The organism is Variovorax sp. Sphag1AA, from assembly GCF_014192575.1.
GTDB lineage: Bacteria > Pseudomonadota > Gammaproteobacteria > Burkholderiales > Burkholderiaceae_C > Variovorax.
The window spans coordinates 282,172-507,532 of sequence record NZ_JACHYC010000006.1; the positions used below are offsets into that span (position 1 = coordinate 282,172).

Below are 225,361 nucleotides of genomic sequence, written 5' to 3' on the forward strand. Positions count from 1 at the left end.
GCAGGCCAAGAGCGGCGACAGCGGACTCAACCCTTTCCAGCTTCTCGGTGCTGCACTCGATCGCCTCGTCGAAGCCGGCGCCATGCCGGCCGCGCGTCGACCCGGTGCCGAATACCTGGCCTGGTCCTCGGTCCATGGCCTCGCCATGCTGGTCATCGACGGACCCTTGCGAGAGCTGCCGCGCGCGCAGGTCGATTCGCTCGGTCAGCGTCTGCTGGACATGGTCGAGAAGGGCCTTTAAGGCTCGAGCAGCTCCAGCGCATCGTCGCGCCACCATCCGACCGCGGCGAAGTAGCTCTCCCAGACACAGCCGTTGCACCCCCGACCGCAGCAGGTAGTGGGCTCCGGAGGCGGTGCGCGAAAGCCGGCGATGCCTTGATCGCGAAGACGATCGCCTAGGCGCTGTGTCAGTTCGCGGGCCGAGGCCGCATCGGTGAGTTCAGGCAGGTTCACGCGCCGATGCTAGTCCAGCGTGCGGGCACACCCCATGCGCAACATTGCGCCAACGGTGCTTCAATCGGACCACCGGCCATCCAGGTGCGGACCACGGAGACACGCATGCAAAGTCGCAGCCCCCTGTACTTGCTCGAGCGCTCGGATGTCGGCGTGGTCCAGCTCGACCGCGACCTGCGCGTGATCGCCATGAACAGCTTCGCCCGCCGCGTGCTGCCCGTGGAGGACAAAGAGCCCTTCGAGAAGATGGTGCTGTCGTTCCACCCCGAACGCTCGCAGCCCAAGGTCAAGTTCCTGCTCGATCAGGCCGAATGCCCGGTGAGCAATCCGCCGCCGATGACGATGATCATCAACATCCCCGAGCGGGTGCTGCTCATCAAGGTCGCCAAGCTGTCGGACCTCCGCGGCGACACCGCGAGCTACACGTTGATCTTCTATGACATCACCGAGCTCGTCGCAGGCGAAGAGCCGGCGGTGCAGAAGCCGCAGGCCAAGCGGCAGTTGCAGAAGATCCCGACCGTGTCGCAGAACCGCATCGTGCTGGTCGATATCGAGGCGGTGACTTACATACGTGCCGAGGGCCACTACACGTGGGTCAGCACCGCGCAGGGGTCGAGTTTCTGCAACCTCAACATCAGCGATCTGGCAGAGCGGCTCGATGGCGTGTCTTTCCTGCGCATCCATCGCAGCTACCTCGCCAACCTCGACTACGCCGAGCAGATCCTGCGCGACGACGGCAAGGTCAGCCTCAAGTTGCGCGGCGAAGCGACACCGTTGCCGGTCGCGCGCACCAGCGTGCCGCGGCTGCTGGAGCAACTCGGGATCGCCGAGATCGAGGCCTTGCGCGGCTGATCCGGCGCGATCCGGGAGAACCCGCGCCGCGTCTTTGCCGACGCATTTCATGCAATGGGCGCGCATTTCGTGCAGGCCCCGCCGACCTTCGTGCGGCAAGTCGCTGTCCTCCGCGCACCGGAACTAACTTAGCCACCGGCCCGCATCCCGGGCCCGGCACGCGCTGCGCGCCAGAACAACAGGAGACAGGCACGATGATTCCCTCCGGATTCGACTATCACGCGCCCCGCTCGGTGGGCGATGCCATCCAGCTCCTAGGCTCGCTCGGCGGCGACGCCAAGCTCCTGGCCGGCGGCCACAGCCTGCTGCCGATGATGAAGCTGCGGTTCGCGCAGCCGGCGCACCTCATCGACCTGAATCGCATCGACGCACTGCGCGGTATCCGAGAAGAAGGTGCGACGGTCGTGATCGGCGCGATGACCGTCGAGAACGAACTCATCCGCTCCGCGCTGCTGCGCCAGAAAGTGCCTCTGCTACCCGAAGCGGCGCGCCAGATCGCCGACCCGCAAGTGCGCAACCGCGGCACCATCGGCGGCGACATCGCGCACGGCGATCCAGCCAACGATCACCCCGCGCTCGCGATCGCTCTCGACGCCACCTTCATCCTCGAAGGCCCCAAGGGCCGGCGCGAGGTGAAGGCCGAAAACTTCTTCCAGGGCACCTACATGACCGACATGGCTGAGGACGAGATCCTGGTCGAGATCTGCGTGCCCGCCTTTGCGCCGAAGACCGGCTACGCCTACGAGAAGCTCAAGCGAAAGACGGGCGACTGGGCCACGGCCGCCGCCGCTGTGGTGTTGCGAATGGATGGCGCCAACGTCAGCCACGCGCGAATCGCACTCACCAATCTCGCACCGACGGCGCTTCGTGCCGCAGATGCCGAAGCTGCGCTGATCGGAAGGCCGCTCGACGCCGCATCCATGGCCGATGCCGCCGCGAAGGCCATGGCGATCTGCGATCCGGTCGAAGACCTGCGCGGCGACCGTGACTACAAGACCGCGATGGCCGGCCAGATGGTCCGGCGCGCGATCGTGAAGGCTGCCGCACGGTGCCAATAGAACCAACAAGAACGACGGAGACCATGCAATGACCAAGCAACTCGTCCAAATGAACGTCAACGGCAGGCGCATCGAGAAAGCCGTCGAGCCGCGCATGCTGCTCGTGCACTTCCTGCGCGAGGAATGCCAGCTCACCGGCGCGCACATCGGTTGCGAGACATCGCACTGCGGCGCGTGCACCGTCGATGTCGACGGTCAGTCGGTCAAGAGCTGCACGCATCTCGCGGTGCAGTGCGAAGGCTCCGATGTGCTGACCGTCGAAGGCCTCGCACAAGGCGCAGTGCTGCACGCGGTGCAGGAAGGCTTCTACACGCAGCACGGCCTGCAATGTGGTTTCTGTACGCCGGGCATGCTGATGCGTGCCTACCGATTCCTGCAGGAGAACCCGAATCCGACCGAAGAGGAAGTCCGCTCCGGCATGAGCGGCAACCTCTGTCGCTGTACGGGCTACCAGAACATCGTGAAGGCGGTCTTGCATGCGGCCGCCAAGCTGCAGCAGACCGAAAAGGTGGCCGCATGAACGCCCCGATCGACCCCGCACTGCTCGAACGCAGCGCCGCGCTGCAAGGCCTCGGCGACAGCCGGCTGCGCAAGGAGGACGCCCGCTTCATCCAGGGCAAGGGCAACTACGTCGACGACATCAAGATGCCCGGCATGCTGCACATGGACATCGTGCGCTCGCCGCTCGCGCATGCGCGCGTGAAGAAGATCGACAAGACCGAGGCGCTGAAGGTGCCCGGCGTGATCGCGGTGCTGACCGCCGACGACCTCAAGCCGCTCAAGCTGCACTGGATGCCGACACTGGCAGGCGACGTGCAGGCAGTGCTCGCCGACGAGAAGGTGCACTTCCAGATGCAGGAAGTCGCGGTCGTCATCGCCGAGGATCGCTACGCGGCCGCGGACGGCGTGGAGGCGGTGCAGGTCGAATACGAAGAGCTTCCGGTGGTGATCGACCCCTTCGCTGCGCTCGAGCCCAACGCGCCGGTGCTGCGCGAAGACCTCGCGGGCAAGACCGAAGGCGCGCACGGCAAGCGCGAGCACCACAACCACATCTTCACTTGGGAGGCCGGTGACAAGGCTGCAGCTGACGCGGCATTCACGGGTGCCGAGGTCACGGTGGCCGAGCGCATCTTCTATCCGCGCGTTCATCCGTGCCCGCTCGAAACCTGCGGCTGCGTCGCGAGTTTCGACCCGATCCGTGGCGAGCTCACCACCTACATGACCTCGCAGGCGCCGCATGTGGTGCGCACGGTGGTGTCGCTGCTCTCGGGCCTGCCCGAGTCGAAGATCCGCATCGTCTCGCCGGACATCGGCGGCGGCTTCGGCAACAAGGTGGGCGTGTACCCGGGCTATGTCTGCGCGATCGTCGCGAGCATCGTGCTTGGCAAGCCGGTGAAGTGGATCGAGGACCGCATCGAGAACATCTCCAGCACGGCCTTCGCGCGGGACTATCACATGGACGGCGAACTCGCCGCCACCAAGGATGGCCGCATCACCGGCCTGCGCGTCAACGTGATCGCCGACCACGGCGCCTTCGATGCCTGCGCCGACCCGACCAAGTACCCGGCGGGCCTCTTCCACATCTGCTCGGGCTCCTATGACATCCCGGCGGCGTGGTGCAGCGTGAAGGGCGTCTACACCAACAAGGCGCCGGGCGGCGTGGCCTATCGCTGTTCGTTCCGCGTGACCGAGGCGGTGTACCTGATCGAACGCATGGTCGACATCCTTGCGCAGAAGCTGGGCATCGACAAGGCAGAGATCCGCGCGAAGAACTTCATCCGCAAGGAGCAGTTCCCGTATGCCTCGCCGTTCGGTTTCGAATACGACTCGGGCGACTACCACACGGCGCTTCAGAAGGTGCTCGACGCGTGCGACTACAAGGGCCTGCGCGCCGAGCAGGCTGCCAAGCGCGCCGACCCCAACTGCCCCACGCTGATGGGCATCGGCCTCGTCTCGTTCACCGAAGTGGTCGGCGCCGGGCCGAGCAAGATGTGCGACATCCTCGGTGTCGGCATGTTCGACAGCTGCGAGATCCGCGTGCACCCCACCGGCAGTGCGATCGCGCGCATGGGCACCATCACGCAGGGACAAGGCCACCAGACCACCTATGCGCAGATCATCGCGACCGAACTCGGGCTGCCTTCCGAAGTGATCCAGGTCGAGGAAGGCGATACCTCCACCGCGCCCTACGGCCTCGGCACCTACGGCTCGCGCTCGACGCCTGTGGCCGGTGCGGCCATCGCGCTCGCGGCGCGGAAGATCCACGCCAAGGCGCGCAAGATCGCCGCGCACCTGCTCGAAGTCGGCGAAGCCGATCTGGACTGGGAGATCGATCGCTTCAAGGTCAAAGGCGACGACGCGAAGTTCAAGACCATGAAGGACATCTGCTGGGCCGCCTATCACCAGGCGCCGCCGGGGCTGGAGCCCGGACTCGAAGCAGTGCACTACTACGACCCGCCCAACTTCACCTATCCCTTCGGCATCTACCTGTGCGTGGTCGACATCGACCGCGGCACGGGTGAGACCAAGGTGCGGCGCTTCTATGCACTCGACGACTGCGGCACGCGCATCAATCCGATGATCATCGAGGGGCAGATCCACGGTGGGCTCACGGAAGGCTATGCGGTCGCGATGGGCCAGCAGATGCCTTTCGATGCGCAGGGCAACCTGCTCGGCAACACGCTGATGGACTACTTCCTGCCCACCGCGGTCGAGACGCCGAAGTGGGAGACCGACCACACCGTGACGCCGTCGCCGCATCACCCAATCGGCGCGAAGGGCGTGGCCGAGTCACCGCATGTGGGGTCGATCCCGACCTTCACCTCGGCAGTGGTGGATGCATTCGCGCACCTGGGGGTCAATCACATGGTGATGCCGCACACGTCGTACCGCGTCTGGCAGCAGCTCACCAAGAGCGGCGTCGCACTCTGAGAAGGACACGATGGAAGTCAAGCTCGACAAACGCTATCCGCTCGACGTCGATATGGCCCGCGCGTGGCAGGTGCTGCGCGACGTGAAAACCGTGGCCGGCTGCATGCCCGGCGCGGCCATCACCGAGCAGGTCGACGACACGCACTACAAGGGCAACGTCAAGGTCAAGGTCGGCCCGGCGAATGCGGCCTTCGCGGGCGACATCGAGGTGCTGGAACTCGACGATGCCGGGAGGAGGCTGCGCATGCTCGGCAAAGGCTCCGACCGCGGGGGCTCGACCGCGTCGATGGACTTGGGCGCGACCATCGAGCCCGGCGAAACACCCGCCACGTCGGTGCTTGCCGGACAGGCGACTGTCGCGGTCAGCGGCAAGTTCGCGCAGTTCGGAAGTCGCCTGATGGTGCCGGTCTCCGAGATGCTGCTCGCGCAGTTCGTCGACAACTTCCGCGTTGCTGCCGCGGCCCTGCCCGGTCCCGCGAGCACCGATGCCGCATCGGCGGTCGCACCCGCGGCTGCAAGTACGGCTGCACCTGTCGCGCCACCCGAACAGCGCGAACTCAACGCGCTCGCCATGCTGTGGGCCCTCGTCAAAGGCTGGTTCGCAGGGCTGGGCGGCAAGCGAACCTGATCCCATGACAGAAGCCGAGCTGCGCGAATCACTGCACCGCGCCGGCTACATCGCCGACGAGGCGCTCGCCACCACACTGTGGCTGGCCGGTGAACTGCAGCGGCCGTTACTGGTCGAGGGCGATGCCGGTGTCGGCAAGACATCGCTCGCCGCTGCGCTCGCGCATGCGCAGGGTCGCGCGCTGGTGCGCCTGCAGTGCCACGAAGGGCTGGACCTGTCGCAGGCCGCCTACGAGTGGAACTATGGCCGCCAGCTCCTCGCGATCCGCCTGCACGAGACGCAGCCGCAGGGCATGAAGGAAGCCGATCTGTTCGCGCGCGACTACCTGCTCGAACGCCCGCTGCTGCAGGCCATATCGAGCGATGCGCCCTGCGTGCTGCTCATCGACGAGATCGATCGCGCCGACGAGGCTTTCGAAGCCTTCCTGCTCGAAGTGCTGGCCGACTACCAGATCACCGTGCCCGAGCTCGGCACCTTGCGCGCGAAGCACGTGCCGCAGGTGGTGCTGACCAGCAATGGCACGCGCGAACTCTCCGACGCGCTACGGCGGCGCTGCCTCTACCACTACCTCGAGTACCCGACGCTCGCGCGCGAGATCGCGATCGTGCGCGCCACGCTGCCGCAAGCCGAAAGTGCATTGATCGAGCAGGCGGTGGCTTTCGTCCAGCGCCTGCGTCGCGAGGATCTCGAAAAGATGCCCGGTATCGCGGAGACGCTGGACTGGGTGCGCGCGCTGCACCGTCTGGACTTCAAGTCGCTGCCTGACGATCCGCATGCGCTCGGGGGCACGCTGGCCTGCCTGCTCAAGACGCGCGAGGACCGCTTCCAGCTTGGCGAAGAGCGGGTGCGGCAGCTCATCGAAGGCCGGCGCACGGTCGGCGTGGCCGAGAAGGCGCCACAACCGACGTGATCGCATGAACACCCTCGCCCGCCCGCTCGACAGCATTGCAGGCTTCGCGGCCCTGCTGCGAGACCACGGGCTGAAGGTCGGCATCGCGGAGCAGCAGGCCATGGTGGCTGCCGCTCTGCGCGTGCCGGTCGAGCGCGCAGCGCGACTCGATGCGGCGTGGCGCTCCATCGCCTGCCATGACGCGCGCGACTGGCGGCGCTGGCCGGAGCTGTTCGATGTCTACTGGCACCCGAGTCGCGTGAAGGGAAAGACGCGCCTGAGCGGCGCGACGCGCCCGAGCCGCCATCTGCCGCAGGTGGTGAAGAGCCTGCACGATCAGCTCGACGCCGCTTCGCCGCAGCCGCGCCCGTCGACCACCGACAGCGCGTTGCATGCGCCCGCCGTCGAGCCGCAAGGGGACGCCCGGGAGCGCGCGCAAGGTGGCGCAAGCCGCACCGATGCGCTGCACGACCGGTCGCTCTCGCAATGGTTGCCACAGGACCTCGCCGAGCTGGACCGCCTCGCCGAGCGCATCGCGCAGCGCCTGCACAGGCGACTCACCCGCCGCCTGCGCACCAGCCCGCAGGGCCGCCGCCTCGACGTTCGCCGCACCCTGCGCGCGAGCCTGCGCACCGGCGGCCTGCCGCTGCATCCGGTGTGGCGCGCGCCGCGCCGCGATTGGCCGCGCCTTTTCATCCTCGTCGACGTGAGCCGCTCGATGGAGACCCATGCGCAGCTCTTCCTGCGCATCGCGCGCGCCTTCGTATCGGCGATGAATGCGCGCGTGTTCGTCTTCCACACCCGCCTGGCCGAGGTGACGCCCCTGCTGCGCAGCGACTCCGCTGCGGTGCAGGAGAAGATCAACGCAGTCACGGCAGGCTTCGGCGGCGGCACCCGTATCGCGACCAGCGTGGCCGACTTCCATCGCGTACACGCGCGGGCGCAACTCACCCGCAATGCGCGCGTCTGGGTGCTGTCGGATGGCTTCGATGCCGACGAGCCGCAGCGGCTCGCGGAAGAACTTGCGCAGGTGCGCCGGCGCGGCGCGCTCATCCGCTGGTTCCACCCCTCCGACCAGCCGCCCGCTTCGCGGGCGCTTGCGCACGTGACTTCGCAAGGCAACCTCGTTGAAGGCTTCGAGCGGCTGAACAGCCTGCGCGACCTTGCCGAACTCGCGCGGCACCTGAGATGAACTTGAACGACCGGCTGCCGAACATGATCCAACCCAATCCCCGCCGCAAGGCAAATGCCGCAGCGCTGCTGCGCGGAGGTATCCAATGAGCAACGTCGACACAGTCCTCGATGCCGCGCACCGGCTTCAGCAATCCGGCACGCCCTACGCGCTCGTCAGTGTGATCAAGGCGCTCGCGCCCGCATCGGCGCATCCCGGCGACAAGGCCGTCGTGACTGCTGACGGCGCCTTCCACGGCTGGATCGGCGGCGGCTGCGCGCAACCGGCGGTGGTGCGCACTGTGCGGCAAGTGCTCGCCGACGGGCATGCGCGACTCATCCGCATCGCGCCCACTGCCGATGGCGAGGAAAAGGATCTGGGCGACGTGCTCGAGTTCGGCATGGCGTGCCATTCCGGCGGAACGCTCGAGCTGTTCGTCGATCCGGTCCTGCCGCTGGCCCGGCTCGTCGTGATCGGCGCGTCGCCGGTCGCTGCTAGCCTCGCCCAGCTTGCACCGCGAGTGGGCTTCGCAGTGACGCTCATCGCGCAAGACGCTGACGCCGGTGCGTACCCGGATGCGCGTCAGGTCTTCGCGACCGACGAACCCGACGTCGTCACGCCGCAGATTGGGCCCGGTGCGTGGGTGGTGGTCGCGACGCAGGGGCGGCGCGACCTGCAGGCGCTGCGCCTCGCGCTCGCGCTCGAAGCGCGACAGGTCTCCTTCGTCGCCAGCGCGCGAAAGGCGCAGGTGCTGAAGGCCTCGCTCGTCGCAGGTGGCGAGAAGGCCGAAGCAGTCGACGCGATCGTGGCGCCTGCCGGCTATCCGATGCCGGCGACCACGCCCGAGGAGATCGCCCTGTCGGTGCTCGCAGCGGTGGTGTCGCACCGCCATGGCGGCGAAGCGAAGCCCGTTGCTGCAAGCTGCTGTGGTGCCCCGGCCGAACTGCCGCCATTGCCAGCGGTCAAGTCATCCTGCTGCGGGCACTGACATGGGCTGCATCCTCAAGGGCGGTGGCGGGCTGTACGCGCGCATGGTGATCGGCGCGGTGCTGCTCGCGGCAGGGTCCGGCAGCCGCATGGGCGGTCGGCCGAAGTCGCTGCTCGAACTCGGCGGCGTGCCGCTCATCCGGCGGCAACTCATCGCGCTGTCGGGCGCGGGTGTCGACGAGGTTGTCGTGGTGCTCGGGCATCACGCCGATGCGATCGAGGCGGCGGTGCGCGATTTCCCCGTCACGCTGGCCCGCAATCCGTCGCCGGACGATGGGCAGGCTTCATCGGTGCGCATCGGCCTGCAAGTCCTGTCGCCCAAGCTCGATGCGGTGATCGTCGCGCTGGCCGACCAGCCGATGATCAATGCGCAGGACATCACCGCACTCATCGGTGCGTTCAAGAAGCGCGGCGATGCCTCGATGGTGGTGCCGCGCGTCGCGGGTGAGCCCGGCAATCCGGTGATCTTCGAGGCCGCGTTGCGTGAAGAATGGCTGGCCGGCGAAGCGAACGCCGCTTGCCGTCGCTGGCGCGACGCGCATCCGGAGCGCGTTCGGTGGTTCGACACCGACAACAACCGCTATCGCGTGGACATCGATACGCCGGAAGACATCGCGGGATTCACCGCGCGCACTGGCCACGAGCTCCGGTGGCCGGCGGCGCTGGCCGTTTCGATCTGATCAGTCGCCGGTTGTCGTCGCGGGCTTCGTCGCTTCGTGGATCTGGGCGGCGATGTGCTTCGCCAGTACATCGACCGCGACTTCGTAACTCTGGGCGACTGCCTTCGGGTCGTCCGTTAGCGCACCGAAGCTCGACCACTTGAAGCGCGGATCGCCCGGCACGCTCGTCGGTGAATTGCCCTTCGCATCCGCGCCGTAGTAGATCGAGTCTCCATAGATGAGATCGCCACTCTTCGGCCACAGCAGGCTGGCGCTGAGATTGACGCGCGGCACATAGTCGAGCGAGAAGCGCGCCGAATGCATGCCGAGTTCGAAGATATAGACGTGCAGCACCGGGTCCGCCCCGGGAATGCGGGCGTAGTCGATGTCATCCGGCGAGGCCGGTGGCCGCTCGACGCCCTCGAGGACGCTGGCCTGGAATCCCTGCGCCTCCAGTGCCTCGACCAGCGCGCGGGTGAACGCAGGGCCGAGGCTCAAGCGCGTCGATTCCATCTGTTCGTTGAAGATGTTGCTCTTGATCCGGTCGGCGAGCGACTGCCACAGCACACCGACGGGAATCCCCTTGTTCTCCGTGCGAAGGCGATCGATTGGCAGCACCGGGATCACGCGGATCTGCGTGACCGGCGGTGGCGGCGGTTCCGGGGCAGCAGGCATCCGGGCGCAGCCGGCGATGGAGACGAAGAGAGCGAGCGTGATGAACGCGCGTTCGAGACTGCGGGCAGGAAACATGCGGTTGAAAAGACGGGGGACGTCAACGTGGGGTTCGAAGACGGATATCGGCATTCCCCTGCCAGCTTGAAGGGCGCACGGCTTGTAACACCCCGCCGTTGTTCCGCGCCAGCTCTGCCACTAGTGTGGGGATGCGAAGAGGAACGCATCCCGATGGCATTGCTGATACTGATGACTCCCAAGGGCCTGACCACGCAGGTCCCGGTTACCGAACCCGAAATGACCATCGGCCGGGCCGAGCACAACCATGTGGTGCTGGCTTCGCAGCGCGTGAGCCGGTTTCACGCGGCGCTGGCCACCGACGGACCGGTCGTCACGATCCGCGACCTGGGCAGCCGCAACGGCACCTTCGTGAACGGCAGGCGTATCGAGATGCAAATTCTGGTGAACGGCGACAACATCGATATCGCCGGGTACTGGATACGCTTCATCACGTTCGACCAGGAGCGCATCGCCGACGAGGCGATGGAGCTCATCAGCGAGCGCGGACCACTGGTCTGATCAGCGCGTGTGATGACTCGGCGCCAGTTCGTACACCGGCGTCGACAAGCCCTCCATGCGCGCCTTGAGCTGCAGCGACAGGAATTGCGAGTAGTGCCGCGACTGGTGCAGGTTGCCGCCGTGGAACCACAGTTGCGGCACCTGCGTGGGCTTCCACATGTTGCGCAACTCGCCTTCCCACGGCCCCGGGTCCTTGGGCGTGTCGGAGCCCAGTCCCCAGACCTTGCCAACCTTGTCCGCGAGTTCGGGCGAGATGAGGTCCGCGAGCCAGCCGTTCATCGATCCATAGCCTGTGGCGTAGACGATGAGGTCCGCCGGCAATTCAGTGCCGTCGCTCAGCGTGACCGAACGTGGATTGATGCGTTCGATGGTCACCCCGCTCTTGAGCTTGACGCTTCCGTTGGCCACCAGCTCCGATGCACCGACGTCGATGTAGTAGCCCGAGCCGCGCCGCAGGTACTTCATGAAGAGACCCGAGCCGTCGACGCCGAAGTCCAGCAGGAAGCCGGCCTTTTCAAGTCGCGAATACAGGTCGGCGTCGCGCTTCTTCATCTCGTCATACACCGGCACCTGCAGCGGCGCCATGATCTTGTAGGGGATCGAGGCAAAGATCAGGTCCGCTTTGTCGGTGGTCACGCCGGCCTTCACCGCCGCTTCCGAGTAGAGGCCGCCGAGCGCGAGCTCCATCAATGAATCCGAAGGCGCGATGTGCGTCGAGCTGCGCTGGATCATCGTGACGTCCGCGCCGTTCTCCCACAGCGCGGCGCAGATGTCGTGCGCCGAGTTGTTCGAGCCGAGCACCACGCATTTCTTGCCGCGCCAGGCTTCGGGCCCCGGATGCGCGCTGGAATGGTGTTGTTCGCCTTCGAAGGTCTCCGCGCCCGGAATCTTCGGCACGTTCGGATACCCCGACACGCCGAGCGCAAACACCAACTGCTTCGGCCTCAGCACGATCTCCTTGCCGTCGCGCTCGACGGTGACTTCCCACTCCTTCTTCGCGTCGTCGTAGCGCGCCTTCTTCGCGGTGGTGGAGCCCCAGTAGTTGAGCTCCATCACCTTGGTGTACATCTCGAGCCAGTCGCCGATCTTGTCCTTGGGCGAGAACACCGGCCAGTCGTCCGGAAACGGCAGGTACGGCAGATGGTCGTACCACACCGGATCGTGCAGGCAGAGGCTCTTGTAGCGCTTGCGCCAGGAGTCACCGGGCCGCGCGTTCTTCTCCACGATGATGGTCGGCACGCCGAGCCGCCGCAACCGCGCGCCGAGCGCGATGCCGCCCTGCCCGCCGCCGACGATCAAGACATAAGGCTGTTCGGTGAAGCCGAGCGTCTTCGCTTCGTCGTCGCGCTTCTCGCGCCATGTCTTGCGCTGCGTGTTGACGCCGTGTTCCGCACCCTTGATGCGGCGCTCACCCTTCCGCTCCTCGAAGCCTTTCAGCTCGGTCATGGTGGTGAGCAGCGTCCATGCCTTGCCGTTGCGAAGCCGCAAGTGACCGCGTCCGCGCGCGACAGCGGTCTCGAAGGTGAACCACGCATCGACGATGCCATCGGCCTCGGTTGCATCGCCTTCGATCGCGAAGCCGGAGGGCTTGGTCTCGGCCAGGCGCGCGTTCAGCATCGCGCGTATCGCGTCCGGCCCCTCCTGCGTGCGGATGTTCCAGGTGAAGGCGACGAGGTCGCGCCAGTAGCTGTCGGCGTCGAACAGCGCCACGGCGGCATCGATGTCCTGCCGTTCGAGTGCGGAGTTGAAATCGGCCAGCCAGGCGCTGGCGATCTGCGTCGGATGCGCGGACAGATCGGTCATCACTTGTCTCCTGCGTTCGCGCCGCGGTCCTTTGATGGCCGGGGCGGGCCGGCAACCGTACGCCGTTCGCGGGCGGACGTCAAACGCCGGAGCGCGATCAGCGCAGGCCGAGCGCTCCGCGCAGCAGCGCGAGCCGCGGATTGTCCGGACCCGCGCGATGGATGAGTGCCACAGGCCCCGGCGGAATGGCCGGATGCACCCGCACACGAGCCACTGGGTGCGTGCCTTGCGTGGAGCGCAACGTCGACTCTGGCACCGCGCTCAGACCCAGGCCGGCGGCCACCAGCCGGACATTCGTCACCGGGCTGGTCGACTCGATCACTGGCACCGGCGCGATCAGCCCTTCGCGGCGGAACACCTCTTCCATCATGCGCCGCACCATCGATGTGGGCGCCGGCATGATCCACTGCTCACGGGCAAGCCGCTGCCAGTCGACCCGGCGAGCGCGACCCAGCAAGTGCCCTGGTGGCGCAATCACCGCGAAGCCGGCGTCGAAGAGCTTCTCGTAGTGCAGCGACCGCCCCGCGGCCTCGGGCATCTCCGTCGGGTAGCTGGTGATGAGCGCGTCGAGTCGTCCTTCCGTCAGCGAGTGGACCAGCAGCGGAACCCGTTCTTCCTGCAGTTGCACCCGCACGCGCGACGCCTCCCCGAGGAGCCGCGAAAACACCTCCGGCAGATAGCCCTGCGCCACGAAAGGCGGCGCGCCGACCCTCAGCACGGTGACCGCCGGCTCCGCCGAGGCTTCGGCGCCGAGATGCGCGAGCTCTTCCAGCAGCAGCACCGCGCCACGGATCGCGATCTCGCCGCGCGGCGTGGGTGCAAGCCCGCGCGCACTGCGCGTGAAGAGCGGAAAGCCGAAGGCCGACTCGACTTCGCCGAGCGCCTTGCTGAGCGCCGGCTGGGTGAGGTTCAGCACCGATGCCGCCGCACGTAGGCTGCCGCCGCGCTGCAGTTCCATGAGCAGCTGCAGGTGCCGGAAGCGCAGGCGGCCCACAAGGCGACGTATCTCCGGCGATGTTGCGAGGTCCAGGGCCATGGGTCATTCCAAAAAGATTGCACTCGATGAAAACATATCACTATTAGATATCGCCACCGCGTCCTATGCTGCAAGCACAACGACAGGAGACACACGCATGGATCGCCGCAACTTCTGCCTGGCCGCTTCGGCCCTGGCGCTGACCTCGCTGGCTGCACGGGCCGGCGACGCCTTTCCAAAAAAGCCGGTGCGCGTCATATCGCCCTATGCCGCGGGCGGCGGGCCGGACGTGCAACTGCGGCAGGCCGCGCCGACGCTCGGCGAGATCCTCGGTCAGACGATCGTGATCGAGAACAAGGTGGGCGCCGCCGGCGTGCTCGCCGCACAGTACGTGGCGCAGGCCGCGCCCGATGGCTACACGCTGCTCATGGGCTCGAACACGCACCTCATCCAGAAGGCGCTGCAGCCGGACCTGCACTTCGACCCCATCGCCGACTTCGCCCCGGTGAGCAATTTCGCGGCGTCGCCCACCGTGCTGGTCGTCCGGGCGGATGCTCCGTACGCCACGCTCGAAGACCTGATCGCCGATGCGAAGGCCAAGCCCGGGCAGATGAACTACGGCTCCGGCGGCATCGGCACTTCCGCGCATCTCGCGGGTGCGACGCTGGTGTCGCTCACGGGCCTCAAGGTGACGCACATCCCGCTCAAGGGTTCGGTGGAAATCGCCACGTCGCTGCTGCGAGGCGATACGCAGTTCGCGTTTCCGGTTGCTGGCACGGGCGTGCCCCAGATCAAGGGCGGCAAGCTGCGCGCGCTGGCAGTCACCGGCCGCAAGCGTCTGCCGCAACTGCCCGATGTTCCGACGCTCTACGAGCGCCTGAAGAATGAACTGGCCATCCAGGAGTCTTGGTTCGGCCTATGGGCGCCCGCGAAGACGCCAGCCGAGATCGTGAATGCGTTGCACGCCGCGGCGACACGCACGCTGAAGACGCCTTCGGTCCAGTCTGCCTTCGAAGCCGCCGGCAACGAGGCCGCGGTGAGCGAGAGCCCGCAGGCCTTTGCCGCCTTCGTGCGCAGCGAGAACAGGAAATGGGCCGACATCGTGAAGCTGGCGGGCGTCACCGCGAGCTGAAAACACACCGCCGACAACGAGGAATCCATTCATGTCCAAGCCATTGGAAGGCGTGCGCGTCATCGACATGTCGCACGTGATCGCGGGGCCGCTCGCTTCGCTGTATCTCGCCCAGTTGGGCGCGGAGGTCATCAAGATCGAGCCACTGCAGGGCGAAGTGATGCGCGCCAGCAAGGCCAGCGGGGAAGAAGGCGATACGCCGGCGGGCTTCGCCGCGCTCAACGCGGGCAAGCGCTCGTTCGCGACCGACATCCGCACGCCTGAGGGCGCGGAGCTGGTCCGCTCGCTCGCGCGCACGGCCGATGTGTTCATCGAGAACTTCCGCCCCGGCGTGGTCGCCAAGTACGGGCTCGACTATGCATCGATCAGGGCCGTCCGGCCCGACATCGTCTACTGCTCGATCTCCGGCTACGGGCAGGAAGGCGAATGGTCGCGGCGCGGCGCGTACGACCATGTGATGCAGGCGCTCACCGGCATGATGATGATGCAAGGCGACGGCGCCGATACGCCCCCGATGAAGGTCGGATTCCCGGTGATCGATGTGGCGGTGGGCATGCTCGGTGCGCTTTCCATCGTGGCTTCGCTCCATCGCCGCGCGCGCGACGGCGAAGGCCAGCACATCGATGCATCGATGGTGCAGGCTTCGCTGATGCTGATGTATCCCAATGCGAGCAGCTTCCTCAGCAATCGCGTCGAGCCGCAGCGCGTGGGCAATCGCGGCTACACCGGCAGCCCCACCGCTGACACCTACCGTTGTGCCGACGGATGGCTAGCGACGGCCGCGAACACGCCGGCGCAGTTCCGCAAGCTCACCGCGGTGGTCGGGCTCGAAGAACTCTGCAATGACGCCGAGGCGCTCGACCTCGATGCCTTCAACGCACCGGGCGGCGGCTTCGTCGTTGCGCGCAAGCTGGCCTATGTGCAGCAGTGCTTCCGCGAAGCGTTCGCGGCGCGCTCCGCCGGCGAGATGGAGGAACGGCTGAATGCGGTGGGCGTTCCGGCGGCGCGTGTGCGCAAGCTGGGCGAGTTTCTCGACGAGGTGGAAACGACGGGGGATCGCATCGGCATGCAGCCGGTCACGTTCCCGCAGGGATCGATCAAGGTGCGCACGCCCGGCATCGGCTTCCGTTGTCGCTTCGACGGCGGCCCGAGCGAGGTCGGCGCGCCATCGCTGGCCAGCGACAACATGGCGCTCCTGAGTGAATTGGGCATGGCGGACGACGGGAATCGCCCCCTGTGCGATGCTCGCGCGACCCGCTAGACGAACCGAAGGAGATCGCATGTTCAAAGGCCTGCTGCTGAACAAGGCAGACGACGGCACCACGAAGGCCGCCGTCACCGACATCGACGAAGCCCAGTTGCCGGAAGGCGAAGTGCTGGTGGAGGTCGTTTGTTCCACCGTCAACTACAAGGATGCACTCGCGATCACGGGCAAGTCGCCGGTGGTGCGCAAGTTCCCGATGGTGCCGGGCATCGACTTCGCAGGCACCGTCGCCGAGAGTTCCGACGGGCGCTACAAGCCCGGGGATGCCGTGCTGCTCAATGGCTGGGGCGTCGGCGAAACGCACTGGGGCGGGCTCGCGCGCAAGGCGCGGGTCAAGGCGGACTGGCTGGTGCCCATTCCTTCGGGCCTCGATGCGCGGCAGGCCATGGCCATCGGCACCGCCGGCTACACCGCGATGCTGTGCGTGATGGCGCTGCAGGATCGCGGCCTCACGCCAGCTTCCGGCCCGGTGCTGGTGACCGGCGCGAACGGCGGCGTCGGCAGCATCGCGATCGCATTGCTCTCCAGGCTTGGCTTCGAGGTGCATGCGTCGACCGGCCGGCTCGCCGAAGCAGACCATCTGCGCCGTCTCGGCGCACGTGAGATCATCGATCGCGCAACGCTGAGCGAACCGGGCAAGCCGCTTCAGAAGGAACGCTGGGCCGGTGCGGTGGACAGCGTCGGCAGCCATACGCTCGCCAATGTCTGCGCCAGTCTTCGCTACGGCGGCACCGTGGCGGCATGCGGACTTGCGCAGGGGCTGGATCTGCCAGCGAGCGTCGCGCCCTTCATCCTGCGCGGCGTCACGCTGGCGGGCATCGACAGCGTCTACGCGCCGCAGGCTCGACGGCTCGCGGCCTGGCAGCGGCTGGCCAGCGAACTGCCGAAGGAACTGCTGGAAGCCAACACCGAGACCATCAAGCTCGATGCGGTTGTCGATCTCGCGCCACGGCTGCTCGCCGGGCAGGTGCGTGGGCGTGTCGTGGTGGATGTCGCCGCTTCGTAGCGAGATGTATCGACGGCGCCTTGCGCCTTGACATCGGAGCACGCAGCCTGATCTCATCTTCTGCGTGCTCGACAACTTCCATCCCGCCGTCGCCAACTGGTTCAACGCGACCTTCCCGGGCCCGACTGAGGCCCAGGCTGCCGCCTGGCCGGCGATTGCCGCAGGGCGCCACACACTGGTCGCCGCGCCGACCGGCTCTGGCAAGACGCTGACCGCGTTCATGGCCGCGCTCGATAGCCTTGTGCGGCAGGGGCTCGAATCGGGCGGCCTTCCGGACGAGACCACGGTGCTGTATGTGTCGCCGTTGAAGGCGCTCTCGAACGACATCGGCCTCAACCTCAAGGCGCCGCTCGCGGGCATCCGCCGCGAACTCGCGAAGCTGCATCTGCCAGAGATCGAGATCCGCACCGCGGTGCGCACAGGCGACACGCCGAGCAAGGAGCGCCAGCAGAGCCTGCGCCAGCCGCCGCACATCCTCGTGAGCACGCCGGAGTCGCTCTACGTGCTGCTCGGCTCGGCATCGGGTCGCAAGATGCTGTCGACGGTGCGCACCGTGATCGTCGATGAAATCCACGCAGTGGTCGCGAGCAAGCGCGGCAGCCATCTCGCGCTTTCGCTCGAACGGCTGCAGGCCAACTGCGCCGGCCCGCTGACGCGCATCGGCGTATCGGCTACGCAGAAGCCCATCGACGAGATCGCTCGCTTCCTCGTCGGCACGGGCGCGGTCAAAGACGGTGTCGCCGACTGCGAAATCGTCGACATCGGCTATGCCAAGCAGCGCGATCTCGCGCTGGAGCTGCCGCCGACGCCACTCGCGGCCGTGATGTCGACCGACCAGTGGGAGCAGGTCTACGCGCGCGTCGCGGCGCTGGTGCATGAGCACCGGACCACGCTGGTCTTCGTCAACACGCGGCGCATGGCGGAGCGCGCTGCCAGGCATCTGGGCGAGATCCTCGGCAAGGAGGTGGTCGCCGCGCATCACGGCAGCCTCGCGAAGGAAGCGCGGCTCGATGCGGAGCAGCGGCTCAAGCGCGGCGATCTCAAGGTGCTGGTTGCCACGGCGTCGCTGGAGCTGGGGCTGGACATCGGCGACGTCGATCTGGTCTGCCAGCTCGGCTCGCCGCGATCGATCGCGACCTTCCTGCAGCGCGCCGGACGATCGGGTCATGCGGTCGGCGGCGTGCCCAAGGCGCGGCTCTTTCCGCAGTCGTGCGATGAGCTCGTCGAGTGCGCGGCGCTGCTCGACTGCGTTCGTCGTGGCGAGCTCGATGCGCTGCATGTCCTGCCCGCGCCGCTGGATGTACTCGCGCAGCAGATCGTCGCGGAGACCGCGGGCCGCGAATGGAATGAAGACGATCTCTTCGCACTCGTGCGGCGCGCGTGGCCCTACGCGCAGCTCACGCGCGAGAGCTACGCCAGCGTGGTGCGCATGCTGGCCGATGGATTCACCACCCGGCAGGGGCAACGCGCGAGCTACGTGCATCGCGATGCGGTCCACCATCGCCTGCGCGAGCGCCGCGGCGCGCACCTCACGGCGCTGACGTCCGGCGGCACCATCCCCGAGACCGGCGACTACACCGTGGTGCTGGAGCCGCAGGCCCAGAAGATCGGCACGATCAACGAGGACTTCGCGGTCGAGAGCCTTGCGGGCGACATCTTCCAGCTCGGCAATGCGAGCTATCGCATCCTGCGTATCGAACCTGGCCGTGTTCGGGTCGAAGACGCGCTCGGCGCACCGCCCAACATCCCCTTCTGGCTCGGCGAGGCGCCGGGGCGCACGGATGAGCTGTCCTTCGGCGTCTCGAGGCTGCGCGGCGAAGTGGCCGACATGCTTCGCACCAAGGGCATGGATGCCACGCTGGATTGGCTGGTTCGCACGATCGGCATGGACGAGGCGGCCGCACGGCAGATCGCCGACCATCTCGCGCGGGCCGCGAATGCGCTCGGCGCACTGCCCACGCAGGATCGCATCGTGATGGAGCGCTTCTTCGACGAGTCCGGCGGCATGCAGCTCGTCATCCACTCGCCCTACGGCAGCCGGCTCAACCGCGCGTGGGGGCTGGCGCTGCGCAAGCGCTTCTGCCGCAAGTTCAACTTCGAGCTGCAGGCGGCGGCGACCGAGGACGCCATCGTGCTGTCGCTATCGACGAGCCACAGCTTCCCGCTGGAGGAAGTCGGGCGCTACCTGCATTCCGCCACTGCGCTCGACGTGCTGATCCAGGCGCTGCTCGATGCGCCGCTCTTCAACGTGCGCTGGCGCTGGAACGCGACCACCTCGCTCGCGCTGCCGCGCTTCGTCGGCGGACGAAAGGTTGCGCCGCAGTTGCAGCGCATGCGGTCGGAAGACCTGCTCGCTTCGGTATTCCCCGACCAGGTGGCCTGCGCAGAAAACCTCGCCGGTGCGCGCGAGATTCCGGAGCACCCTCTGGTCGCGCAGACGCTCCAGGATTGCCTCTACGACGCGATGGACGCCGAAGGCTGGCTGCGGTTGCTGCGTCGCATGGAATCGGGCGAAGTGCAGATCGTGGCGCGCGATCTCCCCGCGCCCTCGCCGCTCGCGGCGGAAGCGCTCAACGCGCGACCCTATGCCTTCCTCGACGATGCGCCTCTGGAAGAGCGTCGCACGCAGGCGGTTCAGAGTCGCCGCTATGTCGATCCGGAAAGCGCCGACGATCTCGGCAGTCTCGATCAGGAGGCGATCGACAGCGTGCGCGAGGAGGCATGGCCTCACGTGCGCGGCGTCGACGAGATGCACGAGGCGCTGAATGCGCTCGGTGTCGTCACAGACAGCGAAGCATCGGCGAATGCGGACTGGCCCGCATGGCTCGGCGCGCTCGCGCAATCGGGGCGCGCGACATGTCTTTCGATGCCAGCCGGCGGCCTGTGGGTAGTGGCTGAACGCCTCGCGCAGATCGCGATGCTTTATCCCGACGCCTCGATGCAGCCGCCCATCCAAGCACCGGCCGAGTACGCGCAGGTGAGCGGCGGCGCGGACGATGCGCTGCGCGAACTGCTGCGCTCGCGCTTGACCGGCCTGGGGCCGATGACCGCACCCGCGCTCGCGGCCCAGCTTCAGCTTCCACAGGCGCGCATCGATGCGGCCCTCTCCGCGTTGCAGAGCGAGGGCTATGTACTGCAAGGCCGCTTCACGCCGGCCACTGAGACCACTGAATGGTGCGAACGGCACCTGCTGGCCCGCATCCACCGCTACACGCTCAAGCGTCTGCGGCGGGAGATCGAGCCGGTCGAGCCGCGCGACTTCGCGCGATTCCTGTTCGATTGGCAGCACGTCGCACCGGAGAGCCGCGTGAGTGGTCCCGATGCGCTCGCGGGCATCCTGGCGCAACTCGAAGGCTATGAAGCGCCCGCCGCAAGCTGGGAGCCCGAGCTGCTGCCCGCGCGGGTGAAGGACTACACGCCGGCGTGGCTCGACGACCTCTGCACCGCGGGCCGAACGCTATGGACGCGCCTGCGTCCGCCCGCGCTCGACGGACGACCCGGCGGCGGCGGTGCGTCGCTGCGGTCCACGCCGGTGCTGCTGCTGCCACGCCGCACGGCCGCGCTGTGGACGGGTCTTGCGCCCGCGCCGGTGGACGATGCAGCATTGAGCTCGCGTGCGCAGCGCCTTGCTGCGTTCCTGAAAGAGCACGGCGCATCCTTCTTCGACGAGATGTTGCACGGCACGCGGTTGCTCGGCACCGAGCTGGAAGATGCACTCAGCGAACTCGTCGTGCGTGGCCGCGCACACTGCGACAGCTTCGCGGGCCTTCGTGCCTTGCTGATTCCGCCATCCAAGCGCGCCTCGACGCACGCACGTCGTCGCCGTCGCACATCGCTGTTCGGCATCGAGGACGCAGGCCGTTGGTCGCTGGTGCGCCAACGCACGACGGCGGCCGACGAGGTCGCAAGCGGCGCGGTCGAGCAGGTCGCGCGCATCCTGTTGCGGCGCTACGGCGTGGTGTGCTGGCGCGTGCTCGAACGCGAAGCGACGTGGCTTCCGCCTTGGCGCGATCTGGTGCGCGCCTATCGGCGGCTCGAAGCGCGCGGCGAGATCCGCGGCGGACGCTTCATCGCTGGCGTGGCTGGCGAGCAGTTCGCGCTGCCCGAGGCCATCGGCCTGATGCGCGAAGTGCGGCGTCGGCCCGCGGACGGCCATCTGATCTGCCTGGCGGCGACCGATCCTGCGAACCTGCTCGGCACCGTCGTACCCGGCCCGAAGATCGCGCGCGTGCCGGGTTCGCGCGTGGTGTTTCGCGATGGTGTGCCGCTCGCGACCAGCGTGGCCGGCACGGTCGAGATGCTGGTGCCGCTCGCGCCTTCCGAAGCGCAGGCCGTGGCGCGCGCGCTCATATCGGAGCCATCCATGCGCTTCGCCGAGCTTGCCGCGCAGGCATCGGACTGACCCGCCGCTGACGACCGGCGTGCGTCCGGCAAGAAACCGGACCGCTGTCTATGATCGCCGTCTGCCCAGCGTACGGAGAGTCTTTTCATGAGCATTCCCACCACCCGCCTCGGCCGCACCGGCCTCACCATGTCCCGGCTTGCACTCGGCACGATGACCTTCGGCCTGCAGACCGACGAGGCCGTGTCGCACCAGATCCTCGACCGTGCGACCGAAGCCGGCATCAACTTCCTCGATACGGCCGACGTGTATCCGCTCGGCGGAAACTGGGAGACCGCCGGCCGCACCGAGGAGATCATCGGCCGCTGGCTGCGCGCCAAGGGCAACAGCCGGCGCAGCGAATTCATCATCGCGACCAAGGCGGCGAACAAGGTCGGGCCCCAGAGCTGGGACCAGGGCAATTCGCGCAAGCACCTGCTGGATGCGATCGATCTGTCGCTCAAGCGGCTGCAGACGGACTACGTCGATCTCTACCAGCTCCACCATGACGACCGCGAGACGCCGCTCGACGAAAGCCTGGAGGCGCTCGACGTGATCGTGCGTTCGGGCCGCGCTCGCTACATCGGTGTGTCGAACTTCCTCGCCTACCGGCTCGCACGCGCGATCGGTCGCGCCGAGCTGAACAAGCTCACGCGGGTCGTGTCGGTCCAGCCGCGCTACAGCCTGCTCTTCCGTGAAATCGAGCGTGAGTTGCTGCCGCTGGCGGCCGAGGAAGGTTTGGGCGTGATCCCCTACAACCCGCTGGCGGGTGGCCTGCTCACCGGCAAGTACAAGGCCGGCGCGAAGCCGGAGGACAACACGCGCTTCACGCTCGGGACCGCGGGCTCGATGTACCAGGACCGCTACTGGAACGAGCGGTCCTTCGGGACCGTCGCCCAGCTGCACAAGCTGGCTGACGAAGCGGGCGTGCCGCTTTCGACGCTGGCGGTGGCATGGGTGATGGCGAATCCGCTCATCAGCGCACCGCTGCTGGGTGCGAGCCGGCCGGAGCAGCTCGATGCGACGATCGCGGCCGCCGACTACAAGCTCGATCCGGCGCTGAAACAGAAGCTCGACGAGCTGACAGCCGAATACCGCAAGGGCGACGCGCCCCGTTGATCGATCAGGCCGGCGTTTTTGCCGGTTGTGCGTTGACCGGCTACACAGGCCGGCGCGCATAGCGCTGCGCCAGCACGGCGCAGACCATGAGCTGCATCTGGTGGAACAACATCAGCGGCAGCACGATCGCGCCGACGGCGTGCGATGCGAAGAGGACCTTCGCCATCGGAATGCCGCTCGCGAGGCTCTTCTTCGAGCCGCAGAACACGATCGTGATCTGGTCGGCCATGTCGAAGCCCAGAGCGCGGCCGGCCCAGGCAGTGATGGCGAGCGCCAGTCCAAGAATCACCGCGCAGACCACGAGCAGCCCGACCAGTGCAGACACGGGCACCTGCTTCCAGAGACCTTCGATCACCGCGGCGCTGAAGGCGGTGTAGACCACGAGCAGGATCGAGCCGCGATCCACCAGCGTGAGCACCGAGGCGCGCTTCTTGATCCAGCCGCCGATCCACGGCCGCATCAGATGGCCCGCCACGAAGGGCACCATCAGCTGCAGCAGGATGCGGCCCACCGCATCGAGCGATGCACCGGCAGCGCCATGCTGCACGACGATCAGGTTCACGAGCAGCGGTGTGACGAAGACGCCGAGCAGCGTCGATGCGGAAGCGCTGCACACGGCAGCAGGAATGTTGCCGCGCGCCATCGACGTGAAGGCGATCGCCGATTGCACCGTGGCCGGTAGCACGCAGAGGAAGAGCACCCCCGTGTAGAGCTCGGGCGTGACGAGCGGCGTCAGGACCGGCTTGAGCACGAGGCCGAGCACCGGGAACATCACGAAGGTCGCCGCGAACACCAGCACGTGCAGCCGCCAGTGCGTGATGCCGCCGAGGACTGCCTCGCGCGAGAGCTTCGCGCCGTGGAGGAAAAACAGCAGGCCGATCGCGACCGTGGTGAGGCGCTCGAAGAAGTGCGCGACGCCGCCGCTGGCTGGCCAGAGGCTGGCAAGGGCGACGACGACCACCAGGGCGATCGTGAAGTTGTCGGGGAGGTAGCGTGAACGGGCCATGGGTCGGGATTGGACGCGCTTCGGATTCAAAAGAGAAATGGATTTATCTGATAGATCTATGATCCGGCTGCATGAGCCTCAATGTGACCCTCCGGCAGCTTCGTGTCTTTCAGGCGGTGGCCGAGGGGCGCAACTTCAGCCGCGCCGGGGACCGCGTCGGGCTCACCCAACCAGCGGTGAGTCGCGCGATCGTCGAGCTCGAATCGCAGCTCGGCCTCAAGCTCCTGGACCGCACGACGCGCGAAGTCGTGCTGACCGAGGCAGGGCAGTCACTCGCGCTTCGGCTCGACCGGGTGCTCGACGAGCTCGATCAGACGCTGGCCGAAGTGCATGGCATGGCCGGCGCGCGGCGCGGCAAGGTGCGGGTCGCGAGCAGTCCGACGCTGTCGGCCAATCTCATGCCCGCGTGCATCGCCGAGTGCACCCGGCGCGACCCGGAAATCGAGGTGGTGCTGCTCGACCGCATCCAGCAGGACGTGCTCGACAGCGTGCGCGCGGGCGAGGTCGATTTCGGCGTGGTGGTCGAGCCCCCTGTGGCGGACGACCTGCATTGCGAGGCCATCCTAGACGACCCCTTCTGCCTGGTGATGGCGCCTGGTCACCGGCTGGCGGAAAAGACCTCTGTGCGCTGGCCGATGTTGGATGGCGAGCCGCTGGTGCTGCTCGACCACGCCTCGGGCAGCCGCCGGCTCATCGACGAGGCCCTTGCGAGAAACGGCGCGCGCTGCGAAGTGCGCCAGCAGGTCGGTCACCCCACCACCGCGTTCCGGATGGTCGAGCAGGGCATCGGCATCAGCGTCATGCCCGCGATGGCGATGCCGCCGATGGGCCTGCCGGCACTGGTCGTGCGGCCGCTGCTGCCGAAGATCCAGCGCTCGATCATGCTGGTGCACCGGCGCAACCGCGCGCCTTCGCCGCTCGCGCAGCGCGTATGGGCGCTGATCCGCGAAGTGGCGGTGCAGCGCCCGAATCGCTGAAGTGCGTCAGGCGGTGGTTGCCGCGTGGTCCTGCGGCTTCTCTTCCCGGCCGTCCGGGTGCTTCGCGAAGCGCGCCGGATCGCTGCCGTGCACGGGGGCTTCGTCCTTCCATGGCCAGCCGCCGAACTGGGTGCGGCGGTAGTCGGCCATCGCCTGTGCGATCTCCGCGGGCGTGTTCATCACGAAGGGGCCGTATTGCGCCACTTGCTCGCCGATCGGGCGGCCCTGCAGCACCAGGAACTCGCTCACTTCATCGCTGTTGTGCAGTTCCACCGCGACATCGGCGCGCAGTTCGATGGCGGCGCGCGCATTCACGTCCTGCCCGGCGATGTTGACGGACCGGCCCTTGAAGAAATAGAGCGTGCGGCGCGTGCCGTTGCCGGTTGCGGCGGGTAGTGTCCAGCGTGCGCCGGGCTCCATCCGCAGCGTCCAGATCGCGACGTCGGCGTCCGGCTGCGCTGCCCAGGAATCCGGCGGCGGCGCGAGCGGACCCCCTTCACCCGGAGCGCCGTCGACCGGCCCGATCTTGCCGGCGATGCATGCGACTTCGGTCTTGCGGCCCTCGCCGTCGGTCGCGGTGAAGCGCGGGACGTCCTCGGCCCAGAACATCGTGAAATGCGGGTCGGCCATCTTGTTGCGCGCCGGCAGGTTCAGCCAGATCTGGAAGAGCTCCAGTGGGTTGGGCTCTTTCGGATCGAGCAGCGGGAACATCTCCGAGTGCACGATCCCCTTGCCCGCAGTGAGCCACTGCACATCGCCACCGCCGAAGCGCGCGGCGGCGCCCAGCGAATCGGAATGGTCGATCAGGCCGCGGCGCACGATCGTCACCGTCTCGAAGCCCCGGTGCGGGTGCCCCGGAAAGCCGGGCACGGTGGTGCCGTGGTACATGCTCCAGCCGTCCTTGCGGCTGAAGTCCTGGCCGATGTCCCGGCCGGCTAGCGGCGCGTCCGGCCCCATCTGCGCGTTGCCGCGCGGATAGGCGTCGTCGTGATAGGCGCAGAAAAGGAAGGGATCGATCGTCTCCCACGGGAATCCGAGGGCCTTGATCTGGACGATGGGGCTGGTGGTGGTCATTGCGCTGACTTCCTGAGAGTGGTGCCCCGTCCGGTCCGACAGGGCGATGCATGGCATATGGGGGCACCCCGCCTGCGGGAAAGTACCCGCACGCGGGACGGTGTGGACTCGTTCGTGCAACGCGCGCTGTGGGAATGCGCCTACGCGGATGCCTGACTGTCGGCCTACAAGGGTTCCCGCTGCTCCTTCTCCAGAATCGCCGGCAGCATCAACCGATCAGGGAAGACCATGGACGTTGCATTGGATGAAGAGCTGACCGCCCTAGAGGCCGCCAGGGCCACGGCGACGCGGTCGCGTGAACTCGCTCAGGACCGGATCGTGCGGGCCTTTCGTTCCCAGCTGGAAGGCGCCGGCCCCGGCCCGTCCGACGCGGACGTGCAGTCCTTCGCGCGCTTCGCGCTGGTGGAGAAGGCGCTCCAGAAGGAGGTGCACGGCCTCGCGGAACTCATCGGCCTGGAGCGGCTTGCCGAGGCGCCCGAAACCGTTCAATAACGGTCAGTGATGGTGCCCGTGCTCGCCATGCACGTGGCGATGGGCAATTTCTTCTTCCGTGGCGGTGCGCACGCCCGTCACGGTCATGCTGAACTTCAGTGCCTTGCCGGCGAGCGGATGGTTGCCGTCGAGGATCACCTGCGGGCCCTTGATCTTCACGACGGTGAAGATCTGCGGTTCGCCCTGGTCGTTGCGCCCTTCGAGCTGGCCGCCGACCTTCACGCCGGGCGGGAAGTCGCTCTTGTCGATCGTGCGCACGAGTGATTCGTCACGCGGGCCGAAGGCGTCCTCGGGCGCCAGGTTGAGCGTCGCCTGAAAGCCGGCTTCCTGGCCGTCGAGCGCCGCCTCGATCTTCGGGAAGGTGTTCTCGTAGCCGCCATGCAGATAGACCATGGGGTTGCGGCCCTCGTCGATCAGTTTCTGGGTGGTGGCGTCGGACACCTTGTAGCGCAGGGTGACGACGGCGTCTTTCTGGATCTTCATATTGGGTGATGGCTGACTGCTGTAGACGGCGGGCAGCATAAAGGAACCCGCCGCTGGCGCTCGCCCCGACGCGCCATGCCCCTTCTTTTCGCGTCCGCCTCCCCAGCGGGCGAAACCCCCCGTTTCGGCTTTATCGGCAACTTCTTTACTTTCTTTAAGTGCCGGGTCCGTGTGCTTGCGTGTGCACCTGTTCTCAGTTCTGAGAACTTAATTCGCAGTTGATGTGTTGGTTATAGGCCTAAGTGACTACAAAATCCAACGCCAAATCCAACAATTTGTATCTTTAGTAAACATCAACAAGAGACCTGGAATGAATCGAGTCCATCGCATCGTTTTCAACCGCGCCAAAGGCGTTTGCCAAGCCGTTTCGGAGGTCGCTACGGCGGCTCGTGGGGGAATCGGAGGAACATCCAGCGCAGCCATTGAGCTGCCGCGGATGTCGGTGCTTGCTTCCGCGTGTGTGCTGGCCTTTGCTGCTATGGCGGGCGGAAGTGCGTGGGCGGCTGGCGGCAACGGAGGCACAGGTACGACGAGTGCCGCCGCAGGAACCGGCGGCACCACCGCACAAGGTGGCGACGGCTCGGCGGCCTCGGGAATCGGTAGCGGCGGCGGTGGCGGTGGCGTCATGAGCAGCGGCGCCGGTGCGAATGGCGGTGCGGGCGCGAGCGGCGGCCTGGGAACCGCCGCCGGCGGAACCGGCGGCGCGGTCACGACGACCTACACCACCGGCAACAGGACCGTGAACACGGTGACCACGGGCCAGAGCGGCGGTGCCGGGACGGACTCGCGGACTTCCGGAAACACACGGGTCGATGGCGGCGCGGGCGGCGGTGGTGGTGGCGGGGCGGGCGTCGTTTCCACAACCACCGGCACGTTGACGATCAGCAGCACGCTGTCGGGTGGCAGCGGCGGCGCCGGTGGCGCGGCCGGCGCGCGCAAGGCGGGCGCCTATGGCCGTGGGGGCGGCGGCGGCGGTGGCCAGGGTGGTACCGGCTTGCTTTCGGCCAGCGGTGGCAGCGTGACCGTCAGCGGGACGGTCAGGGGCGGCAGCGGCGGCGCGGGCGGCAGCGCGACGAGCGGCAACGGCGGATCCGGCGGCGCGGGTGGCACGGGTATCGAAATCGCGGGCGCGCGCACGCTGACCAACACGGGGACGATCCAGGGCGGCGCCGGCGGAGCCGCCGGCGCGTCGAGCCAGGGCGGAAGCGCGGGCCAGGCCGGCGCTGGCGGCGTGGCCATCAAGGCCAGCGGCGGCGTGACCGTCATCAACAGCGGGACCATTTCCGGCGGGCTCGACGGATCCGGCGGCAATCGTGCCGATGCGATCCAGTTCTCCGGCAGCGGGAACACGCTCGAACTTCAGTCGGGTTCGACCATCACCGGCAATGTCGTGGCGACTTCGGGCGGCACGGACCGTCTCGTCCTGGGAGGCTCGACGAGCAGCACATTCAACGTCGGCAACATCGGCCCGGCGGCGCAGTACCGCAACTTCGCGAGTTTCGCCAAGACGGGCACCAGCACCTGGACGCTGAGCGGCACCACGACCGCGGTCACGCCCTGGACGGTCCAGGCCGGCACGTTGGCCATCGGCGCGGACGCCGCCCTGGGTGCGACCTCCGGCGTGTTGACGCTGGATGGCGGCGCGCTCAACACCACGGCCACCTTTACCTCGACCCGGGCGGTGACGCTTGGCGCCGCAGGCGGGACGGTCAACACGAACAACGCAACCACCCTGACGCTCGGCGGAACGGTGTCGGGCACCGGAAGCCTGACCAAGCAGGGCACCGGCACGCTGGTGCTCACCGGCACCGACAACTACGCAGGTGGCACCACCATTTCGGCCGGCACGCTGCAGATCGGCAGCGGCGGCACCAGTGGCGCGATCACGGGCAATGTCACCGACAACGGCGTGCTGGCCTTCAACCGCTCCGACGCGACTACCTTCGCCGGCACCATCTCGGGCAGCGGTTCCGTGCAGCAGACCGGAACCGGCCGCACGACGCTGAGCGGCACCAACAGTTATTCGGGCGGCACCTCGGTCACGGCGGGCACCCTGTCCGTCGCGGCGGATGGCGCACTCGGCAACACCACCGGCGGCGTGACGCTGAACGGTGGCACGCTCAACACGTCGGCCACTTTCACTTCAGCCCGCGCGGTGACCCTCGGCGCTTCGGGCGGCACGATCGACACCGACAGCGCGACCACGCTGACCCTCAGCGGCGTCGTGTCCTCGACTGGCCGGTTGACCAAGCAAGGCAACGGCACGTTGGTCCTTAGCGGTACCAACACCTACAGCGGCGGCACATCGATCAATGCAGGCGTGTTGTCGGTCGGCAGCAATACAAATCTCGGCAACACCACCGGCGGCGTGACGCTGAATGGCGGCACGCTCAATACCACAGCCCCTATCACTTCGGCCCGCGCGGTGACCCTCGGCGCCTCGGGTGGCACGATCGACACCAACACCGCGACCACGCTGACGCTCAGCGGCGTAGTGTCTGGCGGCGGACGCCTGACCAAGCAGGGCGCCGGCACGTTGGTGCTCACCGGTACGGACACCTACACCGGCGGCACCACCATCTCCGCAGGCACCTTGCAGCTCGGCGCGGGCGGCACCACGGGTTCCATCGTCGGTGATGTCTCCAACTCGGGCGCGCTCGTCTTCAATCGTTCCAACGCGGTCACCTACGCGGGCGTCGTGTCCGGCACCGGCAGCGTGACCAAGCAAGGCGCGAACACGCTGACCCTCACCGGCAACAACAATTACACCGGCGGCACGACCATCTCGGGCGGCACGCTGCAGGTTGGCAGCGGCAGCGGCAGCACCAGCGGCGCGATCACGGGCAACGTCACCGACAACGGCGCGCTCGTGTTCAACCGTTCGGACAGCTCGACTTTCACCGGAGACATCAGCGGCACGGGCTCGGTGACCAAGCAAGGTACCGGCACCCTGGTGCTGACCGGCAACACCAGCCACACCGGCGGCACCACCGTTTCCGCCGGCACGCTCCAGATCGGCAACGGCGGCATCAGCGGCGCGGTCGCGGGCAACATCACCGACAACGGCATCGTGGCCTTTGATCGTGCCGATCCGACGACCTTCGCGGGGACCATCTCCGGCAGCGGGTCGGTGCAGCAGATCGGGACCGGCCGCACGACGCTGACGGGCACCAACACCTACTCGAGCGGCACCACGATCACCGCCGGCACGCTGTCCGTCTCAGCCGATGCAAACCTCGGCAGCACCGCCCCCACCGGCGGCGTGACGCTGAACGGTGGCACGCTCAACACCACAGCCAGCCTCACCTCGGCCCGCGCGGTGAGCGTCGGTGCGTCCGGCGGTGCGATCGACACCGACAACACGACCACGCTGACGCTCGGCGGCGCAGTCTCGGGCTCGGGCAGTCTGACCAAGCAGGGCAGCGGCACGCTGGTGCTTACCGGCACGGACGCCCACACCGGCGGAACCACCATCGCGGCGGGCACCTTGCAGGTGGGCGCCGGCGGCACCACCGGCTCGATCAACGGCAACGTGACCAACAACGGCACGCTGGTCTTCAACCGAAGCGATTCGATCACCTATGCGGGCGCCGTGTCCGGCACCGGCAGCGTGACCAAGCAAGGCGCGAACACGCTCATCCTCACCGGCAACAACAACTACACCGGCGGCACGACCATCTCGAGCGGCACGCTGCAGGTTGGCAGCGGCAGCACCAGCGGAGCGATCACGGGCAACGTCATCGACAACGGCGCGCTCATCTTCAACCGCTCCGACGACTCGACCTACGCCGGCGTGATCTCCGGATCGGGCACGGTGACCAAGCAAGGCGCCGGTACGCTGGTGCTCACGGGCGACAGCAACTACGGCGGCACGACCACCATCTCGGCCGGCACGCTGCAGCTCGGCAACGGCGGCACCAGCGGCTCGATCACGGGCAACGTGACCAACAACGGCGCACTCGTCTTCAATCGCTCCAATGACTCGACGTACGCCGGCGTGATCTCCGGATCGGGTTCGGTGACGAAGAGCGGTTCCGGCACCACCACGCTGACGGGCAGCAATGTCTACACCGGCGCCACGACCATCAACGGCGGCACGCTGCGCGTGGACGGCTCGTTGGCGGGCACGATCGTCGGCGTCGCCAACAGCGGCACGCTGTCCGGCACAGGCTCGATCGCCGGTCCGGTGAATGTCGCCAGCGGCGGTGCACTGCAGGGCTCCGCCGGCCAGACGCTGACCACCGGCTCGCTCGCGCTGGCGAGCGGTTCGAGCATCAATGCCGCACTGGGCACCCCGAGCAGCCAGGCGCTGTTCCAGGTCAACGGTGCGCTGACGCTGGACGGGCAGGTCAACGTGACCGATCTCGGCGGCTTCGGCGCCGGCGTGTATCGCCTCATCAACTACACCGGCGCACTGACGAACAACGGCCTGGATGTCGGCACCGCGCCGGCAGGCTCGGCGCTGACGGTCCAGACCGCGGTGGCCCAGCAGGTGAACCTGGTCAACACCGCTGGCCAGAGCCTGAACTTCTGGGACGGTGCCAACACGGCCGCCTTCAACAACGGCGTGGTCAACGGCGGTTCCGGCACCTGGACCGCGAACGGCAACAACTGGACCACGCAGGACGGCTCGATGAACGCCCCGCAGGCCACGCCCGGCTACGCGGTGTTCCAGGGCCCGTCCGGCACGGTCACGGTCGACAACACCCAGGGCGCGATCAGCGTCACGGGCATGCAGTTCGCGACCGACGGCTACGTGCTCAACGGCGACCCGGTCACCCTCAGCGGCTCGCAGGCCATCATCCGCGTGGGCGACGGCAGCAGCACGCCCGTCACCGCGCGCGTTGATGCCGCGCTCATGGGCAACGCGAAGCTCGAGAAGACCGACACCGGCACCTTGGTGCTCACCGCTGCCAACGGCTACACCGGTGGCACGCTCATCTCGGGCGGCACGCTGCAACTGGGCAACGGCGGCACGAGCGGCTCCATCGTCGGCGACGTGACCAACAACGGCACCCTTGCCTTCAACCGCAGCGATGCAGCGACCTTCGCGGGCGCCATCACCGGCAGCGGCGCGGTCAAGCAGATCGGCAGCGGCACCACCACGTTGACCGGCACCAACGACTACACCGGCGGCACGGTGATCTCCGCCGGCACGCTGCAACTGGGCAATGGCGGCACGAGCGGCTCCATCACCGGCGACGTGACCAACAACGGCGCCCTCGCTTTCAACCGCAGCGATGCGGTGACCTTCGCCGGCGCCATCACCGGCAGCGGCGCGGTAAACCAGGTCGGCAGCGGCACCACGACGCTCACGGGTACCAACACCTACAGCGGTGGCACCACCATCACCGCGGGCAAGCTGGTCGGCGCTGCGGGCAGCCTGGGCACCGGTGCGATCGTCGACAACGCGGCGCTCGAAATCCGCCAGGCAAGCAACGCCGTGATGGCCAACGCGATCTCCGGCAACGGCAGCATCACGAAGACGGGCGCAGGGGCGTTGAACTACACCGGCAACGGCAGTGCCTTCACCGGCTCGACGCTGGTGAGCGCCGGCACGCTGGCGGTGAACGGCTCACTCGGCGGCACGCTCACGATGGCAAGCGGCACCACGCTCAAGGGCAACGGGACGGTCGGCACGACGGTCGTGCAGTCCGGCGCGACCGTCGCACCCGGCAACTCCATCGGCCTGCTCAACGTGGCTGGCAACATGACGCTGGCGCAAGGCTCGACCTACCAGGTCGAGGCAGCAGTCGATGGCCGCAGCGACCAGATCCGTGCCACCGGCACCATCACCCTGCAGGGCGGTGCGCTCGCTGTGTTGGCCGACGGCAACTGGAACCCGACGTCGAGCTATTCGATCCTGAACGCAACTGGTGGCGTCATCGGCACCTTCGGCAGCGTCACGACCAACTTCGCGTTCCTGGACACCTCGCTGAGCTACGACGCCAAGGGCGTGACGCTGAGCCTGAAGCGCAACGACGTGAGCTTCTCGTCGGTCGCCACGACTGACAACGAACGCGCCTCCAGCACGGCCGTTCAGGCCGCGGCCACTGGCACGTTGTTCGATGCGGTGGTCCAGCTCGATGCACCGACCGCGGCACGCGCCTTCCGCCAGCTCACCGGCGAGGTCCACGCTTCGGTGAAGTCCGCGACCATCGAGGACAGCCGCTTCGTCCGCGACGCGAGCCTCGACCGCACCCGGCTGGCTCAGGGCGGCGTCGCTGCTCCGGCTGACCTGAACGGCAAGAACGGCGTCTGGGCCCGCACCTTCGGTTCGTGGGGCGATATGCGCAGCGATGGCAATGCCAGCACCGTGGACCGCTCCACGAGCGGCATCCTGATCGGCGGCGACACGCAAGTCGGCGACGACTGGCGCGTGGGCGTGCTCGGCGGCTACAGCCGGGCCAACGTCGACGTGCATTCGCTCAACTCCTCGGCCAGCAGCGACAGCTACCACCTTGGCGTCTACGGCGGCAAGCAGTGGGGTGCACTCGGCCTGCGCGCCGGTGCTAGCTACACCGACAGCAGCATCGACACCAGCCGCGTCGTGGCCTTCACCGGCTTTGCCGACCTGCCGACCGCGAGCTACAAGTCGCAGACCGCGCAGGCCTTCGGCGAACTCGGCTGGCGCATCGAGGCCGGCACGGGCGCGATCGAGCCCTTCGCAGGCCTCGCGTACGTCAACCTGCATACCGACGACTTCGCGGAGCGCGGCGGCACGGCTTCGCTGCACGGTGGCGGTGGCAGCACCGATACCACCTTCAGCACGCTGGGCGTGCGCGGCAGCAACAACGTCGACGTCGGCAGCATGAAAGCGACGGTGCACGGCATGATCGGCTGGCGCCACGCCTTCGGCGATGTGTCGTCGACCTCGTCGCTCGCACTCGCAGCGCAGCCGGCGGCCTTCACCGTGGCCGGCGTGCCGCTGGCGAGGAACGTCGCGGTCGTCGAAGGCGGCCTCGACCTCACGCTGAAGCCGAACCTCACGCTGGGTATTTCCTACATCGGCCAGTTCGGCAACAGCGTGGAAGACCACGGCGTGAAGGCCGACCTGGTCTGGAAGTTCTAAGCCCGCGAGGGACACATAGGCCGGCGGCAGCTCTTCGGGCTGCGCCGGCCTTTTCATGTCGATGTGAAATCCCACAGCGCGCCGCGGATTGCGCCTATGCGGTGGCTGAGTGCGGCAAGCCAGAGTGGCCACAATGCCCTCTCCTATCCGGAGCTGCCGATGAATACGCCTACGACCCCAGCGACCGCAGACGTTCCTGCCAGCGGCGAGCGCTGGTGGTCCAAGCTGGGCCCGGGGCTGATCACCGGCGCCGCCGACGACGATCCGAGCGGCATCGCGACGTATTCGCAGGCCGGCGCGCAGTTCGGCTACGCGCTCGGCTGGACAGTGGTGCTGACCTATCCGCTGATGGTGGGCATCCAGCTCGCCAGTGCCCGCATCGGTCGCGTGACCGGACGCAATCTCACCGAGAACTTCGCGCGCTTCTGCCCCGGCTGGATCGTGGCCTGCCTCGTGGTGCTGCTGCTGGTCGCGAACGTCATCAACCTCGCGGCCGACCTGAGCGCGATGGGCCACGCCACCGCACTGGTGATGCCGAACCATCCGGCGTGGTACGCGGCCGGCTTCGGCATCGTCTCGCTGCTGCTGCAGGTGTTCGTGCCGTACGACCAGTACGTGCGCGTCCTCAAGTGGCTGACGCTGTCCCTCTTTGCGTACGTCGGGGTGGTGCTCGCCGTCGATGTGGACTGGGGCGCCGCGGCGCGAGGCGTCTATGCGCCGCCGATGCAGTGGAATCGCGAGTTCGTGACCACCGTGGTGGCCATCCTCGGCACCACCATCAGCCCGTACCTCTTCTTCTGGCAGGCCTCGCAGGAGGTCGAAGAGATCCGGCGCATACCGGAAGACAAGCCGCTGCGCCGTGCGCCCGAGCAGATTCGGCGGCAATTGCGCCGGCTGCGCATCGACACCGTGGCCGGGATGGGTTTCTCGAACCTCATCGCCTTCTTCATGATCACGGCCACCGCCGCGACCCTGCACGCGCACGGACAGACCCACATCGAGACCACCGAACAGGCGGCAGCCGCGCTGCGGCCCATCGCGGGCGATGCAGCCTTCCTGCTCTTCGCACTGGGTATCGTCGGCACCGGCATGCTCGCGCTGCCGGTGCTTGCCGGATCCGCGGCCGATGCGGTTGCGAGCTACTTCCACGTGCGCAAGGGACTGAATCTCACGCTCTCGCAGGGCCGCAGCTTCTACGGCATCCTCTCGGCGGCGATGGGGCTCGGCATTGCCGTGAGCCTCTCTGGGCTCGATCCGATTGCCGCGCTCGTGGGCGCCGCGGTGATCAACGCGGTGATTGCCGTGCCGGTGATGGTCGCGGTGATGATCGCGGCCTCCAGCCCGAAGGTGATGGCCGGCATCGTGCTGTCACTCAAATGGAAGGTGCTCGGCTGGCTCGCCACGGCGGCAATGGCGGCCGCTTCGATCGCTCTGCTGGTGACCTCGATCATGTGAGCCAACGGAGAGTAGGCTCCGCGCTGTATATTCATCCAGCGCGATGCTCCCCTCCTCCCCCGATCCATCCACTGACGAAGATCCGCCGACGGCACTCACCGTTTCGGTGAAGACGCTGTGCGCCTTCGCCGCGAAGGCGGGTGATCTCGACCTGCGCTTCGTGCCGGTGCCGAGCGCCCAGGAGGGGCAAGGCGGCCATCGCCTGGTGCAGAACCGCCGGGGGCCCGCCTATGAAAGCGAAGTCATCCTTGAAGCGTCGTGGAGCCGCCTGACGGTCCGTGGTCGTGCCGACGGCTACGACCCGCACCGCCAGCGCGTCGAGGAAATCAAGACCTTCCGGGGCGAGTTCGCCGCGATCAAGTCCAACCACCGCGCACTGCACTGGGCTCAGGCAAAGACCTATGCATGGATGCTCTGCGAACGCGACGAGCACCAGCGCATCGGCGTGGCGCTGGTGTACCTGGACCTGGACAGCGAAGAGGAAACCGTGCTGGAGGAGACCTGCACGCGTGATGAGCTGCGCGCGCACTTCGAGACCTTGTGCGGTCGCTATCTCGACTGGGCCGCGCAGGAGGCAAGGCACCGGGCAGACATCGACGAGGCGCTCGCGGTGCTTGCTTTCCCTCACGGTGACTTCCGGCCCGGGCAACGCGATCTCGCCGAGGCGGTGTACCGCGCAGCCGCCTCGGACCGCTGTCTGCTGGCACAGGCGCCAACCGGCATCGGCAAGACGGTGGCGACGCTCTTTCCTCTGCTGAAGGCGCGGCCTACGCGGAAGCTCGACAAGGTCTTCTTCCTTACCGCGAAGACCTCGGGCCGCGCGGTGGCGCTCGATACGCTGCGCACGCTCGGCCGCGAACGCGCCCCTCTTCGCGTGCTCGAACTCGCCGCACGCGAGAAGGCCTGCGAGCATCCCGGACGCGCCTGCAATGGCGACGCATGTCCGCTGGCGCGTGGCTTCTACGACCGCCTGCCCGCCGCGCGTGGCGAGGCAGTCCGATCCGGCTGGCTCGACCGCGTCGAGCTGCGGCGCATCTCGCTGCAGCACGAGGTCTGCCCCTACTACCTCGCCCAGGAGTTGGTCCGCTGGAGCGACCTGATCGTCGGCGACTACAACTACTACTTCGACGGGAGCGCCTTCCTCTATGCACTGACGAAGGAAGAAGACTGGCGCGTCGCCCTGCTCGTCGACGAGGCGCACAACCTGCTGGACCGTGCGCGAGGAATGTATTCGGCGGAACTCGCGTCGGGCGCGATCGATGGCGTGATGGAAAAAGCCCCTGTGCCAATCCGCAAGGCCCTGCGCAGCCTCGATCGCGAATGGCGCCTGCTGCAGCGCGAGCAGATTGCCGCCTACGAGGCGCGCGACGAGATCCCCGAGGCCTTCGCACGTGCGCTGCTGGATGCGGTCGCGGTGATGGCCGAGCACTTCACCGCCCATCCGAACGAGCCGCTCGGCCCGCTCCAGCAGTGCTTCTTCGATGTGCTGCGGTTCGCGCGGCTGGTGGATTCATTCGCGCGGCACTCGGTCTTCGAATGCACGCTGGGTGCGGACGGAGCACGCGTGCTCGTCATCCGCAACCTCGTTCCGGCGCCCTTCCTCTCGGGCCGCTTTGGCGCTTGCGCGTCGGCCACCTGCTTCTCGGGCACGCTCGCGCCCTTCTCGTTCTACCGCGACACGCTCGGGCTTCCGGACGATACGGCGACGCTCGACGTCGATTCGCCCTTCCGCAGCGAGCAGCTCACGGTGCGCGTGGCCATGGATGTGTCGACCCGCTTTCGCGACCGGCCTCGCTCGCTTGCGGCACTGGTGGACATCATTGCGGACCAGTTCGCGCAGCGTCCGGGCAACTACCTCGCCTTCTTCAGCAGCTTCGACTACCTCGCGGATGCATCGGCCGCCTTCGCCGACCGTCATCCCGACGTGCCGACATGGGCCCAGTCGCGCGGCATGCGCGAGGCGGACCGCGATGCCTTCCTCGCGCGCTTCAGGCTGGGCGGCCAGGGCATCGGCTTCGCGGTACTCGGCGGTGCCTTCGGCGAGGGCATCGACCTGCCGGGCGATCGGCTCGTCGGGGCCTTCGTCGCGAGCCTCGGCCTGCCGCAGCACAACGAGCCCAACGAGGTCATGCGCGAACGCATGGAAGCGCTCTTCGGCGACGGCTACGAATACACCTACGTCTATCCCGGCCTGCAGAAGGTGGTGCAGGCCGCCGGCCGCGTCATTCGCACCGAGACGGATGCGGGCGTGCTCTACCTGCTCGACGATCGGTTCGCCAGACAGGAGATCCGCGAGCTGCTGCCGGCGTGGTGGCGCGTGCAGCCGATGTTCGCGTCAGAAGTCGGCACCGCGCCGCGCGGCGGTCCGCCCGATCTTGCGCAGCTTGGCCGATAGCTGCACCTGCGTTTCGAGCTCGCGCTGCCACAGCTCGTAGCCCGCGTCGCTCGGATGGAGTCCGTCCCTGGCGTGCATGCGCCGGGGGTGGCGCGCGAAGGGATCATCCTCGCGCTCCTGATAGAGCGAGACGCAAAGCGCGCCGTTGGCCCGCGCCACCTCCGAGACGATCGCATTCAGCCTGCGCGAGCGGTAGGCCATCCACCAGTCCCACGGCGGCAGGAAAGGCCGCGCATTGCCGAGGTTGCCCGGCGGCATGAACACCACGATGCCTGCCCGCACCCGGGCGCGTTGCGCGACCCGTTCCACGGTGTGCCGCAGGTCACCGAAGCCCGTCATGCGGATCACATCGTTGCCGCCGCCGAGGACCAGCACCGCATCGAAGGGCTCGTCGCCTTCGAGCTGTGCCAGGAAGTTCTCGAAGCGCGCGCCGGGCTGCGCGTGGTTGGTCACCGTGAGCGATGGATTGGCGCGTGACAGCAGCCCCGGAAGGCTGAACTGCGGATCGCTCGCGCCGGCCCCGCTGCCGGTGCTGTCACCGATCACCAGCAGGCGCGAGCCTTCGGCCTCGGCGAATCGGTCGTACGCATGGTCACGGGCTGCCAGTTTCGCGGACCGTGCGAGCCGGAGGGCCGCATAACCTGCCGTCCCAGCTGCAAGTCCGGCCACTAAGGACAGCCCCGTCAAAGCGGCAATGTTTGCGCGTTTCACGCTCGCTCCTTGATTTCGTCTCAAAGCGTAACGGTAGCCGGATCGCGCGCACGTAGGAACCGGCCGAAAGGCCAGCCCCTGTGCGGTCGTGCAAGCGCTCGCTGACTAAGGCCGGCTTGGTCTTCCTACTCACATGGCGCGCGTCGGGCCAACCATGAAGCACCTCATCCACAGAAGGAGTTGCACCATGCCAAGAGGTGACAAGTCGTCGTACACCGACAAGCAGAAGCGTCAGGCCGAACACATCGAAAAGGGCTACGAGCATCGCGGTGTGGCGAAGGGCGAGGCCGAACGTCGCGCCTGGGCGACGGTGAATGCGGAAACCGGTGGCGGCAAGAAGAGCGGCTCCGGCCGCGGCAAGGCCGAGAACCACGCGCCGGCCCACAAGGGTGGACGCCTGGGCGGCGCCGCCTCCGCATCGCGCAGTGCCGCCGAGCGCTCCGCCTCCGCGAAGAAGGCCGCCGCCACGCGCAAGCGCAACGCCGAGCACCGGGGCTGAGTGCCGCCCGCTCAGGCGGTGTCGGCGTCTCGGCGCTTGACGACCTCGCTGAGCTGCAGCTCGATGCGAAACAGCCGTTCGTTAAGGATGGCGGTCTGTAGCCGCAGCGCCTCGATGATTGCGCCGGTCTGCGGATCGGCGGCGTTGGTCGATAGCTGCTGCAGTTCGTGCAGCTTGTTGCGCAGCTCATTGCTCATGGCGGGCCTCCTTGGGGCAATGGTCTGGATCGTAGGGCCGCGAGCCGATTGAGCAAGAGCCTTCAGCCGTGCGGCATCGGCTGCAAGGTCTTCAGGTACAGGAACAGCGCCCGCACGTCGGTATCGCTCATCTCGCGCAGCGAGCCGAAGGGCATGACCTTCACCGCCGTGCCGTCCGGTCGGTTCCCGGTCTTGAACAGGTGCGCGAAGGCTTCAGCGTCGGGGTAGCGCGTCATCACCGTGCCTTCGCCCGGCGTGAGGTTCGCCGCGGGCGGCCAGTCGGGCGGGCCGCCGGGGATCTTTCCGCCGGCGAGCTTCGCCCCGTGGCAGCCGAGGCACATGTTGGCGACATAGGCGCCGTGCGTCGTGGTCACGCCATCGGGGACGGGTTGCTCGGGCGGGCGCGTGTGGTCGATCTTCGCGGCCGCGTCGCGGATCATTCCGAAGCCGTAGAGGACGCGTACCGGCAGCGGGAGTTCGAGCACCGGGCCACCGCCGGGTACCGGCGCGATCTGGCGCAGGTAGGCCACGAGCGAAGCGAGGTCGTCGTCGGTGAAGCGGTTGTAGTCCTCGCTCGGCATGACCATCAGCGCGCGCCCTTGCGGATTGACACCGTGGCGGATCGTTCGCTCCCAGTCCGCCGGTGTGTACCCGACGACGACGCTGCCCGGGCCGGGGCTGATGTTCGGTCCCGCGATGCGCAGGCCTTTGCCGTCATCGACGAACGTGGCGCCGCCTCCGTTGGCGCCATGGCAGTCGACGCAACCGCGCGAGGCGAAGAGATAGCGTCCGCGCTCCACGGCCGCTGCGTCATTGCGGAACGGCACGCCGTTTACCGCGACATCGACTTTGCGCTGCATCTTCGCGCGCCCGATCTGGTCCCCCGCGAAGATCGCGATCGCTGCCAGTGCAATCAGCGCGACGAGCGCGATGACGATGCGCTTGAGCCAGCGGCTGCCCTTCGCGCCGGTCATGCCATCTCCTTCGTCTGTCGGGCCCCGCCGGACATCTTCTGTGCGATCAAGCCGGCCGCCATCTTCAGCTGCAGGCGCAGCCTGGGCTTGTGGCCCCAGGTGCTCGTGACGTCGGTGTGATGCGTCTCCCAGCCTTCAGGGTTGATCGACTGCGTGCCGGCGCCGATCTCGAAATCGAAGCCCGATGGCGTTTCGCCGTAGAACGAGAACGTGCTGTCCGGCGCAGGATGCTGTCCGAGCTCCAGGCTCAGCGGCACCTTGTGAAGACGCGCGCGCTCGAAGGCGAGGCCGATATCGCACAGGCGCTCGGCCTGCAGCATGAAGTGATGCATGCGCTTGCGCAGCGGCATGTCGAAGAGCGCCAGCGAATGGTGCCGCTGGTTGCAGTGCAGGAACACGCCGCGGATGTCCATCGGGCCGACGCGGGTGGCGAGCCGCTCGGTCACGCCGAAGCCGAGCAGGTCGACGTAGAACGCTTCCATGCGTTCGATGTCATGCGACACGAGCACCGCATGGCCAAGGCCGAGATCGCCGGTGCGGAAGCCCTCGGGGAAGGCTGCGGACTTGAATGAAGCGGCCGCACGTTCGGGGCCGGTGAATAGCTCGACGGCGTTGCCGCATGGATCGATGCAGCGATGCAGCCGCTGCACGCGGCGCGCCTGGCAAAGTGTTGCGTCACCCGTCTCTACCGTGCAGCCCGCGGCGTGCAGACGACGTACCAGCCGATCGAGCACGTCTTCGCTGGCGCATTGCAGACCCAGCGCTGCCAGGTCGTCGGCGGCGCCTTCGCGCACGATCAGGCGCTGGGCGGCATCGTCGAGTTGCCAGCCCATGCTGCCGTCCGCATTGGCGACCGGCGCCGGAAGACCCAGCATGTGTTCGCAGAAGGCGGTCCATCGCACGGGACGGCGCACTTCGAAGACCAGATAGCCGAGGCGGAGATCGGGAGACATGGCAAACTCCTCTTCAAATGGGTGGTTCGTTCAAAATTGAATGCGGCGTGCAAAAATGGATGATCTCGTGAATTTTGGTGCTGGGTCAATAGCACCTTTGCCAGAGGCCCTGGCCGAAAGTGTGTGGCGCGCGCGTCCCGGCCTGCTCAAGCGCGAGCGCACCCGGGTGCAGCTCGTTCAGGCGGCGATCCGGGTCTTCGGATCGCGTGGCTATGTCGATGCGACGATGCAGGAGATCGCCGCGGTCGCGGGTGTGACGACTGGCACCGTCTACAACCACTTCAACACCAAGGAGGATGTTGCGCGCGGTGTTGCGATGCTGTTGGCCGACACCCTGTGCCGGCGCATCACCGAAAGTCAGCAAGGCGTGGCCGAAGGCGCGCAGCGCATGGCGATCGGCATACAGCGCTACATCTGGCTTGCCGAGCAAAGCCCTCAATGGGCGCTGATGCTGATGGAGGTTTCGGTGGCCGCGCCCGAAATGCTGACGGAGATCCGCGACTACGTGCTGGCTGACCTTCGCGTGGGCGTGAAGCAGAAGGCGTTCCGCGTGCCGAGCGAGGCGGCGGCGATGGACATGATCAACGGCACGGTGCAGCAGGCGATGCGCTCCGTGGCCCTCGGTGGCGCGTCGGACAAGCATGGGCGCGACGTGGCGACCTGTCTCCTGCGTGGATTGGGCATGGACTGGGCCGCGGCGAAGCAAGTGGCATCCCGGCCGCTGCCGGCCTTTCCGCCGATGGAGGCGGTCGGGGCGCCTGTCGCCAGGAAGGCGACGCGCAAAAGGGCCTAGCCAAGACCGTCGATCGGTTCGTCGAACGACGGATCGCGCCAGTTCAGCAGCTCGGCGAGGCGTCGCGTGACCCATTGCGCCTCGGCGGGCGAGAAGCCTGATCCGGCCGCCGCGAGACCTGCGTGGATCTTCGCAAGGATCTCCTCCTCGGACGGCACCGCGACGTGATGGAGCGTCAGCGCCTGCTGCACGAGATGGTTGGCCAGGTCCTCGCAGACCTCGTAGCGCTCCCGCACCACGGCGAGGGGCTCCGAGAGGCGCTGCCGTCGATCGGTGTAGATCGCGAAGAACGACGGCGGAATGTCGATCTGGTAGTCGTCGGACATGTGCTGCGGAAGCTCCAAAAGAAAACGCGCCCGGAGGCGCGTTCTGCGATGTTCAGCGGGTGCCGGCACACACGCGCCGGACCGGCGAAACGATCAGCCGCCCTTCTTGGCGCGCTTGCCGGGGTTCTTCTTGCTGCGCGTCGCGGTGCCGCGCTCGAGGCTCACCTTCTGGCCGCCACCCATCTTGGGCAGGCTGTAGCCGGGCATCGGAACGGGCTTGGGAGAAGCCTTGCGGTCGGCTTCGGTGCGGATTTTGTTGGACATGGAAAGCTCTGGTTGATGAGAAAGCGAAAAGCGTAATTAGGCCACATCCTCGAGCAGCCGCACTTTGACGGTCTTGCCCTTGACGCGGCCCGCGGACAGCCTGCGAACGGCCTCGCGCGCGATGCTGCGGTCGACCGCCACGTAGGTGGAGAAGTCGTTCACGTTGATCTTGCCGACCTGCTCGCGGGTGAAGCCGGCCTCGCCGGTGAGTGCGCCCAGCACGTCGCCGGCGCGGATCTTCTCCTTGCGGCCACCCGTGATCTGGAGCGTGGCCATGGGCGGCTGCAGCGGCGCGACGTTGGCGGAGCTGCCTGCGGTGAGTTCGGCCAGCGGGTGCCATTCGGATTCGCGGCCCTGCAACTGCTCGATCTTTCCGACGCTGCCCATCTCGTCCATGCCGGCGAGGTTCAGCACAAGCCCTTCCGCTTCGCCGCGGCCGGTGCGGCCGATGCGGTGAATATGGACTTCGGGGTCGGGCGTCACGTCGACGTTGATCACCGCTTCGAGCTGCGCGATGTCGAGGCCGCGCGCCGCGACGTCGGTGGCGACCAGCACCGAGCAGCTCCGGTTCGCGAACTGCACGAGCACCTGATCGCGCTCGCGCTGCTCCAGCTCACCGAACAGCGCCAATGCGCTGAAACCCTGCGACTGGAGGACCTGCACGAGATCTCGGCACTGCTGCTTCGTGTTGCAGAACGCAAGCGTGCTGAGTGGACGGAAGTGGTTGAGCAGCAGGCTCACCGTGTGCAGGCGCTCGTCGTCAAGCACTTCGTACCAGCGCTGGCGGATCTTGCCGGCCTCGTGCTGCGCCTGCACCGTGATCTGCTGCGGGTTCTTCATGAACTGCGCGCTCAGCCGTTCGATGCCTTCGGGGTACGTGGCCGAGAACAGCAGGGTCTGCCGCTGCACAGGGCATTGCCGCGCGACCTTGGCAATGTCGTCGAAGAAGCCCATGTCGAGCATGCGATCGGCTTCGTCGAGGACCAGCGTGTTGAGCGCTTCGAGATCGAGGCTGCCGCGTTCGAGGTGGTCCATGATCCGGCCGGGCGTGCCGACCACGATGTGGGCGCCATGCTCGAGGCTGGACAGTTGCCCCCGCAGCGCGACGCCGCCGCAAAGCGTGACCACCTTGATGTTTTCCGCGGCCCGCGCAAGCCGGCGGATTTCGGTAGTGACCTGGTCGGCGAGTTCGCGGGTCGGACACAGCACCAGGGCCTGCACCGCGAAGCGGCGAGGATTGAGATTGGCCAGCAACGCGAGTCCGAAGGCGGCCGTCTTGCCGCTCCCAGTCTTGGCCTGCGCGATGAGGTCCTTACCGAGCAACGCCGACGGCAGACTGGCCGCCTGGATCGGCGTCATCTGCGCGTACCCGAGCTGCGCCAGATTCGCCAGCGTTTGCGGCGAAAGCGGGAGCTGCGCGAAATCGGCGGCCGGACCGGTCACTGCGAGATCAGCGGCGTTGCGGGTTGTTGCCACCCACCGGCGGAGGACCGCGGCGTTCCAGGTGACGGAACGTAATGCGGCCCTTCGTCAGGTCGTAGGGCGAGAGTTCGAGCGAGACCTTGTCGCCGGCAAGGATGCGGATGTGGTGCTTGCGCATCTTGCCGCCGCTGTAGGCGATCAGCTGATGGCCGTTGTCGAGGGTCACGCGGTAGCGGGAGTCGGGCAGCACTTCGGTGACTGCGCCGTTCATTTCGATCAGTTCTTCCTTGGGCATGAATTACCTTTGAATGGTTGTCGTGATTGGACAGGAAAACGGTCGGCCGGTTCAAGCGTGGCCCGGCCGGGGCCATGCGCGCCCTCCGAAGCGGACTGAGCGCCGTTCGCTTCAACAAGGTACGAAGGCAGTGAGCGGAGCGAGCCGGTCTGGACATCCAGGGGTCTCGCGGTTTCGAACCGAATGCGAACCCTGCCGGCGATCTGACGAAATGCTTCGTCGCGGTATCGAAGTGAACCCGGCATTCTACTCGACTGGCATAACTGTTGCTTGGAAGGGCGCCCTCGCCCGGCTGCCGATGAGCGCCGGCAGCCGGCGCGGGCTTGCGGGCGGCGCCCCGGCGGCGCACCATGGGGGACCATCGTTCCAAGGAGCGCGGTCATGCGAACGCAAGGATCAATCGTTCGATGGCTCGGCAGTGTTGTCGTATGCATGGCCGCGCTGCTCGGCCTCTCGGCAATGGCTGCGACGCCGGCCGACACCGCGGCGATGAACGCGCAGGTACGTGCGCTCAAGCGGGCCGGCGATGCGGTGGTGGCGCTCAATGTCACGGCGACCGAAGGCGCGACGTCCGCCGAGAGCCTCGGCCAGCGGCGTTCGGGCTCGGGCGTGGTGATCGGGCAGGACGGGTTGATCCTCACCATCGGCTACCTGCTGCTGGAGGCGGAAACCATCGAAGTGGTCACCCAGGACGACCGCGTGCTGCCGGCGCGGGAAGTCGCCTATGACCTCGCGACCGGCTTCGGCCTCATCCGCCCCCTGGTGCCACTTCGGGGCATCGAGCCGGTGCCGATGGCCGGCGTCGCCAGCCTGAAGGAGGGAGAGCCGCTGCTCGTCGCCACCGGCAGCAGTCGCGGCACAGAGGTGGGCTTCACCCGGCTGGTCGCGACGCGACCGTTCTCGGGCTACTGGGAATACCACATCGAAAGCGCGATCTTCACCAGCCCACCCGTGGCCAATCACAGCGGGGCCGCGCTCTTCAATAGCCGCGGCGAGCTGCTCGGCATCGGCAGCCTCTTCGTGCTCGAGGCGGCAGGTCCGGAGCGCACGCTGCCGGGGAACATGTTCGTGCCGGTCGATCTGCTGCGGCCGGTTCTGACGGAGCTCCAGGCCAATGGCCGCACGCGCGCAAGCATCCGGCCGTGGCTTGGGGTCTCGTCGTCCGAGCGCGACGGGCATGTGGAGATCGTGCGTGTCGACCGCGCGGGGCCGGCCATCGAAGCCGGCCTGCGCCCCGGCGATGTGGTGCTGGAGATCGACGGCATCGAGGTCACGACGCTCGAGGCCTTCTACAAGCAGCTCTGGAAGCGATCGGTCGCCGAAGGCGACGTCGAGCTCACGGTGCAACAGGGCTCGGAAGTGCGCAAGATCAAGGTGCACTCGATCGACCGCATGCAGACGCTCCGCAAGCCCGAAGGCATCTGACGCGCGCAGTCAGCCGATTCCGAGCATCTTCTTGTTGGCCGCCGTGTTGACGCCGCCGCCGGCGAAGTCATCGAAGGCGCGGTCCGCCACGCGGATGATGTGGCTCGCAATGAACTCGGCGCCTTCGCGCGCACCGTCCTCGGGGTGCTTGAGGCAGCACTCCCATTCGAGCACCGCCCAGCCGGGGAAGTCATAGGCGGCCATCTTCGAGAAGATCGCGCCGAAGTCCACCTGCCCGTCGCCGAGCGAACGGAAGCGGCCCGCGCGGTTCAGCCAGGACTGGAAGCCGCCGTAGACGCCCTGCTTGCCGGTCGGATTGAACTCCGCATCCTTCACGTGGAAGATCTTGATCCGCTCGTGATAGTGGTCGATGTAGTCGAGGTAGTTGAGCTGCTGCAGCACGAAGTGGCTCGGGTCGTAGAGCAGGCAGGCACGCGGATGGTTGTTCACCCGCTCGAGGAACATCTCGTAGGTCACGCCGTCGTGCAGGTCCTCGCCGGGATGGATCTCATAGCAGACGTCGACGCCGACTTCGTCGAAGCGGTCGAGGATCGGCTTCCAGCGGCGTGCGAGTTCGTCGAACGCTTCTTCGATGAGGCCAGGCGGACGCGGCGGCCATGAATAGAGGTACGGCCAGGCGAGCGCGCCCGAGAAGGTCGCATGCGCAGTCAACCCCAGGTTGGCCGAAGCCTGCGCGGCGAAGTGCAGTTGTTCGACCGCCCATTTCTGACGTTTGACCGGATCGTTGCGGACTTCCGGCGCGGCGAAGCCGTCGAAGCCTGCGTCGTAGGCGGGATGCACCGCGATGAGTTGCCCTTGGAGGTGCGTCGAAAGTTCGGTGATCTCCAGGCCGTGCCCGGCCAGTGTGCCCTTCACTTCGTCGCAGTAGGTCTTGCTCTCCGCAGCTTTCTTCAGATCGAAGAGCCTGCCATCCCAGCTCGGGATCTGCACGCCCTTGTAGCCGAGGCCCGCGGCCCAGCCGGCGATGGCGTCGAGGGAGTTGAAGGGCGCTTCATCGCCCGCAAACTGGGCCAGGAAGATTGCCGGCCCCTTGATGGTCTTCATCGTTTGTCTCCTGCGTTGGGCTCGCGATGATGCCATTGCGGGCGCATTGCGAGCGTCGTCCGACTTCGCCTTGCGGTCATCGCCGCCGTGCAGCGGTCGCAGAATCGTTTCAGAATGAACGCCAAGTCAACAGCGTGGCTCAGCCACACGTTTCCCGGAATACGATGGCACAAACCGTATCCGGCCGTTTGAAGATCGGCCTTTCAGCCTGTTTCTCTCACGCGGACCCGGCACGCTCTCTGTTCACCAACAAGACGCTGCAGTACGTCGAGCAGTCGATCGCGCACTGGCTGATGTCTGCCGGTGCGATGGTGGTGATGGTCCCCTGCCCCACCGGCGAGACCGCGCGCGGCGACACCAAGCTGTCGCACTACGCGGAATGGCTCGACGGCGTGGTGATGCACGGCGGCGCCGATGTCTGGCCCGGCAGCTACGGCGAAGTGCCGCTCAAGGACGCATGGATCGGCGACCGCGTACGTGACCTCTACGACCTCGCGCTGGTGGAGGCCTTCGAGCAGGTCGGCAAGCCGATCTTCGGCGTCTGTCGGGGCTTGCAGCTGATCAACGTGGCGTTCGGCGGCACGCTCTACCAGGACATCGAGGCCCAGCATCCCAACGCGCAGCGGCATCGAGACCCGGTCGCATACGACCAGAACTTCCACGATATCAAGGTCACGCCGGGCTCGCGGCTGTCGAAGCTCTACCCCGGCATGGAGACGGCGCGCGTCAACAGCATCCATCACCAGGGCGTGAAGGATCTCGCGCCGGGCTTCGAGGTCGATGCCTGGAGCATTCCGGACCATGTCGCCGAAGCCATCCGGCGCAAGCCCGATCGGGGACGCAGCTACATCGCGGCCACGCAGTGGCACCCGGAATTCCACAAGTACGGCAGCACCGAAACGCTGGACGACACGGCCATCCTCGAGGACTTCCTGTGGGCATGCGCGACCGCCAAGGTCAGCTCGCACGGTCCGCTGCGCGCGGCGCCGGGACGCATCCGCAACCGCGCGGCGCGCCTGTTGCGGCAGGCGCTGCTGATGCGCTGAGTGCTTCGCTCAGCGGCTCTGGTTGCGAGAGCCGCTGACGCCCGCGTCGATGTCGCCGAAGATGGTGATGCCGCTGCCGCCCGAGGACGCGCCCCCGCTGCTCGAGCCTTTCGACGCGCAGCCCGCGAACAGGCACATGCAGAGCATGAGCAATGCGGTGACAGAGGGCTTCATTCGAACAACTCCTTTGATCAGCTCAGGTGCTTGCCGACGATGCCGGCCAGCTCGAACATCGTGACCTGGTCCTTGCCGAAGACCGGCTTCAGCTTTGCATCCGCGTTGATGGCGCGCTTGTTGGCCGCATCCTGAAGGCCATTGGCCTTGATGTAGTCCCACAGCTTCTTGATGACTTCGGTGCGCGGCACGGGCTCCGTGCCGATCACCGCGGCGAGTGCGTCGCTGGGCGTGAGCCCCGCGGCAGGCTTGCGCGGCGCCTTGGGCGTCGCGGCTTTCTTCGCCGCGGCCTTCTTGGCGGGCGCCGCCTTCTTCGCCGCAGCCGGCGCGGCCTTGGTGAAGGTCTTGCGCGGGGGGAACTTGCTTTCCCTCGGCTCGAACTCGAAGGTCACCTTGCCTTCGTCCTTGTTCCAGGCCAGGAAGGCCTTGAACGCGCGCCGCGTGCGCATCGAGACGAACTTCTCGAGCAGGTCGGTCTTGCCCGTGCTGAGCAGCTTCTCGACCTGTGCGCGATCCACCGGCTGCTGCAGGATGATCTTGCCGGTCTTGAAGTCGCAGCTCGGCGTCGGCTGCTCGTTCGTCGGCACGGACTTTTCGCAGACGTAGTTGCTGCCGTATTCGAAGACACGTGCGCCGCACTTCGGGCACGGTCCGAGCGACTCCTGGCCCGCGAAGTCCACGATCTCGCCGGTCTCGGCGTTCTTGTCGTCGCCGAAGTCGAACTCGAGCTTCCAGTTCTTCGCCTCGTCGTCGTAGCGCAGCACGATCTCCGAGGTGAACGGCCAGCCCGCCTTGGAGCGGAAGCCCTCCAGCGGACCGATGCGCTTGTCGCGCAGCAACTGCTCTGCTTCCTCGAACTCGAAGGTGCGTCCCGCCGGGGACTTGCCGAACGAGAAGCCGCAGGGCTCCTGCCCGGGCTTGCCGGTGCACGAATAGCGGCGGTAGTTTTCCTTGACCACGCCGCCGCAGTTCGGGCAAGGGGTCTGCAGCGTCACGTAGTCGCCGGGCACGGTGTCGCGGTCGTACTCCTTGGCCTTCTTGACGATGTGCTCCGTCATCTCCGCGATTTCGGTCATGAAGGCTTCGCGGCTGAGCTTGCCGTGCTCCATCTGCGCGAGCTTGTATTCCCACTCACCGGTGAGCTCGGCCTTGGACAGCTCCTCCACGCCGAGGCCACGCAGCAGCGTCATGAGCTGGAAGGCCTTCGCCGTCGGGATCAGCTCGCGGCCTTCGCGATGGATGTACTTCTCGGTCAGCAGGCCTTCGATGATGGCCGCGCGCGTGGCTGGCGTGCCGAGGCCCTTCTCATGCATGGCGGCGCGCAATTCGTCGTCGTCGATGGTCTTGCCCGCGCCTTCCATCGCGCCAAGCAGCGTGGCTTCGGAATAGCGCGCTGGCGGACGGGTCTTCAGGCCCTTGATCTCTGCAGATTGGACCTTGACCTGTTCGCCAGGCTTTACTGGCACCAGGCGCTTGCCGTCCTTTTCGTCTTCCTTCTCTTCGTCCTGGGCTTCCTTGCCGTAGATCGCCAGCCAGCCCGGCTTGACCAGCACCTTGCCGTCAGAGCGGAACGGATACTTCTTGCCCGCATGCTCGACGGTGCTGATGCGCGTGGTCACTTGGTACTCCGCGCTCGGGAAGAAGACCGACAGGAAGCGCCGCACCACGAAGTCGTACAGCTTCTGCTCCGCGTCGGAAAGGCCGCTCGGTGCTTGCAGCGTCGGGATGATCGCAAAGTGATCGCTGACCTTGGCGTTGTCGAAGACGCGCTTCGTTGGCTTCACGTAGTTGCCGTCGATCGCCTGCTGCGCGAACGGCGCGAGATGCCGCATACCGCTGTTGGCGAGCATGCCCATCGTCTGCTTGACCACCGGCAGGTAGTCCTCAGGCAGCGCGCGCGAATCGGTACGCGGATAGGTCAGCGCCTTGTGGCGCTCGTAGAGGCTCTGTGCGAGCGCCAGCGTGGTCTTCGCGCTGAAGCCGAAGCGGCTGTTGGCCTCGCGTTGCAGCGAAGTGAGGTCGAACAGCAGCGGCGATGCCTGCGTGGTGGGCTTGCTCTCTTCGGTGACGCTGGCGACCTTGCCGCGCGCGGCTTCTGCGACCTCGAGCGCCTCGCGCTCGCTCCAGACGCGATCGGCGCGTTGTTCGGGATCAGGCACGCCGTCCGGTCCGGGCGGCGGCTTCTTCCATTCGGGGTTGAACCACTTGCCGGGATACTCGCCGGCCTCGGCGAGGAAGGTGCCGTGCACTTCCCAGTAGTCGCGACTCACGAACTTGCGGATCTTCTCTTCGCGCTCGACGACCACTGAGAGCGTGGGCGTCTGCACGCGGCCCACGGTCGTGAGAAAGAACCCGCCGTCGCGCGAGTTGAAAGCCGTCATCGCGCGCGTGCCGTTGATGCCGACCAGCCAGTCGGCCTCCGACCGCGAACGCGCCGCGTCGGCGAGGCCCCTCATCTGCTGGTCGCTGCGCAGCTGGTCGAAGCCATCGCGAATCGCCTGGGGCGTCATCGACTGCAACCACAACCGCTTGACCGGCTTGCCCAGCTGCGACTTGCCACCGGCGTACTGCTCGATAAGCCGGAAGATCAGTTCCCCTTCGCGGCCCGCGTCGCAGGCGTTCACGAGTTCGGTCACGTCCTTGCGCTTGGCCTGCCTGACCACCGCGGCCAGGCGCGTCTTGGTCTTGTCGACCGGCTTCAGGTCGAAGCGCGGCGGAATCACCGGCAGGTTCGCGAAGCTCCACTTGCCGCGCTTCACGTCGAACTCTTCCGGCGCCTGGATTTCCACCAAGTGGCCCACGGCGCTCGTGACAACGTACTTCTCGTTCTCGAAATGCTCTTCGTGCTTGTCGAACTTGCCAGCCACGGGCGTGAGTGCCCGGACGATGTCCTGGGCCACCGATGGCTTCTCTGCAATCACCAAAGTCTTCATTGACTCGTCATCCTTACAATCTGGCGCTTCTCGCGTGCGCGCACGCACGCGCATGCGTACATATTCAAACTATCAGACTTCGCCGATGCCTTCCAAGTCCCTCGTTTCAAGTAGTGGCCGCCGCATCCAGACCCGGCGCTCCGACGTCCACGGTAACGGCGTTTTCGCCGTGCAGGATATCGCGGAGGGCGAAACGCTCATTGAATACAAGGGTGAGGTCATCACCTGGAAAGAGGCTCTCCGACGCCATCCGCACGATCCGTCGCAGCCCAACCACACCTTCTACTTCCATATCGATGACGAGCGTGTGATCGATGGCGGCGTAAAGGGCAATGCGGCGCGCTGGATCAACCATTCCTGCGATCCGAGCTGCGAAGCCGACGAGCAGGACGGGCGCGTCTTCATCAAGGCCCTGCGCAATATCGCGGCCGGCGAAGAGCTCAGCTACGACTACGGCCTGATCATCGACGAGCCGTACACGAAGAAGCTCAAGTCCGAATTCCCCTGCTGGTGCGGTTCAAAGAACTGTCGCGGCACTTTGCTTGCACCCAAGTCCGACGACGAAAAGAAAGGCAAGGGCAAGAAGAAAAAGGAAGCCAAGAGCGCCGGCAAGGGCAAGAAGGACGCGGGCGAAGTCCGCAAGGAACCCAAGAAGAAAAAGAACAAGGACAAGAACGCCAAGTCCTTGAAGTCCGACAAGCGTTGAGCATGTCCGCGCCCTGGTTCGAAGACGAGATCGCGGGTGCCCTGGCGCAAAAGCTGCCGGGCGTCGGCGTCGAGGTCGTTGCCGAGATCGATTCGACAAGCAGCGAACTCATGCGGCGGGCCCGCGACGGCAGCCGCGCACCGGTGCTGCTCGTGGCCGAGCGCCAGACGGCCGGTCGCGGCCGACTGGGGCGGGCCTGGCAGAGCGCGCAGGATGCACGCCAACCCGCATCGCTGACCTTCTCCCTCGGCCTCCCGCTCGCACCGCGCGATTGGTCCGGACTCTCGCTCGCAGTCGGCGTGAGCGTGGCGGAAAGCCTCGATCCTTCCAGTTCGGCGGGGCTGGGGCTCAAGTGGCCGAACGACCTCTGGGTCGGCGATCGAAAGCTCGGTGGCATCCTGATCGAGACCGCCCTCCTCCAGCCCGACGCGGCGGAGCGCTATCTCGTGATCGGCATCGGCATCAACATCGGCCCGCGTGAAGCCACGGGGCTCAGCACCGAACCGGCGTGGCTGCAGCAGTGGCGCCCACATGCGACACCGGGAGAGGTGCTTCGCGAGATCGCTGTCCCTCTGGTGGAGAACGTGCAGCTCTTCGATGAGCGCGGCTTCGTTCCCTTTGCACCGCGTTTCGCCGCGCGAGATGTGCTGCGCGGGCGCGATGTGCGGCTCAGCGACGGCACCGAAGGCCGCTGCGAAGGCGTGGGCTGGGGCGGCGAACTGCTCGTGCAGACGGCCAACGGCATGAAGACGATCACCAGCGCCGAAGTCAGCGTGCGCCCTGCCCCTTCGACGCGATGATGTTGCGGCTGCTGGTCGTGCTTCTGATCGTCGCGAACGTCGGCTACTACGCCTGGTCGCAAGGTGCACTCGCGTTGTTCGGCACGCAGCCCGCGCGCTTCAGCGAGCGCGAGCCGCAGCGTCTCCAGCAGCAGGTGCGACCGCAGATGCTGGAGATCCGCAAGGTCGACCCCGGCAAGGTCTAGTGCCGCTCAGTGCGGCCTGGCGGCGCGGCGTTCGCCCTCGTTGCCATCGAAGCGCAGGCTGACGAGCGTGCCGGGCGGATGCTGGCCTGGATGGGCGTCCTCCAGCTGGACCGTCGCGAAATGCTGGCGCGCGATTTCCCGCACGATCGGCAGACCCAACCCCGATCCATCGGCTTCGTTTCCCAGCACTCGATAGAACGGCTCGAACACGAGTTCGCGTTCGGCCTCGGCGATGCCGGGGCCGTTGTCCTCGACCTGCAGCATCACGATGCGGCCGAAGGGGTCGGCCAGCACCCGCGCGGTAATGACGCCCGGCCGCTCCGGTGTCGAGGGCGTGTAGTTGATCGCGTTGTCGACGAGGTTGCGCACCAGCTCCTTGAGCAGCGTCGGGTTGCCGTCGATCGCCACGCCGGGCGCGCCGGGCTGGGCGCCCTCGTAGCCGAGGTCGATGCGCTTGTCGATCGCGCGCGGCACGGCTTCGCGCACCACCTCGATCGTGAGCCGCGCGATGTCGCAGGATTGCCGGCCGATGTTGCCGCCGTTGCCTTCCGCGCGAGCGAGTGAAAGGAGCTGATTGACCGTGTGCGTCGCGCGCACGCTGGCGCGCCCGATCTGCTTGAGGGATTTCTTGAGTTCTTCTGCGTTCGCGCCTTCGCGCTGCGCGAGGTCGGCCTGCATGCGCAAGCCCGCCAACGGCGTCTTCAGCTGATGCGCCGCATCCGCGAGAAAGCGCTTCTGTGTGCCGATCGAATCGTTCAGCTTGCGAAGCAGGTCGTTGACCGAGAGCACCAGCGGCACGACTTCGAGGGGGACCGAGGATTCGTCGAGCGGGCTCAGATCGCCGGGTCGACGCTCGCGGATGCGTGCCTCCACCACCGACAGCGGCTTGATGCCGCGTACCAGCGCTAGCCAGATCAGGAGCACCGCCAGCGGCAGGATCGCGAACTGCGGCAGCAGCACGCCCTTGATGATTTCCGTGGCCAGAACGGATTGCTTCTCGCGCGTCTCGGCCACCTGCAGCAGCGCCAGCGGCGACTCGGGATTCGTGCCGGCAATCCACAGCGACGCGATACGCACCTGCTGCCCCTGGATCAAGCCGTTGCGCAGGTAGACCACGCCGGGCATCGGCGGCTCGTCGGAGCTTGGCGGAGGAACCTCGGGCTCGCCGCTGAGGAGACCACCATGCTCGTCAAGCAGCTGGTAGTACACGCGATCCGCCTCGTCACCGCCGAGGATCTCGCGCGCTGGCTGCGGCAGCACGAACTGGATGCGGCCGTGGTCGACGTCGACCAGTCGCGCGAGGGTCTGGATATTGGATTCGAGGGCTCGGTCAAAAGGCGCGTTGGCAATGCCCTGCGCCACGAGCCAGGTCACGCCGATGCTCACCGGCACCAGCAGCAACAGCGGCGTGAGCATCCAGTCGAGGATCTCGCCGAACAGGGAGCGCTGGGCGCGCTGAAAAAGTTTCACCGAGCAGTCACCCAGCCGGCGAGCGGCTCGTCAGGAAGGAATCTTTTCAAGGCAATAGCCGAGGCCGCGCACGGTCGCGATGCGTACCGGACCCTTCTCGATCTTCTTGCGCAGGCGATGGATGTAGACCTCGATCGCGTTCAGGCTGACCTCTTCGCCCCATTCGCACAGGCGCTCGACGAGCTGGTCCTTGCTCACGAGGCGGCCCGCACGCTGCAGCAGGACTTCGAGCAAACCGAGTTCGCGCGCGGACAGCTCGATCATCTTGCCGTCGATGGTCGCCACGCGGCCGGCCTGGTCGTAGACGAGCGGCCCATGCTTGATGGCATTGCTGGTGCCGCCCATGCCGCGGCGGGTAAGCGCACGCACGCGCGCTTCGAGTTCCTGCAGCGAGAAGGGCTTGGCCATGTAGTCGTCGGCGCCGTGGTCGAGACCTTTGACGCGCTCCTCCACACTGTCGGCGGCGGTGAGCACGAGCACCGGCAGTTGCGATCCGCGCGCACGCAGGCGCTTGAGGATCTCGAGGCCGTGCATGTTGGGCAGACCCAGGTCGAGGATCAGCAGGTCGAACTCGCTGTTGGTCATCAAGGCCGCATCGGCCTGCGAACCCGTAGCCACATGATCGACTGCCGAACCGGAGGTGCGCAGGCTGCGCAGCAGGGCGTCGGCCAGAACCTGATCGTCTTCCGCAATGAGTATTCGCATCTTGAGTTCACCCCCAGCCTCGCCCACTTCGTGTGGCTCTGCCTTTCAAATTCTAGGCGGCTGCGTAGGCTTCCAGGCCGATGGTTACTACGGTAGCGATCTCGTCGCCTACGCTCGCGCGGAACTCGGCTTCGGCCTGCGCGACGGCGTTGCGGAAGGCTTCGAGCCATGCGAGGCCGTCGGCGGTGAACATCACGCGGCGGGCGCGTGCATCGAGTGGATCGGGGCCGCGCGTGACGAGGCCCCACGCCTCGCATTGATCGACCAGCGTGCCCATCGCCTGCTTGGTCATGCCGGCGCGTTCGGCCAGTTCGGTGAGGCGCGAGCCGTCGCGCGACAGGTGCCGGGTGATGTGGATGTGCGCCGCGGTGACTTGTGCGCGTGCCGCGAGGTTTGAGAGCGCCAGCGGCACTTCCGCATCGTGCGCCATCAGGCTGAGTACGCGCTCATCGAAGCGGCGCATTGCGTGACCGAGCAGGCGGCCCAGGTGGGTTTGTCGCCATGCGTCGTGGTCGATGGAAGAAGGCAGATCGGTCATGGCGAGTCGATAGTAAATCAAACTGACCAAATATAATGGGCCAACGCCAATCCATTGACCCCTACACTACTGTTCAAGCATCCAGCCTGTGATTAAGCGCAGCAGGATGAATCCAACGCAACCTATTGATATTCAAGGAGTTTCCACATGGACGCAGTCGTCAAGGGCGCAAACCTCTCGGGCGCCAACAGCGAAAAGGCCAAGGCCCTCCAAGCAGCGCTGGCCCAGATCGAAAAGCAGTTCGGCAAGGGCACGATCATGCGTCTGGGCGAGGGCGAGGCGCTGGAAGACATCCAGGTGGTCTCTACCGGTTCGCTGGGCCTTGATATCGCACTGGGTGTCGGCGGATTGCCGCGTGGCCGCGTGGTTGAGATCTACGGGCCGGAATCCTCGGGCAAGACCACGCTCACGCTGCAGGTCATCGCCGAGATGCAGCGCCAGGGCGGCACCTGCGCCTTCGTCGACGCCGAGCATGCGCTCGACGTGCAATACGCTCAGAAGCTCGGCGTGGAACTTCCCGACCTGCTCATCAGCCAGCCCGACACCGGCGAGCAGGCGCTCGAGATCGTCGATTCGCTGGTCCGCTCTGGCGCGGTCGACCTGATCGTGGTCGACTCGGTTGCCGCGCTTACGCCCAAGGCCGAAATCGAAGGCGAAATGGGTGACTCGCTGCCCGGCCTGCAGGCCCGCCTGATGAGCCAGGCCCTGCGCAAGCTCACCGCCACGATCAAGAAGACCAACTGCATGGTCATCTTCATCAACCAGATCCGCATGAAGATCGGTGTGATGTTCGGTTCGCCCGAAACCACCACCGGCGGCAACGCGCTGAAGTTCTACGCCTCGGTGCGCCTGGACATCCGCCGCATCGGCACCATCAAGAAGGGCGACGAGGCGATCGGCAACGAAACCAAGGTCAAGGTGGTCAAGAACAAGGTGTCGCCACCCTTCAAGACGGCCGAATTCGACATCCTGTTCGGTGAAGGCATCAGCCGCGAGGGCGAGATCATCGACATGGGTGTGAACGCCAAGCTCATCGACAAGTCGGGCGCCTGGTATGCCTACAACGGCGAGAAGATCGGGCAGGGCCGCGACAACGCCCGCGAATTCCTCCGCGAGAACCGCGAACTGGCGCGCGAGATCGAAAACAAAGTGCGCGAATCGCTGGGTATTCCGCTGCTGGCCGAGTCGACCCAGGAGCCCGAGGCAGCACCGGCAAAGCCTGCGAAGGGTGACAAGTAAAAAGGAAGAGGGAAGGGCGGGCCCCTCGCTCAAGGGCCGCGCCCTGCGCCTGCTCAGTCAGCGCGAGCACTCGCGCGCCGAACTCGAGCGGAAGCTGCGCAAGTACGAGGAAGAGCCCGGCGCGCTGGCCCGGGCGCTCGACGAGCTGACGGCCAAGGATTTCATCAGCGAGGCGAGGGTGGTGCAGTCGGTCCTGCATCAGCGTTCGGCCCGACTTGGCGCTGCACGTGTGCGCCAGGAGCTGCTGCACAAGGGCATTGCCCCCGATGCGGTGGCCGATGCGGTCGCCAGCCTGCAAGACACGGAGCTGGATCGCGCGCGAGACGTCTGGCGCCGCCGCTTCGGCGCATTGCCGCAGGACGCGGCCGAACGGGCGCGTCAGATGCGATTCATGATGGCCCGGGGCTTCGCGACCGGCGTGGTCGCGAAAGTACTGAGGTACGACCCCGACGAAGAGTAGTCGGCCCGGCTAGATGCCGAGCATCAGCCGCAGGTTCTGCACTGCGGCACCGCTCGCGCCCTTGCCGAGGTTGTCGAGGCGAGCGATGACCACGGCATGCCGATGGTCCTCATTCGGGAACACTCGGATCTCGAGCTGGTTGGTGTCGTTGAGCGCAACGGCATCCAGCTTGCCGTTTTCCGTGGGCGGCAGCACCTTGACGAACTGCTCCGGCGTGTTGCTCTGGGCATAGTGGGCCGCGAGGGCGTCCTGCAGGTCGCCGGCCTTCGGGCGATTGGGCAGGTCGTCGAGATGCAGTGGCAGCTGGACCAGCATGCCCTGTTTGAAGTTGCCGACGGCGGGAATGAACACTGGCCGACGGGTGAGGCCGGTGTATTTCATGATCTCCGGGATGTGCTTGTGCTTGAGCCCGAGCGCATAGGTTTCGTAGGGCGGCGCTTCGCCGTTTTCATACGCTTCGATCATGGTGCGACCGCCGCCGGAATAGCCGCTGACCGAGGGCAGGGCGATGGGGAAGTCGCGCGGCAGCAAGCCGGCATCGACCAGGGGGCGCACGATCGCGATCGCGCCGGTCGCGTAGCAGCCCGGATTGGCGACACGGTCAGCCTTGGCGACGGCATCCTTCTGCCCGGCAGCCAGTTCGGGGAAGCCGAACACCCAGCCATCGGCCACGCGGTGCGCCGTCGAGGCGTCGATGATCTTCGGACGGCGGCCGTCGAGTTGGTCGATCAGTGCCACTGATTCACGCGCCGCGTCGTCGTGCAGGCAGAGAACGACGAGATCCACACCTGCCATCAGGTCGCGCTTGGCTGCGACATCCTTTCGCAGTTCAGGGGCGATGCTGACGAGTTCAACTTGGGGCATGTTCTGCAGCCGCTCGCGGATCTGAAGGCCGGTGGTGCCGGCTTCGCCATCGATGAAGACCTTGGGCATGGTGTGGGGCCTCTGGAGAAAGTACGTATTGACCGCAAACAAGGGTCTGCCGTGGTGCGGCGCACCATGATACAGTCCTCTGCTGTCCGCCGCCCCCGCCTTCGGCGCCGTGGCCCGTGGACAACAGCCAAAATTCTCCCGTTCTCCAAACCCCGTTCCGAGAGACACCCTCATGAAGATTCACGAGTACCAAGGCAAGGAAATTCTTGCCAAGTTCGGCGTGCCTGTGCCGCGAGGCATTCCAGCGTACACAGTGCAGGAGGCGGTGGAAGCCGCCCAGAAGCTCGGCGGCCCCGTGTGGGTTGTCAAGGCGCAGATCCACGCGGGTGGTCGCGGCAAGGGTGGCGGCGTCAAGGTCGCCAAGTCGATCGATGACGTCAAGAAGCTGGCCGGCGAAATCCTCGGCATGCAGCTCAAGACCCACCAGACCGGCCCGGAAGGCCAGAAGGTCCGCCGCCTCTACATCGAAGATGGCGCCGACATCCAGAAGGAATACTACGTCTCCGTCGTGACCGACCGCGCCACCCAGAAGGTCGCGGTCATCGCTTCCAGCGAAGGCGGCATGGACATCGAGGAAGTGGCGCACTCCACGCCCGAGAAGATCGTCACCGAGTTCATCGATCCGCTCACCGGCCTCGGTGACGCACAGGCCAAGAAGATCGCCGACGCCATCGGCATCCCGGCAGACTCCACCGCCCAGGCCGTGGACGTCTTCAAGAAGCTCTACACCTGCTACATGGAAACGGACGCCTCGCTGGTCGAGATCAATCCGCTGAACCGTGACAGCAAGGGCAACATCGTCGCCCTCGACGCCAAGTTCAACTTCGACAGCAACGCGCTGTTCCGCCACCCCGAAATCGTGGCGCTGCGCGACCTCGACGAGGAAGATCCGGCCGAAGTCGAAGCCAGCAAGTTCGACCTCGCCTACATCAGCCTCGACGGCAACATCGGCTGCCTGGTGAACGGCGCCGGGCTGGCCATGGCCACCATGGACACCATCAAGCTCTTCGGCGGAGAGCCGGCGAACTTCCTTGACGTGGGCGGCGGCGCCACCCCCGAGAAGGTGACCGAGGCCTTCAAGATCATGCTGAAGAACAAGAACGTGAAGGCCATCCTGGTCAACATCTTCGGCGGCATCATGAAGTGCGACACCATCGCCACCGGCGTGATCGCGGCCTGCAAGGCAGTGAATCTGCAAGTGCCCCTCGTCGTCCGCATGAAGGGCACCAACGAAGCCGAGGGCAAGAAGCTCCTGGCCGACTCCGGTCTGCCGATCATCAGCGCCGACACCATGGCGGAAGCGGCCCAGAAGGTCGTGGCAGCGGTCAAGTAAGGAACAGTCATGTCGATCTACATCAACAAAGACACCAAAGTCATCACGCAGGGCATCACCGGCAAGACCGGCCAGTTCCACACCGAGAAGTGCCAGGAATACGCGAACGGCAAGAACGCCTTCGTCGCTGGCGTGAATCCGAAGAAGGCCGGCGAGTCGATTTTCAACATTCCAATCTACGGCTCGGTCAAGGAAGCTGCCCAGCAGACTGGCGCGACCGTGTCGGTGATCTACGTGCCGCCACCCGGCGCAGCCGCCGCGATCTGGGAAGCCGTTGAGGCCGACCTCGACATGGCGATTTGCATCACCGAAGGCATTCCTGTTCGCGACATGCTCGAAGTGCGCAACAAGATGAAGGCCAAGGAAGCTGCCGGCGGCAAGAAGACGCTGCTGCTTGGCCCGAACTGCCCCGGCCTGATCACGCCCGACGAGATCAAGATCGGCATCATGCCCGGCCACATCCACCGCAAGGGCCGCATCGGCGTGGTCAGCCGCTCCGGCACGCTGACCTATGAAGCCGTGGCACAACTCACCGAGATCGGCCTCGGCCAGTCGAGCGCTGTCGGCATCGGCGGCGACCCGATCAACGGCCTGAAGCACATCGATGTGATGAAGGCGTTCAACGACGATCCCGACACCGACGCCGTGATCATGATCGGCGAAATCGGCGGCCCGGACGAAGCCGACGCCGCTCGCTGGTGCAAGGAAAACATGAAGAAGCCGGTCGTCGGTTTCATCGCAGGCGTGACTGCGCCTCCCGGCAAGCGCATGGGCCATGCCGGCGCGCTGATCTCCGGTGGTGCCGATACCGCCGACGCGAAGCTCGCGATCATGGAAGAGTGCGGCTTCACCGTTACCCGCAACTTCTCGGAACTGGCAAAGCGCCTGAAGGCGTTGATCTGAGCTTGCTGCTCGCGTTCTAACCACAAGAACGAAGGCGCCCGCAATTCCGGTTGCGGGCGCTTTTTTAATCAAATAACAGTGGGGTACGAGACATGGAATTTCTACAAACGACAGACTTCTGGATTGGTCTGCTAAAGATCGTCTGGATCAACATCATCCTGTCCGGCGACAACGCCGTGGTGATCGCGATGGCAGCGCGTTCGCTGCCGCCGCAGCAACAGCGGACAGCGGTGCTGTTCGGCTCCGGTGCCGCAGTGGTGTTGCGAGTGGTGCTCACCGTCGTCGCGGCAAAGCTGCTGGCGCTCCCTTATCTGCAGATCGTTGGCGGTGCCCTCCTGCTATGGATCGGCACGCAGCTACTCAGTGAGGAAGACGAAGGGGAGGGCGAAGACAAGGAGTACGGCAGTATGTTGGCTGCAGTGCGCACTATTCTTCTAGCCGACCTCGTCATGAGTCTGGACAATGTGATCGCCGTCGCAGCGGCCGCCCAGGGCAGCATGGTGCTTCTCGTCCTTGGCCTGGCGATCAGCATTCCGCTGGTGATTTTTGGCAGTACGCTCATGATCAAGCTTATGGAACGTTTCCCGATCATCGTGATGCTTGGCGCCGCCCTAATCGGCTGGGTCGGCGGCGAGACGATCGTGAGCGATACCATCCTGCGCGATGTCCTGGCGGCGAATCCGTGGCTGCACTATGCCGGCGCGGTGGCTGGTGCCGTCTTCGTGGTGCTGATCGGCCGCTGGCTTCAAAAGCGCGGGCAGACTGAGAAGCTGGCCACCTGATTCCTACCGCACCCACACCCATGTCGAACACGAGCGCACCTGCATCCGTCGAAGCGAGTGCGCTGTCGTGGGAGTTTGCGGCGCTCACGGACCCAGGCCGAGTGCGCGCCAACAACGAAGACACCATCGCCTTCGATGCCTCGCTCGGGCTGGTTCTTCTGGCCGATGGCATGGGCGGATACAACGGCGGCGAAGTGGCGAGCGGCATGGCGATCGCGCTTCTCCAAGCCAGCTTCGGGCGGTGGCTTGCCCACGCAGGGCTGCATGCGCACCCCAAGGCAATCCGCCGTGCGCTGCAGGCGGGTACCGATGAGGCCAACGCGGCGATCCTCGAAGCGGGCATCGCCAATGTGCAGCTCCAAGGCATGGGGACCACCCTTGTGCTCGCGACCTTCGGCCACCAACGGGTCATCGTGGGGCACATCGGAGACTCCCGCTGCTACCGGCTGCGGGGCGAGAAGCTCGAGCTGCTGACGCGCGACCATTCGCTGCTGCAGGAGCAGCTTGACGCGGGTGCCATCACGCCGGAGCAGGCGGTCCAGTCGCCGCATCGCAATCTTGTCACTCGTGCGCTCGGCATCGAGCGGCATGTCGAGCTCGAAATGCATGAACATACCGTTCAGCCGGGCGATCTCTTTCTGCTATGTTCGGACGGCTTGAGCGAGATGGTCTCGGACGCGCAGATTTTCACACTTTTGTTACAAGATATCGCGCTCCCGGAAAAAGCAACACTTTTGGTTGCAGCAGCAAATGAAAATGGTGGCAGAGATAACATTTCGGTTGTCTTGGCCCGGGCAGGTGGAGTAGGAGTGCCCGAGATACCCGCATAGACGAAGGAACTTCCATAAAAAGGGCCGCTGTGAACATAAAAAGGATCTCCAGGAGTCGGCCATGCCGAAATTGATCGTTTCGATCGACGGCGTCGTCATCAAGGAAGTGACGCTCGCCAAGGACCGCACCACGCTGGGACGGCGCCCGTACAACGACATCGTTGTCGACAATCTCGCCATCAGCGGTGAACATGCTGTGCTGCACATGATCGGCGGTGATGTCTATCTGGAAGATCTCAACAGCACCAACGGCACCTACGTCAACGGGCGGCCGATCAAGAAGCAGGCGCTCGAGCAGAACGACGTCATCGAGGTCGGCAAGTACAAGGTGCGCTACGTGGCCGGTTCGGCCGGAGACGCCGCCACGGCGATTCGTGCAGTTGTTCCACCGGCGCCCTCAGGGCCGATCCCCCTTTCATCCGCACCGACCGTGCAGGCCCCACTGGGCGGCGGCACCGCGGGCGTTGCTGTCATCCGTGTCCTTTCCGGAAGCGGCGCCGGTCGCGAGCTGTCGCTGCAGAAGGTCGTTACGACCATCGGCAAGCCGGGCGTGGCGGTCGCTGCAGTCACCCGCCGTCTGCATGGCTACGTGGTGGCGCCGATCGACGGCGGCACCGCGCTCAACGGCGAGCCGCTCGGCAGCGAGGCCGTTGCGCTGCAGGACGGCGATGTGCTCGAACTCGGCGGCACACGCATGCAGTTCGTGGTCAGCTGACCTTTCGTCGGGGCTTGTAACTCCGGGGTCCTCGCCGCCATGAGTGCGCTGCGCCAGCACTGGGCGCGGATAGCGATCACGCTCCTGCCCACCGTGCTTGCACTGGCGCACGCGGGTGGCTTGTGGCGATGGTCTTTCATCGACGCGCTCGATCACTTCATCTATGACACGCGCTTGCGTGCCACCATGCCGCGGACACTCGATCCGCGCATCGTGATCGTCGACATTGACGACGCGAGTCTGCAGCAAATGGGGCAATGGCCCTGGCGTCGCGACCAGTTGGCGAAGCTGACCACCGAAGTGATCGATCGCCAACAGGCGCTTGTGCTGGGCTTCGACGTGCTGTTCGTCGAGCCTGATTCGTTCTCCACGCGCGACGTCGTTCAGCGATTGGCCGAGGGCCCGCTTGCCGGGCAACCGCAGATCGTGGAGGCGATCAGGCGCTTCGCGCCTCAATTGGATCCAGACGCTATTTTTGCGAGCGCGCTCGCCGGCCGGCCGGTGGCGCTGGGTTACTACTTCACTCGCAGCAAAGTGCCGCAAGCCCGAGGGCAACTGCCGGCCCCGGTTCTGCCACCCGACAGTTTTCCGGAAGGGCGCGAGTACGCGACGCGATGGAACGGCTTCGTCGGAAGCATCCCCACGCTTGCTCAAGGCGCTCCTGCGGGGGGCTTTCTCAACGTGCTGCTGGATGCCGATCAGGACGGCGTCGTCCGTTCGGTTCCGCTCATCGCGCGCTATATCGGGCAGGTTGCGCAGCCCGGCTACTACGAATCGCTCGCCCTTGCCGTCTTCCGTAAAGCCACGGACTCGCGAGCGCTGGTGCCAGTCTTTGCGCCGGGCGGTGCATCAGGCAGCGCGCCGCCGATGCAATCGCTCGCGCTCGCAAACGAGGCGGGACAACTGCGCGTTCCGCTGGACGCCGGGGCCAGCATCCTTGTTCCTTATCGGGGGCCCGGCGGCGCGAACGGAGGATCGTTCCGGCACGTCCCGGCCGCAGACGTGATCCATGGGTCGCTGGCGCCCGGCGAACTCAAAGGCAAGATCGTGTTGGTGGGGTCCACTGCGCCGGGGCTCGAAGACCTCCGATCCACGCCGGCGGGCGCCGCCTTTCCTGGAGTCGAAGTGCATGCCAACATCATTTCCGGTCTGCTCGACGGACGGCTGTATGGCGTTCCGGACTACGTGGTGGGCTACGAGTCGATCGTGCTCGTCGTCGCTGGTCTCGCGCTGGCGTTCGGCCTGTCGCTCGGCACCGCCCTGCGTGCGGTGGTGATCGCCATGCTCACCGTGGCTGCGGCGGTCGGTCTCAATGCCTTGCTCTTCGTGCAGGCCAGGCTCGTGCTGCCGCTCGGGGCGACGCTGGCCATGATCGGAGCGGCCTTCGTCCTCAACATGAGTTGGGGCTACTTGGTGGAGGCCCGCGCGAGCCGCCGGTTGGCCAACCTGTTCGGTACCTATGTACCTCGCGAACTGGTCGCCGAAATGCAGGTAGACCCCACGCGTTACAGCATGCGCGCCCAGAGCAAGGAACTCACGGTGATGTTCTGCGACATGCGCGGATTCACCCGGATGGCGGAGCACATGGCGCCGGTCGATCTGCAGGATTTCCTCAACGAGGTCTTCAGCCGCCTCACACAGGTCATCAGCGCCCACCGCGGGACGGTCGACAAATACATCGGCGATTGCGTCATGGCGTTCTGGGGTGCGCCGGTCGATACCCCGAACCACGCCGAACTGGCTGTCCGGGCAGCGATCGACATGACTGCGGCGGTACGCGAGTTGAACGAGATCCATCGCCGCAGCGGCCGGCCGCAGATCAACGTCGGCATCGGTCTCAATTCAGGCGTCATGAGCGTCGGCGACATGGGCTCTGCCATTCGCCGCAGCTATACGGTGGTCGGCGATGCGGTCAACCTCGCCTCGCGGATCGAGGGCCTTGGGGTGCACTACGGCGTGGAAATCGTCGCCACGGAGGCGACCAAGGCGCTCGCGCCATCGATCGCCTGGCAAGAGCTCGATTGCGTCAGGGTCCAGGGCAAGCTCAACGTGGTGCGGATATTCACGCCGGTCGCCGGGCAGCACGAGTCGGCCCCGGGTGACCCGAATGAGCTCGATCGCTGGAATGAAGTAATTTCGGCCTACCGCGCGCAGGATTGGCCGCGCGGTCAAGCTATGCTTGCGCCCCTGCTCGCCATGGATGCCAAAAAAGTCCTTTACCAGCTCTACGAACAGCGATTAGCCTCGCAGTCGTTGCAGCCAACAGACCCGGATTGGGACGGTGCGACCCGGTTCGAATCGAAATAACAGCCGACGGGCTCAAAGGTCAAGGTCTAGCGAAATGCAGGTGCGTGTATTGGGGTGCTCCGGCGCCATCGCCAAGGACTGCCGCACGACTTCTTTCCTGGTCGATAGCGACCTGCTGGTCGACGCTGGCACGGGCGTCGGCGACCTCACCCTCGACGAGATGGCTGCGATCGACGATGTGGTGCTCACGCATTCGCATCTCGACCATGTGGCAGCGCTGCCGCTGATGCTCGACGCTATCGCCAGCCGCCGTACGCGTCCGCTGCGTGTGCATGCGCTCCGCGCGACCATCGAGGCGCTGCGGGCCCATGTCTTCAACAACGTCATCTGGCCGGATTTCGCGAGCATTCCGAGTCGCGAGGCGCCATTCGTGAGCTTCCACGATCTGGTGATCGGGCAGCAGTTGCAGCTTGGCACCAGCACGCTCAAGCACGTCGAAGTGCTGCCCGCCGTTCACACCGTGCCGGCTTGCGGATATGCGGTGCGACCCGCGCAGGGCGGCCCGAACTGGATCTTCAGCGGGGATACCGAACGCAATTCGCCATTCTGGGATCGCGTAAACCAGCTCGACGTCGGGATGCTGGTGATCGAGACCGCGTTCAGCAACCGGGAGAAGGCGCTGGCACAGCGTAGCCTGCATCTGTCGCCATATGCTCTTGGTGGCGAGTTGGACCAAATCGCGCCGGGGAAGGACTTCCCGATCTATATCACCCACACCAAGCCCGCGGAAACCGGCGAGATCATGAGCCAGATTCAAGAGCTCACCAAAGGATCGTGCCCGGACGGCAAAAAGGGGTGGGACATTCGGTGGCTCCAGGCCGCTGGCGTGTTCGAACTTTGACCACCTTTGGCAGGGGGTGACAAAAAACGTCACCTCTCGTCAGGCCCGTGCAACACGGTTTGTCACACGTTGTAACGAGAACGTGAACAAGTTCCTGCTCAGCCGGGCTCCAAACGACGATAGCTGGCATGGCATGGATGCTGCGGTTACTCCAGCGCACCGGGGGCTCTCCTCGGGGTCCCTAGAAACCAACCTGGAGTAGTGAAATGAACCGTCGTTCCATCGCACGCCGCGCACAAGCCGGCTTCACCCTTATCGAATTGATGATCGTTGTGGCGATCATCGGTATCTTGGCAGCTGTTGCGCTGCCGGCCTACCAGCAATACACCGTCAAGGCTCGCATGTCCGAAGTCATCTTGGCAGCCTCGTCGTGCCGTACCACAATTTCGGAGGGGATTCAGACCATGAACCCTGTTGGGGGCCGTGGTACTGCAAACGCCTGGGGCTGTGAAGCAAATACCGCCGATACGGCTGGTGCCGGCCCATCCAAGATGGTCCAGTCGGTCACTACTGATGCCAATGGCACTATCACCGTCAGGCCGGAGGCTACCGCACTCGGCGTGACCCTCGCGCCCGCCACTGACTTTGTTACGCTGACCCCCAAGATTGCTGGTGCTGCGGTCGATCTGTCTGCCGACAACATGAGCCAAGGCAAGGCCGTTTCGGAATGGGTCTGCGCGGGATCGACCGCCGCTATTCAGAAGTACCTCCCCGGTTCCTGCAAGTAATCCGAGGAGCAAACGGAGAAGCCGCCTTGGGGCGGCTTTTTTGCCGTGCTCACCCGTCCTGACCTGGGTTGGCAACTTTTCCTCCAAGAAAATGCAAGTCAATGGAATCAGGCGTCAAACGCACGCAGCGCGACTACACGCTGGCTTTAAGCTCTCGGTGGTCGAGCAGGTAGAAAAGGCGAACTCACCTACAGGCCCAGCAGCGCTACGGCATCCAGGGCCGCTCCATTGCGGGTGTGGCTGCGCCAGCATGGCCGCCAGAGCTGGGGTTCGGCGTCATCTCGACTCCCATGCCAGTTCCGATCAAGAAATCCTGCTGCAGCGCCTGCGGCGCGCCTGACCCCTGAGCGAAAGATCAAGGCCCGTGCTGCGTGAGGCGCACATGCTCGTGGTGCCCAAGCGGGCGTACCACAAGACCACCGACAGCCATTACCGCTTCCGACGCCATCCCGTGTTCATTGGCCGCTTACTTCTAGTTGATCGAAGTGCTGCGCATCCGAGGGGCGGGAACGACGCGCCTGGAGATCCGCAAGCAACATGCGAGGTGTGAGATTCGTCAGTGTCAAGCCTAAGGATCAGGCGACGGCACTCGGCTCTATGAGCATGGGCTTTCAGCTCCGAACGCGATCGGAATGACTTGCGCCGCACCCGTTGCGCGCCACGCATTGCATGATGTGCCTGTTCTTGGGCGCTCGATCATGTTCAGCTCGGGTCCAGGCTCGTCTGGACGGCGGTCGATCTACGTGATGCCGCACCGCTCGACAACGGGTGCTGCGGCTATGTCAATGTTCATTGAGAGCCTGCGCATTGCCTCTCTCACGAACTCCAAGTTTCGTATAGCGCATGCCGGCGGTGCATGCAGCGGTTGCGACGATGACAACGTCAGGCCGATCCCATCGGCATGAGCGCTGCGCGGGCCCTGCGCTGCCCCTCGGGAGTTCGTAGCGTCGATCTGGAGATATCGATCTGACGCGGCGGTTCGCGCCTTGGTGTTCTCTCTGTCTCCAACGCCTTCAGGTGCTGAGACCTTTATGCCGCTGAACGTGGTCTTCTATGCGTGGTGGCTCCGCTCGCCAAGTCCGCGCCACCGCAGTTCCCGTGACCGGGAAGCCTGCGTTGGCCTCATGCAGGAAGCCGATGGTCTGTTCTGCGGTGCATCGCTTCTCACCGGCCCGATCTCCGATCCGGCCACGCTCAATGAGTTCGAGAGGCGGCGCGGTCGCGATATGGCAGAGCCCGAGATCAAAGTCGAAGACGCCATTGGCACCCGAAATTGAAGTCGGCCGATGTGCCTCTACCAACAACCGGCCGCGCCTAGCGTTCCGCTGCTACTCTGGGAGCCTTGATCGTCAATGGTGTAGGTGCCGCACTTCGTGTCGGCCGTCTGTGCGCCGACGGGAGTGGCAGTCGCAGTGAACGCAGTGGTCGTGGCGACCGATACGTTAAGTTGGTAGAAGGCAGAGTTACCGGCCTTTACATCTATTGGGAACACGTTAGCGTAGCCAAGGTCGGCTGCGGTTTTGGTGTACGTGTTGTGAGTAGTGAAGTAACGCTCCTGACGCGCGGCCAGATCCAACAACGCAGCCTTAGCGTCGGTGCGCCGGGATTTGCGAATCTGCTCGAGATAGGACGGGTAGGCGATGGCTGCGAGGATCGCGACCACAGCTACCGCAATCATGAGTTCGATCAGCGTGAAGCCGGCGAGTGCACGCCGGCCGCCTTTGGCACATTTGAGGTTCTTCATGATCAGCGCAGTTTGATCCAGGTGAGCCGGTTGCCCTTGCCATTCGCTCCCGGATTGATTTTTGTCGCGACGCCCTGACCGCCACTGGTCTGCTGCACCAGGTAGGGCCACTTGTCGGCCGTCACGATGGACGGCGTGCCGGTTGCGCTCAGGCCAATACCACTCACGATGCCGCCGTTGTAGGTGACGAAGTTGCCGTTCTGGTCACCGAAAAACGAGCTCTTAGGCGCACCGCCGCTATCCAACGACAAAGCCATCGTGTAGCCCGATGCCGGCTGCGTGTCGCAGGACAAGGCTTGGGATACAGCAGGGATGGTAGTGTTGATGAGGAACATGCCATAGGCGATGGTCGGGTTGTAGATCACCTGCTCATTGCCACTGCTAGGTAGTGACAGGGTCCAGCCATATTGCGTGTTGGAGCCCGCGCCTCCGGTGCAGGCGCTTGAGCCTTTCCAGCACACCTTGTTGCTGCTGAGCGTGCGGTAGCCGGAGATCGTGCTGCTGCCGCTCGGGCCAGGTGCTGTGGCAGTGATGGTCTGCGTCTGCAGGTTGCTGACGGTGACTGACTGCGTCCCGGTCAGGGCGGCATATTGGGAAGATGCGCCGGCAACAGTGTTCCAGGCACTCATGTCCCAGTCCCAAATCCCGTATAGGGCCTGGGTTGCGGATGCGTAGGCGACGCCGCTGGTTTGCGTCTGGGGAAACTGTTGACCGGTCCCGAAGCTGATGACGACGCCGGGTTGCCCGGCAGGGCCAATACCGAGCACCGAGGCAACCGCGACGCGGGTTGTGATCGGTTGGCCTGTCGAAGTCGTGAAGATCGGCTTAGCGGAAGCCGCCCACTTCGTCGGATCCGAACTGGTCAGGTCGAAACGCCACACATTGCCCAGTGCATCGCCGCCATAGACATAGTCGGTCACGTGGTCGCCATCCAGGTCGGCCGAAGCGACGGAGGCGATGCCGTTGCGGGCGGTGATGTTGCCGGAGGTGTCTTTGGTCGGCCCCTTTCCGGTGTCGATGAAGCGGAATGTACCGGCGCCGGTGGTCGGGTCAACGAGCATGACGAACAGCCCGGCCGTGCCGGTGCTGCTATTGAGTCCGTTGCCGAACAGCACTGCCCACTGGCCATTGTGCAGGCGACGAATGATCGGCGTGCCATAGGTGCTGCCCAGGTTCGTCCCGCAAGTTGCGTTGCCAGTGCACGTGATCGCCCCGGTCCCTGTGCCCGACTTCCACTCGCCAAGAACCAGCGAGGCGGCATTCCCTTCGGAGAATTTGGTGGGATCGGTAATGTCCAAGGCGTAGATCACGCTATTGGCAACCGTCGTGGTATCTGCAATCGGCCCGGCCGCATTGCCACCGGCACCTACGCCACTAACTAGCCAGGTATGCCAGGCGCCACCATAAAAGAGGTCGCCAGTGCCGGGAGTGGCGTCGGCATATAGGTTATGCGCGTACTGGGTCGAACTGAAGTCGAGCAGGGGTGTCGTGGAATGAATGGTGTTCAGGATTGTCGATGGGATGTATGCCAGCACCTCCTGCCCGTCGTTCGTCGTGTTGACGAAGTTTCCGCTGGCGTCGTAGGTGCCACTGCGGAAGCCATGCAAGAAGCCATCGTTGGCCCCGATATAGACCACGTTCTGTCGGCCGCCTTGGGCTGTGGTGCCTGACGAACTGGCGAAGGCTGCGTAGCTACCAGCGGTTTCTTTGACCGTGGCGGTCGGATACAGAGCATCCTTCCATGGACCTTCGTAAGGAAGCAGCGGCTGACCGACCCAAGTCGGGCTGGAATTAATGATGTCGCCCAGCACGCCGGTTCGAGTGCGAAGTTTGCCGGCGTTGGCGACTTCAGTGCTGCGATCACCTCGCAGATAGCGCAAACGGACGTCGGTAGACGACGCATCGCCCGCCGTCAGCGCATTCTGTTGAGCGGTCGTTAGATTGCCCCATTGGAACGGAACACCGGCCGAGCCGTTCCAGGTGAGCATGGCGCGGCTGCCTGAACCCTGTGCGGTGTTGGTGCCTTTGGTGGCTTGGCATGAACCGCCCGTCAATACACAGTTGGCGTCCCAGTTGGCCACGGGGTTGATCGATACGACACCAGTAGTGGTGTCGGTTACAAGATCCTGTGCAGTCAACTGACCCCACCAGTTGCTTGGATGGTAGTAGGCCAGATACACCTGCGTGCCAGCTTCGACACGCGCTGCCTGCTGAACGTTGGTGCCCGCCGAGCTGCTGGACAGATTGAGTGGCGATGCCTTGAAGCAGGTGATCTCGTGCACATTGCTGCCGCCGCCGGTGCCGCCCGAAAAACCGAAGAGAACGTTGTCCGGAACCCTGCCGTTGGACGCGGAGATGGATTGGTTGGATATCACCGGAACGGCGGATCCGCCGTTGTAGCTGTAGGACATGTTGAGCAGGCCATCTTGGGTGATGCTCAACGCATAGGTGATGGGCACCGCGCTGCTGCGCACTGGCTTGGATGCAGATCCTGACGAGGTTGACGTCGCTTGTTGGTTATAAATGGTCACCGCGTTTGTGCCCGTCTTTGGCAACACGCTGTAAGCCATGAGCGGGTAGTCCGTCACGGGAGTGGTGTAGAACTGCTGATTCGGAACCGTAGTGCCGTTGACCGTTTGCGACGCCCCAGTGTTGTTAAAGGGATACCCCGTTGCGCAGGTCGTTTGCACTGCGGTTTGTCGTGCGCTGGCGCTCATCGAGTTGGGGAAGAGCGCGGGGTAGGTTGAGTTCAACCACGCCCAGTTGACGTTGCCAGCGCCTCTGACGCTGATGGTGCCAGGCAGCGCCCCTGGGCCGGTAGCGGTGTTGTCGTTTTTGGTCCAGGAGTAGTTCGTGGCGACCGTCGTGGTAGGCGTAGACGTGCCGGTGGTATAGGTGCCTGCCGCGTAGTAGACCTTGCTCGATCCGGATCCGCTGCTCTTGACTCCTCCAGTGATGTTGATGACGGGCGTCGCAGCGGTGGTCGTGCCCACGGTGCTCGTAGACGTGTTGTTCGGCGGTGTGTTAGTGACAACGACGGGGGAACTGGTGGTCGGGGTGCCGGAAGTGCTGATAGGACTGCCGACGACGCCAGTTGGTGCGGTGCCAAACCAAGTAGGCGGGTTCGTAAGGGATGTCTTACCTGTACTGTCCGTACGGATGTTCCCCGTGTACACGGTGGGAACAACCGTTGTGGTCACGGTCGTCGTGGTCGTGGCAGTGGTGACAGCCCCATTGGTGAAGTTGCCGTACTCGTCGATGCCGACACCAAGATAGCCACCCTTGAGGCCATCGTAGGTGCCATTCGTGTTGGAGCAGCTATAGCCCAAGCTGCCGCCGAGGCCACCTGCTGTAGTGGGTGGGGTGGAAGCATCCGACATGAAGAAGGTGATCCCGTCCGCACCAGAGGGCTGCCCTGAGGCGTTCTTGTACGCGTTGCCCCCGTAAGTCTTGGTGGTGAATGTGACTTGGACGCCTTGGTTGGACGGAAACCCCTGCGTTGTAATCACTGCGCCAGTCTGATTGGTGCCGTTCGACCCATTGGTGAGGTTGTCACCGTTGGTCAATCTCAACGCTCCACTACCGACAGGATCGGGAAAGGTGCCGTTGTAGCCACCGATAAGCGTCTTGCCCGCGTAGTAGCCGCCGCTCGCCTGCAGCGCCGTGCAGCCTGGGATGGTATTGGTCGCGCTCTTGGCGGCTGTGCCTGCAGTCAGGCAAGCACCATTCAGACTGTTCCACTGGTTGTAGACAGATGATGCGCCGGTGAGCGTGTCGTTGATGACAACTTGCGCTTGGGCCGACCCATGAGTGCCGGCCAGTAGGCAAATCAGCCCCGCCAAAAATGTGCGCGAAGATTTCATGGTCGCTTTCTCTCAAGGTTGGTCGAGTGCTTTGTTGCCGCCGGTGATCTGATAGGTGCTTTGCACGACTGCGGCGGTGCTAGCGCGACCGCCGTAGCCGAATGCCGAGACTCGATACAACAGCGATCTGCCATCGGGCGCCAAGCCGAGATAGTTGATGTAGAGGCCCGGCTTCTTGTAGTAGTTGATGTCACCGCTAGTGGCGAGTCCACCTCCCCCGGGAGCCAGCATGTTGGGGGGTAGGTAGTCGGCACGAGCCGTCCATGGCAGGGTGGTCGGGGTTGCCAGCGCGTTGGAGCAGACCTGCATCTGCGACAGGGTGTTCGCATCGGTGGCGGCATTGCATGTGCTGCCGGTACCGCCGTTACCCTGCCCTAGCCACCACTCCCCGTATTGCAAAGCACTTTGGGCTGTCTCGAGTGCGCGTTGCTTTTCCAGCGTGTTGCCGGCGATCTTTTCCTGCAGGTCGAAGCTGCGGAACATGCTGATCGACAGCACAGTCAAGACTATCAAGAAAAGGAGGCTGATGATCATCACAAAGCCGCGCTGTTGTGACGCAGAGGCAATACGTGGAAGACGCTGGCGTGGCGTTTTCATGATCTGTTCATCAGGTTGATGACCTGGGTCCAGCCGATGGTGGCCGAGGTATAGAAGGGATTCACCAGGTTGACGGTGACGCGCGCGGTCCGCGCCTGCGGCCACCAGCCCTTGGTAGTCACAGTGGCTCCGTCCAGATATTGCAGGGCTTGTCCATCGCCTAGCGTATCGATGCCGTAGAGCACCGTCATTGATTTGATGCCGCTGACCAGTGGCGTCGTCGTCGTGCCTCCATCGTTGGAGCACAACAGTTCGTAGTTCGCACTGATCGTGAACGTATTCATGACCAGCTTGTTGACGGCGGGCGACGCAGCCGGGTTGACATTGCCAAGGCAGTCCATGATCCCGTCCCCGCTGGTTGTGATGTAGCGAGAGGTGATCGTGTCGCTGCTGCCGCTTGCACCGGTCAGGCCGACTACACCCTGTCCCGCGGCGAAGGCACCGTAGCCAGTGCCGCTCGCCGCCGGGAGCGCGGTTGCAGCGGTGTTTGTCAGCGGATCTGGGAAATAGCCCGCCGATTGAATGGTGGTGGTCAGAATCGTCAGCGCCAGTCGTTCGTTATCCTGCAGTTGGGCGAGCTGGTCCTGCGAGGTATAGGCCTGCTTCATGTTTAGAAACAAGGCACTCAGGCCCAGCACGATGAACAGCCCAATGGTGACGGCGATCAGGAGTTCAATAAGACCGAGGCCGGACTGTTGCGCCAGACTCTGCCGCAGGGAGGGCGTTTGGCGGTTCATGGCTCGACGTAGAGGCTGAATTGCTGGGCCGCAGTCTGAGTCGCTCCCCCAGCAGTTGTGGTGCTGCGGTTGATCGCGATGTATTTCTCGGACCAAGCCACCTCGATCACGCAGCTGATCGGCTGGCCGACGGCAGTTGTGCATGTGATCTGTGCCGTGTAGGTGGGAAAACGGTCATTCATGTTGGCAACCCACGTCTGCACGTCATAGGCGGCCATTTGCGCCGGAGTGCAGGTTGCTGCTGCCGTGGGGCTGCAATCCGCTGTGGCGTTCAGAATGCTCGAGCCATCGGTGATCGTCGTGCCCTTGGCGCTGATGCTGGCCGGGGCGGCGCCCTGAGCCCAAAAGCCTCGATTGCCGTGCATGGATGCCGCCAAACTGGACGCCTGAAGTGATATCAGCGAGCGGGCTCGTGCAATCTGTGTGTTGCCCATTGCGGCAGCCTGCATTCTGGAGAGGCCAAGCAGACCGAATGCGATGATCACTAGCGAGACCAGCACTTCGATCATCGAGAAGCCCAGCGCTTGATGCTTGGTGGTAGCCATCATGAGCAACCTCCGGTTCCGCCGGGAAGGACACTCTGGTGTCCAATTCGGTTGATCGAAACGCAACGCGTGGCGTTGGCATTGACTGGCGCGGTATGCAATGTCATCAGAATCGCGGTCCCGGTTCCGACGGGTAGATTGGCAAACCCGTCTCGGCTGTAGGTCACAGAAGTCATCGAAGGCGCCGCAATGAAGGTGTCGGTGCCGTTCCAGGCCGGTCGCTTGCGCAGCACTGTGTCGCCAGTGTCGAACGCGCCCGAGCCGTTCAGGTCGACAAACACAATCCATCCGCTATGCCAGGTGTTGGCCCCCAGACAACTCGTGCCTGTCGAGGATGCGCAGACGCTGATCGGCAAACCCTGCTTGATGGCTTCGGACCGAGCGAATTGCAGATCACCGACGAACGAGTTGACTTCGGCGCTCACGCGATTGCGCTGAATCAGTCCAACAAACGACGGTGCCGCAAGTGCCGTCAACACGCCGACGAGCGCGACCACGATCATGAGCTCGATCACGGTGAACCCTCGAATACGGGTCATGCTGCGGTGAGGTCGCCGGAGGTTCATTGAGATGGCCGTCAAAAGGGGATGGGGCCCCTCTTCGACATCGGGTTACGAGTTCCGGGAATCGTCACAGATTGTGACTTTCGAGTGATTGCCACTCGTCGTGCGCGATTCGCCGTCCGTCGGAAGCGGCGTCTACTGCGTGGATCCGATCTAACCCAACCCGTCTACGTTACCGCCACCCAACTCCCCGACCTCCCCCCATGCTTCTCCAGCACGCGAACGTCGGTCATCGTCATCCCCCGGTCCACCGCCTTGCACATGTCGTAGACGGTCAATAGCGCCACCTGAACCGCGGTCAGCGCCTCCATCTCCACCCCAGTCGGCCCAACCGTTTCGACGGTCGCCGTGCAGATAACCTCCGGTACGGGTCTGTCAGACAGAACAAAGTCGACCGCCACCCGGGTCAGCGCCAGCGGATGGCACAGCGGGATCAGATCACTGGTTTTCTTGGCCGCCTGGATCCCGGCGATCCGGGCGACGCCGAGCACATCGCCCTTTTTCGCGGTACCGGACTCGATGAGCGCCAGCGTCGAGGCCTGCATCTCGATGCGTCCCGTAGCCACTGCCACCCGGTGCGTCGCCGGCTTGGCAGCGACGTCGACCATGTGGGCCCGGCCCTGGGCATCGAAATGGGTGAGTGTGCTCATTGTGAACGTTCCGCTGACTGCCGCATCATACGAGTCCGAGACGACGACGAACGCCGCGCTTTGATGACTTCAGCCTCTGAATCCCCCTCTAGCCAGCCGCCTGCTGCCCGTCGCCCATTGCGCACCCTGTGCGCTGCTTTGGCGATCGCCGCGCAGCTGGTGCTCCCGGTTCCGGCGGCGGCGCAGTTGCCCAGCATGGGTGACGGCGAGATGACCGCCGCGGCCGAACGCCACCTCGGCGATGAGATCGCCCGCGAGCTCTACCGCGATCCGGACTACATCGACGACCCGGTGCTGCTCGAATACGTGAACGACATCTGGCAGAAGCTACTGGCCGCCGCTCGGGTGCGTGGCGAGCTCACGCCGGAACTGGATGAGCGGTTTGCCTGGACGATTCTTCTGGGGCGAGATCGCAACATCAACGCGTTCGCGTTGCCAGGTGGCTATCTCGGCGTCAATCTGGGGCTGATCGCGGTGGTTGGCAGTCGTGACGAACTCGCCACGGTGCTCGGGCACGAAATGTCGCACGTCACGCAGCGCCACATTGCGCGGATGATGACCTCGCAGAACAAGCAGCTGCCTTTGATGCTCGCGGGCATGATTCTCGGCGTGATCGCGGCGAGCAAGAGCCGTCAACCCGACGCCGGCCAGGCCGTGATGATGGGCAGCCAGGCGGCCTTCATGAACAACCAGCTGAGTTTCTCGCGCGACATGGAGCGCGAGGCCGATCGCATCGGCTTCGGCGTCATGACGCAGGCAGGCTATGCCCCGCAGGGTGCGGCATCGATGTTCGAAAAGCTCCAGTACGCGTCGCGTCTCAACGACAACGGCTCGTACCCCTACCTGCGCAGCCACCCGCTGACTGGCGAGCGGATCGCGGACATGCAGGCGCGCTTCCAGATGCAGCCCGGCACAAAGACGCCCGTGCCTTTGCTCATGGACCACTCGATGATCACCGCCCGTGCGCGCGTCCTGACCCGTCCGGGTGTCGATGTCCTGCGCCAGTGGGTCGAGGTGCCTTCCAGTGGCGAGTTCGCCCGGAGCTCGCCCGCCCAGCAGGCCGGCGCTCTCTACGCTGCGGCGCTGTCGGCGAGCGAACTGCGTGATTTCAAGTCGGCTCGTGCCCTGACGCAGCAATTGCAGTCCCGCACTGCCGGTGATCCGTCGGCCACAAGGCTGGCCCGCCTGCTCTCGGCGGAGATCGAGCTCGCGGCCGGCGCCGCGCCCGCCGCCGGAGCACTGCTCAATCCCAAGGCCAAGGACCGTCCGGAAATGCTGCTCTCCGCCCAGGCTGCCGCCGCGACGCGCAACCCGGCGCCGATGGTTCAGCCGCTACGCGATTGGGTGGCGACGCATCCGCGCGATGCCTTGGCGTGGCGGACCCTGGCGAGCCTCTATGGCGCAGAGAACGAAACCGTCCGCGCAATCCGCGCCGACGCCGAAGCCAATGTCGCGACCTTGGACTACCCGGCGGCGAGAGACCGCCTCAAGGCGGCGCAAGATCTGATCCGAGCCAATGCGCGAACGCCGGGAAGCACCGTGGACAACTATGAAGCGTCGATCATCGACACGCGCGCACGCGCGGTCGATGCGCTCGTCAAGGAGCAGGCCGCGGAGATGCGCAACAACAGGTGACCGCGGTCAGTGCTTGGCGAATAGGCCGCCCAGCGCCGATTCAATGATCAGCCCCAGGATCGAATAAAGCAGCGACCCGATCAGCGCGGCGACGAAGCCGTCGACGTGAAAGCCCGACAGCAGCCCTGAGGCAGCCCAGAAGAGCAGCGCGTTGATCACGAACAGGAACAGCCCCAGCGTGACGATGGTGACCGGCAGGGTCAGCACCACCAGCACCGGGCGCATGAACATGTTGAGAAAGCCGATGACCGCGGCAGCCAGCAGCGCCGAGGTGTAAGTCGTGACCTGCACCCCGCTGTAGACGTACGCGACTGCGAGCAGCGCAAGCGCGCTCAACAGCCACTTGATGAGAAGACGCATCCGGCGGGTGCGCCCTTACTCGGACATCTCGTTGGCCAGCAGCAGCAGCGCCCCCATGCCGACGACTGCGCCCGGAAGTGCCCAGCTCGATTGCCCGGGTGGCGCCACGTCCGGGGCCACCGGTTCGAGGTCGACGCCCACCTTCGGTCGGCGCGCATCGATCACCTGCGCCGCACCATGCTCGAGCTTCAGCCGCTTGGTCAGGTCCGTCAGCGGCCCCTTGGCCAGGGTCGGCGTGACCTGGCTTCCCCGTGCTTGAAGCAAGGGCAGGAGTTGCTCCTGCACCTTCGCGAACCACTTGCCGCGCCAGTTCTCGCGTGCGCTGTGACTGACCCACTTGCTGATTCGATGCGTCATGCGCGGTGCACAGGCTACGAGCACCCAGTGGCGCACTCCGACATCGGCCTCCGAAGCTGCCATTCGGGCGAGAAACTCGCGCGCATAAGCAGCGTCGTCGACGTAAAGAATGACCTTTTCCATGAGTGCTCCTTCTTTCGTTGGTTGGAGTGGCAGTGACATTGGATTCATAGCGCGCAAATCAGGCGGTGACGGTTTCGCCCGGCTTGGGGCGGCGGGCGGCCATCCACTTGCCGATCGCGAGCACCACCAGCGCGCCGATGACACCTGCGGCATAGCGGACCACGTCGCTTTGCGGCAACTTCGGCACCCAGGTCCATTCGGCAGCATTGGCGATGGCAGGGTCCGACACGGCCATCGTGCCGGCGATCCAGCCCAGCAACATGCCGCCGAGCGTGATGATGATCGGGAAACGGTCCATCAACTTGATGACCAGCTGACTGCCCCAGACGATGATCGGGATGCTCACGAGCAGGCCGAAGATCACCAGCGGCATCTGATGGCCCTCGCCAGCGCCTTGCGCGGCGCCGGCGATCGCGATCACGTTGTCCACGCTCATCACGAGGTCCGCCACGATCACGGTCTTGACCGCGGCCCAGAGCTTGTCGCTCGCGGCGATGTCGCCATGGGCATCGTCGTGTTCAGGGGCGAGGAGCTTGACGCCGATCCACACCAGCAGCAGTGCGCCGGCGAGCTTCAGGAACGGAATGGCCAGCAGCGTAAGCGCGAAGAAGATCAGGATGACGCGCAGAAGAATCGCGCCTGCGGTGCCCCAGAGAATGCCCTTCGTGCGTTGCGCTGGCGGCAGCTTGCGGCAGGCAAGCGCGATCACGACGGCGTTGTCGCCACCGAGCAGGATGTCGATCATGATGATCTGGCCGACCGCGACCCAAAACTCGGGGGTCAGAAACTGTTCCATAAAGTCCTCTGTTCGTTTCGATTCCTTCCGTGCGGGTCGGATGAAGCGGTCGGATGAGGACCAATGCCCTCGTGGAACATGCAATCGCTTCGATCGAACCTGCACAGGTCAAATCGAAGGTCTTGCTCAGCAGCGTGGGGCTGCCCGACAGGCCGGAAGTGTTGTGCTTCGTATTGACGACCTGGCGATACCCACTCCTCGAGAAAGCGGGCGGGAGCTACTCCCCTTCGTGGGCGGGATTAGAGCATCGCAACTGGAGCGTGGCAACTCGACCCGCCGAGCGATTTAAAAGAAAGATGCTGGAATGCCGCGTGGCTCATGGAGTTGTTGCTACGCATTCGATAGCGCGCAAATCCTTTGCGGTTCGCGGGAAATAGCCGGACTATGATCCCCGCCTTGCATTTTTCGACCCAATGGCCGCCATTCACATCACCGACATCGAGGCCGCCATCAACTACTGGCGCGACCGGAAGCCTTCGCCCGACGGCATCACCTTGGCACCCGAGCTGCGAGCGCTGGCCGAGGTCTATGCGCTGATGATTTTTCATCACGAAGACGAGGTCGACGAAGTCGGCTTCCCTGCCAAAGCCTGGGACGCCTGGCTCACCTGGTACCAGACGACGCCAGACACCCCCTGCATCGCGATCTGCTCCACCAGCCAGGGCGACGATGAATGCAAGGGCTGCGGGCGCAGCTTCGATGAAGTCCAGCATTGGCCCGCCATGACGCCGGCCGAGAAGCGGTCAACGTGGCGCCGCATCACGATGCAGGACTCGGCCTGGCGCTTCAACCGGTATGCCGAGCGAGCCCGGGAAGCCGAGCATGTTCGCGCGGAGGACGAAGCCCCCGAATCGCTTCCCGAAAGCGCCAGAAACGCAGGCTGACCCCATGCGCCGCATCGCGCAAGCCCCCAATCTCGCCATTGCGACGCTGTGGGTGCACGCGCTGCGTGAAGGCGGCGTCGATGCCTCGGTGCAGCGCGAATATCTGGGCGCAGCGATGGGCCAGTTGCCGCCTGACCAATGCCTGCCGGAAGTCTGGATCGAGGACGACGGGCAGTTCGATCTCGCCGAGCGCCTGCTGGACGAACTGCGGAACCGACCCCAGCGGCGCTGGCAATGCCAGTGCGGCGAACTCGTCGAAGGTGGCTTCGAGCAATGCTGGCGGTGCGGGGCGATGATGCCGCCGCACCGCGCATCGACCTAACTACTTGAGCCGTTGCGGCTCGATGTCGATGTTGTGGGTGCCGTCGCCGAGCATCAGCACGCCTTCCTGGATCGTCGCCTGCAACTGCATCGAGCGCTGTGCCAGTGCTGCCAGCGATTGCGATGCTGCCGTCGGAATGCGGAACACCGACAGGTTCTGAGGCCGCGTCAGCTTGCCTTCGATGCCGCGCCACCAGATTTCAGCGGCGTGGTTGAAGGCGTAGACGATCACCTCTTCGGACTTGCCACAGGCTTTCACGATCGGCTTGTCTTCCGGCTGGCCGACTTCGATCCAGAACTTCGTCTCGCCGGTGAAGTCGCGCAGCCAGACATCCGGCTCGTCCGGATTCGACAGCCCGGCGCCGAAGGCCAGCGTGCCGTCGCCGTTGCAGACGTCCTGCAGCTTGTGCGCATTGAGTGCCAGCGCAGCGAGGCGAATCATCATCCGCTCGTCGGTCTCGCTTGGATGGCGAGCCAGTGTGAGCGCGTGGTCCGCGTAGTAGCCGTGGTCGATGTCTGCGACGGCGAGGTTCGCCTTGAAGATGGTGGACTTGAGTGCCATCAGGCCCGCCGGGCCAGTTCTGCCGCCTTGCCGATGTAGCTGGCCGGGGTCATTGCCAGCAGGCGTTCTTTCTCGGTTTCCGGGATTTCGAGCGAACGGATCAGGCCATGCAGCGCCTCAGCGGTCACCGTCTTGCCGCGCGTGACTTCCTTGAGCTGCTCATAGGCACCCTGCACGCCGAAGCGGCGCATGACCGTCTGGATGGGCTCCGCGAGCACTTCCCACGATGCGTTGAGGTCGTCCGCCAGGGCTTCCTCGTTGAGCTCGAGCTTGCCGAGGCCGGTCGCCAGGCTGGCGTACGCCAGGGTCGCATAGCCGAGCGCCACGCCGATGTTGCGCAGCACGGTGCTGTCGGTCAGGTCGCGCTGCCAGCGGCTGATCGGCAGCTTTTCGCTCAGGTGGCGGAGGATCGCATTCGCGAGACCGAGGTTGCCCTCGGCGTTCTCGAAGTCGATCGGGTTGACCTTGTGGGGCATCGTCGACGAGCCGATCTCGCCCGGCTTCAGGCGCTGCTTGAAGTAGCCGAGGCTGATGTAGCCCCAGATGTCGCGCGAGAAGTCGACAAGGATGGTGTTGAGGCGCGCGACGGCATCGAAGATCTCGGCCATGTAGTCATGCGGCTCGATCTGGATGCTGTAGGGCTGGAAAGTCAGGCCCAAGCCCAGCGGCGCAGGCGTCTCGACGACCTTGCGGCTGAAGGCTTCCCAGTCGAAATCGGGCCAGGCCGCCATGTGCGCGTTGTAGTTGCCCACGGCACCGTTCATTTTGGCGAGCAGCTTGACCGAAGCGATCTGCTCGCGTGCCTTCGTGAGGCGCACGGCCACGTTGGCGATTTCCTTGCCCACGGTGGTCGGGCTGGCGGTCTGCCCGTGCGTGCGTGAAAGCATCGACACATCGGCGAACTTGATCGCCATTTCTCGAAGCGTCGCGATGAGCCCGTCGATCGCCGGCAGCACGACTTTCTCGCGCGCAGCCTGGATCTGCAGGGCGTGGCTGGTGTTGTTGATGTCTTCGCTCGTACAGGCGAAGTGCACGAACTCGGAGGCGGCAAGCAGCTCCGGACGGGCCTCGAACTTGGATTTGATCCAGTACTCGACCGCTTTCACATCGTGGTTGGTGGTCTTCTCGATTTGCTTGATCGCGATCGCGTCGGCTTCCGAGAAGTTGGAAACGAGGCCGAGCAGGTATTTGCGGGCGCCGCCGGTGAGGGGCTTGAATTCGGCGAAACCGCAGTCGGAAAGGGCGATGAACCATGCCACTTCGACCTGCACTCGCCTGTGCATATAGCCCTGTTCGCTCATCAGCGGACGCAGGGCCGCCAACTTGGTCGCGTAGCGGCCATCGAGCGGGGAAAGGGCGGAGACAGTGGAGAAACTCATGGGCGAATTTTAGGTCGCGCCATATTTCCGGCAATTTCAGTCGACCGTGGCGTCCCGGAAGAAGGCGATTCGCTCGGCCGTGGCCGGATGCGTCGAGAACGCGAGGCCGATGAAGTCGACATCGTCTTTTTCACCGCTCGGCCGGGTTTGCCGCCATTGCTCGATGGCTTCGAAGAAGTCCGCCATCGCCCTCGGCGGGATCCCTGCGCTGCGCATCAGGCGCAACGATTCGGCATCTGCTTCGCGTTCCGCATCACGCGAGTAGCCGAGCGTGGCCAGGAGCACCGGCGCCGAGGTGATGAGGGTGCCGTAGTCGCCGAATGCTGCCGATACGGCCAGTCCGACCGCGGATACCTGTACCAGTTGCCGCATTGCGTGCCGCAGGCGCACATGGCCGAACTCGTGCCCCAGCACGCCCACGATGGCGTCATCGTTGCCCGGCATCAGGCGGACGAGTTCATCGGTCAGCACGATCGTGCCGCCCGGTAGTGCCAGCGCGTTTGGTCCCAGCCGCTTGTCGCGGCCGCGCCGGAATTCGAGTTGCCACGGCGGCGCATCGTCCGGATGGGCTGCCTGCACCATACGGGCGAACGCATGGCGGATGCGTTCCTGGTCCGCCAAGGGCAGTTCGCTGGGCAGGAGCAGCGAATCGTCCAGCGACTCCAGCACCTGCGAGCCGATCAACGCATCGACCCGCTGCGGAACCATCGCGGTGATTCCGCGTGCCGCCCACGGCAAGGCCCACTGGTACATCGCGGCGCCCGCCACGATCACCAATACAAAAGCCACCAGCACGCCGCGCCAGTTTTGCTGCGCTCGCACCACCCAGCTTTCCCGATGACCGAGTTGTGCGGTCCATGCGTCCCACGCTGGCACATCGATGGCCTGCACGGTGGCGCCGTTGGGGAGCTGCGCGATCCGCCCGCCGTGGCGCGTGCGCTCCGGCCAGCGGATCTGGCGGGTGGGCACGGCGATCGGCGCGAAGTGTTCCCCGGCCAGGGGCTCGACCGTGAGCACGTCATCTTCCATGCGCAGCCGGGCCGCATGCGGCCTGCTGCTCTGGCCGTCGAAGAAGCGGACTTCGAGCGTCGTCACATGCCGATGTCCATGCCGAACAGGTCGGCCGCCATGTCACCCACGGCGCCCGGGCTCTCGTGCGCTGCGGTCTGGGTGATCTGGTCAAGGCTGATGCGCGTGCGCAACTCCACTGCTTCGAGTTGTGCGCGACGTGTATTGACCACCGCGAATGGCCAGTAAAGCCCGAGGGTGAGGAAGATCAACAGATAGTTCTTGCACTGCAGGCCGAGATACCTCGCCAGCGGCAGCTCGCTCTTGAACCGCAGCACGTCGTTTCCGGTTCTCGACCAGATCAGGTTCTGGAGCCGCACCTGGAGGTAGGACTTGGGCAGGATGTTCAGCGCCAGGATGCCAACGATGCCAACCAGGATCACGGCGCCGAAATACATGGGGCCCATTCCGGCGCGCCGGCCGAAGAGGATGAACATGAAGGCCAGCCCGCCCAGCACCACCATTGCGACGAGGCTGATGCCGATCAGCTTGATGAAGATGCCATACAGGACGCCGAGATCCGCTTCGAGCCGCGTCTGCAGCTTGCCGAAGGCGTAGTTGCCATGTTGATAGCGCCGGATGCGCCACAGGAAATAGGGCAGCGCCGCGAAGAAGGCCAGCATGCCCAACCCGACAAGTGCGGATACGGAAGGCGGCAACGCGCCGGGCTGGCCCCGCCCGCCGGGCGCCATGGCACCCATGACCGCAATCGGGAGCAGCAGCAATGCCAGCGGCGGAAGCATGCAGCCGTAGGCGGCCGCTGTGTCACCCGTGAAGCGAAATCGCAGGCCGCGCCAACTCGTATTGGCCAGACGGAAGCGCAGCGCGGCGCGGAAGAGCGCCGGCCACAGTCCGACGAACGCGACCGCGGCCAAGAGCGCAGCCCAGCCCGAGAAGTTGCTACCGACTGAGTACACGACGAGGAAGGCGCCGGCGATGAGCGTTCCGCGAAGCATCTTGCGAGGCTCTCCATGGAAGTCGAGTGCGTCGCCGGCCACCCAGGTGTTCCGATAGAAATATTGGAGCTTGCGCACCTTGGCCCAAGGCAGGTAAAGGCCGAGAGTGACCAACGTCAGCAGCAGATTCACGATCCAGATCCGGAAATACTCGCTGCCCGTTGCCGTGAATTCGATCGGATGGCGCTGTATTGCGCTTGTGGCAGGTGTGCCTGTTTCCATATTTCCCCGTCCCCCGTTCGTTATGACGACGCGGATTCTGCACTGGCCTCGTTCTCATAGAATCAAAGCGCTACAACGATGACCCTGATGGGGGGAATTTCCGCATGAAACTGATCGGATCCGCTGCCAGCCCTTACGTGCGCAAAGTGCGCGTGGTCATGGCAGAAAAGCGGCTCGACTACCAGTTCGTGTTCGAAGACGTCTGGTCTGACGACACCACGATTTCCAGTGCCAACCCGCTTGGCAAGGTACCTTGCCTGATCATGGACGGCAGCGAAGCGATGTTCGACTCACGCGTGATCGTCGAGTATCTCGACACGATGTCGCCGGTCGGCAAGCTGATTCCGCAGCAAAGCCGCGAGCGCGCCGAGGTGAAGACGTGGGAAGCGCTGGCCGATGGCGTGATGGACGCCGGCGTCCTCTGGCGACTCGAGGTCACCTGGCCCAAGCGCGGCGAGGGCGAGCGCAGCCAAGCCTGGGTCGATCGTCAGCGGGCCAAGGTGCTTGCCGGCATCGCCGCGATGTCCAAGGGGCTGGGCGACAAGCCCTTTTGCAGCGGCATCCACCTGAGCCTGTCGGACATCGCCGTCGGCTGTGCGCTGGGTTGGATCACCTATCGCTTCCCGGAGATCGACTGGCGCGCCGAGCACGCGAATCTCGCCAAGCTCTACGACAAGCTGATGCTGCGTCCGAGCTTCGCCGACACCCAACCCTGAAGCCGGCAGTGGCCACAAAAAAGCCCCGCGTTGCGGGGCTTTTTGCTTTCCGGTCGCTCAATGTGAACGCCGGAGGTCGAATGAAAAATGTTGCGAGGCGCCCCGAAACGAAGGAGGGAGGGAGGGAGGAGGAGAAGAATCGCCTCGGGATTTCAACCAGGCGGCAGGCGCTTGGAAGACCTCGCAACATGAAAACCGTCGGGCGTTTCGCACCCGAAACCGTATGAGCGTGGCCTCGCGACCCGGTTCCCTGCATAGAGGTAAACATTTGTGACGTTTCGGTAAAGACGCGGTCAATTAGGGCTGACCGCTAGTTGTTTTTCCACGTCGCGAACGAAGCCCCGGTCATCCGGTGACGTCAGGCTCGAATAGGACTCGACGACTTTGCCGTCGCGCGCGATCAGGTACTTGTAGAAATTCCACTTCGGCGTCGTTCCAGAGACCTGGGCTAGTTCCTTGAACAGAGGGTTGGCGTCCGGCCCTCGCACCGAACTCTTGGTGAACATCGGAAACTTGACGCCAAAGGTGCTTTCGCAGAAATCGGCGATTTCTTTGTTCGAGCCCGACTCCTGCGCGAAATCGTTCGAAGGAAAGCCCAACACCACCAGCCCCCGCGACCTGTACTTCTGGTCGAGTGCCTCCAGGCCCTTGTACTGGGGCGTGAAGCCGCAGAAGCTTGCCGTATTCACTACCAGTACCACCTTTCCGGCGTATTGGCACAGGGCCTGGGGCTTTTCGTCCTGCAGCCGCGCGAAGGTGTGCTGCAAAATCGCGGGGCAGGAGGAGGGCGTCGCGTTTTGCGCGGAGGCCGTCGCGGCCGCGCAGCAGAAAATCAGGGTCAAGAGACAAGTCCGGATCGAGCTTCGCATTGCGAATTCCCTTCGAAAAGGCGGGGCAAAAGGTGGCCCGTACAGGTGCGCAGCAGCAGTGTGCAGCCGCATGATCGGTCGCGTGTCACGGGGCCGCCAAACCCCCCCGATTAAAATGCCGCGGCTCAAGAAAGATACCTATGCTGTACCCGGAACTCTTCAGACAACTCGAATCCGTCCGTTGGGACATGGACAAGGACATTCCGTGGCAGTCGTTCGACGGGACTCTTCTCTCGGAAGAACAGGCCCAGACGATCAAGATGAACGCGATCACGGAATGGGCGGCGCTTCCCGCCACCGAGATGTTCTTGCGGGACAACCGGCACGACAGCGATTTCTCGGCGTTCATGTCGATCTGGTTCTTCGAAGAGCAGAAGCATTCGCTGGTGCTGATGGAATACCTCAAGCGCTTCAGCCCGCAGCACGCCCCGACCGAGCAGGAGCTGCATGACGTGCGCTTCGACTTCGACCCCGCCCCGCCGCTGGAGACGCTGATGCTGCACTTCTGCGGCGAGATCCGTCTCAACCACTGGTACCGCCGCGCGGCCGAGTGGCACACCGAACCGGTCATCAAGCACATCTACACCACGCTGAGCCAGGACGAGGCTCGCCACGGCGGCGCCTACCTGCGCTACATGCGGCGCGCGCTCGAGAAGTTCGGCGACGACGCCCGTGCAGCCTTCACCAAGGTAGGCGTGCTCATGGCCAGCGCGCGTCGCACCGCGCAGGCACTGCACCCGACCAACCTGCACGTCAACAAGGCGCTCTTTCCCAACGACACCATCCAGAGCCGGGTGCCGGATCCGAACTGGCTCGAGCATTGGCTCGACAAACAGATCAAGTTCGATGCCGCGTGGGAAACCAAGGTTGGCGAGCGCATCCTGCACAACCTGAGCCTGCTGATGAACCGCAGCTTCAAGACGGTGCAGGAACTCAACCGCTACCGCAAGGAACTTGCCGCCTCGCTCGGCCCCCGGGCCGAGTACCAAGGCGCCTGATTCGCCTCAGCGGCGCTCGACGATGACGGGCGCAAGCTGCAGTCCGTTGCGGACCTGATCGGCCGCGTCGCGCGCAAGATCGCGTGATGCATAAGGCCCCGCCTGGATGCGGTGGACGCCTCGTTCGCTGAAGACGTTGAGCGATGGTGCCAGCCCCGGCATCTCACGCGCGACCTGCTGCTGGAAGCGCACGGCCCCATCGCGCTGGCTGAAAGCGCCCAGCTGCACCCAGAACCCCGCCGAGGGGCTTGCACCGGGTTGCGGACCCGCCGGCGAGGGCGATGCATCCAGGGAAGCCTGCGGCGGCACGGCGACCGGCGTCATCGGCGGCAGGGTCGCCACTTCCATCGTTTCCACGCGCGGTGTCGATGCGACCGGAGCGGTCAGTGCCACCGGCACCGCGACGCTGTCCACGGCAGCGACCTGGATCGGCCTTGCCGCAGGTGCCGCCTGCTGCGCGAATTGCGTTCCGTCGCCATTGCCGCGCCGCCATGCACCCGTGCGGATGTCGTCGTTCGTGATGCGCTCGATCTCCACGGGCGCGACGCCACGCAGCAAGTCGAGCTTGAGCGCGGCGGTGTAGCTCAAATCGATGATGCGGTCGTCGCGGAACGGTCCGCGGTCGTTCACGCGCACGATCGCCTCGCGCCCGTTGGCCGGGTTGCGCACACGCACATAGCTCGGCAGCGGCAAGGTCTTGTGCGCCGCCGTCATCGCATACATGTCGTAGGGTTCGCCGCTCGCGGTGGACTGGCGGTGGAATTTGGTTCCGTACCACGACGCAAGCCCGCTCTCGCGGAAGGGCCTGTCGTCCACGATGGGCACGTACGACCTGCCCATCACCACATACGGCTTGCTTGTGCCGCCGCTGCTGCGAATGGATTCGATGCGCGGCTCCGCGTCGGGAACCTGGCCGAGATTGCCGGGTGGATTGGCCTCGGCGCCGTCACGGCCGCCGCGTGGGCCGCTTGCGCAGCCGGCCAGGAAGAGAAGCGTCGCGCCGGCGATCAGCGCCAGCGCCCGTTGCGATGGCCGTCGCTGCGCTTCAGTCAAAGACCGCCTTCCAGAGTGCCAGCATTGCCTCGCGCTCAGCCACGAGCGACGTCAGCGGAACCTGCGTCGGCTCTTCGTTGAGTCGCGCCCGATGTTGCACGCGGCGCAGCTCGCGATAGGCCGCGGCCGCCTTCTGGCCGACGCCTTCGGGCAGAAGGCCCGCGCCTTCGGCACGCAGGAGCAATGCGATGTTGCCCACGTTGGGGATGAGTTCCGGATGGTCCTTGGCAGCCGAGAGCAGCAGGAACTGGACCGCGAACTCCGCATCCACCATGCCGCCCACGCTGTGCTTGACGTCGAAGCGGTCGGGCTTCACCGGACGCGCCGCGCGGACCTTCTCGCGCATCGCGACGATCTCGGCCTTGAGCGCTTCATGGTCGCGTGGGGCGGTGATGACGGCTTCGCGAACGCGATCGAAGCGCTCGCCCAGCGACGGCTCGCCCAGCACGAAGCGCGCGCGTGTCATGGCCTGGTGCTCCCAGGTCCACGCGGTGTTGCTGCCGCGGCCGAGCTGGTATTTCTCGTAGGCCTCGAAGCTCGTCGTGAGCAGCCCCGAATTGCCGTTGGGCCGGAGCGCCGTATCGATCTCGAAGAGATCGCCTTCGCGCGTCTGCACCGTGAGCCAGTTGATCAGCTTGCGCACATACGCCGCATAGACCTCGCCGGCGCGGTCGTCGTCATCGTCGTAGACGAACACGATGTCGAGATCGCTCCCGTAGCCCAGCTCCTTCCCGCCGAGCTTGCCGTAGCCGATGATCGCGAATTGCGGCTGATCGCGATGCGGGTTGCGCACATGGGGCCAGCACCACTGGGCCGTCACGCGCAGCACCGAGTCGGCCAGCGCGCTCAGGTCGTCGGCCACCTGCTCGACGGTGATGCGACCGTCCACGTCGCGCGCCAGCGTGCGGAACACCTCGGCGTGATGCGCATGGCGCAGGAGATTCAGGAGGCGCTCCTCGTCGGCCTCGCCGGTGCGCATGAGCGACGCGCGGCGAGCCTCCAGCTCGCGCTCGAACTCCGAAACCACGAAGCGACCCGACAGCATCTCGTCGCTTGCGAGCTCATCGATCACGCCCGGGTGCTGCATCAGATAGCGCGCGGGCCATTTCGCCGAACCCAGCAGGCGCAGAAGGCGCTCCTGCACCGCCGGACGTTCGACCAGCAGCGCGATGTAGTTCTCGCGCCGCAGCAAGGGCTCGATCCAGTCGGCCCAGCGCAATGCGCCTTCGATATGGTGGCCGACTTTGCCGGGCGCTTCGCTGTCGGGCTCGCGCAGCCACTGGCCGGTTCGCTGCACCAGTTGGCGCAGCCGCACGCGTGTCTCGTCGCGCAGAGCAAGAATGCGGGGGTTGTCGCGCCAGGCCTTGATGCGTTCGGCAAAGGCCTCGGGCAATTCCTCGATCAGGTCGGAGAGGTCGGTGGGCGGCGCGCTGCGCCCGCCGCCGTTGCAGCCCTTGCAAGGCGCCTTGCCACCAAGCAGCTTGTCGAACTCCTGCGCGACGAGTTCGCGGTGCGTGTCCAACTGCGCGAGAAACTCGCAGCAGTCCGCATAGCCCAGCGTCTGCGCGATCCACCGTACGTCGTCGTCATTGACCGGCAGCACGTGCGTCTGCTGGTCGTCCAGGTACTGGATGCGGTGCTCTACCCGACGCAGGAATTCATAGGCTGACGCCAATGCGTCCGCCATTTCCTGCGGCATCAGGTTGGCGCGCGCGAGGCGTTGCAGCGCATCGAGCGTGGGACGGGTGCGAAGTTCAGGGAACTGGCCGCCGCGCACCACCTGCAGCAGTTGCACGGTGAATTCGATCTCGCGAATGCCGCCGCGCGACAGCTTCACGTCGTTCGCGCGCTCGGGCCGGCCGGCACTGCGGCGCGATGCCTGCTCGCGGATCTGGCGGTGCAGCGTGCGCAGCGAATCGAACACGCTGTAGTCCAGATAGCGACGGAACACGAAGGGCAGCACCACGCCGCGCAACGCCTGTGCCGATCCGCTGGTCACCACCGAGCGCGGCGCGACCACGCGGCTCTTGAGCCACGCGAAGCGCTCCCATTCGCGGCCCTGCACCTGGAAGTACTCCTCCAGCGCATCGAGCGAAACCACGCTGGGGCCCGAGTTGCCGTTGGGGCGCAGCGCCAGGTCGATGCGGAACACGAAGCCATGCTCAGTGGTGTCTCCGACCAGTGCGTAGATTCGCTTCACCGCCCGTGCGAAGTACTCCTGGTTGGACAGCTTTCCGCGTCCGTCGACATCGCCGGCAGTTTCGCCGTCGTTGTCGTAGAGATAGATCAGGTCGATGTCGCTCGAGACGTTGAGTTCACGTGCCCCGAGCTTGCCCATGCCGACGACCCAGAGCTGCGCGCGCTCGCCGTTGGCGCCGATCGGCGAGCCGTGCATCGCGTCGAGCTCCGCGCAGGCTTCGTGGCAGGCGACATCGAGGGCGAACTCGGCCAGTTCGGTGACCGCAGTGGTCACGACCGCGAGCGGCGCCTGTTCATCGCAATCGAGCGTGATGAGCCGCTCCATGACCAGCTGCCGTACGGTGCGCAGCGCATCCGCGACATTGTCCCCTCGGCTTCGAAGGGATTCGTATGCTGCGGCCATGTGCGCGAGCACCGGGGCGCCCGGCGGGAGCAGTGACAGTTCCGCGGCATAGCGGCGGCGCAATCGCTGCACGAATCGCGAATGGCCCGAGACGGGCGAAGGGAAGCTGGGGGGTGGCGATGGCCGATGCGACACGGGGTGGGGGTGGGTGGAACCCGGTTGGGGGCTGGCAGTCATAATTCCCGGCACAGCGCGATCCTCAATGAACGACACGACGTCTTCCCCTTCACGTCTGCTCAAGGTCACCGCTGTCGCGGCGCGCTGGCTGCTGGGTCTTCTCGTCGGTACATGGCTGCTGCTGGCGCTGTCAGTCGTTGTCCTACACGTCTGGATTGTGCCGCGAATCGGCGATTACCGTAGCGCGCTCGAGGCGCAGGCCACACGCGCGATCGGCGTACCCGTGCGCATCGGCTCGATCGAGGCGCGATCGGGCAGCTTCTTTCCCACGGTCGAACTGCGTGACGTGGTGCTCGAAGATGTCCGCCAGCAGGAGGCCCTGCGACTCAAACGGGTAGTGGCAAGCGTGTCGCCGCGCTCCCTCTGGAACCTGAGCTTCGAGCAGCTCTACATCGAGCAGCCGCAGGTCGACGTCCTGCGCGACGCCGACGGCAAGCTGCACATCGCGGGGCTCGAGATGACGACCCAGACCAGTGGAGGCGGCGACAGCGCCGACTGGTTCTTCGCGCAGCGCGAAGTCGTCGTGCAGGGCGGTACCGTGCGCTGGATCGACGAGGGTCGCAAGACCGAGCCGCTGCTGCTGACGGACGTCCAGTTCGTGGCCCGCAACGGCGGTCGCAGGCACGGGATGCGCATCGACGCCACCCCGCCCGCTGGTTGGGGTCAGCGCTTCACGCTGCTCGGCGACTTCCGCCAGCCACTGCTCTCCGTGCGCAGTGGCAACTGGAAGTCCTGGAACGGCCAGCTCTTCGCCAATCTCCCCTATATCGACGTGACCCGGCTCGGCCGCTACGTCGATCTCGATGCCCGGATCCGCGAAGGCAGCGGCGGCCTGCGCCTCTGGGCCGATGTCAAGGATGGGCAGCTTTCGGGTGCGGTAGCCGATCTTGCGCTGATGAAAGTCGACGCATCGCTCGCCAAGGACCTCCAGCCGCTGGTGCTTCGCAACGTCACTGGCCGCCTGGCCGGCCGGCTGGACGAGGGTACCTTCGAGTTCTCGACCACCAACCTCCAGTTCGAGACCAATGACGGCATCCGCTGGCCGGGCGGCAACATCTGGCTCCAGCACTCGCCGGCGAAAGGCCGCGTGGCCGAACGCGGCGCCTACCGGGCCGACCGGCTCGATCTCGCAGCGCTGGCGCTGATCGCGGACCGGCTTCCGATCGGCGATGCGACTCGCAAGCTGATCGATTCCTATGGCCTGCGCGGCCTCGTGGAGCGCATCGACGGCAACTGGCAGGGCTCGCCGGGTGCGCCGGACAAGTACCAGTTGCGCGGACGCGTGAGCAACTTCAGCGTGGCATCGCAGTCGGGCGAGCATGCCGAACCCGCGGCGGAGCCGACCCGTCCCGCCGCTGGCCGCAATGGTCAGCGCGCCGGCGCATCTCCTAGCGCTGCGAGCCCGACGGCCGCGGAGCTGCCTCGGCCGCCCGTCGGTGTTCCCGGCATACAGGGCGCGACGGTCGAATTCGACGCCAATCAGGCGGGCGGCAATGCCACGGCGTCGATCGCCAAGGGGTCGCTTGATTTTCCGGGCGTCTTCGAAGAGCCGGTGATCCCCATCGACCAGCTCTCGACGCAGCTCCAGTGGAAGATCGACGGCCAGGCGGTCCAGCTCCAGGTCTCGGGCCTGCGCTTTTCCAATGCCGACGCGGAAGGCGAGGCGACCGCGAGTTGGCGCACCACCGATCCGGCCGTATCGCGCGGCGGCGGGCGCTTCCCGGGTGTGCTCGACCTTCAGGGCAAGCTCAGCCGCGCAGACGGCACACGCGTGTACCGCTACCTGCCGCTGGAAATTCCCAAGCACACGCGCGACTACGTGCGTGACGCGGTTACCAAGGGCACTGCGAGTTCAGTGGATTTCAGGGTCCGAGGCGACCTGTACGACATGCCCTTCATGGACCCCAAGCACGGCGACTTCCGCATCGCCGCACGCGTGTCCGACGTGACCTATGCGTATGTGCCGTCTTCGCTCAGCAGCGTGACGTGGCCTGCGCTCACCGGGCTGTCTGGTGAACTGGTCTTCGAACGCGCGGGCATGCTGGTGCGCAATGCGCGAGGTCGCCTCGTGGGCGCTTCGGGCGTCGAGGTCACGAAGGCCGAGGCACAGATCGCCGACATGTCGCACCATGCGCCGCTGCTCAAGGTCGATGCACAGGCCAAGGGGCCGCTGGGCGAGGTGCTGAAGGCGGGCGCACCGCTCACCGGGCCTGCGGAGTCGACGCTCGCCGCCATGCGCGCTACAGGCAATGCCGACTACAAGCTCAGGCTCGAGTTGCCTCTGGCGGCGATGGAGAAAACGAAGGTGCAGGCCAGCGTGGCGCTGCTCGACAACGAGGTCCAACTCGCGCCGGCGGCACCCTCGCTCATGCAGGCGCGCGGCACGCTCAACTTCACCGAAGCAGGCTTCTCGCTGACCGGATTGCAGGCCCGCGCGGCAGGCGGGGCGGTGCGCATCGAGGGAAGCGGCCGCTTCGGCGCATCAAGCGACATGACCTTCCGCGCGCAGGGCACCGCGACCGCAGAAGGCCTGCGGGCGACGCGCGAGGTCGACTGGCTTGCGCGCCTTGCGAAGAACGTCTCCGGCAGCGCCGCCTACACCGCCAACCTCTCGTTCCGCGATGGCACGCCCGAGTTCCTGGTCATCAGCAGCCTGCAGGGGCTCGGTCTGCAGTTGCCGCATCCGCTGACCAAGACGGCCGATGAATCGATGCCCTTGCGCGTAGAGAAGAAGGTGCTGTCGCGCGAGAACCGGTCGGGCGCGAAGCCGGTGGTGATCGACCAGATCTCCGCTGAACTCGGCCGCGCGGTCTCGGCGACCTACGTGCGCGACATCTCCGGCGATGACGCGCGCGTGCTGCGCGGCGGCATCGGCGTGGGGCTGGCCGCAGGCGAATCGGCGGCGGCGCCGGAGCGTGGCGTGTTCGCGAACCTGCGATTCGAGCGCCTGGACATTGCGGCATGGCAGGCGCTCTTCGGCGAAGCCACTGGCAGTTCAGGCAACAAGGCGGCAGCGGACGCCGGCGGCGATGCATCGGACGACTTCCTGCCGACGCTCATCGCGTTGCGCGCCCAGGAACTCGCCTTTGGCGGCCGCACGCTCCACAACGTGGTGCTCGGCGGCACGCGGGACGGCCCCGTCTGGCGGGCCAACATCGATGCGACCGAACTCAGCGGCTATGCGGAATACCGGCACGCACAGGCGGGTCGCCTGTACGCGCGACTGGCGCGTCTCAAGATCGCGCGCTCCGAGGCCACCGCGGTCGAATCGCTGCTCGACGAGCAACCGAGCACCCTGCCGGCGCTCGACATCGTGGTCGATGACTTCGAGCTCTTCGGGCATCGGCTCGGTCGTGCCGAGATCGATGCAGTCAACCGCGGCGGCCTTGGGCGCGAATGGCGCCTCAACCGGCTCGCGATGATCAATCCCGACGCGACCTTCACCGCGCAGGGCAGTTGGGCGGCGGCGCCGGGCGCGTCCAGCTCAGGCCGCGACGCGCGCCGCACCAGCATGGACTTCAAGCTCGACATCGCCGACGCCGGTGCGCTGCTCGGCCGCTTCGGCATGAAGGACGTGGTGCGCCGCGGCCGCGGCCGGCTGGAAGGCGATGTGAGCTGGAATGGCTCGCCCTTCTCGCTCGACTCGCCGAGCCTTGCGGGGCAGTTGCAGATCAACGTCGAGTCGGGGCAGTTCCTCAAGGCCGATCCGGGGATTGCCAAGCTGCTCGGCGTGCTCAGCCTGCAGGCCCTGCCGAGACGCCTCACGCTCGACTTCCGCGATGTGTTCAGCGAGGGCTTCGCCTTCGATTTCCTGCGTGGCGATGTGAAGATCGACCAGGGTGTAGCCTCCACCAACAATCTGCAGATGAAGGGCGTCAACGCGGCCGTGCTGATGGATGGCTCCGCGGACTTCGCGCACGAGACGCAGAGCCTGCGCGTCGTGGTCGTGCCCGAGATCAACGCCGGCACCGCGGCGCTCGTGGCCACCGCGATCAATCCGGCGATCGGCCTTGGCACTTTCCTTGCGCAGATGGTGCTGAGCAGGCCGCTGGTCGCGGCCGCCACGCAGGAGTTCAAGATCGACGGCACCTGGACCGATCCGAAGATCACCCGGGTGCCGCGCCGGCTGGCGTCCGAGGCGGCGGGTTCGCCCACCGCACCGGCCACGACGCGATGAGGAGAAGGAGTCACCGCACATGAAAGTCGCTGCAATCCAGATGGTTTCGGCCATCGAGCGCGAGGTCAATCTCGCACGCGCCCATGCACTGTTGGCCGACGCCGCAGAGGCGGGCGCCGAACTCGCCGTGCTGCCCGAGTACTTCTGCATGATGGGCGCGCGCGATACCGACAAGCTCGGGCTGCGCGAGACTGCCGGCACGGGCACGGTGCAGAACTTCCTGGCCGATGCCGCGCGCGAATTCGGCCTGTGGATCGTCGGCGGCACACTGCCGCTGGAGACCGACGACGACAACCATGTGTTCAACAGCTCGCTCGTGTATTCGCCCGACGGCGCGTGCGTGGCGCGCTACGACAAGATCCATCTCTTCTATTTCGACAACGGCCGAGAGCGCTACGACGAGCGTCGCGTGATCGCGCCGGGCAGCAGGCCGATGCTGTTCGACCTGCCGTCACGCGACGGCCACCGATGGCGCGTGGGCATGAGCGTCTGCTATGACCTGCGCTTCCCTGAGCTCTACCGGGCGCTCGCACGCGAGGGCGCGGAGCTGATGCTCGTGCCCAGCGCCTTCACGCGCACCACCGGCGCTGCCCACTGGGAAGTGCTGCTGCGCGCACGTGCGATCGAGAACCTCGCCTGGGTGGTGGCGCCCGCGCAGGGTGGCAAGCACGAGAACGGCCGGCAGACGTGGGGCCAGTCGATGGTGGTCGACCCATGGGGTACGGTCGTCGCGCAGCAGGCGGTGGATGAAGCCGTGGTGCTGTTCGATCTCGATGCGCAGCAGGTCGAGCGCGCGCGCGGCCAGTTGCCTGCCTTGTCTCATTGCGTTCTCTGAACCAAGCCAGTCCGGTGTCTGCGCCCACCCTGCCCGTTGCCCGCGCGCTGCGGCCCGCTTTTGCGCGGCTGCGCTTTCTGCGCTCCGTGTGGCGGCGGTGGTTCCTGTGGGTGCTGCTGGCGATCCTCGTGCTGGCGCTGCTGGTGACGGTGGTCTGGCTCGCGGGCCGGCATGAGATCGAGCAGACCCAGTCGGTGCTGGAGCGCGACACCGCTGACGCCGTGGCGGACCTTCGCAGCGACCTGCAGCGCAATGCGCAGACGCTTCGCGCCTCGCTCGCGGGCGGCGCCAATACCGAGCAGTGGGAAACGCGCGCCACGGCGCTTCTGCGCGAGCACCGCGAATGGCTGCGGCTTGAATGGCTCGATCCGTTGATGCACACGCTTGCCGCGGCGGACACGCCGTATCGCCGCCGCATCTTCGACGACCAGCACCGATCGGAAAGCTTTCCTGACGTTTCCCTCGCCTGCGTCACCGCGCGCAAGCTCGGCGGCCCCGCGTTCTCGCCAAGCCACTACATGTCGATCGCGCAGGGCAGCGGCCTCGAGGTCATGGAGATGTGCCTGCCGATCGAGGGCGGCGGCTACCTGGTGGCCGCCTACTCGCTGCGCGACATCCTGATCGAACTCGTCGCGCCGACGTTGAGCCGGGGCCAGGAAGTCGCCTTCACCGAGATCGATGGCACGCGCCTCGTCGCGATCGGTGCACAGCGGCGCATGGGCACGCGCGTCTTCACCGCACAGCAAATGATCGATCTGCCCGGCGCACCGGTGATGCTGCGTGTCGACGGCTGGCGCGCGGTGCCGGACCTCTTCCCGAACGTGCTCACCGCGCTGGTCACCGGGATATCGATCGCGCTGGTCTCGGTGCTGGTGCTCCTGGCGCGCGACACGCGGCGCCGCCAGCGCGCCGAGGACGACCTCGCCGATGCGCTCGCCTTCCGCAAGGCGATGGAGGACTCGGTCATCACCGGCCTGCGTGCGCGCGACCTGCAGGGGCGCATCACCTACGTGAATCCGGCGTTCTGCGAAATGGTCGGATTCACCGCCGACGAGCTCATGAAGAGCGATCGAGAGGCGCCCTACTGGCCGACAGAGCTCGCCCACGAATACCAGCATCGGCAGGCCGTGCGTTTGGCCGGCGCGATGCCGCCGCGTGAAGGCTTCGAGTCGGTCTTCATGCACAAGGATGGCAGCCGCTTTCCGGTATTGATCTTCGAGGCGCCGCTCATCAACGCCCATGGTTTCCAGACCGGCTGGATGAGCGCCTTCATCGACATCAGCGAGCAGCGCCGCATCGAGGAGCTTTCCCGTGCGAGCCAGGAACGACTGCAGGCCAGCGCGCGGCTTGCCACCGTCGGCGAGATGGCATCGCTGCTCAGCCACGAACTGACGCAGCCGCTCGCGGCCATCGCAAGCTACGCGACCGGTTCGCTGAACCTGCTACAGGCCAAGGGCCCGTCGGGCGACAGCGACCACGACGATGTCGCGATGGCGGTGCGCCGCATCGCCGAGCAGGCTGATCGTGCGGGGCAGGTGATCCGCAGCGTGCACGACTTCGTGCGGCGGCGCGACCGCACGCGCGAGGCGGTCGCGCCGCAGGCGCTTGTCGATGCGGTGCTGCCGCTGGTGCGGCTGCAGGCGCGCAAGCTCGGCGTGGACGTCGAGGTCGTGCTCGACGAGCGTCTGCCGATGGTCTATTGCGATCGCACGCTGGTCGAGCAGGTGCTGCTCAATCTCGCGCGCAACGGTATGCAGGCGATGGATGTGCCTGAGCTGGCCGATCGCGTGTTGCGCATCAAGGTCGTTCGCGCGGGCGCGATCGGTCGCGGCGCCGAGGCGAACTCGGCGGCCGATGCGCGCCGCTGGCTGGAGTTCTCGGTGACAGACTTTGGCGCCGGCATTGGCGACGATGTGGCGGCGCGGCTCTTCACGCCTTTCTTCACCACGCGCTCGGACGGTATGGGGCTGGGCTTGAGCCTGTGCCGCACCGTGGTCGAGCAGCATGGTGGCGTGCTGATCTTCGAGCCGCAGCATCCGCGCGGCACGGTCTTCCGTTTCACGCTTCCAGTGAAATGATGTTCACCCCCATGCGCCTTCGGCGCTCCCCCTCTCCGGGGGCGCACCCAGCGGCCCGGCAAAGCCGGTTCCGCGGGTGCCCTGGCCTTCGTTGCGCTCGTTGAAACTGCCCTTTCTATGCAACCTCTGATCGATGCCTTGATCTTCATCGTCGACGACGATGCGAGCGTGCGCGAGGCGCTGGCCTGGCTGCTGCGTTCGCGTCGTCTTGCGAGCGAGAGTTTTCCGAGTGCGGAGGCCTTCGAGGCGCGTCTGGCCGAAGAGCCGCTGCGCGCCCAGCCCCATTGCCTGCTGCTCGACGTTCGCATGCCCGGCACCAGCGGGCTGGTCCTGTTCGACCGCCTCGCCGAGCGCGGCCTTCTGGAGACGCTGCCGGTCATCTTCCTGACCGGCCATGCCGATGTACCGACGGCAGTGGATGCGGTGAAGCGCGGCGCCTTCGATTTTTGCGAGAAGCCGTTTTCCGACAACGCACTGGTGGATCGCATCGAGCATGCGCTTGGCGCGTCGGTGCGCGCCATCGACGCGCAGCGTACGCGTCAGGTGCTGAAGCGGCGCGTCGACGAGCTCACCGATCGCGAGCGTGACGTGATGAACTGCGTGATCGAGGGATTGCCCAACAAGCTGATTGCCGATCAGCTCTCGATCAGCGTGCGCACGGTGGAGGTCCACCGCGCGCGCGTGTTCGAGAAGATGGAAGTGAAGTCGGCCGTCGAACTGGCCAACTTACTCAGGGGGATTTGACGCCGAGGCTTGCTCAGCCTTGCGCCTGGCGCTCGCCTACGTAGATTTCGACCCGGCGATTCTGGGCGCGGCCTGCGGGGGTGCTGTTGTCGGCAACCGGTTCGCGCGAGCCGCGGCCATCGATCTTGAAGGCCGTTGCTGACACGCCGCGCGACACGAGGTAGTCGCGCGTGGCGGCTGCACGCTGGATCGACAGCGGATCGTTGATCGCATCGGTGCCGGTGCTGTCGGTGTGGCCGACGATGCGGACCTCGGCGTTCGGGTTGTTGCGCAGGCCTTGCGCGAACTGGTCGAGGATCGGCGAGAAGTTCGGCTTGATCACCGAGCGGCCGACGTCGAAGGAGATGTCACTCGGAATCGCGAGCTTGAGCTCGTTGTTCTGCGTCTGCGTCACGGCGACGCCGGTGCCGCGCGTGGCGGCTTCCATCTGGCGCTTCTGGTTTTCCATGCGCTGCGACCACAGGTAGCCGCCGCCCGCGCCCGCCAGCGCGCCGATCGCTGCGCCGGTGCCGGCACTGTGGCCCGTGGCGGAGCCAATCGCTGCGCCCGCCAGTGCGCCGATGCCGGCGCCGATGCCCGTGGTCTGGGCGGTGCTCTTCTGCGATTCGCTCATGTCCGCGCAGCCTGCGAGCACGTAAACCGCGGCGCAGGTGGCAAGTACGATTTTTTTCATTGGAGTCCTTCCTTTGGATGATGGAAAAAGGCCGGTCGATTATCCGGAGCGCGCAGCAGCTTCAGGCCCTGGTTGCGGTTTCCGTATGTAACGCTTCGCCCAGATCGATTGCCCGGATGCCGCATAAAGACTGACAACTCTGCTATTGAAAATGTAGCGAGCGGCGTCCACGCCGACATGTCCATGCGGCATCGAACGACAGCTTCAGTCGCGTGATGGCGGCTCGTCGCGCGCGGGTGCACCGCTTGCCGACGGCTCGTCGTCCTTGAGCTCGCCACGCTTGCGCCCCGAGAACATGGTCCACCAGATGATGAGGATGAACACGAGGCCAGCGGCAAGGGCTTCAAGCAAAATCAGACCCATGAAAAAAGGACTCCAGTGGCTGGTTGGGCTCGCGATCGTAGCAACGCTCGCCGCCTGCTCCACCGGCCCCCGGCAGCCCGAATGGACTTCGCAGACGCCGCCGGCCACCACGCCACCATCGCGCGATCTCGGGCCACTGACCGGTTCTCTCGCACATCCCAAGAGTCGCTGGGTACCGGTTGCATGGTCGGAGCTCCCGGGCTTCAACGACGATGCCTTGCATGAGGGCTGGATCGCGATGATCACCAACTGTGCTCGGCCCAATGCGGCTTTCGCACCGTTGTGCCGCGAAGTGCGGCAACTGTCGCTGGCCGAGAACGACGAGCAGCGCGAATGGATGATGCAACGCCTGCAGCCCTATCGCGTCGAGGCCTACACCGGCCCGACCGACGGCAAGCTCACCAGCTACTACGAGCCGGTGTTCGAAGCGACGCGGCGACCGACGGCGACCAATATCTATCCCCTCTACCAGACACCCGCGGGTCTCGTTCCGAAGCGACCGTGGTACACGCGACAGGAGATCGACACGCTGCCGCAGGCGCAGGCCGCCCTGCGTGGGCGCGAGATCGCGTGGCTCGCCGATCCGATCGACGTGCTCATGCTGCACATCCAGGGTTCCGGACGCTTGCGCATGACCGAGCCGGACGGGGTGCAGCACGTGATCCGAGTGGCCTTCGCGGCGACCAACGAGCAGCCTTATCGCAGCGTGCAGCAGTGGCTCATCAGCCAGGGTGCGACGAAGGTCAGTGCGTGGCCGGACGACACGAAGCAGTGGGTCGCGCAGAACCCGCAGCGCCTGCAGCCGCTGCTGTGGAGCAATCCGCGCTATGTCTTTTTCAGGGAGGAAGCCTTGAACGAAGTCGATGCGGCTTCCGGGCCAGTCGGCGCGCAGGGTGTGCCGCTGACGCCGGGTCGCTCGATCGCAGTTGATCGCGACAGCATTCCGTACGGCACGCCGGTGTGGCTCGCATCGCCGGGGCCCGCGCTTCCGCTAGCGAAGCTGGTGGTGGCGCAGGACACGGGCAGCGCGATCGTTGGTGCTGTGCGTGCCGACTACTTTGCCGGGACCGGCGCGGAAGCGGGCCGCATCGCGGCCCGCATGAACCAGCCGTTGCGCCTATGGGCCTTGTGGCCCAAATAGGCTCGCTCGGCGTCAGAGGCCGATCACGCCGCCGTCGTCCTTCGTGATCATCACCGTCGCCGAGCGCGGACGGGCAGTGGCGCCACCCGGACCGTAGGCCGCAACGCCAGCGCCGTTGCCCGGCCAGTGGCTTTCATACTTGCTCGGGTCGGCGATGTTGGCTGCGACTGTGTTCTCACCCGGGTGCTGGATGTTGATGAACAGCGCCTTGCCATCGGGCGATTCCGCGAGGCCGGTCACTTCAGCGCCGAGCGGGGCGGTCAGGAAGCGCTTGAAGATGGTGTCGTTCATCTTCTTGCCCGCATAGGTCGTCACCGTGACCGGGCCGGTGCCGGCGGTGCCGGGCTTGCCGTTGGCCTGGTTCACCACATCGATCTTGCCGCCGTCGCCGTACTGGCCCGGAACGGCCGCCAGCAGCATGCAGTTGGTCACGTCGGTGTAGGCGTTGTCATCGGTCTGGATCCAGAGGATGCCGCTCGCGCGCGAGAACCAGCAGCCGTCGGGCTTGGAGAGATCGTTGAAGTCCGAGAGGCCCGACAGGTTCACGTTCTTCTGGTAGTTGACGTCATCCAGTCCGGCATCGGCCTTCGCCTGGCTGCCGAACAGATAGATGTCCCAGTTGAAGGTGGTGGCAGATGCGTCGTTGCCGGTTTCGCGGATGCGCATCACCTGCCCGTTCACGTTGCCCTTGAGCGTGGTGGCCGCGGCGTTCTGCGTCGAGATGCCCTTGTTGTCCAGCCAGTAGCGCGGGAAGGCCGGGTCCACATCCGGGTTGGGCACGTTGTTGCTGCTGGTGGTGCCGACCGAACCGCGATCGGGGTTCTCGGTCATGGTGATGTAGATCTCGCCGTTCTTCGGATTCACGGCGGTCCATTCGGGGCGGTCGCACTTGGTCGCGCCGGCAGCGTCGGCTGCGAGGCGTGCGTTGACCAGCACGTCCGCGAGGTCCGCGAAGGCATAGGTGCTGTTGCCCGAGATGTCGGGATTGCTCAGGTCCAGCTTGAGCCAGGTGCCGGTGCCGTCGGCGTTGAACTTCGCGGCGTAGAGCGTGCCGTCGTCGAGGTACTTCGCGCCGGTGGCGAGGCGGTCGGCCGGGTTCGCGTCGGCGGCGGCCCAGACGGCCTTCGAGACGTACTTGTAGACGTACTCGCTGCGCGAGTCGTCGCCCATGTAGAAGGCCAGCGGCTTGCCGACCACCGGGTTGCTCGGCCATGCGCCTTCATGCGCGAAGCGGCCGAGCCCGGTGTGCTTGACCGGCTTCGAGTTGGGGTCGTACGGGTCGATCTCGACCACCCAGCCGAAGGTGTTGGCGGTGTTGCGGAAGTCGTCGGTGCCGTCGGTCGAGGCGCCGAGGCTGCTTGCGTCCCAGCGTGCGTACTCGGTGTTCGTGCCGTCGGCCGGCACGACAGTGGCCCAACGCTGGCCGCCGCCCGCGCCTTGGGCGAGGCCGATGCGCTTGAACGCGACCAGTTCCTTGGCGGTGCGCTTCACATCATCGGCCGAGCCGCGGCGGAAGAAGCCCGCGAAGTTTTCTTCGCAGGTGAGGTACGTGCCCCAGGGCGTGTAGCCGGAAGCGCAATTGCCGATCATCCCGCGCGTGTCGGTGCCGGCGGGCGAGTAGACCGTCTTCAGCAATGCCGAGCCGCGCGCCGGGCCGCCGAAGCTCATCGGCGTGCGGGGCGTGATGCGGCGATTGAAGGTCGAGTTCTTGACCACCGCGAACTTGCCGCCCGACTTGGCGATCTCGACTACCGATGCGCCGTGCGCCTCGACTTCCTTGATCGCTTCCGCTTCGGGGCGCGGCCCGGCGCTGGAGCCGGAGTTGGTCTGGCCGCTCGCGTGCATGAACACCACCGTGCCGTTGATCGCCTCGTGGTTGATCGCCATCAGCGCGCGGTCGTTGGACGAGAGCGTCGGCTTGCCGCTGGCATCGAGGCCGAAGTAGTGCATGCCGTCGTGGTGGTCGCCGCTGCGGCGACCGAAGTTGTCGTCGGTGCCGTCGTTCTTGTAGTCGGTGACGGCGGGGTCGATCGAGTCGCCGGTCGCGTAGATCACCGTGGCGGTGTAGCCCGCTGGCACAGCGACGCGGTCGGCGAGATCCTTGGCGACGGCATTGAAGCCCAGCTTGGGGTCCGCGGAGGCAGGCGCCGGGGCGGGTGCCGGCGTGGGGGCCGGAGAAGGTGCGGCCGACACCGGCGGGATGAAGCCGTTGCTGCTGCCGCCGCCGCAGGCTGACAGCGCCAGCGGGCCGAGCGTTGCCGCGGTCAGGGCGCCGACGCCGCCGCGCAGCAGATGCCGGCGATGCATGCGGGTGGCGATGACTTCGTGAAGGCTCGCGTTCGCGCTGGTGTTGTTGTCGAGGTCGTCCGGATCGATGGATTCAACGGGCGACGGAGGCGTGGAGAGATGTTTCATCGTTGTGGTCTGACTGACGGGAGCCTGACCATAACGATGCAGTGTGAAACTTTTGTTGCACCTCGCTGCGCCCGCTCAGGGCAATGGCAGCGCTGTCTTGTAACGGACCTGCTTGAGCGCAAAGCTCGACCGGATCTTCTCGATGCCGCGGATCGGCGTGAGTTGTTCGAGGATGAATTTCTCCAGCGCCGCGATGTCGGCGACCGCCACGCGGATCAGGTAGTCGCTGTCTCCGGTCATGAGGTAGCACTCCATGACCTCGTCGTGTTCGGCGATGCGTTGTTCGAAATCCGCGAGCGACTGCTTGCTCTGCGTCTTGAGGCTGATCGAGATGAACACGTTCAGTCCCAGGCCGAGCGCGCTCGCGCTGGCCAGCGCGACATAGCGCTGGATGACGCCGTTGTTTTCGAGCGCCTTCACGCGCGCGAGACAGGGTGATGGCGAGAGATGGACGCGGCGCGCGAGTTCGACATTGGACAGCGAGCCGTCGCGCTGGAGCTCATCAAGAATGCGCAGATCGATCGCGTCGAGTTCCATGAAATGCCGGAAAAGTCGTAAGTCGCGGCATTTTATGCGGCGCATGTCCCTGAAGCCGTGTAGAAAACAGCACCCCATTCCATCGACCGCGGCCTAGAGTGCAAGCATGAACGCCCCGATTCCGCCCGACCAGCTCCGCGCATTGCTCGATACCGCCTTGCACGACCCGGATCCCGTAGAAACCGCCGAATGGCGCGAGGCTTTCGTCGCGCTCGCGGAAACGCAAGGGCCGGCGCGCGCGCGCTGGATGCTCGACGAGCTCGCGCGCATGGCGCGTGCACAGCGCATCGGCTGGCAGCCGGAACTGTCGACGCCTTACGTCAACACCATCGCGGTCGAAGCGCAACCGCCGTTCCCCGGCGATCTCGCGATCGAAGAACGGCTCGCTTCGCTGATGCGCTGGAATGCGCTCGCGATGGTCGTGCGTGCCAATCAGGCCTACGGCGAGCTCGGCGGACATATCGCGAGCTATGCCAGCGCCGCTGATCTGTTCGAGACCGGCTTCAACCACTTCTTCCATGCGCGCTCGGCGACGCATCGCGGTGACCTCGTCTTCTTCCAGCCGCATAGCGCACCGGGTGTGTATGCACGTGCCTTCCTCGAAGGGCGGCTGGGTGAAGAAGACCTGATGCACTACCGCCAGGAACTCACCGCGCCGGCCTTTGTCGACGGCAAGGGTGCGCGCGGCTTGAGCAGCTATCCGCATCCGTACCTGATGCCGGATTTCTGGCAGTTCCCTACCGGCTCGATGGGCATCGGGCCGATCAGCTCGATCTATCACGCACGCTTCATGCGCTATCTCTCGCACCGCGGCCTGCTCGATTGCGAAGGGCGCAAGGTGTGGGGTGTGTTCGGCGACGGCGAAATGGACGAGCCCGAGTCGATGAGCGCGCTCACGCTCGCCGCGCGCGAGAAGCTCGACAACCTCGTGTGGGTCGTCAACTGCAATCTGCAGCGGCTCGACGGGCCGGTGCGCGGCAACGGCCGGATCATCGACGAGCTCGAAAAGCTCTTTGCCGGTGCGGGCTGGAACGTCATCAAGCTGGTGTGGGGCAGCGACTGGGACGGGCTCTTCGCGCGCGACGTGAACGGCGCGCTCACGCGTGCTTTCGCGAACACGGTCGACGGGCAGATGCAGACCTTTGCCGCGAAGGACGGCCGCTATAACCGCGAGACCTTCTTCGGCCAGGACCCTGAGCTCGCGCGACTTGTCGAAGGACTCACCGACGAGCAGATCGACCGCCTGAAGCGCGGCGGCCACGACCTCGTGAAGATCCATGCCGCGTACGCTGCCGCCGCAGCGCATCGCGGCCAGCCGACCGTGATCCTCGCCCACACCAAGAAGGGCTACGGCATGGGCAGTGCGGGTCAGGGCAAGATGACCACGCACTCGCAGAAGAAGCTGGACGACACGGACCTCATCGAATTCCGTAACCGCTTCAGTCTGCCGCTGACCGACGAACAGGCGACGACGGCCGCGTTCTACCGGCCCGCCGAAGACAGCCCCGAGATGCACTACCTGCTCGGCCACCGCGCCGCGCTCGGTGGCAGCATGCCCCGCCGCGAGACCGCGTGCGATGTGGTGGCGAAGCCCGACATCGCGGCCTACGCACAGTTCGCAGTTGCCGCAGCGGGCAAGGAGATGAGTACCACCATGGCCTTTGTGCGCATGTTGGGCAATCTCATGAAGGACAAGACGATCGGCCCGCGCGTGGTGCCCATCGTCGCGGACGAGGCGCGGACCTTCGGCATGGCCAACCTCTTCAAGCAGGTCGGCATCTATTCGAGCGTGGGTCAGCGCTATGCGCCGGAGGACATCGGCTCGGTGCTGTCGTACCGCGAGGCGACCGACGGGCAGATCCTCGAAGAGGGCATCAGCGAAGCCGGTGCGATCGCGAGCTGGACCGCCGCCGCCACGAGCTACAGCGTGCATGGGCTCGCGATGCTGCCGTTCTACATCTACTACTCGATGTTCGGCTTCCAGCGTGTGGGCGATCAGATCTGGGCCGCCGCCGACCAGCGGCCGCGCGGCTTCCTGCTCGGCGCGACCTCGGGCCGCACGACGCTGGGCGGCGAAGGGCTGCAGCACCAGGACGGATCGAGCCACCTCATAGCCGCGACCATTCCGAACTGCAAGGCCTACGACCCGGCCTTCGCGGGTGAGATGGCGGTGATCGTCGATGCCGGCATCCGCGAAATGATGGTCGAGCAGAAGGACGTGTTCTATTACGTCACGCTCATGAACGAGAACTACGCGCAGCCGGATCTTCCGGCGGGCGCGGAGTCGCAGGTGCTGCGCGGGTGCTATCGCTTCAGCGGCGGCAAGGAATCGAAAGTCACGTTGCTGGGTTCCGGCGCGATCCTCACCGAAGTCATCAAGGCGGCCGCGCTGCTGGCCGCCGAAGGCATCGAGGCCGAGGTGCTCAGCGTGACGAGCTGGAGCGAGCTCGCGCGCGATGGGCAGGCTTGTGAAGAGCGCGCGCTGGCTGGCGATGCCGATGCGGGCACGCCCTTCATCGCGCAGCAACTCGCAGGCTGCAGCGGCCCGGTGATCGCGGCGACCGACTACGTGCGTGCAGTTCCCGAAAGCATCCGCGCCTTCGTGCCGCAGGGCCGTCGCTACCTCACGCTCGGCACCGATGGCTTCGGCCGAAGCGACACGCGCGCCGCGTTGCGCAAGTTCTTCGGCGTCGATTCGCAGAGCATCGCGCGCGCTGCGCGCCACGCGCTGACCTCACGCTGAGCGGCCAAGCGGGGTTAGCCCGGCTGTACGGCGCGCGGGCAGATTCCTAAGATCGAGACCTCGCGCCGCGCGGTGATTCATGCCGCGCCGGCCTTCATTCGACTTCCACGGGAATCTCCATGAAGAAGGCAGGACTCATCGGCCTGGGCGCCATGGGCGCCGGCATCGCAGCGACGCTGCGCAGCCGAGGTTTTGAAGTGCATGTGTGCGATGTGCGGCCCGGCGCCGCGCTGCAGTTCGCGGAGCATGGTGGCGTCGCGTGGGGCACGCCAGCGCAGGTTGCGAGCGCATGCGATGTCGTGGTCTCGGTCGTGGTCAACGCGCAGCAGACCGAGGCTGTGCTCTTCGGCGAACACGGCGCTGCAGCGGCGATGAAGCCGGGCAGCGTGTTCATCATGTGTTCGACGGTCGACCCGAACTGGTCCGTCGCGCTTGAAGAGCGGCTAGGCGCGCTCGGCATTCACTACATCGACGCACCGATTTCCGGCGGCGCGGCCAAGGCTGCGAGCGGGCAGATGACCGTGATGAGTTCCGCGAAGCCGGAGGCCTACGAGAAGGCTGGCGACGTGCTCGACGGCATGGCCGGCAAGGTCTACCGGCTCGGCGACCGCGCGGGTGCGGGCAGCAAGGTGAAGATCATCAACCAGCTCCTCGCCGGCGTGCACATCGCCGCGGCCGCTGAAGCGATGGCGCTCGGGTTGCGCGAAGGCGTGTCGCCCGAGGCGCTCTACGATGTCATCACGCACAGCGCCGGCAACAGCTGGATGTTCGAGAACCGCATGGCGCACGTGCTGGCGGGCGACTACACACCGCTGTCGGCGGTCGACATCTTCGTGAAGGACCTCGGACTGGTGCTCGACACTGCGCGCGCAAGCAAGTTTCCGCTGCCGCTCGCATCGACCGCGCACCAGATGTTCATGCAGGCATCGACCGCCGGTCACGCGAAAGAGGATGACAGCGCGGTCATCAAGATCTTCCCCGGCATCGAACTGCCGCCATCCAAAGGCAAGAAATGAGTGTTCTGCTCGGCTGCATCGCCGATGACTTCACGGGCGCGACTGATCTCGCGAACAACCTCGTGCGCGCTGGCATGCGTGCGGTGCAGACCATCGGCGTGCCGGCAGCCCCGCTGGATGCCGACGTGGATGCGGTGATCGTCGCGCTCAAGTCGCGCACCATTGCGCCGGAGGAGGCCATCGCGCAATCGCTCGATGCCCTGCGATGGCTGCAGGCGCAGGGCGCGAAGCAGATCTACTTCAAGTACTGCTCCACGTTCGACAGCACGCCGAAGGGCAACATCGGGCCGGTGACTGAGGCACTGATGGATGCGCTGGGCTGCGACTTCACGATCGCAACGCCGGCCTTTCCGGACAACAAGCGGACGGTGTTCAAGGGCTATCTATTCGCGGGTGACGTGCTGCTCAACGAGAGCGGCATGCAGAACCATCCGCTCACGCCGATGACCGACGCGAACCTCGTGCGCGTGATGCAGGCACAGACGCGGCGCAAGGTGGGGCTCATCGACTACATGACGGTGGCGCGCGGTGCGTCGGCGATCCGCGAGCGCATCGCGCAGCTTCGCTCCGAAGGCGTGGGCGTCGCGATCGTCGATGCGGTGTCCAACGATGACCTCATGCGGCTCGGCCCGGCGTTGGCGGACATGCCACTGGTCACCGCGGGTTCGGGTGTGGCGATCGGGCTGCCGGCGAACTTCGGCATCGCGCCTTCGTCCGCTGCGAGTGCGTTGCCGAAGGCCGACGGACTGCGCGCCGTAGTGTCCGGAAGCTGTTCGCTCGCGACCAATCGCCAGGTGGCGGACTTCATTGCTTCGGGCGGACCGGCACTCGCGATCGATCCGCTGCAGATTGCTGCTGGCGTCGACGTGGCGTCGCAGGCGCTGGGTTGGGCTGCGCCATTGCTCGAACGCGGACCGGTGCTCGTCTACTCGACCGCCGATGCGTCCGCCGTGAAATCCGTGCAGGGCCGCCTCGGCGTCGACGAAGCCGGTGCGATGGTGGAGCGCACCATCGCCGCGATCGCGCGCGGCCTGGTCGAACGCGGCGTTCGCCAGCTTGTGGTCGCGGGCGGCGAAACCTCTGGCGCATGCGTCCAGGCGCTCGGCATTGCGCAGTTGCAGATCGGCGCGCAGATCGACCCCGGCGTGCCCTGGTGCCATGCGCGCAGCGATGCGGTCGGTGGCGCTGGCCTGCATATTGCGTTGAAGTCCGGTAACTTCGGGACCGATGACTTCTTCTCCAAAGCCTTTGAATCGATCGCATGAGTGACGCCCACCTCCGTGAGGAAATCTGCCGGATCGGCCGCAGCCTTTTCGAGCGCGGCTATGTACATGCGACGGCCGGCAACATCAGCGTGCGCCTCGATGATGGATTCCTGATCACGCCCACCGATGCCTGCCTCGGCCATCTCGATCCGGCGCGGCTCGCGCGGCTCGACGGCAATCTGCGCCAGATCCACGGCGACCTTGCGAGCAAGACCATCGCGCTGCACGCGCGCATCTACGGCGCCGCGAGAAACTTCGACCCGGGCACGCGCTGCGTCATCCACACCCACAGCACGCATTGCGTGGCGCTCACGCTCGATGCGCCGGGCGACGAGCTGCTGCCTGCGCTCACGCCGTACTTCGTGATGAAGGTGGGTCATGTGCCGGTGGTTCCCTATCACCGCCCCGGTGCGCCCGAGGCCGCCGCGCTGGTTGCGCAGATCATCGAGCGCTACGGCGCGCAGGGCACGCCGATCCGCGCGGTGGTGCTCGAACGGCTGGGGCCGAATGTGTGGCACGACACGCCCGCGGCTGCGATGGCGGTGCTGGAGGAGCTGGAGGAAACGGCGAAGCTCTGGTTCATGAGTCGCTTCTTGCCGCCCAGTGCGCCGGAGCCGCTGGATGCGGCGCAGATCAACGACCTGCGCCGCAGCTTCGGTGCTCGATGGTAGATATGCTCACCCCTCTCACTACGCGGAGCCATTGATGCCCCGATTTGCCGCCAATCTCTCGATGCTCTATCCGGAGCTCGATTTTCTCGATCGCTTCGAAGCCGCTGCCAAGGATGGCTTCAAGGCGGTCGAATATCTCTTCCCCTACGCCTACGACCAGCGCGAACTTGCCGCACGGCTGTCGGCGAACGGGCTTGAACAGGTGCTCTTCAACGGCCCGCCGGGCGACTGGGAACGCGGTGATCGTGGGCTCGCCTGCTTGCCGGGGCGGGAAGCCGAGTTCCGCGAGGGCCTCCTGAAGGCGATCGACTATGCGGTTGCGTTGTCGTGCCCGCGCATCCACGTCATGGCGGGCCTCGTGCCCGAAGGCATGGAGCGCGAAGCCGTGCAGCCGACCTATCTCGACAACTTGCGCTGGGCCGCGGTCGAGGCGGCGAAGGCCGGTCGCGACCTCCTCGTCGAACCGATCAACACGCGGGACATCCCGCGCTTCTTTCTCAACCGGCAGGACCATGCGCACGAGATCATCGATGCGGTCGGCGCGCTCAACGTGCAGGTGCAGATGGACCTCTACCACTGCCAGATCGTCGAGGGCGACGTGGCGATGAAGATCCGCAAGTACCTGCCCACCGGGCGCGTCGGTCACTTCCAGATCGCCGGTGTGCCCGAACGGCACGAGCCGGATGTCGGCGAGATGAACTACCCCTACCTCTTCGATGTCATCGACGAGGTCTCGGCGCAGTGCGGCTGGCAGGGCTGGGTGGGCTGCGAATACCGCCCCCGGCGCGGCGCGGTGGCCAACGGCACCAGCGATGGGCTCGGCTGGCTGCGTGCGCTGCCGCGTGCGGCGGGCGCATGAAGCTCGAAGCGGTACGCATTCCTCCGCGATTGCGAGCGTTCGCGGCGCAGGGCGCCGAGGTGTTCGATGTGTCGATCGATCGCGGTGTCGTCAAGGCGATCGATCCATCGACGCAAGCCGCACGGGGAACCTTGCTCAGCGGACTCGTCGACGCGCACGCGCACATCGACAAGAACTACACAGTGCGTGAAGTGGGCGCGGCCGAAGGCGATCTCTTTGCTGCCATCACGCGCATGGCCGCGCATCGCGCCGGCTGGACCGTCGACGCGCTTCGCGACCGGATGACGCGCGCTCTCGACGATGCGTGGCGCTCGGGCACTCGCGCGCTGCGCACGCATCTCGACTGGGGTGATGCATACGCACCGGCATCGCTCGCGGTTTTCGAAGAATTGCGCGAAGCCTGGCGCGGGCGCATCGAACTGCAGTTCGTGGCATTGACGCCGCTCGATCTCTTTGCCGATGTCGAAGCCGGCGCACGCATTGCGCGCACGGTGAAGCGCGCGGACGGCGTGCTCGGTGCGTTCGTCTATCGCAACGAAGGCATCGTTCACAAGCTGGGGCGTGTGTTCGATCTCGCGCAGGAACATGGCCTCGCGCTCGACTTCCATGTGGACGAAGGACTGGACGCGCAGGCGACTGGGCTGCGCACCATTGCGCAGCTCGCCATCGCACGTGGATTGACCGGGCGGGTGACTTGCGGGCATGCGTGTTCGCTCTCGGTGCAGGACGATGCGGCGGCGCACGACACGCTGGCGTTGTGCGCGCAGGCCGGCATTCATCTGATCGCGCTGCCGACCACCAACCTCTACCTGCAGGGCGCGTGGGACCGCACGCCGCTTCAGCGCGGCATCACGCGCATCCGCGAAGCCGCATCGCTGGGCGTGCGCGCCAGCCTTGCGACCGACAACGTGCAGGACGCCTTCTATCCCTACGGCACCTACGACCTGATCGAGACCTTCGGCCTCGGCGTGCAGATGGCGCATCTCGCACCCGCGTCCGACTGGCTCGATGCGATCACAGTCAGCCCCGCGAGGGCCCTGCGCCTTGCTTGGGATGGCCGCATTGCACCGGGTTGCCCGGCCGACCTCGTGCTTCTGGCGGCTGCCGACGAATATGAACTTCTGGACCCGCGCGGGCGCAGACGCACCGTCATCCGCGCGGGCCGCATCGTGGAGAACACCGAATGAGCATGGGCAAACCGATGGCCAACTACGCGGCCGCCAAGCGCGTGGGGGACTTCGTCTTCATGAGCGGCGTGGTCGCGGTCGACCCGGTCACGCGCCGCGCCGTCGCTGGCTATGACGACATTCCCGAGGCCGCGCGCGACTCGCTGCGGACGCTGGGCTACGCCACCGGGCAGATGTCCGTCGACATCTTCGAGGCGCCGATCGTTGCGCAAAGCTGGTTCGTGCTCGAACGCATCCGCCAGATTGCTGCGGAACACGGCGGCACGATGGATGACGTCGTGAAGCTGGTGCAGTACTTCCGCCATCTGCCCAACTACGCGCCGTACAACCGCGTGCGCGGTCTGTTCTATCCGGGCGAGCCGCCCGTGAGCACGGTGGTCGAGGTGTCGCGCTTCCTGCCTGGGGACGATGTTCTGGTCGAGGTGGAAGCGACGATGTATCTGCCTCAGCACTGAGGTAGATCGTTTAGAGCCGCATCGCAGGTTCTTGCCGTTGCTGTGTTTGCCGCACGAGCGGCTCCTGGGTTTTTTCTTGGCTCTGTACGGATGCGCGTTCCCAGGCCTGGGTGCTTTGCGAAACGGACGTGTAGAGCGACTCGACTGTCGGCACGCTGGCGATCTGCTTGAAGGGTGAGTTCAAGGCGCCTTGCATAGCAAACACCTTCGAAGCATCCGTGCTCAAGGCGACGTGGTCGATGCGGTCCATGCCTTGGGCACTTGCGGCCGCGGCTAGCGCGGCGGCCAGTTGGTCACTGCGGTGGTCGGGTGTGCGACCCACGTCGGCGTCGAGTTGGTACACGCCGGCCTGCGCTTGCTTGAACAACGCGTGGCCTGGATGGTCTGGGTCCGTGAGTTCCGCGGCTGCCGCGTCCTGACTCAGGTCATGAGCCAATCGGCTTGGCCGCGGAAGGCCGTGAATCGGTATGTGCGCATGGCGATCGGCAGTGTGATCGAAGTGGTTTTCGATCATCGGGCTGCGGGTGTCGTAGTAGGCACACCGCGCATCAGCACTGCCGAGGGAAATGCCGTTCTGCTCCAGCAAGCGCTCCTCCAGCTTCAAGCCGTCCATGTCTAGCTGCAGCTGTCCCGCCAGTCTGGGATTGAGCATTTCGTATTGGCAGACGGTGCCCACGAGGCCGGCAGCGTAGTAGTTGGTGTAGTCGGAGTTGCCGTGATGACCGAGGCGAGTCTCTAAAGGAGCCTTGTCGAAGTAATGCTTCGCTGCCGCTTCAATATTTCGGCTGTCTACGGTGATGGATAGATCGGAGTTGATGGCAAAACCAGGCTTGGCCACGGCGGATTCTTGCCCGTCCTCATTTTTGACATCGATGAAGTCATTGGCATAGTCGACATATCGGGCCAACTCGGCGACTTCGGAAAGGCCGGCCCCAGGCCGCTCCTGCGTCAAGCGGCTAACCAATGCGTTCCAGCCGGCAATATGAGCGCTGGCTTCATCGCTTCGATTGACGGCGAGCATTTGGTCGACGGAGCGGCTGTAGTCATGAATCGGAAGGCCGCTTTCTAGTACTCGACGTACATCCTTGTCGAATTGTCGTGCCGCCTGAATTGTGTGCTCGCCATTGATCGCGTGCTGGATCTCATGTCCCAGGATGAACGTGAGCGCGTGCCGCTTTCTGGGGTTCAAGAGATCGGCTTCCTTCAGATTGATGGCTTGTGCATCGGGGCTATAGCTGGCTCCTGCGTTTTCATCAGCGGGCATCACGGCGAAGTGCCTCAAATGGCCCATGGCGACGGCCGTGTTCATCTGCTGTGCCAGCACAGGTGATGCTTCGATGACGCCAAGCAGATTTTGATAGGCAGGCGACTCGGGGCCGCCAATCTCGCGGAGCATCCGATCGAGCTCGGGGCTGATGGTGTTCATCGCTTAGCTCCCCGGTCGGGGTGCCTTTCAAAAAAGCCAACGACAACCCGTTTGATGCAGTCGTGGCCTATTTTTTCCAGGCTGTCATTGCTCTCGCCGACGATTCCGATTTCCACCTCGACCAGCCCTCGTTGGTACTGCCGAGCGGGGCTTGCGCGTCGCGTGCTGCTGATATGCCGGTAGCCCATTCGGAGAAGCGCGTCGTGGAACTGCGCCGCATCGAGTTGGCAAATGCCCGCCATGTCGGGGCGGGGAAGCGAACTCCCTCGGGCTTCGTAGAACAACAAACCGAGATCAGGATCGGGCGTCATGTCATGCGCATGCCAAATGAATCGATAAAGCCAATCGTGGGTCAGTTGCTCGAATATCTCGAATCCGCCCGATCTGGATGAGGCGATGGGCTTCAGGGGCATTTGGATGAACCGCGTTACTTGCTCTTTCGCCAGATCCTGCGGCTGATGTAGGCTGTCAATCAGCGCCAGCAGGCGGCGCAGCAGTTCAGGGGCGTCCTGCGGGTGATCTGGGTTCACCATCATTTTTTCCTCCTTGTGAGTTGGTGCGTGATCGGCCACCGAGGCGCAGGCGCAGAGAGTCAAGGCCGTCGACAACCACAGAACACTGCGTTTCCAAGGCCCTAGGAGACGCCGAGCTGAGCAGTCAGTCTTGACAACAAATCGCAGCTGCTGCCCGACGTCTTCGAGATGTACTAAGTCGCCGACATATTCGATGTGTGTCGGAAATTCGCCGAAGAGGCCGCTCATTGCCCTGCAACCCGGTCGATGTTTCTCTCAAGGAAGTCGATCGAGATCCGCCGAATGCAATCGTGGCGGATCTTTTCGAGGGTTTCGCTGCTCTCTCCAACGATTCCGATCTCCACCTCGACCGGCCCGCGCAGGTACTGCCGCGCCAGAGTCGCTCGCCGCGTGCTGCCGACATGCCGGTAGCCCATCTTGAGCAGGGCATCGTGAAACGGAGCCATGTCGAGCTGACAGATGCTGGTCATCGGCGGGCGGGGCGTGTTCTTGCTGATCGGCTGGAACATCAGTCCGTACGAGGGAAGTTGCGTGACGTCGACAACATTCCATATCAACACGTATGACCACTCGTGCGTCAATTTGCCGTAGGTGAGCAGCGTGCGGCTTTTCGGTGAATCGTCGGCAAAGCGCTCCATAGGCAAACGGACGAACCGCATCACTTGCTCTGCCGCCAAATCCTGCGGTTGATGAACGCTGTCAATCAGCGCCAGCAGTCGGCGCAAAAGCTCAGGCGCATCGTGCGGGCGTTCCATCTCGATTCCTGCGTCTGGCATTGCCTTTTCCTCCTTTTGAATTGACATGCGATCGCCTGTGGATGTGCAGGCGCAAAGCACCAACACCATCGACAGGCCAAGAAGCCAGCGCACCCAAAGCCGCGAAAAGCCTTGAGTCGGAAGATCAGAAATGGAAGCCGCGAAACGTGAAGTTCGCGTGTTCAGTCGAAGTACTGCAAAGCGCGCTCGAAGAGGCGCGCGGCCAGTCGTGGACTGGCCGTTGAAGGTGCCTTGAATCACCCGTTCTCCCTCTGCTTAGAATTTTTTTCATTCTAAGCAGGGGTCGTGCGCACTAGCGAACCGAAGCACCCTTCATCAGGAAATCCGTCACCTGCTCGATGAGGTAGCGACGGTCCTTGTCGTCACCCTCGGTAGTGTTCCGGAAGTACGCAACTTGTGTCGCATGGTCCGCATAGAACTGCGTGACCGCCCAGAGGTGAAAGAGAAACAGCATCGGATCGACCGGCCCCATCAGCCCCTGGTTGATCCAGTTCTGGATCACCGCCACCGCCTGCTCGGTGCGCTGCTTGCTCGTGCCCATCATCTCCCGCAGCACTGGTGCGCCGCGCATCATCTCGGCCGTGAAGATGCGCGAGCGCAGCGGGTGCTCGAACGAGAACATCATCTTGCGGTGGATCAGGTCGGCGAGCACCTTGCGTGGCCCGAAGGCTTCGTCGCTGAAGCCGAAGACGCCGATCCAGTCGTTGATGATGTCCTGCAGGATCTGGCGGTAGAGGGCTTCCTTGCTCTCGATGTAGTAGTGGAGCTGCGCCTTTGACAGCCCCGCCTTGTCAGCAATCGCCTGTGTCGAGGCGCCGGCCAGGCCGTCGTTCGCGAACACCTCCACCGCCGCTTGGTAGATCACCGCAAGCACCTGCGTGTACTTGCGCGCGCGGCCGCGCGTGGCCGGCGTCTCCGTGCCGTCTTCGATGGGTTTCAGCGGGGCGCTGCTTCGTGCGGTGCTCATCGGGAATGCATGGTGCCAGAGTGGTCACCGGAGGGGGTCACAGATCGATCGCGAGCGCATCGCCCTTTGCGCGCGAACAACACAACGCGACCTTCTTCGCGCGCTCGCCACGGGTGAGGCAGAAGTCGCGATGCTCGGCGCCGTCGCCTTCCGCATCGACCACGCAGGTGCCGCACAGGCCCTGCTCGCACGAGACGGGCACATCGATGCCGAAGGCATGCAGTGCATCCACAGCCGTCTGATCGCCGGCGACGGGCACCGTGATGCCGCGGCGCTTGAGCTGCAGCACGAAGGGTTTGCCGGTGCCTCCCGCCGCGTCGGCCGGCGCGGCGAAGTACTCGGTGTGCACTACGTCGTCTGGCCAGTGCGCGGCCGCGTGCCGCACTGCTTGCATGAAGCCCGCCGGGCCGCAGACGTAGAGATGTGTGCCGGGCTTGCGCGCGGCCAGTAGCTGGCGCAGGTTGATCTTGCGCGACGCGTCGCCGTCGTCGAAGTGCACGCGCAGGCGCGACGCGATGCCCGGGTCTCGCAATGCTTCGGCGAACGCGAGGTGCTCCTCGCTGCGGACGAACAGATAGAGCTGGAAATCCGCGCCCGCTCGCGCCAGCGCCTGCGCCATCGCGAGCAACGGCGTCATGCCGATGCCACCGGCAAGCAGGACGTGGTGCTTCGCCTCCGCGTGGATCGGGAAGGTGTTGCGCGGCGTGCTGACCGGCAGCAGATCGCCTTCGCGCACGCGCATGTGCATCGAGTTCGATCCGCCGCGGCTGGTGGGCTCGCGCTTGACGCCGATCAGGTAGGACGAGGCACCGCCTTCCGCATCCGCGTCGCGCGCCAGCGAGTACTGCCGTGTGAATCCGCCCGGCATGTGCACATCGATGTGCGCGCCGGCCTGGTAGCCGGGCAGGGCGCGCCCCATCGGATGCTTCAGCTCGAAAGACAGGATCTCCGGCGTCTGGCGCGCGATGCGCGCGACCTGGACCGTGAGGGTGCGCTCGACCATGTTCGCGGCCTTCCTTACTTGGCGGCCGCCTTGCGCAGTTCGACGCCGGTGCCCTTGTTGACGAACTGCGTGGTGTAGGCGTCGCGGTAGTTGAAGTCGGTGGGCTTGTAGAGGCCTGCGGAGACGCTCTTGTCGTAGAAGTCCTTCATGCGCTCGTCGCTCATCGCGCCGATGCCCTTGGTGGTAGCGTCGCCGACGTCGATGTGCGCGCGCAGGATCGGGATCGACTTCTCGATGTACTCGTCGGTGATGTCGGGGTTGATCTTCTTGATGAGATCGTCAGCTGCCTTGCGGTCGCCGTAGAGGTAGTTGTAGTAGCCGATGTTCGAGGCCTCGACGAAGCGGCGGACCACGTCAGGCTTGTTCTTCACGAGGTCCTGACGCGTCTCGATGACCATGCCGTAGGTCGACCAGCCCGCGTCGGCCAGCGACAGCACCACCGGCTTGAAGCCGGCCTGCTTCTCGACCGCGAGCGGCTCGGAAGTGGCATAGGCCTGCTGTACCGACTGCTTGTCGGCGAGGAACTGCGACAGGCTGTAGTTGTACGGGCGCACCTGCTCGTCGCGCATGCCGTAGGCCTTCTTCATCCACTGCCAGTAGCTGATCTGGCCGTCCTTCGCGAGCAGCACCGTCTTGGCCTTGGCGAGATCGGCGAACTTGTCGAAACCCTGTCCCGGGTGGGCAATGATGGCTTGCGGATCTTTCTGGAAGTAGGCCGCGACCACGACCGTGGGCACCTTCTGCTTGATGTTGTCGAAGGCCATCAACATGTTGCCGGTCATCAGGAAGTCGACCTTGCCGGCCGGCAGCATCGGGCGGTTGTTGACCTGCGGGCCGCCCTGCTGGATGTCGACGTCGAGGCCGTACTTCTTGTAGGTGCCATCCGCGAGTGCCTGATAGAAGCCGCCGTGGCCGGGCTGCGCGCGCCAGTTGGTGGCGAGCACGACCTTGTCCTGCGCGAAAGCGGCTGCGGCACTGCCTGCGATGAGCGTGGCGATCAGTCCACGTGCGATGAGGTTCGGAGCAAAGTTCATGGTGGTTCCTTGGTTGTCTCTGTAAATCAGGCCTCGCGTGCCATCTCGGGCAGCCAGCCGCGCGTCTTCCCTGGGTTCATCAGGCCCATCGGGTCGCTGCGTTTCTTGAAGTCGATCTGCTGCGTATCGATGGTCTTCATGCCGCCGTCCTCGATCGTCACGACATGCGGATTGAAGATCTGGCAACCGCCTTGCGATTCGATCTCGCGGATCACTTCGTATTGGTGTGCCTCGCCCTTCCAGCGAACGAGCAGGATCGCGAAGGTGCCGTATTCACCGCCGGCGCGCGCGAACTCGTGGTGCTGCAGCACGTCGTCGCCGAAGATCGCGATGTGGCGATCCACCACGGCAGGGTCGAAAGGCTGCGCGTAGGCCACCTGCAGGTAGGTCCAGGTGCGATCCACCTTCAGCGCCTGCAGCGTCGTGTGGTTGTAGGCGCACTCGTAGGCCGGCGGCAGGCCGGCGGCGTGGAGTTGCGCCTCGGTGCCTTCAAGCGAGATGCTGCCGCCGTGCGCTTCGACGAGCGCGCGGAAGTCGGCCATCGAATCCGGCGCGACCATCGCGAACATCGCGTGCTTGTCCGGCGGAAAGTGCGAGCCGAGCATCGCGTAGTACGGCGAGAAGCGCGCATCGACCGCCGAAAGAAGAAAGAGCTCGAGCGACGGCGTGCTCGCCGCGACGCCGAAGTCGAGCACGCGGCGATAGGTGTCGAAGAGCGCGATGCAATGAACCCACTCCACAGTGGGGCTCAGCGCCACTTCCACTTCGGTGATGACGCCATTGGTGCCGTAGGCGTGATGCACCTGCTGGATCTCGTCGCCGTGGAGTTCGATGATGCGCGGCTCGCGTTCCACCGTCATCACGCGTGCGCGCAGCAGGTTGCCCGGATCGCGCAGGATGCCGTGGCGGATCGAACCGATGCCGCCGAAGCCGCCCGCGATGAAACCGCCGATCGACGCCACATGCCAGGTCGAAGGCCACATGCGCAGCGCCTGTCCGGTCTCCGCGACCGCAAGCTCGATGTCGTGCATGCGCGCACCCGCCTGCACCCGCACCCGTCCGTCGCCGATCTCGAGCACGCGGCTCATCTGCGTCACATCGAGCACCAGTCCGCCTTCGAGCGGAACGCACTGGCCGTAGTTACCCGTTCCGCCTGCGCGCACAGTGATTGGCAGTTTCCACTTCGCGGCAACGGCTGCAGCTTGCCGCACGTCGTCCTCGGTCGAGACCTTGACGACGAGATCGGCCACGCAGCCGGCAAGTTGCTCCGTGAGGATAGGGCTGTACCAGTAGAAGTCCTTGGAGAGCTGCTTGCGCTGGCCGGGCGAGACGATCACGTTGAGGCCGTGCAGGTCGCGCTTTACGGCCTCCCAGTCGATGGTCGCGGTCTCGGGGCGTTCGATGAGTTCGATCGAAGACATAGTGCGTTCCTTTCAGCGCTCGCGGCGCATTTCGCTCTCGTGCCAGTGACCGAGGACCATGCGGGAGAGTGCGGCGAACACCAGGAAGATCACGATCCCGAGCAGCGACACCAGGAGCAGTGCCGCGAACATCATCGGGATCTCGGTGCGGAAGCTCGATTCGAGAATGCGCGAGGCGAGGCCCGTTTCGCGGCCCGCGGTGCCTGCAGTGAATTCGGCGACCACCGCGCCGATCAGGCTCAGGCCGCCGGCGATCTTCAGGCCCGCCATGAAATACGGCAGCGCGCTCGGCACCAGCAGGTAGCGGAACAACTGCCACGGCGATGCCTTGTAGAGCTGGAACAGGTCACGCAGGTTGCTGTCGGCGCTCTTCAGGCCGATCACCGTGTTCGACAGGATCGGGAAGAAGGCCACGATCCACGCGCACAGCAGCAGCGCTGCAGTGGTGCTCGACACGTAGATGAGGATCAGCGGCGCGATCGCGATGATCGGCGTCACCTGCAGGATCACCGCGATCGGGAAGAGCCCGATCTCCACCCACTTGAAGAGCGCGAACGCGATCGCGAGCAGCACACCGCCGACGATGGCTGCCACCAGCGCGAGCAGCGTGAGCTTGACGGTGAACCACAGCGCGCTGGAGAGCGTGTCCCAGTTGTCGATGAGCGTGGTGAGGATCAGCGACGGCGCCGGAATGATGTAGTGCGGCACGTGGTTGACGCGCACCAGCACTTCCCACAGCAGCAGAAGGCCCGCGATGACGAGGGTCGGCACCGCGATGCGCAGCAGCGATTCGCGGCGGCGGATGCGGTCGTCGCGCGCCTGCAGGTCGGCCGCAGAAGGTGCCGCCTGCACTTCGGCGAGCGCCGGGTTGTCAGTGATCGATGTCGACGCCATGGAGGGCTCCGTGCAGGGACTGCGACACCGCGGTGCAGTGCGCGTTGTAGCGGCTGGAGGTGCGGAAGGCTTCGCCGCGCGGGTACGGTTCGTCGATTCGGATCTCGTCGATCACCCGCCCCGGCCGGGGCGCCATCACGACGATGCGATTCGACAGGTAGACCGATTCGTAGACGCTGTGCGTGACGAAGATGATCGAGAAACGATGCTCGCGCCAGATCGCAAGCAGGTCGTTGTTGAGCTTGATCCGCGTCATCTCGTCGAGCGCGGCAAAGGGCTCGTCCATCAGCAGCAGGCGCGGCCGCGTGACCAGCGCGCGTGCGATCGACACGCGCATCTTCATGCCGCCAGACAACTCGCGCGGATAGACGTTCGCGAAGCGCGAGAGCCCGACCATTTCGAGCGCCTGCGAGACGACCGGCTCGGCCGCGTCCCGATTGACGCCCGCGAGCTTGAGCGGCAGCCAGACGTTGTCGAACACCCTGGCCCAGGGCATGAGGGTCGGCTCCTGAAACACGAAGCCCAGTTCGCGGTCGATGCCCGAAGGCGCGGCTGAGGCCTTCGACCACGCCACTTCGCCCGCGCTGATGCGCGTGAGGCCCGCGATCAGGCGCAGCGCGGTGCTCTTGCCGCAGCCCGAGGGGCCGAGGAAGCTGATGAAGTCGTGTTCGCCGCAATCGAGCGTCATGCCCTGCAGCGCGAGCGTGCCGTTGGCGAAGCGCTTGCTGACGTTGCGCAGGCTGACCAGCGGCTGCGCAGTTGTGTTTGCAGTGTTCATGCCCATGCCGGCTGGTTGTCGAGGCGTTCGAGCGGGAAGCGGTCGACTTCGTGCAGCAGCTCGACGAAGCGCTGGCCGACATGGTCGAGCACCGCCTTGCCCTTGGCTGCAGTGGCGCGGGTCGCATCGCCGGCTGCGCCTGCCGGATTGATGTCGTGCATCTGCCAGCCGAGCTTGCCGCTGGGGGTGATCGAGAGGTACTTGTTTTCCTTCGCGAGGTCTTCCGTCATCGAGTGGAAGTTGCGGAAGTTCTCGGGCCGCACGTAGTCGGGCGTGAGATGCAGCATCACCGAGCTTTCCAGGTCGCCGGCATGCACGCCGTGCTTGCCTTCGTGCGCGGTGAAGAGGCCTTCCGGCAGGCCCAGCGTGTACCAGTTGGCAGAGACGACCATCATCCCGTGCGCCTCGCGCAGGTCGCGCGCGACGATGTCCATCACCGACATCTGTCCGCCGTGGCTGTTGTAGAGCACCAGCTTGCGCACGCCGGCCTTGGCCACGCAGGCACCGATGTCGGTCCACAGCGAGATCAGCGTGGTGGCAGAAACAGTCAGCGTGCCCGGATAGCGCGAATGCTCATTGCTCTTTCCGTACGGAACAGTGGGCAGGAAAAGCACCGGAAGGTCGTCCGGGATGTGCGGGAGGGTGGCCTGCACCATGCCGTCGATGGTGGCCGTGTCGGTCGACATCGGCAGGTGCGGGCCGTGCTGCTCGGTTGCGCCGACCGGCAGCACGGCAATGAGCCGGGAGCGATCGAGGCGGGAAAACTCTTCGCTGGTCAGATCAGACCAGAAGCGGCTGCGCGGTCGGGTGGAACTCATCGGGCACCTCGTTCATCGTGAAGGTGCTTAAATTATCCACTCGGTCAAAAAAGAGTGCTTAGCGTTTTCCCGGTGTGACGCTCGTCATAGTGAAACCAAGGGTAATTCGCGGGGCGTATCGACCTTGTTTAAGTGACCGATTGGTCAAATTGATCCTTCGAGGCGCTGCTTCAGCTGGCGCACAGCGGTTCGGGATTCCTCGTCGATCTGCTGGCGGATGGTCCACCGGTTGAGCAGCGCGAACAGCAGGTTCGGTGCGCCGTATTCGAAGACACGCATGAAGTGCGTTCCTTCCGCCCTGGCCGTGAGCGTGTAGCTGACGGTGCCGGCTTCGCGGCCGCCGATGGTGCCTGCGATGCGCCAGTAGCGATCGGGTTCGCGGTCGGTGACGCGCCAGGTCACGCGGCCGGTGCGGCCGGCGACGCTGAAGTCTTCCTCGACCGTCTCGCCGACCAGCAGCGAATGGTCCACCGCGCCGTGCACGCCGAGGGACGACGGATGCCATTCCGGCCAATGGCCCGGCGTGGTGACATAGGCGTAGACATCGCTCGGCGGTCTGGCGATGTCCGCCTCGGAGACGATCCGCGTTGCGCCGAAATCGATCGGCGCGAGCAGCACCGCGGCGAGCGCGACCAGCGCCAGCGCGGACCCGATGATCAGTTTCGATGTGCGGCTCATGGCAGGACCTCCATGTGGTGGGGTGCCGCCTCGTCCGGATGCCGGACGTAATATCTGCGGCCTCTCCCTGAAACTGCGATGTCAACTCCGTCGATGTCTCCATTGTCCGCGTGCGACGTCCTCGTCATCGGCGCTGGCCCCGCCGGCAGCGCCTGCGCGCAGATGCTGGCGCGCGCAGGGGTCGATGTCCTGCTCGTCGATCAGCACGACTTCCCGCGCGACAAGGTCTGCGGCGACGGCTTGATCCCGGATGCGCACCGCGCGCTCGAACGGCTCGGCGTGCTGGGCGAAGTGCTCTCGCGTGCCCGGGCCTCGACGCAGGTCGGCTGCGTGGGGCCGAGCGGCGGGAGGGTCGAGGTGCCTGCGCGGCTGGCGGTGCTGCCTCGCCGCGAGTTCGACGAGATCCTCCGTCAGTCGGCGCTCGCCGCGGGTGCGCGCTGGCTTGCGCCGGCGAAGTTCGAGGCGCCGCTCGTCGATGCGGACCAGCGCGTGACCGGCGCGCGGCTCGTGCTGCCGGGCGGCGTGACGCAGTCGGTGACGGCGAAATGGACCGTGCTCGCGACAGGCGCCGCCTCGGGCCCGCTGACAGCCGCGGGCCTTTGCACGCGCAAGGCGCCCAGCGGCATCGCGCTGCGCGGCTACGTGAGGCACCAGGCGATGGCGTCGCGGTCCACCGGCCTCGAGGTGGTGTGGCACCGCGCGCTGCGGCGCGGCTACGGCTGGATCTTTCCGTGCGCCGACGGGGTGTTCAACATTGGCGTCGGCGTGACGCACGATGGTGACGTGAACCTGCGCGACCTCTTCGATGCTTTCAAGCGCATCCACCAGCCGGCGCGCGAGCTGATGGAGGGCGGCGAGCCGCTCGGTCCGTTCAAAGGTGCGCCGCTGCGCTGCTCCCTGGCGGGCGCGCGCTGGTCACGGCCCGGAATGCTGGTGGCGGGCGAAGCCGCGGGCAGCACCTACCAGTTCACCGGCGAAGGCATCGGCAAGGCGCTGGAAACAGGCATGCTCGCCGCGGAGGCGATCGCCGATGCGCGGGACGCCGGGTCGACGGGCGATGTGTGCGCGCGCTACGAAGCGGCGCTCGATGCACTCAAGCCGCGCTTCGCTGCCTACGAGCAGGCGAACCGCATCAACAACCATCCGTGGCTCGCCGATCTTCTCGTGCGGCGGGCGCGACGCAGCCCGAGCCTGGTGAAGCGCTTGAGCGGCGTGCTCGAGGAGACCCATGACCCGGGCCGGCTCGTGACTGCGGGCGGCGTCCTGCGGCTTCTCCTCCCGTTGGGCTGACCTCACTTGATCAACGCGCCCCATGGGCATATAAGTCGTTATGGTTCCTTATTCGTCGCAAGACGGAAAGGAGGGTGCGATGCGCAGACGCATTTACTGGCTGATGCCGGACCTGGCGAGCGCCAGACGCGCGATGCACGATCTCGTGCAGGCGCGCGTCGACGTTGCGCGCATTCATTTCGCCGCTTCGGAAGGCACGGACTTGGCTGGCCTTCACGCTGCGAATATCTGGCAGACCTCTGACCTCGTTCACGCCGCAAAGACCGGCTGGGCGATCGGCAGCGCCTGCGGAATGATCTTCGGACTGATCGCGGGCCTCAACTTCCCTGTCTTGGGTGACGAGCCCGAATGGGAGATGGTCCTGGTGCTGGGCGTGATGGGCGGCGTGGTCGGCGCCTGGTCGGCCAGCATGATCGGCATTTCGATCCCGAGCCCTTGCCTGCAGCGCTTCGAGGGCGCGATGGCGCAGGGTTGGATCCTGCTGATGGTCGACACGCCGCGCTCGCGCGCCCACGACATCGAGACGCTGCTGCGGACGATGCACCCCGAGGCCCTCTTCGAGGGCGAAGCGCAGCAGGTCCCGGCGTTTCGCTGAGGCGCGGCGGACCACACGATGGCGATGAGACAAGGAACCGCCCATGGTCATGGCCATCGTCCTCGTCGTCATCGTGGTGGGCTCCGTGCTGTTCCACCTCTTCAGCCCGTGGTGGACCACGCCGCTCGCGTCCAACTGGAAGACGATGGACGACACGCTGACGATCACGCTGATCATCACCGGCATCTTCTTCGTCGCGATCAACCTGTTCATCGTCTATGCGCTGGTGCGCTTCCGCCATCGCGAAGGTCGGCGCGCGCAGCTTGAACCCGAGAACCGCAAGCTCGAGCGCTGGCTGATCATCGGCACCTCCGTCGGCATCGCAGCGTTGCTCGCGCCCGGGCTGCTGGTCTACGCGAACTTCGTGAGGTCGCCGCCCGATGCGATGGTGCTCGAAGTGCTCGGGCAACAGTGGCAGTGGCACTACCGTTTCCCGGGCGCGGACGGCAAGCTCGGCGCGACCGATGCGCGATACGTCACGGGCGGCAATCCCTTCGGCATCGACCCGAACGATCCGTCGGGCCAGGACGACTTGCTCGTCGTCTCCAACGAAGTCCACCTGCCGCTCGACAAGCCGGTGCTTGTGCTGATCCGTTCGCACGATGTGCTGCACGACTTCTACGTGCCGCCATTCCGCGCGCGGATGAACAGCGTGCCCGGGCAGATCAGCCGCTTCTGGTTCACGCCGACGGTCGCGGGGCGCTACGAGGCCCTGTGCGCGCAGCTCTGTGGCGTCGGGCATCCCAACATGCGCGGCTTCGTGGTGGTGGAAGACGCCGCGGCCTTCCAGGCCTGGCAGGCGACGCTGCCGACTTTTGCGAAGACCCAGGTCAAGGCAGCGCCGGCACCGTCGGTCGAAGGCGCGGCGGGCGCTGCCGCACGCATCGAACAAGGGCGCGCGCTCTCCGAATCGAAGGGATGCGTGGCCTGCCACACCATCGACGGCAGCCCGCGCGTCGGACCGACCTGGAAGGGCCTGTTCGGCAAGACGGAAACCATGGAAGACGGCTCCCGCGCGCTGGTGGACGAGGCGTATCTGCGCAGCTTCATCACCGATCCGGCCGCGCGGCGCGTGAAGGGCTTCCCACCGGTCATGCCGAAGATGGATCTGAGCAAGGAAGAGCTGGATGCGCTGGTGGCCTACATCCAGAGCCTCGGCAGCGCACCACCCGCGCAGGCCGCCACCGAACAGAAGGCACAGCGATGAATCCGCACGATGAAGACGACAGCGGGCATCACCACGAGCCCAAGACCTTCCTGACGCGCTACGTCTGGAGTCAGGACCACAAGGTGATCGCGGTGCAGTACGCCAGCACCGCGATCGCGGTCGGCGTGGTGGGCCTCGTGCTGTCGAACCTGATGCGGCTCCAGCTCGGCTTCCCGGGGCATTTCGAATTCATCAACCCCGAGCGCTACTACCAGTTCGTGACGATGCACGGAATGATCATGGTGATCTACCTGCTCACCGCGCTCTTCCTGGGTGGCTTCGGCAACTACCTCATCCCGCTGATGGTCGGCGCGCGGGACATGGTGTTTCCGTACCTCAACATGCTGAGCTTCTGGGTCTACCTGCTGTCGGTGCTGGTGCTGATGGCGAGCTTCTTCGTCGGCAGCGGACCGACCGGCGCGGGGTGGACGCTCTACCCGCCGCAGTCGATCCTGCCCGGCACGCCGGGCTACGAAGGCGGCATCCAGCTCATGCTGGTGTCGCTCATCATCTTCATCGTCGCGACGACGATGGGCGGCCTCAACTACGTCACCACCGTGCTCCAGGCGCGTTGCCAGGGCATGACGCTGATGCGCATGCCGCTCACCGTCTGGGGCATCTTCGTGGCGACCATCCTTGCGCTGCTGGGCTTCCCGGCGCTGTTCGTGAGCGGCGTGATGCTGCTGCTCGACCGCACGCTGGGCACCAGCTTCTTCATGCCGGCGCTGGTGTCGATGGGCCAGGTCACGAACTACAAGGGCGGCAGCCCGCTGCTGTTCCAGCACCTCTTCTGGTTCTTCGGCCATCCGGAGGTCTACATCGTGGCGCTGCCGGCCTTCGGCATCGTCTCCGACCTGATCAGCGTGCATGCGCGCAAGTGCATCTTCGGCTACCGGATGATGGTGTGGGCCATCGTCGCGATCGGCGGGCTCAGCGTGGTCGTCTGGGCCCACCACATGTTCGTCGCGGGCACGAATCCGTACTTCGGCTTCTTCTTCGCGACCACCACGCTGATCATCGCGGTGCCGACAGCGATCAAGGTCTACAACTGGCTGCTGACACTGTGGCGCGGCGACATCCACCTTTCGGTGCCGATGCTTTTTGCGCTGGCGTTCGTCTGCACCTTCGCGATCGGCGGACTCACGGGGCTGTTCCTCGGCAACGTGAGCGTGGACATTCCGCTGTCGGGCACCTACTTCGTGGTGGCGCACTTCCACATGGTGATGGGCGTGGCGCCACTGCTGGTGGTGTTCGGCGGCATCTATCACTGGTACCCGAAGGTCTCCGGGCGCATGCTGGACGACCGCCTCGGGCACCTGCACTTCTGGATCACCTTCCTCGGCACCTACCTGATCTACTTTCCGATGCACTACCTCGGCGTGCTGGGCATGCCAAGGCGCTACTACAACTTCGACGGCTACAAGTTCATCCCGCAATCGGCATTCGCGCTGAACGAGTTCATCACGGTGGTCGCGCTCATCGTCGGCGCGGCGCAGTTCATCTTCATCTTCAATCTCGCGTGGAGCCTGTGGCGCGGCCGGCCGGCGACCGCCAATCCATGGAAGGCCGCGTCGCTCGAATGGCAGACAGCCGCGACGCCACCGCCGCATGGCAACTGGGGGCCGCGCCTGCCAGTGGTCTATCGCTGGGCGTATGCCTATGGAACGCCTGGTGCGAAGGAAGACTTCATCCCGCAGAACGCACCGCCGGAAGCCGGCGGCGTGGAACCCGAGCCACACGGCAAGGGTGAAGCCAGTGGAGTGCCGGCATGACCGCCACGATGGTCGCCCCGCGCATCGACCGCAGCCCCGGTCCCACCACTCCGCGGGCGAGGGCGGCGAGCATCGGGCTCTGGGTCTTCATGGGCGTGGTCACGGCGCTGTTCTCGCTCTTCGCGATGGCCTACCTGATGCGCATGAACAGCACGGATGCGGTGACGCTCGCGCTGCCGTGGCAACTCTGGCTGAGCACAGCGCTGCTCGTCGCCGGCAGCGTGACCTTGCAGCGTGCCGGCGCTGCGGCGCGCCGTGTGGATGCGACTCGCGCGCACGGACTGCTGCTCGCCGGTGGAATCTGCGCGATCGCATTCCTGTGCGTGCAGCTCTGGGCCTGGCGAGTGATGCTGAACGCGCAAGTGGTGCCCGCAGGCAATCCGGCCGGCAGCTTCTTCTATCTGCTCACCGCCATGCATGGCCTGCACGTGGCCGGAGGACTGATCGCATGGGCGTGGGTCATGCGCACCTTCCCGCGCGAGGCTGCCGATGGCGGCTGGCGCATCGCGCTGTGCGCCCGCTACTGGCACTTCATGCTGGCGGTATGGCTGGCGCTGTTCGCCCTGCTCGCCTGGGTCACGCCGGAGGTGGCACGCCTCATCTGTGGCACTGTCTGAAAGGGCCTCCATGAGTACCGCGACTGCTGCATCTCATTCCACCGCGGGTACCGCAGCCCTCGAAGGGTTGCGCGGCCTGGTCTCCGACTGGTCGTCCGATCGCCGCGCCTTCCACGTCTCGTGGGGCAAGGCGATGATGTGGATCTTCCTGCTGAGCGACACCTTCGTCTTCAGCTGCTTCCTCATCGGCTACATGACGGTGCGCGTATCGACCACCGCGAGCTGGCCGAACCCGAGCGAGGTGTTCGGGCTGAACGTCGGCGGCGCGGACGTGCCCCTTTTGCTGATCGCGATCATGACCTTCGTCCTCATCAGCAGCAGCGGCACGATGGCCATGGCGGTCAACTGCGCCTATCGCCGCGACAAGATCAACGCGGCCACGCTGATGATCGTGACCGCTACGTGCGGCGAGATCTTCGTCGGCATGCAGGCCTTCGAGTGGTCCAAGCTCATCCTCCACGAAGGTGTGCGGCCGTGGGGTAATCCGATGGGTGCTGCGCAGTTCGGCTCGGCCTTCTTCATGATCACCGGCTTTCACGGGCTGCACGTCTCCGCGGGCGTGGTCTACCTTCTCACGGTGGCCTTCAAGCTGGTGCGGGGCGACTACGACAAGAGCGGCAACTACCAGATCGTCGAGATCGCGGGCCTCTATTGGCACTTCGTCGATCTGGTGTGGGTCTTCATCTTCGCGCTGTTCTATCTCTGGTGAGGTCGACCATGAATCCATCCGGCACACCCAGCGGCACCGGCCAGCAACATCCGATCAGTCTCTATCTCAAGATATGGGGGCTGCTCTTCGTTCTGAGCACGATGTCGTACCTGGTCGACTACTTCCACTTCCATGGGCTGCTGCGCTGGTCACTCATCGTGATCTTCATGTTGCTGAAGGCCGGGCTGATCGTCTCGGTGTTCATGCACATGGCATGGGAACGGCTGTCCCTGGTCTACGCCATCCTGGTGCCGCCTCTGGCACTCCTGGTGCTGGTCGGGCTCATGTTCGCGGAGGCCGGCCACACTTTCCTGACGCGGCACCTGTTCTTCAACTAGCCGGCTGTGGCCTGGCCGCGACCGCGTCGACGAAGCGCGCCGCCTCGTCGTCGCTGATCGGCGTCAGCGGCAGCCCGAAGGCATCACGCAGCCGGGCGATGATCGATTGCGCCCAAAGTACGTTCCAGACAAGGCCGGCATGGTCGTCGGCGAGCATGGTGTTGGAAGGCTCGTCGCCTTGCGTGTGGGTCACCGTCAGGTGGCCGAGGCGAACGGACTTGAAATCCGGTTCGCCGTTGGGGCCACGGATGCCCCAGCGTTCCACGGCCCACGCATCGGAGTCGAAGAAGGCGATCCGCTTCGGATCGGCCTCGGCGATCTTGCGGAAGGCGTCATTGGCACTGGCGAGCGCCTTGCGGATATTGGGCGGCGACGTCGCGTCGCGGTACTTGTCCTGCTCGACAGGGTCATCGCCCTGATTGGTCATGCCTGCGATCAGGATGCGCACCGATGGCTGGGCGGCATGGATCGCTTCGATCGAGCGGTTGATCTGCTGCGTGCAGTAGTCGATCACGCGGCGCAGTTCGGGCGCCTGCGGGTCGCGCGCCATCACGTCGAGGTAGGCATTCCAGTCGTTCGCGCCGATGTAGATCACGACGACGCCGTTCTGCCAGCGCGTGGGCTGTTCCTTCATCAACGCGAGCAGGCGCGGCACCTGCGGATAGCGGAAACCGAGCCCGTCGCCCATGAGGTTCTTGCAGGCGGCGCCGGAGTTCGCAAAGTTGTAGAGGTAGTCCTGCTTGATCGGTGTGCGCGACGGCAGCAGGCCCACCAGATTGCGTGCCCAGGCCGACCACCACGGGCGCCCCCAATGCAACCAGGGGCCGAGGTCGAGCTCGTTGCCGCGCAGCCGTGCGAGCACTTCGGTCCACTGGAAGGTGCGATCGTGCAACGCGCCCCCGCGCTCGCGGCCTCCAGGTGGGAAGGTCAGACTGTCCTGGTACGAATGGCTGTTGGAGTCGCCCAGGACTGCAATCGGGATCGTGCCCCGCGGCGCAGGCGGGGGGATCGCGCCGGGCGGTGCGCCATCGCTGCGGGTCAGCGCCACCGCGACGGCCGCAACCGCCAGAACCACGATGGCACACGCGATGAAGAGGCCGAAGAGTCGAGGGCTCATGGCCGCGGATTGTGACTCAACGATGCGCGATGTAGCGCGTGATCACGGGCAGCGATTCGCCCTTGTGGAAAGCCAGCCGGCGCTCGCGCAGCGCCATGTCCGCGGCGGTGGCGCGGTGGAACCGGCGCAAGTGCTCGGTCCACGACTCGTCGGTGATCTGCTCGACATAGCGGTTGGGCTCGGCGATGTCGTGCAGCAGTTCCCAGGCGATCGCGCCCTGGCTGAGCCGCGCGCGACGCGTTTCGTGCATCACGAGGCGGAAAGCGGCGGCGCGAGCGGGGTCGATCAGGTACTCGACCGTGATGATCACGCGGCCCTCTTCATCGGGCGGACTGTCGGGCGGGCCCTTGGTCCAGCCCTGGGTGGCGGGACGGGTGTCGTCCTCCTCGCCGGTGCCGTCGGTCACGTAGCGGACGGCGGCCGACATGCACACCACGCCGCTCACCGCCGCGACACCCAGGCTGACGTAGAGCGATGTCAGTTCGGCCACCTGACCCCACAGCGCGGCGCCGAACGCGCTCGCGCCCATGATCCCCATCTGGTACATCGACATGCCGCGCGCGCGGACCCAGTCGGGCAGCGCGAGCTGGGCCGACACCGACAGCGAATTGGCCACGGTGATCCATGCCATGCCGCTCAGGAACATCGCCGGCACCGCCACCCAAGCATTCGGCGCGACCGCCATCACCGCCGTTGCGCCGGACTGCAGCACCGTGCCCCGCAGCACGAGCTGGTCGCGTGCCATTGCCTGACGCAGGCGCGGCAGGAACAGCACCGCAACGATCGCGCCAGCGCCCATCGCGGCCAGCAGCAGCGTGAAGGTGCCGGCGCCGCCGCCGTGCAGATTGCGCGCCAGGAGCGGCAGCAGCGCGAGCAGCGCGGTCGAATGCAGGAAGGAGATCGCCACCCGCGTGAGCACGGCGCGCATGCGACGCGACTGCCGTACGAACTGCACGCCGACGCGTATCGCGCTGACGAGCTTCTCGCGGCCGAGCGGGCTCGGCGTGTGCTCGCGCCGCCAGTGCAGCACCACGAAGCCCGAGGCCACGCACATCACCGCGTTGAGACCGAACACCCATACCGTGCCGGCGCTCGCGATCAGGGTGCCCGCCAGCAGCGGACCGATGATGCGCGAGGCGTTCATCGCGATGCCATTGAGACCGAGGGCCGCCGGCAGGTGCGTGCGCGGCACCAGCTCGGGCACGATCGCCGAGAACACCGGCCAGCGCATCGCCAGGCCGATGCCGTTGGCAAACGTCAGGCCCAGCAGCAGGGGCGCGGTCATGAGGTCGAGCACGACGGCGGCGCATAGCACGATGGCGGCGCCGGCGAGCCAGAACTGCGTCGCGACCAGCCAGCGTCGCCGGTCGAGGATGTCGGCCAGCGCACCGCTTGGCAGCCCGAGCAGGAACACCGGCAGGGTCGACGCCGATTGCACCAGCGCCACCCACATCGGCGATGTGGTGAGCGAGGTCATCATCCACGCCGCCGCCACGTCGTTCATCCACATGCAGATGTTGGCGATGAGCCAGGTGCTCCACAGCATGCGGAACACGGGCAGCCTGAGCGGCTCGAGAGGGCCGATGCGAGCGGGCTGGCTCGGGCGCGGCGGGAGAGGTGTTTCTTCGGGCGAGATCGGTGGCATGTGGTTCGTGGCCTCAGCCGCGGTCGCTACGCGCGAGCCGATGTTCGAGCCGGCGCAGCATCGTCGTGAGCGCCAGCGTCATCAGCCAGTAGATCACCGAGATGGCGAGGTACGGTTCCCAGTAGCGGCCATAGGCGCCGGCCACGGTGCGGGCGGCATACGCCAGCTCGGCCAGGCCGATCGCCGAGACCAGCGAGGTGTCCTTGAGCAGTGCGATGGCGTTGTTGCCGAGCGGCGGCAGCATGCGGCGGAATGCCTGCGGAAGCACCACATAGCGCATCACCTGTGCATGCGTGAAGCCCAGCGACCGGCCGGCGTCCACCTGTCCCCTGGAGATCGACTGGATGCCGGCACGGAACACTTCGGAAATGTAGGCAGCCGAATTCAGCGTGAGCGCCACGATGCCCGAGATCAGCGCGCCGTGCTCCTGCTTCAACTGGCGCGCGAGATCGCCGGTCACGATCAGGCCCGTGGTCGGATGGATGAAGAGCGGCATCACCGCGAAATGGATCAGCAGGATCTGCACGAAGAGCGGCGTGCCGCGGAAGAAGCTCACATACACCGTCGATGGCCAGCGCAGGAAGAAGCGCGCCATCCAGCTCCAGGGTGCATGAACCGGGCGAGCCAGGCGCGCGAGCGCGAGGCACAGGCCCCAGGTCGCGCCGAGCAGCACGCAGACCACCGTCATGCGCAGCGTCATCCAGGCGCCTTCGATGAACAGGCTCTTGTATTCGAACAGGATGTCGGCCCGAAACCAGCCGAACCAGACGATGGGGTCCATCGAACATTCCCTCCACAGCGGTCAATGAGAAACGGCCGCGGGGAGCGGCCGTGCGTGATTTGTCAGCGCGGGAGACCGCCCTACTTGGCGCTCGGGTCCTTGTCGAACCACTTCTTGTAGATCGTCGCGTAGGTGCCGTCGGCGCGGATAGCCGCGAGGCCGGCTGCCAGCTTGTCCTGAAGCGCCTTGTCGCCCTTCTTCACGACGATGCCGAACGATTCCTCGGGGAAGGACTTGTCGTCCACCGTCTTGAGATCGGGGTTCTGCGCCACGCGGTAGGCGATCACGCCGTTGTCGCCCACAGCGGCATCGACGCCGCCGCCGGCCAGCTCGGAAATGATCAGCGGCGTGCTCTCGAAGCGGCGCAGGTTCGGGTTGGTCTTGCCGAATTCGCGCGAGACCACGTCGTCGGCGGTGGATGCGTTGACCACCGCGATCTTCTTGCCGGCGAGGTCCTTCAGCGACGTGACGCTGCTGCTCTTGGGCACCGCGATCAACTGCTTGGCGGCAAAGTAGGGCGGGGAGAAGTCGTAGCTCTGCTTGCGCTTCTCGTTGATGGTGACGCCCGAGATGATCAGGTCGACGTCGCCGTTGTTGAGCGCCGCGAAGATGCCGCTCCAGGGCGTGTTCACCAGCTTGATCTTGAAGCCCTGCTGCTTCGCGATGGCGTTGATGATGTCGATGTCGAAGCCGACGATCTGCTTGTCCTTGTTTTCGAAGGCGAACGGCGCATAGGTGGCGCTCGAGGCCACTGTGAGTTCGCGGTTCTGCGCCTGGGCGTTGAGCGCCAGAGAGGCGCCAATCAGGCCGAGCGAAAGCAGGAGAGCGCGGCGGAAGCGATTCATCAGGTGCCTCTTGTCGTAATGGTGGTGGGCGATTTTAGGGGCCGCTGGAGCCGCTCTTCGGGCCCAGATGCCCCAGCGGCAGTGCGTGGCTCGCCTTGACTTCACCGAGCGAGAAGCTGGTGTGGATGTCCTTCACGTTCGGCAGATTCAGCAGGTGCTGCAGCGCGAAGCGCGAGAAGCTGTCCAGGTCCTGCGCCACCACCTGCAGCTCGAAAGTGCCGGTTCCGCTGATGTAGTGGCAGGCGATCACCTCGGGCAGCTTGCGGATGGCGTCCTCGAGCTTGCGCGTGAGGTCGCCCGTGGTGCGTTCGGTATCGACGCGCACGAAAGCGAGCACGCCGAGCCCGATCTTGTGCCGGTCGATCTCGGCGTGATAGCCCTTGATGTAGCCGGCTTCCTCCAGCGCGCGGACGCGGCGCCAGCACGGTGCAGCCGAAAGCCCCACGCGCTGCGCAAGTTCGGCGTTGGTGAGGCGCCCATCGGCCTGCAGTTCTTGCAGGATTGCGAGGTCGAACTTGTCAATGCTTTCCATATTTCGCCATTCTAAGAAAGAGTCTTTCTGAAAGCGGGGTTCAATGGGCAAAGAAAGCAAACACCTGTCAGGACAGCAGGCATACACTTTGCGACATGATGGCCTGGCGGTGTCCAAACCCGGACGCCGTACAAGCCACGCCCACAAGGCAAAGCCAACTGGAGACAGACACGATGAACGCCCCGCTACCCGAGCACATTCGCAAGGCCCTCGAAACGGTCACGCTCGACGACAAATACTCACTGGACTACGGCCGCGCCTTCATGAGCGGCGTGCAGGCCCTGGTCAAGCTGCCGATGCTGCAGCGACTGCGGGACCAGCAGCAGGGCAAGAACACGGCAGGTTTCATCAGCGGCTATCGCGGCTCTCCGCTCGGCGGTTACGACCAGGCACTGTGGAAGGCGAGCAAGTACCTCAAGCAGCAGAACATCGTCTTCCAGCCGGGCGTCAATGAAGAGCTTGCCGCGACGGCGCTTTGGGGCACGCAGCAACTCGGCTTTGCACCGCAGGGCGTCAACAAGTTCGACGGTGTCTTCGGCATCTGGTACGGCAAGGGGCCGGGCGTTGACCGCTGCTCCGACGTCTTCAAGCACGCCAACATGGCCGGCACCACGCCCTGGGGCGGCGTCATCGCAGTGGCCGGCGACGACCACATCTCCAAGAGCTCGACCGCTGCGCACCAGAGCGATCACATCTTCAAGGCCTGCGGCACGCCGGTGTTCTTCCCGACTAACGTGCAGGAAATCCTCGACCTCGGCATCCACGCCTTTGCGATGAGCCGCTTCGCCGGCATCTGGTCGGGCATGAAGACGATCCAGGAAATCGTCGAATCGAGCGCCACCGCGATGATCGACCCCGAGCGCGTGGAGATCGTGATGCCGACCGATTTCCAGATGCCCCCGGGCGGCCTGCACATCCGCTGGCCCGACCATGCGCTGGAGCAGGAAGCGCGTTTGATGCACTACAAGTGGTATGCCGCGCTTGCCTACATCCGCGCCAACCGGCTCAACCACAACGTCATCGAAGGCCCGAACGATCGCTTCGGCATCATGGCCAGCGGCAAGGCCTTCAACGATACGCGCCAGGCGCTGATCGACCTCGGCCTCGACGATGCGGCCTGCCGGCAGCTGGGCATCCGGCTGCACAAGGTTGCAGTGGTCTGGCCGTTGGAGGCGCAGCTCACCCGCGACTTCGCGACCGGCCTGCAGGAGATCCTCGTCGTCGAGGAAAAGCGCCAGGTCATCGAATACCAGCTCAAGGAAGAGCTCTACAACTGGCGCAGCGACGTCCGCCCGAACGTGGTCGGCAAGTTCGACGAGGGTGAAGTGCATGAGGCCGAGGGCTATTCGGGCGGCGAATGGTCGATGCCCAACCCGACCGCGCACACGCTGCTGCGCGCCAACGCCGACCTGAATCCGGCGCTGATTGCCAAGGCGATCGCGCAACGCCTGAAGAAGACCGGCATCCTCGCGGCCGCCGGCGCCGACATGGCCGCGCGCATCGACGCGCAGCTCGCCATCCTCGAAGCCAAGGAGCGCGCCATGGCCGGGCCGCAGATCGTCAGCGCGGCCGACGCGACGCGGCAGCCGTGGTTCTGCTCGGGCTGCCCGCACAACACCAGCACCGTGGTGCCCGAAGGCTCGCGCGCCATGGCCGGCATCGGCTGCCATTTCATGGCCACCTGGATGGACCGCTCGACCATCGGCTTCACGCAGATGGGCGGCGAGGGCGTGCCGTGGGTCGGCCAGCAGCCGTTTACCAACGAGCAGCACATCTTCGCGAACCTGGGTGACGGCACGTACTTCCACAGCGGCCTGCTGGCGATCCGCCAGAGCATCGCGGCTGGCGTGAACATCACCTACAAGATCCTCTACAACGACGCGGTCGCGATGACCGGCGGCCAGCAGGTTGGCGAGCGGCCCGAGGGTCATTCGGTGCTGCAGATTGCCGAGAGCCTGCACGCTGAAGGCGCGGCCAAGGTCGTGGTCGTCACCGACGAGCCGGAAAAGTACGAGGGCGTGAACGTGCCGGGCGACAACGTCAAGGTGCGGCATCGCGACGAGCTGGACCAGATCCAGCGCGAGTTCCGCGAGATCAAGGGCACGACGGCCATTATCTACGACCAGACCTGCGCGACCGAGAAGCGCCGTCGCCGCAAGCGCGGCACGGCGGTCGATCCGGCCCGGCGCGTGGTCATCAACGAACTGGTCTGCGAAGGCTGCGGCGATTGCAGCGTACAGAGCAACTGCCTGTCAGTGGAGCCGCTGGAAACCGAATTCGGCCGCAAGCGCGCGATCAACCAAAGCACCTGCAACAAGGACATGAGCTGCCTGAAGGGCTTCTGCCCGAGCTTCGTGACCGTGGAGGGCGGCCAGCTCAAGAAGAAGGCCAAGGGGAAGAGCGCGGCACCCGCCGAACTAGGTGCACTCGCAGAGCCGGCGCTGCCTTCGCTCGCGGGCGGCTTGGTCTGGGGCGTGGTCGTGGCGGGCGTCGGCGGTACCGGCGTGATCACGATCGGACAGTTGCTCGGCATGGCCGCGCACATCGAAGGCAAGGGCATCGTCACGCAGGACGCGGCCGGGCTGGCCCAGAAGGGCGGCGCAACCTGGAGCCATGTGCTGATCGGTGACACGCAGGACGACATCCGCACCACGCGCGTCGGCACGGCGGCTGCCGATCTGGTGCTGGCCTGCGATCCGCTCGTGAGCGTGAATGCCGAGACGATGGCGCGCATGCGCGAAGGGCGCACGCACGTCGCGCTCAACAGCCACAGCAGCCCGACGGCAGCGTTCGTGCGCAACGCCAACTGGCAGAACCCACAGGATGCCTGCGCCGACGAGATCGCGCGCGCGGTCGGCGCCGATGCGGTCGGCGCTTTCGATGCCGACGCGGCCGCGATTTCGCTGATGGGCGACAGCATCTACGTGAATCCGATGATCCTGGGCTATGCCTGGCAAAAGGGCTGGATCCCGCTCGAGCATGCATCGCTGATGCGCGCAATCGAGCTCAACGCCGTGGCCGTCGAGAACAACAAGACGGCTTTCGAGTGGGGCCGCCAGGCGGCGCAGCGGCCGCAGGAAGTGCAAAAGCGCGTCCAGCCGGGCCAGATCGTCGAATTCAAGAAGCGCGATTCGGTCGATGCGCTGGTCGCGCGGCGGGTCGAGTTCCTGACCGGCTACCAGAACGCCGCGTATGCGGACGAGTACAAGGCCTTTGTCGTCAAGGTGCAGAAGGCCGAGTCGGCGCTCGGCAAGACCAGCCTCAGCGAGGCGGTGGCGCGCTACCTGTTCAAGCTGATGGCCTACAAGGACGAATACGAAGTCGCCCGCCTGCAGAGCGATCCGGCCTTCCTCCAGCGCATCGAAGGGATGTTCGAGGGGCAGATGGGCAAGGACTTCAAGCTCAACTACCACCTCGCGCCCCCGCTCACTGCGAAAAAGAACGACAAGGGCCAGCTCCAGAAGCAGAAATTCGGCCCGGCCATGCTGACCGGCTTCCGGCTGCTGGCGAAGCTCAAGGGGTTGCGCGGTACGGCGCTCGACGTCTTTGGCCGCACCGAGGAACGCAAGACCGAGCGCGCGCTGATTGGCGAGTATCGGGCGAGCATCGACGAAGTGCTGGGCACGCTGACCGCCGCCAACCACGCGTTGGCTGTCGAGATCGCCAGCCTGCCCGAGCAGATCCGTGGCTATGGCCACGTCAAGGACCGCAACCTGGCGGCGGCCCGCACCCGCTGGGCGGAGTTGATGGGCAAGTGGCGGAATCCGCAGCCCGCCCGGGCAGCGGCCTGAGGGCTCTCCGAGTCCTCCAGCGATTGACCTCAAAGCCCTGAGCGCCCCGGCGGGTTGGCCCTGCCGGGGCGCTTTCCGCCGAATACAATGCCCGGTGCTGTGCGCGGCCAGGCCCCGCGCTGCGCGGCCTGCTTGCATCGCCGCGGACCGGCGGACCTCCTGCGTTGTGCGGGAGGCCGGCGCGCTTGTTTTCTTCCCTCTGCTGGAGATTCCCTTGTTCATTTCTTCTGCTTTTGCCCAGTCCGCGCCCGCCGCCGGGGGCGGTGACATGATGTCGTCGCTCGGGAGCATGCTGCCGCTGCTCCTGATGTTCGTGGTGCTGTACTTCGTCATGATCCGGCCGCAGATGAAGCGCCAGAAAGAAGCCCGCGCCATGATCGAGGCGCTGGCGAAAGGCGACGAAGTCGCCACCGCGGGCGGTGTGCTCGGCAAGATCACCCAGCTCGGCGAGCAATACCTGACCATCGAAATCGCCAAGGGCGTCGAGGTCCAGATCCAGCGCAGCGCTGTCGTTCAGGTCCTTCCCAAGGGCGCGATCAAGTAAATGCTCCCCCCCAGCCTCGCTCACTTCGTGTGCTCGGGCACCCCCTACCGGGGGCAACACCAGCGGCCCGGCGAAGCCGGTTCCGCGGTGTTTCACTAACGGGCCGGGGGTCGCCGGCCAAGATCATGAATAGATATCCGGTTTGGAAGTACGCGATCATCGTGATCGTGCTGCTCGTGGGGCTGATCTACGCGCTGCCCAATTTCTTCGGCGAGGCGCCTGCGGTGCAGGTGTCGGCGGCCAAGTCGACCGTGAAGGTCGACGCTGGCACCCGCAGCCGTGTCGAAGAAGCGCTCAAGGCCGCCGGATTGGCGCCCGACCTGCTGACGCTCGACGCCACCTCGGTTCGCGCGCGCTTCACCAACACCGATGACCAGCTCAAGGCACGCGACGTGTTGCAGCACGCGCTGGTGCCGGATCCGAGCGATCCGCCCTATGTGGTGGCGCTCAACCTGCTGTCGCGCTCGCCGTCCTGGCTGACCGCGCTGCACGCCTTCCCGATGTACCTCGGCCTCGACCTGCGTGGCGGCGTCGACTTCCTGCTGCAGGTCGACATGCAGGGCGCCATGGACAAGCGCGCCGAATCCTTCGCGGGCGATATCCGTACGGGGTTGCGCGACAAGGGCGTTCGCGGCACGTCGGTGACGCGCGTCGGCCAGACCGTCGAGGTGCGCTTCCGCGAGGCGGCTGGCCTGCAGGCAGGCAAAGCGCTGCTCCAGGACCAGTTCCCCGATCTCGTCGCAGTCGAAAGCCAGGAAGGCGCCGACTACAAGCTGACGGCGTCGATCAAGCCGGAGGCCGCACGTCGGCTGCAGGACGCAGCGCTCAAGCAGAACATCACCACGCTGCACAACCGGATCAACGAACTCGGCGTGGCCGAACCGGTGATCCAGCAGCAGGGCCTCGACCGCATCGTGGTCCAGCTGCCGGGCGTGCAGGACACCGCGAAGGCCAAGGACATCCTCGGCCGGACCGCGACGCTGGAAATGCGCCTCGTCGACGAGAGCGCCGAAGGCCGCGCGGCCGAGCAGGGCACCGGCCCGGTGCCGTTCGGCTCCGAGAAATTCATTGATCGCCAGGGTCGTCCGGTGATCGTGAAGAAGCAGGTGCTCGTGACCGGCGAGAACCTCACCGACGCCCAACCCGGTTTCGACTCGCAGACGCAGCAACCCAAGGTCGACCTGACCATGGACGCCAAGGGCGGCCGCATCATGCGCGACGTCAGCCGCGAGAACCTGCACCGCCGCATGGCGATCCTGATTTTCGAAAAGGGCCGTGGCGAAGTGCTCACTGCACCGTCGATCAATGGCGAGCTGGGCAACCGCTTCCAGATCTCCGGCGCCATGAACGTGGTCGAAGCCAACGACCTCGCGCTGCTGCTGCGCGCCGGTTCGCTGGCCGCCCCGATGGAAATCATCCAGGAACGGACCATCGGCCCGAGCCTCGGTGCCGACAACATCCAGAAGGGTTTCAACAGCGTCATGTACGGCTTCCTGGCCATCATGGTGTTCATGTGCATCTACTACGCGCTGTTCGGCCTGTTCTCGTCGATCGCGTTGGCCGTCAACCTGTTGCTGCTGGTGGCGATCCTGTCGATGCTGCAGGCCACGCTGACCTTGCCGGGTATCGCGGCCATGGCGCTTGCCATTGGCGTGGCGATCGACTCGAACGTGCTGATCAACGAGCGCATCCGCGAAGAACTGCGGGGCGGTGCGTCGCCGCAAGCGGCCATCCACGCAGGTTACGACCGGGCCTGGAACACGATTCTGGACTCCAACGTCACCACCCTGATTGCCGGCATCGCGCTGCTGGCCTTCGGTTCCGGACCGATCCGGGGCTTCGCGGTGGTGCATTGCATCGGCATCGTGACCTCGATGTTCTCGGCCGTGTTCTTCTCGCGCGGCCTCGTCAATCTCTGGTACGGCAGCAAGAAGAAGCTCAAGACCCTCTCGATCGGCACCGTCTGGAAGCCGGCTAACCAGGCCACCGGCGACGCGAAGTAAGGGGCAAACCAAATGGAATTCTTCCGTATCCACAGGACCATCCCGTTCATGCGCCACGCGCTGGTGCTGAACGCGGTGTCGGTCGTCACCTTCCTTCTCGCGGTGTTCTTCCTGTTCCATCGCGGGCTCCACCTCTCGGTCGAGTTCACTGGCGGAACGGTCATGGAAGTGGCCTACCAGCAACCGGTCGACATCGGCAAGGTGCGCGAGACCATCGGCAAGCTCGGCTACCAGGACGTACTGGTGCAGAACTTCGGCACCTCGCGCGATGTGCAGATCCGTCTGCCGGTGCAGAAGGGCCAGACGTCGGCCCAGCAGGGCGAGCAGGTGATGGGGGCGCTCAAGGCGGTCGATCCTTCGGCCACCTTGCGCGGCACCGAGTTCGTCGGCCCGCAGGTCGGCGAGGAACTCACCACCAACGGCCTCAAGGCGCTCGGCATGGTGGTGGTCGGCATCATGATCTACCTCGCCTTCCGGTTCGAATGGAAGTTTGCGCTGGCCACCGTGCTGGCCAACCTCCACGACGTGGTGATCATCCTGGGCTTCTTTGCCTTCTTCCAGTGGGAGTTCTCTCTGGCGGTGCTCGCGGCAGTGCTGGCGGTGCTGGGCTACTCGGTGAATGAATCGGTCGTGATCTTCGACCGGGTGCGCGAGAACTTCCGGCGCTATCGCAAGATGAACACGCGAGAAGTCATCGACAACGCGATCACCTCGACCATCAGCCGGACCATCATTACGCACGGCTCGACTCAGCTCGTGGTGTTGTCGATGTTCTTCTTCGGCGGCCCGACGCTGCACTACTTCGCGCTGGCGCTGACCATCGGCATTCTTTTCGGCATTTACTCCTCGGCCTTCGTGGCCGCCGCCATCGCGATGTGGCTGGGGGTGAAGCGCGAGGATCTGGTCAAGGGGCCGGTCAAGCGCGAGGGCGATCCGGATGATCCGAACGCGGGTGCGACCGTCTGAACATGAAAGGCCGGCGCTGCGACCGTCGTGTTGGGGTTGCCGAGCATTGCCGGCTCTTGTGCGGTTGCGCTTCCCGATGCAAGCTCGTGAATGTCGAATAATTAGATACACGTCCTGAATTCCCCCTCCATGCCCGCGCGGTCCCACGCCTCTTCCCTCCAGATCTCCCGCGAGACGCGCGAGCGTTTCGTCGCCGCCACCGAGGCGGTGATCGAGCCGGTGGCCCATGCGATCAGCGAACGGCTGGTGGCGCTGGCCTCGCAAACCGGCAACGCCCGGGACATGCAGGAAAACCGGGACGGCTTCCTGGCGTTCCAGTCGCACGGGGCCGCCTGGGTCGCGCATTCGCGCGAGGCGTGGCGCAAGACGCTGGCCAGCAGTTCATCGGGCGGGTCGTCTTCCAATTCGCTGCGTCTTGAGCTGATCGGCGACGAGGTCGTCGAGACGAACATCGTGTCGTCGCGACTTGCACAGTCCATCCAGGACAAGGCCAGCTTCGAGCTCAATGACCTTCGGCTGCGCATCCAGCATCTCGACGGAACGAGCGAGCTCGACGCCAAGGACGTCCTCAAACCCGAGGCTTTCGCGAAGGTGCTCGTCGACCAGTGGCTCGCCAATGGGCTGAGCCTGGGGCTCTGGACCAAGATCCAGGACCAGATGCAGACGCATATGGTCGATGCGATGCTGAAGGCTTACAAAGACGCCAACGCATACCTGATCAGCCGGGACGTGATGCCGGAGATCGACCTCAAGAGCTTCGTGCGCCGCACCGGTTCGGTGAATTCAAGTTCCGCAGCGCTTGGTGGCAGCTTCGCGGCCTCTCATGCATCGGGAAGCGCATCGCTGGGCGTGACCGCGCAAGTGCCGCAGGGCGGCGGCCGCGGTGGCTATGCCCTGCCGGCGGGTAGCTTCGCCCCGGCCGCGATCGGCGTCGGAATGGGGCGTGGCGGCGCGGCGATGACTGCCGGCGATTCGATGGGTGCCACAGGCGGTTCGCCGCTGCTCGTTGCTCGCCAGCGTGCCCAGGGTGTCCTGCTCAATCTCAAGCGCTTCGTGACGGCGCGCATCGGCGGTGACATCACGCAACATCGACCGGCAGTCGGCGTGGGCGATGGTGCGGGTGGCCCGGCGGGCATGGCGGGTGCGCCGGCCTTTGCTGCCGCGATCGCCGACGCCGAAGTGGCCTACCAGGCCGCGGCGTCGCAGTATGTCGTGGGCGACGAGGCGACAGCCGTGCTCCAGGCCACCGTGGACCTCCGGAGGCGCAGTGCAGAGCTCAAGAAAAGGGCGCCAACGACGGCCGACAAGGCCACCGTCGAGATCGTGGCCCTGATGTTCCAGGCGATCCTCGCGGAGGAGCGCATCCCGTTCTCGGCGCGTGTCTGGTTTGCGCGCCTGCAAATGCCGGTGCTGCGCGTGGCGATCGCCGAGCCCGAATTCTTCGGCACCCTTCAGCACCCGGCGCGCATGTTGATCGACCGCATGGGTTCCTGCGTGATGGGCTTCGATGCCGCGGCCATTTCGGGCAGTGCGCTCGAAGGCGAGATCCGCCGCGTCGTGCAGGTGATCGAGCAGTATCCGGAAACCGGCCAGCGCGTGTTCAAGCTGGTGTTCGACGAATTCGTCGCCTTCCTCAACAAGTACCTCACGCAGAGCGACACCGCCCAGAAGGTGATGAGCGTTGCGCAGCAGGTCGAGCAGAAGGAAACGATGGCGATCCAGTACACCATCGAGTTGCGCAAGATGCTCAACGACATGCCGGTGCGCGAGGAGATCCGCGAGTTCCTCTTCAAGGTCTGGGCCGAGGTACTGGCCATCGCCGCGCTGCGCTACGGGCCGCAGGACGAGCAGACCGTGATGCTGAAGCGGTCTGCTTCGGATCTCGTCTGGGCTGCGAGCGCCAAGCCGAACCGCAACGACCGCACCCGCGTGATCCAGGATCTTCCCAAGCTGCTTCAGCGCTTGCGGCAGGGCATGACGCTGCTCGGCATCATCGGAGATGCGCAGGAACAGCACATCAAGACCATCGGGGCGACCTTGTCCGATGCGTTCATGTCGAAGACCGAGGCGATTCCTCAGGCCAAGATCGAGGCGATGGCGAAACGCCTCGCCAACCTCGAGGATTTCGTGTCCGACGAAGGCACGATGGACGTGCCGCTCGACGCCGCCAGCATTGAGCTCCTGCTTGGCGTGGATGCCGCCTCGATCGAGGTGGTGCCCGATACCGGCACCAAGGTGGGCGAAGACATGCTCGCCTGGGCGCACGAGCTCCAGGTGGGCAACTGGTTCATGCTGGACCACAACGACCGGGTGAGCCAGGTCCAGTTCGTGTGGCGAAGCGAACGCAAGCAGCTCCATCTGTTCGCATCCACTGACGGGCGTAGCTTCCTCATCCAGGTGGGCCGCCTGGCGTCCTACCTGCAGGCCGGCCTGTTGGTGCCCGCCGAGGAAGAAACCCTCACCGTCCGCGCAACCCGCGAGGCCTTGGCCAAACTCGACGCCAACCCCGAGCGCCTACTGAACTAGCTCGCTCATTCGTGAGCAGCCGCGGAACCGGCTCCGCCGGGCCGCGCCCCGGCTACACGAAGTGAGCAACCCTGGAGGCGAGCCTCAATGCGCTACGCGCGTGTCGGTGTCGTCGCAGAGCTCATCGAGCACCAGCGCATCGGGCTCGAGCCCCGTGGACCAGTGCACCATCAGGACGATGATCTTGAGTTCGTCGATCGTCAGCGGCTCGCCGGGCGTGGCCATTGCGCGCTCCACCACGATCTCGCGCATCCCCGTCGGCAGGACGCCGGAGGATTCGAGGAAGCTGATGAAACCCAGGCACTCCGCGCCGATGTGTTCCTGCTCGGCGTTTGAGTAAACGCGGATCGAGTTGGGTGATTGGGGAACGACCTCGTCGCTCCGACTGCGAATGCTCACCGTTGCCGTCGTCTCGTCCGCATGGCGAATGAGCTGGATCCCCTGGGTGGCGAGGCTCAGGCCGTCGAGCCAGTGCAGCGCTTCGCGGATTTCATCCGCATCGAAGCCCTGCGCACTGAGCTTGCGGCCCAACTGTTCGGGCGCGGGACATGCATCGCCGCGCCAATAGTTTTCGTAGACAAAAACAAGCACTTCGAACATGGGCCCAATATAGCCCAGTCAAGATGCCCTGCCGCGGCAGTTGCGCGAAGACGACGATGTTTTGTGTGAAGGACTGGTTCAGCCGCGCGCCACACGCTGAAACAGGCCGCCCGGGAGTCTCGCCACGCGGCCTTCCAGTTCGAGTTCGAGCAAGCGCGCCTGCAACTCGGCGGCGCCGTAGCCCGTGCGTGCACACAGGGAATCGAGACTGACCGGGTCGAAGCTGAGGTCGGCAAGCAGGCCCGACTCGTCGGTCGTGGCCGCCTCGGTCTGTTCGATCCGCGCATCGGCGGAGGCCGGCGTGTCGAATCGCAATTCTTCGAGTACGTCGCCAACCGACTCGACGAGCTTTGCGCCTTGGCGGATCAGTGCATGGCAGCCGCGCGATTGCGGCGAATGGATCGAACCTGGAATTGCGAAAACCTCCCGGCCCTGTTCCGCGGCAAGCCGGGCTGTGATCAACGAGCCTGAGCGGAGTGCGGCCTCCACGACCAGCGTGCCGCGCGACAGCCCCGCAATGATGCGGTTGCGCTGTGGAAAGTTCTGGTTGAGCGGCGGCGTGCCGAGCGGATATTCGCTCACGATCAGGCCGCGGCCTGCAATGCGATGCGCAAGTTCGCGATGGCGTGCAGGGTAGACGCGGTCGAGTCCGGTGCCGACCACCGCTACGGTCGCGAGCCGGTCCGCACCGCCGCCTGCCTCGAGTGCCCCGTTGTGTGCCGCTCCGTCGATACCCAATGCAAGACCGGACACCACCGCGATCCCGGCTTCCCCGAATGCGCGAGCGAATGCACGCGCGGTCTGCTCGCCTTGTGCAGTGGGGTTGCGGCTGCCGACCATCGCGATGCTGCGATCGAGCTGCGTTAAATCGAACGAGGGTGCGCCGAGCAGGTAGAGCATCAGCGGCGGGTCCGCCGTTTCGAGCAGCGAAGCGGGATAGCCCGGATCGCCCAGTGTCACGATGCGCCGGGTCGCGCCATCGGCGCCAGTGCCTTGCAGCCAGTCAAGCGTCCACCGGATCTGTTCTTCGAAATCCCGGGGTAGCTGCTGCAACGCATGCGCCTGTGCGTCTGTCACCACCTGCAGGAGCGCATCCCGCGATTGCGTGAAAACCTGCGAAGGCAGTCCGAACGCCGCCAGCAGCTTGCGCCCGGTTGCGTTGCCGATGCCTGGTGTCAGCGCAAGACGCAGCCAGTCTGCGAGGTCCTCGCGTCCCACTCGAAAACGATCGCCGCCTCAGGGATTGACGAGCAGGTCGCCAATGCGCGGTGTGTCGTTGATCTCCAGCACCAGGGCATAGGAAACCTTCTCGAACGGACGGAACACCATCAGCAGGCCGATGCGCTCGTTCGGCAGCTTCAGCGTTTCCTTGCCGGTGCCGGTCTTGTCCACGATGGTTTCGCCGTTCTTGAGGATTGCCAGCACATGTCCGGCCTCGATGCCGTCGCGCAGGCCCTTGTTGATCGCCACCACCTGGTTTTGCGCGGCGAACTGCACCGCGTTGCCGTAGACGGAGACGATGCGGCCTTCGATCGGCTGCTGCGGAGCGCGGGGTGCGTAGCTCAGGAGCTGGCGCGGGGGCTCCGGCAGCAGGCGGTCGCCAGCGCGCATTTCCTCGCGCGCGGCAATGATGTCGATGGTGGCCGGCACGACGCTCGTAACTTGCTTGCCATCGACCATTTCGCTCAAGGTCGATTCGCCGCGCTGCAACTGGGCCTTGCCGAGGTACTGGGCTTCGTAGCCCAGGATCTCGCCGGTGCCCGGGTCTTTCAGCGGCGTGGCGTCGCGGAAGACTCGGAAGGTCTGGATGGGGCCGGGTGCCTCGACGAGCGGCGAATTGACGTCGCCACGCGCATAGGCGCGATCGCCACGGGAGAGCAGGACGCGGCTGTCGTTGCCGGCCACGATGCGCGGCGCGTTGGCGAGGGTGTTGTCGTCCACCACCACCGGCTCGGCGAGGAAAGGTTCGATGAGGGCCGGGTTGAGCGTCGGCAGCGCCATGCCGGACAGCGACTCATAGCGCGTGCGCGGCGACAGCTTGATGGTGCCTTCGGGTGCGCCGGAACCGCGACGGGTGCTCAGGCGGGCACGGCCGCCGGACTTGTCCAGATAGAGCACCTGGCCCGGATAGATCCGGTGCGGATTGGAGATCTCGCTGATGTTCATGCCCCACAGCTCGGGCCAGCGCCACGGGCTGCGGAGATAGAGGCGGGAAATGGCCCACAGCGTGTCGCCGGGCTTGACCGTGTATTCGTCCGGCGCATTGGGCGCCAGTTCGCTGATGGGAATGCCGGCCTGCGCCGTCTGCTGGGCGGTGGCGCGCTGTTGGGGGGTAACGGGGTAGTTTTGTGCGGATGCCGTCGTACCTGCGAGGCCAGCCACGGCGAGGGCCGCCAGCGTGGCGACGAAGCGGGGACGCAGATGGTCGTTGGTTCGGAATTTATTCATGGTTGATGGTGTGCACACACTGCGCCACGCAGAACGTACGAATCCTCACAATTTGCTACGAATTTTGCGCTGAAGCCCCAGATCGGGCAATGTAAATCCCGCCAGCCGCCCCGAGCCGTCGCGGAAATGGCGAAAATAGCGACAACTTTTCCTCGCTTTCATGTCAAAACGAACCATTTTGAGTTACCCGGACGCTCGCCTGCATACGGTGGCAAAACCGGTGCAAGGCGTTGATGCGCGCATCAAGACACTGGTCGCAGACATGCTCGAGACCATGTACGACGCCAATGGCATCGGGCTTGCCGCCACGCAGATCGACGTGCATGAACGTCTGGTCGTCATCGATGTATCCGAAGAACGCAATGAGCCGCTGGTGCTCATCAATCCGGAGATTGTGTGGGCGAGCGACGAAAAGGTGGTCAATGAAGAAGGCTGCCTTTCAGTGCCCGGTATCTATGACGGCGTGGAACGCTCCACCGCCGTGCGCGTGACGGCGCTCGACGCCGAAGGCGAGTTGCAAACTGTCGAAGCCGAAGGCCTGCTCGCCGTCTGTATCCAGCATGAGCTCGATCACCTCCTGGGCAAGGTCTTCGTCGAATACCTCTCGCCGCTGAAGCGCAACCGCATCAAGAGCAAGTTGCTCAAGCAGCAGCGCGAAGAACAGAAACTCGATCAGCGCGAAGGGCGTCGGTGAACATGACGCGCTCATGGCTCGCGGCCGTTGTCGTGGCGTCCGCCTTGGTGGGGTGTGCCAGCGAGCCGACGCGACTGCCGCTCGGCACGACGCGCGATCAGGCGCTTTCACAACTCGGTACACCGACGGCAACGTATCCGCTGCCGAACGGCGGTCAGCGGCTCCAGTATTCCCGCGCGCCGATGGGCTTCGAGGTCTCGAACATCGACGTCGATGCGAGCGGCCACGTGGTTTCCATCCGCCAGGAACTCTTCGAGGGCCTCTTCGACAGCACCATCAAGCCCGGTGTCTGGCGTGTTGACGATGTGCTGCGTACCTACGGTCGTCCTTATGAGATCACCCGCGTGACCTCCTTCAATGGCGACGTCTGGTCCTGGCGCTACAAGTCCATGAATGCCCGCCGTCTCCTCTATATCTATGTGAGGCCCGATGGCGTGGTGGACCACTACAACACAGGCGACGACCTGAACGTGTTCCTCATCAACCGGTGAGCGTCATGAAGGTTGCGTTCGCGGGTACGCCCGAGTTTGCCCGCGTCGCGCTGGAAGCCATTGCCGCGGCCGGCCACGAGATCGTTCTCACGCTGACCCAGCCCGACCGTCCGGCGGGCCGCGGAATGAAGCTGCAGGCTTCGCCGGTGAAGCAGTTCGCGGTATCGCATGGTTGGCCGGTGATCCAGCCGCGAAGCCTGCGACTGGACGGCAAGTATCCCGACGATGCCGAAGCCGCACGGGCCGCGATCGCGGAATCGACGGCCGAGGTCATGGTGGTGGCCGCCTACGGTTTGATCCTTCCGCAGTGGGTGCTCGATGCTCCGCGGCTCGGCTGCCTCAACATCCATGCGAGCCTGCTGCCGAGATGGCGCGGCGCCGCGCCGATTCATCGCGCGATCGAAGCCGGTGACGCCGAGACCGGTATCACCATCATGCAGATGGACGCCGGCCTCGACACCGGCGACATGCTGCTGCGCGAGGCCGTTCCGGTCGGCGACGACAACACCGCCCGTCTGCATGACCGGCTCGCCGCACTCGGCGGCCGCATGATCGTCGATGCGCTGAGGCAGGCGGAGTCCGGCGCGCTCAGCGCGATTCCACAACCCGCAGAAGGCGTGACCTACGCGCACAAGGTCGAGAAGGCCGAGGCGCAGGTGGATTGGACGCAGAGCGCCGAGGCGATCGTGCGCCGCATCCGCGCGTTCGACCCGTTTCCCGGAGCGAGCAGCACGCTCGACGGCGAAACCATCAAGCTCTGGGTTGCACAGACCCGCGACGAAGCGCCTTCGGAGGCGGCAGGCACGGTACTCGCCGCGGGGCCGGAGGGCATCGCCGTTGCGGCCGATGGCTCGACCGTCGTCGTTTCCGAACTCCAGCGCGCGGGCGGCAAGCGCCTGCCGGTGGCCGATTTCCTGCGAGGCTTCGACGTGAAGCCCGGACAGGTCTTCGGCTGATGTTTCTCTCGTCGTCCGTCCGCAGCCAACCCGAGTTTCGCGAAGGCATTCGCGACATGTCGCCGATCGCCCTCGGCATTGGCGCCTGGGGGCTCATGACCGGCGTGGCGATGCTCAAGTCCGGCATGAGCGTTGTCGAGGCGCTCGCGATGACTTTGCTGGTCTACGCGGGCAGCTCCCAACTCGCATCCATCCCGCTGCTGATTGCCGGTGCGCCTGCATGGGTGATCCTGGCGACCGGCTTCTGCGTCAACCTGCGCTTCGTGGTCTTCAGCTTGCACCTGCGGCCGTATCTCATGCACATGCCGCGCTGGCGCCGCATGACGCACGGCTATCTCACGGCCGACATGAGCTACGCGATGTTCACGCGCAAGTACACCCGTCCGCCCGAGACCGACGCCGAGAAGCGCGCGCAGGAGGCCTACCTCACCGGCAACTACTGTGTGACCTGGTGCGCATGGATGGGCCTGAGCATGCTCGGCATCGTGCTCGCGAACATGATTCCGCAGAGCTGGGGCCTGGGCTTTGCGGGCGTGCTGAGCCTGGTCGCGATCGTCTGCTCGATGGCGACGACGCGCCTGCGCGTGCTGGCGGTCGTCATTGCCGGGGCAACCGCTGTCGCAGCCTATGCACTGCCGCTCAAGCTCAACATCGTCGCGGGCATCGGTGTCGCGGTGCTGCTGTGCTTCTGGCTCGAAAAGCAGTTCGGGCTCGATCCCGATGCGGAGGACGACAAATGAGCCTCGCCGGCGGACAAACTGATTTCTGGACGCTGGCGGTCATCGTCGGCCTTGCGGGTGTCACCGTGCTGACGCGCTGCTTCTTCTTCATCCTCGATCGGCCCTGGGGCCTGCCGGACTGGGCGCATCGCGCTCTGCACTACGCCCCGGCGGCCGCATTGGCCGCGGTGGTGATTCCCGAAGTCGTCATGACGCAGGGCCACCTCACGACGACCCTGCAGGATGCGCGCCTCTACGGTGCAGTCGCGGGTGTCATCTACTACTTCTGGCGCGGCGGCGTGCTCGGGACGATGCTCGCGGGCATGGCGGTCTACCTGCCGCTGCACCTGGGTCTCGGCTGGTAGGCCTGCCGCCTCACTCGGCGCGTGGTGACCGGATTTCCGTTCCGGCGAAATCCTCGACCCACTTCACCAGTTCGCTGACGCTCGCGCCTTCGCCGCGCGCCTGATTCGCTGCCTGCCACAACTGCTGGCCCACGCCGCTGATGGGCGCGGGAACGCCCATCTCCCGTGCCAGATCCAGCGCGATGCCCATGTCCTTGAGCATGAGCTTCAGCTTGAACGGGTCGTCGAAGCTGCGACTCAGCACGCGCTGGTGGATGTGCGTCCGCGTGATCCACGATCCACCGGTGGATTCGTTGAGCACGTCCGTCATCACGGCCGGATCGAGCCCCGCGCGCGTGCCGATCGCGAGGCCCTCGGCGGTCGCTGTCAGCGTGATCGCGGTGATCAGGTTGTTGAGGCACTTCATCGTGTGGCCTGCGCCGAGCTCACCCAGATGGAAGGTTGCGCGTCCCATGATGTCCAGCAGCGGTCGGATCCGCTCGACGTTGCCGGCCGCACCGCCGACCATGAACACCAGCTCGGCGGCCTGCGCGCCCCACTCCGCACCGGAGACCGGCGCGTCGACCATGGCGATGCCTATCGCGCCAAGGCGCTGCGCGGTCTCGCGCGTGATCCACGGCTCGGCCGAGGAGGTGTCGAGCAGCAACGCACCTTGTGTCCACCCGGACGCGAGGCCGTCGTCGCCCAACGTCACCTCGCGAACCACGCGGCCGTTGGGCAACATGGTGATCACGATGTCGCTGTGCTGCGCCACCTCGCGCGGCGTCGCGCAGGCACGCGCTCCGCTGAGGGTTTCGGCCAGCCTTGCGGCCAGGCCCGGCGCGGTGTCGCAGAGTGACAGCGCATAGCCTGCCTTGGCCAGATGGGAGGCCATCGGCGCGCCCATCACGCCCAGCCCAATGAAGCCGATATGCGGCTTCGCGGTTGAAGTCTCAGTCATCAATCTTTTCCTGTTCGATTTCAGATGCCCAAGTAGGCATTGCGCACGGCCGGATCGGCCAGCAGGGATGCACCGGTGCCGGTATGCACGATGCGCCCAGTCTCCAGCACATAACCCCGGTCGGCGATGGAGAGCGCGGCGGCCGCGTTCTGCTCCACCACCAGGATCGTCACGCCCTGCTCGCGCAGCTTGGCGAGCACTTCGAAGATCTGGTCGATCAGCAGCGGTGCGAGCCCGAGCGAAGGTTCGTCAAGCAGCAGCAGCCGGGGCTTGCCCATCAGCGCACGGCCGATGGCGAGCATCTGCTGCTGGCCGCCTGAGAGATCTGATGCGGTGCGCCGCCGCATCTGGCCGAGCACGGGGAACATCGCATAGACATGGTCGACGTCGGCTGCGATGCCGTCGTCGCGACGCCGGTAGGCGCCGAGCCGCAGGTTGTCCTCGACGGACAGCGGCTTGAACACCTGACGCCCCTCAGGCGAATGCGCAATGCCGAGCGCGATGCGCAGGTGCGCCTTCACCTTGTCGAGCGGCTCACCCTGGAAACGGATGCTGCCGCTCGCAGGCGCATGCAGACCCGACAGCGTGTGCAGTAGCGTCGTCTTGCCGGCGCCGTTGGCGCCAAGCAGCGCCACGATCTCGCCCTTCTTCACTTCAAGGTTGACGTCTTTCAGTACCGAGACGCGTCCATAGAAAGTGCAGAGCCCATCAACCCGCAGCATGTTCGACCTCCTTTGCATGGCTGCCCAGGTAGGCGGTGATCACTTCCGGGTTGTTGCGCACTTCATCGGGCGTTCCGCGCGCGAGGATGCGGCCCTGGTTCAGCACCAGCACCTGGTGCGAGAGACGCATCACCATCTTCATGTCGTGCTCGATCAGCACGATCGCCACGTCACTGCCCGCGATGCTTCGCACGATGTGCTCGATCTCCTCGGTCTCCACTGCATTGCAGCCCGCGGCGGGCTCGTCGAGCAGCAGCAGCGTCGGTTCGCTCGCGAGGGCGCGGGCGATCTCCAGCCGTTTGAGCGAGCCGTATGACAGGTTGCCGGCCACCGTGTCCGCGTGATGCGCGAGGCCGATGCGTTCGAGTGCCGCGTACGCACGATCGCGTGTCTCGGCGTTCTGCCGACGCACTGAGGGCAGTCGCAGCAGGTCGGCGATCAGGCTGGTCTGTTCCCAGCGGGTGCGCCCGATCATCACGTTCTCCAATGCCGTCTGGCGGAAGAACACCTGCAGGTTCTGGAAGGTGCGCGACATGCCGATGCGTGCGAGCTGGAAGGGCGGCAGGCCGCTCACATCCTTCCCTTGCAGGCGCACACTGCCGCTGCGTGGCGTGTAGAGCCCGGACACCATGTTGAACAGCGTGGTCTTGCCCGCACCGTTGGGTCCGATGATCGAGAGGATCTCGCCCTTCGGCGCGTTGAACGACACGCCGTCGACCGCCACCACGCCGCCGAAGGCGATCGACAGGTGCTGGACTTCGAGGATGTTGCTCATCGCTTCCTCCTAGTCGCAAGCGCTTCCAGCGCCGGCACGATGCCTTGCCGCAGGAAGATCATGGACAGCATGATGATCAGGCCCACCGCCATGTCCTGGTAGTCGTGGAAGGTCGCCAGCAGTTGCGGCAGCAGCGTCAGCAGCGCGGCGCCCACCAGCGCGCCGAAGGGCGACGCGACGCCGCCGATCACCACCATCGCCACGAATTCCACCGAGGTCATGAAGTTGGCCACGTCGGGCGTGATGAAGCCGTTCATCAGCGCGAGTGCGCAACCGGCGACCGCCGCATAGATCGCGGCGATGACGAAGGCCTGCAGCTTGCGTCGCGCGACGTCCACGCCCATGCTCGCGGCGGCCACTTCGCTGTCGAGGATGGCGCGTAGCGCGCGTCCCGTCGGGCTGTCGCGCAGCGCGATGGCGAGCGCCATGCCGGCGAGCAGCAAGGCGCCGCTGATCCAGTACCACGCAGCAGGCGAGGTGAGCGACGAATCCCCGATGGCGAGGCGCGGCACGTCGACGCCATCCGGGCCGCCGGTCAGCGTGACTTCGCTGGTGATGACGAGGCCGATCAGCAGCGAGAAGCCCAGCGTCGCGATCGCAAGGTAGTGCCCCTTGAGGCGGAGGATCGGCTTGCCGACGCCCCACGCGATCAGCGCGCTCGCGAGCACGCCCGCCAGCACCGCCAGCGGCGTCGGTACCCCGAACTTCAGCGGCAGCACTGCGGTCGCGTACGCGCCGATGCCGAAGAAGCCCGCGTGGCCCAGGCTGATCTGCCCGGCCAGCCCCATGAGCACGTGCAGGCCCACCGCGCCCAGGCCCATGATCCAGACCAGCGCGACGATACGCAGCACGTAGTTCGAACTCGCGACCAGCGGCAACAGCACGATCACGGCGGCGAGCAGCGCTAGCGCGCCGAAGGACGAGCGCAGCAGGCTGCGCCGTACAACGGGCACGGGCGAGCCCTCGTTAGGTAGTTGAACGGCGCTCATACGCGATCCACCAGCTTGCTGCCCATCAGCCCGTTGGGCATGACCAGCAGGACAAGGATGAGCGCGACGAACGCCACGCCGTCCTTGTAGACGGAGGTCGCGTAGCCGGCCGCGAGTGCTTCCAGCAACCCGAGCGCGAGCCCGCCGATCACCGCGCCGACCGGATTGCCCAGCCCGCCGAAGATCGCCGCCGAGAAGCCTTTGAGCGCCAGCAGCGCACCGATGTCATAGCGCGTGAGCGTGATCGGCGCGACGAGGATGCCCGCGATCGCGCCCAGCGCCGCCGACAGCCCGAAGGCCAGCAGCAGCACGAAGGAGATGTTCACGCCCACGAGCTGCGCCGCGAGCCGGTTGGCCGCGCTCGCGCGCAGGGCCTTGCCGGTCACGGTCTTGTCGAGGAAGAGCCACAGGCCGGTGAACATCACGATCGCGCTTGCGAGCACCCAGAGGCTCTGCGGCAGCACCGTCGCGCCGAGCACCGCGATCGGCGTGCTGCCGGAGATGCCCGGCAGGCCGTGAAACTGCTTGTCGAACACGAGCCCGGCCACGCCGCGAATGAAGATCGACGCGCCGAGCGTGATGATGATGAGCGTCACGGGTGACGCATCGCGCGCACGCTCGATCGCGAGCTTCTGCAGCAGCACGCCGACCACTACCGACAGCAGCACGGCAAGCACTGCCGCCAGCACGATCGGCAAGCCCAGCATCGCGAGGAACACCGTCGCCATACCGCCGAGCATGACGAACTCGCCCTGCGCGAAGTTCACCACGTCGGACGCGGCGTAGATCAGCGTGAAGCCGATCGCGACCACCGCGTACACCGCGCCGACCGTCAGGCCGGAGAAGAGGAATTGAAGGAGTTCGGACATGGAAGCTCAGTCGACCAGGTTCCAGTCGCCGCTCTTCACTTCGACGAGACGGAACGCATCGACCGTCAGCCCGAGGTGGTCCTTGTCGGTCATGTTGACCAGGCCCGCCGTGCCCACGAAGCCCTTCGTCTGCTCCAGCGCCTCGCGGATCTTCTTCGGGTCGGCGCTGTTCGCCTTCTTGATCGCGTTGACCACCATCATGAGGCCGTCGTAGGCGCCGCCGCCGAAGGTGGACACCGGCTGGCCCGACGCCTTTTCGTACGCGGCGGTGTAGCCCGTGACAACCGGCTTCTGCGGATCGCTGTCCGGCAGCTTTGCCGCCACCAGCAGCGCGGCAGCCGGCAGGCGTACGCCCTCGGCGGCCGGGCCCGACAGCTCGATGTAGCTCTTCGATGCCACGCCCGGGTTCTGGTAGAGAGGGATGTTCTTCATGCCGAGCTGACCGTAGTTGCGAGTCAGCACCGCGGGCCCCTGGCCGGACGCGCCGGTATTGAAGATCGCCTGCACGCCCGGCGTGCCCTTGATCTTGGTGAGCTGTGGCGTCATGTCGGTGTCCTGCGCGCCGTAGGTCTGGTCGATCAGGATATGGATGCCGTAGTTGCCGACCACCTTCAGGCACTGCTCACGCATCGAGGTGCCGAAGCCATCGGTACCCGCGATCAGTGCGATCTTGGTGATCTGTCGCTTCTTCATATCCGCGAACACCTTCTCGCAACCCATGCGGTCGGTGTGCGGGCTCTTGAAGACGTACTTGCGCACCGGCTCGACGATGTTCACGCTGCCGGCCAGCGACATGAAGGGGATCTGCGCGCTTTCGAGCACGGGGATCATCGCCATCGTGGTGCCGGTGGTCGAACCGCCGACCACCACCGCGACCTCGTCGCGTTCCGCGAGGCGCGTGGTGAGCGTGCGGGCCTTGTTGGCATCGCTGGCGTCGTCGTAGGTCACCAGTTCGAGCGGCCGGCCGAGCACGCCGCCTGCGGCATTGATCTGATCGACGTAGAGCTTGAGCGTCTTCGCTTCGGGATCGCCGATGTACGAAGCGGCGCCGGTGATCGACAGCACCGAGCCGATGCGGATGGGCTCGGCGGCTGAAGCGATCGAGACCAGCGACAGAGGCATCGCGAGCGCGACAAGGGTCTTGCGCGCGAGCGCACGGATGTTCTTCATGGGAGTGTCTCCTCCGGGGTGGAAGTGGGGAACGGGTTACTGCGCCGCCTGGCCCTTCCAGGCCAGGAAGGCTTCGGTGTTGTCGCGGTTCGCGCCCAGCGCATCGCGTGCATACGCCCAGCGGTCGCGAACGAGGTCCAGCACCGGCGATGGCTGGTGCACCGCGGCGCCGAGGTCGGCGGCGATCTTCACGTCCTTGGCGAGCAGGCCCACCGCGAAGCCGGTCGCGAACTTGCCGCCGACCACGTGATCCTTCATGACCACGTCGGTGTGGAAGTTGCGGCCGGTCGAGACGTTGAGGATGTCGACCATCGTCGCCGGATCGAGCCCGAAGCGCGAACCGATGAGCAGGGCCTCGGACGTGGCCGCGAATGCGGTGGCGGCGACGTAGTTGTTCAGCGCCTTCATCGCATGCCCGCAGCCGAGTGCACCAGTCGCGAAGAGGCGGTCGCCCATCGCGCGCAGCACCGGCAGCATGCGTTCGAGCGCGATCGCATCGTCGGAGCCGTACATGATGGCCAGCGTGCCGTTGTCGGCGCGTGCCACGCCGCCGGACACCGGCGCATCGATCAATGCGATGCCGCGCTGCGCGAGCGCATGGCCGAGGTCGCGGGTGCCGACGGGTTCGGACGAACTCATGTCGACCACGATCGAGCCTGGTTGCAGCAATGCAGCGAGACCGCCGTTCGCGTCGTCCTTGCCCTGCGTCAGCACCTCGCGCACGATCGCGCCGGTGGGCAGCATGGTGATGACCACGCCGGCATCGGCCAGGTCCGAAAGCTGTGTGGTGCCGCGCCCGCCGCACTCGCGTGCGAAGCGTTCGACGCGCTGGGCGTCGGTGTCGAAAGCGGTGAGTTGGTGGCCGGCCTTCACGAGGTTGGCGGCCATGCCCCAACCCATATTGCCGATGCCGATGAAGCCGATCTTCATGGGGGTGTCGCTCATGCCGGTTCTCCTAGTCCAGGCCCATGTCCTTGAGAACCTCGGCCGCCGACACGAAGCTGTCGACCGCGGCCGGAACGCCCGCGTAGATCATCGTGTGCAGGAAGACCTCCCGGATCTCCTCCTTGCTGACGCCGTTGGCGATCGCGCCGCGCACATGCGCCTTGAGCTGGTTCGGACGGCTCAGCGTGGCGACGATGGCCAGCGTGAGCATGCTGCGCGTCTTGCGGTCCAGTGGTGGGCGCGACCACACCTCGCCGAAGCAGTAGCGGGTGACGATGTCCTGCATCGCCGATGTGAATTCGGTGGCCGACTCGATCTGCTGATCGGAACCGGCCGGCCCGAACATGTCCCGGCGCAGCTGCAGGCCGGCCTGGAAGTCCTGTTCTTTCGACACGTGTGTCTCCTTGATGAAATGGAAAAGGGGGTTCAGCCCGCGACGGGGCCGCAATGCAGCAGCACCACGCCGCCGGTCGCGTAGTTCGCGACGTCGGCGCTGACCTGCTGGCCGATGGGTGAGCTCATCGCGTGGCCCATTGCTTCGGGGCTTTCGAATTCGCCTTCCCAGATGCAGAAGTAGGGCGACGCGGCGCCGACGCCTTCGATGTCGAAGGCATGGCGGCTGGCCTTCAGGCCGGGGAGCTGTGCCGCGAGCGGCAGGTGCTTTTCGACGTAGTAGCGCCGGAACTGCTCAGGCGATTCGGGATGGGGATAGAGGACGAGAAGCTTGTGCATGGGGTCGCTTTCCTGATGCTCCGTGAGGGGTTGATCCACGGAGAGTCATCGTAGGAAGCGACCTGCTTCAAGGCTTGCAGCTGCATGCGCAGATTTGTCTGAGCGTGCAGTTGCGGTGCAGCATCGGACTCAACTGCAAGTTGTCTGTCGGGTGCGCCACTGACTGGGGCTCATGCCATAGCGCTCGCTGAAGGCGCGCGAGAAATGCGCTGCGTCCGAAAAGCCCAGCTCGTAGGCCACTTGCGTGATGGTGCGCTTGCCGTCCGGTGCCGCGAGAAGCTCGCTCGCGAGCGCGAGCCTGCACCGCATGATGTAGGCGTGCGGCGTGAGGTTGAGCGTGTTGAAGGCGGTGTAGAGGCTGCGCCGTGACATGCCGCAGGCCTGCGCCACCGAATCGGCATTGAGCACCGGCGCGGTCAGGTTGCGTTCGATGTAGGCCTTGGCCATCTGCAGCTTGCGATGCGCGGCGCGCTGCTCGCCTTCGCTCGCAAGGTCGACCTGTCGAATGGCCGCGCCCATCAGCGCGAGGATCGAATCCTGCAACACCATCTGGCCTTCGCGTTCGAGCTCGACATTGCTGTCCAGCAGGCTGCGAAGCGCGGCGCGCGCGACTTCCGCAGTGCCCTGTGCAGGCAATGCCTTGGCGGTGATGCGCTCGATGCCGGTGCCCCAGTGCCCCGCCTCTTCGAGCGGCAGCAGCAGCATCAGGAAGTGCGAGTCATCGGAAGTCTCGATCGTGTAGGGGCGCGACGTGTCGTAGATCGCCCATTGGCCGGCATGGATGGTCGCCGAGCCGTCCTTCTGATCGAGCTGGTTGCTGCCGCTGATCTGCCAGAGGACTTTGAAGTAGCGCTGGCGGTCTTGCGATACGAGCCCGCGCGTACGCATCACGCGATGGGCGCTTGCGTGGATGTCCGCGACCACGCTGTCGTGAAAGCGCGCGATCGTCGCGCGGCCCTGGAAGTGCTCCGACGGCTGCGCGTTGTGCGCCACGAGTGGCAGGATCTTCTGCGAGACCGTCTGCCCCCAGTGCCCGAAGACATCGGTGCTGAAGGGCGTGGGCCGCCACGCCTCGGGACTGGGTTGCGTCAGTGGGGTCGCATCCATGCCTTGTCTCCTTCTCGTATGCGAACGCCATGGACCAAGGGCCGCATCGCCCTGGGGTCATGGCAGGCTCAGTCGAGCTGCACACCGGCCGTCTTGATGATCTGGCCCCAGCGCTCGTTCTCTGCGCGCGCGAGCTTGTAGAAGTCCTGCGGCGTACCGGGCAACGCCTCGAAGCCGAATTCAGAGAAGAGCTTGACCACCTTCGGCGCCTGCATGGCCTTGTTGAGTTCGCTGTTCAGACGCGCGACGACGTCCTTGGGCATGCCTGCCGGGCCGATCAGGCCGTGGAAGGCATAGGCGTTGACGTCCTTGTAGCCGAGCTCGACGAAGGTCGGCACGTCGGGCAATGCGGCGGCGCGCTGCGGCAGTGCGATGGCCAGCACACGCACCTTGCCGGACTTGATCACCTGCAGACCCGAGGCGAGGTCCAGCATCATGGCCGGCACCTGGCCGCCCATCACGTCGGTCATCGCCGGTGCTGCGCCCTTGTAGGGCACATGCAGGATGTCGATGCCTGCCTTCTGCTTGAAGAGTTCCATCGCCATGTGGTGCGGCGAGCCGTTGCCCGGCGATGCGTAGCTCACCTTCTGTGGATGCGCCTTCACGTAGCTCACGAACTCCGCGACCGTCTTCGCCGGGAAGTCCGGATGCACCACGAGTGCAACCGGGAAGCGGCCGATGGCGCCGATGTAGGTGAAGTCGGTGGCCGGCTTGTAGGGCAGCTTGGTGAACATGTGCTCGTTGAAGAGCAGCGCTGCGTTCTCGGCCTGCATGATCGTGTAGCCATCAGGCTTGGCCTGCATCATCACCTGCACGCCGATGTTGGTCGACGCGCCGGGTCGGTTGTCGATCACGATCGGTTGGCCGAGCGAAGGCTGCATCGCATCGGCGAGTGCGCGTGCAAGGTTGTCGGTGCCGCCGCCTGCGACGTAGGGAACGATCCAGCGCACCGGCTGGGTGGGGTAGCTGGACTGGGCCGGCGCGTGGCTCGCCAGGGTGAGCGCGAGGCCGGCGGCCAGCAGCTTCAGAAGTCGTCGCATCAGGGTTGTCTCCATTTGAAATTTGTCGATATCAGCCGCGCAGGATTTGCCAGAGTTCCTGGTCGCGTTCGGCGGTCCAGATGACCGGGTGTTCGATGCCGCGCAACTCGTCATAGGCGCGCGACACGTCGAAGGGCAGCACGTGCTGGAAGACCGGCCAGTCGCCGAAGCGCGGCTTCATCGCCTGCTCGGCGCGCTCAAAGCAGCTGCGCAGGCTTTCTCCGGCTGCGATGCCTGCGCGCACGCTGTCGATCAATGTCGAAAGAAACGCCTTGGTGAGTTGGATCGACTCGGCACATGCGGCTTCGCCCTGAAGCACCGCGCCACGGCCTGGCACCAGCACGCGCGGCTTCAGCGCGGCAACCGCATCGAGCGTGCCCGCCCAGTCCTGGATGTAGGCATCGCCGGCGTAGACGCCGCAGCGGTTCTCGACGACGTCGCCCGAGAAGAGCACGCCGCAATCCGGCAGCCATGCGACGGTGTCGCCGCCCGAGTGGCCGCGGCCGAGGCACATCAAGCGCACTTCACGTTTGCCAAGCCACAGGCTCATCTCGCGCTCGAAGCTCATCGTCGGCTCGGTGAGTCCGGGGATTTCCTCCACGCCGGCGAAGAGGCGCGGAAAGCGTCCGACTTCCGAATCGAAATCCGCCTGGCCGCGCTCGTGCACCCAGTCCAGCGTGCCCTTGCTCGCGATGATGGCCTCGACCTCGTTGAAAGCGCTCGCGCCCATCACGCGCACCGCGTGGTAGTGGGTGAGCACGATGAACTTGATCGGCTTGTCGGTGACCTTGCGGATGTCCGCGAGGAAGTCGCGCGCCATGCGTGGTGTAGGCCGGGTGTCGATCAGCACCACGTGCTCATCGCCGACGATGAAGCCGCAGTTGGGATCGAAGTCGCTGATGTAGCCGTAGACGTTGGGTGCGAGTTCACGCACCTGCGGCTTCTGCTCGCGGGTGTCCGAGGCAGAAGCGAAGGAAACGGATGTGCTCATGTGGGGTGGCGGTTGTTGTCGGTTGGAGAAGTGGTGCCGCTTTCGCGTGCCGCGGCGATGCAGTCCAGGAGGACCTGCTGATCGCCGCACTGGTTGGCCAGCAGCAGCACGAGTCGCGCGTTGTAGTCGGCGCTCTGGGCTTCGGTCAGCCCTTCGTGCGCGGCGATCCAGGCCGCGTAGAAACCATCGGGGTCGGGAATGTGGGGCTCGGTGATCATGGTTCTTCGGTGTCAGCGTTGCGCGAGTGCAGTGCGAAGCGCGGCAGCGATCGACGCGGGCGTCGGGTCGTTCAGCAAGACGCCGCGATAGGCGTCCGGCCGCACGATGCAAAGGCTGCCGGGCGTTGCACCGCCGAGATGGCGGGCCAGCACTTCGTCGGTCTTCAGCGTGGGCAACCCGCTGTCACCGCCGACGGCGACGAGCTTCAGGGGCAACGATGCATCGAGGTCCTTCGCGGCATTGGCCTGCGCGCGTGTTGGCGCGAACCACAGGGCGAGGCATTGCGTGCCGTCTGCGAGCAGTTCCGCGATCGTGGTCGGCGTTCCGTCCTGCCATTGAAGCGGGAGGTTTTGAACGGTCTTCGCGCCAGCCGGCAGATGGGGCGCCGCAGGGTATTCATTCGCAACCGACATGCGACCGGTGTTGACGAGCGCCCGGGCGAAGGGATAGCGCTGCGCAAGTGCGACCACCGCGCGACGCATCGTGTGTTCGGCCGGCGATTGCGGCGCGAGGAAGCGCGCGGAACGGCTGGTGACGCGCAGGTTCTCCACGGCGGCAGGGCGGCGTTCCGCGTCGTAGGTGTCGAGCAGCGTGTCGTCCGCGAGCCCTTGCGTGACGAGCGCGAGCTTCCATCCGAGATTCGCTGCGTCCTGGATGCCGCTGTTGCCGCCGCGTGCTCCGAAAGGGCTCACGACGTGCGCCGAATCGCCGATGAACAGGATCCGGCCATGGCGGAAGTTGTCCAGCAGGTGATCGCGGTAGCCGTAGGGGCCGATCCAGACGAACTCGAACTCCACATCGGGACCGAGTTGTTCACGCAGGCGCGCGCCGGCCACCTCGGGCTTGCTGATGTAGGCGGTGTCGCAGTCCTCGGGCATCTGGTAGTCGATGCGCCAGACGCCATCGCCCATCAGGTGCTGCCACACCGCGCGGCCTTCGTTGAAGGGCGCGTCGACCCAGGTCCAGCGCTCGACCGGCAGCGGCTTCTTGAAGCGCACGTCGGTAATGCACCAGCGGTCGGTGCTGCGCGACGGATGCGCTTCGATGTCGAGCTGCGTGCGGATGGGGCTGTTAGCGCCCGTCGCATCGATGAGGTGGTCGGCTTCGATCGTGTAGCTGCCGGCGGGCGTTTCCACGTCGATGCGGACGCCGTCGCCCTGTGGCGTCACCTGCGTCACGCGGTTCTTCCAACGTAGATCGGTCACGCCCAGCTCGTTGATGCGGTCGACAAGGAACCACTCGATGTAGAACTGCTGCAGGTTGATGAACGGCGGCTGCACCGAGACGCTGTCGGTCTTCAGGTTGAAGTTGTAGACCTCGGTGTCATCCGAGAAGGTGCGGCCGAAGGACCATGTGATGCCCTTGTCGGCGATGCGCTCGTAGATGCCGAGCCGCGCGAAGATCTCCAGGCTCTTCTGGGCGTAGCAGATGCCGCGCGACGATGCGCCGCGCACGCCGACCGTGTCGTCCTCGTCGAGGAGCACTGCGCGCACGCCGCGGCTCGCGAGATCGCAGGCGAGCGTGAGGCCGGCGGGACCGGCGCCGACGATCACGATCGGGTGGCGCACGACGGTGGTGCTTGCGAGTTCAGGTGGCGGCACGAACGGCCAGCTCGGCAGTTCGTAGGGGGGAGCGAAGGTGAAGGTTTCCATCGGGGTCTTCGATGTGCTCACAGGGCATGCGCCCATTCGGCGATGGCGTCCGCTGCGCGCGGCACGAGTTCCGGCTGCCCCGCGAGGTAGTGGTTGCCGCCGACGATGTCGACATTACGGATCCGGTCGCCGCCCGCCGCCATCCACGCATCGCGCGTGCTCGGAAAGGTCGACTGGTCGGCGGTGTAGGTCAGGAGCAGCTTGGGCACGGTGGTGCGCGCAAGGTTGGTCGGGCCGTCGGCCTGCGAGCGCGAGGACCACTGCGACAGGAAGGCCGTCAGCGAGGTGGTGCGGCCCATGGCGTTGCAGGAGTAGTTCACCTGTCGGGCATCGCCCCACACGCTGCCCGGGGCGCGATCGTTCGCATCGAGCGAGAGGTCCACGCAGCGCGGATCGGCATGCGTGCGATAGACGATGAAAGCTTGATCGCGCGGTGCGCCTGGCGTGCTGCGAAGCTGGCGGAGGCGCTCCAGTGCCCAGTTCTCGATGCGATCGAGCCGCGCCTTCTGCGCGGCGCTGAAGCGCGCGAGAAAGTCGGCGTCGTAAGGAACGCGATGGCGCGGGTCGTACATGTCGAGTTCGGGGTCGACCGACAGCGGATCGTGTTCGTCGGTGACTGAAGGATCGATCCAGTCGCGCATCAGCCGCGTGCGGCCCAGGTGCGCGGCGCACAGCGCGATGCCATCGACCGGCGGCAGATCGTCCGGATGCAGGTGCGTCGGATCGCCGTCCGCGAAGTGATGGGCCGTGAGCTTCTCGGCCTGTGCCTGATAGAAGCTCGCGAGCGCCGCGCCGCCGGAGTTGCCGATGAGCACGACCTTTTCGTAGCCCATCTCGCGAAGGTGCTTCACGCCCGCGCCGAGGTCCTGGATGGCACGCTCCATCAGCAAAACCGTGTCGTTGCCCATGTAGCGCGAGTTCAGGCCCATGCAGCAGATGCCGCGCTCGGCCAGTGGGCCGATCAGGTAGTGGCCCATGAAATTGCTCGTGGGGTGCATCACGATCGCCGCGAGCTTCTTGGGACCGGCCGGGGCTCGGTATGCGCCGTAGATGCGCGGCCGCAGCATCTGCAGGCCCGACTGGCTTTCGAGTGTGGCGCCGGGTTTGACGTCGATGACGGCGAGTTGCAATTCAGCCATGCGCCGCCTTTCGCAGCCCGGCCTTGCGTTCGGTCCAGGCATCGAGCTCGGCGCGGGCTTTGAGGGCGTGCGCGTCCATCTCGGACTTGGGCACCGTGGGCGTGGTGAGTTCGAGTCGGATGCCGTTCGGATCGAAGAAGTAGATCGATTCGATGATGTGGTGGTCGGTCGGGCCGAGCACCTCGACACCGGCGGCTTCGAGGCGCGACTTGGCGGCCATCAGTTCCTCTGTCGAATCAACGCGCAGCGCGATGTGGTTGACCCACGATGGCGTGTTGGGCGAAGGCAGCGCGGCCACGTCGTCGCCCAGGTCGAAGAAGGCGATGTATGAGCCGTCGCGCATCTGGAAAAAGATGTGCACGTACGGGCAGTACTCGCCGGTGCTCGGCACATGGTCTCTCTTGATGACGTGCGTGAGCGGCAGGCCGAGCAGGTCTTCGTAGAAGCGGCGTGTTTCCTCGCTGTCGCGGCAGCGCCATGCGAAGTGGTGAAGGCCCTGCACAGGCACGGGCGGCGCGGCGATTGCAGTCTCGTCGGGCATGTTTGTCTCCATCGGGGGCTCGATGGGGTGGATTGGGCCGCGGTTCTTCTTATGATTCAATCGAAATAAATTCATCGATTGATGAAAGAACGCCATGAATCTGACTCTGCGCCAATTGCGCGCTTTCGCTGCGGTTGCAGAAACCGGCAGCTTCACTGCGGCGGCTGGGAGCCTTCATCTCACGCAGTCGGCGCTCAGCGTGCTGGTGCGCGAGCTGGAGCGCGAGATGGGCGTGCAGCTCTTCGACCGTCATACGCGTCGCGTGCAGCTGTCGGAGGCAGGGCGCGAGTTCCAGCCTTCGGTGCAGCGTCTGCTCACGGACCTCGCGGCCGCAGTGGCGGATGTGACCGACCTGCGCGACAAGAAGAAGGGCGTGCTTCGCCTCGCTGCACCGCAGCTCATGGCCTGCACGCTGATGCCGCGCGTGATTGCGGCGTACCGCGAGCGGCATCCGGACATCGATGTGCGGCTCGCGGACACGCTGCCGGAGCATCTATTGAGCGGTGTGCTGTCCGGCGAGGTCGAGTTGGCAGTGGGGCAGGATGTCCAAGTCGATGCGGCGATCGAGCGGCGGACGCTCTTTCGCGACCGCCATTGGCTGATCTGCCCGCCGGACCATCCGTTCGCGCGCCGCCGCAAGGTGCGCTGGCACGAGCTGGAGCCCTACACCTTCATTGCCCCGACACGCGACTTCCGCCAACGCGTGCTGCCGGAACTCGAACCTGCCGCGCGCGATTTCATGCTGCGATCGACGACGCAGGAGGTTTCATACATGACCACTGCGCTGGGCATGGTTGCTTCTGGGCTGGGGCTCACGGTCTGCCCGACCTATTCGGCTTCGCTCGTGCGGGCGCACGGCCTGCAGATGGTGCGGCTGGAGCAGCCGGACTTCCATCGCGAAGTCTGCGTCTACGGTGCGTCGAAGCGGTCGCTTTCCCCTGCGGCGGCGAGCTTCGTCGAACTGCTGGAGGGCTTCGTCCACACGCCTGGGCTGGCGGGCTGAAACCTACAATGTCCGCTGCCGCCCGCCGGGGCGTCCTCACTCGCATTCACTCCGCCGACATCCCATGAAGATTCTTCGATTCACCGACCTCTGTGCGCAAGGCAAAGTCACCGGCCAGCGCGTGTTCATCCGAGCCGACCTCAACGTGCCGCAGGACGATGCGGGCAACATCACCGAAGACACGCGCATCCGCGCCTCGGTGCCTTGCATTCGCCTCGCGCTGGAGTCGGGCGCTGCGGTCATGGTGACTTCGCATCTCGGCCGCCCCACCGAAGGTCAGTTCAAGCCCGAAGATTCGCTGGCGCCGGTCGCCAAGCGGCTCGGCGAGCTTCTCGGCCGCGAAGTGCCGCTGGTTGCCAACTGGGTCGATGGCGTGCAGGTGCAAACGGGGCAGGTCGTGCTGCTCGAGAACTGCCGCCTGAACAAGGGCGAGAAAAAGAACGACGAGGCGCTTTCGCGCAAGCTCGCTGCGCTGACCGATATCTACGTGAATGACGCCTTCGGCACCGCGCACCGCGCGGAAGCCACCACCTACGGCATCGCGCAGTTCGCGAAGATCGCCTGCGCTGGCCCTCTGCTGGCGGCCGAGATCGACGCGATCACCAAGGCGCTGGCCCAGCCGAAGCGTCCGCTGGTGGCGATCGTCGCGGGCTCGAAGGTCAGCACCAAGCTCACCATCCTGAAGAGCCTTGCGGACAAGGTCGACCAGCTCATCGTCGGTGGCGGCATCGCCAATACCTTCATGCTGGCTTCGGGTCTCAAGATCGGCAAATCGCTGGCCGAACCCGATCTGCTCGACGAAGCGAAGGCCGTGATCGAAGCCATGCGCGCGCGCGGCGCGGGCGTGCCGATTCCGGTGGATGTCGTCACCGCGAAGACCTTTGCGGCCGATGCCGCTGCGACGATCAAGGCCGCGAATGAAGTGGCCGATGACGATCTGATCCTCGACATTGGCCCCAAGACCGCCGAACTGCTGGCAGCGCAGTTGCGCGAAGCGGGCACCATCGTGTGGAACGGCCCGGTCGGCGTGTTCGAGTTCGACGCCTTCGCGAACGGCACGAAGGTGATCGCGCAGGCCATCGCCGAGAGCAAGGCGTTCTCGATCGCCGGCGGTGGCGATACGCTGGCTGCGATCGCCAAGTACGGCATCGAGGACAAGGTCGGTTACATCTCGACGGGCGGCGGTGCGTTCCTGGAAGTGCTGGAAGGCAAGAAGCTCCCAGCCTTCGAGATCCTGGAAAAGCGAGCTGCTTGAGGCTCTGGCGGCCGGCGGAAAAAGTGTATACAGTTCAGAATACATAAACCGGAGACCTGAATGAGCACGCCCCGCCTTCCCCGCCACGCCACCAAGATCGTCGCGACGCTTGGGCCGGCTTCCAACACGCTCGACCTGCTGGAGCAGATGATCCTGCACAAGGTCAGCGTCGTGCGGCTGAACTTCAGCCACGGCACCGCGCAGGACCACATCGATCGCGCGTCGATGGTGCGCGAGGCGGCGCGCCGCACCGGGCGCGAGGTCGCGATCATGGCCGACCTGCAGGGACCGAAGATCCGGGTCGGCAAGTTCGCCGAAGGCAAGGTTTGGCTGGAGCCGGGCGAGAAGTTCGTTCTCGATGCCTCGCGCACCGAGCCCGGTGACGTCAACGAGGTCGGCCTCGACTACAAGGATCTGCCGCGCGACGTGAAAGCAGGCGACACGCTCTTGCTGAACGACGGCCTCATCGTGCTCGACGTCACGGCCGTCAAGGGCGATGCGGTGCACACCAGGGTGCGGCTCGGCGGCGAGCTCTCCAACAACAAGGGCATCAACAAGCAGGGCGGCGGCCTGACCGCGCCGGCGTTGACGGCCAAGGACATGGAAGACATCAAGACCGCGATGAGCTTCCAGGCCGACTACGTGGCGGTGAGCTTCCCGAAGAACGCGACCGATATGGAAATGGCGCGGCAGCTCTGCAACGTCGCGGCGGCCGAGTTCGGTCACAAGCCGGGAATGATCGCGAAGATGGAACGCGCCGAAGCCATCCCGAAGCTGGAGGAAATCCTCCGCGCGAGCGACGGCATCATGGTTGCGCGCGGCGACCTCGCAGTCGAAGTCGGCAATGCGGCCGTCCCGGCGCTGCAGAAGAAGATGATCCGCATGGCGCGCGAGATGGACAAGGTCGTGATCACCGCCACGCAGATGATGGAATCGATGATCACCAACCCGGTCCCCACCCGCGCGGAAGTGAGTGACGTGGCGAACGCCGTGCTCGACGGCACCGATGCAGTGATGCTGTCCGCCGAGACCGCTTCCGGCCGCTACCCGCTCGAAACCGTGCAGGAGATGAGCAAGATCTGCGAAGCCGCGGAGGCGGCCGAAGACCCGCACCTCGACGCCGATTTCAGCGGCCAGAGCTACAGCCGCATCGACCAGTCGATCGCGATGGGTGCGCTCTTTACCGCGCACCACCTCGGCGCGAAGGCCATCGTGGCGCTGACCGAATCAGGCTCCACGCCGCTCTGGATGAGCCGCCACCGCGCCCACATCCCCATGTATGCGCTGACTTCGCGCCTTTCGACGCAGCGCAAGATGGCGCTCTACCGCAATGTGCGCCCGCTGCTGATGGATTCCGAAAGCGATCGCGACACCGCGCTGATGCAGGCCGAAGCCCACCTCAAGAAGCGCGGCATCGTGCAGACCGGCGATGTGTACGCCATCACCTGCGGCGAGCCAATGGGCGCGCCTGGCGGTACCAACATGCTGAAGATCTGCCGCGTCGGCTGATCGCCGATCGGATCAGGCCATGGCGACCGAAGCTCCGCTGCTTGCAAGCCAGATCGTCGTCCAGGTCTGTCTCTTCCTTTTCGCGGCCATCGGCATGTTCGGCGGTGCGGTGCAGTTCTTTCTTGGCCAGCCGGACACCACGCCGCGCCTGGACAATGTCCACCGCTTCATGGCCGGCATCTACTTCTCCACCGGCGTCATCTGCATGTGGACGGCGTTGACGATCCGGCAACAGGGGACCCTGGTGTACATCCTGGCGTTCGGTGTGCTGCTGGCCGGCATCGGGCGCATCGTCTCGATCGCGAAGGTCGGTTTGCCCAAGCCGGCGGCGGTGTGGCTGGGCTACCTGATTCCCGAACTGGTGCTCCCGATCGTCATCCTCGTGGCCCACCGGTCGCCTGCCTGAGGCGGGGCGGTGGGGAAAGCCGGCACCTGACTTGGGGCTTCTTCCCACAGGGGGGTCGGTAGAATCGATGTAGTTTTTTCGTTTCCACCCTATTCCCGCGAGGTATTTCCATGGCACTCGTCTCGATGCGCGAACTGCTCGACCACGCCGCCGCCAACGGCTACGGCATTCCGGCTTTCAACGTCAACAACCTCGAACAGGTGCAGGCCGTGATGGAGGCCGCCAAGGAAACGGGCGCTCCCGTCATCCTCCAGGCAAGCGCGGGTGCCCGGAAGTACGCGGGTGAATCCTTCATCAAGCATCTGATCCAGGCTGCCATCGAGGCTTATCCGCAGATCCCGCTGGTGATGCATCAGGACCACGGCCAGAGCCCCGACGTGTGCCGCGGCGCCATCGACCTCGGCTTCAGCTCCGTGATGATGGACGGCTCGCTTGAAGCCGACGGCAAGACCATCGCCAGCTACGACTACAACATCGACGTGACCAAGAAGGTGTCCGACATGGCGCACAAGGTCGGCGTCACCGTCGAAGGCGAACTCGGCTGCCTCGGCTCGCTCGAGACCATGAAGGGCGACAAGGAAGACGGCCACGGCACCGACGCGACCATGACGCGCGACCAGCTGCTGACCGACCCCGAGCAGGCCGCCGACTTCGTCAAGCGCACCCAGATCGACGCACTGGCCATTGCCATCGGCACCAGCCACGGCGCTTACAAGTTCACCCGCAAGCCCACCGGCGACATCCTCGCGATCGACCGCATCAAGGAAATCCACCGCCGTATCCCCAACACCCACCTCGTGATGCACGGCTCGTCGAGCGTGCCGCAGGAACTGCTGGCGATCATCCGCCAGTACGGCGGCAACATGAAGGAAACCTACGGCGTGCCCGTCGAGGAAATCCAGGAAGCCATCAAGCACGGCGTGCGCAAGATCAACATCGACACCGACATCCGCCTCGCGATGACGGGCGCGGTGCGCAAGTTCCTGGCCGAGAACCCCGAGAAGTTCGACGCCCGCGAGTGGCTCAAGCCCGCGCGCGAAGCCGCCAAGCTGATCTGCAAGCAGCGCTACATCGAGTTCGGCTGCGAAGGCCAGGCTGCCAAGATCAAGGGCGACAACCTCCAGGTGGTCGCGGCCAAGTACGCCAAGGGCGAACTGGCTCAGGAAGTCGTCTGATCTTCTTGCCTTGATGCAGAAGCCACCTTCGCGGTGGCTTTTTTCTGCCCTTTTGTCCGCCTGTCGCCGCGCGCACAATCTCCCGATTCCTGCCCCGTACGGCTTTTCAGCTTTTCGCCATGACCACCGTCCACACCTCTTCCATCCAGAGCCTTCCGCTGCTCGCGCGCGGCAAGGTGCGCGACAACTATGCCGTCGGCAACGACCGCATCCTGATGGTCGCGAGCGACCGCCTCTCCGCCTTCGACGTGATCATGGGCGAGCCCATCCCGGGCAAGGGCGAGATCCTCACCAAGATGGCGCTGTGGTGGTTCGACCGGCTCGGCCATCTGTGCCCGAACCACCTCACTGGTGAGGCGCCTGAAAGCGTGGTGAAGCCCGAGGAAGTGCCGCAGGTCAAGGACCGTTCCATGCTGGTCAAGCGCCTCAAGCCGATCCCGGTCGAGGCCGTGGTGCGCGGCTACCTTGCGGGTAGCGGCTGGAAGGAATACCAGGAAAGCCGCTCGGTCTGCGGTGTCCCGCTGCCCGAAGGGCTGACCAATGCCAGCAAGCTGCCCCGGCCGATCTTCACGCCGGCCGCCAAGGCGGCCGCGGGCGAGCATGACGAGAACATCAGCTACGACAAGGTCGTGGAGGTCGTCGGCCCGGCGCTGGCCCAGCAGATCCGCGACACCAGCATCGCGATCTACGAAGCGGCGGCCGAGATCGCCCTCAGCAAGGGCATGATCATTGCCGACACCAAGTTCGAATTCGGCCTGGACGAGGCCGGCACGCTGGTCCTGATGGACGAAGTGCTCACCCCCGACAGCTCGCGGTACTGGCCGGTCGAAGGCTACGAAGAAGCGCTCGCTGCGGGTGCCAATCCGCCGAGCTACGACAAGCAGTTCGTACGCGACTGGCTCGAAGCCGTCCGCATCAACGGGAAGCCCTGGGACAAGACTCCGCCTGCACCGCGTCTGCCGGCAGACGTCGTCGCGAAGACCGCGGCCAAGTATCGCGAGGCGCTCGACCGGCTCACCAATTGAGGGGTTGCGTGGCCGGGGCCGATGTGGCCAAGGTGAATAAGTCACAAAGCGCGCGGCAATAGTCACATCCCGGAAGGGCAGCGGTCTACCAAACTCATCTCATCCCGATCGATGAGGAGTGCGAAATGGAAATGCTGTCCCAATTCCGGTTTCCTTACGTACCGGCCGCCGACCGCACACCCGCGTCGCCGCCGGATGCGCTCCAGCCCGGCATGCTGGCCCGGGTGCTCGACGAGATCGACCACGGGCTGCTTCTGCTGGATCTGACGGGTCGAATCCTTCACGCCAACTTCCCGGCGCGCCGGGAGCTGATGAGCGGCCACACGCTGCGCAGCATCGACGGCATGCTTGCCGCGAGCCAGGCCGGTTCGCAACCGAAGCTGCGCCAGGCGCTCAAGGACGCCGAGCGCGACTATCGCAGCATCGTCGAACTCGACGAGGACCCGGAAGATCCGCTCTCGCTGGCCTTCATCCCGCTGGCGGCGCTACACGGCGCCTCGACCGTGGATACCGTCCTGGTGATGTGCAGCCGCCGCCCTGGCTGCGAATCGCTCACGATGCAGATGTTCGCGCGCTCCAAGCGCCTGACGAGGGCTGAGCAGAATGTGCTCGCCCGGTTGTGCGCAGGCCATGGGGCGGAGGAGATCGCCTGCCTGGAGGGCATCCGGATGTCCACCGTGCGTACGCACATCAAGAACGTCCGCCAGAAGACCGGCAGCAACAGCATCCGGGAAGTGGTCTACCGCGTGTCGCGCATGCCGCAGATTGTGTCGGCGTTGCGAATCGCCAGCGAAAACTGAGTCGCGCCGCCTCCACTGATACGGATTTGCAGGCGCGGGCCGTATAGTCCGCGCATGCCGCAACCGACTGCCGAATCGCGCACCGATCCCGCAGCCGCCTTGCCGCTGCACGTGCAGAAGCTCGCCGCGCTGGGCGTGCAGCGCCGCTACCGGACTCACAGCCTGCTGATCGAGGAAGGCGACGAGGGGAGTGCCGTCTACGTCGTGCTCTCGGGACGGCTCCGGGCTTTCGTATCGGATTCGCGCGGGCGCGAGGTGACGCTCGCGCTGCATGGCCCCGGAGACTACGTCGGCGAAATGTCCCTCGACGGCGGGCGACGTTCCGCTAGCGTGCAGGCGATGGAGCCAACCGTGTGCGCCATCGTCACGCGCGAAACGATGCTGCACCACATCGAGAAGGACCCGGAATTCGCGATGGCGCTGATCGTGCGGCTGATCCGCCGTGCCCGGCTGGCCACCGAAAGTGCTCGCAGCATGGCGCTGCTCGACGTCTACAGCCGGCTGAAGAACTTGCTCGAGTCGCGCGCGGTCGCGCAAGCGGACGGCACTCGTGTCGTCGCTGAACGGCTCACGCATCAGGCGATCGCGAGCGAGATCGGGTGTTCGCGTGAGATGGTGAGCCGGCTGATGAAGGATCTGGAGATGGGCGGGTACTTGTCGGTGGTGCAGCGGCAGCTCACGCTTGTGCGTGAACTGCCGGCGCGCTGGTGACGGGGTTCGTCACCGGTCGACGGATCAACGAGCGCTCAGTACCGCCAGAGTCCGCCCGCCCGAATCCAGCAGCGTCATGCGCGAGTTGCCCTGCAGGCGATAGCTCGTGGTGGATTGCAGCGCCGCGAAGAACTGTGCTTCGTTCGCGCCACGCGCCGGATCGGTGCAGGCCATACGGGTCGCCGCGAGCTGGCCCATCTTGAGGGTGCTGCCGCTGCGTTGGAAGGTACCCGTCACCCGGTTGCATCCGCCCGAGCCGCTCACCTTGCCATTGTTCCGGTCGAACTGGAGCTGCGCATCGCGTTGTGGATCGCCGGCCGGCGTGACCGGGTCGTCGCCGAGTTGTTCGAGGCGCCATACCGGCCCTTCGATCGGCTCGTCCAGGCTGATCCCGCTGCCGCATCCGGCCAGCAGGCCGGCGGCGAGCAAAACGATGGCGGTGAAGGGCGCGGCGGTCGGTCGTGCGGCAGGGCGAAAACGCATGGCCTGTCTTTCCTTCTGTAACAAAGTGGATCGGCGCGCCATGGTAGTCGACGCCCGTGTCAGCTGAGGACGACGCTGCTCAGTCGTCGCCGGTAGCTTGCCACCGTCGGGTCGTCGGGGGGAATCTGCCCATCGGCCACCTTGACCTTGGGTGGCTCGATGATGTCGAGGATCGCGATGTAGGTCTTGCGCGCCAGATCCTCGTTCCAGCTCTTGTCGCGCATGAGGATGTCGAGCAGCTCGTCCATCGCATCGGTCCAGCGCTCGCCGGCCATGAGAAGGCGCGCGCGGGCGAAGCGGGCCTCGAAATCGCGCTTGTTGGCCACGATGCGCGCATCGACATCGGCCATGGCGGGCGCGGTGCCACTGACCGGCTTCGCGAAATCGAGGGCGTCCATCCAGCGCTGCAGCGAGTCGAAGCGCCGCACCAGCGAGGTCTTGGCGATGACAGGCGCAAAGGCGACCTTGGCATCGTCGAGACGGCCTTCCTGCAGCAGCAGCTTGATGTAGTCGAAGCGGGTGTCGTCGTTGGACGGGTCGGTCGCGACCGCGTGCTGCAGCTTCTCCAGTGCGCCTTCGGTGTCGCCTTCTGCCAGAGCGGCCTGCGCGGACTCTTCCTGCTCCTGCGCCTCCAACTCGTCAGCGCCGGGCACGTGCTTGTCGAGGAAGGCGCGAACCTGCTCGGGCGGGAGGGCGCCGACGAAGCCGTCAACCGGCTGGCCGTCCTTGAACATGACGCAGAACGGGATGCTGCGCACGCCGAACATCTGGCTCAGCTGCTGCGAGATCTGCGGCACCTTGTCGGCGTCTAGCTTGGCGAGGGTGAAGCGGCCGCCGTATTCGACCTCGAGTTTTTCGAGGACCGGACCGAGCTGCTTACAGGGGCCGCACCATTCGGCCCAGATGTCCAGCAGCACCGGTTGGTTCATCGAGCCTTCGATCAGCTCGGCCTGGAAGTTTTCGAGGGTGATGTCGATCATCGCTGGAACTTGGGGGTGAAACGTAAAATTCGAACCATGAAGCAAGCAATTCAGGTCGGTGTGGTGATGGGCTCGAACTCCGATTGGGAGACGATGCGCAACGCCGTCGAGATTCTCCAGCAATTCGGCGTCACTTACGAAGCGCGCGTGGTCTCGGCCCACCGCATGCCCGACGAGTTGTTCGCCTACGCCGAGAGCGCCGGCCCGCGCGGGCTGACGGCGATCATCGCTGGCGCCGGGGGCGCCGCGCACCTGCCGGGCATGCTGGCCGCCAAGACCACCGTCCCGGTGCTCGGCGTGCCGGTCGCGAGCCGCCACCTGCAGGGCGTGGACTCCCTCTACAGCATCGTGCAGATGCCCAAGGGCGTGCCGGTCGCGACCTTCGCCATCGGCAACGCCGGGGCCGCCAATGCGGCGCTCTTCGCAGTCGCGATGCTCGCGGTCGGCGATCCGGCGCTGCGCGGCCAGCTCGATGCCTTCCGCGAGAAGCAGACCCAGGCCGCGCAGGCCATGACCCTGCCGCTGGGCGAGGCGGAACCGGTGTCGCCCTTTACGCCGCAGGGCGGGGGCGCGCTGTGACGGTCATCCTTCCGGGCGCCACGCTGGGCGTGATGGGCGGCGGGCAACTCGGGCGCATGTTCGTGCATGCCGCCCAGCAGATGGGCTACTTCACCGCGGTCCTCGATCCGGACGCCGACAGCCCCGCCGGTCGGGTAAGCCACCACCACATTCATACCGACTACACCGACGTCGACGGCCTCACCCGTCTCGCCGGACTGTCCGACGCGATCACCACCGAGTTCGAGAACGTTCCGGCCCTGTCGCTCGAAAACCTTGCCGTCACCCGACCGGTCTCCCCGGCAGCCGATGCTGTCGCGGTCGCACAGGACCGCATCCGCGAGAAGGGTCATTTCGTGCGCTGCGGTGTCGAGTGCGCCCCCTACGCAGTCATCGAGACGGCCGACCACCTTGCCGCAGTGTCGCCGGACCTGCTGCCCGGCATCCTCAAGACCGCGCGCCTCGGCTATGACGGCAAGGGCCAGCGCCGGGTCTCGACGCGAGACGAACTCGAAGCCGCGTGGAACGACGCTGGCGGCGTGCCTTGCGTGCTCGAAAAGCTCCTGCCGCTCGACTTCGAATGCTCGGTGATCGTCGCGCGCAGCGAGGACGGCCAGATGGTGAATTTCCCGGCGCAGCGCAACCTGCATCGCGACGGCATCCTCGCCGTCACTGAGGTCTACGAGGACAACATGCCGCAGACGGCCGCGCGACGCGCCATTTCCGCGGCGCGATCGATCGCCGAAGGCTTGTCGTACGTCGGCGTGCTGTGCGTCGAGTTCTTCGTGCTCGCCGACGGCAAGCTGGTCGTGAACGAGATGGCTCCGCGCCCGCACAACAGTGGCCACTGGACCATGGACGGCTCCGATGTGTCGCAGTTCGAGCTGCAAGTGCGCACGCTCGCGGGGCTGCCGCTCAATCCTCCGCGTCAGCACAGCCCCTCGATCATGCTGAACCTGCTCGGCGACCTGTGGTTTGTCGATGGTGGCGAGGCGGTCGAGCCGCGCTGGGCCGATGTCCTCGCACTGCCCGGCACGCACCTGCATCTGTACGGCAAGACCGAGGCACGTCGCGGACGCAAGATGGGCCACCTGAACATCACGGGCGAGAGCATCGACGCGGTCCGCAGCACCGCCGACTTCGCCGCCGCGGTGCTGGGGCTGCCCATTCCGCTTTCGGAATGAGCGCCATGATCCGCGACGGTCAGTCCCCCGACGCCATCGAGGAAGCAGCGCGCGTCCTGAAGGCGGGCGGGCTGGTCGCGTTCCCGACCGAAACCGTCTACGGCCTCGGCGCCGATGCGGGCAGCGACACGGCAGTGGCCGGCATCTTCTCTGCCAAGGGGCGACCGAGCGACCACCCGCTGATCGTCCACGTGGCGGCCGGCTCGAAGGGCACCGATGCGCTGTCCCGGTTCGCCCAGCCGCTGCCGCTTTTCGCGCAGAAGCTGGTGAAGGCTTTCTGGCCCGGGCCGCTGACCTTGATCGTCGCCCGCCAGCCCGGCGTGGCTGCCGCTGCGGCCGGCGGTCAGGACACCATCGGACTGCGTTGCCCATCGCATCCCGTTGCGCGGGCACTGCTGTCGGCATGCGTCGAGCATGGCGTGTACGGCGTCGCGGGGCCGAGCGCCAACCGGTTCGGCCGTGTGAGCCCCACGACGGCGCAGCATGTGCATGACGAGTTCGGCGACGGGCTTTTGGTGATCGACGGCGGACCGTGCGAAGTCGGCATCGAATCCACCATCGTCGACTGCAGCCGCGGGGTGCCGGTGTTGTTGCGCCCCGGCGCGATCACCCGTGCGCAGGTCGAAGCGGCCTGCGGCGAAACGCTGCGGGACAAGGAGGCGCTCGCACAGCCCGACCCTCGCGCATCCGGAACGCTCGAAGCGCACTACGCGCCGAGCGCCAAGGTGCGCCTGATGGATGCCAAGGCGTTGCAGACCGGCCTCGACGTACTCGGTGCGAACGCGGCACACATCGCGGTGTGGTCGCGCACCGCGATCAAGACCCGCTCCCAGCGCGTCATCGTGCGACGCATGCCCGACGATGCCGCAGCCACTGCGCAGCAGCTCTTCGCAATACTGCGCGCCTTCGACTCAGAAGGCGTCAAGCTGATCTGGATCGAAATGCCGCCCGACACCCACGATTGGGAAGGTGTCCGGGACCGGCTTCAGCGCGCTGCCGCAGCCTAGAGCGACGAAGCCAGCACCGTCTGGAAGAAGCCGCGGGCCGATGCCAGGCAGAACGGCGGCACCAGCGTGCCGTGGTAGGCCTGGGTGACTGCCGAAGCCTTGTCCGCCGGCGTGCCGGGCGTTGAATTCAAGAGGTTCGTCTTTGCCGTGGCGAAGCCCGCGCGTGCGGACGAGAACGCATCCGAGCGGCTCGAATCCTCGAGATCGACCACGGTCAGCGCGATGGATGACATGCCGCGTGCGGTGAAGTACCCGGCCGTCGCGCGCGTGCTCAGGAAGTTGACCGTCGGGTCGTTCGCGCCACCGCACAACAGCATGGGCCGGGTCGGGAGCCAGTTGCGCAGATCGTTGGCCACAGCGGCCTTGCGGAAGCCGAGCATCGGGCTGCAATTGAGCGGCGCGCTTGTGTTGAGCGAACTCGCGGTTGCCGGCAGCGCATTGCCCGGGCACGGATTGGCCTGCAGGTCGTTGGCAGCCTGCGTCAGGTAGCTCTGCCGGACCAGGTTGTTGGCGCCATAGAAGATCGACAGCGATGGATCGATCGGCCCCGGAACCGCATTCGCCGGATAGAGCGCCAGCGGCGGCAGCTTGCCCTGCGCGTACAGGGTGTTGATCGGCGTGTTGCTCGGCAGCAGCGTGTCGATCCCGTTGGCATATTGCGCTTCGTAGATGTCGCCGGTGGCCGTGTAGACGTTGCCGAACTGCTTCTGCCAGCTCGTCGAAAGCAGCGGCACGAACAGCGTCGAGCCCAGCGCCGGCCAGCCGCTGAAGTTGTAGTCCGTCAGCAGGCTGATCGCCGATGGTGCGGAAAGCGGCGCCGAGGCGGTGACCGCCTGTCCGGTCGCCTGCATCTCGCGATGCGCGGCCATCGCCACATAGCCACCCTGCGAGTAGCCGGTGATCAGCAGCTTGCCGGAGTCGGCAGCGGCAATGCTCGAGAAGGTCTTGCGCGCCGCAGTCAGTGCGTCGACCATGTCCTTGCCCTGCTGGTCGCCGTTGAGGTAGGGGTGGTAGGACAGCGTGGACTTGTCGTAGCCCGCATAGTTCGGAGCAACCACGATGTAGCCCTGCGCCGCGAAGGTGGTAGCGATCAACAGGCCCTCAAATGAGGCGGGTTGGGTCTGGTCGGTCCATTGCGCGAGGTTGTAGTTGCGCGCGGCCGTGGTGCCATGCGCGTAGAGCACGACGGGGCGGGGGCCGCTGCAACTCGGGTCGCTGCCGCTCGGCACCATCACCGCCGCGGTGGCGTTGGTCGCCTCACCCTGGCCGCCGATGGTGCGGTATTCGAGATAGCGCACCTCGAAATCGCACTTGGGCGTGCCGACCACCTGTATCAGCGACTTGCCCTGCGCAGTCGAGTTGAGCACCGCGGTGAAGTCGGCGGTCGACAGCTTGGCGGTTTGCACGGGCGGTGAGCTCACGAGCGATCCGCGGCCCGAGTCGCTGGTGCTGGGCAGGAAGAATCCGCCACCCCCTCCGCCACCTCCGCATCCGGAAAGCATCAGCACAGTGCCTGCGAGCGCGATGGCGGTGAGTCTCTTCATTCGCTTGTCTCCTTGCGCTTGGGGAATCGGGGTGAGCCGATTCTGGGCAGGCACCGTAGCGAGCGCAAGCAGGGCTTGCCTGCACGCGAGTGGTCAGGCGAGGGTCAGTCCTGCGCAGCCCAGTCGACCAGCGCGTCGAATGCAGGACGCGCGGCCACCGCATTGGCATGGTTGGCGATGGCGATCACCACATAGCGCCGCCCGCTGGCCGCATGCACATAGCCGGCGACGCCCGCGGCATCGCGCAGCGTGCCCGTCTTGAGATGCGCCGCGCCACCGCCGCGCAGTCCGCGCTTGCGCAGCGTGCCATCCACGCCCGAGGCAGGCAGCGAGGAAATCAGCTCCGGCATCAGCGGCGAGCGCCATGCGATCTGCAGCATCTTCGCGAGCTCAGCCGCAGTGATGCGCTCGTCGCGCGACAGGCCCGAGCCGTTGTCGATCACCGGTTGCCCTTCGCCGGTGCCGATGCGGTCGTTCCACCACTGGCGAACCGTCGCGCGCGCAGTCTCCAGGCTGCCTCGCCGCTTCTGCTGCAGGCCGAGCGTGAGGAAGAGTTGCTGGGCCATCACGTTGTTGGAGTACTTGTTGATGTCGCGGATGACTTCCGCCAGCGGCGGCGAGGCCACTTCGAACACCGGCCGCAGTTCCGCCGGGACACGGCCGTCTCGCACCACGCCCTTGATCCGGCCGCCCATCTCGATCCACAGGCCGCCGACGGCGCGCGCCGCATAGCTGCGCGGATTCGAATAGGCCACCGGCCACACCTTCTCGCCGCAGGCCGCCGGGAAGCTGCCGGTGAAGCCGATACGTGCGGGATCGTTGAAATCGGCGCCCAGGCTCGCGCGCCAGTCATTGCACTCGCCGGCCGACAGCGGAACCGTCGGCTGCATCGTGACGCCCGCGAGCGCCGGCTCGTAGCTCACCTGTGCGGTCTGTGTCGCGCGGTTTGGCACGAAGGTCATCACCACCGATTTGAAATTGATCAGCAAGGCATCCGGCGCCGCGTTGTAGGGCCGCAGGCCTTCGCCGTCGAAGGCGGAAGGATCGGTGTCCGCCACGTCGAACGCACTGCGGTCCAGCACGATGTCGCCGTCGATGCTCTGGATGCCCATGGCCTGCACGCGCCGCAGTAGCAGCCACAGCCGTTCGATCACCAGCTTGGGGTCGCCCTGGCCGCGGATGTAGAGATTGCCTTCCAGTACGCCGTTGCGCGCCGGGCCGTCGACATAGACCGGCGTCGTCCAGACGAACGCAGGCCCGAGCAGGTCGAGCGCCGCATAAGTGGTGACCAGCTTCATGATCGACGCCGGATTCACCTGCGCCTGCGACCGCCACGCGAGCCGCGGAGGCCGCGCCCCTTCCGCGTCGGCCACCAGCATCGTCACCGACTCGCGGGGCACCTTGGCCCGGGCCAGTGCGGCGTCGACTTCCGGCGGAAGGCTCTGCGCGCCCGAGTGGAGCGGAGCGAGGGCGACGAATGCGATGACAAGCCCGAAGAGACGGGCGGAAAGGCGACGGGCGGTCGGATTGGCGAAAAGCATCCCCGAATTATCCCGGCCTCCCAATACCAGAAACACCGCGGAACCGGCTTCGCCGGGCCGCCGGTGTTGCCCCCGGAGAGGGGGTGTCCGAGCCACACGAAGTGGGCGAGGCTGGGGGTGAACCGATAATCACGCGATGCCCGCCGCCCCCCGTTTCTCTCCTCGCACTCTCGGTTTGGGCGCGGCCGTCATTACGGTCCTGGTATGGACCGCCTTCATCGTGATCGCGCGTGCTTCCGCAGGCCGCTCGCTGACACCTTTCGATATCGCCTTCGCCCGCATCTGCGGCGCCAGCCTGGTGCTGATCCCGTGGGGCGCCTGGATCGTCGCGCGCGACCGCGACCCGGCGCGCCGCTCGCTGTTCGGCCTGTCGCCCGTGCCGCTGCGCCTGACGGCGACCGCCGGCGTCTTCGGCGGCCTCGCCTACGCGCTCCTGGCCTACACCGGCTTCTTCTTCGCGCCGGCGACCCACGCCTCGGTGCTCATGCCCGGCAGCCTGCCCCTGTGGACCGCACTGCTCGCGGCCATCGTGCTGCACGACCGCATCACGCCCGGCCGCGCGCTCGGCCTGCTGCTCATCGTGCTGGGCGACCTCTTCGTCGGCGGCGGCAGCTTGCTGCATGCGCTCGAGGGTGGGGTCATCTGGAAGGGCGACCTGCTCTTCATGAGCGCCGCGTTCTGCTGGGCGTCGTACAGCGTGGTGGTGCGCAAGTACGGGCTCGATGCAGTGCGCGCGACCATCGCGATCACCGTCTTCGCCTTCATGACCTACATCCCCGTCTATACGCTGCTGGCCGCAACCGGCGTGGTCACGAGCCATCTCGCCACGGCGCCGGTGGGCGAGATCGCGTTCCAGATGCTCTTCCAGGGCATCGGCTCGGTGGTGATCTCGGGCATCACGTTCACCCGGATGATCCAGTACTTCGGGCCGGTGCGTACCACCATGATCACTGCGCTGGTGCCGGGCCTGTCCGCGCTCGGCGCGGTCGTGTTCCTTGGCGAGCCGCTGCAATGGAATCTCATCGCGGGGCTGATGCTGGTCACGGCCGGCATCCTCTTTGGTGTGCAGCGCGTCCGGGCCGGCGCGGTGCCGCAAGCGGTGCCCGCACGCACGGCGAGAGGCGGTGCAGATGCCTGACAAGCTCCTCGCCTTCGATACCAGCACCGAGACGCTCTCGATCGCGGTGCGCCATGGCGACCTGCTGCTCGAGCACACCGGCGACGGCGGCGCGCAGTCGTCATCGACGCTGATTCCGCTGATCCAGAAGCTGCTCGCCGATGCCGGCCTGAGGCTCCGGGAGCTCGACACGATCGCCTTCGGGCGCGGGCCCGGATCCTTCACCGGCCTGCGCACCGCCTGTTCGGTCGCGCAGGGATTGGGCTACGGCGCCGGCCTGCGGCTGCTGCCGATCGACACCCTCCATGCGGTCGCGGAAGAAGCCCGCCATCGTTTCGGCTTGCAGCGCGTGGTCGCGGTGCTCGATGCGCGCATGGACCAGGTCTATACGGCGTGCTACGACCTCAGCGTCGAAGTCGTGGCCAGCGAGCCGGACCTGCTCGAACCCGAGAACGTCGTCGTGCCGGCTGGCTGGGGGCTCGCCGGAAATGCCTTCGCGGCCTATGGCGACCGCTTGCCGCGCGCGGCGGAGCGGCACACCGTGCTCCCGACGGCCGCGGCGATGCTTCGCCTCGCACCGGCGCTGCTCGCCGCAGGCCGCACCGTTGCGCCTGCCGACGCGTGGCCTCTCTACGTTCGCGATAAAGTGGCGCAGACTACCGAGGAGCGCGCCGCCATCAAGGCGGCCGCCGCCAACCAGCCATGAGCGCAGTTCTTCTTCAGTCGCGTGAAGCCCGCCTCGAACCCATGACGGTCGAGCGCGTGCCGGCGGTCTGCGCGGTCGAGCAGACGGCCTACACACACCCCTGGACGCCGGCCAACTTCATCGACTCGCTGGCCGCGGGCTACCACTGCCAGTGCCTCGTCGGCCCGGCTGCAGATGGCGACGCGCCGGCCCAGCCGCGCGGGGCGCGCGCCTTGTTGAGTCGTGCGCTTTCGCGGTCGTCGCCCGAAATCATCATTGGCTACTTCGTCGCCATGAAAGGCGTGGATGAGGTGCATTTGCTCAACATCACCGTCGCGCCTGCCTTTCAGCGGCAGGGATGGGCGCCGCTGATGCTCGAAGCGCTGGCCGGATGGTCGCGCGGACAGAACGCGCAGTGGCTCTGGCTCGAAGTGCGCGCAAGCAACCATCGCGCGCTCGCCATCTACGAGCGCAACGGCTTCCGTCGCGTGGGCATCCGCAAGGGCTACTACCCGGCGCACGTCAACGCCCGCGAAGACGCGGTCGTCATGAGCCTGCGCCTGAACGAATCCAACAGCGCCTGGGGAGGACTGGCATGACGCCGCGCCATCGCGCGATGCTCGAGGAAATGGGCATCAAGCTTTTCTGGTGGCCCAAGGAAGGGGCAGGCGATGCGCAGGTCGTGGCCGCCGAGGCGCCTGCCGTCTCGGCCGAAGAGCCCGTCGAAACACCTGCCGAGCGCACTCCCGCGCCGGTTGCGCGACCTGCCGCCGCGCCGGTGGTTTCTGCTCCGGCGCCCAGCCGCGCACCGCTCGCGCCGACGCACGGCGCCACCGTGCTGGCCGATGCGCCGCGTCATCTGTACGGCGCCGAGCCGATGGCAAAGGGCGGCTGGCTCGTCGTCGCCGACATGCCCCCGGAACTCGACGGACGCCATGGCGAACCTTTCGCGAGCGACGCAGGCCGCCTGCTCGACAACATGCTGCGCGCGCTTCAGCTTCACAGCGGCGCGACGCCGGTGCATCTGGTGCGTACGCATCGCGGCGTCGCTTCGGGCCAGCCCGACAGCCCGCGGCCGCTCGGCGAGACGTTCGCCGAAAGCGTCGACGCACTCGCCCCGCGCCTCGTGCTCGCGATGGGGCCGTTGGCTGCGCAGAGCTTGCTCCAGAGCGGCGATCCACTCGGCAAGCTGCGCGGGCGCGCACTGCCCGTCGCGCTGCTGCCGGGGTCCGACGTGCCAGTCGTTGCGACCTATCACCCCGCTTACCTGCTGCGCAACCCGGCGGACAAGGGCCGCGCCTGGGCCGACCTCTGCCTTGCCGCGGAAGAGTTCGCCAGCGGGGGCTGATCCCGCGGCGGCCTAAAATTCCGCCCCATGACCTTCCTGGACAAGCTGCGCGCCGCCGAGCGCCAGAACGGCTCGCTGCTCTGCGTCGGGCTCGACCCCGAACCGACGAAATTCCCTGCCCATCTCAAGGGCGACGCCAGCAAGATCTACGACTTCTGCGCCCGCATCGTCGACGCGACCGCCGATCTCGTCATCGCCTTCAAGCCGCAGATCGCCTATTTCGCCGCGCACCGCGCCGAAGACCAGCTCGAAAAGCTCATGGAGCACATGCGCCGCAACGCGCCCCAGGTGCCGACCATCCTCGACGCCAAGCGGGGCGACATCGGCTCCACGGCCGAGCAGTACGCGCGCGAGGCCTTCGAGCGCTACGGCGCGGATGCGGTCACGCTGTCGCCCTTCATGGGATTCGATTCGGTGGAGCCCTACCTGCGCTTCGAAGGCAAGGGCGCCTTCCTGTTGTGCCGCACCAGCAATCCGGGCGGCTCCGACCTGCAGGGGCAGCGTCTGGCCGGTGTGCCGGGCGAGCCTTTCTTGTATGAGCATGTCGCCAGGCTGGCGCAAGGGCCGTGGAACCTGAACGGCCAGCTCGGGTTGGTGGTCGGCGCGACCTATCCGAACGAAATCGAGCGCGTCCGCGCACTCGCTCCGACCGTGCCGCTGCTGATCCCGGGCGTCGGCGCCCAGGGCGGCGATGCGGTCGCGACCGTCCGCGCCGGCTGGCGTGCGGACGCGCCGATCGTGGTCAATTCATCGCGCGCGATCTGCTATGCCTCCGCTGGCGACGACTTCGCCGAAGCTGCCCGCCGCGAGGCCACGCGAACCCGCGACGGGCTCGAAGCCGCCAAGGCCTGAAACGACATTCCGCGTCATTGCGCAAGCGGCCGGTTGCGCCGGCGTGACGAAAAAAGTCACATTTCTTAACGTTTGTAGACCTTAACGCCTCACTCCGGCGGCGATCGCGCAGGTCTGGCGGTCGGCATGGCACTTGCCTCGGAGAGCCCGGCGCCCGAGCGCCGAGGAGTGAGGAATCCCATGGTGGAAGACATCGCAACCGGTCGCAACGAGGCGACCGAGGAGTCGGTGCGCGTGGATGACGCATCCACGGCGGTCCGGCCGCCTCATCAGTACAGCCCAGTGCCCATGGCGACCGCGCTGGCGGCCGCTGCTGCGCTCGCCGCCTGTGGCGGCGGAGGCGGGGGTGGCGGCGGCTACGCATTGCCAGTCGGGAGTGGTTCCGGCACGCAGGCGGGCTCGCTGTCTTCGCTGTCGTCGACGCCCACGGCACAGACCTACGTCTACACCCAGGCCAAGAGTGACGACGAGGCCGCGCGCTTCCTGCTGCAGGCGCAGTTCTCAGCGTCCGATGCCGAAATCGCGTCGGTGCGCAGCAAGGGCTACCTGCCGTGGCTCGGCGAGCAGGTCGACCGCGAGGCGACACAGACCGGCTGGGACTGGATCGCGAGCAAGCCCTACAACACCGTCAACGTCGACGACATGATCTGGAACCAGCTCATGACGGCGCCGGACGGCTTCCGCAAGCGCGCCGCCCTGGCGCTGACCGAGATCTTCGTGGTCTCGGCCACCGACATCGGCTCCAACTGGCCCGATCACATGATGGCCCAGTACTGGGACACGCTGGTCCGTGGCGTGACGGGCAACTTCCGGCAGCTGCTGGAGGACGTGACCCTCAACCCGGCGATGGGCTACTACCTCAACACCAAGGGCAACCAGAAAGAGAACGCCCAAGGTCGCCAGCCCGACGAGAACTACGCGCGCGAGGTCATGCAGTTGATGACCATCGGGCTCTACCAGCTCAATGCCGACGGCACGCTCAGGACCGGTGCCGATGGTGCGCCGCTCGACACCTACACGCTCGACGACGTCACGAACCTCGCGCGGGTCTTTACCGGCTACGACCTCGACATCCGGACCGACGAGAAGAGCGGAACCGCCGGTGCCTTTACGCCGCCGGGCGCCACCTACACCGTCGAGAGCAACGGCTGGACGACGCGGCCGATGGCGCTGACCGCATCGCGGCATTCGACGCTCGAAGCGAAGTTCCTCGGCGCGACCGTGCCGGGGGGCACCGACGGCAAGGCCGCGCTCAAGATCGCGCTCGACACGCTCTTCAATCACCCCAATGTCGGGCCCTTCATCTGCAGGCAACTCATCCAGCGGCTGGTGACCAGCAACCCCAGTCCTGACTACGTGAAACGCGTATCCGACGTCTTCGCCAACAACGGCGCAGGCGTGCGCGGCGACATGAAGAGCGTCTTCGCGGCTGTGCTGCTCGACAACGAGGCGCGCAGTCCGGCCGGCCTGGCCGATCCCAATTTCGGGCGCCTGCGCGAGCCGATGCTGCGCTTCGTGCAATGGGCGCGCACCTTCGGCGCAGGCTCGACCACCGGCAACTGGAAGATCGGCAATCTCTCGCGGCCCAACGACCAGCTCGGCCAGAGCCCGTTGCGTTCGCCCTCGGTCTTCAATTTCTTCCGGCCCGGCTACGTGCCGCCTTCGACCGCCATCGCGACCGCGAAGATGGTCGCGCCCGAGTTCCAGCTGGTCAACGAAACCAGCGTCGGTGGCTACGTCAACTACATGCAGAGCGCGCTGCAGAAGACCACCAAGGACGTCAACGTCGGCTATGCAAGCGAGTTCGCGCTGGTGCTCGATCCGGCCGGGCTGGTGCGGCGGCTGAACCTGCTGCTGGCGGCCAACCAGCTCCCTGCGTCGACCGTGGCGCTGATCACCAGCGCGCTCAACACGCCGGTGGTGAGCGCGACCAGCACCGACGCCGTCAAGCTCAACCGCGTGTACGCAGCGGTGCTGATGGTGATGGCTTCGCCCTCGTACCTGATCCAGAAGTAAGGACCGCGCGATGTACCTGATCGATCCTGCCGCCCACAGCCGGCGCGCCTTCCTGCGACGCGCGGGCCATCTTGCGATGGCGGGCACCGCAATGCCTTTTGCGCTCAACCTCGCCGCGATGGGCGAGGCCGCTGCGCAGGCTGCGCCATCCGACGACTTCAAGGCGCTGGTCTGCGTCTTCCTCTTCGGTGGCAACGACTACGCGAACACCGTGGTGACCTACGACGACCCGAGCTACAACGCCTACAGCACCATCCGCGTCCCGCAGGCTTCGGGTGGCATCGCGATCGCCAAGGACGCACTGCTGCCCACGCTGCTCACGCCGACCACTGTATTGGCCGATGGACGCCAGTACGCGTTGCATCCGGCGATGACGGCGCTCGCCGACCTGTTCAACACCACCGGCAAGATGGCGGTGCAGCTCAACGTCGGGCCACTGGTGGTGCCGCTCACGCGCGCGCAGTACAACAACAGCAACAAGAAGCTCTATCCGCAGCCCCCCAAGCTTTTCTCGCACAACGATCAGCAGTCGATCTGGCAGTCGTCCTCGCCTGAAGGCTCCACGGTGGGCTGGGGCGGCAACATCGGCGATCTCGCGCTGTCGCAGAACGGCAATTCGCTCTTCACCTGCGTGTCGGTGTCGGGCAATGCGGTGTTCCTCTCGGGCGATACCGCGCTGCAGTACCAGGTGAGCACCAGCGGCGCGGTCGGTATCAACAGTGTGAAGAGCAGCACCGTGTATGGCTCCGCCACCGTCAAGTCGGCGATGGCGCAACTGCTGCAGGAAGCGCGCTCGCACGCGCTGGAGAACGAATACAACCGCGTGACCAAGCGCGCCGTCGAAGCCGAAACGACCGTGACCGCGGCGATCCAGCCCGCGACTTTCTCGACCGACACCTTCCTCGTGACGAACGCCGACGGCAGCAAGTCGGCCAACAACAGCGGGCTCGCGAACCAGCTCAAGATGGTGGCGCGCATGATCCGCGGGCGCATCGCGCTCGGCGTGAAGCGGCAGGTGTTCTTCGTCTCGATGGGCGGCTTCGACCTGCATGACAACCTCATCGCCAACCAGCCGGGGCTCCTCAAGCAGCTCAGCGATGCGGTCGCCAATTTCCACGCGCAGATGGAAGCGCAAGGTCTGTCCGACAAGGTGACCACCTTCACCGCCTCCGACTTCGGCCGCACGCTCGCGAGCAACGGCGACGGCTCGGACCACGGCTGGGGCAGCCATCACTTCGTCGTCGGCGGTGCCGTCAAGGGCAAGCAGCTCTACGGCACGCCGCAGGTGGTCAGCATCAACAACGACGCGAAGCTGGCCGGCTACGAAGGCCACGTGGGGCAGGGCCGGCTCATTCCGACGACCTCAGTGGACCAGTACGGCGCGACGCTTGCCAAGTGGTTCGGCGTGCCCGACGCCGACCTGCCGGGGATCCTGCCGAACCTGAAGAACTTCGGCGGCAACGTCAACGGCATCGACTTTCCGAAGGATGTCGGCTTCATGAGCTGAGCAGGTGTGCGTGGAGTAATCTGCGAGGCCGTCCGTAACCGGTCATGCAGATGAAAGGAGACACGCGATGAAATACCAGGGCAGCTGCCACTGCGGCCGCATTGCTTTCGAAGTCGAGGGCCAGATCGACAAGGCACTGGCGTGCAACTGTTCGATCTGCCAGCGCAAAGGGTCGCTGCTGTGGTTCGTGCCGCGCAATCAGATGACGATCACCACGCCGGTCGATGACAACGTGGGCGTCTACCTGTTCAACAAGCACGTCATCAAGCACTTCTTCTGCAAGACCTGCGGCATCCATACGCACGGCGAGGCGCAGTACCCGAATGGTGAGCTCACCGCCGCGATCAACATCCGCTGCCTCGAAGGCATCGATCTCGACAAGGTGCCGGTGACGCACTACGACGGGCGATCGCGATGAGCGCCGCTGCCGACGCCTTCCCCGCGGAAGGCGGATGCACCTGCCGCGCCGTGCGCTATCGCATGGCGACGCGGCCGCTTTTCGTCAATTGCTGCCACTGCCGCTGGTGCCAGCGCGAAAGCGGCAGCGCATTCGCGATCAACGCGATGATCGAAAGCGACCGGGTGGCGTTGCTGACGGGCGAGATCGACATGGTCGACACGCCCTCGCTGAGCGGCAAGGGCCAGAAGATCGCGCGCTGCCCGCATTGCCGCGTCGCACTCTGGAGCCATTACTCGGGTGCCGGCGAGGCGGTGAAGTTCGTTCGCGTCGGCACGCTCGACAACCCCGACCTGCTGCCGCCCGACATCCACATCTTTACCTGCTCGAAGCAGCCTTGGGTGGTGTTGCCGCCGGGCATGCCGGCTGTCGACGAGTACTACAGCCGCTCGCAGTACTGGCCGCCCGAGAGCATCGAGCGGCTCAAGGCTTTGAAGAAATAGCGCCCAGCCGCTGCGACACCTGGTCCGCGCAGGCCTTGAGCGCCATCGCGATCTCGCCGTCCCAGCGCGTATCGAAGATCGCCGCCGGGCCGATGGCGGTCACCGCCAGCACGATCGCGCCGGTGTGATCGAAGGCCGGCGCCGACATCGCGCTCACGCCGGGCAGGATCTCGCCCTCGGAGCGGCTCAGTCCGCGCTTGCGCACCTCCTGCAGTTGCACCTCGAAGTCCTTCCAGCTAGGCAGCGGCTGCACCGGCGGCATGCCGCGCTGCGGCGGGTCCGTGATGCCCTTGCGTTCGCGCTGGCGTTCTTCCTCCAGCAGGCGCTGGACCACCGCCGGATCGAGATAGGCGCCGAAGAGCCTGCCTGAGGCGGTGTTGGTCAGCGAGAACACCGTGCCGTGTCGCATGTTCACATGCAGCGGCGCGGGCGATTCGGCGAGGCGGACGATCGTCGCGCCCCGGTCGCCCCAGACCGCGATCGCCACCGTCTGCCCGATCTGTTGCGCCAGTTCGGCGATCAGCGGCGTCGCCACATGCACCGGATTGGCCTGCTGCAGGCTGATCAACCCCAGTTGCAACGCGAGCGGTCCGAGCAGATAGTGACCGCTGGTGCGGTCCTGCTCGATCAGCCCGAGACGGCCGAAGCTGACCATGTACGGATGCGCCTTGGCCGGGGACATCTCGGCCTCGCGCGCGAGGTCCTTCAGCGCCATCGGCCGGCCGTGGTGGACCAGGGCGCGCAGCAGCTGGCCCCCCACCTCGATGCTCTGGATGCCGCGCTGCGCGCGATCGCTGTCGGTGCTCATGACCGTGTCCCTCATTTGTTCATGGAGAAAGCATTAGACATTAACTGATCATCCGAATACACTCCGCGCATTCGTTCCCTGCAAACTAGTTTGCTTTAGTCAAATTTCAAGGAGACTCCCGCGATGAGCCAGACCAAGAAGTTCGCCAGCCAGGCCGACCTGGAAGAAAAGAAGGTCACCTTCAGTCAGATTTCGGAACACGCCTGGGCCTACACCGCCGAAGGCGACCCCAACACCGGAATCATCATTGGCGACGACGCCGTGCTCGTGGCGGACACCCAGGCCACGCCCGCCATGGCGCAGGACGTGATCCGCCGCATCCGCGAAGTCACCGACAAGCCCATCAAGTACGTGGTGCTGACCCACTACCACGCGGTGCGCGTGCTCGGTGCCAGCGCCTACGGAGCCGAGCACATCCTCGCGAGCCAGGACACCTACGACCTCATCGTCGAGCGCGGCGAGCAGGACAAGGCCAGCGAGATCGGCCGCTTCCCGCGCCTGTTCGCGGGCGTCGAGACCGTGCCGCCCGGCATGACCTGGCCGACGATGACCTTCACCGGCAAGATGACCCTGTGGCTCGGCAAGCTCGAAGTGCAACTGCTGCAACTGGGCCGTGGCCACACGAAGGGTGACACCGTCGTCTGGCTGCCGGGCGAGAAGGCACTGCTGTCGGGCGACCTCGTCGAGTTCGACGCCACGCCGTACGCCGGCGACGCCTATTTCCAGGACTGGCCCCAGACGCTCGACAACATCGCGGCGCTCAAGCCGAAGGCACTGGTTCCGGGCCGCGGCGCGGCGCTCACCACGCCCGACGAAGTCGCCAAGGGCCTCGCCGGCACGCGCGACTTCATCGCCGATGTGTGGGCCAGCGTGAGCGCGAGTGCGAAGTCCGGCAAGGACCTGAACACTGCTTACAAGGAAACCTACGCCAAGCTCAAGCCCAAGTACGGACACTGGGTGATCTTCGACCACTGCATGCCGTTCGACGTCACGCGCTGCTACGACGAAGCGACCAAGTACGCCGACCCGCGCATCTGGACCGCCGAGCGCGACATCGAAATGTGGAAGGCACTGGAAGGCTGAAGCCATGCAAGCCCAAGCCTCGGTCGACTACCAGTCGCTGCGCTTCGACTACAAGCACCACCCCGACCAGGACGCCGCGCAGCCGGTGCGCCATCCGGTCGTCGTGGTCGGCGCGGGCCCGGTGGGTCTCGCGCTCGCGATCGATCTCGCCCAGCAGCAGATCCCGGTGGTGCTGCTCGACAACGACAACACGCTCTCGACGGGCTCTCGCGCGATCTGCTTCGCCAAGCGCACGCTCGAAGTCTTCGATCGCCTGGGCTGTGCCGATCGCATGGTCGACAAGGGCGTGTCCTGGAAGATCGGCAAGGTCTTCTTCAAGGACGAGCAGGTCTATCACTTCGACCTGCTGCCCGAGGCGGGCCACGAGCGCCCGGCCTTCATCAACCTGCAGCAGTACTACGTCGAAGGCTACCTCTCGGAGCGCGCAGCCGAGCTGCCGCTGATCGACCTGCGCTGGAACAACAAGGTGATCGGCGTCGAGCAGAACGCTGACCGCGCCGTGCTCACCATCGAGACGCCGGAAGGCAACTACCGGCTCGAAGCGGACTACGTGGCGGCCTGCGACGGTTCCAAGTCGAACATGCGCCAGATGCTCGGGCAGGAAGCCAAGGGCCGGATCTTCCGTGACCGCTTCCTGATTGCCGACGTGACCATGGACACCGACTTGCCGACCGAGCGCAAGTTCTGGTTCGATCCGCCGTTCCATCCCGGCCAGAGCGTGCTGCTGCACAAGCAGGCCGACGGCATGTGGCGCGTCGACTTCCAGCTCGGCTGGGACGCCGATCCGGTGGAAGAGCGCAAGCACGAGAAGATCATTCCGCGCGTGCGGGCGCTGCTGGACAGCATCGACCATCACGACGTGCAGTTCACCATCGGATGGGCCAGCGTCTACACCTTTGCCTGCCAGCGGATGGATCACTTCCGCCAGGGCCGGGTGCTCTTCGCAGGCGACTCGGCGCATGGCGTCTCGCCCTTCGGCGCGCGCGGTGCGAACTCCGGTGTGCAGGACGCGGACAACCTCGCGTGGAAGCTCGCCGCCGTGGTGCGCAACGAAGCGCCCGATCGCCTGCTCGACACCTACGCGAGCGAGCGCGAATACGCGGCCGACGAGAACATTCGCAACTCCACCCGCGCGACCGACTTCATCACGCCCAAGAGCGACGTCAGCCGCTTGTTCCGCGATGCGGTTCTGGAGCTCTCCAAGCGACACGCCTTCGCGCGCACGCTAGTCAACAGCGGCCGCTTGTCGGTGCCTTCGACGCTGGGCGATTCGCCGCTCAACACCGCTGATGCCGATGCGTTCGCCGGCCGCATGGTGCCGGGCGCGCCGGCTGCCGATGCGCCGATCGTGCGTGCCGACGGCAGCACCGGCTGGCTGCTGCGCGAACTCAACCCGGCTTCGCAAGCCCATCCCGCGACCTGCTTCACCGCACTGGTCTTCGGCCACGGCGAAGCGGCCGAGCGCAGCCGCGAAGCGCTCGCAAAGTCCGATGTGCCGCTGCACATCGTGAACGTCGCCGACACCAGCGAAGGCGCTCTGGCAGCGCAACGCTACGACGCGAAGCCGGGCACGGTCTATCTGTTGCGTCCGGACCAGCATGTCTGCGCGCGCTGGCGCCATCCGGCTCCCGCGGACGTGCGCGCCGCGCGCGATCGCGCATTGGCAAAGGCCTGAAGCCATGAGCAACGCAAACCTCATCACCACGCCGAACTTTGAAGCGCCCGACGACTTCTACGAGGCACTCATCGAAGCCCACCAGGGACTGAGCACCGAAGAGAGCCACGCCTACAACGCGCGTCTCGTGCTGGTGCTCGCCAACCACATCGGTTCCACCGCCGTCTTGCGGCAGGCCTTCCAAGCCGCCGCAGCCGCAGCCCGCTGAATTCCCGGATTCAAGAAAGAGGATTCCATGACGAACGCATCCGCCGCCGAGCGCCGCTACCAGAACGGCTTCGGCAACGAATACGCCACCGAGGCCGTCGCCGGTGCGCTGCCGCAGGGCCGCAACAGCCCGCAGCGCGCACCCTTCGACCTGTACCCCGAGCTGATCTCCGGCACCGCCTTCACTGCGCCGCGCCACGAGAACCGCCGCACCTGGGTGTACCGCCGCCAGCCGTCGGTGGTCGCCGGCCGCTACAAGGCCTACACGCAGACGCTGTGGAAGACCGGCGCGGACCGTGAGATCGCGCTTCCGCCCGAGCCGATGCGCTGGGGCCCCATCCCGTTGGACAACGCCGAGGTCGATTTCGTCGATGGCATGCGCACGCTGGCTGCCAACGGTGACGCCGATGCGCAGACCGGCCTTGCCGCGCACGTCTACGTCGCCAGCAAGTCGATGAACCGCCGCGCCTTCGTCAACGCCGACGGCGAAATGCTTTTCGTGCCGCAGCAGGGGCGTCTGGAGATCACGACCGAGATGGGCGTGCTCGACGTCAAACCCGGCGAGATCGCGCTCGTGCCGCGCGGCGTGGTGTTCAAGGTCGACCTGCCCGAAGGTCTCTCGCGCGGTTACGTGTGCGAGAACTACGGCGCGCACTTCCGCCTGCCCGAACTCGGCCCGATCGGCTCGAACGGTCTGGCAAACGCACGCGACTTCCAGGCACCCGTCGCCGCCTATGAAGACGCGACCGTTGCCTACGAACTCGTCAAGAAGTTCGGCGGCCGCTTCTGGTCCGCACCGACGAAGCATTCGCCCTTCAACGTGGTCGCGTGGCACGGCAACCTCTCGCCGGTGAAGTACGACACCGCGCACTTCATGACCATCGGCTCGATCAGCTTCGACCATCCGGACCCATCGATCTTCACGGTGCTCACCTCGCCGTCGGACACACTCGGGACGGCCAACTGCGACTTCGTGATCTTCCCGCCGCGCTGGCTGGTCATGGAAGACACCTTCCGTCCGCCTTGGTACCACCGCAACCTCATGAGCGAGTTCATGGGGCTGGTCTACGGCGAATACGACGCCAAGCCTGGTGGCTTCAAGCCCGGCGGCGCGAGCTTGCACAACTGCATGGTGCCGCACGGCCCCGATGAGGAAGCCTTCGAGAAGGCGAGCCACAGCGACCTCAAGCCGCAGAAGCTCGACAACACGCTGGCCTTCATGTTCGAAAGCCGCTACCGCTTCATTCCTTCCGGGTATGCGATGCAAAGCCCGGTGCTCGACCAGAACTACGCCGACTGCTGGGCCGGCCTCCAGGACAACTTCAAGCCATGACGAACGCAATCAACGCCACGCACGACCCGAAGCTCAAGAGCTGGGTGACTTCGGCCAATGAAGCCGGCAGCGACTTTCCGATCCAGAACCTGCCCTTTGGCCGCTTCCGCCCCAGTGGCAGCAAGGAAGCCTTCCGCATCGGCGTCGCCATCGGCGACCAGGTGCTCGACGTCAAGGCCGCTGGCCTCGTCGACACGGACGACATGAACGTGCTGCTCGCCCAAGGCGCTTCCGAGCGCCAGGCGCTCCGCACGGCGCTCTCCGAAGGGCTGCGCGAAGGCAGCGCGAAGCAGGCTGCATGGAGCAAGGCCCTGCACGCGCAATCGGCGGTCGAGCTCACCGTGCCTTGCCGCATCGGCGACTACACCGACTTCTACACGGGCATCCACCACGCGAACGCAGTCGGACGGCAGTTCCGCCCCGACCAGCCGCTCATGCCCAACTACAAATGGGTGCCGATCGGCTACCACGGCCGTGCGTCGTCCATCGGCGTGAGCGGTCAGCGCTTCAAGCGCCCGCAGGGGCAGACCAAGGCACCGGATGCGGCCGAGCCGAGCTTCGGCCCGTCGAAGCGCCTGGACTATGAGCTGGAACTGGGCTTCATTGTCGGCCGCGGCAATGACCTGGGCGAGCCGATCGCGATCGCGGAAGCCGAACAGCACCTGTTCGGCGTGACGCTGCTGAACGACTGGTCCGCGCGTGACCTGCAGGCGTGGGAGTACCAGCCGCTGGGTCCCTTCCTCGCGAAGAACTTCGCGAGCACGCTCTCGCCGTGGATCGTGACGATGGAAGCCCTCGCGCCTTTCCGCTCGAAGTTCGAGCGCCCGGCGGGCGATCCGCAGCCGCTGCCGTATCTCGACTCGCCCGCCAACCGCGAAAGCGGCGCGCTCGAGATCACGCTCGAAGTCTGGCTGCAGACCGCAAAGATGCGCGAAGCCGGCGAACCTGCGGTGCGCCTGACGCGCGGCAACACGGCCGAAGCGGCCTATTGGACGCCGGGGCAACTGGTCGCCCATCACACGGTCAACGGCTGCAACCTGCAACCGGGCGACCTGTTCGGCTCCGGCACGTTGTCGGGCCCGACGCAGGACCAGTCCGGCTCGTTGCTCGAACTGACGGTCGGCGGCAAGCAACCGATCACGCTGCCCAATGGCGAGAAGCGCACCTTCCTCGAGGACGGCGACACGCTGAGCATGCGCGGCTACTGCGAGCGCGCGGGCGCAGTGCGCATCGGGCTCGGGGAAGTCAGCGGGACGGTACTGGCTGCGGGCTGAGCCCGACCGGCAGCCACACGTGAAAGCCAGCGCCGCGCTGGCCAAGACCGGCCGTGAGGTCCACCCGGCCGCCATTTCGATGGGTGGCCTGCTTCACGATCGCCAGGCCCAGTCCTGAGCCTGGTGACTCGTGGCCGGCGCCGCGATGAAAGCGCTCGAACACGCGCTCGCGCTCCGATTCGCCAATGCCCGGGCCATCGTCTTCGACTGAAAGCCGCAGCGCGCCTTCGTCGTCCGACCGCAAGGTCACGGCGATGCGCGTGCCGTCGCGCGCATACTGGATTGCGTTGTCCACGAGGTTCTCCAGGATCGACTGGAACGCCTGGACCTCGATGTCCGCCACCAGGCTGTCGGGCGCTTCGAGGTCCAGATCGATGCCGCGCGCCATCGCGCGCGGCGCGACCTGGGCCAGCAGTTGACGTGCGAGCTGCGTCACGTCGATCCGTTTGCGCTGCGCGTGTGCGCTTTCATCGAGCGAGGCGAGTTCCAGCAACTGTTGCGTGAGATGGGAGGCGCGGGCGATCGCCAATTCGAGCTGGGTCTGGGCGCGATTGCGCTCGTCGTCGTTGGGAGCGCCGGTCAGGGCATGGGCCTGTGCGGCGATCACTGCCATCGGTGTGCGCAGCTCATGGGCCGCGTCGTGAACGAAGGCGCGTTCCCGCGCCACTTGGTCGCGTAGTTGACGCAGCATGTCTTCGAGCGCTGCCACGAGTGGCTTCAACTCCTCATAGCGCGGATCCAGGCCGATTGGCGACAGGTCCGTGGCGCCGCGCCGCGCGAGCCGGTCGGCCAGCACGCGCAGCGGTCGCAGGCCGAGCGTCACCGCGAACCAGATGGGCAGCAGCACTATCGGAAACGCCAGCAGCAGATAGGGCAGTACGCGCCGCGCATTGCGTTCGAGGACCCAGGCGCCGGTGATCTCGGGCTCGGCCATGTGAAGGGTCCACGGCCCAGCTTCGCTGCGATAGACCCAGTAGGCGATTCCGTTGATCTGCTGGTTGACGACCTGCCTCGCTTCACCCGAAAGAACCTGCGAGCCCAGTGCCGGTGAGGCGAAGAGCCTGTCCCCGCCACGGTCGAGCTGCAGGAGCAGGCTGCCTTCGGGGTTGCCGCTCAGGCGCAGCATCTTGTATTCGGTGGCTGTGGCGTTGATGAGGATGCGCACCTTGTCGTCGTCGCCGCCGAGGTCTTCCATGGCTGCGGTCAGCGCCCGGCCGACGCGCTTCAGGCCCTGATCCACCGCCAGCGCCTGGCGGAACTCCAGGTAGATGTAGGCCAGCAGCGCGGCCCACACGAGCACGAAGGCCATCAGCAGCGCCAGAAACACGCGCTGAACGATGGTGCGGCGAAAGAGCGCCTTCATGTCGCGAGCATGTAGCCGACGCCGCGCACCGTGTGCACGCGCTCGCCGCCGATCTTGCGCCGCAGGTTCGAGACGTGCACCTCGATGGCTGCGAAGTCGAGCGGTTCGCCCAGTGGTTCGAGCCGTTGCGCCAGCACACCCTTCGCGATCACGGCGCCCGGTTCGCGCGCCAGTTCCAGAAGCAGCCGGAACTCGCGCGGCGACAGGTCCAGTGGGGCGCCGTCGAGCGAGGCCCGATGCCTGCGCGGTTCGATGGCGATCGCGCCGAGCGTCCATACCTCGCTGGCCTGCCGCGCGGAACGGCGCAGCACCGCGCGGATGCGCGAGATCAGCTCCACCGTGGCAAAGGGCTTGATCACGAAATCGTCGGCGCCGCCGTCGAGTCCGGCGAGCCGGTCTTCCATGGCGGAACGCGCGGTGATGACGATCACCGGCATCGTGCTGCCGTCTCGGCGCCAGCGATGCAGGAGATCGAAGCCGCTGCCGTCGGGGAGGGTGAGGTCGAGCAGCACGCAGTCGTACGCCGCGGCGTCGAGCGCGCGGGGTGCATCGGCCGCGCGGCGCAGCCACTCGCTGGTCAGGCCGTCGACCTTGAGCGCGGCCTGCAAGGCGCGGCCCAGATCCAGGTCGTCTTCGATCAGCAGGATGTGCACGGCGGCGATTGTGCATGCGGTCACCTTTGGCTTCGCCAAAGGTTGGGCGCGACAGAATGCCGCCAACAACAAATCCATCTGTAGAGGGAGACAGACCATGGTCCATGGACCGCGCTGGCTGGCAGTGCTGGCTGCTTCGCTGACGATGCTCACGCTGGCCGCGTGTTCGACCGCGCCGACCGATCCCGCGCTCGCGCAGGCGCAGAAGAGCGGTGACCTGCCGCCCTTGGTGCCGCTCCGGCGCTTCGTCGCGAACATCGATTACGTCGACGGCCATTCGCTCTCGCCCGACGGGAAGAAGCTGCTCTGGGTGCAGACGGTCGGCACCGATGTCGGCCTGGCCGTTCGTGCCAGCGATGCGCCGTTGGGCGGCCCCGGAACGCGCACCTTCGCGACCGGCACGCTCGCGCGGCCTTTCATCTCCGGCCCGACCTATTCGTGGTTGCCCGACGGCCGCTACATCAGCTACATCAAGGACTTCACCGGCGACGAGAACACGCAGCTCTTCGTGCTCGACAGCGACGCGCCGGACGCCAAGCCCTGGGCGGTGACGCCATGGCCCGGCGTGCGATCGGCCTACGTCGCACGCGGCGAGCCCGGCAGCGCGCGCTTCTACTTCTCGACGAACCGGCGCGACCGCAGCAGCATGGATCTCTTCGAGGCCGATGCTGCGACGCGCACCGTGCGCGAGGTCGCCCGCAGCGAGCCCGACAGCCGCGTGGTGAGCTGGTTCATCGGCACCGATCGCCAGCTCGCCGGCCGCACGCGACAGCTCGGGAGCGAGGACGGCTCGGACCTCGCGGTCGAGATCCGCGCGGCCGATGGAAGCTGGCAGCGCCTTCGCACGGTCAAGCCTTTCGATTTCTTCGCGTTGCATCGCATCGATCCGAAGGGCGGACGCCTCTGGGCGATGACGAACATGGGACGCGACAAGGCTGCGCTGGTGGAGATCGATCTCGCAAGCGGCCGTGAGCGCGTGCTGGCCGAGGACGCCGACGTCGACCTCGACTACGCGCAGTACCCGCCCGCTGAAGGCGCTCCCTACGGCTACGCGAAGGAGCCCGGCCTGCCGCGTTTCGAGTACCTCGATGCGGCGCTCGCCGGCGAGGTGGCGAAGGCGGTGCAGACCGCGCGCGAGCGGGACTGGATCGACGCCGACCCGGTGCTGACGCGCCCCCAGAGCGTGTCGGAGGATTCGCGCCGGATGGTGCTGCGCACGGTCGGCGGCGAAGAGTCGGTCGAGATGCTGCTCGATCGAGACACCCGCCAGCTCACCCGCCTGACCCCGCCGCGCAAGCCCGAGCCGGGCCTGTTCTCGCCAACGGAGCCCTTCGCCTTCAAGACCTCCGACGGGCTGACGGTGCACGGTTATGTGGTGCGCCCGCGCGGCGTGAAGGGGCCGGCACCACTGGTCGTCGACATCCACGGCGGCCCGTGGGCGCGCGACAGCTGGCAGACGGCTGGATTCACCAACACCCAGATGCTGGCCAATCGCGGGTACGCGGTGCTGAAGGTCAACTACCGGGGGTCGACCGGCTACGGACGCGCGTTCATGCTGGCCGGTGCGCACGAATACAACGGCCGCATCCAGCGCGACATCGCCGAGGCGGTGCAATGGGCGATCGACCAGGGCATTGGCGATCCGCAGCGCATCGCGGTGTTAGGCGGGAGCTTCGGCGGCTTCTCGGTGCTGGCGCAGCTGATCCAGAAGCCGCACGACTACCGCTGCGGCATCGACATGGTCGGCGTCGCCAACTGGCCGCGCGTGATCGAGAACTGGCCGCCGTTCTGGCGCAACCGCCACTACTTCGCCATGACCTTCGGCGACGTCGCCAAGCCGGACGAGCGCGCGGAGATGCTGGCGAACTCACCGATCTCGAACATCGACCGCATCACCGTGCCGCTGCTGGTGATTCATGGCGGAAACGACGTGCGCGTGCTTCGGCAGGATTCGGATGACGTGGTGGCCGAACTGCGCCGGCTCGGGCGGCCGGTGCAATACATGACCTTCCCGGACGAAGGCCACAGCGTGCGCAAGTGGCGCAACCGGCTTGCGCTGTGGCGGGAAGTGGAAGACACGCTGGCTACCTGCCTTGGCGGGCGCAGCAACGGCTTCGACTACTACGAGCTGATGCCGCGGCAGATGCGCTAGCGAGCGCTCGCGTTCAGGCGCTGGCGCCTGCGGCCGCGCGTGCGGCATCGAGATGCGTCCTGGCGCGCTCCGCCAGCGCCATTTCGCCGGGGGTTCCTGGTGTGTACGTATCCACCTCGAGCGGCCGGCCGTGCGAGTCGACCGGGACGAAGACGATCAGGCATTCGGTCGTCTTGTGCATGCCGCCGCCCTTCATGTCGCCGCTGCGCACCTCGACCGAGATGTTCATGCTGGTCCTGCCGGTGTAGGCCAGTCGCGCTTCGACTTCGACCAGGTCGCCGATCATGATCGGCCGGTGGAAGCGGATGCTGCCGATGAAGACCGTCACGCAGTAGCGCTTGGACCAACTCGTGGCGCAGGCGTAGCCGGCCTCATCGATCCACTTCATGACGGTGCCGCCGTGGACCTTGCCGCCGAAGTTGACGGTGCTGGGTTCGGCCAGGAATCGCAGGGTGATGGCGGACATGGTGCGGCGTGGAGTTGATTGGCGAGGATTATGCGAGCGCCGTGCCAGTTTGGGGGCCGAAGAGCTGCGCCACCGTGCGCCGCAGCCACGCATTTCCCGCATCGGCGTGGAAGCGCTCGTGCCAGTGCTGTTTCACCGCATAAGCCGGAAGTTCAAAGGGCGCATCGAGCAGCTTCACCGGCTCCTGCGTGACCAGCACCTCGCCGAGGATGCGGGGCACGATCACGACCAGCTCGGTGCGCGCGACGATCCGCGCCACGCTCAGGAAGCTGGACAGCCGCGCCACCACGTTGCGCGTGATGCCCAGCCGGGCGAGGGTCTTGTCGACGATCGCGTGGCCGGTGCCCGATGAAGAGATCACCGCGTGCGCCTCCGCCTCGAAGCGCTTTCGGCTGAGCCGCGCGCCGATGCGCGGGTGGTTCTGTGCCACGACGCAGACGAAGTCCTGCATGAAGAGCGTCTGCTGATAGAAGCCGGCGTCGAGCTGCGGCATGAAGCCCACGGCGAGATCGACTTCGCCGTCTTCCAGCCGGCGGCCACTGTCGGTCGAGACGATCTCGGTCTCGATGTGCACCCCGGGCGCCGCGCGCCTCAGATGGTCGAGCAGGCCCGGCAGCAGCACCACTTCGCTGATGTCGGTCATGCAGATGCGGAAGTTGCGGCGTGCCTCTCCCGGATCGAAGATCGCACGGCTGCCGCGCGCCTGTTCGAGTTGCGCGAGCACCTCGCGCACATGGCCGCACAGCCGCTGGGCGTAGGGCGTCGGCTGCATGCCCTGCGCAGTGCGCGCAAAGAGCCGGTCGTCGAAGTGCTCGCGCAGCTTGTTGAGCATGGTGCTGGCGGCGGCCTGGGCGATGCCGAGCCGGTCGGCCGCCTTCGAGACGCTGCCGGTCTTGTAGACCTCGTCGAAGACGGCGAGCCATTCGAGATCGAGTTTGGACATGGGGCTTTCCTTCGGAAGCCACCATTATCGAAAAACGAGATATCGAGTATTGGCTGGCGGTCTTGAACGGATAGTGGTCCCGTAAAACAATCGCGCCGTTGGCCCGGAGCCAGGAGACAAGCCATGAACACCGCCACACAGCCCGCGCACCGCGACGCATCCGAACGCCGCGCCTACTACGAGCGCATCCGCCCGCTGAACCTCACGCCGCTCTGGGAGTCGCTGCACGCGCTCGTGCCGCGCGAGCCGCAGACGCCCTGCGTGCCGGCACTCTGGCGCTACGACGAGATCCGCCCGCTGCTCATGGAGTCGGCCGAGCTCATCACCGCCGAGGAAGCCGTTCGCCGCGTGCTGGTGCTGGAGAACCCGGCGATCCCCGGCCGCTCGTCGATCACGCAGTCGCTCTACGCGGGGCTGCAGCTCATCATGCCGGGCGAGGTCGCGCCTTCGCACCGCCATGTGCAGTCGGCACTGCGCTTCATCGTCGATGGCAAGGGTGCCTACACCACGGTGAGCGGCGAGCGCACCACGATGTACCCGGGCGACTTCATCATCACGCCGTCATGGGCCTGGCATGACCATGGCAACGAAGGCATCGAGGGCGTGAGCGAGCCAGTGGTGTGGCTCGACGGCCTCGACATCCCGATGCTGCGCTTCTTCGACGCCGGCTTTGCGGAGAACGACGACGCCAAGGTGCAGCATGTCTCGCGGCCCGAAGGCAACAGCCTCGCGCGCTTCGGCCACAACATGGTGCCGGTGCGCCACGACCACGCGAGCCCGACTTCGCCGATCTTCAATTACCCGTACGCACGCAGCCGCGAGGCACTTGCGCAACTGCAGAAGCAGGAAGCGCCCGATGCGTGGCTCGGCCACAAGCTGCGCTACATCAACCCGCTGACGGGCGGCTCGCCCATGCCCACCATTGGCACCAACCTGCAGTTGCTTCCGAAGGGCTTCGCGGGCAAGACGCACCGTGCGACCGACGGCGCGGTCTACAGCGTCGTCGAAGGTACCGGCACCGCGGAGATCGCCGGCCAGCGCTTCAGCTTCGGCCCGCGCGACACCTTCGTCGTGCCGTCGTGGGCACCGCTGTGCCTGTCGGCGAGCGAAGAGACGGTGTTGTTCAGCTTCTCGGATCGTCCTGTGCAACAGGCCATGGGCGTGCTGCGCGAAGCCTTCCTCGCGGATTCCTGATCGCCCGATCTTTCCCCTGTTTTTTGACCCGTGTGCCGCGACAAGCGGCAGGAGCCTTCATGTCTTTCGTCGTCACTCCCCCGTCCATCGTCGGCCTTTCCATTGCCGGCTCGAGCGATCAGTTTCCGGTGCGCCGTGTCTACTGCGTGGGCCGCAACTACGCGGCGCATGCGCGCGAGATGGGCTTCGATCCGGACCGCGAGCCGCCCTTCTTCTTCTGCAAGCCCAACGATGAGGCGTCGATCGTGCCGGTGGCTGCGGGCAAGTCGGTGACCATTCCTTATCCGCCGCTGACCTCCAACTATCACTACGAGGCCGAGCTGGTCGTGCTCATCGGAAAGGGTGGACGCAACATCGCCATCGAGGACGCAGCCAAGCACATCTACGGCTATGCGGTCGGCCTCGACATGACCCGCCGCGACCTGCAGATGAAGATGCGCGAGCAGGGCCGGCCTTGGGAGATCGGCAAGGCCTTCGATTTCTCCGCGCCGGTCGGCGTCGTGCGCACCAAGGCGGATGCGGGCGAGATCACCACCGGCGCGATCACGCTCGAAGTGGACGGCGAAGTCCGCCAGAAGAGCGACCTCACCCATCTGATCTGGTCGGTCAATGAAGTGATCGCGAATCTGTCGACCCTCTTCGCGCTGCAACCGGGCGACCTGATCTTCACCGGCACGCCCGAAGGCGTCGGCGCGGTCAAGCCGGGGCAGACGATGAAGGTGCACATCGACGGGCTCGAATCCATCGAAGTCCGCGTCGACTGACACCCGTTTCAGGCAATCTCACCAACCATCCAATCCGGAGACAAATCAGGTATGAAATCGATCGTCTCGCTGATCGCGTGCGCCGCGGCGGCACTCTTCACGGCCACCGCCGGTGCGCAAACCGCCGCTGCCGACTTCCCGACCAAGCCGGTGACCATCGTCACGCCTTTCGCTGCCGGCAGCGGGCCCGACGCGGTACTGCGCATGGTCTCCGACAAGCTCGGCCGTGTATGGAACCAGCGCGTGCTGATCGAGAACAAGCCCGGTGGCGGCGGGTTCATCGCGATCGACTTCGCCAAGCGCGCGGCGCCCGACGGCTACACGCTCCTGCAGCTCGACAGCGAGCACCTCGCCGCGCTGCCGCACCTGTACAAGTCGCGCAACTTCGTGCCGCTGCAGCATTTCGATCCGGTCGCATCGCTGTTCCGCACGCCGTTCTTCGTGGCCGTCCCGATGGACTCGAAGTGGAAGAACATGACCGACCTCATCACCGCCGCGAAGTCCGGCCAGGTGAGCTACGGATCGTGGGGCGTCGGCAGCCCCGGCCATCTCGGCGGCCAGCAGCTTGAGTCGCTCACCGGCACGCACATGCAGCACGTGCCCTATCGCGAGGTGTCGCAGCTTTTCTCGAACGTCGGCACCGGCGAAGTGAACTGGAGCTTCGCGAGCATCCCGTCGAGCCAGGGCATCTACAAGGCCGGAAAGCTGCGCTACATCGCGATCGCCGCGCCCAAGCGCATTCCACAGATGCCTGACGTGCCCACCATGGCCGAGGCCGGCGGTCCGGCCGCGCTGGAGGTCAACTCCTTCGTGTCGATCCTCGCGCCCAAGGGTGTGCCGCCGGCCATCAGGGCGCGTATCAACGCCGACATCGCGAAGGTGATCGCCGATCCCGAGATCCGTGCGCGCTTCGACACCTTTGCGTTCGAGCCACTGGCATGGTCGCCCGAAGAGATCGAGCGCAATGCCGAGGCCAAGTCGAAGATCTATGGCGAACTGGTTCGCCGGGGCAATATCAGCCTCGAGTAACGACTCGTCACAGGTAGGGCTATCCTTGTGGCCCTTCCTTATTCCATCCCCCGTTCGTTTCTATGCACGCATCCAAGAGAGCTCTTCTCGCAGTCGCCTGCGGCCTCGCCGCAGGCGTTTTGCCGTTTGGCACCATGGCGCAGACCGCCGCATGGCCTACCAAGCCGATCCGGTTGCTGGTGGGCTTCCCGGGTGGTTCGACCCCCGACATCGCGGCACGCACCATCGCCGAGCCGCTGTCCAAGGCCCTCGGCCAGCCGGTCGTGGTGGACAACAAGCCGGGCGCGTCGGGCAACATTGCGGCCGACCAGGTGGCCAAGGCCACGGACGACCACACCCTCGGCATCGTGATCAACGGCAATCTGACCTCGTCGAAGATGCTGTATCCGAAGCTGCCTTACGACCCGGCCAAGGACTTCACCTACCTGTCCCTGATCGCCACTGCGCCGCTGATGCTGGTCGCGCCTGCGAACCTGCCGGGCGGCACGGCCTTCTTCGATGCCGCCCGCAAGGCCGGCGACACCTGGAGCTACGGCTCGGTGGGCGTGGGCTCGGTCGGCCACCTCGGCATGGAGCAGCTCAAGAGCCGCGTGCCGGGCATGAAGGCGATTCACGTGCCCTATCAAGGCAACCCGCAAGTGGTCACCGGCCTGATCGGCGGCCAGGTGCAGATGGCGCTCATCCCCCCGGGCGTGGCGCTGCCGCAGGTCAAGGCCGGCAAGCTTCGCGCCGTCGGCCTGACGAGCGGCCGCAGCACGCTGGCGCCCGAAGTGCCGTCGCTCTCCGAAGCCGGCGTGAAGGACTTCAACCTCGAGGTGTGGACCGCGCTGCTCGGCCCGGCGAACCTCTCGAAGGTCGCCCAGGAGCGGATCAACAAGGAACTCGCGATCATCATGAAGTCGCCCGAAGTGCGCCAGAAGCTGTTCGACCAGGGCTGGCAGGCTGTGGGCACTTCGCCTGACGGCATGCGCTCGCGCGTGAAGGAAGAGGCGGCGATCATGTCGAAGATCATCTCGACCAACGGAATCAAGCTGCAGTGAGCGCATCGACAGTTCTCGAGCCGCAGCGCGAGCTGCCGGTCTTCGGCGAATACGACGTCGTCGTGGTTGGCGGCGGGCCGGCGGGCATCGCGGCCAGCGTGAGTGCAGCGCGGCGCGGCGCGCGCACGCTGCTGGTCGAGCGCTACGGCTTCCTCGGCGGCATGGGCACCGCGGGTGGCGTGACCAACTTCGCGGGCCTCTACGGCAAGCGCGAAGGCGAGATGACGCAACTCGTGCACGGTGTCGCCGACGACCTGCTGGATCGCATCGACGCGCTGGGCGGCCTCAACAAGCCGCAGGACGGCATGCAGGGCCGCATCCGCGTGCGCTCCTACGACACCTCGGTCTACAAGTGCGCGGCGGACCAGTTGCTGCTCGCTGCGGGCGTGCATCTGCTTTTCCATGCGCTCGCCGCTTCGGTGGTGATGGACGGGCAGCGCATCGCCGCGCTTGTCGTCGAGACCAAGTCGGGCCGGCAGGCCATCCGTGCCAATGCGTTCATCGACGGCAGCGGCGATTCCGATATTGCCGCCTTCGCGGGCGTGCCGTTCGCGGTCGGCGATGGGCATGGCAGCGGGCTCTTTCCGTCGACGATGTTCCGCGTGGGTCACGTCGATGCGCAGCGCGCGCTGGCGGCGGTGGGCGAATTCAAGGCGATCAACGACCTGATGACGAAGGTGCGCGAGCGCGATCCGGACGCGTATCGCTTCCCGCGCGAAGGCGCGATCCTGCGTCCGCAGATCGACCCGCGCGAATGGCGCGCCAATGTCACGCAGATCCGCAACGCGCAAGGCAATGCGATGAACGGGGTCAATGCGCATGAGCTCAGCGACGGCGAGATCGAAGGCCGCCGGCAGATCGCCGAGTACTTCCGCTTCCTCAAGGCGGAAGTGCCGGGCTTCGAGCAGTCGGCCATCGTCGAGATCGCGCCACAGGTGGGCATCCGCGAGACGCGGCGCATCGAAGGGCTCTATGCGTTGACGGGCGAGGACATCCTGTCGTCCGCGCGCTTCGACGACAGCATCGGCATCAATGCCTGGCCGATGGAGATGCACGCGGCGGGCCGTATCGAGTGGGCCTTCCCGCGCGACGAGCGTCGCACCTACAACCAGTTGCCGTGGCGAATGATCGTGCCGCGCGGCGTGGACAACCTGTTGGTGGCCGGGCGTTGCGCGTCGATGACGCACGAAGGCCAATCGGCGGCGCGCGCCAGCGGCGGCTGCTTCGTCATGGGGCAGGCGGCCGGTACGGCAGCGGCTTCCCTGGGCGGCGACAGCTTCGCCGCGGTGGATGTGCCGGCGCTGCAGCGCAAGCTGGTCGCGGACGGCGCGGACATCGACCACTGAGCATGATCGAGACGCGCTTCGTCGGCCGCGTCTCGCTCCTGCGCGAGCGGGTGGAGTCGTTCGAGCGCTATCCCTTCAACCTGCCGTCGGTGCGCGCGCTCGATCGCATCGAGCCGCATCCCAAGGTCACGTTCTTCATTGGCGAGAACGGCTCCGGCAAGTCGACGCTGCTGGAGGCCATCGCGGTGTCGCTGGGTTTCAACCCGGAAGGCGGCAGCCGAAATTTCCAGTTCGGTACGCGCCCCTCGCATTCGGAGCTTCACGAGTACCTGCGCATTGCCAAGGGAATGAAGAGACCTCGCAGCGGGTACTTCCTGCGAGCGGAGAGCTTCTTCAACGTCGCGACCGAGATCGAGAAGCTCGATGCCGAACCTTCGTTCGGCCCGCCGGTGATCAACGCCTATGGCGGGCGATCGCTGCACGAGCAGTCGCATGGCGAGTCGTTCCTTGCGCTGCTGAGGGATCGCTTCATTCCGCAGGGCCTGTACCTCCTCGACGAACCGGAGGCGGCGCTGTCGCCGCAGCGCCAGCTCGCGGTGCTCGCGCGCATCCACGATCTGGCCAGCGAGGGCTCGCAGTTCATCATCGCCACGCATTCGCCGATCCTGATGGCCTATCCGGAAGCCAGCATCTTCCAGTTCGACAGCAATGGCATTTCGCAGGTCGCCTACGAGGACACCGAGCATTTCCAGGTGACGCGGGACTTTCTCGCCGATCCCCAGCGCATGCTGCGCATTCTTCTGGCCTGACAGGCGCGAGACAGCGTCTCGGCTGTCTCTTTGCTATCGTTGCAGGCTCGTTTCTGCGCTTTTCCCCATGACTGACCCCGCGACCGCCGCCCGCCTCGTCGATGACCTCGTCGAGTTGATGCACCTCGAACCCCTGGGCGATGACCGATTCCTCGCGCAAAGCGAAGACATCGGCACCCCGGCCGTCTACGGCGGCCAGGTGCTCGGGCAATCGCTGATGGCGGCGTGCCGCACGGTCGGCGCAGACCGCCCGGTGCATTCGATGCACGCCTATTTCCTGTTGCCCGGCGAGCATGCGCCGATCGAATACGCGGTGGACCGCGTGCGCGATGGCCGCAACTTCACTGCGCGCCACGTGGTCGCGCGGCAGGGCGAACGCATCATCTTCGAGATGTCGGCCTCGTTCCAGACGGTCGACAAGGGCATCGAGCACCAGCTTGCCATGCCCGAGCTGGACGGCCCCGACGGCCTGCCGAGCGAGCTCGACCAGCGCATCGCGCTCGGCGATCGCCTGCCAGAGTACTTCCGCGCCAAGGGCCTCGTGCCGCATGGCATCGAATACCGCCGCGTCGAGCCCGACGATCCGCTGGACCCGGCGCCGCGATCTTCCGAAAGCGCACTGTGGATGCGTGCAATCGCACCGCTACCGGACGATCCGCTGGTGCATCGCGCACTGCTCGCCTATGCATCCGACCACGGCCTGCTGCGTGCCGCGATGCTGCCGCATGGCCTGAGCTTCATGAGCGGCCAGGTGCGACCCGCGAGCCTCGACCACGCGATGTGGTTCCACCGCGATTTCCGCATGGACGAGTGGCTGCTCTACGTGCTCGATTCACCGAGCGCCGGCGGTGCGCGCGGCTTCTGCCGCGGCAGCGTCTTCACGCGTGACGGAAGGCTGGTTGCCTCGACCGCGCAGGAAGGCATGCTGCGCATCCTGCCCAAGGGCAGCTTACTCTCCAGCGCAGGCCGCGCCGCTCCGATCTGAGGCCCCCGCCCATCAGCCCTTGAAGGGGTTCGCGGTGGCGAACCACAGGCCGATGCCGGTGGCAATGATGAACGCCGTATCGGTCACGCCTGCGATCAGGAAGAACTGAGTCTGCAGCGTGTCCTTGAGCTCCGGCTGGCGCGCCGTGCCTTCGAGCAGCTTGGACCCGACGATGCCGATGCCGAGGCACGAGCCCACGGCGGCGATGCCAATGAGGAGACCTGCAGCGAGGGGAAGGGAGTCGAAGCCGTTCATGTTGCTCTTTCGTTGGCCTTGGAAGTTCGGCCTGGTTGCTGCCGGTGCCACCTCGGCTCCGGCTTGCCTCCAATGTCTTCGAGCACGCGCATGGCGTCGATGACCTCGGAGGTCATGTCGCCAGCGCCATGGACGGGCTTCTTCAGCCGGGCAACAGCCGCTTGAGGTAGCGCCCTGTGTGGCTCGCCTCGTTGGCCGCGATCGTCTCCGGCGTGCCGGTGCCCACCACCGTGCCGCCGCCTGCGCCGCCTTCGGGGCCCATGTCGATCAGCCAGTCAGCGGTCTTGATGACGTCGAGGTTGTGCTCGATCACCACGATGGTGTTGCCCGCGTCGCGCAACTGGTGGAGCACCTTCAGCAGCAACTCGATGTCCGCGAAGTGCAGGCCGGTGGTCGGCTCGTCGAGGATGTAGAGCGTGCGGCCCGTATCGCGCTTGCTGAGCTCGAGCGCGAGCTTGACCCGTTGCGCCTCGCCGCCCGAAAGCGTGGTCGCGGCCTGTCCCAGCTTGATGTAGCTCAGGCCGACGTCCAGCAGCGTGTGCAGCTTGCGCTCGATGGTCGGCACCGCCTTCAGGAATTCGTGCGCGGCTTCGACCGTCATGTCGAGGATCTGCGCGATGTTGCGGCCCTTGTATTGCACTTCCAGCGTCTCGCGGTTGTAGCGCTGGCCGTGGCAGACCTCGCAGGGCACGTACACGTCGGGCAGGAAGTGCATCTCGACCTTCACCACGCCATCGCCCTGGCAGGCCTCGCACCGGCCGCCTGCGACGTTGAAGCTGAAGCGGCCGGGGCCGTAGCCGCGTTCGCGCGCGGTGTTGGTCTCGGCCATCAGCTCGCGAATCGGCGTGAAGAGCCCGGTGTAGGTGGCCGGGTTGCTGCGCGGCGTGCGGCCGATGGGCGACTGGTCGACGTTGATGACCTTGTCGAAATACTCGATGCCTTCGATCGCCTCGTGCGCGGCCGGCTCCTCGTGCGCGCGATAGAGCGTGCGTGCCACCGCGGTGTAGAGCGTGTCGTTGACCAGCGTCGATTTGCCGGAACCCGAGACGCCGGTGACGCAGGTCAGGAGCCCGACCGGGAAGGCGACGTTCACGTTCTTGAGGTTGTTGCCGGTCGCGCCGACCACGCGGATCTCCTGCACGTCGCTCTGCGTCGCGAGATGCGCGGCTTCGCGTGCGGCGCGGCGCTCGGCTGCGGCGCTTGGCGGAAAGCGCGATGCCTTCTTCGTGGTCTCCGGTGACTCCTTGGTGACCACCGGCAGCCATGGGGTGCGGCGTGCCGGCACCGCGATCTTCTTCTCGCCCGAGAGGTATTGGCCAGTGAGCGAATCCGGATTGCCGGCGACCTGTGCGTAGGTGCCTTGCGCCATCACCCGCCCGCCATGCACGCCCGCGCCGGGGCCCATGTCGATGATGTGGTCGGCGGCGTGGATCATGTCCTCGTCGTGCTCGACCACGATCACGCTGTTGCCGATGTCGCGCAGGTGCTTCAGCGTGCCGATGAGGCGGTCGTTGTCGCGCTGGTGCAGCCCGATGCTGGGCTCGTCGAGCACGTACATCACTCCGGTGAGCCCGGAGCCGATCTGCGATGCGAGGCGGATGCGTTGCGCCTCGCCGCCGGAAAGCGTTTCAGCGCTGCGATCGAGGCTCAGGTAGTTCAACCCGACGTCATTGAGGAACTTGAGCCGCAGGCCGATTTCGCGCACCACCTTGTCGGCGATCTCTGCCTTGGCACCGCGCAGGTGCAGCGCGCGGAAGTATTCGAAGCTCTCGCGCAGCGTGGCGTGGCTGATCTCGTAGATCGCCATGCGACGCGGCTCGGGGCCTGCGTCATCCACCAGGAAGACATTGCGCGCCTCGCGCCGCAGACGCGTGCCTTCGCAATCGGGGCAGGGCTGGAGGTTGCGGAAGCGCGAGAGGTCTTCGCGCACCATCGCCGAGTCGGTCTCGCGATAGCGGCGCTCCATGTTCGGGATGATCCCTTCGAAGGGGTGCTTGCGCACCAGCTTCTTGCCGGCCTGCTGGCCGCTTTCCATCACGTAGGTGAACTTGATTTCTTCATGCGCCGAGCCGTTGAGGATGGTCTGCTGCACCGACGCGGGCAGTTCTTCGAAGGGCTTGTCGAGGTCGAACTTGTAGTGCTTGGCAACGCTCTCCAGCATGCTGAAGTAATAGCCGTTGCGGCGGTCCCAGCCCTTCACCGCGCCGCTCGCGAGGCTCAGCGACGGGAAGGCGACGACGCGTGCCGGGTCGAAGAATTCGCGGTTGCCAAGGCCGTCGCAGGTCGGGCAAGCGCCCACCGGCGAGTTGAAGGAGAAGAGACGCGGTTCGAGTTCGGCCAGCGAGTAGTGGCAGATCGGACAGGCGAACTTCGCGTTGAACAGGTGCTCGCGCGCGGGCGGCAATCCGGATGCGGATGGCTCGCTTGCGGGCGCATCCATCTCGAGTGCGATCGCGCGGCCGTCGGCGAGGCGCAGTGCGGCCTCGAAGCTCTCCGCGAGGCGCTGCTGCATATCGGGGCGCGCGCGCAGGCGGTCGATCACCACGTCGATGTCGTGCTTCTCGGTCTTCTTGAGCTTGGGCAGGTCGTTGTATTCGTAGGTCTGTCCGTCGACCCGGAAGCGGATGTAGCCCTGCGCCTGCATCTCGGCGAAGAGTTCGAGGAACTCGCCCTTCTTGTCGCGCGCGACGGGCGCCAGGATCATCAGGCGCGGCTCGTCGGGGATGGCCAGGACCGCATCCACCATCTGGCTCACCGTCTGCGCCTGCAGCGGCAGGTCGTGGTCGGGGCAGTAGGGCGTGCCGGCGCGTGCGTACAGCAGACGCAGGTAGTCGTGAATCTCGGTGACCGTGCCCACGGTGGAACGCGGGTTGTGGCTCGTCGCCTTCTGCTCGATGCTGATCGCGGGCGACAGTCCCTCGATGACGTCGACGTCCGGCTTGTCCATCAACTGCAGGAACTGCCGTGCGTACGCCGAGAGGCTCTCCACATAGCGGCGCTGCCCTTCGGCGTACAGCGTGTCGAACGCAAGGCTCGACTTGCCCGAGCCGGACAAACCGGTGATCACCACCAGCTTGTTGCGCGGAATGTCGAGGTCGACGTTCTTGAGGTTGTGCGTGCGAGCGCCGCGAATGCTGATGCGCTGCTGCGCAAGCACGGCACCGAGGTAGGCGTCATCAGGAATGGGATTCACGTGGGCGAGCAGATTTTGGGCAACCGGACATGATAAGTGCCCGGGTGTTTCAGGGCTTTGCCCGGGATTTGGACGGCAGGTGCAATCCCGGCCGGCAAGAAATCTTGCCTCCCGCACAAGAAGATTCTGAAAAATGCCCCGTAAATGCGGAAACGTCGCTCATCTTGCGAGTACGCCGCTATGCTCCGCCGCTCGTGTTCATGTAAGGGAGAAATATGCATTCCGTAGTCGTCGTGGACGGTCATCCTGCGATCCGCCTGGCGGTTCGAACGGCGCTGACCAGCACCAATCAGTTCGAAATCATTGGCGAGGCCGGGGACGGTCCTTCGGCCCTCGCGGTCATCCGCGAGCTGGAGCCGCAACTGGTCATCCTCGATCTCGAATTGCCCCGCCTGAACGGGCTCGACGTGATCGAGCGGGTGCGCAAGGCGCTGCCCCGGACCAAGCTGGTCGTGCTGTCGGGCCAGGAGGAGTCGATCTTCGGTGCCCGCGCAGTCAAGGCTGGTGCGAATGCGTTCATCAGCAAATCCGAGGATCTGCAGCGGCTGGTCCATGCGGCGCATGCGGTCCTCGCGGGCTACAGCATCTTCGCGACGTCGATCCTGACTTCGCAGTCCACGTTGCTGGACGGATCGCGGCCCAACGCCATGATCCGGCGCCTGTCGGATCGGGAGCTCACGGTGCTCCAGCATCTTGCGCGAGGTCTGAGCAACAAGGAAATCGCCGAGATCCTGCTCATCAGCAACAAGACGATCAGCGGATACAAGGCGCGGATCTTCGAGAAGCTGAGCATCTCTAGTCTCGTAGAACTGGTCGATTTTTCTCGTACCCACCGACTCGTCACGTGACGAGTCGATGGTTCAGGCGTGCATGCCGGCAAATGCGGTCGCCCGCTGCATGACAGAGGCGAGTTCGGCGCGAGCAGTCGGGTACAGCGCGAGCGAGGTCGCATCGGAATCGCTGTCCTCCACGGCCTTGAACGCACGCACCGCCTCGTCCTCGTCCAGCTGATGGCAGGCCGAGCTCATGCGATGCGCAAGCTGACGCAGGACCGTGTGGTTGGCAGCATCAGCGGCCCGTTCCATCGCCTGCATGTCCTTCTCGGTCGCTGCCACGAAGACCGCCACGAGTTTTGCGACCTTGGCCGGGTCGCCATCGCATAGCTGCATGAGCCGGGCATAGCGCGGCGCGGTGACTTCGGCAGCCTGCACCGCACCCTTCTCTTCGTCCGTCTCCACACCCCGCTGGAGCACCTTGGACAGCGCCTCGCGCAGATCCCCCAACTGCAGCGGCTTCGAGAGATACGCATCCATCCCCAGCGCCAGACAGCGCTCGGCTTCGCCCTGCAGCGCATTGGCCGTCAGCGCCACGATCGGCAGCCTCGGCAGACCCCGCTCTCGCTCGCGCTCCCGAAGTCGCCGCGTCAGCTCGTAGCCATCCAGCCGCGGCATGTGGCAGTCCGTCAGCAGCAGGGCGTAGTCGCCCCCGGGCGCTCGCTGCGCCTCGAGCATCTCCCAGGCCTGCTGCCCGTCCTCGGCGCAGTCGCAGGCGTAGCCCAGCTTGTGCAGCTGCCGGGTGAGCACTTCGCGGTTGATCGGGTGGTCCTCGGCCAGCAGCACCCGCTGGCCCTGGCCAGTCTGGCTGGGTTCGGACGATGGCTTGGCCACCGGTTGTCTCACCGCCGCGTCGATGGCCAGCCGGTGCGGCGCGCTGCGCCCCGGGGCCGAGCCCACGCTGGGCACCCACGGGCGCAGCGGCAGGGTCACGATGAAGCGGCTGCCCGCGCCGAGCGCGCTCTCGCAGCGCACGCTGCCGTGCATCAGCTCCACCAGCTGCTTGACGATGGTCAGCCCCAGCCCCGTGCCGCCATAGCGCCGGGTGGTGGCGATGTCGGCCTGGCGGAAGGGCTCGAAGAGCGTCCTGACTGCCCGCGGATCGATGCCGATGCCCGTGTCCTGCACGGCCAGTTCGAGCTCGCCCTTGTCGGTGCGCAGCACCTCCACCCGCACGCTGCCCTGCTGGGTGAACTTGATGGCGTTGCCGATCAGGTTGGTGAGCACCTGGCGCAGCCGCACCGAATCGCCCACCACGAACTGCGGGATGGCCGGATCGACGTGAAAACTCAGCCCGATGGCCTTGCGCGCGGTCTCCGCGCCGAAGGTGGCGCAGACATCCTCCACGAGGCCGGCCAGCGCCAGCGGCCGGCTCTCGATGTCCAGCATGCGCGCCTCGATCTTGGAGAAGTCTAGGATGTCGTTGATGATGGTCAGCAGCGACACGGACGACTCGCGGCAGCGCCCGAGCATGGTGCGCTGGTCGTCGTCCAGGGGCGTGTCCAGCACGAGATCGATCATGCCGAGCACGCCGTTCAACGGGGTGCGCACCTCGTGGCTCATCATGGCCAGGAAGTGGGCCTTGGCATCCACCGCCGAGCGTGCCTCCTCGGCCTTGGTCACAAGGTTCGCCTTGAGTGCTTCCTCGTCGGTGATGTCCTTGGCGATGCCGGTGAACTCGACGACGACCACATCTGCGTCATCCGACACCACCATGCGGGCCCGCACCTCGGTCACACGAATGACTCCGCTGGGCCTGCGAACGCGGAATTGGTCGCTGTAGAGCTCCAGCCGCTCGGCGAACATGTGCAACAGCTTCGCTCGCACTCTTTCAACGTCTTCCGGATGCACCAGCGTGCCCAGTTTTCGCCAGGTCAGGGCTCCTTCTCCTTCGTCTGTGTGGTCGCCGATCTCGAAGATCTGAAGGACTTTTTCGTCCGCCTCGATCGTCGTGTCGCGAAATGCGGGATTCCACAGGTTCGTGTTCTTCGGCAGTCTGGTGGTGGAATGCCACACCCCCAGGCCACCGATGGCCAGCGCCAGCTCGAGGTCGATGCGCGATTGCTTGAGTTCGGCCAGTACCCGGTCCGCCTGCGACTTGGCCTCGCGCAGCTCGACCTCTTTCTCCCGTCGCTCCGTGATATCGCGATTGACGCCGATCACGCGGTCATGACGCCCGTTACGTATGTGGTCCATCGACATGAAGCCTTCGACCCAGCGCACTTCACCCGAGTCGCAGACGATCCGGAATTCATACGCGCCGACCTGCTGTCCTCCACGCGCGATCTCGATCTGGGCCCCGATCGGCTCGACATCGTCGGGATGCAGTTTCGCGAAGAAGTCCGAGATCGTGCGGCCATTGCCTTTCAAGTCGAGGATCTCGCCCGCCCGCTGGTCCAGGCGCAGGTCGCCGGTTGTCTGATTCCATTCCCAGACACCCATCTGGGCCGCTTCCAAGGCGACGCCCAGTCGCGCATTGAGGTCTTCCAACTGGCGCTGAACCGCAAGCTGTTCCGTGACGTCGATTGCCACGCCGACGATGCCGCGCAGCTTGCCGCACCGGTCAAAGACCGGCTGCTTGCGCGCCTCTAAGCGGCGCACGGCGCCTCCGTGCAGCTCTATCGTCTCGTCGAACGTGCCTGCACTGCGCGACGCGAGGAGTTCGCGATCCTGTGCGTGGAAGCGCTCGTTAAGCCCGGACGGAAAGAGATCCTTGTCCGTCTTCCCCACCACGTGGGCTGGATCGAACCCGTGGGCGCGACAAAACGCTGCGTTGATCGTCCGGTAGCGGAACTCCGTGTCCTTGAAGAACAGGATGTGAGGAACGGCATCCATGACCGCATGAAGTTCATCGTCGTGACGTCCGATGCGTCGCACGCGCAAGAACTGCACCGTTGAAAGGGCCACGATGCAGACGGAAGCCAGTGCGACCCAGAACCAGTGGAGTTCGATGGCCCGGGAGTGACCGAAGAAGTAGCTCGCCGCGGCAAGCAGACAGGTCAGAGCCATGGTGGCGACGCCGCTTCGGTCGATCGCCTCTCTCAACGCCTTGAACTTGATCTCCATGCAGCCTCCGTCCATGGGAAAGCAACCGAGCGGTGGGTTCGATGCGTGCATTCTTATCGAAGGCACTTCCGGCTGGAGATTTCCTCGGGGAAAGTTCCTGTTCGAACGCAGAGGCGGCTTGTCGACGTTCAACCCAGATTTGAATTGCTACTAAAGACCTAAGATGCCGCCGGCCCGCTGCATGAGGTTCGGGCCGATCGACTGCCAACAACAGATGCACGCGCACGCAGTGCACCCAGGGAAACAACATGACTGCCTCGATTGTCCAAGGTCCGGCCGCCCGCCGGCGAGTCGCAGTGCTCGCCTACACCGTCCGCGCGCGCGAATATGCGCGCCGTGTCTTTCGCTCTGTCGGCTATGCGCCGCTCGTGTTCGTCAGTCTCGATGAACTGGTCGAGCTCGGTCCCGATGCGTCGATGCTCGAGATGCTCCTGGTTGGCGACGCGCCGGCGGAGGACAGCCTCGGGCGGCCCGTTCTGCAAACCGTGCGCCAGCTCATCGGCCAGCAAGTGCCCCTGCTGCATGCTCGACTCGCGCGGGACGCAGCGCCAAGCGCGCCGCCCACCGACGTCGCGACCGCATCGCCACGCTACTTCGGAGACCTTTGCATCGCGATCCTCAGCCTGCTTGGCGCCATCGGCATCGACAAGGCGCCACTACAACTGACCTGGGGGGACTACACCCTCGATCCGGCGAGACGGATCGTCGCCTTTGACGGACGTCAGGTCAGGCTCGACCCTGTCGCTTTCGACATCGCCCTGGAACTGTTCTTCCGCGCGGGACAGCTGGTCAACAAGAGGACGCTGACCCTGATGCTGCCACCCAACGAGCAGGGCATGGAGCGGCGCCGGATCGAGAACATCGGGAGCGTCATCAAGGAGCTGCGGTCGTCGCTTCGGCTTCGTGACCTGCACGGCTGGCGGCTCGAGACGCACCCTCACCTGGGCTACCGACTGGTGCAGACGGAGAACCGCAGCCCGGAGCCTTCGACCACCGGTACGGTGATCCACTGGTTATCGGAGCAGGTGTTTACCCCAGCGGTCTGAGGCATAGCCGCAAACGCCGGGCGACGGGCCCGGCGAGTTAGACTCGATCGATTGGAAAAGCCGCGCGCAAGGTGCGGCTCGAATCTCATTTCTGTCACCAAGGGCAGTGCACATGGCATCGGTCAACAAAGTCATTCTCGTCGGCAATCTCGGCCGCGATCCAGAAACACGCACCTTCCCCAGCGGCGATCAGGTGTGCAACGCCACCCTCGCCACCACGGACAAGTGGAAGGACAAGCAAAGCGGCGAAATGCGCGAGGCCACCGAGTGGCACCGCCTCGTCTTCAACGGCCGGCTGGCTGAAATCGCCGCGCAGTACTTGCGCAAGGGCTCGCAGATCTACGTCGAGGGCCAGATCCGCACGCGCAAGTACACCGACAAGGATGGCGTCGAGAAGTACGCCACCGACATTCGCGTCGACCAGATGCAGATGCTCGGCAGCCGCCAGGGCCAAGGCGCCCCGTCTGGCGACGACGATGGCTACGGTGGCGGTTACGGCGGTGGTGGTGGCGGCGGTGGCGGGTATTCGCGCCCGCCAGCAGCGGCTCCCCGGGCTCCCGCACCTGCGCCGCGCCAGGCGCCATCGAAGTCGTCGACGGGCTTCGACGACATGGACGACGATATTCCGTTCTAAGACCGACGTCTCCGTCAGATCAACAAAGGCCGACCTCGATGGGGTCGGCCTTCTTTCATGGTCGCGCGCCAGCAGTTGATGGGCGAATTGAGCGATTAAGAAATTGGAGTCAATCCGAACGTTTTGAGCAAAAAGCGCCCATCAATTGAAGTGATGACGTAATTCCAAGATTCCATTGGACCGAGATCGCTGCAGCGCCGAAAGTCACATCGCATTTGCAGGAGAGGTCGGGGTTGGTTCCCGGAATTTTCATGGAAACAGTCAGCGGTGTATTCGACGATTTGATGGCGTTTGTGGCTGTGGTCGACGCCGGTGGGTTCAGTGCCGCCAGCCGGCGTTTCGATATCCCGGTTTCGCGGCTCAGCCGCCGCGTCACTTTGCTGGAGCGTCAACTGGGTGTGAGCCTGCTTTCGCGCAACGCGCGCAAATTCCTGGTGACCCTTGACATGCTGGCCCAGGCCTTCGTTGCCCAAGGACAGGCGCCTGCCTGAGACCTGCTGCCGGTCCGAGATGCACCCGGACCTCGCGATCCGCATCCGCCAGTTCGTCCCATCCAACGCATCTTTGGAAAGCTGCGTTGCACCGCGCCTTCTTTTGTCGATGAGCCGCGATTCCTAGCATCCAGATGACCCGATCCACGGGTTCTGGCCCCACTGAATCGTGGAGCCGCGAGAGGAGACCGGCGTGAACCGAATTTTTTGCTCGATCTGGGATGAGATATCGCAAACGTGCGTAGCGGTTAGCGAGCGCACAGCAGCGCGCGGCAAGCGTCGGAGCGTGCAACGCGCCGGGCGCTCCAGATGCTACTCGGGAGGACTGGGTATTGTTTTACTTGGGATTCTCCAAATTCCCCAAACGTCAGCGTCTCCGGCGATGCCCGCGTGCGCTCGTCCATCCAGGGCAGCGTGGGCCTCAGAGTCACCTGGAAGTAACCCGGGACTGCCGACCATGCATATCGGAATCTCCGTGTGTTCCCGCGAGGGACAACGCATCTGGGCCGATGGACTGGGCCAGAACGTGCTGCTTCTCGCGCAGCTCTTTCAGAACCTGTCGTTTGTCCAGTCGGTCTCGCTCATCGACGTCGGCACGCCGGGTGCAGCGCTGCCAGCCGGGCCCGGGCAGATGAAGCTTCGCAGGTTGACCGTTCAAGAAGCGACCAAGCGGGTCGACGTGATCGTCGAGATGGCCGGCGCCCTGGACCCCCAGTGGGTGACCTCGATGCGGAGCCAGGGCAAGAAGGTGGTCTACGTGTGCTGTGGCCATCCATACGCCGGGCTCATCGAGCCCATCATTCCGGGAAGGCCCTCGGCTTTTTCAAGGGCCGACCGATGCGATGAAGTCTGGGTCCTGCCCAAGGACTCGGAGTTCGCTCCCATGCTCCGGCTGCTGCACCGGTGCCCCGTTCATGTGGTCCCGTTCATCTGGAGCCCGCGGTTCGCACAGGCGCGCATCGACGAGGTCGAACAGCTGGGCCAGCGCTTCGGCTATCGCACGCGCGATGCCGAGGACGAGGGATGGCGCGTGGCGGTATTCGTGCCCGCAACTGCGGTGGTCAAGACATCGATCGTCGCCATGGTGGCCGGCATCGATCCCTCCGAATCGATGGAGGGCAGCGTCAAGGTGACGCATGTGCTGAACACCCTGCACGCAAGGGACTACCCGGCAACACGCTATTTCGCGAGCTCGGCGGACCTGTTTCGGCAACACAAGGCCATCTTTCACGGGTCCTTCGACATCGTGGGCTTCATGGCCGAGTTCGCGGATGCCGTGATCGCGCATGGGTGGGAGAACGATCAGGACTACAGCTACCTCGACGTGCTGTACGGCGACTACCCCCTGATCCACAACTCCACCTGGCTCGCGGACGCCGGGTACTACTACGAAGACGAAAGAGGCGATGCGGCCGGAAGCGAGGCGCAGTTGCGCCGGGCCATCGTCGAACACGACAGTTACCTGGACGAATACCGCATGCGCACGCGGCGGGTCATCGCCTCGGTGGATCCGCTTCGTCAGGACAACCTCGACGTCTACGCCGAGAGATTGCTTAGGCTGCGCGCGCTCTAGGAGGCGATCGCCGATCGCTCGTCAAAGAGTTCGATGATGGCCGAGCGAACCCAGGCGTGCGTCGCATTCGATGCATGGCGATTGCGCCAGATGATCCAGAAGGGGCGCGGCGGTACAGGGATGGGCGGCTCTGCGATCACGAGCGAGTCTGCAAACGGGCTGGTCGCCACCAGCGAGTTCGGCAGTACCGCAACGCAGTCCGATCCAGCGATCACCGCGAGCGCTTGCTGGTGGCTGGGCAAGGTCAAGACCAGGTTGCGGGTGTATCCACGTGCCACAAGGATCTGGTCATAGATGCCCGCGGTCATTCCACCGGTCCGGTAATCGATGTGCCTTGCGTTCAGGAACTCCTCGATGTCGATGGATTCCTTGTCCAGCGCGTGTCCGCGCCGCATGACGAGGCTGACGAGCGATCGAATTGCTGACCGCGGGCTGCGTCAGGTTCAGGCGTTCGGCGGCACGGGTGACGGTTTTCAGCCTTCCATTGCCGGAATCGGCACGTCGTCGAAACGCTTGAACTCCTGAAGCGAAAAACTCGTCTGCACATGTCGCACGCCCGGCAGCCGATGCAGCTTGCTCTGGAGCAGCTCTGAGTAGGCGTCGAGGTCCTTCGCGATCACCATCAGAAGGAAGTCCGCTGACCCGGTGATGCCGTGGAACATCACCACCTGCGGGATGGCACGCACCGCTTCGACGAATTCATTCGATCGCGCCTCGTTCTGGAAATCGATGCTGATGCTCACGAACGCGACCACGCCGTAGCCGAGCGCCCGCCGGTCGAGCCGCGCGTGATAGCCGTCGATCAGGCCCGATTCCTCCAGACGGCGGATCCGCCGCCAGCATGGCGATTGCGAAAGGCCCGTCATCTGCGCCAGTTCGCCTGTGGTCAGCCTGGCGTTCTCCTGCAGTGCCGCGAGGAGCTGACGGTCGGTGTTGTCCAGATCGACGTGCATAAAAATTCCCAAAACTGAGTTCTGACGGAACAAATTATGCGAGCCCAAAAATATCGTTGGCAAGGATGACCCGATCAAGAACAATCGCGCAACCCTCCCTCCCTTGACGAGTGCCCCATGACCACAGCGACCGCATCCTTGTTCGATCACGTTCCCGCCTACGGGGGCGATCCCATCCTTTCCCTGATGGAATCCTTCCAGAAGGACCCGCGGCCGCAGAAGGTCAGCCTCAGCATCGGCGTGTACTTCGACAACGAAGGCCGCCTGCCGGTGCTGTCGTCGGTCCGCAAGGCCGAGACCGCGATCCTCCAGGAACTGGGTCCGCGACCTTACCTGCCGATGGAAGGCCTGGCCGATTTCCGCGGCGGCGTGCAGCGCCTGCTTTTCGGCGCCGAGCATGAAGCAGTGAAGAACGGCCGCATCGCGACCCTGCAGACCCTCGGCGGCTCGGGCGGCCTCAAGGTCGGCGCGGACTTCCTGCATCGCTACTTCCCCGAAAGCGGCATCTGGGTGAGCGACCCGACCTGGGAGAACCACCACGCCATCTTCGAAGGCGCGGGTCTCGAGGTGAAGACCTATCCCTACTACGACGCGAAGACCGGCGGCCTGCGCTTCGACGACATGCTGACCGCGCTGCGCGACCTGCCGAAACGCAGCATCGTGCTGCTGCACGCAAGCTGCCACAACCCGACCGGCGTCGACCTCACCACCGCGCAATGGCAGACGCTGATCCCGCTGCTGCGCGAGCGCGAGCTGATCCCCTTCATCGACATCGCCTACCAAGGCTTCGGCGACGGGCTCGACCAGGACGCCTTCGCGGTGCGCGCGATGGTCGATGCCGGCCTGCAGTTCTTCGTCGCCAACTCGTTCTCGAAGAACTTCTCGCTGTACGGCGAGCGCTGCGGCGGCCTGAGCGTGGTGTGCGCGAACAGCGAGGCTGCGAACGTGGTTCTGGGCCAGCTCAAGGCCACGGTGCGTCGCAACTACTCCACCCCGCCGACGCACGGTGGCCGCCTCGTCGCGCGCGTGCTGCAGGACCCGGCGCTCTTTGCCGAGTGGTCGAACGAAACGGCGGAAATGCGCAAGCGCATCCGTGCCATGCGCGAGCGCCTGCACGCGGTGCTCACCGACAAGTTCCAGGGGCGTCGCAACTTCGACTACTTCCTCACGCAGCGCGGCATGTTCAGCTACACCGGCCTGAGCGAGGCGCAGGTGGATCGCCTGCGTGAGGAGCATGGGGTGTACCTCGTGCGTTCCGGCCGCCTGTGCCTGTCGGGCCTGACGACGAACAACGTGGACCACGTGGCCGAGTCCATGGCCGCCGTTCTGGGTTGATCCGCATGACCACGCAGGCTTCCGGCTCGGTGCCCGAGCACATCGTCCACGAAGAGAAGGCGCAGCTCGACTTCAGCCGTTCGATGAGCTACGGGGACTACCTGCATCTGGACCAGATCCTCAACGCACAGAAGCCGCTGTCTCCTGCGCATGACGAGATGCTCTTCATCGTGCAGCACCAGACCAGCGAGCTGTGGATGAAGCTCATGCTGCACGAGCTGAGCGCCGCGCTGCGATGCGTTGCGAGCGATGAGCTCGATGCCGCATTCAAGATGCTCGCGCGTGTCTCGCGCATCATGGAACAGCTCGTCCATGCCTGGGACGTGCTCGCGACGATGACGCCGCCCGAGTACACCGCGATGCGGCCATACCTCGGCATGTCGAGCGGCTTCCAGAGCTATCAATACCGCTGCATCGAGTTCTCGCTGGGCAACAAGAACCCGGCGATGCTGAAGCCGCACGAGCACCGCGCCGACCTGCTCGAGCGCGTGCGCATCGCCTACGAATCGCCGTCGCTGTACGACGAGTCGCTGCGGCTCCTGGCGCGCCGCGGACTGGCGATCCCGGCCACGCACGTCGAGCGCGACTGGACCCAGCCCTATGTGGCGAGCGACGAAGTGACCAACGCATGGAGCGAGGTCTATCGCGATCCGCGCACGCACTGGGACCTCTATCAGCTCGCGGAAGAACTCGTGGATCTCGAAGACGCCTTCCGTCTTTGGCGCTTCCGCCATGTCACGACCGTGGAGCGCGTCATCGGCTTCAAGCGCGGCACCGGTGGCACGGGTGGCGTGAGCTATCTGCGCAAGATGCTCGACGTCGTGCTGTTCCCCGAACTCTGGCGCGTGCGCACCGAACTGTGAGTGGCGTGACGCTGCTGTCCCTCGAAGACCGCGAGCGCGAGTACTCGCCGAGTTCGTGCATCGGCGGCGACTACATGCCGTTCCTGGACGCTTACGCGGAGCGAAGTGCGGCGGCGCTGGAAGGGCATGCGGTTCGGCGCGAGCTGCCTTATGGCGACCAGCCGACCCAGCGGCTCGATCTGTTTGTGCCGCCCGGCAAGCCGGGTGCACCGCTGCCGCCTTTGCTCGTCTTCATCCACGGCGGCTATTGGCAGGAGCTGTCGAAGGACGACTCTTTCTTCGGCGCACCAGGCGCCCTCGATGCGGGCTTTGCCTACGCCGCCATCGACTACACACTCGCGCCGCGCGCGAGCATCGGTGCGATCGCGATCGAGTGCCGGAACGCGCTGCGCTGGCTGCATGCACATGGCGCAGAGCTGGGCATCGATCCGTCCCGCATCCTGGTCGCAGGAAGCTCCGCCGGCGCCCATCTCGCGGCGATGTGCTGCGTCAGGGGCTGGACCGAAGACCACGACCTGCCTGCTGGTGTCCCCGCTGCCGGCGTCCTGGTTTCGGGCGTGTACGAACTCGAGCCGCTGATCGGCACATCCATCGACGGAGCGCTGTCGCTCACGCCGCGCGATGCGGCAGTCTGGAGCCCGATGCGGCTGCCGCTGGCTACATTCCCGCAAACGGTGATCTGCTGGGGCGAGATCGAGACCGACGAGTTCGAACGCCAGAGCCGCACATTTGCGGATGCGGTTGCCGCCGCGGGCGCGCCCCGGCCCGAGCTGTTCGAGGTCGCCGCACGCAACCACTTCGACGTCATCCTCGATCTGTCCGAACGCGGCACGCTGCTCGGCGATGCCACGCTTCGCCTCCTTGAAGCCTTGCGAGACCGAACCCCATGAAAGAAATCATCGACACCGGCCTGCCGCCGCTGAAGCAGCCCTTCTCGTGGGCCGTGAAGGCGTCGGGCCTGCTCTTCACCGCGCATGGCCCCGTGCGCACGGATGGCACCATCGACACCGGCCCGATCGCCGAACAGGCGCGGCTGACGTTCGCCAACCTCAAGCGCGCGGTCGAGGCGGCGGGAGGCACGCTGGCCGACGTCACCCAGGTGCTGATCTACATGACCGATGTGAAGGACATGCCGGTCATCGACGAGGTCTACCGCGAGTTCTTCGAGGCACCCTATCCGAACCGCTCCAGCATGGGCGTCGCGGGCCTCGTGGTGCCCGGCATGAAGATCGAGATCGTCGCCTACGCGGTGATCGGCTAGGCCGGCGGGAGCGCCGGCTCCGACCTCATTGCGGAACGATGCGCGCGCTCTCGCCCTTGCCCTGGATGAACACCTTCTGCCCGACGCGCAGGCCCGGCGTCACCGGCTGCGTCACCTGCACCAGCACGCCGCTGTTGGTGCGAACGAAGATCTCCTGGCCTTCGAGCGGCCGGTCGTAGCGGCGCGCCACTTCGGCACCGCCGATCGTGCCGCCGATCGCACCGACCACCATCGCCACGTCGCGGCCCGTGCCACCGCCGATCAGGCTGCCGATGCCCAGGCCGGTGAGGCCGCCCAGCACGGCGCCCACGCCCGTGCCGACGTTGCTCTGGATCTGCGCTGGCCGGATCTGCTCGATCGTCCCCTGACGGATCGTCGGGTCCTCTGGCGGCGTGGTTGCGCACGCGGCCAGCACCAGTGCCATGGCCAATGCGGCAATGCGGGAGAAGAACTTCGTCGTCATGGGGATGCCTCCTTCCGGGCGTCGTTGGTTGTCGGTTGGTCGCAAAAGATGATGGCAGGCGACACGCGCGAGGCAATTGGCCTTACGTGCAGCGCCGCTTGCACCTTCGGGCATGAAAACCCCGGTGCGTCGCGATCGCAACCATTCCTCGTTGGCTTGACAAAGATTCAGGGGGCACCAATGCTAGGTCTCTGACATCGAGAGCGGGTAGCAAGAACAACCGCAGGTCGAGCGACCACCGAGAGGAGATCCGATGGCATCAGAACAGAAGATGTCCCGCATGCAGCTCACCGCGATGGTGGTGGGCGGGATGGTGGGCGCGGGGATTTTTTCGCTGCCGCGTACCTTCGCGGGGGCCACAGGGCCTCTTGGCGCGGTGATCGCGTGGATCATCGCGGGCACCGGCATGTACATGCTCGCGCGCGTGTTCCAGGCGCTGGCCGAGCGCAAGCCCGACCTGGACGCGGGCGTGTTTGCCTATGCCAAGGCGGGCTTTGGCGACTATCCGGGCTTCCTGTCGGCCTTCGGCTACTGGATCAGCAGCTGCATCGGCAACGTCTCGTACTGGGTGCTGATCAAGTCCACGCTGGGGGCGTTCTTTCCGGTCTTTGGCGACGGCAACACCGTGGTGGCCATCGTGGTGGCCTCCATCGGCATCTGGCTGTTCCACTTCATGATCCTGAAGGGCGTGCAGCAGGCGGCGTTCATCAACACGGTGGTCACCTTCGCCAAGATCATCCCGATCCTGGTGTTCATCGTGATCCTGATCTTTGCGTTCAGGGTCGACCTCTTCAGCGCCAACCTGTACGGAGGCGACCTCACGGGCAACATCTTCGAGCAGGTGCGCGCGACGATGCTGGTGACCGTGTTCGTCTTCATCGGCATCGAGGGGGCGAGCGTGTATTCGCGCTACGCCAAGGAGCGCTCCGATGTGGGCAAGGCCACCATCATGGGCTTCATCGGTGTCACGGGCCTGATGGTGCTGGTGACCATGCTGCCCTACGCGGTGCTGCAGCGCGCGGACATCGCCGGCATGCGCCAGCCCTCGATGGCGGCGGTGCTGGAGGCGGTGGTGGGGCACTGGGGTGCGGTGTTCGTGAGCGTGGGGCTGATCGTCTCGGTGCTGGGGGCGTACCTGGCCTGGTCGCTGATCTGCGCCGAAGTGATGTTCACGGCGGCCAAGACGCGCGACATGCCGGCGGTCTTTGCGCGCGAGAACGCCAACAAGGTGCCGGCCAATGCGCTGTGGCTGACCAACATCATCGTGCAGCTGATCGTCATCACGACCTACTGGTCGCGCGATGCGTTCGCGCTGATGCTGAACCTGACCAGTGCGATGTCGCTGATCCCGTATCTCTTCGTGGCGGCCTATGGGGTGCTGCTGTCCAAGCGCGGCGAGAGCTACCAGGTGCGCCCGCAGGAGCGTGGGCGGGACTTGTTCATCGCGGCGGTGGCGGCGCTGTACACCATCTTCATGATCTGGGCGGGCGGGCTGAAGTTCATCCTGCTGGCCGCCATCCTGTACGCCCCCGGCACGGTTCTGTACGTGTGGGCGCGGCGCGAGCAGGGCAAGCAGGTTTTCAAGCCGATCGACTGGCTCATCCTTCTCGTCGTCGTCATCGGCGCGGTCGTCGGCATCTACGGCCTGGCAACGGGCCTCATCACCATCTGACAGGAGATTCAGGCACGGCATGACCGCTCCGAAGAACCAGCAGCTTTCACTCGGCGCCCTCGTCGCGCTCGTTGTCGGGTCGATGATCGGGTCCGGCATCTTCGCGGTGCCGGCCGCGTTCGCGCGCTCGACGGGCGTGGCGGGCGCGTTCATCGCGTGGTTGATCGCCGGCTTCGGGATGCTGATGCTGGCCTTCGTGTTCCAGACGCTCTCGCGCCGGCGACCCGACCTCGACACCGGCATCTATGCCTATGCGCGCGAAGGCTTCGGAAGCTACCTCGGCTTCGCATCGGCCGTGGGCTACTGGATCGGCTGCTGCCTCGCGGACGTGGCGTGCCTGGTGCTGATCAAGGCCACGCTCGGGCAGTTCTTCCCGGTCTTCGGCGACGGCACGACGGTGGTTGCGATCGTGTCGGCATCCATCCTGCTGTGGGGCGTGCACGTGCTAGTGCTGCGCGGCGTGAAGGAAGCGACGGCGCTCAACACCATCGCGACCATTGCCAAGATCGTGCCGATCGTGGTCTTCATCGTGGTCGCGATCGTGGGATTCAAGGCAGACATCTTCGCGCTCAACTTCTGGGGCGGCGAGGCGGCAAGCGTGTCGAGCGTCGCGAGCCAGGTCCGCAGCACGATGCTGGTCACGGTGTTCGTCTTCGTCGGCATCGAAGGCGCGAGCGTCTATTCGCGCTACGCCAAGCGGCGCGAGGATGTCGGCATCGCGACCGTGCTGGGTTTCGTTGGCGTGCTCTGCCTGCTGGTGCTCGTCACCATCCTGTCTTATGGCGTGCTGCTGCGGCCGGACCTCGCCGCACTGCCGACGCCCGCGATGGCCGGCGTGATGGCCGCGCTCGTCGGCCCGTGGGGGCTGATCTTCATCAGCGTCGGGCTGCTGATCTCCATCCTCGGCAACTATCTCTCGTGGTCGCTGCTTGCGGCCGAAGTCCTGCATTCGGCGGCCAAGAACCAGACGATGCCCGCCTTCCTCGCACGCGAGAACGCCAACGGCGCGCCGGCGGCAGCACTGTGGCTGACCAATATCGTCATCCAGGTCTTTCTGCTGGTGACGTGGTTCGCCGAGTACGCGTTCACACTCGCGCTGAAGATGACGAGCGCGATGACCCTCGTTCCCTACCTGCTCGTCGCGGCCTACGGCTTCAAGCTCGCCTGGACCGGCGAGACCTACGAAACCGATACGCCCGGTGCACGGAACCTGGACCGGGTGCGCGGCGCGATCGCGACCGTGTATGCCTTGGGCATGCTCTATGCAGGGGGCCTGAAGTTCCTGCTGTTGTCGGCGGTGCTGTACGCGCCGGGCACCGTGCTTTACTTTCTTGCGCGGCGAGAGCAGAAAGCGCGGATCTTCACGCTCCCGGAGATGTTCGTCTTCGCTGCGCTGGTGGTTGCCGCGATCGCTGCCCTGTTCGCACTCGCCTCGGGTGCCATCACCGTGTAGCACGGCCGCGCTGGACTGGCGGGCCGTTTTGATTTCTCATGGAGTACTGGTATGACGCGCTATCTCTACATCGCCCTGATCGTGATCTTTGCAGGCATCGTCCTGCTGTTCAAAATCCAGAACATGGAGTCGGTGACCGTGTCGCTGTTCTCGATGAGCGTCACGCTGCCGACCTCGGTGCTGGTGCTGCTCGTGTACGTGCTTGGGATGTTCACCGGTGGCTTCGTCCTCGGTCTGCTGCGCACGTGGACGAACAAGGCCACCATGCGCTGAACCGCTTTCCAACTTCATCACTTCAAGAAAAGGAAATCCAATGAGCAACTTCTGGGACCTGATCCAACTCCTGCTGTCGACCTTCGTCCTCATCGTCTACCTGCTCATCCTGTTCCAGATCATCGGCGACCTCTTTCGCGATTCGGAACTGGGCGGTGGCTTCAAGGTGCTGTGGATCATCGGCCTGATCATCCTTCCGGGGCTGACAGCGATCGTCTACATCATCGCGCGCGGCCGCGGCATGGCGGAGCGGCAGCGCGCCAGCCTGGCGCGCGCCAAGTCCGACACCGATGCGTACATCCGCAACGTGGCCGGCAAGTCGCCGGCGGAGCAGATCGCCGATGCGAAGGCGCTGCTCGATGCGGGCACGATCAACCAGGCCGAGTTCGAGAAGCTCAAAGCGAAAGCCTTGAGCTGAACGCTTCCGAGGCGCGGCACTCGCGAATATCCCTTCGCGACAGAAGCCAGCCGATCCGGGTAAAGATCGCGGGATGGTTCCGTTCTCGATCCTCGATCTTTCCCCCATCGTCGAAGGCGGCGATGCCGCTCAATCGTTCCGCAACTCCCTGAGCCTCGCGCAGCATGGTGAGAAGCTCGGCTTCCAGCGCTACTGGC

Annotated in this window: 212 protein-coding genes and 4 pseudogenes (2 of these 216 running past the window's edge); 123 read left to right on the forward strand and 93 right to left on the reverse strand. The window is 65.8% G+C overall.

Annotation, left to right across the window (positions count from 1 at the left end; all coding sequences use genetic code 11):
- A protein-coding gene (locus tag FHW64_RS24155; protein ID WP_409350640.1) for a TetR/AcrR family transcriptional regulator crosses the window boundary here: on the forward strand, positions 1 to 241 show its final stretch. It extends 422 nt beyond the left edge of the window; 241 of the gene's 663 nt are visible here — the last part of the coding sequence; the start codon falls outside the window, past its left edge; the stop codon is at positions 239 to 241.
- Here FHW64_RS24155 and FHW64_RS24160 read toward each other — a convergent pair.
- Positions 238 to 453, reverse strand: coding sequence for an oxidoreductase-like domain-containing protein (locus FHW64_RS24160; RefSeq protein ID WP_184530762.1), 216 nt, complete (start codon positions 451 to 453; stop codon positions 238 to 240). The genes FHW64_RS24155 and FHW64_RS24160 overlap by 4 nt on opposite strands.
- A 105-nt stretch (positions 454 to 558) precedes the next feature.
- Here FHW64_RS24160 and FHW64_RS24165 point away from each other — a divergent pair, with 105 nt between their 5' ends.
- The 9 genes from FHW64_RS24165 (at position 559) to FHW64_RS24205 (ending at position 9,649) form a co-directional block, all read left to right on the forward strand.
- The gene (locus tag FHW64_RS24165; protein ID WP_184530763.1) at positions 559 to 1,305 is read left to right on the forward strand and encodes a LytTR family transcriptional regulator DNA-binding domain-containing protein; all 747 of its coding nucleotides are present in this window, start codon (positions 559 to 561) and stop codon (positions 1,303 to 1,305) included.
- A 194-nt stretch (positions 1,306 to 1,499) separates the two neighbouring features.
- On the forward strand, positions 1,500 to 2,363 hold the full coding sequence (locus tag FHW64_RS24170) for a xanthine dehydrogenase family protein subunit M (protein WP_184530764.1): 864 nt from the start codon (positions 1,500 to 1,502) through the stop codon (positions 2,361 to 2,363).
- Between the two features lie 28 nt (positions 2,364 to 2,391).
- Positions 2,392 to 2,883: a (2Fe-2S)-binding protein gene (locus FHW64_RS24175; protein ID WP_184530765.1), complete on the forward strand. Its 492-nt coding sequence runs from the start codon at positions 2,392 to 2,394 to the stop codon at positions 2,881 to 2,883.
- Positions 2,880 to 5,294, forward strand: a complete 2,415-nt coding sequence (locus FHW64_RS24180; protein WP_184530766.1) for an aerobic carbon-monoxide dehydrogenase large subunit — start codon at positions 2,880 to 2,882, stop codon at positions 5,292 to 5,294. Before FHW64_RS24175 ends, FHW64_RS24180 begins: the two co-directional genes overlap by 4 nt.
- 10 nt (positions 5,295 to 5,304) lie before the next feature.
- On the forward strand, positions 5,305 to 5,922 hold the full coding sequence (locus FHW64_RS24185; RefSeq protein ID WP_184530767.1) for a CoxG family protein: 618 nt from the start codon (positions 5,305 to 5,307) through the stop codon (positions 5,920 to 5,922).
- A gap of 4 nt (positions 5,923 to 5,926) precedes the next feature.
- Complete coding sequence (locus FHW64_RS24190; RefSeq protein ID WP_184530768.1) at positions 5,927 to 6,832, forward strand: MoxR family ATPase; 906 nt, start codon at positions 5,927 to 5,929, stop codon at positions 6,830 to 6,832.
- A gap of 4 nt (positions 6,833 to 6,836) precedes the next feature.
- Entirely contained in the window at positions 6,837 to 8,003 is a 1,167-nt protein-coding gene (locus FHW64_RS24195) for a VWA domain-containing protein (protein ID WP_184530769.1), read from the forward strand.
- Between the two features lie 85 nt (positions 8,004 to 8,088).
- Complete coding sequence (locus FHW64_RS24200) at positions 8,089 to 8,970, forward strand: XdhC family protein (protein ID WP_184530770.1); 882 nt, start codon at positions 8,089 to 8,091, stop codon at positions 8,968 to 8,970.
- Between the two features lies 1 nt (position 8,971).
- Entirely contained in the window at positions 8,972 to 9,649 is a 678-nt protein-coding gene (locus FHW64_RS24205) for an NTP transferase domain-containing protein (protein ID WP_184530771.1), read from the forward strand.
- Here FHW64_RS24205 and FHW64_RS24210 read toward each other — a convergent pair whose 3' ends face one another.
- Positions 9,650 to 10,432, reverse strand: coding sequence for a hypothetical protein (locus FHW64_RS24210; protein ID WP_260306310.1), 783 nt, complete (start codon positions 10,430 to 10,432; stop codon positions 9,650 to 9,652).
- 99 nt (positions 10,433 to 10,531) lie between these two features.
- Between FHW64_RS24210 and FHW64_RS24215 the strand changes: the two genes are divergently transcribed.
- Positions 10,532 to 10,879, forward strand: coding sequence for an FHA domain-containing protein (locus FHW64_RS24215; RefSeq protein ID WP_184530772.1), 348 nt, complete (start codon positions 10,532 to 10,534; stop codon positions 10,877 to 10,879).
- On the opposite strand, the gene FHW64_RS24220 is transcribed toward FHW64_RS24215, so the two are convergent.
- Complete coding sequence (locus FHW64_RS24220; protein WP_184530773.1) at positions 10,880 to 12,682, reverse strand: NAD(P)/FAD-dependent oxidoreductase; 1,803 nt, start codon at positions 12,680 to 12,682, stop codon at positions 10,880 to 10,882. It lies immediately after the preceding gene.
- 97 nt (positions 12,683 to 12,779) lie between these two features.
- Positions 12,780 to 13,718 carry a LysR family transcriptional regulator gene (locus FHW64_RS24225; protein ID WP_184530774.1) on the reverse strand — a complete coding sequence of 313 codons (939 nt, stop codon included), beginning with the start codon at positions 13,716 to 13,718 and terminating at the stop codon, positions 12,780 to 12,782.
- 97 nt (positions 13,719 to 13,815) lie between these two features.
- Between FHW64_RS24225 and FHW64_RS24230 the strand changes: the two genes are divergently transcribed.
- The 5 genes from FHW64_RS24230 (at position 13,816) to FHW64_RS24250 (ending at position 22,560) form a co-directional block, all read left to right on the forward strand.
- Positions 13,816 to 14,790 (forward strand): tripartite tricarboxylate transporter substrate binding protein, encoded by a 975-nt coding sequence (locus tag FHW64_RS24230; protein ID WP_184530775.1) that lies wholly within the window; start codon positions 13,816 to 13,818, stop codon positions 14,788 to 14,790.
- Positions 14,791 to 14,821: 31 nt separating this feature from the next.
- Positions 14,822 to 16,051 carry a CaiB/BaiF CoA-transferase family protein gene (locus FHW64_RS24235; protein WP_184530776.1) on the forward strand — a complete coding sequence of 410 codons (1,230 nt, stop codon included), beginning with the start codon at positions 14,822 to 14,824 and terminating at the stop codon, positions 16,049 to 16,051.
- Between the two features lie 19 nt (positions 16,052 to 16,070).
- Entirely contained in the window at positions 16,071 to 17,060 is a 990-nt protein-coding gene (locus FHW64_RS24240; protein ID WP_184530777.1) for an MDR family oxidoreductase, read from the forward strand.
- A gap of 64 nt (positions 17,061 to 17,124) precedes the next feature.
- Entirely contained in the window at positions 17,125 to 21,462 is a 4,338-nt protein-coding gene (locus FHW64_RS24245) for a DEAD/DEAH box helicase (protein WP_311733354.1), read from the forward strand.
- Between the two features lie 87 nt (positions 21,463 to 21,549).
- Positions 21,550 to 22,560, forward strand: coding sequence for an aldo/keto reductase (locus FHW64_RS24250; RefSeq protein ID WP_184530778.1), 1,011 nt, complete (start codon positions 21,550 to 21,552; stop codon positions 22,558 to 22,560).
- Between the two features lie 40 nt (positions 22,561 to 22,600).
- On the opposite strand, the gene FHW64_RS24255 is transcribed toward FHW64_RS24250, so the two are convergent.
- Positions 22,601 to 23,566: a bile acid:sodium symporter family protein gene (locus FHW64_RS24255; RefSeq protein ID WP_184530779.1), complete on the reverse strand. Its 966-nt coding sequence runs from the start codon at positions 23,564 to 23,566 to the stop codon at positions 22,601 to 22,603.
- Between the two features lie 71 nt (positions 23,567 to 23,637).
- Between FHW64_RS24255 and FHW64_RS24260 the strand changes: the two genes are divergently transcribed.
- Positions 23,638 to 24,543, forward strand: coding sequence for a LysR family transcriptional regulator (locus tag FHW64_RS24260; RefSeq protein WP_184530780.1), 906 nt, complete (start codon positions 23,638 to 23,640; stop codon positions 24,541 to 24,543).
- A gap of 6 nt (positions 24,544 to 24,549) precedes the next feature.
- Here FHW64_RS24260 and FHW64_RS24265 read toward each other — a convergent pair whose 3' ends face one another.
- Positions 24,550 to 25,617 (reverse strand): pirin family protein, encoded by a 1,068-nt coding sequence (locus FHW64_RS24265; RefSeq protein WP_184530781.1) that lies wholly within the window; start codon positions 25,615 to 25,617, stop codon positions 24,550 to 24,552.
- A 228-nt stretch (positions 25,618 to 25,845) separates the two neighbouring features.
- On the opposite strand from FHW64_RS24265, the gene FHW64_RS24270 reads away from it, so the two are divergent.
- Entirely contained in the window at positions 25,846 to 26,109 is a 264-nt protein-coding gene (locus FHW64_RS24270) for a hypothetical protein (protein WP_184530782.1), read from the forward strand.
- A gap of 3 nt (positions 26,110 to 26,112) precedes the next feature.
- Here FHW64_RS24270 and FHW64_RS24275 read toward each other — a convergent pair whose 3' ends face one another.
- Positions 26,113 to 26,592 (reverse strand): peptidylprolyl isomerase, encoded by a 480-nt coding sequence (locus FHW64_RS24275; protein ID WP_184530783.1) that lies wholly within the window; start codon positions 26,590 to 26,592, stop codon positions 26,113 to 26,115.
- Positions 26,593 to 26,902: 310 nt separating this feature from the next.
- Here FHW64_RS24275 and FHW64_RS34880 point away from each other — a divergent pair.
- The 4 genes and pseudogenes from FHW64_RS34880 to FHW64_RS24290 all read left to right on the forward strand — a co-directional run.
- Positions 26,903 to 27,025: pseudogene (locus tag FHW64_RS34880) on the forward strand (ESPR-type extended signal peptide-containing protein); the annotation flags it as partial.
- A 3-nt stretch (positions 27,026 to 27,028) separates the two neighbouring features.
- The gene (locus FHW64_RS24280) at positions 27,029 to 33,664 is read left to right on the forward strand and encodes an autotransporter-associated beta strand repeat-containing protein (RefSeq protein WP_311733355.1); all 6,636 of its coding nucleotides are present in this window, start codon (positions 27,029 to 27,031) and stop codon (positions 33,662 to 33,664) included.
- A 159-nt stretch (positions 33,665 to 33,823) separates the two neighbouring features.
- Positions 33,824 to 35,119, forward strand: a complete 1,296-nt coding sequence (locus FHW64_RS24285; protein ID WP_184530785.1) for an Nramp family divalent metal transporter — start codon at positions 33,824 to 33,826, stop codon at positions 35,117 to 35,119.
- Between the two features lie 43 nt (positions 35,120 to 35,162).
- Positions 35,163 to 37,514, forward strand: a complete 2,352-nt coding sequence (locus FHW64_RS24290) for a helicase C-terminal domain-containing protein (protein WP_184530786.1) — start codon at positions 35,163 to 35,165, stop codon at positions 37,512 to 37,514.
- On the opposite strand, the gene FHW64_RS24295 is transcribed toward FHW64_RS24290, so the two are convergent.
- Positions 37,455 to 38,183, reverse strand: coding sequence for a GDSL-type esterase/lipase family protein (locus FHW64_RS24295; protein ID WP_184530787.1), 729 nt, complete (start codon positions 38,181 to 38,183; stop codon positions 37,455 to 37,457). The genes FHW64_RS24290 and FHW64_RS24295 overlap by 60 nt on opposite strands.
- A gap of 229 nt (positions 38,184 to 38,412) precedes the next feature.
- On the opposite strand from FHW64_RS24295, the gene FHW64_RS24300 reads away from it, so the two are divergent.
- Positions 38,413 to 38,724 (forward strand): plasmid stabilization protein, encoded by a 312-nt coding sequence (locus tag FHW64_RS24300; protein WP_184530788.1) that lies wholly within the window; start codon positions 38,413 to 38,415, stop codon positions 38,722 to 38,724.
- 11 nt (positions 38,725 to 38,735) lie between these two features.
- Here the strand turns inward: FHW64_RS24300 and FHW64_RS24305 are convergent, their stop codons facing one another.
- The 3 genes from FHW64_RS24305 to FHW64_RS24315 all read right to left on the reverse strand — a co-directional run bounded on the left by FHW64_RS24305 (position 38,736) and on the right by FHW64_RS24315 (position 40,848).
- Positions 38,736 to 38,921 carry a hypothetical protein gene (locus FHW64_RS24305; RefSeq protein WP_184530789.1) on the reverse strand — a complete coding sequence of 62 codons (186 nt, stop codon included), beginning with the start codon at positions 38,919 to 38,921 and terminating at the stop codon, positions 38,736 to 38,738.
- 62 nt (positions 38,922 to 38,983) lie between these two features.
- The gene (locus FHW64_RS24310; protein ID WP_184530790.1) at positions 38,984 to 39,895 is read right to left on the reverse strand and encodes a c-type cytochrome; all 912 of its coding nucleotides are present in this window, start codon (positions 39,893 to 39,895) and stop codon (positions 38,984 to 38,986) included.
- The gene (locus FHW64_RS24315; protein WP_184530791.1) at positions 39,892 to 40,848 is read right to left on the reverse strand and encodes a VOC family protein; all 957 of its coding nucleotides are present in this window, start codon (positions 40,846 to 40,848) and stop codon (positions 39,892 to 39,894) included. Before FHW64_RS24315 ends, FHW64_RS24310 begins: the two co-directional genes overlap by 4 nt.
- A 97-nt stretch (positions 40,849 to 40,945) precedes the next feature.
- On the opposite strand from FHW64_RS24315, the gene FHW64_RS24320 reads away from it, so the two are divergent.
- Complete coding sequence (locus FHW64_RS24320) at positions 40,946 to 41,641, forward strand: TetR/AcrR family transcriptional regulator (protein WP_184530792.1); 696 nt, start codon at positions 40,946 to 40,948, stop codon at positions 41,639 to 41,641.
- On the opposite strand, the gene FHW64_RS24325 is transcribed toward FHW64_RS24320, so the two are convergent.
- The 4 genes from FHW64_RS24325 to infA form a co-directional block, all read right to left on the reverse strand.
- Entirely contained in the window at positions 41,638 to 41,967 is a 330-nt protein-coding gene (locus FHW64_RS24325) for a hypothetical protein (protein WP_184530793.1), read from the reverse strand. The genes FHW64_RS24320 and FHW64_RS24325 overlap by 4 nt on opposite strands.
- A 93-nt stretch (positions 41,968 to 42,060) precedes the next feature.
- Positions 42,061 to 42,231 carry a hypothetical protein gene (locus tag FHW64_RS24330; protein WP_172843947.1) on the reverse strand — a complete coding sequence of 57 codons (171 nt, stop codon included), beginning with the start codon at positions 42,229 to 42,231 and terminating at the stop codon, positions 42,061 to 42,063.
- 36 nt (positions 42,232 to 42,267) lie between these two features.
- Positions 42,268 to 43,674, reverse strand: coding sequence for an ATP-dependent RNA helicase DbpA (gene dbpA / locus FHW64_RS24335; protein ID WP_184530794.1), 1,407 nt, complete (start codon positions 43,672 to 43,674; stop codon positions 42,268 to 42,270).
- Positions 43,675 to 43,681: 7 nt separating this feature from the next.
- The gene (gene infA, locus FHW64_RS24340) at positions 43,682 to 43,948 is read right to left on the reverse strand and encodes a translation initiation factor IF-1 (protein WP_184530795.1); all 267 of its coding nucleotides are present in this window, start codon (positions 43,946 to 43,948) and stop codon (positions 43,682 to 43,684) included.
- A gap of 381 nt (positions 43,949 to 44,329) precedes the next feature.
- Between infA and FHW64_RS24345 the strand changes: the two genes are divergently transcribed.
- Entirely contained in the window at positions 44,330 to 45,373 is a 1,044-nt protein-coding gene (locus tag FHW64_RS24345; RefSeq protein WP_184530796.1) for a S1C family serine protease, read from the forward strand.
- A 9-nt stretch (positions 45,374 to 45,382) separates the two neighbouring features.
- Here the strand turns inward: FHW64_RS24345 and FHW64_RS24350 are convergent, their stop codons facing one another.
- Positions 45,383 to 46,438 (reverse strand): sugar phosphate isomerase/epimerase, encoded by a 1,056-nt coding sequence (locus FHW64_RS24350; RefSeq protein ID WP_184530797.1) that lies wholly within the window; start codon positions 46,436 to 46,438, stop codon positions 45,383 to 45,385.
- A gap of 164 nt (positions 46,439 to 46,602) precedes the next feature.
- Between FHW64_RS24350 and FHW64_RS24355 the strand changes: the two genes are divergently transcribed.
- Positions 46,603 to 47,484 carry a gamma-glutamyl-gamma-aminobutyrate hydrolase family protein gene (locus FHW64_RS24355; protein ID WP_184530798.1) on the forward strand — a complete coding sequence of 294 codons (882 nt, stop codon included), beginning with the start codon at positions 46,603 to 46,605 and terminating at the stop codon, positions 47,482 to 47,484.
- Between the two features lie 9 nt (positions 47,485 to 47,493).
- Here the strand turns inward: FHW64_RS24355 and FHW64_RS24360 are convergent, their stop codons facing one another.
- Together FHW64_RS24360 and FHW64_RS24365 are read right to left on the reverse strand one after the other, a co-directional pair.
- Positions 47,494 to 47,658, reverse strand: a complete 165-nt coding sequence (locus FHW64_RS24360) for a hypothetical protein (protein WP_184530799.1) — start codon at positions 47,656 to 47,658, stop codon at positions 47,494 to 47,496.
- 17 nt (positions 47,659 to 47,675) lie between these two features.
- Complete coding sequence (locus FHW64_RS24365; RefSeq protein ID WP_184530800.1) at positions 47,676 to 50,591, reverse strand: DNA topoisomerase III; 2,916 nt, start codon at positions 50,589 to 50,591, stop codon at positions 47,676 to 47,678.
- Positions 50,592 to 50,676: 85 nt separating this feature from the next.
- Here FHW64_RS24365 and FHW64_RS24370 point away from each other — a divergent pair, with 85 nt between their 5' ends.
- From FHW64_RS24370 to FHW64_RS24380, 3 genes are read left to right on the forward strand one after another with little or no spacing between them, the layout of a single operon-like run.
- Positions 50,677 to 51,297 (forward strand): SET domain-containing protein, encoded by a 621-nt coding sequence (locus FHW64_RS24370; RefSeq protein WP_184531108.1) that lies wholly within the window; start codon positions 50,677 to 50,679, stop codon positions 51,295 to 51,297.
- A gap of 2 nt (positions 51,298 to 51,299) precedes the next feature.
- Positions 51,300 to 52,097, forward strand: coding sequence for a biotin--[acetyl-CoA-carboxylase] ligase (locus FHW64_RS24375; protein WP_184530801.1), 798 nt, complete (start codon positions 51,300 to 51,302; stop codon positions 52,095 to 52,097).
- Positions 52,097 to 52,282 carry a sporulation protein gene (locus FHW64_RS24380; RefSeq protein ID WP_260306313.1) on the forward strand — a complete coding sequence of 62 codons (186 nt, stop codon included), beginning with the start codon at positions 52,097 to 52,099 and terminating at the stop codon, positions 52,280 to 52,282. The genes FHW64_RS24375 and FHW64_RS24380 overlap by 1 nt, the downstream gene beginning before the upstream one ends.
- A 6-nt stretch (positions 52,283 to 52,288) precedes the next feature.
- Here the strand turns inward: FHW64_RS24380 and FHW64_RS24385 are convergent, their stop codons facing one another.
- From FHW64_RS24385 to FHW64_RS24395, 3 genes are read right to left on the reverse strand one after another with little or no spacing between them, the layout of a single operon-like run.
- Positions 52,289 to 53,752 (reverse strand): sensor histidine kinase, encoded by a 1,464-nt coding sequence (locus tag FHW64_RS24385; RefSeq protein ID WP_184530803.1) that lies wholly within the window; start codon positions 53,750 to 53,752, stop codon positions 52,289 to 52,291.
- Positions 53,753 to 53,782: 30 nt separating this feature from the next.
- Positions 53,783 to 54,457: a response regulator transcription factor gene (locus tag FHW64_RS24390; protein WP_184530804.1), complete on the reverse strand. Its 675-nt coding sequence runs from the start codon at positions 54,455 to 54,457 to the stop codon at positions 53,783 to 53,785.
- 52 nt (positions 54,458 to 54,509) lie between these two features.
- Complete coding sequence (locus FHW64_RS24395) at positions 54,510 to 54,995, reverse strand: MarR family winged helix-turn-helix transcriptional regulator (RefSeq protein WP_184530805.1); 486 nt, start codon at positions 54,993 to 54,995, stop codon at positions 54,510 to 54,512.
- A gap of 147 nt (positions 54,996 to 55,142) precedes the next feature.
- Between FHW64_RS24395 and recA the strand changes: the two genes are divergently transcribed.
- Together recA and recX are read left to right on the forward strand one after the other, a co-directional pair.
- Entirely contained in the window at positions 55,143 to 56,234 is a 1,092-nt protein-coding gene (recA, locus tag FHW64_RS24400; RefSeq protein ID WP_184530806.1) for a recombinase RecA, read from the forward strand.
- Positions 56,224 to 56,694, forward strand: a complete 471-nt coding sequence (gene recX, locus FHW64_RS24405; RefSeq protein WP_184530807.1) for a recombination regulator RecX — start codon at positions 56,224 to 56,226, stop codon at positions 56,692 to 56,694. The genes recA and recX overlap by 11 nt, the downstream gene beginning before the upstream one ends.
- A gap of 9 nt (positions 56,695 to 56,703) precedes the next feature.
- Here recX and argC read toward each other — a convergent pair whose 3' ends face one another.
- Positions 56,704 to 57,627 carry an N-acetyl-gamma-glutamyl-phosphate reductase gene (gene argC, locus FHW64_RS24410; RefSeq protein ID WP_184530808.1) on the reverse strand — a complete coding sequence of 308 codons (924 nt, stop codon included), beginning with the start codon at positions 57,625 to 57,627 and terminating at the stop codon, positions 56,704 to 56,706.
- A 172-nt stretch (positions 57,628 to 57,799) separates the two neighbouring features.
- Between argC and sucC the strand changes: the two genes are divergently transcribed.
- From sucC to FHW64_RS24460, 10 genes and pseudogenes are all read left to right on the forward strand, one after another.
- A complete protein-coding gene (sucC, locus tag FHW64_RS24415; RefSeq protein ID WP_184530809.1) occupies positions 57,800 to 58,960 on the forward strand; it encodes an ADP-forming succinate--CoA ligase subunit beta in 1,161 nt (386 codons plus the stop codon).
- A gap of 9 nt (positions 58,961 to 58,969) precedes the next feature.
- Positions 58,970 to 59,863, forward strand: coding sequence for a succinate--CoA ligase subunit alpha (sucD, locus tag FHW64_RS24420; RefSeq protein ID WP_184530810.1), 894 nt, complete (start codon positions 58,970 to 58,972; stop codon positions 59,861 to 59,863).
- 92 nt (positions 59,864 to 59,955) lie between these two features.
- The gene (locus FHW64_RS24425) at positions 59,956 to 60,645 is read left to right on the forward strand and encodes a TerC family protein (RefSeq protein ID WP_184530811.1); all 690 of its coding nucleotides are present in this window, start codon (positions 59,956 to 59,958) and stop codon (positions 60,643 to 60,645) included.
- A 20-nt stretch (positions 60,646 to 60,665) separates the two neighbouring features.
- Positions 60,666 to 61,475 carry a Stp1/IreP family PP2C-type Ser/Thr phosphatase gene (locus FHW64_RS24430; RefSeq protein WP_184530812.1) on the forward strand — a complete coding sequence of 270 codons (810 nt, stop codon included), beginning with the start codon at positions 60,666 to 60,668 and terminating at the stop codon, positions 61,473 to 61,475.
- 61 nt (positions 61,476 to 61,536) lie between these two features.
- Complete coding sequence (locus FHW64_RS24435; protein WP_184530813.1) at positions 61,537 to 62,190, forward strand: FHA domain-containing protein; 654 nt, start codon at positions 61,537 to 61,539, stop codon at positions 62,188 to 62,190.
- 39 nt (positions 62,191 to 62,229) lie between these two features.
- Positions 62,230 to 64,497 (forward strand): CHASE2 domain-containing protein, encoded by a 2,268-nt coding sequence (locus FHW64_RS24440; protein ID WP_184530814.1) that lies wholly within the window; start codon positions 62,230 to 62,232, stop codon positions 64,495 to 64,497.
- Positions 64,498 to 64,531: 34 nt separating this feature from the next.
- Positions 64,532 to 65,338, forward strand: a complete 807-nt coding sequence (locus FHW64_RS24445; protein ID WP_184530815.1) for a 3',5'-cyclic-nucleotide phosphodiesterase — start codon at positions 64,532 to 64,534, stop codon at positions 65,336 to 65,338.
- Positions 65,339 to 65,544: 206 nt separating this feature from the next.
- The gene (locus tag FHW64_RS24450) at positions 65,545 to 66,066 is read left to right on the forward strand and encodes a prepilin-type N-terminal cleavage/methylation domain-containing protein (RefSeq protein ID WP_184530816.1); all 522 of its coding nucleotides are present in this window, start codon (positions 65,545 to 65,547) and stop codon (positions 66,064 to 66,066) included.
- 101 nt (positions 66,067 to 66,167) lie between these two features.
- Positions 66,168 to 66,334: pseudogene (locus FHW64_RS24455) on the forward strand (IS3 family transposase); the annotation flags it as partial.
- 763 nt (positions 66,335 to 67,097) lie between these two features.
- Entirely contained in the window at positions 67,098 to 67,343 is a 246-nt protein-coding gene (locus tag FHW64_RS24460) for a hypothetical protein (protein WP_184530817.1), read from the forward strand.
- Between the two features lie 17 nt (positions 67,344 to 67,360).
- Here FHW64_RS24460 and FHW64_RS24465 read toward each other — a convergent pair whose 3' ends face one another.
- The 7 genes from FHW64_RS24465 to moaC all read right to left on the reverse strand — a co-directional run bounded on the left by FHW64_RS24465 (position 67,361) and on the right by moaC (position 74,765).
- The gene (locus tag FHW64_RS24465) at positions 67,361 to 67,810 is read right to left on the reverse strand and encodes a type IV pilin protein (RefSeq protein WP_184530818.1); all 450 of its coding nucleotides are present in this window, start codon (positions 67,808 to 67,810) and stop codon (positions 67,361 to 67,363) included.
- 2 nt (positions 67,811 to 67,812) lie between these two features.
- Positions 67,813 to 71,673, reverse strand: coding sequence for a PilC/PilY family type IV pilus protein (locus FHW64_RS24470; protein WP_260306314.1), 3,861 nt, complete (start codon positions 71,671 to 71,673; stop codon positions 67,813 to 67,815).
- A gap of 12 nt (positions 71,674 to 71,685) precedes the next feature.
- The gene (locus FHW64_RS24475; RefSeq protein WP_184530819.1) at positions 71,686 to 72,270 is read right to left on the reverse strand and encodes a PilX N-terminal domain-containing pilus assembly protein; all 585 of its coding nucleotides are present in this window, start codon (positions 72,268 to 72,270) and stop codon (positions 71,686 to 71,688) included.
- The gene (locus FHW64_RS24480) at positions 72,267 to 73,007 is read right to left on the reverse strand and encodes a PilW family protein (protein ID WP_184530820.1); all 741 of its coding nucleotides are present in this window, start codon (positions 73,005 to 73,007) and stop codon (positions 72,267 to 72,269) included. The genes FHW64_RS24475 and FHW64_RS24480 overlap by 4 nt, the downstream gene beginning before the upstream one ends.
- Positions 73,004 to 73,555, reverse strand: a complete 552-nt coding sequence (pilV, locus tag FHW64_RS24485) for a type IV pilus modification protein PilV (protein WP_184530821.1) — start codon at positions 73,553 to 73,555, stop codon at positions 73,004 to 73,006. The genes FHW64_RS24480 and pilV overlap by 4 nt, the downstream gene beginning before the upstream one ends.
- The gene (locus FHW64_RS24490; RefSeq protein ID WP_260306316.1) at positions 73,552 to 74,091 is read right to left on the reverse strand and encodes a Tfp pilus assembly protein FimT/FimU; all 540 of its coding nucleotides are present in this window, start codon (positions 74,089 to 74,091) and stop codon (positions 73,552 to 73,554) included. The genes pilV and FHW64_RS24490 overlap by 4 nt, the downstream gene beginning before the upstream one ends.
- Before the next feature lie 191 nt (positions 74,092 to 74,282).
- Positions 74,283 to 74,765, reverse strand: a complete 483-nt coding sequence (moaC, locus tag FHW64_RS24495) for a cyclic pyranopterin monophosphate synthase MoaC (RefSeq protein WP_184530823.1) — start codon at positions 74,763 to 74,765, stop codon at positions 74,283 to 74,285.
- A gap of 63 nt (positions 74,766 to 74,828) precedes the next feature.
- On the opposite strand from moaC, the gene FHW64_RS24500 reads away from it, so the two are divergent.
- A complete protein-coding gene (locus FHW64_RS24500; RefSeq protein WP_184530824.1) occupies positions 74,829 to 76,400 on the forward strand; it encodes a M48 family metalloprotease in 1,572 nt (523 codons plus the stop codon).
- 6 nt (positions 76,401 to 76,406) lie between these two features.
- On the opposite strand, the gene FHW64_RS24505 is transcribed toward FHW64_RS24500, so the two are convergent.
- From FHW64_RS24505 to FHW64_RS24515, 3 genes are read right to left on the reverse strand one after another with little or no spacing between them, the layout of a single operon-like run.
- On the reverse strand, positions 76,407 to 76,760 hold the full coding sequence (locus FHW64_RS24505; protein ID WP_184530825.1) for a phage holin family protein: 354 nt from the start codon (positions 76,758 to 76,760) through the stop codon (positions 76,407 to 76,409).
- Between the two features lie 15 nt (positions 76,761 to 76,775).
- On the reverse strand, positions 76,776 to 77,240 hold the full coding sequence (locus tag FHW64_RS24510; RefSeq protein WP_184530826.1) for a hypothetical protein: 465 nt from the start codon (positions 77,238 to 77,240) through the stop codon (positions 76,776 to 76,778).
- Positions 77,241 to 77,298: 58 nt separating this feature from the next.
- Complete coding sequence (locus tag FHW64_RS24515) at positions 77,299 to 78,036, reverse strand: TerC family protein (protein WP_184530827.1); 738 nt, start codon at positions 78,034 to 78,036, stop codon at positions 77,299 to 77,301.
- A gap of 413 nt (positions 78,037 to 78,449) precedes the next feature.
- Between FHW64_RS24515 and FHW64_RS24520 the strand changes: the two genes are divergently transcribed.
- Positions 78,450 to 78,920, forward strand: coding sequence for a DUF3717 domain-containing protein (locus FHW64_RS24520; protein ID WP_184530828.1), 471 nt, complete (start codon positions 78,450 to 78,452; stop codon positions 78,918 to 78,920).
- 4 nt (positions 78,921 to 78,924) lie between these two features.
- Positions 78,925 to 79,242 carry a DUF2007 domain-containing protein gene (locus FHW64_RS24525; RefSeq protein ID WP_184530829.1) on the forward strand — a complete coding sequence of 106 codons (318 nt, stop codon included), beginning with the start codon at positions 78,925 to 78,927 and terminating at the stop codon, positions 79,240 to 79,242.
- Here the strand turns inward: FHW64_RS24525 and FHW64_RS24530 are convergent, their stop codons facing one another.
- The 4 genes from FHW64_RS24530 to FHW64_RS24545 are packed head-to-tail and all read right to left on the reverse strand — an operon-like array spanning position 79,243 to position 83,428.
- A complete protein-coding gene (locus FHW64_RS24530; RefSeq protein WP_184530830.1) occupies positions 79,243 to 79,803 on the reverse strand; it encodes a YaeQ family protein in 561 nt (186 codons plus the stop codon). It abuts the gene before it with no gap.
- On the reverse strand, positions 79,803 to 81,182 hold the full coding sequence (purB, locus tag FHW64_RS24535; protein WP_184530831.1) for an adenylosuccinate lyase: 1,380 nt from the start codon (positions 81,180 to 81,182) through the stop codon (positions 79,803 to 79,805). The genes FHW64_RS24530 and purB overlap by 1 nt, the downstream gene beginning before the upstream one ends.
- A gap of 36 nt (positions 81,183 to 81,218) precedes the next feature.
- Complete coding sequence (locus FHW64_RS34770) at positions 81,219 to 82,277, reverse strand: M48 family metallopeptidase (protein WP_184530832.1); 1,059 nt, start codon at positions 82,275 to 82,277, stop codon at positions 81,219 to 81,221.
- Positions 82,274 to 83,428, reverse strand: coding sequence for a YjgN family protein (locus tag FHW64_RS24545; protein WP_184530833.1), 1,155 nt, complete (start codon positions 83,426 to 83,428; stop codon positions 82,274 to 82,276). The genes FHW64_RS34770 and FHW64_RS24545 overlap by 4 nt, the downstream gene beginning before the upstream one ends.
- 104 nt (positions 83,429 to 83,532) lie before the next feature.
- On the opposite strand from FHW64_RS24545, the gene FHW64_RS24550 reads away from it, so the two are divergent.
- Positions 83,533 to 84,144: a glutathione S-transferase N-terminal domain-containing protein gene (locus FHW64_RS24550; protein ID WP_184530834.1), complete on the forward strand. Its 612-nt coding sequence runs from the start codon at positions 83,533 to 83,535 to the stop codon at positions 84,142 to 84,144.
- 293 nt (positions 84,145 to 84,437) lie between these two features.
- Here the strand turns inward: FHW64_RS24550 and FHW64_RS24555 are convergent, their stop codons facing one another.
- A complete protein-coding gene (locus FHW64_RS24555; protein ID WP_409350641.1) occupies positions 84,438 to 84,986 on the reverse strand; it encodes a glutathione peroxidase in 549 nt (182 codons plus the stop codon).
- Between the two features lie 167 nt (positions 84,987 to 85,153).
- On the opposite strand from FHW64_RS24555, the gene FHW64_RS24560 reads away from it, so the two are divergent.
- Positions 85,154 to 86,011: a ferritin-like domain-containing protein gene (locus FHW64_RS24560; protein WP_184530836.1), complete on the forward strand. Its 858-nt coding sequence runs from the start codon at positions 85,154 to 85,156 to the stop codon at positions 86,009 to 86,011.
- A gap of 6 nt (positions 86,012 to 86,017) precedes the next feature.
- Here FHW64_RS24560 and FHW64_RS24565 read toward each other — a convergent pair whose 3' ends face one another.
- Together FHW64_RS24565 and glnE are read right to left on the reverse strand one after the other, a co-directional pair.
- Complete coding sequence (locus FHW64_RS24565; protein ID WP_184530837.1) at positions 86,018 to 87,064, reverse strand: septal ring lytic transglycosylase RlpA family protein; 1,047 nt, start codon at positions 87,062 to 87,064, stop codon at positions 86,018 to 86,020.
- Positions 87,057 to 89,843, reverse strand: coding sequence for a bifunctional [glutamate--ammonia ligase]-adenylyl-L-tyrosine phosphorylase/[glutamate--ammonia-ligase] adenylyltransferase (gene glnE, locus FHW64_RS24570; protein ID WP_184530838.1), 2,787 nt, complete (start codon positions 89,841 to 89,843; stop codon positions 87,057 to 87,059). The genes FHW64_RS24565 and glnE overlap by 8 nt, the downstream gene beginning before the upstream one ends.
- A 25-nt stretch (positions 89,844 to 89,868) precedes the next feature.
- Between glnE and FHW64_RS24575 the strand changes: the two genes are divergently transcribed.
- The 4 genes from FHW64_RS24575 (at position 89,869) to FHW64_RS24590 (ending at position 97,677) form a co-directional block, all read left to right on the forward strand.
- The gene (locus FHW64_RS24575; protein WP_184530839.1) at positions 89,869 to 94,020 is read left to right on the forward strand and encodes a YhdP family protein; all 4,152 of its coding nucleotides are present in this window, start codon (positions 89,869 to 89,871) and stop codon (positions 94,018 to 94,020) included.
- A gap of 19 nt (positions 94,021 to 94,039) precedes the next feature.
- Complete coding sequence (locus FHW64_RS24580) at positions 94,040 to 94,855, forward strand: carbon-nitrogen hydrolase family protein (protein WP_184530840.1); 816 nt, start codon at positions 94,040 to 94,042, stop codon at positions 94,853 to 94,855.
- A 14-nt stretch (positions 94,856 to 94,869) separates the two neighbouring features.
- The gene (locus FHW64_RS24585) at positions 94,870 to 96,933 is read left to right on the forward strand and encodes a PAS domain S-box protein (protein WP_184530841.1); all 2,064 of its coding nucleotides are present in this window, start codon (positions 94,870 to 94,872) and stop codon (positions 96,931 to 96,933) included.
- A 117-nt stretch (positions 96,934 to 97,050) separates the two neighbouring features.
- On the forward strand, positions 97,051 to 97,677 hold the full coding sequence (locus FHW64_RS24590; protein WP_184530842.1) for a response regulator transcription factor: 627 nt from the start codon (positions 97,051 to 97,053) through the stop codon (positions 97,675 to 97,677).
- A 13-nt stretch (positions 97,678 to 97,690) separates the two neighbouring features.
- Here FHW64_RS24590 and FHW64_RS24595 read toward each other — a convergent pair whose 3' ends face one another.
- Together FHW64_RS24595 and FHW64_RS24600 are read right to left on the reverse strand one after the other, a co-directional pair.
- On the reverse strand, positions 97,691 to 98,350 hold the full coding sequence (locus FHW64_RS24595) for an OmpA family protein (RefSeq protein ID WP_184530843.1): 660 nt from the start codon (positions 98,348 to 98,350) through the stop codon (positions 97,691 to 97,693).
- 204 nt (positions 98,351 to 98,554) lie between these two features.
- Positions 98,555 to 98,713 carry a hypothetical protein gene (locus FHW64_RS24600; RefSeq protein WP_184530844.1) on the reverse strand — a complete coding sequence of 53 codons (159 nt, stop codon included), beginning with the start codon at positions 98,711 to 98,713 and terminating at the stop codon, positions 98,555 to 98,557.
- Between FHW64_RS24600 and FHW64_RS24605 the strand changes: the two genes are divergently transcribed.
- The gene (locus FHW64_RS24605) at positions 98,712 to 99,854 is read left to right on the forward strand and encodes a murein transglycosylase A (RefSeq protein WP_184530845.1); all 1,143 of its coding nucleotides are present in this window, start codon (positions 98,712 to 98,714) and stop codon (positions 99,852 to 99,854) included. The genes FHW64_RS24600 and FHW64_RS24605 overlap by 2 nt on opposite strands.
- A 12-nt stretch (positions 99,855 to 99,866) precedes the next feature.
- On the opposite strand, the gene FHW64_RS24610 is transcribed toward FHW64_RS24605, so the two are convergent.
- Together FHW64_RS24610 and FHW64_RS24615 are read right to left on the reverse strand one after the other, a co-directional pair.
- A complete protein-coding gene (locus FHW64_RS24610; protein WP_184530846.1) occupies positions 99,867 to 102,269 on the reverse strand; it encodes a PhoX family phosphatase in 2,403 nt (800 codons plus the stop codon).
- 75 nt (positions 102,270 to 102,344) lie between these two features.
- Complete coding sequence (locus tag FHW64_RS24615) at positions 102,345 to 102,806, reverse strand: Lrp/AsnC family transcriptional regulator (RefSeq protein WP_184530847.1); 462 nt, start codon at positions 102,804 to 102,806, stop codon at positions 102,345 to 102,347.
- 106 nt (positions 102,807 to 102,912) lie between these two features.
- Between FHW64_RS24615 and mdeB the strand changes: the two genes are divergently transcribed.
- The 7 genes and pseudogenes from mdeB to FHW64_RS24650 all read left to right on the forward strand — a co-directional run bounded on the left by mdeB (position 102,913) and on the right by FHW64_RS24650 (position 111,002).
- A complete protein-coding gene (gene mdeB / locus FHW64_RS24620) occupies positions 102,913 to 105,549 on the forward strand; it encodes an alpha-ketoglutarate dehydrogenase (protein WP_184530848.1) in 2,637 nt (878 codons plus the stop codon).
- Between the two features lie 110 nt (positions 105,550 to 105,659).
- Positions 105,660 to 106,565: pseudogene (ltnD, locus tag FHW64_RS24625) on the forward strand (L-threonate dehydrogenase); the annotation flags it as partial.
- A complete protein-coding gene (gene otnK / locus FHW64_RS24630; protein ID WP_184530849.1) occupies positions 106,562 to 107,830 on the forward strand; it encodes a 3-oxo-tetronate kinase in 1,269 nt (422 codons plus the stop codon). The pseudogene ltnD and the gene otnK, both read left to right, overlap by 4 nt.
- Positions 107,827 to 108,501 (forward strand): aldolase, encoded by a 675-nt coding sequence (locus tag FHW64_RS24635; protein ID WP_184530850.1) that lies wholly within the window; start codon positions 107,827 to 107,829, stop codon positions 108,499 to 108,501. Before otnK ends, FHW64_RS24635 begins: the two co-directional genes overlap by 4 nt.
- A 34-nt stretch (positions 108,502 to 108,535) precedes the next feature.
- Positions 108,536 to 109,360 carry a 2-oxo-tetronate isomerase gene (otnI, locus tag FHW64_RS24640; RefSeq protein WP_184530851.1) on the forward strand — a complete coding sequence of 275 codons (825 nt, stop codon included), beginning with the start codon at positions 108,536 to 108,538 and terminating at the stop codon, positions 109,358 to 109,360.
- Entirely contained in the window at positions 109,357 to 110,547 is a 1,191-nt protein-coding gene (locus FHW64_RS24645) for an amidohydrolase family protein (protein ID WP_184530852.1), read from the forward strand. The genes otnI and FHW64_RS24645 overlap by 4 nt, the downstream gene beginning before the upstream one ends.
- Positions 110,544 to 111,002, forward strand: coding sequence for a RidA family protein (locus FHW64_RS24650; protein ID WP_184530853.1), 459 nt, complete (start codon positions 110,544 to 110,546; stop codon positions 111,000 to 111,002). The genes FHW64_RS24645 and FHW64_RS24650 overlap by 4 nt, the downstream gene beginning before the upstream one ends.
- Positions 111,003 to 111,012: 10 nt before the next feature.
- Here FHW64_RS24650 and FHW64_RS24655 read toward each other — a convergent pair whose 3' ends face one another.
- The 11 genes from FHW64_RS24655 to FHW64_RS24705 all read right to left on the reverse strand — a co-directional run bounded on the left by FHW64_RS24655 (position 111,013) and on the right by FHW64_RS24705 (position 121,330).
- The gene (locus tag FHW64_RS24655; protein ID WP_184530854.1) at positions 111,013 to 112,428 is read right to left on the reverse strand and encodes an XVIPCD domain-containing protein; all 1,416 of its coding nucleotides are present in this window, start codon (positions 112,426 to 112,428) and stop codon (positions 111,013 to 111,015) included.
- Positions 112,425 to 113,189 (reverse strand): hypothetical protein, encoded by a 765-nt coding sequence (locus FHW64_RS24660; protein ID WP_184530855.1) that lies wholly within the window; start codon positions 113,187 to 113,189, stop codon positions 112,425 to 112,427. The genes FHW64_RS24655 and FHW64_RS24660 overlap by 4 nt, the downstream gene beginning before the upstream one ends.
- Positions 113,186 to 113,977, reverse strand: coding sequence for a hypothetical protein (locus tag FHW64_RS24665; RefSeq protein WP_184530856.1), 792 nt, complete (start codon positions 113,975 to 113,977; stop codon positions 113,186 to 113,188). The genes FHW64_RS24660 and FHW64_RS24665 overlap by 4 nt, the downstream gene beginning before the upstream one ends.
- Positions 113,978 to 114,029: 52 nt before the next feature.
- Positions 114,030 to 114,704 (reverse strand): TetR family transcriptional regulator C-terminal domain-containing protein, encoded by a 675-nt coding sequence (locus tag FHW64_RS24670; RefSeq protein WP_184530857.1) that lies wholly within the window; start codon positions 114,702 to 114,704, stop codon positions 114,030 to 114,032.
- 37 nt (positions 114,705 to 114,741) lie between these two features.
- Entirely contained in the window at positions 114,742 to 115,707 is a 966-nt protein-coding gene (locus FHW64_RS24675) for a PDR/VanB family oxidoreductase (protein ID WP_184530858.1), read from the reverse strand.
- Between the two features lie 14 nt (positions 115,708 to 115,721).
- Positions 115,722 to 116,741: an ABC transporter substrate-binding protein gene (locus tag FHW64_RS24680; RefSeq protein WP_184530859.1), complete on the reverse strand. Its 1,020-nt coding sequence runs from the start codon at positions 116,739 to 116,741 to the stop codon at positions 115,722 to 115,724.
- Positions 116,742 to 116,767: 26 nt separating this feature from the next.
- Positions 116,768 to 118,162 (reverse strand): FAD-binding oxidoreductase, encoded by a 1,395-nt coding sequence (locus FHW64_RS24685; protein WP_184530860.1) that lies wholly within the window; start codon positions 118,160 to 118,162, stop codon positions 116,768 to 116,770.
- Between the two features lie 12 nt (positions 118,163 to 118,174).
- Positions 118,175 to 119,056 (reverse strand): ABC transporter permease, encoded by an 882-nt coding sequence (locus FHW64_RS24690; RefSeq protein WP_184530861.1) that lies wholly within the window; start codon positions 119,054 to 119,056, stop codon positions 118,175 to 118,177.
- On the reverse strand, positions 119,034 to 119,834 hold the full coding sequence (locus FHW64_RS24695; RefSeq protein ID WP_184530862.1) for an ABC transporter ATP-binding protein: 801 nt from the start codon (positions 119,832 to 119,834) through the stop codon (positions 119,034 to 119,036). Before FHW64_RS24695 ends, FHW64_RS24690 begins: the two co-directional genes overlap by 23 nt.
- Entirely contained in the window at positions 119,831 to 120,652 is an 822-nt protein-coding gene (locus FHW64_RS24700) for a creatininase family protein (RefSeq protein ID WP_184530863.1), read from the reverse strand. Before FHW64_RS24700 ends, FHW64_RS24695 begins: the two co-directional genes overlap by 4 nt.
- Positions 120,653 to 120,796: 144 nt before the next feature.
- Positions 120,797 to 121,330, reverse strand: coding sequence for an SRPBCC family protein (locus FHW64_RS24705; protein WP_184530864.1), 534 nt, complete (start codon positions 121,328 to 121,330; stop codon positions 120,797 to 120,799).
- 93 nt (positions 121,331 to 121,423) lie between these two features.
- Here FHW64_RS24705 and FHW64_RS24710 point away from each other — a divergent pair, with 93 nt between their 5' ends.
- The 7 genes from FHW64_RS24710 to FHW64_RS24740 all read left to right on the forward strand — a co-directional run bounded on the left by FHW64_RS24710 (position 121,424) and on the right by FHW64_RS24740 (position 127,858).
- Positions 121,424 to 122,620 (forward strand): NAD(P)/FAD-dependent oxidoreductase, encoded by a 1,197-nt coding sequence (locus tag FHW64_RS24710; protein WP_260306321.1) that lies wholly within the window; start codon positions 121,424 to 121,426, stop codon positions 122,618 to 122,620.
- Positions 122,621 to 122,699: 79 nt separating this feature from the next.
- On the forward strand, positions 122,700 to 123,215 hold the full coding sequence (locus tag FHW64_RS24715; protein WP_184530866.1) for a DUF1269 domain-containing protein: 516 nt from the start codon (positions 122,700 to 122,702) through the stop codon (positions 123,213 to 123,215).
- Positions 123,216 to 123,258: 43 nt separating this feature from the next.
- Positions 123,259 to 124,422: a cytochrome c oxidase subunit II gene (locus tag FHW64_RS24720; RefSeq protein WP_184530867.1), complete on the forward strand. Its 1,164-nt coding sequence runs from the start codon at positions 123,259 to 123,261 to the stop codon at positions 124,420 to 124,422.
- Entirely contained in the window at positions 124,419 to 126,194 is a 1,776-nt protein-coding gene (locus tag FHW64_RS24725; protein WP_184530868.1) for a cytochrome c oxidase subunit I, read from the forward strand. The genes FHW64_RS24720 and FHW64_RS24725 overlap by 4 nt, the downstream gene beginning before the upstream one ends.
- Positions 126,191 to 126,811 (forward strand): cytochrome c oxidase subunit 3, encoded by a 621-nt coding sequence (locus FHW64_RS24730; protein WP_184530869.1) that lies wholly within the window; start codon positions 126,191 to 126,193, stop codon positions 126,809 to 126,811. The genes FHW64_RS24725 and FHW64_RS24730 overlap by 4 nt, the downstream gene beginning before the upstream one ends.
- A 10-nt stretch (positions 126,812 to 126,821) precedes the next feature.
- Positions 126,822 to 127,520 (forward strand): heme-copper oxidase subunit III family protein, encoded by a 699-nt coding sequence (locus FHW64_RS24735; protein WP_184530870.1) that lies wholly within the window; start codon positions 126,822 to 126,824, stop codon positions 127,518 to 127,520.
- A gap of 8 nt (positions 127,521 to 127,528) precedes the next feature.
- Positions 127,529 to 127,858, forward strand: coding sequence for a cytochrome C oxidase subunit IV family protein (locus FHW64_RS24740; protein WP_184530871.1), 330 nt, complete (start codon positions 127,529 to 127,531; stop codon positions 127,856 to 127,858).
- Here the strand turns inward: FHW64_RS24740 and FHW64_RS24745 are convergent.
- The 5 genes from FHW64_RS24745 to FHW64_RS24765 form a co-directional block, all read right to left on the reverse strand.
- The gene (locus FHW64_RS24745; RefSeq protein ID WP_184530872.1) at positions 127,851 to 128,975 is read right to left on the reverse strand and encodes an SGNH/GDSL hydrolase family protein; all 1,125 of its coding nucleotides are present in this window, start codon (positions 128,973 to 128,975) and stop codon (positions 127,851 to 127,853) included. The two genes, FHW64_RS24740 and FHW64_RS24745, sit on opposite strands and share 8 nt — an antisense overlap.
- A 16-nt stretch (positions 128,976 to 128,991) precedes the next feature.
- Positions 128,992 to 130,620 carry an MFS transporter gene (locus FHW64_RS24750; protein WP_184530873.1) on the reverse strand — a complete coding sequence of 543 codons (1,629 nt, stop codon included), beginning with the start codon at positions 130,618 to 130,620 and terminating at the stop codon, positions 128,992 to 128,994.
- 13 nt (positions 130,621 to 130,633) lie between these two features.
- Positions 130,634 to 131,401 (reverse strand): amino acid ABC transporter permease, encoded by a 768-nt coding sequence (locus tag FHW64_RS24755; RefSeq protein ID WP_184530874.1) that lies wholly within the window; start codon positions 131,399 to 131,401, stop codon positions 130,634 to 130,636.
- Positions 131,402 to 131,481: 80 nt separating this feature from the next.
- On the reverse strand, positions 131,482 to 132,246 hold the full coding sequence (locus tag FHW64_RS24760) for a basic amino acid ABC transporter substrate-binding protein (protein ID WP_184530875.1): 765 nt from the start codon (positions 132,244 to 132,246) through the stop codon (positions 131,482 to 131,484).
- Positions 132,247 to 132,280: 34 nt separating this feature from the next.
- Positions 132,281 to 132,778, reverse strand: coding sequence for an Lrp/AsnC family transcriptional regulator (locus tag FHW64_RS24765; RefSeq protein WP_184530876.1), 498 nt, complete (start codon positions 132,776 to 132,778; stop codon positions 132,281 to 132,283).
- Between the two features lie 173 nt (positions 132,779 to 132,951).
- On the opposite strand from FHW64_RS24765, the gene FHW64_RS24770 reads away from it, so the two are divergent.
- The 5 genes from FHW64_RS24770 to FHW64_RS24790 all read left to right on the forward strand — a co-directional run bounded on the left by FHW64_RS24770 (position 132,952) and on the right by FHW64_RS24790 (position 142,608).
- Positions 132,952 to 136,569 carry an indolepyruvate ferredoxin oxidoreductase family protein gene (locus FHW64_RS24770; protein WP_184530877.1) on the forward strand — a complete coding sequence of 1,206 codons (3,618 nt, stop codon included), beginning with the start codon at positions 132,952 to 132,954 and terminating at the stop codon, positions 136,567 to 136,569.
- Between the two features lie 214 nt (positions 136,570 to 136,783).
- Entirely contained in the window at positions 136,784 to 137,113 is a 330-nt protein-coding gene (gene yajC / locus FHW64_RS24775) for a preprotein translocase subunit YajC (protein WP_093165411.1), read from the forward strand.
- Between the two features lie 125 nt (positions 137,114 to 137,238).
- Complete coding sequence (secD, locus tag FHW64_RS24780; RefSeq protein ID WP_184530878.1) at positions 137,239 to 139,116, forward strand: protein translocase subunit SecD; 1,878 nt, start codon at positions 137,239 to 137,241, stop codon at positions 139,114 to 139,116.
- A 12-nt stretch (positions 139,117 to 139,128) separates the two neighbouring features.
- Positions 139,129 to 140,082: a protein translocase subunit SecF gene (gene secF / locus FHW64_RS24785; RefSeq protein ID WP_184530879.1), complete on the forward strand. Its 954-nt coding sequence runs from the start codon at positions 139,129 to 139,131 to the stop codon at positions 140,080 to 140,082.
- Between the two features lie 129 nt (positions 140,083 to 140,211).
- Complete coding sequence (locus tag FHW64_RS24790) at positions 140,212 to 142,608, forward strand: DUF1631 family protein (protein ID WP_184530880.1); 2,397 nt, start codon at positions 140,212 to 140,214, stop codon at positions 142,606 to 142,608.
- Positions 142,609 to 142,692: 84 nt separating this feature from the next.
- Here FHW64_RS24790 and FHW64_RS24795 read toward each other — a convergent pair whose 3' ends face one another.
- The 3 genes from FHW64_RS24795 to FHW64_RS24805 all read right to left on the reverse strand — a co-directional run bounded on the left by FHW64_RS24795 (position 142,693) and on the right by FHW64_RS24805 (position 145,656).
- Positions 142,693 to 143,208 carry a DUF494 family protein gene (locus FHW64_RS24795; RefSeq protein ID WP_184530881.1) on the reverse strand — a complete coding sequence of 172 codons (516 nt, stop codon included), beginning with the start codon at positions 143,206 to 143,208 and terminating at the stop codon, positions 142,693 to 142,695.
- Positions 143,209 to 143,286: 78 nt separating this feature from the next.
- Positions 143,287 to 144,426 (reverse strand): DNA-processing protein DprA, encoded by a 1,140-nt coding sequence (gene dprA, locus FHW64_RS24800; RefSeq protein ID WP_184530882.1) that lies wholly within the window; start codon positions 144,424 to 144,426, stop codon positions 143,287 to 143,289.
- Between the two features lie 18 nt (positions 144,427 to 144,444).
- The gene (locus FHW64_RS24805; RefSeq protein WP_184530883.1) at positions 144,445 to 145,656 is read right to left on the reverse strand and encodes a LysM peptidoglycan-binding domain-containing protein; all 1,212 of its coding nucleotides are present in this window, start codon (positions 145,654 to 145,656) and stop codon (positions 144,445 to 144,447) included.
- Between the two features lie 160 nt (positions 145,657 to 145,816).
- Between FHW64_RS24805 and def the strand changes: the two genes are divergently transcribed.
- From def to FHW64_RS24830, 5 genes are read left to right on the forward strand one after another with little or no spacing between them, the layout of a single operon-like run.
- Positions 145,817 to 146,350, forward strand: a complete 534-nt coding sequence (def, locus tag FHW64_RS24810) for a peptide deformylase (protein WP_184530884.1) — start codon at positions 145,817 to 145,819, stop codon at positions 146,348 to 146,350.
- Between the two features lie 2 nt (positions 146,351 to 146,352).
- Positions 146,353 to 146,841, forward strand: coding sequence for a hypothetical protein (locus tag FHW64_RS24815; protein WP_184530885.1), 489 nt, complete (start codon positions 146,353 to 146,355; stop codon positions 146,839 to 146,841).
- A gap of 5 nt (positions 146,842 to 146,846) precedes the next feature.
- Positions 146,847 to 147,797 (forward strand): methionyl-tRNA formyltransferase, encoded by a 951-nt coding sequence (gene fmt / locus FHW64_RS24820; RefSeq protein WP_184530886.1) that lies wholly within the window; start codon positions 146,847 to 146,849, stop codon positions 147,795 to 147,797.
- Positions 147,797 to 148,537 (forward strand): AzlC family ABC transporter permease, encoded by a 741-nt coding sequence (locus tag FHW64_RS24825; protein ID WP_184530887.1) that lies wholly within the window; start codon positions 147,797 to 147,799, stop codon positions 148,535 to 148,537. Before fmt ends, FHW64_RS24825 begins: the two co-directional genes overlap by 1 nt.
- Entirely contained in the window at positions 148,534 to 148,881 is a 348-nt protein-coding gene (locus FHW64_RS24830; RefSeq protein ID WP_184530888.1) for an AzlD domain-containing protein, read from the forward strand. The genes FHW64_RS24825 and FHW64_RS24830 overlap by 4 nt, the downstream gene beginning before the upstream one ends.
- A 10-nt stretch (positions 148,882 to 148,891) precedes the next feature.
- Here the strand turns inward: FHW64_RS24830 and FHW64_RS24835 are convergent, their stop codons facing one another.
- The 16 genes from FHW64_RS24835 to FHW64_RS24910 all read right to left on the reverse strand — a co-directional run bounded on the left by FHW64_RS24835 (position 148,892) and on the right by FHW64_RS24910 (position 162,712).
- Positions 148,892 to 149,821: an NAD(P)-dependent oxidoreductase gene (locus FHW64_RS24835; protein WP_184530889.1), complete on the reverse strand. Its 930-nt coding sequence runs from the start codon at positions 149,819 to 149,821 to the stop codon at positions 148,892 to 148,894.
- A 20-nt stretch (positions 149,822 to 149,841) separates the two neighbouring features.
- Positions 149,842 to 150,543 (reverse strand): ABC transporter ATP-binding protein, encoded by a 702-nt coding sequence (locus FHW64_RS24840; protein ID WP_184530890.1) that lies wholly within the window; start codon positions 150,541 to 150,543, stop codon positions 149,842 to 149,844.
- Positions 150,530 to 151,318 (reverse strand): ABC transporter ATP-binding protein, encoded by a 789-nt coding sequence (locus FHW64_RS24845; protein WP_184530891.1) that lies wholly within the window; start codon positions 151,316 to 151,318, stop codon positions 150,530 to 150,532. The genes FHW64_RS24840 and FHW64_RS24845 overlap by 14 nt, the downstream gene beginning before the upstream one ends.
- Entirely contained in the window at positions 151,315 to 152,271 is a 957-nt protein-coding gene (locus tag FHW64_RS24850) for a branched-chain amino acid ABC transporter permease (RefSeq protein WP_311733356.1), read from the reverse strand. Before FHW64_RS24850 ends, FHW64_RS24845 begins: the two co-directional genes overlap by 4 nt.
- A 32-nt stretch (positions 152,272 to 152,303) precedes the next feature.
- Complete coding sequence (locus tag FHW64_RS24855) at positions 152,304 to 153,176, reverse strand: branched-chain amino acid ABC transporter permease (protein WP_184530893.1); 873 nt, start codon at positions 153,174 to 153,176, stop codon at positions 152,304 to 152,306.
- A gap of 6 nt (positions 153,177 to 153,182) precedes the next feature.
- Complete coding sequence (locus FHW64_RS24860) at positions 153,183 to 154,346, reverse strand: ABC transporter substrate-binding protein (protein WP_184530894.1); 1,164 nt, start codon at positions 154,344 to 154,346, stop codon at positions 153,183 to 153,185.
- Positions 154,347 to 154,382: 36 nt separating this feature from the next.
- On the reverse strand, positions 154,383 to 155,291 hold the full coding sequence (locus tag FHW64_RS24865) for an NAD(P)-dependent oxidoreductase (protein WP_184530895.1): 909 nt from the start codon (positions 155,289 to 155,291) through the stop codon (positions 154,383 to 154,385).
- Positions 155,292 to 155,301: 10 nt separating this feature from the next.
- Positions 155,302 to 155,637: a carboxymuconolactone decarboxylase family protein gene (locus FHW64_RS24870; protein WP_184531111.1), complete on the reverse strand. Its 336-nt coding sequence runs from the start codon at positions 155,635 to 155,637 to the stop codon at positions 155,302 to 155,304.
- A gap of 80 nt (positions 155,638 to 155,717) precedes the next feature.
- A complete protein-coding gene (locus FHW64_RS24875; RefSeq protein WP_184530896.1) occupies positions 155,718 to 156,023 on the reverse strand; it encodes an EthD family reductase in 306 nt (101 codons plus the stop codon).
- 129 nt (positions 156,024 to 156,152) lie between these two features.
- Positions 156,153 to 157,130, reverse strand: a complete 978-nt coding sequence (locus tag FHW64_RS24880; protein WP_184530897.1) for a helix-turn-helix domain-containing protein — start codon at positions 157,128 to 157,130, stop codon at positions 156,153 to 156,155.
- Positions 157,131 to 157,198: 68 nt separating this feature from the next.
- Positions 157,199 to 158,170, reverse strand: a complete 972-nt coding sequence (locus tag FHW64_RS24885; protein ID WP_184530898.1) for a tripartite tricarboxylate transporter substrate binding protein — start codon at positions 158,168 to 158,170, stop codon at positions 157,199 to 157,201.
- A gap of 31 nt (positions 158,171 to 158,201) precedes the next feature.
- Complete coding sequence (locus tag FHW64_RS24890; protein ID WP_184530899.1) at positions 158,202 to 159,161, reverse strand: MBL fold metallo-hydrolase; 960 nt, start codon at positions 159,159 to 159,161, stop codon at positions 158,202 to 158,204.
- The gene (locus FHW64_RS24895; protein WP_184530900.1) at positions 159,158 to 159,379 is read right to left on the reverse strand and encodes a DUF2783 domain-containing protein; all 222 of its coding nucleotides are present in this window, start codon (positions 159,377 to 159,379) and stop codon (positions 159,158 to 159,160) included. Before FHW64_RS24895 ends, FHW64_RS24890 begins: the two co-directional genes overlap by 4 nt.
- Before the next feature lie 12 nt (positions 159,380 to 159,391).
- Positions 159,392 to 161,032, reverse strand: coding sequence for an FAD-dependent monooxygenase (locus FHW64_RS24900; protein ID WP_184530901.1), 1,641 nt, complete (start codon positions 161,030 to 161,032; stop codon positions 159,392 to 159,394).
- Positions 161,033 to 161,049: 17 nt separating this feature from the next.
- Positions 161,050 to 162,171: a S9 family peptidase gene (locus FHW64_RS24905; protein ID WP_184530902.1), complete on the reverse strand. Its 1,122-nt coding sequence runs from the start codon at positions 162,169 to 162,171 to the stop codon at positions 161,050 to 161,052.
- A complete protein-coding gene (locus FHW64_RS24910; protein ID WP_184530903.1) occupies positions 162,164 to 162,712 on the reverse strand; it encodes a VOC family protein in 549 nt (182 codons plus the stop codon). Before FHW64_RS24910 ends, FHW64_RS24905 begins: the two co-directional genes overlap by 8 nt.
- A 94-nt stretch (positions 162,713 to 162,806) precedes the next feature.
- Here FHW64_RS24910 and FHW64_RS24915 point away from each other — a divergent pair, with 94 nt between their 5' ends.
- The 8 genes from FHW64_RS24915 (at position 162,807) to FHW64_RS24950 (ending at position 170,596) form a co-directional block, all read left to right on the forward strand.
- Complete coding sequence (locus FHW64_RS24915) at positions 162,807 to 163,715, forward strand: LysR family transcriptional regulator (RefSeq protein WP_184530904.1); 909 nt, start codon at positions 162,807 to 162,809, stop codon at positions 163,713 to 163,715.
- A gap of 64 nt (positions 163,716 to 163,779) precedes the next feature.
- Complete coding sequence (locus tag FHW64_RS24920) at positions 163,780 to 164,970, forward strand: phosphoglycerate kinase (protein WP_184530905.1); 1,191 nt, start codon at positions 163,780 to 163,782, stop codon at positions 164,968 to 164,970.
- 60 nt (positions 164,971 to 165,030) lie between these two features.
- Positions 165,031 to 166,479: a pyruvate kinase gene (gene pyk / locus FHW64_RS24925; protein ID WP_184530906.1), complete on the forward strand. Its 1,449-nt coding sequence runs from the start codon at positions 165,031 to 165,033 to the stop codon at positions 166,477 to 166,479.
- A gap of 19 nt (positions 166,480 to 166,498) precedes the next feature.
- Positions 166,499 to 166,885, forward strand: a complete 387-nt coding sequence (locus FHW64_RS24930; protein ID WP_184530907.1) for a DUF4345 domain-containing protein — start codon at positions 166,499 to 166,501, stop codon at positions 166,883 to 166,885.
- Positions 166,886 to 166,995: 110 nt separating this feature from the next.
- Positions 166,996 to 168,060, forward strand: coding sequence for a class II fructose-bisphosphate aldolase (gene fba / locus FHW64_RS24935; RefSeq protein WP_184530908.1), 1,065 nt, complete (start codon positions 166,996 to 166,998; stop codon positions 168,058 to 168,060).
- Positions 168,061 to 168,179: 119 nt separating this feature from the next.
- Positions 168,180 to 169,085 carry a phosphoribosylaminoimidazolesuccinocarboxamide synthase gene (locus FHW64_RS24940; RefSeq protein ID WP_184530909.1) on the forward strand — a complete coding sequence of 302 codons (906 nt, stop codon included), beginning with the start codon at positions 168,180 to 168,182 and terminating at the stop codon, positions 169,083 to 169,085.
- Between the two features lie 125 nt (positions 169,086 to 169,210).
- Positions 169,211 to 169,885 (forward strand): helix-turn-helix transcriptional regulator, encoded by a 675-nt coding sequence (locus tag FHW64_RS24945; protein ID WP_184530910.1) that lies wholly within the window; start codon positions 169,211 to 169,213, stop codon positions 169,883 to 169,885.
- Positions 169,886 to 169,939: 54 nt separating this feature from the next.
- On the forward strand, positions 169,940 to 170,596 hold the full coding sequence (locus FHW64_RS24950; RefSeq protein ID WP_184530911.1) for a Crp/Fnr family transcriptional regulator: 657 nt from the start codon (positions 169,940 to 169,942) through the stop codon (positions 170,594 to 170,596).
- A gap of 24 nt (positions 170,597 to 170,620) precedes the next feature.
- Here FHW64_RS24950 and FHW64_RS24955 read toward each other — a convergent pair whose 3' ends face one another.
- Positions 170,621 to 171,079, reverse strand: a complete 459-nt coding sequence (locus tag FHW64_RS24955) for an META domain-containing protein (RefSeq protein WP_184530912.1) — start codon at positions 171,077 to 171,079, stop codon at positions 170,621 to 170,623.
- A gap of 59 nt (positions 171,080 to 171,138) precedes the next feature.
- Entirely contained in the window at positions 171,139 to 172,059 is a 921-nt protein-coding gene (locus FHW64_RS24960) for a tetratricopeptide repeat protein (protein WP_184530913.1), read from the reverse strand.
- 36 nt (positions 172,060 to 172,095) lie between these two features.
- Between FHW64_RS24960 and purE the strand changes: the two genes are divergently transcribed.
- From purE to FHW64_RS24975, 3 genes are read left to right on the forward strand one after another with little or no spacing between them, the layout of a single operon-like run.
- Positions 172,096 to 172,638, forward strand: a complete 543-nt coding sequence (purE, locus tag FHW64_RS24965) for a 5-(carboxyamino)imidazole ribonucleotide mutase (protein ID WP_184530914.1) — start codon at positions 172,096 to 172,098, stop codon at positions 172,636 to 172,638.
- Complete coding sequence (locus FHW64_RS24970; RefSeq protein ID WP_311733357.1) at positions 172,635 to 173,801, forward strand: 5-(carboxyamino)imidazole ribonucleotide synthase; 1,167 nt, start codon at positions 172,635 to 172,637, stop codon at positions 173,799 to 173,801. The genes purE and FHW64_RS24970 overlap by 4 nt, the downstream gene beginning before the upstream one ends.
- Positions 173,802 to 173,806: 5 nt before the next feature.
- Complete coding sequence (locus FHW64_RS24975) at positions 173,807 to 174,808, forward strand: L-threonylcarbamoyladenylate synthase (RefSeq protein ID WP_184531113.1); 1,002 nt, start codon at positions 173,807 to 173,809, stop codon at positions 174,806 to 174,808.
- Here the strand turns inward: FHW64_RS24975 and FHW64_RS24980 are convergent.
- Together FHW64_RS24980 and dacB are read right to left on the reverse strand one after the other, a co-directional pair.
- Positions 174,805 to 176,352, reverse strand: coding sequence for a S9 family peptidase (locus tag FHW64_RS24980; protein WP_184530915.1), 1,548 nt, complete (start codon positions 176,350 to 176,352; stop codon positions 174,805 to 174,807). The two genes, FHW64_RS24975 and FHW64_RS24980, sit on opposite strands and share 4 nt — an antisense overlap.
- 104 nt (positions 176,353 to 176,456) lie before the next feature.
- Entirely contained in the window at positions 176,457 to 177,893 is a 1,437-nt protein-coding gene (gene dacB, locus FHW64_RS24985; protein ID WP_184530916.1) for a D-alanyl-D-alanine carboxypeptidase/D-alanyl-D-alanine-endopeptidase, read from the reverse strand.
- Between the two features lie 136 nt (positions 177,894 to 178,029).
- Here dacB and FHW64_RS24990 point away from each other — a divergent pair, with 136 nt between their 5' ends.
- The 9 genes from FHW64_RS24990 to FHW64_RS25030 all read left to right on the forward strand — a co-directional run bounded on the left by FHW64_RS24990 (position 178,030) and on the right by FHW64_RS25030 (position 186,318).
- Positions 178,030 to 179,031, forward strand: a complete 1,002-nt coding sequence (locus FHW64_RS24990) for a DMT family transporter (RefSeq protein ID WP_184530917.1) — start codon at positions 178,030 to 178,032, stop codon at positions 179,029 to 179,031.
- On the forward strand, positions 179,024 to 179,716 hold the full coding sequence (gene tsaB / locus FHW64_RS24995) for a tRNA (adenosine(37)-N6)-threonylcarbamoyltransferase complex dimerization subunit type 1 TsaB (protein WP_184530918.1): 693 nt from the start codon (positions 179,024 to 179,026) through the stop codon (positions 179,714 to 179,716). The genes FHW64_RS24990 and tsaB overlap by 8 nt, the downstream gene beginning before the upstream one ends.
- Positions 179,713 to 180,294, forward strand: a complete 582-nt coding sequence (locus tag FHW64_RS25000) for a GNAT family N-acetyltransferase (RefSeq protein ID WP_184530919.1) — start codon at positions 179,713 to 179,715, stop codon at positions 180,292 to 180,294. Before tsaB ends, FHW64_RS25000 begins: the two co-directional genes overlap by 4 nt.
- On the forward strand, positions 180,291 to 181,043 hold the full coding sequence (locus tag FHW64_RS25005) for a uracil-DNA glycosylase family protein (protein WP_184530920.1): 753 nt from the start codon (positions 180,291 to 180,293) through the stop codon (positions 181,041 to 181,043). The genes FHW64_RS25000 and FHW64_RS25005 overlap by 4 nt, the downstream gene beginning before the upstream one ends.
- A 27-nt stretch (positions 181,044 to 181,070) precedes the next feature.
- Entirely contained in the window at positions 181,071 to 181,895 is an 825-nt protein-coding gene (pyrF, locus tag FHW64_RS25010) for an orotidine-5'-phosphate decarboxylase (protein ID WP_184530921.1), read from the forward strand.
- Positions 181,896 to 182,075: 180 nt separating this feature from the next.
- A complete protein-coding gene (locus tag FHW64_RS25015) occupies positions 182,076 to 183,911 on the forward strand; it encodes a DUF1800 domain-containing protein (protein WP_184530922.1) in 1,836 nt (611 codons plus the stop codon).
- Positions 183,912 to 183,921: 10 nt separating this feature from the next.
- A complete protein-coding gene (locus FHW64_RS25020) occupies positions 183,922 to 185,418 on the forward strand; it encodes a DUF1501 domain-containing protein (protein ID WP_184530923.1) in 1,497 nt (498 codons plus the stop codon).
- A 67-nt stretch (positions 185,419 to 185,485) separates the two neighbouring features.
- A complete protein-coding gene (locus FHW64_RS25025; RefSeq protein ID WP_184530924.1) occupies positions 185,486 to 185,836 on the forward strand; it encodes a GFA family protein in 351 nt (116 codons plus the stop codon).
- Entirely contained in the window at positions 185,833 to 186,318 is a 486-nt protein-coding gene (locus FHW64_RS25030; protein ID WP_184530925.1) for a GFA family protein, read from the forward strand. The genes FHW64_RS25025 and FHW64_RS25030 overlap by 4 nt, the downstream gene beginning before the upstream one ends.
- Here the strand turns inward: FHW64_RS25030 and FHW64_RS25035 are convergent.
- Positions 186,299 to 187,126, reverse strand: a complete 828-nt coding sequence (locus tag FHW64_RS25035; RefSeq protein WP_260306328.1) for an IclR family transcriptional regulator — start codon at positions 187,124 to 187,126, stop codon at positions 186,299 to 186,301. The genes FHW64_RS25030 and FHW64_RS25035 overlap by 20 nt on opposite strands.
- 123 nt (positions 187,127 to 187,249) lie before the next feature.
- Between FHW64_RS25035 and FHW64_RS25040 the strand changes: the two genes are divergently transcribed.
- From FHW64_RS25040 to fahA, 5 genes are read left to right on the forward strand one after another with little or no spacing between them, the layout of a single operon-like run.
- Positions 187,250 to 188,209: an MBL fold metallo-hydrolase gene (locus FHW64_RS25040; RefSeq protein WP_184530927.1), complete on the forward strand. Its 960-nt coding sequence runs from the start codon at positions 187,250 to 187,252 to the stop codon at positions 188,207 to 188,209.
- Between the two features lie 4 nt (positions 188,210 to 188,213).
- Positions 188,214 to 189,884 (forward strand): FAD-dependent oxidoreductase, encoded by a 1,671-nt coding sequence (locus FHW64_RS25045; RefSeq protein WP_184530928.1) that lies wholly within the window; start codon positions 188,214 to 188,216, stop codon positions 189,882 to 189,884.
- Positions 189,885 to 189,888: 4 nt separating this feature from the next.
- Positions 189,889 to 190,092, forward strand: coding sequence for a DUF2783 domain-containing protein (locus tag FHW64_RS25050; RefSeq protein ID WP_184530929.1), 204 nt, complete (start codon positions 189,889 to 189,891; stop codon positions 190,090 to 190,092).
- Between the two features lie 27 nt (positions 190,093 to 190,119).
- The gene (gene hmgA, locus FHW64_RS25055; RefSeq protein WP_184530930.1) at positions 190,120 to 191,424 is read left to right on the forward strand and encodes a homogentisate 1,2-dioxygenase; all 1,305 of its coding nucleotides are present in this window, start codon (positions 190,120 to 190,122) and stop codon (positions 191,422 to 191,424) included.
- Positions 191,421 to 192,698, forward strand: a complete 1,278-nt coding sequence (gene fahA, locus FHW64_RS25060) for a fumarylacetoacetase (protein WP_184530931.1) — start codon at positions 191,421 to 191,423, stop codon at positions 192,696 to 192,698. Before hmgA ends, fahA begins: the two co-directional genes overlap by 4 nt.
- Here the strand turns inward: fahA and FHW64_RS34775 are convergent.
- Together FHW64_RS34775 and FHW64_RS25070 are read right to left on the reverse strand one after the other, a co-directional pair.
- Positions 192,670 to 194,061: an ATP-binding protein gene (locus FHW64_RS34775; RefSeq protein WP_184530932.1), complete on the reverse strand. Its 1,392-nt coding sequence runs from the start codon at positions 194,059 to 194,061 to the stop codon at positions 192,670 to 192,672. The genes fahA and FHW64_RS34775 overlap by 29 nt on opposite strands.
- Positions 194,058 to 194,714 carry a response regulator transcription factor gene (locus tag FHW64_RS25070; protein ID WP_184531114.1) on the reverse strand — a complete coding sequence of 219 codons (657 nt, stop codon included), beginning with the start codon at positions 194,712 to 194,714 and terminating at the stop codon, positions 194,058 to 194,060. Before FHW64_RS25070 ends, FHW64_RS34775 begins: the two co-directional genes overlap by 4 nt.
- A 97-nt stretch (positions 194,715 to 194,811) precedes the next feature.
- Between FHW64_RS25070 and FHW64_RS25075 the strand changes: the two genes are divergently transcribed.
- Positions 194,812 to 196,866, forward strand: coding sequence for an alpha/beta fold hydrolase (locus tag FHW64_RS25075; protein WP_184530933.1), 2,055 nt, complete (start codon positions 194,812 to 194,814; stop codon positions 196,864 to 196,866).
- 13 nt (positions 196,867 to 196,879) lie between these two features.
- Here FHW64_RS25075 and FHW64_RS25080 read toward each other — a convergent pair whose 3' ends face one another.
- Together FHW64_RS25080 and FHW64_RS25085 are read right to left on the reverse strand one after the other, a co-directional pair.
- Entirely contained in the window at positions 196,880 to 197,332 is a 453-nt protein-coding gene (locus tag FHW64_RS25080) for an acyl-CoA thioesterase (protein ID WP_184530934.1), read from the reverse strand.
- Positions 197,333 to 197,360: 28 nt separating this feature from the next.
- Entirely contained in the window at positions 197,361 to 198,275 is a 915-nt protein-coding gene (locus FHW64_RS25085) for a LysR family transcriptional regulator (RefSeq protein WP_184530935.1), read from the reverse strand.
- A 123-nt stretch (positions 198,276 to 198,398) separates the two neighbouring features.
- Here FHW64_RS25085 and gtdA point away from each other — a divergent pair, with 123 nt between their 5' ends.
- The 7 genes from gtdA (at position 198,399) to FHW64_RS25120 (ending at position 205,382) form a co-directional block, all read left to right on the forward strand.
- Positions 198,399 to 199,469, forward strand: a complete 1,071-nt coding sequence (gene gtdA, locus FHW64_RS25090) for a gentisate 1,2-dioxygenase (protein WP_184530936.1) — start codon at positions 198,399 to 198,401, stop codon at positions 199,467 to 199,469.
- Between the two features lie 59 nt (positions 199,470 to 199,528).
- A complete protein-coding gene (locus FHW64_RS25095; protein WP_184530937.1) occupies positions 199,529 to 200,233 on the forward strand; it encodes a fumarylacetoacetate hydrolase family protein in 705 nt (234 codons plus the stop codon).
- A 51-nt stretch (positions 200,234 to 200,284) separates the two neighbouring features.
- Positions 200,285 to 201,262 (forward strand): tripartite tricarboxylate transporter substrate binding protein, encoded by a 978-nt coding sequence (locus tag FHW64_RS25100; RefSeq protein WP_184530938.1) that lies wholly within the window; start codon positions 200,285 to 200,287, stop codon positions 201,260 to 201,262.
- Between the two features lie 62 nt (positions 201,263 to 201,324).
- Positions 201,325 to 202,302, forward strand: a complete 978-nt coding sequence (locus FHW64_RS25105) for a tripartite tricarboxylate transporter substrate binding protein (protein ID WP_184530939.1) — start codon at positions 201,325 to 201,327, stop codon at positions 202,300 to 202,302.
- Positions 202,299 to 203,648 carry an FAD-dependent oxidoreductase gene (locus tag FHW64_RS25110; protein WP_184530940.1) on the forward strand — a complete coding sequence of 450 codons (1,350 nt, stop codon included), beginning with the start codon at positions 202,299 to 202,301 and terminating at the stop codon, positions 203,646 to 203,648. The genes FHW64_RS25105 and FHW64_RS25110 overlap by 4 nt, the downstream gene beginning before the upstream one ends.
- 2 nt (positions 203,649 to 203,650) lie before the next feature.
- Positions 203,651 to 204,397: an AAA family ATPase gene (locus FHW64_RS25115; RefSeq protein ID WP_184530941.1), complete on the forward strand. Its 747-nt coding sequence runs from the start codon at positions 203,651 to 203,653 to the stop codon at positions 204,395 to 204,397.
- 67 nt (positions 204,398 to 204,464) lie between these two features.
- Complete coding sequence (locus FHW64_RS25120) at positions 204,465 to 205,382, forward strand: acyl-CoA thioesterase II (protein ID WP_184530942.1); 918 nt, start codon at positions 204,465 to 204,467, stop codon at positions 205,380 to 205,382.
- Positions 205,383 to 205,394: 12 nt separating this feature from the next.
- Here FHW64_RS25120 and atpE read toward each other — a convergent pair whose 3' ends face one another.
- Positions 205,395 to 205,637 (reverse strand): F0F1 ATP synthase subunit C, encoded by a 243-nt coding sequence (gene atpE / locus FHW64_RS25125; protein WP_184530943.1) that lies wholly within the window; start codon positions 205,635 to 205,637, stop codon positions 205,395 to 205,397.
- A 142-nt stretch (positions 205,638 to 205,779) separates the two neighbouring features.
- Positions 205,780 to 208,830: an excinuclease ABC subunit UvrA gene (uvrA, locus tag FHW64_RS25130; protein ID WP_184530944.1), complete on the reverse strand. Its 3,051-nt coding sequence runs from the start codon at positions 208,828 to 208,830 to the stop codon at positions 205,780 to 205,782.
- 215 nt (positions 208,831 to 209,045) lie between these two features.
- Between uvrA and FHW64_RS25135 the strand changes: the two genes are divergently transcribed.
- Entirely contained in the window at positions 209,046 to 209,678 is a 633-nt protein-coding gene (locus tag FHW64_RS25135; RefSeq protein WP_184530945.1) for a response regulator transcription factor, read from the forward strand.
- 12 nt (positions 209,679 to 209,690) lie between these two features.
- Here the strand turns inward: FHW64_RS25135 and FHW64_RS25140 are convergent, their stop codons facing one another.
- The gene (locus FHW64_RS25140) at positions 209,691 to 212,729 is read right to left on the reverse strand and encodes an ATP-binding protein (protein WP_184530946.1); all 3,039 of its coding nucleotides are present in this window, start codon (positions 212,727 to 212,729) and stop codon (positions 209,691 to 209,693) included.
- A gap of 296 nt (positions 212,730 to 213,025) precedes the next feature.
- Here FHW64_RS25140 and FHW64_RS25145 point away from each other — a divergent pair, with 296 nt between their 5' ends.
- The 5 genes and pseudogenes from FHW64_RS25145 to FHW64_RS25160 all read left to right on the forward strand — a co-directional run bounded on the left by FHW64_RS25145 (position 213,026) and on the right by FHW64_RS25160 (position 216,473).
- Complete coding sequence (locus FHW64_RS25145) at positions 213,026 to 213,775, forward strand: response regulator transcription factor (RefSeq protein ID WP_184530947.1); 750 nt, start codon at positions 213,026 to 213,028, stop codon at positions 213,773 to 213,775.
- Between the two features lie 112 nt (positions 213,776 to 213,887).
- Complete coding sequence (ssb, locus tag FHW64_RS25150; RefSeq protein WP_184530948.1) at positions 213,888 to 214,409, forward strand: single-stranded DNA-binding protein; 522 nt, start codon at positions 213,888 to 213,890, stop codon at positions 214,407 to 214,409.
- A gap of 251 nt (positions 214,410 to 214,660) precedes the next feature.
- Entirely contained in the window at positions 214,661 to 214,900 is a 240-nt protein-coding gene (locus FHW64_RS25155; RefSeq protein WP_184530949.1) for a LysR family transcriptional regulator, read from the forward strand.
- 193 nt (positions 214,901 to 215,093) lie between these two features.
- Positions 215,094 to 215,201, forward strand: a pseudogene (locus FHW64_RS34885) (ESPR-type extended signal peptide-containing protein); the annotation flags it as partial.
- Positions 215,202 to 215,357: 156 nt separating this feature from the next.
- Positions 215,358 to 216,473, forward strand: coding sequence for a DUF2827 family protein (locus FHW64_RS25160; protein WP_184530950.1), 1,116 nt, complete (start codon positions 215,358 to 215,360; stop codon positions 216,471 to 216,473).
- On the opposite strand, the gene FHW64_RS25165 is transcribed toward FHW64_RS25160, so the two are convergent.
- Both FHW64_RS25165 and FHW64_RS25170 read right to left on the reverse strand, forming a co-directional pair.
- Positions 216,470 to 216,868 (reverse strand): LysR substrate-binding domain-containing protein, encoded by a 399-nt coding sequence (locus tag FHW64_RS25165; protein ID WP_184530951.1) that lies wholly within the window; start codon positions 216,866 to 216,868, stop codon positions 216,470 to 216,472. The genes FHW64_RS25160 and FHW64_RS25165 overlap by 4 nt on opposite strands.
- Positions 216,869 to 216,946: 78 nt before the next feature.
- The gene (locus tag FHW64_RS25170) at positions 216,947 to 217,426 is read right to left on the reverse strand and encodes an Lrp/AsnC family transcriptional regulator (protein WP_184530952.1); all 480 of its coding nucleotides are present in this window, start codon (positions 217,424 to 217,426) and stop codon (positions 216,947 to 216,949) included.
- Positions 217,427 to 217,564: 138 nt separating this feature from the next.
- On the opposite strand from FHW64_RS25170, the gene FHW64_RS25175 reads away from it, so the two are divergent.
- From FHW64_RS25175 to FHW64_RS25190, 4 genes are read left to right on the forward strand one after another with little or no spacing between them, the layout of a single operon-like run.
- Complete coding sequence (locus tag FHW64_RS25175) at positions 217,565 to 218,761, forward strand: amino acid aminotransferase (protein WP_184531115.1); 1,197 nt, start codon at positions 217,565 to 217,567, stop codon at positions 218,759 to 218,761.
- Between the two features lie 5 nt (positions 218,762 to 218,766).
- Entirely contained in the window at positions 218,767 to 219,624 is an 858-nt protein-coding gene (kynA, locus tag FHW64_RS25180; protein WP_184530953.1) for a tryptophan 2,3-dioxygenase, read from the forward strand.
- Between the two features lie 5 nt (positions 219,625 to 219,629).
- Positions 219,630 to 220,514 (forward strand): alpha/beta hydrolase, encoded by an 885-nt coding sequence (locus FHW64_RS25185; RefSeq protein WP_311733359.1) that lies wholly within the window; start codon positions 219,630 to 219,632, stop codon positions 220,512 to 220,514.
- Entirely contained in the window at positions 220,511 to 220,885 is a 375-nt protein-coding gene (locus FHW64_RS25190; RefSeq protein ID WP_184530954.1) for a RidA family protein, read from the forward strand. Before FHW64_RS25185 ends, FHW64_RS25190 begins: the two co-directional genes overlap by 4 nt.
- Positions 220,886 to 220,910: 25 nt before the next feature.
- Here FHW64_RS25190 and FHW64_RS25195 read toward each other — a convergent pair whose 3' ends face one another.
- Entirely contained in the window at positions 220,911 to 221,348 is a 438-nt protein-coding gene (locus FHW64_RS25195) for a hypothetical protein (protein WP_184530955.1), read from the reverse strand.
- A gap of 253 nt (positions 221,349 to 221,601) precedes the next feature.
- Here FHW64_RS25195 and FHW64_RS25200 point away from each other — a divergent pair, with 253 nt between their 5' ends.
- The 5 genes from FHW64_RS25200 to FHW64_RS25220 form a co-directional block, all read left to right on the forward strand.
- On the forward strand, positions 221,602 to 223,020 hold the full coding sequence (locus FHW64_RS25200) for a basic amino acid/polyamine antiporter (protein ID WP_184530956.1): 1,419 nt from the start codon (positions 221,602 to 221,604) through the stop codon (positions 223,018 to 223,020).
- Positions 223,021 to 223,039: 19 nt separating this feature from the next.
- Complete coding sequence (locus tag FHW64_RS25205; RefSeq protein ID WP_184530957.1) at positions 223,040 to 224,473, forward strand: basic amino acid/polyamine antiporter; 1,434 nt, start codon at positions 223,040 to 223,042, stop codon at positions 224,471 to 224,473.
- Between the two features lie 51 nt (positions 224,474 to 224,524).
- Entirely contained in the window at positions 224,525 to 224,746 is a 222-nt protein-coding gene (locus FHW64_RS25210) for a lipopolysaccharide assembly protein LapA domain-containing protein (RefSeq protein WP_184530958.1), read from the forward strand.
- 40 nt (positions 224,747 to 224,786) lie between these two features.
- A complete protein-coding gene (locus FHW64_RS25215; RefSeq protein WP_184530959.1) occupies positions 224,787 to 225,164 on the forward strand; it encodes an SHOCT domain-containing protein in 378 nt (125 codons plus the stop codon).
- Between the two features lie 73 nt (positions 225,165 to 225,237).
- Positions 225,238 to 225,361: the beginning of an LLM class flavin-dependent oxidoreductase gene (locus FHW64_RS25220; RefSeq protein WP_184530960.1), read on the forward strand. Its footprint extends 875 nt past the window's final position; 124 of the gene's 999 nt are visible here — the first part of the coding sequence; its start codon is at positions 225,238 to 225,240; its stop codon lies off the right edge, out of view.

Coding starts and splice junctions, on each gene's coding strand:
- FHW64_RS25195 (WP_184530955.1), bottom strand. CDS start 221,348: ATGACGACGAAGTTCTTCTCCCGCATTGCCGCATTGGCCATGGCACTG.
- FHW64_RS24715 (WP_184530866.1), top strand. CDS start 122,700: ATGCGCAGACGCATTTACTGGCTGATGCCGGACCTGGCGAGCGCCAGA.
- FHW64_RS24250 (WP_184530778.1), top strand. CDS start 21,550: ATGAGCATTCCCACCACCCGCCTCGGCCGCACCGGCCTCACCATGTCC.
- FHW64_RS24655 (WP_184530854.1), bottom strand. CDS start 112,428: ATGAACACCATCAGCCCCGAGCTCGATCGGATGCTCCGCGAGATTGGC.
- FHW64_RS24760 (WP_184530875.1), bottom strand. CDS start 132,246: ATGAATCGCTTCCGCCGCGCTCTCCTGCTTTCGCTCGGCCTGATTGGC.
- FHW64_RS24955 (WP_184530912.1), bottom strand. CDS start 171,079: ATGCGTTTTCGCCCTGCCGCACGACCGACCGCCGCGCCCTTCACCGCC.
- FHW64_RS24580 (WP_184530840.1), top strand. CDS start 94,040: ATGAAAGTCGCTGCAATCCAGATGGTTTCGGCCATCGAGCGCGAGGTC.
- dacB (WP_184530916.1), bottom strand. CDS start 177,893: ATGCTTTTCGCCAATCCGACCGCCCGTCGCCTTTCCGCCCGTCTCTTC.
- FHW64_RS24875 (WP_184530896.1), bottom strand. CDS start 156,023: ATGCACAAGCTTCTCGTCCTCTATCCCCATCCCGAATCGCCTGAGCAG.
- FHW64_RS24895 (WP_184530900.1), bottom strand. CDS start 159,379: ATGATCACCGAGCCCCACATTCCCGACCCCGATGGTTTCTACGCGGCC.
- FHW64_RS24200 (WP_184530770.1), top strand. CDS start 8,089: ATGAGCAACGTCGACACAGTCCTCGATGCCGCGCACCGGCTTCAGCAA.
- FHW64_RS24325 (WP_184530793.1), bottom strand. CDS start 41,967: ATGTCCGACGACTACCAGATCGACATTCCGCCGTCGTTCTTCGCGATC.
- FHW64_RS25165 (WP_184530951.1), bottom strand. CDS start 216,868: ATGCGGCGCGGACACGCGCTGGACAAGGAATCCATCGACATCGAGGAG.
- FHW64_RS24695 (WP_184530862.1), bottom strand. CDS start 119,834: ATGAACACTGCAAACACAACTGCGCAGCCGCTGGTCAGCCTGCGCAAC.
- fmt (WP_184530886.1), top strand. CDS start 146,847: ATGAAGGTTGCGTTCGCGGGTACGCCCGAGTTTGCCCGCGTCGCGCTG.
- FHW64_RS24375 (WP_184530801.1), top strand. CDS start 51,300: ATGTCCGCGCCCTGGTTCGAAGACGAGATCGCGGGTGCCCTGGCGCAA.
- FHW64_RS24910 (WP_184530903.1), bottom strand. CDS start 162,712: ATGCCCGACGAGACTGCAATCGCCGCGCCGCCCGTGCCTGTGCAGGGC.
- argC (WP_184530808.1), bottom strand. CDS start 57,627: ATGCCCAAGGTCTTCATCGATGGCGAAGCCGGCACCACCGGCCTTCAG.
- FHW64_RS24275 (WP_184530783.1), bottom strand. CDS start 26,592: ATGAAGATCCAGAAAGACGCCGTCGTCACCCTGCGCTACAAGGTGTCC.
- FHW64_RS25020 (WP_184530923.1), top strand. CDS start 183,922: ATGTACCTGATCGATCCTGCCGCCCACAGCCGGCGCGCCTTCCTGCGA.
- pyk (WP_184530906.1), top strand. CDS start 165,031: ATGAGCACGCCCCGCCTTCCCCGCCACGCCACCAAGATCGTCGCGACG.
- FHW64_RS25040 (WP_184530927.1), top strand. CDS start 187,250: ATGAGCCAGACCAAGAAGTTCGCCAGCCAGGCCGACCTGGAAGAAAAG.
- FHW64_RS24180 (WP_184530766.1), top strand. CDS start 2,880: ATGAACGCCCCGATCGACCCCGCACTGCTCGAACGCAGCGCCGCGCTG.
- FHW64_RS25190 (WP_184530954.1), top strand. CDS start 220,511: ATGAAAGAAATCATCGACACCGGCCTGCCGCCGCTGAAGCAGCCCTTC.
- FHW64_RS24550 (WP_184530834.1), top strand. CDS start 83,533: ATGAAACTGATCGGATCCGCTGCCAGCCCTTACGTGCGCAAAGTGCGC.
- FHW64_RS24355 (WP_184530798.1), top strand. CDS start 46,603: ATGGCACAAACCGTATCCGGCCGTTTGAAGATCGGCCTTTCAGCCTGT.
- FHW64_RS24285 (WP_184530785.1), top strand. CDS start 33,824: ATGAATACGCCTACGACCCCAGCGACCGCAGACGTTCCTGCCAGCGGC.
- FHW64_RS25085 (WP_184530935.1), bottom strand. CDS start 198,275: ATGTCCAAACTCGATCTCGAATGGCTCGCCGTCTTCGACGAGGTCTAC.
- FHW64_RS25045 (WP_184530928.1), top strand. CDS start 188,214: ATGCAAGCCCAAGCCTCGGTCGACTACCAGTCGCTGCGCTTCGACTAC.
- FHW64_RS25075 (WP_184530933.1), top strand. CDS start 194,812: ATGGTCCATGGACCGCGCTGGCTGGCAGTGCTGGCTGCTTCGCTGACG.
- secD (WP_184530878.1), top strand. CDS start 137,239: ATGAATAGATATCCGGTTTGGAAGTACGCGATCATCGTGATCGTGCTG.
- FHW64_RS25135 (WP_184530945.1), top strand. CDS start 209,046: ATGCATTCCGTAGTCGTCGTGGACGGTCATCCTGCGATCCGCCTGGCG.
- FHW64_RS24980 (WP_184530915.1), bottom strand. CDS start 176,352: ATGAAGAGACTCACCGCCATCGCGCTCGCAGGCACTGTGCTGATGCTT.
- FHW64_RS24700 (WP_184530863.1), bottom strand. CDS start 120,652: ATGAGTTCCACCCGACCGCGCAGCCGCTTCTGGTCTGATCTGACCAGC.
- FHW64_RS24905 (WP_184530902.1), bottom strand. CDS start 162,171: ATGGCTGAATTGCAACTCGCCGTCATCGACGTCAAACCCGGCGCCACA.
- FHW64_RS24445 (WP_184530815.1), top strand. CDS start 64,532: ATGCAGGTGCGTGTATTGGGGTGCTCCGGCGCCATCGCCAAGGACTGC.
- FHW64_RS24705 (WP_184530864.1), bottom strand. CDS start 121,330: ATGAGCCGCACATCGAAACTGATCATCGGGTCCGCGCTGGCGCTGGTC.
- FHW64_RS24675 (WP_184530858.1), bottom strand. CDS start 115,707: ATGGTCGAGCGCACCCTCACGGTCCAGGTCGCGCGCATCGCGCGCCAG.
- FHW64_RS24300 (WP_184530788.1), top strand. CDS start 38,413: ATGCCAAGAGGTGACAAGTCGTCGTACACCGACAAGCAGAAGCGTCAG.
- FHW64_RS24765 (WP_184530876.1), bottom strand. CDS start 132,778: ATGGAAAGCATTGACAAGTTCGACCTCGCAATCCTGCAAGAACTGCAG.
- FHW64_RS25205 (WP_184530957.1), top strand. CDS start 223,040: ATGACCGCTCCGAAGAACCAGCAGCTTTCACTCGGCGCCCTCGTCGCG.
- FHW64_RS24545 (WP_184530833.1), bottom strand. CDS start 83,428: ATGGAAACAGGCACACCTGCCACAAGCGCAATACAGCGCCATCCGATC.
- otnK (WP_184530849.1), top strand. CDS start 106,562: ATGAGTGTTCTGCTCGGCTGCATCGCCGATGACTTCACGGGCGCGACT.
- FHW64_RS25025 (WP_184530924.1), top strand. CDS start 185,486: ATGAAATACCAGGGCAGCTGCCACTGCGGCCGCATTGCTTTCGAAGTC.
- FHW64_RS24720 (WP_184530867.1), top strand. CDS start 123,259: ATGGTCATGGCCATCGTCCTCGTCGTCATCGTGGTGGGCTCCGTGCTG.
- FHW64_RS24750 (WP_184530873.1), bottom strand. CDS start 130,620: ATGCCACCGATCTCGCCCGAAGAAACACCTCTCCCGCCGCGCCCGAGC.
- FHW64_RS24660 (WP_184530855.1), bottom strand. CDS start 113,189: ATGAGCGGCCTCTTCGGCGAATTTCCGACACACATCGAATATGTCGGC.
- FHW64_RS24990 (WP_184530917.1), top strand. CDS start 178,030: ATGCCCGCCGCCCCCCGTTTCTCTCCTCGCACTCTCGGTTTGGGCGCG.
- FHW64_RS24255 (WP_184530779.1), bottom strand. CDS start 23,566: ATGGCCCGTTCACGCTACCTCCCCGACAACTTCACGATCGCCCTGGTG.
- FHW64_RS24290 (WP_184530786.1), top strand. CDS start 35,163: ATGCTCCCCTCCTCCCCCGATCCATCCACTGACGAAGATCCGCCGACG.
- pilV (WP_184530821.1), bottom strand. CDS start 73,555: ATGATGGCTACCACCAAGCATCAAGCGCTGGGCTTCTCGATGATCGAA.
- FHW64_RS24870 (WP_184531111.1), bottom strand. CDS start 155,637: ATGTTCGGGCCGGCCGGTTCCGATCAGCAGATCGAGTCGGCCACCGAA.
- FHW64_RS24205 (WP_184530771.1), top strand. CDS start 8,972: ATGGGCTGCATCCTCAAGGGCGGTGGCGGGCTGTACGCGCGCATGGTG.
- otnI (WP_184530851.1), top strand. CDS start 108,536: ATGCCCCGATTTGCCGCCAATCTCTCGATGCTCTATCCGGAGCTCGAT.
- FHW64_RS24480 (WP_184530820.1), bottom strand. CDS start 73,007: ATGAACCGCCAAACGCCCTCCCTGCGGCAGAGTCTGGCGCAACAGTCC.
- FHW64_RS24755 (WP_184530874.1), bottom strand. CDS start 131,401: ATGGACCCCATCGTCTGGTTCGGCTGGTTTCGGGCCGACATCCTGTTC.
- FHW64_RS24425 (WP_184530811.1), top strand. CDS start 59,956: ATGGAATTTCTACAAACGACAGACTTCTGGATTGGTCTGCTAAAGATC.
- FHW64_RS25155 (WP_184530949.1), top strand. CDS start 214,661: ATGGAAACAGTCAGCGGTGTATTCGACGATTTGATGGCGTTTGTGGCT.
- FHW64_RS24945 (WP_184530910.1), top strand. CDS start 169,211: ATGGAAATGCTGTCCCAATTCCGGTTTCCTTACGTACCGGCCGCCGAC.
- FHW64_RS24880 (WP_184530897.1), bottom strand. CDS start 157,130: ATGGATGCGACCCCACTGACGCAACCCAGTCCCGAGGCGTGGCGGCCC.
- FHW64_RS24380 (WP_260306313.1), top strand. CDS start 52,097: ATGTTGCGGCTGCTGGTCGTGCTTCTGATCGTCGCGAACGTCGGCTAC.
- FHW64_RS24280 (WP_311733355.1), top strand. CDS start 27,029: ATGTCGGTGCTTGCTTCCGCGTGTGTGCTGGCCTTTGCTGCTATGGCG.
- hmgA (WP_184530930.1), top strand. CDS start 190,120: ATGACGAACGCATCCGCCGCCGAGCGCCGCTACCAGAACGGCTTCGGC.
- FHW64_RS24520 (WP_184530828.1), top strand. CDS start 78,450: ATGGCCGCCATTCACATCACCGACATCGAGGCCGCCATCAACTACTGG.
- FHW64_RS24915 (WP_184530904.1), top strand. CDS start 162,807: ATGAATCTGACTCTGCGCCAATTGCGCGCTTTCGCTGCGGTTGCAGAA.
- FHW64_RS24190 (WP_184530768.1), top strand. CDS start 5,927: ATGACAGAAGCCGAGCTGCGCGAATCACTGCACCGCGCCGGCTACATC.
- FHW64_RS24265 (WP_184530781.1), bottom strand. CDS start 25,617: ATGACCACCACCAGCCCCATCGTCCAGATCAAGGCCCTCGGATTCCCG.
- FHW64_RS24795 (WP_184530881.1), bottom strand. CDS start 143,208: ATGTTCGAAGTGCTTGTTTTTGTCTACGAAAACTATTGGCGCGGCGAT.
- FHW64_RS24315 (WP_184530791.1), bottom strand. CDS start 40,848: ATGTCTCCCGATCTCCGCCTCGGCTATCTGGTCTTCGAAGTGCGCCGT.
- FHW64_RS25000 (WP_184530919.1), top strand. CDS start 179,713: ATGAGCGCAGTTCTTCTTCAGTCGCGTGAAGCCCGCCTCGAACCCATG.
- FHW64_RS24975 (WP_184531113.1), top strand. CDS start 173,807: ATGATCCGCGACGGTCAGTCCCCCGACGCCATCGAGGAAGCAGCGCGC.
- infA (WP_184530795.1), bottom strand. CDS start 43,948: ATGCCCAAGGAAGAACTGATCGAAATGAACGGCGCAGTCACCGAAGTG.
- FHW64_RS24745 (WP_184530872.1), bottom strand. CDS start 128,975: ATGAGCCCTCGACTCTTCGGCCTCTTCATCGCGTGTGCCATCGTGGTT.
- FHW64_RS25170 (WP_184530952.1), bottom strand. CDS start 217,426: ATGCACGTCGATCTGGACAACACCGACCGTCAGCTCCTCGCGGCACTG.
- FHW64_RS24365 (WP_184530800.1), bottom strand. CDS start 50,591: ATGAAGACTTTGGTGATTGCAGAGAAGCCATCGGTGGCCCAGGACATC.
- FHW64_RS24165 (WP_184530763.1), top strand. CDS start 559: ATGCAAAGTCGCAGCCCCCTGTACTTGCTCGAGCGCTCGGATGTCGGC.
- purE (WP_184530914.1), top strand. CDS start 172,096: ATGAAGCAAGCAATTCAGGTCGGTGTGGTGATGGGCTCGAACTCCGAT.
- FHW64_RS24330 (WP_172843947.1), bottom strand. CDS start 42,231: ATGTCCAACAAAATCCGCACCGAAGCCGACCGCAAGGCTTCTCCCAAG.
- FHW64_RS24770 (WP_184530877.1), top strand. CDS start 132,952: ATGAACGCCCCGCTACCCGAGCACATTCGCAAGGCCCTCGAAACGGTC.
- FHW64_RS24860 (WP_184530894.1), bottom strand. CDS start 154,346: ATGAAGAACATCCGTGCGCTCGCGCGCAAGACCCTTGTCGCGCTCGCG.
- FHW64_RS24790 (WP_184530880.1), top strand. CDS start 140,212: ATGCCCGCGCGGTCCCACGCCTCTTCCCTCCAGATCTCCCGCGAGACG.
- FHW64_RS24225 (WP_184530774.1), bottom strand. CDS start 13,718: ATGGCCCTGGACCTCGCAACATCGCCGGAGATACGTCGCCTTGTGGGC.
- FHW64_RS25120 (WP_184530942.1), top strand. CDS start 204,465: ATGACTGACCCCGCGACCGCCGCCCGCCTCGTCGATGACCTCGTCGAG.
- FHW64_RS24940 (WP_184530909.1), top strand. CDS start 168,180: ATGACCACCGTCCACACCTCTTCCATCCAGAGCCTTCCGCTGCTCGCG.
- FHW64_RS24595 (WP_184530843.1), bottom strand. CDS start 98,350: ATGAAAAAAATCGTACTTGCCACCTGCGCCGCGGTTTACGTGCTCGCA.
- FHW64_RS24865 (WP_184530895.1), bottom strand. CDS start 155,291: ATGAGCGACACCCCCATGAAGATCGGCTTCATCGGCATCGGCAATATG.
- FHW64_RS24360 (WP_184530799.1), bottom strand. CDS start 47,658: ATGAAGCCCTCTGTCACCGCATTGCTCATGCTCTGCATGTGCCTGTTC.
- atpE (WP_184530943.1), bottom strand. CDS start 205,637: ATGAACGGCTTCGACTCCCTTCCCCTCGCTGCAGGTCTCCTCATTGGC.
- FHW64_RS24600 (WP_184530844.1), bottom strand. CDS start 98,713: ATGGGTCTGATTTTGCTTGAAGCCCTTGCCGCTGGCCTCGTGTTCATC.
- FHW64_RS24835 (WP_184530889.1), bottom strand. CDS start 149,821: ATGACTGAGACTTCAACCGCGAAGCCGCATATCGGCTTCATTGGGCTG.
- FHW64_RS24305 (WP_184530789.1), bottom strand. CDS start 38,921: ATGAGCAATGAGCTGCGCAACAAGCTGCACGAACTGCAGCAGCTATCG.
- FHW64_RS24215 (WP_184530772.1), top strand. CDS start 10,532: ATGGCATTGCTGATACTGATGACTCCCAAGGGCCTGACCACGCAGGTC.
- FHW64_RS25030 (WP_184530925.1), top strand. CDS start 185,833: ATGAGCGCCGCTGCCGACGCCTTCCCCGCGGAAGGCGGATGCACCTGC.
- FHW64_RS24815 (WP_184530885.1), top strand. CDS start 146,353: ATGACGCGCTCATGGCTCGCGGCCGTTGTCGTGGCGTCCGCCTTGGTG.
- FHW64_RS24490 (WP_260306316.1), bottom strand. CDS start 74,091: ATGACCCGTATTCGAGGGTTCACCGTGATCGAGCTCATGATCGTGGTC.
- FHW64_RS24310 (WP_184530790.1), bottom strand. CDS start 39,895: ATGACCGGCGCGAAGGGCAGCCGCTGGCTCAAGCGCATCGTCATCGCG.
- gtdA (WP_184530936.1), top strand. CDS start 198,399: ATGAACACCGCCACACAGCCCGCGCACCGCGACGCATCCGAACGCCGC.
- FHW64_RS25080 (WP_184530934.1), bottom strand. CDS start 197,332: ATGTCCGCCATCACCCTGCGATTCCTGGCCGAACCCAGCACCGTCAAC.
- FHW64_RS25140 (WP_184530946.1), bottom strand. CDS start 212,729: ATGGAGATCAAGTTCAAGGCGTTGAGAGAGGCGATCGACCGAAGCGGC.
- FHW64_RS24610 (WP_184530846.1), bottom strand. CDS start 102,269: ATGAAACATCTCTCCACGCCTCCGTCGCCCGTTGAATCCATCGATCCG.
- FHW64_RS24505 (WP_184530825.1), bottom strand. CDS start 76,760: ATGCGTCTTCTCATCAAGTGGCTGTTGAGCGCGCTTGCGCTGCTCGCA.
- FHW64_RS25015 (WP_184530922.1), top strand. CDS start 182,076: ATGGTGGAAGACATCGCAACCGGTCGCAACGAGGCGACCGAGGAGTCG.
- sucC (WP_184530809.1), top strand. CDS start 57,800: ATGAAGATTCACGAGTACCAAGGCAAGGAAATTCTTGCCAAGTTCGGC.
- FHW64_RS25210 (WP_184530958.1), top strand. CDS start 224,525: ATGACGCGCTATCTCTACATCGCCCTGATCGTGATCTTTGCAGGCATC.
- FHW64_RS24510 (WP_184530826.1), bottom strand. CDS start 77,240: ATGGAAAAGGTCATTCTTTACGTCGACGACGCTGCTTATGCGCGCGAG.
- FHW64_RS24950 (WP_184530911.1), top strand. CDS start 169,940: ATGCCGCAACCGACTGCCGAATCGCGCACCGATCCCGCAGCCGCCTTG.
- FHW64_RS24670 (WP_184530857.1), bottom strand. CDS start 114,704: ATGAGCACCGCACGAAGCAGCGCCCCGCTGAAACCCATCGAAGACGGC.
- pyrF (WP_184530921.1), top strand. CDS start 181,071: ATGACCTTCCTGGACAAGCTGCGCGCCGCCGAGCGCCAGAACGGCTCG.
- FHW64_RS24825 (WP_184530887.1), top strand. CDS start 147,797: ATGTTTCTCTCGTCGTCCGTCCGCAGCCAACCCGAGTTTCGCGAAGGC.
- FHW64_RS25105 (WP_184530939.1), top strand. CDS start 201,325: ATGCACGCATCCAAGAGAGCTCTTCTCGCAGTCGCCTGCGGCCTCGCC.
- FHW64_RS24920 (WP_184530905.1), top strand. CDS start 163,780: ATGAAGATTCTTCGATTCACCGACCTCTGTGCGCAAGGCAAAGTCACC.
- FHW64_RS24885 (WP_184530898.1), bottom strand. CDS start 158,170: ATGCGACGACTTCTGAAGCTGCTGGCCGCCGGCCTCGCGCTCACCCTG.
- FHW64_RS24530 (WP_184530830.1), bottom strand. CDS start 79,803: ATGGCACTCAAGTCCACCATCTTCAAGGCGAACCTCGCCGTCGCAGAC.
- moaC (WP_184530823.1), bottom strand. CDS start 74,765: ATGAGCACACTCACCCATTTCGATGCCCAGGGCCGGGCCCACATGGTC.
- FHW64_RS24730 (WP_184530869.1), top strand. CDS start 126,191: ATGACCGCCACGATGGTCGCCCCGCGCATCGACCGCAGCCCCGGTCCC.
- FHW64_RS25100 (WP_184530938.1), top strand. CDS start 200,285: ATGAAATCGATCGTCTCGCTGATCGCGTGCGCCGCGGCGGCACTCTTC.
- purB (WP_184530831.1), bottom strand. CDS start 81,182: ATGAGTTTCTCCACTGTCTCCGCCCTTTCCCCGCTCGATGGCCGCTAC.
- FHW64_RS24575 (WP_184530839.1), top strand. CDS start 89,869: ATGAACGACACGACGTCTTCCCCTTCACGTCTGCTCAAGGTCACCGCT.
- FHW64_RS24370 (WP_184531108.1), top strand. CDS start 50,677: ATGCCTTCCAAGTCCCTCGTTTCAAGTAGTGGCCGCCGCATCCAGACC.
- FHW64_RS24590 (WP_184530842.1), top strand. CDS start 97,051: ATGCAACCTCTGATCGATGCCTTGATCTTCATCGTCGACGACGATGCG.
- FHW64_RS24900 (WP_184530901.1), bottom strand. CDS start 161,032: ATGGAAACCTTCACCTTCGCTCCCCCCTACGAACTGCCGAGCTGGCCG.
- FHW64_RS24195 (WP_184530769.1), top strand. CDS start 6,837: ATGAACACCCTCGCCCGCCCGCTCGACAGCATTGCAGGCTTCGCGGCC.
- FHW64_RS24710 (WP_260306321.1), top strand. CDS start 121,424: ATGTCTCCATTGTCCGCGTGCGACGTCCTCGTCATCGGCGCTGGCCCC.
- kynA (WP_184530953.1), top strand. CDS start 218,767: ATGACCACGCAGGCTTCCGGCTCGGTGCCCGAGCACATCGTCCACGAA.
- FHW64_RS24390 (WP_184530804.1), bottom strand. CDS start 54,457: ATGCGAATACTCATTGCGGAAGACGATCAGGTTCTGGCCGACGCCCTG.
- FHW64_RS24220 (WP_184530773.1), bottom strand. CDS start 12,682: ATGACCGATCTGTCCGCGCATCCGACGCAGATCGCCAGCGCCTGGCTG.
- fba (WP_184530908.1), top strand. CDS start 166,996: ATGGCACTCGTCTCGATGCGCGAACTGCTCGACCACGCCGCCGCCAAC.
- FHW64_RS24260 (WP_184530780.1), top strand. CDS start 23,638: ATGAGCCTCAATGTGACCCTCCGGCAGCTTCGTGTCTTTCAGGCGGTG.
- FHW64_RS24960 (WP_184530913.1), bottom strand. CDS start 172,059: ATGATCGACATCACCCTCGAAAACTTCCAGGCCGAGCTGATCGAAGGC.
- FHW64_RS24210 (WP_260306310.1), bottom strand. CDS start 10,432: ATGCCGATATCCGTCTTCGAACCCCACGTTGACGTCCCCCGTCTTTTC.
- FHW64_RS24690 (WP_184530861.1), bottom strand. CDS start 119,056: ATGGCGTCGACATCGATCACTGACAACCCGGCGCTCGCCGAAGTGCAG.
- secF (WP_184530879.1), top strand. CDS start 139,129: ATGGAATTCTTCCGTATCCACAGGACCATCCCGTTCATGCGCCACGCG.
- FHW64_RS24930 (WP_184530907.1), top strand. CDS start 166,499: ATGGCGACCGAAGCTCCGCTGCTTGCAAGCCAGATCGTCGTCCAGGTC.
- ssb (WP_184530948.1), top strand. CDS start 213,888: ATGGCATCGGTCAACAAAGTCATTCTCGTCGGCAATCTCGGCCGCGAT.
- FHW64_RS24430 (WP_184530812.1), top strand. CDS start 60,666: ATGTCGAACACGAGCGCACCTGCATCCGTCGAAGCGAGTGCGCTGTCG.
- FHW64_RS25005 (WP_184530920.1), top strand. CDS start 180,291: ATGACGCCGCGCCATCGCGCGATGCTCGAGGAAATGGGCATCAAGCTT.
- FHW64_RS24845 (WP_184530891.1), bottom strand. CDS start 151,318: ATGAGCAACATCCTCGAAGTCCAGCACCTGTCGATCGCCTTCGGCGGC.
- FHW64_RS24500 (WP_184530824.1), top strand. CDS start 74,829: ATGACTTCAGCCTCTGAATCCCCCTCTAGCCAGCCGCCTGCTGCCCGT.
- FHW64_RS24170 (WP_184530764.1), top strand. CDS start 1,500: ATGATTCCCTCCGGATTCGACTATCACGCGCCCCGCTCGGTGGGCGAT.
- FHW64_RS24465 (WP_184530818.1), bottom strand. CDS start 67,810: ATGAAGAACCTCAAATGTGCCAAAGGCGGCCGGCGTGCACTCGCCGGC.
- FHW64_RS34775 (WP_184530932.1), bottom strand. CDS start 194,061: ATGAAGGCGCTCTTTCGCCGCACCATCGTTCAGCGCGTGTTTCTGGCG.
- def (WP_184530884.1), top strand. CDS start 145,817: ATGTCAAAACGAACCATTTTGAGTTACCCGGACGCTCGCCTGCATACG.
- FHW64_RS24470 (WP_260306314.1), bottom strand. CDS start 71,673: ATGAAATCTTCGCGCACATTTTTGGCGGGGCTGATTTGCCTACTGGCC.
- FHW64_RS24345 (WP_184530796.1), top strand. CDS start 44,330: ATGCGAACGCAAGGATCAATCGTTCGATGGCTCGGCAGTGTTGTCGTA.
- FHW64_RS24635 (WP_184530850.1), top strand. CDS start 107,827: ATGAGTGACGCCCACCTCCGTGAGGAAATCTGCCGGATCGGCCGCAGC.
- FHW64_RS24185 (WP_184530767.1), top strand. CDS start 5,305: ATGGAAGTCAAGCTCGACAAACGCTATCCGCTCGACGTCGATATGGCC.
- FHW64_RS25035 (WP_260306328.1), bottom strand. CDS start 187,126: ATGAGCACCGACAGCGATCGCGCGCAGCGCGGCATCCAGAGCATCGAG.
- FHW64_RS24230 (WP_184530775.1), top strand. CDS start 13,816: ATGGATCGCCGCAACTTCTGCCTGGCCGCTTCGGCCCTGGCGCTGACC.
- FHW64_RS24525 (WP_184530829.1), top strand. CDS start 78,925: ATGCGCCGCATCGCGCAAGCCCCCAATCTCGCCATTGCGACGCTGTGG.
- FHW64_RS24350 (WP_184530797.1), bottom strand. CDS start 46,438: ATGAAGACCATCAAGGGGCCGGCAATCTTCCTGGCCCAGTTTGCGGGC.
- fahA (WP_184530931.1), top strand. CDS start 191,421: ATGACGAACGCAATCAACGCCACGCACGACCCGAAGCTCAAGAGCTGG.
- FHW64_RS24270 (WP_184530782.1), top strand. CDS start 25,846: ATGGACGTTGCATTGGATGAAGAGCTGACCGCCCTAGAGGCCGCCAGG.
- FHW64_RS25160 (WP_184530950.1), top strand. CDS start 215,358: ATGCATATCGGAATCTCCGTGTGTTCCCGCGAGGGACAACGCATCTGG.
- FHW64_RS24740 (WP_184530871.1), top strand. CDS start 127,529: ATGAATCCATCCGGCACACCCAGCGGCACCGGCCAGCAACATCCGATC.
- FHW64_RS25115 (WP_184530941.1), top strand. CDS start 203,651: ATGATCGAGACGCGCTTCGTCGGCCGCGTCTCGCTCCTGCGCGAGCGG.
- FHW64_RS24560 (WP_184530836.1), top strand. CDS start 85,154: ATGCTGTACCCGGAACTCTTCAGACAACTCGAATCCGTCCGTTGGGAC.
- FHW64_RS24450 (WP_184530816.1), top strand. CDS start 65,545: ATGAACCGTCGTTCCATCGCACGCCGCGCACAAGCCGGCTTCACCCTT.
- FHW64_RS24440 (WP_184530814.1), top strand. CDS start 62,230: ATGAGTGCGCTGCGCCAGCACTGGGCGCGGATAGCGATCACGCTCCTG.
- FHW64_RS24175 (WP_184530765.1), top strand. CDS start 2,392: ATGACCAAGCAACTCGTCCAAATGAACGTCAACGGCAGGCGCATCGAG.
- FHW64_RS24805 (WP_184530883.1), bottom strand. CDS start 145,656: ATGAATAAATTCCGAACCAACGACCATCTGCGTCCCCGCTTCGTCGCC.
- FHW64_RS24645 (WP_184530852.1), top strand. CDS start 109,357: ATGAAGCTCGAAGCGGTACGCATTCCTCCGCGATTGCGAGCGTTCGCG.
- FHW64_RS25200 (WP_184530956.1), top strand. CDS start 221,602: ATGGCATCAGAACAGAAGATGTCCCGCATGCAGCTCACCGCGATGGTG.
- FHW64_RS24855 (WP_184530893.1), bottom strand. CDS start 153,176: ATGTCCGAACTCCTTCAATTCCTCTTCTCCGGCCTGACGGTCGGCGCG.
- FHW64_RS24515 (WP_184530827.1), bottom strand. CDS start 78,036: ATGGAACAGTTTCTGACCCCCGAGTTTTGGGTCGCGGTCGGCCAGATC.
- FHW64_RS24615 (WP_184530847.1), bottom strand. CDS start 102,806: ATGGAACTCGACGCGATCGATCTGCGCATTCTTGATGAGCTCCAGCGC.
- FHW64_RS24685 (WP_184530860.1), bottom strand. CDS start 118,162: ATGTCTTCGATCGAACTCATCGAACGCCCCGAGACCGCGACCATCGAC.
- FHW64_RS24240 (WP_184530777.1), top strand. CDS start 16,071: ATGTTCAAAGGCCTGCTGCTGAACAAGGCAGACGACGGCACCACGAAG.
- FHW64_RS24435 (WP_184530813.1), top strand. CDS start 61,537: ATGCCGAAATTGATCGTTTCGATCGACGGCGTCGTCATCAAGGAAGTG.
- tsaB (WP_184530918.1), top strand. CDS start 179,024: ATGCCTGACAAGCTCCTCGCCTTCGATACCAGCACCGAGACGCTCTCG.
- FHW64_RS24890 (WP_184530899.1), bottom strand. CDS start 159,161: ATGAGCACATCCGTTTCCTTCGCTTCTGCCTCGGACACCCGCGAGCAG.
- FHW64_RS24735 (WP_184530870.1), top strand. CDS start 126,822: ATGAGTACCGCGACTGCTGCATCTCATTCCACCGCGGGTACCGCAGCC.
- FHW64_RS24475 (WP_184530819.1), bottom strand. CDS start 72,270: ATGAAAACGCCACGCCAGCGTCTTCCACGTATTGCCTCTGCGTCACAA.
- glnE (WP_184530838.1), bottom strand. CDS start 89,843: ATGACTGCCAGCCCCCAACCGGGTTCCACCCACCCCCACCCCGTGTCG.
- FHW64_RS24840 (WP_184530890.1), bottom strand. CDS start 150,543: ATGCTGCGGGTTGATGGGCTCTGCACTTTCTATGGACGCGTCTCGGTA.
- FHW64_RS24395 (WP_184530805.1), bottom strand. CDS start 54,995: ATGACCGATCTGCCTTCTTCCATCGACCACGACGCATGGCGACAAACC.
- FHW64_RS25215 (WP_184530959.1), top strand. CDS start 224,787: ATGAGCAACTTCTGGGACCTGATCCAACTCCTGCTGTCGACCTTCGTC.
- FHW64_RS24830 (WP_184530888.1), top strand. CDS start 148,534: ATGAGCCTCGCCGGCGGACAAACTGATTTCTGGACGCTGGCGGTCATC.
- FHW64_RS25095 (WP_184530937.1), top strand. CDS start 199,529: ATGTCTTTCGTCGTCACTCCCCCGTCCATCGTCGGCCTTTCCATTGCC.
- FHW64_RS24650 (WP_184530853.1), top strand. CDS start 110,544: ATGAGCATGGGCAAACCGATGGCCAACTACGCGGCCGCCAAGCGCGTG.
- FHW64_RS24460 (WP_184530817.1), top strand. CDS start 67,098: ATGCCGCTGAACGTGGTCTTCTATGCGTGGTGGCTCCGCTCGCCAAGT.
- FHW64_RS24725 (WP_184530868.1), top strand. CDS start 124,419: ATGAATCCGCACGATGAAGACGACAGCGGGCATCACCACGAGCCCAAG.
- FHW64_RS25050 (WP_184530929.1), top strand. CDS start 189,889: ATGAGCAACGCAAACCTCATCACCACGCCGAACTTTGAAGCGCCCGAC.
- recA (WP_184530806.1), top strand. CDS start 55,143: ATGGACGCAGTCGTCAAGGGCGCAAACCTCTCGGGCGCCAACAGCGAA.
- FHW64_RS24680 (WP_184530859.1), bottom strand. CDS start 116,741: ATGAACTTTGCTCCGAACCTCATCGCACGTGGACTGATCGCCACGCTC.
- mdeB (WP_184530848.1), top strand. CDS start 102,913: ATGAACGCCCCGATTCCGCCCGACCAGCTCCGCGCATTGCTCGATACC.
- sucD (WP_184530810.1), top strand. CDS start 58,970: ATGTCGATCTACATCAACAAAGACACCAAAGTCATCACGCAGGGCATC.
- FHW64_RS24605 (WP_184530845.1), top strand. CDS start 98,712: ATGAAAAAAGGACTCCAGTGGCTGGTTGGGCTCGCGATCGTAGCAACG.
- FHW64_RS24235 (WP_184530776.1), top strand. CDS start 14,822: ATGTCCAAGCCATTGGAAGGCGTGCGCGTCATCGACATGTCGCACGTG.